This is a genomic window from Stenotrophomonas sp. YJH_SMC_123 (assembly GCF_059368215.1).
In genome coordinates this window covers 343,548-561,623 of the sequence record NZ_JCAFRM010000002.1, presented here as the reverse complement: position 1 = coordinate 561,623, position 218,076 = coordinate 343,548, and the positions used below count along the sequence as shown (strand labels likewise).

At 66.9% G+C, this 218,076-nt stretch carries 228 protein-coding genes, 5 tRNA genes and 2 pseudogenes (2 of these 235 running past the window's edge); 105 read left to right on the top strand and 130 right to left on the bottom strand.

Features of this window, described 5'->3' with window-relative positions; genetic code table 11:
• The 3 genes from AC5P5W_RS07600 to AC5P5W_RS07590 all read left to right on the top strand — a co-directional run.
• Positions 1 to 108, top strand: partial view of a GIN domain-containing protein gene (locus AC5P5W_RS07600; RefSeq protein WP_014647693.1) — the final stretch only. 780 nt of this gene lie to the left of the window's left edge; 108 of the gene's 888 nt are visible here — the last part of the coding sequence; its start codon lies off the left edge, out of view; the stop codon is at positions 106 to 108.
• Positions 109 to 138: 30 nt separating this feature from the next.
• The gene (locus AC5P5W_RS07595) at positions 139 to 744 is read left to right on the top strand and encodes a YggN family protein (protein WP_049442450.1); all 606 of its coding nucleotides are present in this window, start codon (positions 139 to 141) and stop codon (positions 742 to 744) included.
• A 106-nt stretch (positions 745 to 850) separates the two neighbouring features.
• Positions 851 to 1,276: a hypothetical protein gene (locus tag AC5P5W_RS07590; protein WP_014647695.1), complete on the top strand. Its 426-nt coding sequence runs from the start codon at positions 851 to 853 to the stop codon at positions 1,274 to 1,276.
• 105 nt (positions 1,277 to 1,381) lie between these two features.
• Here AC5P5W_RS07590 and AC5P5W_RS07585 read toward each other — a convergent pair whose 3' ends face one another.
• Positions 1,382 to 2,809 (bottom strand): class II fumarate hydratase, encoded by a 1,428-nt coding sequence (locus AC5P5W_RS07585; protein WP_032962093.1) that lies wholly within the window; start codon positions 2,807 to 2,809, stop codon positions 1,382 to 1,384.
• A gap of 292 nt (positions 2,810 to 3,101) precedes the next feature.
• Here AC5P5W_RS07585 and purB point away from each other — a divergent pair, with 292 nt between their 5' ends.
• From purB to lpdA, 6 genes are all read left to right on the top strand, one after another.
• Positions 3,102 to 4,469, top strand: a complete 1,368-nt coding sequence (purB, locus tag AC5P5W_RS07580) for an adenylosuccinate lyase (RefSeq protein ID WP_197574746.1) — start codon at positions 3,102 to 3,104, stop codon at positions 4,467 to 4,469.
• A 666-nt stretch (positions 4,470 to 5,135) separates the two neighbouring features.
• Complete coding sequence (locus tag AC5P5W_RS07575; RefSeq protein ID WP_134809078.1) at positions 5,136 to 6,548, top strand: ribosomal protein uL16 3-hydroxylase; 1,413 nt, start codon at positions 5,136 to 5,138, stop codon at positions 6,546 to 6,548.
• Positions 6,549 to 6,557: 9 nt separating this feature from the next.
• Positions 6,558 to 7,454 carry a GNAT family N-acetyltransferase gene (locus AC5P5W_RS07570; RefSeq protein ID WP_100450318.1) on the top strand — a complete coding sequence of 299 codons (897 nt, stop codon included), beginning with the start codon at positions 6,558 to 6,560 and terminating at the stop codon, positions 7,452 to 7,454.
• Between the two features lie 186 nt (positions 7,455 to 7,640).
• Positions 7,641 to 10,472, top strand: a complete 2,832-nt coding sequence (locus AC5P5W_RS07565; protein ID WP_495221008.1) for a 2-oxoglutarate dehydrogenase E1 component — start codon at positions 7,641 to 7,643, stop codon at positions 10,470 to 10,472.
• A gap of 40 nt (positions 10,473 to 10,512) precedes the next feature.
• Positions 10,513 to 11,715 (top strand): dihydrolipoyllysine-residue succinyltransferase, encoded by a 1,203-nt coding sequence (gene sucB / locus AC5P5W_RS07560; protein ID WP_014647702.1) that lies wholly within the window; start codon positions 10,513 to 10,515, stop codon positions 11,713 to 11,715.
• Positions 11,716 to 11,778: 63 nt separating this feature from the next.
• Positions 11,779 to 13,215 carry a dihydrolipoyl dehydrogenase gene (gene lpdA / locus AC5P5W_RS07555; protein WP_014647703.1) on the top strand — a complete coding sequence of 479 codons (1,437 nt, stop codon included), beginning with the start codon at positions 11,779 to 11,781 and terminating at the stop codon, positions 13,213 to 13,215.
• A gap of 148 nt (positions 13,216 to 13,363) precedes the next feature.
• Here the strand turns inward: lpdA and AC5P5W_RS07550 are convergent, their stop codons facing one another.
• From AC5P5W_RS07550 to AC5P5W_RS07500, 11 genes are all read right to left on the bottom strand, one after another.
• On the bottom strand, positions 13,364 to 13,612 hold the full coding sequence (locus AC5P5W_RS07550; protein ID WP_197575115.1) for a hypothetical protein: 249 nt from the start codon (positions 13,610 to 13,612) through the stop codon (positions 13,364 to 13,366).
• Entirely contained in the window at positions 13,609 to 13,821 is a 213-nt protein-coding gene (locus AC5P5W_RS07545) for a hypothetical protein (protein WP_032958903.1), read from the bottom strand. The genes AC5P5W_RS07550 and AC5P5W_RS07545 overlap by 4 nt, the downstream gene beginning before the upstream one ends.
• A gap of 210 nt (positions 13,822 to 14,031) precedes the next feature.
• Entirely contained in the window at positions 14,032 to 15,624 is a 1,593-nt protein-coding gene (locus AC5P5W_RS07540) for an alkaline phosphatase D family protein (protein WP_197575117.1), read from the bottom strand.
• A complete protein-coding gene (locus AC5P5W_RS07535; RefSeq protein ID WP_197575119.1) occupies positions 15,624 to 17,867 on the bottom strand; it encodes a TonB-dependent receptor domain-containing protein in 2,244 nt (747 codons plus the stop codon). Before AC5P5W_RS07535 ends, AC5P5W_RS07540 begins: the two co-directional genes overlap by 1 nt.
• Positions 17,868 to 18,040: 173 nt before the next feature.
• A complete protein-coding gene (locus tag AC5P5W_RS07530) occupies positions 18,041 to 19,471 on the bottom strand; it encodes a replicative DNA helicase (protein ID WP_014647708.1) in 1,431 nt (476 codons plus the stop codon).
• A 298-nt stretch (positions 19,472 to 19,769) separates the two neighbouring features.
• Positions 19,770 to 20,330 (bottom strand): NADPH-dependent FMN reductase, encoded by a 561-nt coding sequence (locus tag AC5P5W_RS07525; protein ID WP_014647710.1) that lies wholly within the window; start codon positions 20,328 to 20,330, stop codon positions 19,770 to 19,772.
• A gap of 66 nt (positions 20,331 to 20,396) precedes the next feature.
• Positions 20,397 to 22,340, bottom strand: a complete 1,944-nt coding sequence (asnB, locus tag AC5P5W_RS07520) for an asparagine synthase (glutamine-hydrolyzing) (protein ID WP_197575121.1) — start codon at positions 22,338 to 22,340, stop codon at positions 20,397 to 20,399.
• Between the two features lie 3 nt (positions 22,341 to 22,343).
• Positions 22,344 to 24,623, bottom strand: coding sequence for a thiamine pyrophosphate-dependent enzyme (locus AC5P5W_RS07515; protein WP_197575123.1), 2,280 nt, complete (start codon positions 24,621 to 24,623; stop codon positions 22,344 to 22,346).
• 78 nt (positions 24,624 to 24,701) lie between these two features.
• Complete coding sequence (locus tag AC5P5W_RS07510) at positions 24,702 to 25,358, bottom strand: glutathione S-transferase family protein (RefSeq protein WP_046431688.1); 657 nt, start codon at positions 25,356 to 25,358, stop codon at positions 24,702 to 24,704.
• Between the two features lie 252 nt (positions 25,359 to 25,610).
• Positions 25,611 to 26,153, bottom strand: coding sequence for a GNAT family N-acetyltransferase (locus tag AC5P5W_RS07505; protein ID WP_032958898.1), 543 nt, complete (start codon positions 26,151 to 26,153; stop codon positions 25,611 to 25,613).
• Between the two features lie 126 nt (positions 26,154 to 26,279).
• On the bottom strand, positions 26,280 to 27,125 hold the full coding sequence (locus AC5P5W_RS07500) for a glycine zipper 2TM domain-containing protein (protein ID WP_032958908.1): 846 nt from the start codon (positions 27,123 to 27,125) through the stop codon (positions 26,280 to 26,282).
• Between the two features lie 163 nt (positions 27,126 to 27,288).
• Between AC5P5W_RS07500 and AC5P5W_RS07495 the strand changes: the two genes are divergently transcribed.
• A complete protein-coding gene (locus AC5P5W_RS07495; protein ID WP_014647716.1) occupies positions 27,289 to 27,504 on the top strand; it encodes a DUF6116 family protein in 216 nt (71 codons plus the stop codon).
• Positions 27,501 to 28,274 (top strand): TatD family hydrolase, encoded by a 774-nt coding sequence (locus AC5P5W_RS07490; RefSeq protein WP_197575522.1) that lies wholly within the window; start codon positions 27,501 to 27,503, stop codon positions 28,272 to 28,274. The genes AC5P5W_RS07495 and AC5P5W_RS07490 overlap by 4 nt, the downstream gene beginning before the upstream one ends.
• A gap of 34 nt (positions 28,275 to 28,308) precedes the next feature.
• Here AC5P5W_RS07490 and AC5P5W_RS07485 read toward each other — a convergent pair whose 3' ends face one another.
• Positions 28,309 to 29,133, bottom strand: coding sequence for a tRNA threonylcarbamoyladenosine dehydratase (locus AC5P5W_RS07485; RefSeq protein ID WP_046431617.1), 825 nt, complete (start codon positions 29,131 to 29,133; stop codon positions 28,309 to 28,311).
• A gap of 79 nt (positions 29,134 to 29,212) precedes the next feature.
• Between AC5P5W_RS07485 and AC5P5W_RS07480 the strand changes: the two genes are divergently transcribed.
• Positions 29,213 to 29,647 carry a cytochrome c gene (locus AC5P5W_RS07480; RefSeq protein WP_014647719.1) on the top strand — a complete coding sequence of 145 codons (435 nt, stop codon included), beginning with the start codon at positions 29,213 to 29,215 and terminating at the stop codon, positions 29,645 to 29,647.
• Positions 29,648 to 29,783: 136 nt separating this feature from the next.
• Positions 29,784 to 30,278 (top strand): glycine zipper 2TM domain-containing protein, encoded by a 495-nt coding sequence (locus tag AC5P5W_RS07475; RefSeq protein WP_005417545.1) that lies wholly within the window; start codon positions 29,784 to 29,786, stop codon positions 30,276 to 30,278.
• A gap of 72 nt (positions 30,279 to 30,350) precedes the next feature.
• Here AC5P5W_RS07475 and AC5P5W_RS07470 read toward each other — a convergent pair whose 3' ends face one another.
• The gene (locus AC5P5W_RS07470; RefSeq protein WP_014647720.1) at positions 30,351 to 30,560 is read right to left on the bottom strand and encodes a cold-shock protein; all 210 of its coding nucleotides are present in this window, start codon (positions 30,558 to 30,560) and stop codon (positions 30,351 to 30,353) included.
• Positions 30,561 to 30,795: 235 nt separating this feature from the next.
• Here AC5P5W_RS07470 and AC5P5W_RS07465 point away from each other — a divergent pair, with 235 nt between their 5' ends.
• The 3 genes from AC5P5W_RS07465 (at position 30,796) to arsC (ending at position 32,895) form a co-directional block, all read left to right on the top strand.
• Positions 30,796 to 31,281 (top strand): DUF456 domain-containing protein, encoded by a 486-nt coding sequence (locus AC5P5W_RS07465; RefSeq protein ID WP_014647721.1) that lies wholly within the window; start codon positions 30,796 to 30,798, stop codon positions 31,279 to 31,281.
• Positions 31,282 to 31,399: 118 nt separating this feature from the next.
• Positions 31,400 to 32,554, top strand: coding sequence for a phospholipase A (locus AC5P5W_RS07460; protein ID WP_197575520.1), 1,155 nt, complete (start codon positions 31,400 to 31,402; stop codon positions 32,552 to 32,554).
• Entirely contained in the window at positions 32,554 to 32,895 is a 342-nt protein-coding gene (gene arsC / locus AC5P5W_RS07455) for an arsenate reductase (glutaredoxin) (protein WP_049406119.1), read from the top strand. The genes AC5P5W_RS07460 and arsC overlap by 1 nt, the downstream gene beginning before the upstream one ends.
• A 71-nt stretch (positions 32,896 to 32,966) precedes the next feature.
• On the opposite strand, the gene AC5P5W_RS07450 is transcribed toward arsC, so the two are convergent.
• The 3 genes from AC5P5W_RS07450 to AC5P5W_RS07440 form a co-directional block, all read right to left on the bottom strand.
• Positions 32,967 to 33,602 carry a glutathione S-transferase family protein gene (locus tag AC5P5W_RS07450; RefSeq protein WP_049442437.1) on the bottom strand — a complete coding sequence of 212 codons (636 nt, stop codon included), beginning with the start codon at positions 33,600 to 33,602 and terminating at the stop codon, positions 32,967 to 32,969.
• A 57-nt stretch (positions 33,603 to 33,659) separates the two neighbouring features.
• Positions 33,660 to 33,998 carry a hypothetical protein gene (locus AC5P5W_RS07445; protein ID WP_046431623.1) on the bottom strand — a complete coding sequence of 113 codons (339 nt, stop codon included), beginning with the start codon at positions 33,996 to 33,998 and terminating at the stop codon, positions 33,660 to 33,662.
• A 125-nt stretch (positions 33,999 to 34,123) separates the two neighbouring features.
• On the bottom strand, positions 34,124 to 35,641 hold the full coding sequence (locus tag AC5P5W_RS07440; protein WP_014647726.1) for a fumarate hydratase: 1,518 nt from the start codon (positions 35,639 to 35,641) through the stop codon (positions 34,124 to 34,126).
• 146 nt (positions 35,642 to 35,787) lie between these two features.
• On the opposite strand from AC5P5W_RS07440, the gene AC5P5W_RS07435 reads away from it, so the two are divergent.
• The 4 genes from AC5P5W_RS07435 (at position 35,788) to AC5P5W_RS07420 (ending at position 40,092) form a co-directional block, all read left to right on the top strand.
• Positions 35,788 to 36,684 carry an RNA polymerase sigma-70 factor gene (locus AC5P5W_RS07435; RefSeq protein WP_014647727.1) on the top strand — a complete coding sequence of 299 codons (897 nt, stop codon included), beginning with the start codon at positions 35,788 to 35,790 and terminating at the stop codon, positions 36,682 to 36,684.
• 36 nt (positions 36,685 to 36,720) lie between these two features.
• On the top strand, positions 36,721 to 37,173 hold the full coding sequence (locus tag AC5P5W_RS07430) for a carboxymuconolactone decarboxylase family protein (protein WP_197575575.1): 453 nt from the start codon (positions 36,721 to 36,723) through the stop codon (positions 37,171 to 37,173).
• A gap of 188 nt (positions 37,174 to 37,361) precedes the next feature.
• Positions 37,362 to 39,233, top strand: coding sequence for an ABC transporter ATP-binding protein (locus AC5P5W_RS07425; RefSeq protein WP_075076679.1), 1,872 nt, complete (start codon positions 37,362 to 37,364; stop codon positions 39,231 to 39,233).
• A gap of 79 nt (positions 39,234 to 39,312) precedes the next feature.
• Positions 39,313 to 40,092 (top strand): FAD-binding oxidoreductase, encoded by a 780-nt coding sequence (locus tag AC5P5W_RS07420; protein WP_197576165.1) that lies wholly within the window; start codon positions 39,313 to 39,315, stop codon positions 40,090 to 40,092.
• A 75-nt stretch (positions 40,093 to 40,167) separates the two neighbouring features.
• Here AC5P5W_RS07420 and AC5P5W_RS07415 read toward each other — a convergent pair whose 3' ends face one another.
• Positions 40,168 to 40,647 carry a glutathione peroxidase gene (locus AC5P5W_RS07415; protein WP_014647731.1) on the bottom strand — a complete coding sequence of 160 codons (480 nt, stop codon included), beginning with the start codon at positions 40,645 to 40,647 and terminating at the stop codon, positions 40,168 to 40,170.
• Positions 40,648 to 40,777: 130 nt separating this feature from the next.
• Between AC5P5W_RS07415 and AC5P5W_RS07410 the strand changes: the two genes are divergently transcribed.
• Positions 40,778 to 42,946, top strand: a complete 2,169-nt coding sequence (locus AC5P5W_RS07410) for a M3 family metallopeptidase (RefSeq protein ID WP_014647732.1) — start codon at positions 40,778 to 40,780, stop codon at positions 42,944 to 42,946.
• A 151-nt stretch (positions 42,947 to 43,097) separates the two neighbouring features.
• On the opposite strand, the gene cfa is transcribed toward AC5P5W_RS07410, so the two are convergent.
• From cfa to AC5P5W_RS07395, 3 genes are read right to left on the bottom strand one after another with little or no spacing between them, the layout of a single operon-like run.
• The gene (gene cfa / locus AC5P5W_RS07405; RefSeq protein WP_197575482.1) at positions 43,098 to 44,213 is read right to left on the bottom strand and encodes a cyclopropane fatty acyl phospholipid synthase; all 1,116 of its coding nucleotides are present in this window, start codon (positions 44,211 to 44,213) and stop codon (positions 43,098 to 43,100) included.
• 19 nt (positions 44,214 to 44,232) lie between these two features.
• A complete protein-coding gene (locus tag AC5P5W_RS07400; protein ID WP_134809088.1) occupies positions 44,233 to 45,114 on the bottom strand; it encodes a DUF3298 and DUF4163 domain-containing protein in 882 nt (293 codons plus the stop codon).
• 37 nt (positions 45,115 to 45,151) lie between these two features.
• A complete protein-coding gene (locus AC5P5W_RS07395; protein WP_006455911.1) occupies positions 45,152 to 45,454 on the bottom strand; it encodes a GNAT family N-acetyltransferase in 303 nt (100 codons plus the stop codon).
• A gap of 208 nt (positions 45,455 to 45,662) precedes the next feature.
• Here AC5P5W_RS07395 and AC5P5W_RS07390 point away from each other — a divergent pair, with 208 nt between their 5' ends.
• The gene (locus AC5P5W_RS07390; protein ID WP_014037806.1) at positions 45,663 to 45,824 is read left to right on the top strand and encodes a hypothetical protein; all 162 of its coding nucleotides are present in this window, start codon (positions 45,663 to 45,665) and stop codon (positions 45,822 to 45,824) included.
• Between the two features lie 43 nt (positions 45,825 to 45,867).
• On the opposite strand, the gene AC5P5W_RS07385 is transcribed toward AC5P5W_RS07390, so the two are convergent.
• Positions 45,868 to 46,494: a rhomboid family intramembrane serine protease gene (locus AC5P5W_RS07385; RefSeq protein ID WP_014647735.1), complete on the bottom strand. Its 627-nt coding sequence runs from the start codon at positions 46,492 to 46,494 to the stop codon at positions 45,868 to 45,870.
• Positions 46,495 to 46,501: 7 nt separating this feature from the next.
• Complete coding sequence (locus AC5P5W_RS07380; protein WP_495221003.1) at positions 46,502 to 48,067, bottom strand: POT-type proton-dependent oligopeptide transporter; 1,566 nt, start codon at positions 48,065 to 48,067, stop codon at positions 46,502 to 46,504.
• 162 nt (positions 48,068 to 48,229) lie between these two features.
• Here AC5P5W_RS07380 and AC5P5W_RS07375 point away from each other — a divergent pair, with 162 nt between their 5' ends.
• Positions 48,230 to 49,078 carry an endonuclease/exonuclease/phosphatase family protein gene (locus AC5P5W_RS07375; RefSeq protein ID WP_049405898.1) on the top strand — a complete coding sequence of 283 codons (849 nt, stop codon included), beginning with the start codon at positions 48,230 to 48,232 and terminating at the stop codon, positions 49,076 to 49,078.
• Between the two features lie 131 nt (positions 49,079 to 49,209).
• Here AC5P5W_RS07375 and AC5P5W_RS07370 read toward each other — a convergent pair whose 3' ends face one another.
• Entirely contained in the window at positions 49,210 to 49,821 is a 612-nt protein-coding gene (locus AC5P5W_RS07370; RefSeq protein ID WP_005410310.1) for a superoxide dismutase, read from the bottom strand.
• 219 nt (positions 49,822 to 50,040) lie between these two features.
• Between AC5P5W_RS07370 and AC5P5W_RS07365 the strand changes: the two genes are divergently transcribed.
• Positions 50,041 to 50,493, top strand: a complete 453-nt coding sequence (locus AC5P5W_RS07365; protein ID WP_041863621.1) for a guanyl-specific ribonuclease — start codon at positions 50,041 to 50,043, stop codon at positions 50,491 to 50,493.
• Positions 50,493 to 50,906: a barstar family protein gene (locus AC5P5W_RS07360; RefSeq protein ID WP_014647739.1), complete on the top strand. Its 414-nt coding sequence runs from the start codon at positions 50,493 to 50,495 to the stop codon at positions 50,904 to 50,906. Before AC5P5W_RS07365 ends, AC5P5W_RS07360 begins: the two co-directional genes overlap by 1 nt.
• An 83-nt stretch (positions 50,907 to 50,989) precedes the next feature.
• Here the strand turns inward: AC5P5W_RS07360 and AC5P5W_RS07355 are convergent, their stop codons facing one another.
• Together AC5P5W_RS07355 and AC5P5W_RS07350 are read right to left on the bottom strand one after the other, a co-directional pair.
• Positions 50,990 to 52,756 carry a hypothetical protein gene (locus AC5P5W_RS07355; RefSeq protein WP_197574615.1) on the bottom strand — a complete coding sequence of 589 codons (1,767 nt, stop codon included), beginning with the start codon at positions 52,754 to 52,756 and terminating at the stop codon, positions 50,990 to 50,992.
• A 10-nt stretch (positions 52,757 to 52,766) separates the two neighbouring features.
• A complete protein-coding gene (locus AC5P5W_RS07350; protein WP_014037813.1) occupies positions 52,767 to 53,366 on the bottom strand; it encodes an NfuA family Fe-S biogenesis protein in 600 nt (199 codons plus the stop codon).
• Positions 53,367 to 53,456: 90 nt separating this feature from the next.
• Here AC5P5W_RS07350 and AC5P5W_RS07345 point away from each other — a divergent pair, with 90 nt between their 5' ends.
• From AC5P5W_RS07345 to zupT, 3 genes are all read left to right on the top strand, one after another.
• A complete protein-coding gene (locus AC5P5W_RS07345) occupies positions 53,457 to 53,807 on the top strand; it encodes a 4a-hydroxytetrahydrobiopterin dehydratase (RefSeq protein WP_014647741.1) in 351 nt (116 codons plus the stop codon).
• The gene (locus AC5P5W_RS07340) at positions 53,804 to 54,220 is read left to right on the top strand and encodes an energy transducer TonB (protein ID WP_495221001.1); all 417 of its coding nucleotides are present in this window, start codon (positions 53,804 to 53,806) and stop codon (positions 54,218 to 54,220) included. The genes AC5P5W_RS07345 and AC5P5W_RS07340 overlap by 4 nt, the downstream gene beginning before the upstream one ends.
• Positions 54,221 to 54,318: 98 nt before the next feature.
• Positions 54,319 to 55,128: a zinc transporter ZupT gene (gene zupT, locus AC5P5W_RS07335; protein ID WP_014647743.1), complete on the top strand. Its 810-nt coding sequence runs from the start codon at positions 54,319 to 54,321 to the stop codon at positions 55,126 to 55,128.
• Positions 55,129 to 55,230: 102 nt separating this feature from the next.
• Here the strand turns inward: zupT and AC5P5W_RS07330 are convergent, their stop codons facing one another.
• Positions 55,231 to 56,205 (bottom strand): RluA family pseudouridine synthase, encoded by a 975-nt coding sequence (locus tag AC5P5W_RS07330; RefSeq protein ID WP_049403782.1) that lies wholly within the window; start codon positions 56,203 to 56,205, stop codon positions 55,231 to 55,233.
• Between the two features lie 407 nt (positions 56,206 to 56,612).
• On the opposite strand from AC5P5W_RS07330, the gene rne reads away from it, so the two are divergent.
• A complete protein-coding gene (gene rne, locus AC5P5W_RS07325) occupies positions 56,613 to 59,885 on the top strand; it encodes a ribonuclease E (RefSeq protein WP_197574614.1) in 3,273 nt (1,090 codons plus the stop codon).
• A gap of 169 nt (positions 59,886 to 60,054) precedes the next feature.
• On the opposite strand, the gene AC5P5W_RS07320 is transcribed toward rne, so the two are convergent.
• From AC5P5W_RS07320 to AC5P5W_RS07275, 10 genes are all read right to left on the bottom strand, one after another.
• Positions 60,055 to 60,942, bottom strand: a complete 888-nt coding sequence (locus tag AC5P5W_RS07320) for an endonuclease/exonuclease/phosphatase family protein (RefSeq protein WP_032960121.1) — start codon at positions 60,940 to 60,942, stop codon at positions 60,055 to 60,057.
• A 2-nt stretch (positions 60,943 to 60,944) separates the two neighbouring features.
• Positions 60,945 to 64,112 (bottom strand): discoidin domain-containing protein, encoded by a 3,168-nt coding sequence (locus tag AC5P5W_RS07315; RefSeq protein WP_495221000.1) that lies wholly within the window; start codon positions 64,110 to 64,112, stop codon positions 60,945 to 60,947.
• A complete protein-coding gene (locus AC5P5W_RS07310; RefSeq protein ID WP_197574611.1) occupies positions 64,109 to 64,945 on the bottom strand; it encodes an ABC transporter permease subunit in 837 nt (278 codons plus the stop codon). Before AC5P5W_RS07310 ends, AC5P5W_RS07315 begins: the two co-directional genes overlap by 4 nt.
• Positions 64,942 to 65,823 carry a carbohydrate ABC transporter permease gene (locus tag AC5P5W_RS07305; protein ID WP_005410323.1) on the bottom strand — a complete coding sequence of 294 codons (882 nt, stop codon included), beginning with the start codon at positions 65,821 to 65,823 and terminating at the stop codon, positions 64,942 to 64,944. The genes AC5P5W_RS07310 and AC5P5W_RS07305 overlap by 4 nt, the downstream gene beginning before the upstream one ends.
• The gene (locus tag AC5P5W_RS07300; protein ID WP_014647749.1) at positions 65,820 to 67,160 is read right to left on the bottom strand and encodes a sugar ABC transporter substrate-binding protein; all 1,341 of its coding nucleotides are present in this window, start codon (positions 67,158 to 67,160) and stop codon (positions 65,820 to 65,822) included. Before AC5P5W_RS07300 ends, AC5P5W_RS07305 begins: the two co-directional genes overlap by 4 nt.
• 4 nt (positions 67,161 to 67,164) lie before the next feature.
• Complete coding sequence (locus tag AC5P5W_RS07295) at positions 67,165 to 68,769, bottom strand: glucoamylase family protein (RefSeq protein WP_014647750.1); 1,605 nt, start codon at positions 68,767 to 68,769, stop codon at positions 67,165 to 67,167.
• 243 nt (positions 68,770 to 69,012) lie between these two features.
• Positions 69,013 to 72,093: a TonB-dependent receptor gene (locus AC5P5W_RS07290; protein ID WP_495220999.1), complete on the bottom strand. Its 3,081-nt coding sequence runs from the start codon at positions 72,091 to 72,093 to the stop codon at positions 69,013 to 69,015.
• 77 nt (positions 72,094 to 72,170) lie between these two features.
• A complete protein-coding gene (locus AC5P5W_RS07285) occupies positions 72,171 to 73,208 on the bottom strand; it encodes a LacI family DNA-binding transcriptional regulator (RefSeq protein WP_014647752.1) in 1,038 nt (345 codons plus the stop codon).
• Positions 73,209 to 73,356: 148 nt separating this feature from the next.
• Positions 73,357 to 73,632 carry a BolA family protein gene (locus AC5P5W_RS07280; RefSeq protein WP_014647753.1) on the bottom strand — a complete coding sequence of 92 codons (276 nt, stop codon included), beginning with the start codon at positions 73,630 to 73,632 and terminating at the stop codon, positions 73,357 to 73,359.
• A complete protein-coding gene (locus tag AC5P5W_RS07275) occupies positions 73,629 to 73,928 on the bottom strand; it encodes a YciI family protein (RefSeq protein WP_197574617.1) in 300 nt (99 codons plus the stop codon). Before AC5P5W_RS07275 ends, AC5P5W_RS07280 begins: the two co-directional genes overlap by 4 nt.
• A gap of 375 nt (positions 73,929 to 74,303) precedes the next feature.
• Here AC5P5W_RS07275 and AC5P5W_RS07270 point away from each other — a divergent pair, with 375 nt between their 5' ends.
• Genes AC5P5W_RS07270 through AC5P5W_RS07260 form a run of 3 tightly spaced genes read left to right on the top strand, consistent with a single transcriptional unit; the run spans position 74,304 to position 77,731 of the window.
• The gene (locus AC5P5W_RS07270) at positions 74,304 to 75,212 is read left to right on the top strand and encodes a segregation and condensation protein A (protein ID WP_014647754.1); all 909 of its coding nucleotides are present in this window, start codon (positions 74,304 to 74,306) and stop codon (positions 75,210 to 75,212) included.
• A 13-nt stretch (positions 75,213 to 75,225) separates the two neighbouring features.
• Positions 75,226 to 76,101, top strand: coding sequence for an SMC-Scp complex subunit ScpB (scpB, locus tag AC5P5W_RS07265; RefSeq protein ID WP_053495349.1), 876 nt, complete (start codon positions 75,226 to 75,228; stop codon positions 76,099 to 76,101).
• Complete coding sequence (locus AC5P5W_RS07260) at positions 76,094 to 77,731, top strand: pseudouridine synthase (protein WP_197574610.1); 1,638 nt, start codon at positions 76,094 to 76,096, stop codon at positions 77,729 to 77,731. The genes scpB and AC5P5W_RS07260 overlap by 8 nt, the downstream gene beginning before the upstream one ends.
• Before the next feature lie 115 nt (positions 77,732 to 77,846).
• On the opposite strand, the gene AC5P5W_RS07255 is transcribed toward AC5P5W_RS07260, so the two are convergent.
• On the bottom strand, positions 77,847 to 78,635 hold the full coding sequence (locus AC5P5W_RS07255; protein ID WP_197574609.1) for an AraC family transcriptional regulator: 789 nt from the start codon (positions 78,633 to 78,635) through the stop codon (positions 77,847 to 77,849).
• A gap of 90 nt (positions 78,636 to 78,725) precedes the next feature.
• Between AC5P5W_RS07255 and AC5P5W_RS07250 the strand changes: the two genes are divergently transcribed.
• Positions 78,726 to 79,856 carry an MFS transporter gene (locus tag AC5P5W_RS07250; protein ID WP_197574608.1) on the top strand — a complete coding sequence of 377 codons (1,131 nt, stop codon included), beginning with the start codon at positions 78,726 to 78,728 and terminating at the stop codon, positions 79,854 to 79,856.
• Here AC5P5W_RS07250 and AC5P5W_RS07245 read toward each other — a convergent pair.
• The 4 genes from AC5P5W_RS07245 to AC5P5W_RS07230 all read right to left on the bottom strand — a co-directional run bounded on the left by AC5P5W_RS07245 (position 79,843) and on the right by AC5P5W_RS07230 (position 83,025).
• Positions 79,843 to 80,277 (bottom strand): hypothetical protein, encoded by a 435-nt coding sequence (locus AC5P5W_RS07245; protein WP_014037831.1) that lies wholly within the window; start codon positions 80,275 to 80,277, stop codon positions 79,843 to 79,845. The two genes, AC5P5W_RS07250 and AC5P5W_RS07245, sit on opposite strands and share 14 nt — an antisense overlap.
• A 111-nt stretch (positions 80,278 to 80,388) precedes the next feature.
• Positions 80,389 to 81,195 (bottom strand): amidohydrolase, encoded by an 807-nt coding sequence (locus AC5P5W_RS07240; RefSeq protein ID WP_111187907.1) that lies wholly within the window; start codon positions 81,193 to 81,195, stop codon positions 80,389 to 80,391.
• A gap of 64 nt (positions 81,196 to 81,259) precedes the next feature.
• The gene (locus tag AC5P5W_RS07235) at positions 81,260 to 81,877 is read right to left on the bottom strand and encodes a DUF4304 domain-containing protein (RefSeq protein ID WP_111187908.1); all 618 of its coding nucleotides are present in this window, start codon (positions 81,875 to 81,877) and stop codon (positions 81,260 to 81,262) included.
• Positions 81,877 to 83,025, bottom strand: coding sequence for a pyridoxal phosphate-dependent aminotransferase (locus tag AC5P5W_RS07230; RefSeq protein ID WP_495220998.1), 1,149 nt, complete (start codon positions 83,023 to 83,025; stop codon positions 81,877 to 81,879). The genes AC5P5W_RS07235 and AC5P5W_RS07230 overlap by 1 nt, the downstream gene beginning before the upstream one ends.
• On the opposite strand from AC5P5W_RS07230, the gene ccmA reads away from it, so the two are divergent.
• The 11 genes from ccmA to AC5P5W_RS07175 all read left to right on the top strand — a co-directional run bounded on the left by ccmA (position 82,979) and on the right by AC5P5W_RS07175 (position 91,603).
• Positions 82,979 to 83,833, top strand: coding sequence for a heme ABC exporter ATP-binding protein CcmA (gene ccmA / locus AC5P5W_RS07225; protein ID WP_414612122.1), 855 nt, complete (start codon positions 82,979 to 82,981; stop codon positions 83,831 to 83,833). The two genes, AC5P5W_RS07230 and ccmA, sit on opposite strands and share 47 nt — an antisense overlap.
• Positions 83,830 to 84,525: a heme exporter protein CcmB gene (gene ccmB / locus AC5P5W_RS07220; RefSeq protein WP_014647762.1), complete on the top strand. Its 696-nt coding sequence runs from the start codon at positions 83,830 to 83,832 to the stop codon at positions 84,523 to 84,525. Before ccmA ends, ccmB begins: the two co-directional genes overlap by 4 nt.
• 43 nt (positions 84,526 to 84,568) lie before the next feature.
• The gene (ccmC, locus tag AC5P5W_RS07215; protein ID WP_032960090.1) at positions 84,569 to 85,339 is read left to right on the top strand and encodes a heme ABC transporter permease CcmC; all 771 of its coding nucleotides are present in this window, start codon (positions 84,569 to 84,571) and stop codon (positions 85,337 to 85,339) included.
• Positions 85,336 to 85,524 carry a heme exporter protein CcmD gene (gene ccmD, locus AC5P5W_RS07210; protein ID WP_197574607.1) on the top strand — a complete coding sequence of 63 codons (189 nt, stop codon included), beginning with the start codon at positions 85,336 to 85,338 and terminating at the stop codon, positions 85,522 to 85,524. Before ccmC ends, ccmD begins: the two co-directional genes overlap by 4 nt.
• Positions 85,521 to 85,982, top strand: coding sequence for a cytochrome c maturation protein CcmE (gene ccmE / locus AC5P5W_RS07205; RefSeq protein ID WP_014647764.1), 462 nt, complete (start codon positions 85,521 to 85,523; stop codon positions 85,980 to 85,982). The genes ccmD and ccmE overlap by 4 nt, the downstream gene beginning before the upstream one ends.
• Positions 85,983 to 87,902 (top strand): heme lyase CcmF/NrfE family subunit, encoded by a 1,920-nt coding sequence (locus AC5P5W_RS07200; protein ID WP_197574606.1) that lies wholly within the window; start codon positions 85,983 to 85,985, stop codon positions 87,900 to 87,902. It abuts the gene before it with no gap.
• A gap of 8 nt (positions 87,903 to 87,910) precedes the next feature.
• Positions 87,911 to 88,528 (top strand): DsbE family thiol:disulfide interchange protein, encoded by a 618-nt coding sequence (locus tag AC5P5W_RS07195; RefSeq protein ID WP_014647766.1) that lies wholly within the window; start codon positions 87,911 to 87,913, stop codon positions 88,526 to 88,528.
• A gap of 4 nt (positions 88,529 to 88,532) precedes the next feature.
• Entirely contained in the window at positions 88,533 to 88,982 is a 450-nt protein-coding gene (locus AC5P5W_RS07190; protein ID WP_005417657.1) for a cytochrome c-type biogenesis protein, read from the top strand.
• Positions 88,976 to 89,965, top strand: a complete 990-nt coding sequence (locus AC5P5W_RS07185; protein WP_197574605.1) for a tetratricopeptide repeat protein — start codon at positions 88,976 to 88,978, stop codon at positions 89,963 to 89,965. Before AC5P5W_RS07190 ends, AC5P5W_RS07185 begins: the two co-directional genes overlap by 7 nt.
• 180 nt (positions 89,966 to 90,145) lie before the next feature.
• The gene (gene metX / locus AC5P5W_RS07180; RefSeq protein WP_032958152.1) at positions 90,146 to 91,258 is read left to right on the top strand and encodes a homoserine O-acetyltransferase MetX; all 1,113 of its coding nucleotides are present in this window, start codon (positions 90,146 to 90,148) and stop codon (positions 91,256 to 91,258) included.
• Positions 91,259 to 91,603 carry a DUF1294 domain-containing protein gene (locus AC5P5W_RS07175; protein ID WP_014647770.1) on the top strand — a complete coding sequence of 115 codons (345 nt, stop codon included), beginning with the start codon at positions 91,259 to 91,261 and terminating at the stop codon, positions 91,601 to 91,603.
• Positions 91,604 to 91,715: 112 nt separating this feature from the next.
• On the opposite strand, the gene cydC is transcribed toward AC5P5W_RS07175, so the two are convergent.
• On the bottom strand, positions 91,716 to 93,395 hold the full coding sequence (gene cydC / locus AC5P5W_RS07170; protein ID WP_197574865.1) for a thiol reductant ABC exporter subunit CydC: 1,680 nt from the start codon (positions 93,393 to 93,395) through the stop codon (positions 91,716 to 91,718).
• A complete protein-coding gene (gene cydD, locus AC5P5W_RS07165) occupies positions 93,392 to 95,137 on the bottom strand; it encodes a thiol reductant ABC exporter subunit CydD (protein ID WP_111187912.1) in 1,746 nt (581 codons plus the stop codon). Before cydD ends, cydC begins: the two co-directional genes overlap by 4 nt.
• Positions 95,138 to 95,365: 228 nt before the next feature.
• Here cydD and AC5P5W_RS07160 point away from each other — a divergent pair, with 228 nt between their 5' ends.
• The 10 genes and pseudogenes from AC5P5W_RS07160 (at position 95,366) to pgaD (ending at position 106,056) form a co-directional block, all read left to right on the top strand.
• The gene (locus AC5P5W_RS07160; protein WP_005410352.1) at positions 95,366 to 96,955 is read left to right on the top strand and encodes a cytochrome ubiquinol oxidase subunit I; all 1,590 of its coding nucleotides are present in this window, start codon (positions 95,366 to 95,368) and stop codon (positions 96,953 to 96,955) included.
• A 15-nt stretch (positions 96,956 to 96,970) separates the two neighbouring features.
• Positions 96,971 to 98,122, top strand: coding sequence for a cytochrome d ubiquinol oxidase subunit II (gene cydB, locus AC5P5W_RS07155; protein ID WP_014647773.1), 1,152 nt, complete (start codon positions 96,971 to 96,973; stop codon positions 98,120 to 98,122).
• A gap of 58 nt (positions 98,123 to 98,180) precedes the next feature.
• A complete protein-coding gene (gene cydX, locus AC5P5W_RS07150; protein WP_005410354.1) occupies positions 98,181 to 98,297 on the top strand; it encodes a cytochrome bd-I oxidase subunit CydX in 117 nt (38 codons plus the stop codon).
• A 55-nt stretch (positions 98,298 to 98,352) separates the two neighbouring features.
• Positions 98,353 to 98,429, top strand: a tRNA-Pro gene (locus AC5P5W_RS07145).
• A gap of 140 nt (positions 98,430 to 98,569) precedes the next feature.
• A tRNA-Pro gene (locus tag AC5P5W_RS07140) sits at positions 98,570 to 98,646 on the top strand.
• A gap of 221 nt (positions 98,647 to 98,867) precedes the next feature.
• Positions 98,868 to 100,073 (top strand): MFS transporter, encoded by a 1,206-nt coding sequence (locus tag AC5P5W_RS07135; RefSeq protein ID WP_197574867.1) that lies wholly within the window; start codon positions 98,868 to 98,870, stop codon positions 100,071 to 100,073.
• A gap of 342 nt (positions 100,074 to 100,415) precedes the next feature.
• Positions 100,416 to 102,443 (top strand): poly-beta-1,6 N-acetyl-D-glucosamine export porin PgaA, encoded by a 2,028-nt coding sequence (gene pgaA, locus AC5P5W_RS07130; RefSeq protein ID WP_197574868.1) that lies wholly within the window; start codon positions 100,416 to 100,418, stop codon positions 102,441 to 102,443.
• A gap of 1 nt (position 102,444) precedes the next feature.
• Positions 102,445 to 104,331, top strand: a pseudogene (pgaB, locus tag AC5P5W_RS07125) (poly-beta-1,6-N-acetyl-D-glucosamine N-deacetylase PgaB).
• A 7-nt stretch (positions 104,332 to 104,338) separates the two neighbouring features.
• Positions 104,339 to 105,589 carry a poly-beta-1,6-N-acetyl-D-glucosamine synthase gene (gene pgaC, locus AC5P5W_RS07120; RefSeq protein WP_197574874.1) on the top strand — a complete coding sequence of 417 codons (1,251 nt, stop codon included), beginning with the start codon at positions 104,339 to 104,341 and terminating at the stop codon, positions 105,587 to 105,589.
• Entirely contained in the window at positions 105,586 to 106,056 is a 471-nt protein-coding gene (pgaD, locus tag AC5P5W_RS07115; protein WP_014647778.1) for a poly-beta-1,6-N-acetyl-D-glucosamine biosynthesis protein PgaD, read from the top strand. Before pgaC ends, pgaD begins: the two co-directional genes overlap by 4 nt.
• Before the next feature lie 79 nt (positions 106,057 to 106,135).
• Here pgaD and AC5P5W_RS07110 read toward each other — a convergent pair whose 3' ends face one another.
• The 11 genes from AC5P5W_RS07110 to AC5P5W_RS07060 form a co-directional block, all read right to left on the bottom strand.
• A complete protein-coding gene (locus AC5P5W_RS07110) occupies positions 106,136 to 107,407 on the bottom strand; it encodes a glutamate-5-semialdehyde dehydrogenase (protein WP_046431726.1) in 1,272 nt (423 codons plus the stop codon).
• Entirely contained in the window at positions 107,404 to 108,561 is a 1,158-nt protein-coding gene (gene proB / locus AC5P5W_RS07105) for a glutamate 5-kinase (RefSeq protein ID WP_014647780.1), read from the bottom strand. Before proB ends, AC5P5W_RS07110 begins: the two co-directional genes overlap by 4 nt.
• An 11-nt stretch (positions 108,562 to 108,572) precedes the next feature.
• Positions 108,573 to 108,836, bottom strand: coding sequence for a YciI family protein (locus AC5P5W_RS07100; RefSeq protein ID WP_014647781.1), 264 nt, complete (start codon positions 108,834 to 108,836; stop codon positions 108,573 to 108,575).
• Positions 108,836 to 110,131, bottom strand: a complete 1,296-nt coding sequence (gene argH / locus AC5P5W_RS07095; RefSeq protein ID WP_014647782.1) for an argininosuccinate lyase — start codon at positions 110,129 to 110,131, stop codon at positions 108,836 to 108,838. The genes AC5P5W_RS07100 and argH overlap by 1 nt, the downstream gene beginning before the upstream one ends.
• Before the next feature lie 20 nt (positions 110,132 to 110,151).
• Complete coding sequence (gene argC / locus AC5P5W_RS07090; protein WP_197574870.1) at positions 110,152 to 111,105, bottom strand: N-acetyl-gamma-glutamyl-phosphate reductase; 954 nt, start codon at positions 111,103 to 111,105, stop codon at positions 110,152 to 110,154.
• Positions 111,102 to 111,701: a GNAT family N-acetyltransferase gene (locus tag AC5P5W_RS07085; protein ID WP_014647784.1), complete on the bottom strand. Its 600-nt coding sequence runs from the start codon at positions 111,699 to 111,701 to the stop codon at positions 111,102 to 111,104. Before AC5P5W_RS07085 ends, argC begins: the two co-directional genes overlap by 4 nt.
• 4 nt (positions 111,702 to 111,705) lie before the next feature.
• Positions 111,706 to 113,034: an acetylglutamate kinase gene (locus tag AC5P5W_RS07080; protein WP_014037858.1), complete on the bottom strand. Its 1,329-nt coding sequence runs from the start codon at positions 113,032 to 113,034 to the stop codon at positions 111,706 to 111,708.
• 75 nt (positions 113,035 to 113,109) lie between these two features.
• Positions 113,110 to 114,198: an acetylornithine deacetylase gene (locus AC5P5W_RS07075; RefSeq protein WP_014647786.1), complete on the bottom strand. Its 1,089-nt coding sequence runs from the start codon at positions 114,196 to 114,198 to the stop codon at positions 113,110 to 113,112.
• 151 nt (positions 114,199 to 114,349) lie between these two features.
• A complete protein-coding gene (locus AC5P5W_RS07070; protein WP_014647787.1) occupies positions 114,350 to 115,546 on the bottom strand; it encodes an argininosuccinate synthase in 1,197 nt (398 codons plus the stop codon).
• A gap of 119 nt (positions 115,547 to 115,665) precedes the next feature.
• Complete coding sequence (locus AC5P5W_RS07065) at positions 115,666 to 116,676, bottom strand: N-acetylornithine carbamoyltransferase (protein ID WP_197574872.1); 1,011 nt, start codon at positions 116,674 to 116,676, stop codon at positions 115,666 to 115,668.
• Between the two features lie 331 nt (positions 116,677 to 117,007).
• Entirely contained in the window at positions 117,008 to 117,571 is a 564-nt protein-coding gene (locus AC5P5W_RS07060) for a glycine zipper 2TM domain-containing protein (RefSeq protein WP_014647790.1), read from the bottom strand.
• Positions 117,572 to 117,758: 187 nt separating this feature from the next.
• Between AC5P5W_RS07060 and cysS the strand changes: the two genes are divergently transcribed.
• From cysS to AC5P5W_RS07045, 3 genes are read left to right on the top strand one after another with little or no spacing between them, the layout of a single operon-like run.
• Positions 117,759 to 119,135, top strand: a complete 1,377-nt coding sequence (gene cysS, locus AC5P5W_RS07055; protein WP_014647791.1) for a cysteine--tRNA ligase — start codon at positions 117,759 to 117,761, stop codon at positions 119,133 to 119,135.
• A gap of 54 nt (positions 119,136 to 119,189) precedes the next feature.
• On the top strand, positions 119,190 to 119,642 hold the full coding sequence (locus AC5P5W_RS07050; protein WP_014647792.1) for a SufE family protein: 453 nt from the start codon (positions 119,190 to 119,192) through the stop codon (positions 119,640 to 119,642).
• Entirely contained in the window at positions 119,639 to 120,886 is a 1,248-nt protein-coding gene (locus AC5P5W_RS07045) for an MFS transporter (RefSeq protein ID WP_032956128.1), read from the top strand. Before AC5P5W_RS07050 ends, AC5P5W_RS07045 begins: the two co-directional genes overlap by 4 nt.
• Before the next feature lie 552 nt (positions 120,887 to 121,438).
• Here AC5P5W_RS07045 and dksA read toward each other — a convergent pair.
• Positions 121,439 to 122,665 carry an RNA polymerase-binding protein DksA gene (gene dksA / locus AC5P5W_RS07040; protein ID WP_014647794.1) on the bottom strand — a complete coding sequence of 409 codons (1,227 nt, stop codon included), beginning with the start codon at positions 122,663 to 122,665 and terminating at the stop codon, positions 121,439 to 121,441.
• A gap of 271 nt (positions 122,666 to 122,936) precedes the next feature.
• On the opposite strand from dksA, the gene yidD reads away from it, so the two are divergent.
• Genes yidD through AC5P5W_RS07025 form a run of 3 tightly spaced genes read left to right on the top strand, consistent with a single transcriptional unit; the run spans position 122,937 to position 125,384 of the window.
• Positions 122,937 to 123,191 carry a membrane protein insertion efficiency factor YidD gene (gene yidD / locus AC5P5W_RS07035; RefSeq protein WP_014037867.1) on the top strand — a complete coding sequence of 85 codons (255 nt, stop codon included), beginning with the start codon at positions 122,937 to 122,939 and terminating at the stop codon, positions 123,189 to 123,191.
• 1 nt (position 123,192) lies between these two features.
• Positions 123,193 to 124,539, top strand: a complete 1,347-nt coding sequence (locus AC5P5W_RS07030; protein WP_014647796.1) for a dihydroorotase — start codon at positions 123,193 to 123,195, stop codon at positions 124,537 to 124,539.
• The gene (locus tag AC5P5W_RS07025) at positions 124,539 to 125,384 is read left to right on the top strand and encodes a M23 family metallopeptidase (RefSeq protein ID WP_014647797.1); all 846 of its coding nucleotides are present in this window, start codon (positions 124,539 to 124,541) and stop codon (positions 125,382 to 125,384) included. The genes AC5P5W_RS07030 and AC5P5W_RS07025 overlap by 1 nt, the downstream gene beginning before the upstream one ends.
• An 89-nt stretch (positions 125,385 to 125,473) precedes the next feature.
• Here the strand turns inward: AC5P5W_RS07025 and AC5P5W_RS07020 are convergent, their stop codons facing one another.
• The 5 genes from AC5P5W_RS07020 to efp all read right to left on the bottom strand — a co-directional run bounded on the left by AC5P5W_RS07020 (position 125,474) and on the right by efp (position 129,741).
• Complete coding sequence (locus AC5P5W_RS07020; protein WP_032956133.1) at positions 125,474 to 126,178, bottom strand: squalene/phytoene synthase family protein; 705 nt, start codon at positions 126,176 to 126,178, stop codon at positions 125,474 to 125,476.
• Between the two features lie 11 nt (positions 126,179 to 126,189).
• The gene (locus AC5P5W_RS07015) at positions 126,190 to 126,885 is read right to left on the bottom strand and encodes a phosphoglycolate phosphatase (protein WP_014647799.1); all 696 of its coding nucleotides are present in this window, start codon (positions 126,883 to 126,885) and stop codon (positions 126,190 to 126,192) included.
• Complete coding sequence (gene ubiG, locus AC5P5W_RS07010; RefSeq protein ID WP_197574945.1) at positions 126,882 to 127,598, bottom strand: bifunctional 2-polyprenyl-6-hydroxyphenol methylase/3-demethylubiquinol 3-O-methyltransferase UbiG; 717 nt, start codon at positions 127,596 to 127,598, stop codon at positions 126,882 to 126,884. The genes AC5P5W_RS07015 and ubiG overlap by 4 nt, the downstream gene beginning before the upstream one ends.
• Before the next feature lie 26 nt (positions 127,599 to 127,624).
• The gene (locus AC5P5W_RS07005; protein ID WP_014647801.1) at positions 127,625 to 128,968 is read right to left on the bottom strand and encodes a TRZ/ATZ family hydrolase; all 1,344 of its coding nucleotides are present in this window, start codon (positions 128,966 to 128,968) and stop codon (positions 127,625 to 127,627) included.
• Positions 128,969 to 129,174: 206 nt separating this feature from the next.
• Positions 129,175 to 129,741, bottom strand: coding sequence for an elongation factor P (efp, locus tag AC5P5W_RS07000; RefSeq protein WP_005410381.1), 567 nt, complete (start codon positions 129,739 to 129,741; stop codon positions 129,175 to 129,177).
• 96 nt (positions 129,742 to 129,837) lie between these two features.
• Between efp and epmB the strand changes: the two genes are divergently transcribed.
• A complete protein-coding gene (gene epmB / locus AC5P5W_RS06995) occupies positions 129,838 to 130,878 on the top strand; it encodes an EF-P beta-lysylation protein EpmB (protein ID WP_087948696.1) in 1,041 nt (346 codons plus the stop codon).
• 67 nt (positions 130,879 to 130,945) lie between these two features.
• On the opposite strand, the gene AC5P5W_RS06990 is transcribed toward epmB, so the two are convergent.
• The 3 genes from AC5P5W_RS06990 to AC5P5W_RS06980 form a co-directional block, all read right to left on the bottom strand.
• Positions 130,946 to 133,072: a putative bifunctional diguanylate cyclase/phosphodiesterase gene (locus tag AC5P5W_RS06990; protein WP_014647803.1), complete on the bottom strand. Its 2,127-nt coding sequence runs from the start codon at positions 133,070 to 133,072 to the stop codon at positions 130,946 to 130,948.
• Entirely contained in the window at positions 133,069 to 133,944 is an 876-nt protein-coding gene (locus AC5P5W_RS06985) for a phosphate/phosphite/phosphonate ABC transporter substrate-binding protein (protein WP_227864238.1), read from the bottom strand. The genes AC5P5W_RS06990 and AC5P5W_RS06985 overlap by 4 nt, the downstream gene beginning before the upstream one ends.
• Positions 133,945 to 134,047: 103 nt before the next feature.
• Positions 134,048 to 134,818 carry an RNA methyltransferase gene (locus AC5P5W_RS06980; RefSeq protein WP_032956141.1) on the bottom strand — a complete coding sequence of 257 codons (771 nt, stop codon included), beginning with the start codon at positions 134,816 to 134,818 and terminating at the stop codon, positions 134,048 to 134,050.
• A 120-nt stretch (positions 134,819 to 134,938) separates the two neighbouring features.
• On the opposite strand from AC5P5W_RS06980, the gene AC5P5W_RS06975 reads away from it, so the two are divergent.
• Positions 134,939 to 135,766, top strand: coding sequence for an inositol monophosphatase family protein (locus AC5P5W_RS06975; protein WP_495220996.1), 828 nt, complete (start codon positions 134,939 to 134,941; stop codon positions 135,764 to 135,766).
• A gap of 669 nt (positions 135,767 to 136,435) precedes the next feature.
• Here AC5P5W_RS06975 and htpX read toward each other — a convergent pair.
• Positions 136,436 to 137,302, bottom strand: coding sequence for a protease HtpX (gene htpX, locus AC5P5W_RS06970; RefSeq protein ID WP_014647806.1), 867 nt, complete (start codon positions 137,300 to 137,302; stop codon positions 136,436 to 136,438).
• 93 nt (positions 137,303 to 137,395) lie between these two features.
• Here htpX and gluQRS point away from each other — a divergent pair, with 93 nt between their 5' ends.
• The 3 genes from gluQRS (at position 137,396) to phaR (ending at position 139,791) form a co-directional block, all read left to right on the top strand.
• Positions 137,396 to 138,316: a tRNA glutamyl-Q(34) synthetase GluQRS gene (gene gluQRS / locus AC5P5W_RS06965; RefSeq protein ID WP_111205989.1), complete on the top strand. Its 921-nt coding sequence runs from the start codon at positions 137,396 to 137,398 to the stop codon at positions 138,314 to 138,316.
• Between the two features lie 17 nt (positions 138,317 to 138,333).
• Positions 138,334 to 139,074 (top strand): beta-ketoacyl-ACP reductase, encoded by a 741-nt coding sequence (locus AC5P5W_RS06960; RefSeq protein ID WP_014647808.1) that lies wholly within the window; start codon positions 138,334 to 138,336, stop codon positions 139,072 to 139,074.
• Positions 139,075 to 139,257: 183 nt separating this feature from the next.
• Positions 139,258 to 139,791 (top strand): polyhydroxyalkanoate synthesis repressor PhaR, encoded by a 534-nt coding sequence (gene phaR, locus AC5P5W_RS06955; RefSeq protein WP_041864232.1) that lies wholly within the window; start codon positions 139,258 to 139,260, stop codon positions 139,789 to 139,791.
• Positions 139,792 to 139,865: 74 nt separating this feature from the next.
• On the opposite strand, the gene AC5P5W_RS06950 is transcribed toward phaR, so the two are convergent.
• The 6 genes from AC5P5W_RS06950 to AC5P5W_RS06925 all read right to left on the bottom strand — a co-directional run bounded on the left by AC5P5W_RS06950 (position 139,866) and on the right by AC5P5W_RS06925 (position 147,460).
• Positions 139,866 to 140,828 (bottom strand): TraB/GumN family protein, encoded by a 963-nt coding sequence (locus AC5P5W_RS06950; protein WP_197574943.1) that lies wholly within the window; start codon positions 140,826 to 140,828, stop codon positions 139,866 to 139,868.
• A 2-nt stretch (positions 140,829 to 140,830) separates the two neighbouring features.
• Entirely contained in the window at positions 140,831 to 141,760 is a 930-nt protein-coding gene (locus tag AC5P5W_RS06945) for a DUF1684 domain-containing protein (RefSeq protein WP_197574941.1), read from the bottom strand.
• 11 nt (positions 141,761 to 141,771) lie between these two features.
• Entirely contained in the window at positions 141,772 to 143,676 is a 1,905-nt protein-coding gene (gene mutL, locus AC5P5W_RS06940) for a DNA mismatch repair endonuclease MutL (protein WP_049442405.1), read from the bottom strand.
• 169 nt (positions 143,677 to 143,845) lie between these two features.
• Positions 143,846 to 145,414, bottom strand: a complete 1,569-nt coding sequence (locus tag AC5P5W_RS06935; RefSeq protein ID WP_164077503.1) for an N-acetylmuramoyl-L-alanine amidase — start codon at positions 145,412 to 145,414, stop codon at positions 143,846 to 143,848.
• An 82-nt stretch (positions 145,415 to 145,496) separates the two neighbouring features.
• Entirely contained in the window at positions 145,497 to 145,979 is a 483-nt protein-coding gene (tsaE, locus tag AC5P5W_RS06930) for a tRNA (adenosine(37)-N6)-threonylcarbamoyltransferase complex ATPase subunit type 1 TsaE (RefSeq protein ID WP_049405932.1), read from the bottom strand.
• The gene (locus AC5P5W_RS06925; protein ID WP_197574939.1) at positions 145,976 to 147,460 is read right to left on the bottom strand and encodes an NAD(P)H-hydrate dehydratase; all 1,485 of its coding nucleotides are present in this window, start codon (positions 147,458 to 147,460) and stop codon (positions 145,976 to 145,978) included. The genes tsaE and AC5P5W_RS06925 overlap by 4 nt, the downstream gene beginning before the upstream one ends.
• A 23-nt stretch (positions 147,461 to 147,483) precedes the next feature.
• Here AC5P5W_RS06925 and queG point away from each other — a divergent pair, with 23 nt between their 5' ends.
• Both queG and xseA read left to right on the top strand, forming a co-directional pair.
• Positions 147,484 to 148,554 carry a tRNA epoxyqueuosine(34) reductase QueG gene (gene queG, locus AC5P5W_RS06920; protein ID WP_014647816.1) on the top strand — a complete coding sequence of 357 codons (1,071 nt, stop codon included), beginning with the start codon at positions 147,484 to 147,486 and terminating at the stop codon, positions 148,552 to 148,554.
• Between the two features lie 44 nt (positions 148,555 to 148,598).
• Complete coding sequence (gene xseA / locus AC5P5W_RS06915; protein WP_046431756.1) at positions 148,599 to 149,930, top strand: exodeoxyribonuclease VII large subunit; 1,332 nt, start codon at positions 148,599 to 148,601, stop codon at positions 149,928 to 149,930.
• Between the two features lie 646 nt (positions 149,931 to 150,576).
• Here the strand turns inward: xseA and AC5P5W_RS06910 are convergent.
• Both AC5P5W_RS06910 and AC5P5W_RS06905 read right to left on the bottom strand, forming a co-directional pair.
• Positions 150,577 to 151,473, bottom strand: coding sequence for a M48 family metallopeptidase (locus AC5P5W_RS06910; protein ID WP_005417787.1), 897 nt, complete (start codon positions 151,471 to 151,473; stop codon positions 150,577 to 150,579).
• Between the two features lie 84 nt (positions 151,474 to 151,557).
• Complete coding sequence (locus AC5P5W_RS06905; RefSeq protein WP_197556726.1) at positions 151,558 to 153,444, bottom strand: formylglycine-generating enzyme family protein; 1,887 nt, start codon at positions 153,442 to 153,444, stop codon at positions 151,558 to 151,560.
• Positions 153,445 to 153,528: 84 nt separating this feature from the next.
• On the opposite strand from AC5P5W_RS06905, the gene rnd reads away from it, so the two are divergent.
• Positions 153,529 to 154,608 (top strand): ribonuclease D, encoded by a 1,080-nt coding sequence (gene rnd / locus AC5P5W_RS06900; protein WP_169410962.1) that lies wholly within the window; start codon positions 153,529 to 153,531, stop codon positions 154,606 to 154,608.
• A gap of 131 nt (positions 154,609 to 154,739) precedes the next feature.
• Here the strand turns inward: rnd and AC5P5W_RS06895 are convergent, their stop codons facing one another.
• Positions 154,740 to 157,070, bottom strand: a complete 2,331-nt coding sequence (locus AC5P5W_RS06895; protein ID WP_197574289.1) for a TonB-dependent receptor — start codon at positions 157,068 to 157,070, stop codon at positions 154,740 to 154,742.
• Positions 157,071 to 157,301: 231 nt separating this feature from the next.
• On the opposite strand from AC5P5W_RS06895, the gene AC5P5W_RS06890 reads away from it, so the two are divergent.
• A tRNA-Ala gene (locus AC5P5W_RS06890) sits at positions 157,302 to 157,377 on the top strand.
• A gap of 61 nt (positions 157,378 to 157,438) precedes the next feature.
• On the opposite strand, the gene AC5P5W_RS06885 is transcribed toward AC5P5W_RS06890, so the two are convergent.
• Complete coding sequence (locus tag AC5P5W_RS06885; RefSeq protein WP_006457496.1) at positions 157,439 to 157,612, bottom strand: hypothetical protein; 174 nt, start codon at positions 157,610 to 157,612, stop codon at positions 157,439 to 157,441.
• 158 nt (positions 157,613 to 157,770) lie between these two features.
• On the opposite strand from AC5P5W_RS06885, the gene AC5P5W_RS06880 reads away from it, so the two are divergent.
• Entirely contained in the window at positions 157,771 to 158,256 is a 486-nt protein-coding gene (locus AC5P5W_RS06880; RefSeq protein WP_197574290.1) for a hypothetical protein, read from the top strand.
• Between the two features lie 6 nt (positions 158,257 to 158,262).
• Here AC5P5W_RS06880 and AC5P5W_RS06875 read toward each other — a convergent pair whose 3' ends face one another.
• Positions 158,263 to 159,024 (bottom strand): SDR family oxidoreductase, encoded by a 762-nt coding sequence (locus AC5P5W_RS06875; RefSeq protein ID WP_049442395.1) that lies wholly within the window; start codon positions 159,022 to 159,024, stop codon positions 158,263 to 158,265.
• A 132-nt stretch (positions 159,025 to 159,156) separates the two neighbouring features.
• On the opposite strand from AC5P5W_RS06875, the gene AC5P5W_RS06870 reads away from it, so the two are divergent.
• On the top strand, positions 159,157 to 159,999 hold the full coding sequence (locus tag AC5P5W_RS06870) for a bifunctional transcriptional activator/DNA repair enzyme AdaA (protein ID WP_049442394.1): 843 nt from the start codon (positions 159,157 to 159,159) through the stop codon (positions 159,997 to 159,999).
• Positions 160,000 to 160,081: 82 nt separating this feature from the next.
• On the opposite strand, the gene curA is transcribed toward AC5P5W_RS06870, so the two are convergent.
• Entirely contained in the window at positions 160,082 to 161,107 is a 1,026-nt protein-coding gene (gene curA, locus AC5P5W_RS06865; RefSeq protein WP_014647824.1) for an NADPH-dependent curcumin/dihydrocurcumin reductase, read from the bottom strand.
• A 334-nt stretch (positions 161,108 to 161,441) separates the two neighbouring features.
• Between curA and AC5P5W_RS06860 the strand changes: the two genes are divergently transcribed.
• From AC5P5W_RS06860 to dxs, 7 genes are all read left to right on the top strand, one after another.
• Positions 161,442 to 161,517: transfer RNA gene (locus AC5P5W_RS06860), tRNA-Phe, on the top strand.
• Positions 161,518 to 161,589: 72 nt separating this feature from the next.
• Positions 161,590 to 161,665, top strand: a tRNA-Phe gene (locus tag AC5P5W_RS06855).
• Positions 161,666 to 161,806: 141 nt separating this feature from the next.
• Positions 161,807 to 162,358 (top strand): lipocalin family protein, encoded by a 552-nt coding sequence (locus AC5P5W_RS06850; protein WP_197574287.1) that lies wholly within the window; start codon positions 161,807 to 161,809, stop codon positions 162,356 to 162,358.
• Positions 162,359 to 162,523: 165 nt separating this feature from the next.
• Positions 162,524 to 163,000 (top strand): LEA/WHy family protein, encoded by a 477-nt coding sequence (locus tag AC5P5W_RS06845; RefSeq protein WP_075076313.1) that lies wholly within the window; start codon positions 162,524 to 162,526, stop codon positions 162,998 to 163,000.
• A gap of 64 nt (positions 163,001 to 163,064) precedes the next feature.
• The gene (locus AC5P5W_RS06840) at positions 163,065 to 164,855 is read left to right on the top strand and encodes an acyl-CoA dehydrogenase C-terminal domain-containing protein (RefSeq protein WP_014647827.1); all 1,791 of its coding nucleotides are present in this window, start codon (positions 163,065 to 163,067) and stop codon (positions 164,853 to 164,855) included.
• A gap of 416 nt (positions 164,856 to 165,271) precedes the next feature.
• Positions 165,272 to 165,937, top strand: coding sequence for an HNH endonuclease (locus AC5P5W_RS06835; RefSeq protein ID WP_032956174.1), 666 nt, complete (start codon positions 165,272 to 165,274; stop codon positions 165,935 to 165,937).
• Between the two features lie 105 nt (positions 165,938 to 166,042).
• Complete coding sequence (dxs, locus tag AC5P5W_RS06830; RefSeq protein WP_032956193.1) at positions 166,043 to 167,950, top strand: 1-deoxy-D-xylulose-5-phosphate synthase; 1,908 nt, start codon at positions 166,043 to 166,045, stop codon at positions 167,948 to 167,950.
• Positions 167,951 to 168,089: 139 nt separating this feature from the next.
• On the opposite strand, the gene AC5P5W_RS06825 is transcribed toward dxs, so the two are convergent.
• The 3 genes from AC5P5W_RS06825 to AC5P5W_RS06815 all read right to left on the bottom strand — a co-directional run bounded on the left by AC5P5W_RS06825 (position 168,090) and on the right by AC5P5W_RS06815 (position 169,830).
• Positions 168,090 to 168,293 carry a hypothetical protein gene (locus AC5P5W_RS06825; RefSeq protein ID WP_005417823.1) on the bottom strand — a complete coding sequence of 68 codons (204 nt, stop codon included), beginning with the start codon at positions 168,291 to 168,293 and terminating at the stop codon, positions 168,090 to 168,092.
• Positions 168,294 to 168,467: 174 nt separating this feature from the next.
• A complete protein-coding gene (locus AC5P5W_RS06820; RefSeq protein ID WP_032956176.1) occupies positions 168,468 to 169,031 on the bottom strand; it encodes a DUF3011 domain-containing protein in 564 nt (187 codons plus the stop codon).
• Between the two features lie 127 nt (positions 169,032 to 169,158).
• Positions 169,159 to 169,830 (bottom strand): response regulator, encoded by a 672-nt coding sequence (locus AC5P5W_RS06815; protein ID WP_041863644.1) that lies wholly within the window; start codon positions 169,828 to 169,830, stop codon positions 169,159 to 169,161.
• A gap of 250 nt (positions 169,831 to 170,080) precedes the next feature.
• Between AC5P5W_RS06815 and AC5P5W_RS06810 the strand changes: the two genes are divergently transcribed.
• The 7 genes from AC5P5W_RS06810 to AC5P5W_RS06780 all read left to right on the top strand — a co-directional run bounded on the left by AC5P5W_RS06810 (position 170,081) and on the right by AC5P5W_RS06780 (position 173,885).
• A complete protein-coding gene (locus AC5P5W_RS06810) occupies positions 170,081 to 170,788 on the top strand; it encodes a hypothetical protein (RefSeq protein WP_080053000.1) in 708 nt (235 codons plus the stop codon).
• The gene (locus tag AC5P5W_RS06805; protein WP_164077552.1) at positions 170,785 to 171,336 is read left to right on the top strand and encodes a GTP-binding protein; all 552 of its coding nucleotides are present in this window, start codon (positions 170,785 to 170,787) and stop codon (positions 171,334 to 171,336) included. The genes AC5P5W_RS06810 and AC5P5W_RS06805 overlap by 4 nt, the downstream gene beginning before the upstream one ends.
• Positions 171,329 to 171,700: a roadblock/LC7 domain-containing protein gene (locus tag AC5P5W_RS06800; protein WP_164077551.1), complete on the top strand. Its 372-nt coding sequence runs from the start codon at positions 171,329 to 171,331 to the stop codon at positions 171,698 to 171,700. The genes AC5P5W_RS06805 and AC5P5W_RS06800 overlap by 8 nt, the downstream gene beginning before the upstream one ends.
• Positions 171,701 to 171,763: 63 nt before the next feature.
• On the top strand, positions 171,764 to 172,126 hold the full coding sequence (locus AC5P5W_RS06795) for a hypothetical protein (protein ID WP_041863646.1): 363 nt from the start codon (positions 171,764 to 171,766) through the stop codon (positions 172,124 to 172,126).
• A 109-nt stretch (positions 172,127 to 172,235) separates the two neighbouring features.
• Positions 172,236 to 172,682: a pilin gene (locus AC5P5W_RS06790; RefSeq protein ID WP_169410973.1), complete on the top strand. Its 447-nt coding sequence runs from the start codon at positions 172,236 to 172,238 to the stop codon at positions 172,680 to 172,682.
• A gap of 153 nt (positions 172,683 to 172,835) precedes the next feature.
• Positions 172,836 to 173,291 (top strand): pilin, encoded by a 456-nt coding sequence (locus AC5P5W_RS06785; RefSeq protein WP_495220995.1) that lies wholly within the window; start codon positions 172,836 to 172,838, stop codon positions 173,289 to 173,291.
• A gap of 111 nt (positions 173,292 to 173,402) precedes the next feature.
• Entirely contained in the window at positions 173,403 to 173,885 is a 483-nt protein-coding gene (locus AC5P5W_RS06780) for a pilin (protein ID WP_100450361.1), read from the top strand.
• A gap of 45 nt (positions 173,886 to 173,930) precedes the next feature.
• On the opposite strand, the gene AC5P5W_RS06775 is transcribed toward AC5P5W_RS06780, so the two are convergent.
• Both AC5P5W_RS06775 and AC5P5W_RS06770 read right to left on the bottom strand, forming a co-directional pair.
• The gene (locus AC5P5W_RS06775) at positions 173,931 to 174,275 is read right to left on the bottom strand and encodes a hypothetical protein (protein WP_414616454.1); all 345 of its coding nucleotides are present in this window, start codon (positions 174,273 to 174,275) and stop codon (positions 173,931 to 173,933) included.
• 76 nt (positions 174,276 to 174,351) lie between these two features.
• Complete coding sequence (locus AC5P5W_RS06770) at positions 174,352 to 174,609, bottom strand: hypothetical protein (RefSeq protein WP_061478083.1); 258 nt, start codon at positions 174,607 to 174,609, stop codon at positions 174,352 to 174,354.
• Positions 174,610 to 175,003: 394 nt separating this feature from the next.
• Here AC5P5W_RS06770 and AC5P5W_RS06765 point away from each other — a divergent pair, with 394 nt between their 5' ends.
• The 4 genes from AC5P5W_RS06765 to AC5P5W_RS06750 all read left to right on the top strand — a co-directional run bounded on the left by AC5P5W_RS06765 (position 175,004) and on the right by AC5P5W_RS06750 (position 176,541).
• Positions 175,004 to 175,285: a hypothetical protein gene (locus AC5P5W_RS06765; protein ID WP_014647838.1), complete on the top strand. Its 282-nt coding sequence runs from the start codon at positions 175,004 to 175,006 to the stop codon at positions 175,283 to 175,285.
• A 12-nt stretch (positions 175,286 to 175,297) separates the two neighbouring features.
• Complete coding sequence (locus tag AC5P5W_RS06760) at positions 175,298 to 175,531, top strand: DUF1653 domain-containing protein (RefSeq protein ID WP_014647839.1); 234 nt, start codon at positions 175,298 to 175,300, stop codon at positions 175,529 to 175,531.
• A gap of 91 nt (positions 175,532 to 175,622) precedes the next feature.
• Entirely contained in the window at positions 175,623 to 176,195 is a 573-nt protein-coding gene (locus tag AC5P5W_RS06755) for a TetR/AcrR family transcriptional regulator (RefSeq protein WP_197574286.1), read from the top strand.
• 13 nt (positions 176,196 to 176,208) lie between these two features.
• Complete coding sequence (locus AC5P5W_RS06750; RefSeq protein ID WP_014647841.1) at positions 176,209 to 176,541, top strand: SMR family transporter; 333 nt, start codon at positions 176,209 to 176,211, stop codon at positions 176,539 to 176,541.
• 22 nt (positions 176,542 to 176,563) lie between these two features.
• On the opposite strand, the gene AC5P5W_RS06745 is transcribed toward AC5P5W_RS06750, so the two are convergent.
• Both AC5P5W_RS06745 and AC5P5W_RS06740 read right to left on the bottom strand, forming a co-directional pair.
• Positions 176,564 to 176,737, bottom strand: a complete 174-nt coding sequence (locus AC5P5W_RS06745) for a DUF1328 domain-containing protein (RefSeq protein ID WP_005417836.1) — start codon at positions 176,735 to 176,737, stop codon at positions 176,564 to 176,566.
• Between the two features lie 94 nt (positions 176,738 to 176,831).
• Positions 176,832 to 177,473 carry a LysE family translocator gene (locus AC5P5W_RS06740; RefSeq protein ID WP_014647842.1) on the bottom strand — a complete coding sequence of 214 codons (642 nt, stop codon included), beginning with the start codon at positions 177,471 to 177,473 and terminating at the stop codon, positions 176,832 to 176,834.
• A 162-nt stretch (positions 177,474 to 177,635) separates the two neighbouring features.
• Between AC5P5W_RS06740 and AC5P5W_RS06735 the strand changes: the two genes are divergently transcribed.
• A complete protein-coding gene (locus tag AC5P5W_RS06735) occupies positions 177,636 to 178,328 on the top strand; it encodes an aspartate/glutamate racemase family protein (protein ID WP_032956186.1) in 693 nt (230 codons plus the stop codon).
• A gap of 12 nt (positions 178,329 to 178,340) precedes the next feature.
• Here the strand turns inward: AC5P5W_RS06735 and AC5P5W_RS06730 are convergent, their stop codons facing one another.
• The gene (locus AC5P5W_RS06730) at positions 178,341 to 178,736 is read right to left on the bottom strand and encodes a hypothetical protein (RefSeq protein WP_032956187.1); all 396 of its coding nucleotides are present in this window, start codon (positions 178,734 to 178,736) and stop codon (positions 178,341 to 178,343) included.
• 242 nt (positions 178,737 to 178,978) lie between these two features.
• Here AC5P5W_RS06730 and AC5P5W_RS06725 point away from each other — a divergent pair.
• Both AC5P5W_RS06725 and AC5P5W_RS06720 read left to right on the top strand, forming a co-directional pair.
• Positions 178,979 to 179,493, top strand: a pseudogene (locus tag AC5P5W_RS06725) (DUF3011 domain-containing protein).
• Positions 179,494 to 179,579: 86 nt separating this feature from the next.
• The gene (locus tag AC5P5W_RS06720) at positions 179,580 to 180,029 is read left to right on the top strand and encodes a GNAT family N-acetyltransferase (RefSeq protein ID WP_032957620.1); all 450 of its coding nucleotides are present in this window, start codon (positions 179,580 to 179,582) and stop codon (positions 180,027 to 180,029) included.
• Here the strand turns inward: AC5P5W_RS06720 and AC5P5W_RS06715 are convergent.
• The 3 genes from AC5P5W_RS06715 to AC5P5W_RS06705 form a co-directional block, all read right to left on the bottom strand.
• Positions 180,008 to 180,349: a low molecular weight protein tyrosine phosphatase family protein gene (locus tag AC5P5W_RS06715; RefSeq protein ID WP_014647846.1), complete on the bottom strand. Its 342-nt coding sequence runs from the start codon at positions 180,347 to 180,349 to the stop codon at positions 180,008 to 180,010. The genes AC5P5W_RS06720 and AC5P5W_RS06715 overlap by 22 nt on opposite strands.
• A complete protein-coding gene (locus AC5P5W_RS06710; protein ID WP_014647847.1) occupies positions 180,346 to 180,546 on the bottom strand; it encodes a hypothetical protein in 201 nt (66 codons plus the stop codon). The genes AC5P5W_RS06715 and AC5P5W_RS06710 overlap by 4 nt, the downstream gene beginning before the upstream one ends.
• A 292-nt stretch (positions 180,547 to 180,838) precedes the next feature.
• Positions 180,839 to 181,342: a hypothetical protein gene (locus tag AC5P5W_RS06705; protein ID WP_495220994.1), complete on the bottom strand. Its 504-nt coding sequence runs from the start codon at positions 181,340 to 181,342 to the stop codon at positions 180,839 to 180,841.
• On the opposite strand from AC5P5W_RS06705, the gene AC5P5W_RS06700 reads away from it, so the two are divergent.
• Positions 181,341 to 182,096 carry an SOS response-associated peptidase gene (locus AC5P5W_RS06700; protein WP_495220993.1) on the top strand — a complete coding sequence of 252 codons (756 nt, stop codon included), beginning with the start codon at positions 181,341 to 181,343 and terminating at the stop codon, positions 182,094 to 182,096. The two genes, AC5P5W_RS06705 and AC5P5W_RS06700, sit on opposite strands and share 2 nt — an antisense overlap.
• A 3-nt stretch (positions 182,097 to 182,099) precedes the next feature.
• Here the strand turns inward: AC5P5W_RS06700 and AC5P5W_RS06695 are convergent, their stop codons facing one another.
• The 7 genes from AC5P5W_RS06695 to AC5P5W_RS06665 form a co-directional block, all read right to left on the bottom strand.
• Positions 182,100 to 182,390, bottom strand: a complete 291-nt coding sequence (locus AC5P5W_RS06695; RefSeq protein ID WP_495220991.1) for a tail fiber assembly protein — start codon at positions 182,388 to 182,390, stop codon at positions 182,100 to 182,102.
• Positions 182,391 to 182,436: 46 nt separating this feature from the next.
• The gene (locus AC5P5W_RS06690) at positions 182,437 to 183,942 is read right to left on the bottom strand and encodes a hypothetical protein (RefSeq protein WP_495220990.1); all 1,506 of its coding nucleotides are present in this window, start codon (positions 183,940 to 183,942) and stop codon (positions 182,437 to 182,439) included.
• Entirely contained in the window at positions 183,942 to 184,205 is a 264-nt protein-coding gene (gene lysC / locus AC5P5W_RS06685) for an Rz1-like lysis system protein LysC (RefSeq protein ID WP_197644247.1), read from the bottom strand. The genes AC5P5W_RS06690 and lysC overlap by 1 nt, the downstream gene beginning before the upstream one ends.
• Positions 184,181 to 184,615: a hypothetical protein gene (locus AC5P5W_RS06680; protein ID WP_495220989.1), complete on the bottom strand. Its 435-nt coding sequence runs from the start codon at positions 184,613 to 184,615 to the stop codon at positions 184,181 to 184,183. The genes lysC and AC5P5W_RS06680 overlap by 25 nt, the downstream gene beginning before the upstream one ends.
• Positions 184,602 to 184,742 (bottom strand): hypothetical protein, encoded by a 141-nt coding sequence (locus tag AC5P5W_RS06675; protein ID WP_197644254.1) that lies wholly within the window; start codon positions 184,740 to 184,742, stop codon positions 184,602 to 184,604. Before AC5P5W_RS06675 ends, AC5P5W_RS06680 begins: the two co-directional genes overlap by 14 nt.
• Before the next feature lie 98 nt (positions 184,743 to 184,840).
• Positions 184,841 to 185,158, bottom strand: coding sequence for a hypothetical protein (locus tag AC5P5W_RS06670; RefSeq protein ID WP_495220988.1), 318 nt, complete (start codon positions 185,156 to 185,158; stop codon positions 184,841 to 184,843).
• Positions 185,155 to 185,646, bottom strand: coding sequence for a glycoside hydrolase family 24 protein (locus AC5P5W_RS06665; RefSeq protein WP_495220987.1), 492 nt, complete (start codon positions 185,644 to 185,646; stop codon positions 185,155 to 185,157). The genes AC5P5W_RS06670 and AC5P5W_RS06665 overlap by 4 nt, the downstream gene beginning before the upstream one ends.
• Positions 185,647 to 185,785: 139 nt before the next feature.
• On the opposite strand from AC5P5W_RS06665, the gene AC5P5W_RS06660 reads away from it, so the two are divergent.
• Positions 185,786 to 186,058: a hypothetical protein gene (locus AC5P5W_RS06660; protein ID WP_253133000.1), complete on the top strand. Its 273-nt coding sequence runs from the start codon at positions 185,786 to 185,788 to the stop codon at positions 186,056 to 186,058.
• 8 nt (positions 186,059 to 186,066) lie between these two features.
• Here the strand turns inward: AC5P5W_RS06660 and AC5P5W_RS06655 are convergent, their stop codons facing one another.
• On the bottom strand, positions 186,067 to 186,216 hold the full coding sequence (locus AC5P5W_RS06655; RefSeq protein WP_279936281.1) for a hypothetical protein: 150 nt from the start codon (positions 186,214 to 186,216) through the stop codon (positions 186,067 to 186,069).
• Between the two features lie 187 nt (positions 186,217 to 186,403).
• Here AC5P5W_RS06655 and AC5P5W_RS06650 point away from each other — a divergent pair, with 187 nt between their 5' ends.
• The 4 genes from AC5P5W_RS06650 to AC5P5W_RS06635 all read left to right on the top strand — a co-directional run bounded on the left by AC5P5W_RS06650 (position 186,404) and on the right by AC5P5W_RS06635 (position 187,815).
• Complete coding sequence (locus AC5P5W_RS06650) at positions 186,404 to 186,628, top strand: hypothetical protein (protein WP_111007565.1); 225 nt, start codon at positions 186,404 to 186,406, stop codon at positions 186,626 to 186,628.
• Between the two features lie 94 nt (positions 186,629 to 186,722).
• The gene (locus AC5P5W_RS06645) at positions 186,723 to 187,214 is read left to right on the top strand and encodes a hypothetical protein (protein ID WP_495220986.1); all 492 of its coding nucleotides are present in this window, start codon (positions 186,723 to 186,725) and stop codon (positions 187,212 to 187,214) included.
• Between the two features lie 64 nt (positions 187,215 to 187,278).
• The gene (locus tag AC5P5W_RS06640; protein WP_495220985.1) at positions 187,279 to 187,617 is read left to right on the top strand and encodes a hypothetical protein; all 339 of its coding nucleotides are present in this window, start codon (positions 187,279 to 187,281) and stop codon (positions 187,615 to 187,617) included.
• A 9-nt stretch (positions 187,618 to 187,626) separates the two neighbouring features.
• Complete coding sequence (locus AC5P5W_RS06635) at positions 187,627 to 187,815, top strand: hypothetical protein (protein WP_495220983.1); 189 nt, start codon at positions 187,627 to 187,629, stop codon at positions 187,813 to 187,815.
• On the opposite strand, the gene AC5P5W_RS06630 is transcribed toward AC5P5W_RS06635, so the two are convergent.
• The 34 genes from AC5P5W_RS06630 to AC5P5W_RS06465 all read right to left on the bottom strand — a co-directional run bounded on the left by AC5P5W_RS06630 (position 187,781) and on the right by AC5P5W_RS06465 (position 214,394).
• Entirely contained in the window at positions 187,781 to 190,084 is a 2,304-nt protein-coding gene (locus AC5P5W_RS06630; RefSeq protein ID WP_495220982.1) for a hypothetical protein, read from the bottom strand. The two genes, AC5P5W_RS06635 and AC5P5W_RS06630, sit on opposite strands and share 35 nt — an antisense overlap.
• Before the next feature lie 71 nt (positions 190,085 to 190,155).
• The gene (locus tag AC5P5W_RS06625; protein WP_495220981.1) at positions 190,156 to 191,379 is read right to left on the bottom strand and encodes a hypothetical protein; all 1,224 of its coding nucleotides are present in this window, start codon (positions 191,377 to 191,379) and stop codon (positions 190,156 to 190,158) included.
• Positions 191,379 to 192,023 carry a hypothetical protein gene (locus tag AC5P5W_RS06620; protein WP_495220980.1) on the bottom strand — a complete coding sequence of 215 codons (645 nt, stop codon included), beginning with the start codon at positions 192,021 to 192,023 and terminating at the stop codon, positions 191,379 to 191,381. The genes AC5P5W_RS06625 and AC5P5W_RS06620 overlap by 1 nt, the downstream gene beginning before the upstream one ends.
• Before the next feature lie 11 nt (positions 192,024 to 192,034).
• Positions 192,035 to 192,736: a hypothetical protein gene (locus AC5P5W_RS06615; protein WP_495220978.1), complete on the bottom strand. Its 702-nt coding sequence runs from the start codon at positions 192,734 to 192,736 to the stop codon at positions 192,035 to 192,037.
• Positions 192,736 to 193,224: a hypothetical protein gene (locus AC5P5W_RS06610; RefSeq protein ID WP_495220977.1), complete on the bottom strand. Its 489-nt coding sequence runs from the start codon at positions 193,222 to 193,224 to the stop codon at positions 192,736 to 192,738. Before AC5P5W_RS06610 ends, AC5P5W_RS06615 begins: the two co-directional genes overlap by 1 nt.
• Positions 193,221 to 193,709, bottom strand: a complete 489-nt coding sequence (locus tag AC5P5W_RS06605) for a hypothetical protein (RefSeq protein ID WP_197644270.1) — start codon at positions 193,707 to 193,709, stop codon at positions 193,221 to 193,223. The genes AC5P5W_RS06610 and AC5P5W_RS06605 overlap by 4 nt, the downstream gene beginning before the upstream one ends.
• A complete protein-coding gene (locus tag AC5P5W_RS06600; RefSeq protein ID WP_495220975.1) occupies positions 193,709 to 194,284 on the bottom strand; it encodes a hypothetical protein in 576 nt (191 codons plus the stop codon). Before AC5P5W_RS06600 ends, AC5P5W_RS06605 begins: the two co-directional genes overlap by 1 nt.
• A complete protein-coding gene (locus AC5P5W_RS06595; RefSeq protein WP_197644276.1) occupies positions 194,281 to 195,240 on the bottom strand; it encodes a hypothetical protein in 960 nt (319 codons plus the stop codon). The genes AC5P5W_RS06600 and AC5P5W_RS06595 overlap by 4 nt, the downstream gene beginning before the upstream one ends.
• The gene (locus tag AC5P5W_RS06590; RefSeq protein ID WP_495220974.1) at positions 195,237 to 197,042 is read right to left on the bottom strand and encodes a hypothetical protein; all 1,806 of its coding nucleotides are present in this window, start codon (positions 197,040 to 197,042) and stop codon (positions 195,237 to 195,239) included. The genes AC5P5W_RS06595 and AC5P5W_RS06590 overlap by 4 nt, the downstream gene beginning before the upstream one ends.
• Positions 197,043 to 197,227: 185 nt before the next feature.
• A complete protein-coding gene (locus AC5P5W_RS06585; protein WP_495220972.1) occupies positions 197,228 to 198,028 on the bottom strand; it encodes a hypothetical protein in 801 nt (266 codons plus the stop codon).
• A complete protein-coding gene (locus AC5P5W_RS06580) occupies positions 198,025 to 198,771 on the bottom strand; it encodes a phage adaptor protein (RefSeq protein ID WP_495220971.1) in 747 nt (248 codons plus the stop codon). Before AC5P5W_RS06580 ends, AC5P5W_RS06585 begins: the two co-directional genes overlap by 4 nt.
• A 66-nt stretch (positions 198,772 to 198,837) precedes the next feature.
• The gene (locus tag AC5P5W_RS06575) at positions 198,838 to 199,383 is read right to left on the bottom strand and encodes a hypothetical protein (protein WP_495220969.1); all 546 of its coding nucleotides are present in this window, start codon (positions 199,381 to 199,383) and stop codon (positions 198,838 to 198,840) included.
• Positions 199,384 to 199,433: 50 nt separating this feature from the next.
• Positions 199,434 to 199,676, bottom strand: coding sequence for a hypothetical protein (locus tag AC5P5W_RS06570; protein WP_100449760.1), 243 nt, complete (start codon positions 199,674 to 199,676; stop codon positions 199,434 to 199,436).
• Positions 199,677 to 199,755: 79 nt separating this feature from the next.
• Complete coding sequence (locus tag AC5P5W_RS06565) at positions 199,756 to 200,802, bottom strand: phage major capsid protein (RefSeq protein WP_495220968.1); 1,047 nt, start codon at positions 200,800 to 200,802, stop codon at positions 199,756 to 199,758.
• A gap of 212 nt (positions 200,803 to 201,014) precedes the next feature.
• Positions 201,015 to 202,172 carry a hypothetical protein gene (locus AC5P5W_RS06560; RefSeq protein ID WP_495220966.1) on the bottom strand — a complete coding sequence of 386 codons (1,158 nt, stop codon included), beginning with the start codon at positions 202,170 to 202,172 and terminating at the stop codon, positions 201,015 to 201,017.
• Positions 202,173 to 202,175: 3 nt separating this feature from the next.
• A complete protein-coding gene (locus tag AC5P5W_RS06555) occupies positions 202,176 to 202,538 on the bottom strand; it encodes a Gp49 family protein (RefSeq protein WP_262246129.1) in 363 nt (120 codons plus the stop codon).
• A 70-nt stretch (positions 202,539 to 202,608) separates the two neighbouring features.
• The gene (locus AC5P5W_RS06550) at positions 202,609 to 204,936 is read right to left on the bottom strand and encodes a hypothetical protein (RefSeq protein ID WP_495220964.1); all 2,328 of its coding nucleotides are present in this window, start codon (positions 204,934 to 204,936) and stop codon (positions 202,609 to 202,611) included.
• Positions 204,937 to 204,987: 51 nt separating this feature from the next.
• Positions 204,988 to 206,628: a hypothetical protein gene (locus AC5P5W_RS06545; RefSeq protein ID WP_262089033.1), complete on the bottom strand. Its 1,641-nt coding sequence runs from the start codon at positions 206,626 to 206,628 to the stop codon at positions 204,988 to 204,990.
• Complete coding sequence (locus AC5P5W_RS06540; RefSeq protein WP_495220962.1) at positions 206,621 to 207,094, bottom strand: DUF2280 domain-containing protein; 474 nt, start codon at positions 207,092 to 207,094, stop codon at positions 206,621 to 206,623. The genes AC5P5W_RS06545 and AC5P5W_RS06540 overlap by 8 nt, the downstream gene beginning before the upstream one ends.
• A gap of 30 nt (positions 207,095 to 207,124) precedes the next feature.
• On the bottom strand, positions 207,125 to 207,709 hold the full coding sequence (locus tag AC5P5W_RS06535; protein WP_495220960.1) for a putative metallopeptidase: 585 nt from the start codon (positions 207,707 to 207,709) through the stop codon (positions 207,125 to 207,127).
• Between the two features lie 29 nt (positions 207,710 to 207,738).
• Positions 207,739 to 207,942: a hypothetical protein gene (locus AC5P5W_RS06530; RefSeq protein ID WP_495220959.1), complete on the bottom strand. Its 204-nt coding sequence runs from the start codon at positions 207,940 to 207,942 to the stop codon at positions 207,739 to 207,741.
• A 163-nt stretch (positions 207,943 to 208,105) separates the two neighbouring features.
• The gene (locus tag AC5P5W_RS06525) at positions 208,106 to 208,546 is read right to left on the bottom strand and encodes a hypothetical protein (protein WP_197644312.1); all 441 of its coding nucleotides are present in this window, start codon (positions 208,544 to 208,546) and stop codon (positions 208,106 to 208,108) included.
• A 35-nt stretch (positions 208,547 to 208,581) separates the two neighbouring features.
• On the bottom strand, positions 208,582 to 208,782 hold the full coding sequence (locus tag AC5P5W_RS06520) for a hypothetical protein (RefSeq protein WP_495220958.1): 201 nt from the start codon (positions 208,780 to 208,782) through the stop codon (positions 208,582 to 208,584).
• Positions 208,779 to 209,117: a PDDEXK family nuclease gene (locus tag AC5P5W_RS06515; protein WP_111203443.1), complete on the bottom strand. Its 339-nt coding sequence runs from the start codon at positions 209,115 to 209,117 to the stop codon at positions 208,779 to 208,781. The genes AC5P5W_RS06520 and AC5P5W_RS06515 overlap by 4 nt, the downstream gene beginning before the upstream one ends.
• A complete protein-coding gene (locus AC5P5W_RS06510) occupies positions 209,114 to 209,416 on the bottom strand; it encodes a nuclease domain-containing protein (RefSeq protein WP_100449749.1) in 303 nt (100 codons plus the stop codon). The genes AC5P5W_RS06515 and AC5P5W_RS06510 overlap by 4 nt, the downstream gene beginning before the upstream one ends.
• Positions 209,413 to 209,556: a hypothetical protein gene (locus AC5P5W_RS06505; protein ID WP_478429768.1), complete on the bottom strand. Its 144-nt coding sequence runs from the start codon at positions 209,554 to 209,556 to the stop codon at positions 209,413 to 209,415. The genes AC5P5W_RS06510 and AC5P5W_RS06505 overlap by 4 nt, the downstream gene beginning before the upstream one ends.
• The gene (locus tag AC5P5W_RS06500; protein ID WP_495220956.1) at positions 209,549 to 209,854 is read right to left on the bottom strand and encodes a hypothetical protein; all 306 of its coding nucleotides are present in this window, start codon (positions 209,852 to 209,854) and stop codon (positions 209,549 to 209,551) included. The genes AC5P5W_RS06505 and AC5P5W_RS06500 overlap by 8 nt, the downstream gene beginning before the upstream one ends.
• A complete protein-coding gene (locus AC5P5W_RS06495; RefSeq protein WP_495220954.1) occupies positions 209,854 to 210,327 on the bottom strand; it encodes a recombination protein NinB in 474 nt (157 codons plus the stop codon). The genes AC5P5W_RS06500 and AC5P5W_RS06495 overlap by 1 nt, the downstream gene beginning before the upstream one ends.
• A gap of 432 nt (positions 210,328 to 210,759) precedes the next feature.
• Positions 210,760 to 211,203, bottom strand: coding sequence for a hypothetical protein (locus AC5P5W_RS06490; protein WP_180884075.1), 444 nt, complete (start codon positions 211,201 to 211,203; stop codon positions 210,760 to 210,762).
• Positions 211,200 to 211,379 (bottom strand): hypothetical protein, encoded by a 180-nt coding sequence (locus AC5P5W_RS06485; protein WP_032127469.1) that lies wholly within the window; start codon positions 211,377 to 211,379, stop codon positions 211,200 to 211,202. Before AC5P5W_RS06485 ends, AC5P5W_RS06490 begins: the two co-directional genes overlap by 4 nt.
• Positions 211,379 to 212,650, bottom strand: a complete 1,272-nt coding sequence (locus AC5P5W_RS06480) for a replicative DNA helicase (RefSeq protein ID WP_111144175.1) — start codon at positions 212,648 to 212,650, stop codon at positions 211,379 to 211,381. Before AC5P5W_RS06480 ends, AC5P5W_RS06485 begins: the two co-directional genes overlap by 1 nt.
• Positions 212,647 to 213,381 (bottom strand): hypothetical protein, encoded by a 735-nt coding sequence (locus AC5P5W_RS06475; protein ID WP_495220953.1) that lies wholly within the window; start codon positions 213,379 to 213,381, stop codon positions 212,647 to 212,649. The genes AC5P5W_RS06480 and AC5P5W_RS06475 overlap by 4 nt, the downstream gene beginning before the upstream one ends.
• An 18-nt stretch (positions 213,382 to 213,399) precedes the next feature.
• Positions 213,400 to 213,906, bottom strand: a complete 507-nt coding sequence (locus tag AC5P5W_RS06470; RefSeq protein ID WP_049404198.1) for a hypothetical protein — start codon at positions 213,904 to 213,906, stop codon at positions 213,400 to 213,402.
• A 251-nt stretch (positions 213,907 to 214,157) separates the two neighbouring features.
• Complete coding sequence (locus tag AC5P5W_RS06465) at positions 214,158 to 214,394, bottom strand: transcriptional regulator (protein WP_087803047.1); 237 nt, start codon at positions 214,392 to 214,394, stop codon at positions 214,158 to 214,160.
• A gap of 83 nt (positions 214,395 to 214,477) precedes the next feature.
• Between AC5P5W_RS06465 and AC5P5W_RS06460 the strand changes: the two genes are divergently transcribed.
• From AC5P5W_RS06460 to AC5P5W_RS06430, 7 genes are all read left to right on the top strand, one after another.
• Positions 214,478 to 215,200, top strand: a complete 723-nt coding sequence (locus tag AC5P5W_RS06460; RefSeq protein ID WP_495220952.1) for a LexA family transcriptional regulator — start codon at positions 214,478 to 214,480, stop codon at positions 215,198 to 215,200.
• A gap of 348 nt (positions 215,201 to 215,548) precedes the next feature.
• Positions 215,549 to 216,013 (top strand): hypothetical protein, encoded by a 465-nt coding sequence (locus tag AC5P5W_RS06455; protein ID WP_495220951.1) that lies wholly within the window; start codon positions 215,549 to 215,551, stop codon positions 216,011 to 216,013.
• A gap of 170 nt (positions 216,014 to 216,183) precedes the next feature.
• A complete protein-coding gene (locus AC5P5W_RS06450; RefSeq protein WP_495220950.1) occupies positions 216,184 to 216,657 on the top strand; it encodes a hypothetical protein in 474 nt (157 codons plus the stop codon).
• 109 nt (positions 216,658 to 216,766) lie between these two features.
• Positions 216,767 to 216,997 (top strand): hypothetical protein, encoded by a 231-nt coding sequence (locus AC5P5W_RS06445; RefSeq protein ID WP_495220949.1) that lies wholly within the window; start codon positions 216,767 to 216,769, stop codon positions 216,995 to 216,997.
• The gene (locus AC5P5W_RS06440) at positions 216,984 to 217,133 is read left to right on the top strand and encodes a hypothetical protein (protein WP_495220948.1); all 150 of its coding nucleotides are present in this window, start codon (positions 216,984 to 216,986) and stop codon (positions 217,131 to 217,133) included. Before AC5P5W_RS06445 ends, AC5P5W_RS06440 begins: the two co-directional genes overlap by 14 nt.
• On the top strand, positions 217,126 to 217,275 hold the full coding sequence (locus AC5P5W_RS06435; RefSeq protein WP_495220947.1) for a hypothetical protein: 150 nt from the start codon (positions 217,126 to 217,128) through the stop codon (positions 217,273 to 217,275). The genes AC5P5W_RS06440 and AC5P5W_RS06435 overlap by 8 nt, the downstream gene beginning before the upstream one ends.
• A 70-nt stretch (positions 217,276 to 217,345) precedes the next feature.
• Positions 217,346 to 218,076, top strand: partial view of a recombination-associated protein RdgC gene (locus AC5P5W_RS06430; RefSeq protein WP_495220945.1) — the 5' portion only. The gene runs 175 nt beyond the window's last position; only the first 731 of its 906 coding nucleotides appear in the window; it begins with the start codon at positions 217,346 to 217,348; its stop codon lies off the right edge, out of view.

Below are 218,076 nucleotides of genomic sequence, written 5' to 3'. Positions count from 1 at the left end.
ATCCAGGTCGACGGCGTGCGCGGCAGCCTGACCGTCGACCACAGCGGCAGCGGCGATGTCGGCCACCGCAACGTCGGCGGCACGGTCACCCTGCCCCGCAACAAGTAACCGCCACCGGACCAATTCGAGGGAGTTGCCATGAACCTGCTGCGCCTGCTGCCTGCCACCCTGCTGTGCCTGCCGCTGATCGCCTGCGGCGGCACTTCTTCCACGCCCGACAAGACCGTCGGCAAAAGCGTCGCCGAAGCCACCAGCGGCGTCGGCCAGACGGTCAAGGAGGCCATGGTTGATGCCCGCAAGGACATCACCCAGGGCAACATCAACATCTCCGCCGACAAGCAGCCGCGTGCGGAGATCACGCCGGATGGCCACCTGCTGATCGACGGCAAGGACGTGCCGGCCAACGAGGCCCAGCGACAGCGGTTGCTGGAGTACCGCGGCCACGTCGTCGCCATTGCGATGGACGGCATGGATGTCGGCCTGGCCGGCGCCAAGCTCGGCGCCAGCGCTGCCGGAGAGGCACTGAAGGGCATCTTCAGCGGCGACAGCGAAGGCATCGAGAAGCGGATCAATGCCGAGGCCGAGAAGATCGAAGCCCAGGCCAAGCGCATCTGCAACCGCTTGCCGGCGATGCTGGCCAGCCAGCAGGCACTGGCGCGCGAGCTGCCGGCGTTCAAGCCCTACGCAACGATGGACCAGAGTGACGTCGACGACTGCGGCAAGGACACCGTGGTCCAACGCTAGGCCTGTGACAGATCAGCGCACCCGGCCGGCAGCGGCGCCCCGCTGCCGGCCGTCGTGCGCCGGCCGGCTTACAATGGCGGCCCCGGAGGCCCCCCAACCGAATGCCATGAAGAAGTTGTTCCTGCTGCTGGCCGCCCTGCTCTGCCTGGGCCTGGTCGGCTGTGACAAGGATTACCGCAACCACCGCGCCGAGCGCGGCAAGCCAAAGATCTCCGTCAGCGAAGGCATGGTCACTGTGCGTCGCCCGCCGGCGCCGAACATCATCATCCTCGGCGATGGTTCGATGAAGGTGGACGAGATCCAGATTCCGCTGGACGAGGCACAGAAGCAGATGCTGCAGACCATGTTCGGCAAGCTGCAGGTGCTGCGCCAGAACACCCTGGTCGCCGCCCCGGCCGATCCCAACATGCAGCCGGTGAAGATCCAGCCGCCGGAAGGCATGGAAGTGATCCCGGCCGACCTGGTCCAGCGCATCCCCGAGTTCAAGGACTACACCGACACCTTCGGCAACATCGTCGCCGACCGTCGCTGAAAAAACGCCGCCCCCTGGGCGGCGTTTCCTCTTGTAGAACCGAGCCCATGCTCGGCCCAGGTCCAGGAAGCAGCCGGCCATGGGCTCGGCCCTACGACCGGCAGATCAACCGCCGCCGCCACCGCCCCCCGCGTGGATGCCACCGGCAGTCAGTGCGGCCGGGTCCAGCAGGCGGCGCAGCTCGGCTTCATCCAGGCCGCTGTCCTCCAGCGCGACATCCAGCACCGGACGCTGCTCCTTGTAGGCACGCTTGGCAATCGCCGCCGCCTTCTCGTAGCCGATGATCGGGTTCAGCGCGGTGACCAGGATCGGGTTGCGCGCCAATGCTTCGGCAACGCGATCCTCACGCACCTTCAGCCCGGCAATCGCGCTGTCGGCCAGCAGGCGCGACACATTGGCCAGCAGGCCAATGCCATCCAGCAGGTTCACCGCGATCAGCGGCAGGGTGACATTGAGCTGGAAGTTGCCGGTCTGCCCGGCCACGGTGATCGCGGTGTGGTGGCCGATCACCTGCGCGCAGGCCATCACCGTCGCTTCCGGAATCACCGGGTTGACCTTGCCCGGCATGATCGAGCTGCCCGGCTGCAGCGCCGGCAGTTCGATCTCGCCCAGCCCGGCCAGCGGACCGGCGTTCATCCAGCGAAGATCGTTGGCGATCTTGATCAGCGCCACCGCCAGTGCATTGAGCTGGCCCGACAGTTCCACCGCGTCATCCTGCGCGGCCAGGCCCTCGAACTTGTTCTCGGCGCTGTCGAACTTGAACCCGGTCTGCTGCTTCAACGCCTTGGCCACCTGCGCGCCGAAGCGCGGGTCGGCATTGATGCCGGTACCGATGGCGGTGCCGCCCAGCGGCAGCCGGCGCACACGCTTGAGGCTGTCTTCGATGCGTTCCTGTGCCGAGGCCAGCTGTGCCGACCATGCGCCGAACTCCTGCTCGAAGGTCAGCGGCATCGCATCCATCAGGTGCGTGCGGCCGGTCTTGACCACCTTGCGCAGGCTGCGGCCCTTCTTGTCGAGGGTCTTGCGCAGGTGCACCAGCGCCGGCAGCAGCTGCTCATGTGCCGCCAGTACCGCCGATACGCGCAACGCGGTCGGGATCACGTCATTGGAGCTCTGCCCCTGGTTGACGTGGTCATTGGGGTGCACCGCGGTCTTGCCCGCCTTGCCGGCACGGTTGGCCAGGGTGGCGATGACCTCGTTGGCATTCATGTTCGAGGACGTGCCAGAACCGGTCTGGTAGACGTCGATCGGGAACTGCGCGTCCCAGGTGCCGGCGGCCACTTCGGCGGCAGCGGTCTGGATGGCCTTGGCCACGTTCTTGGGCAGATGGCCCAGCTCGGCGTTGACGCCAGCGGCAGCGCCCTTGACCAGGCCCAGGGCACGGATGAAACCGCGCGGCATGCGCTGGCCCGACACCGGGAAATTCTGCACGGCACGCTGGGTCTGCGCGCCCCAGAGGGCGTCGGCAGGCACCTGCAGCTCGCCCATGCTGTCGTGTTCGATTCTGAAACCCTTGCTTGCAGCTCTGCTCATTGCATCAACTCCGCACTACTTCAGTTGGGGAAAGGGAAGCGGCGGCTGGCAGGGTGTCGCTTCCCGGGCTGGCGGCTGCGCCAACGATACTCCCTTGCCCGCAGCGTGGGATGACGAGGACGGGCCAGATCGTTCCGTCCGCAGGGCCGTGTTGTAGAGCCGAGCCCATGCTCGGCTGCCCGCGGGGCGCCGGATTCTCCGAAGCAGCCGAGCGTGGGCTCGGCTCTACAGGGCACGCCCCGCCGGCACGTCGTAGAATATCGGCCCCGCCGCTCGTCCCAGCCCTGCCGACATGTCCGATTCCGCCCTGCTCGCCCTGTCCCCGCTCGATGGCCGCTATGCCGGCAAGGTCGACGCCCTGCGCCCGATCTTCTCCGAGTACGGCCTGATCAAGGCCCGCATCACGGTCGAGGTGGAATGGCTGCTGGCCCTGGCCGCCGAGCCGGGCATCGTCGAACTGGCTCCGTTCTCCGACGCTGCCATCGCCCGCCTGCGCGCGCTGGTCGCCAGCTTCAGCCCGGCCCAGGCCGCGCGCGTGAAGGAGATCGAGCGCACCACCAACCATGACGTCAAGGCGGTGGAGTACTTCATCAAGGAACAGCTGAAGGACGACGCCGAGCTGGCCCCGGCGCTGGAATTCGTGCATTTCGCCTGCACCAGCGAAGACATCAACAACCTCAGCTACGGCCTGATGCTGGAACAGGCGCGCCGCGAGGTGCTGTTGCCGACCCTGGACGGCATCGCCAGCACCCTGCGCACGCTGGCCCACGCCGAGGCTGGCCAGCCGATGCTGTCGCGCACCCACGGCCAGACCGCCTCGCCGACCACCCTGGGCAAGGAACTGGCCAACGTGGTCGCGCGCCTGGAGCGCCAGCGCCGGCAGATTGCCGCGGTCGAACTGACCGGCAAGATCAACGGCGCGGTGGGCAACTACAACGCCCACATCGCCAGCTACCCGGACGTGGACTGGCCAGCCTTCGCCGAGCGCTTCGTGACCGGCCTGGGCCTGGTGTTCAACCCGTACACCACGCAGATCGAGCCGCACGACAACATCGCCGAGATCGGTGATGCCGCACGCCGCGCCAACATCATCCTGATCGACCTGGCCCGTGACATCTGGGGCTACGTTTCGCTGGGCTACTTCAAGCAGCGCCTGAAGGAAGGCGAAGTTGGTTCGTCGACGATGCCGCACAAGGTCAACCCGATCGATTTCGAGAATGCGGAAGGCAACTTCGGCATCGCCAACGCGCTGTTCGAGCACTTCAGCGCGAAGCTGCCGATCAGCCGCTGGCAGCGTGACCTGACCGATTCCACCGTGCTGCGTGCGCTGGGCACCGCGTTCGGCCACAGCCAGGTGGCACTGGATTCGCTGGCCAAGGGCCTGGGCAAGCTGGAAGTGAACCCGCAGCGCCTGGACGCCGATCTGGACGCGGCCTGGGAAGTGCTGGCCGAGGCCGTGCAGACGGTGATGCGCCGCCACGGCCTGCCGAACCCGTACGAGCAGCTGAAGGCGCTGACCCGGGGCCAGGGCATCACCGCCGAGTCGATGCGTGCGTTCGTGCAGGGGCTGGAGCTGCCGACGGATGCGAAGCAGCGCCTGCTGGAGATGACCCCGGGCAGCTACACCGGCCTGGCTGAGTCGCTGGCGAAGAAGATTTAAGGGGTTTGCTTGCGGCGGCGGCCGCGGGCGCTGCCTGCGGCAGGCAACGGCAACGGCAACGGCAATCAACGTCAAGAGCGGCTCTGGATTGCTGCTAGCTGGGTGGGGCGGGAGGGGCCAGCGGGACACGCCGTGAACCCATCCATGGGGGCTCGATGGCGCCATCCATGGCGCCAACGGTCCCGCTGGCCCCTCCCGCCCCACCTCTGGCAGATTCCCGGTGACGGATCGAAGAGCATTGGGTTGTCGGGACGGAATTTGAAGGAGGGACGCGGCTTCGCCGCGTCCCTCTTTTGTTTTGACATCAGCAAGCGCAGCGCGCGACCCGCTGTTGCCTTTGATCTTCTTCTTCCATTCCGTGGCGGGCCGCGCAGGAAACTGTCAGGGGCCGGGCGGGTGGGCTGCGCGGGGGTGTCCGCCGCATGGATGCGGCGGCCAAGCTTACAGGGACGTACTTGCAGCGTCCCCCGCGCAGCCCACCCGCCCGGCCAAACACGGCTTTTGCTTTCAGCGACCAACCCAGACCCCGCCACGAGGGGCTCCGCCGTTGGCCGGACACCCCGCGACAAACCACCGCACGTGCGCAATCCCGACGAACGGCGGACAATGGAACCCTTGGCGGCTCGCCACGCCGCCCCTCCCGCTTTCCGCTGCAAGGATTCCCCCATGGCCGCCCGCAAGTCCTCCGCCCCCCTGATCGAAGTCACCGCCCGCCCTGGCCAGCCGCTCGGCATGGCGCCGGCCACCTTCCTGCGCGACTTCTGGCAGAAGCGCCCGCTGCTGATCCGCAATGCCTTTCCGGATTTCCAGACCCCGGTACAGCCGGAAGACCTGGCCGGGCTGGCCTGCGAGGAAGGTGTGCTGGCGCGCCTGATCGAGCACGACAAGGCCCAGGACGGCTGGCGCGTGCGCACCGGCCCGTTCCAGGAAGACGTGTTCCCCGCCCTGCCCGACCACGACTGGACCCTGCTGGTGCAGGACGTGGACAAGTGGGACCCGGACGTGCGCGCCCTGATCCAACACTTCAGCTTCCTGCCGCGCTGGCGCATGGATGACGTGATGATCAGCTTCGCCGCCACCGGCGGCTCGGTCGGCGCCCATGTCGATCAGTACGACGTGTTCCTGCTGCAGGCCCACGGCCACCGTCGCTGGCAGATCGATGCCAGCGAATCGATCAAGGGCAGGCAGCCGCCGCTGGGCTTCCGCCCGGACGTGGAGCTGAAACTGCTGAAGGTGTTCAAGCCCACCCACGACTGGGTGCTGGCGCCGGGCGACATGCTGTACCTGCCGCCGAACGTGCCGCACCACGGCGTCGCCGAAGACCCCTGCCTGACCTTCTCGTTCGGCATGCGTGCGCCGTCTTCTGCCGAGCTGATCAGCGACTATCTGGACACCCTGATCGCCGATGCCGATGAGAACATCCGCTACCAGGATGCCGACCTGAAGGTGCCGGCCGACCCGAACGAAATCGACACGGTGGCGATGGCGCGGGTGATCGCCGCCCTCAACGCCATCCGCATGAACGACCCGGACAAGCTGGGTGACTGGTTCGGCCGCTTCATCACCACCTACCGCGCCGCCGGCGAAGTAATGGCCCACCAGGCCGCGCCGGCCGCGGAGCAAGTGGTCGAAGCACTGGCCTCGGGCATGCTGCTGCAGCGCCACCCGTGGGCCCGCCTGGCCTGGCGCCGGGCCAAGCGTGGCGCCAGCCTGTATGTCAGCGGCCAGGACTTCGCGCTGCCGGTGAAGGACGCGCAGCGACTGGCCGGCGCCGAGCAGCTCGACGCCGCCGCCTATCGCGGCCTGTCCGACAAGGGCCGTGCCGTGGTCCAGCAGCTGCTGGTCGGTGGTGTGTTCCAGCTGATCGACCCGAATGAGGTGTACGAGGCCGAAGACGAGGAAGACAGCGAGGATGCCGTGGTGCTCGGCGAGGTCGTCGAAGGCCGCGACCGCGTCGAGGCGATCGACGCCGACGCGGTGTCCGACGATGTCCACTCCGTGACCGTGCACGACGACGGTATCGAGGTCATCGTCAACTTTGAGGACGACGACGAAGACGACAGCACCGGCCGGGCCTGAGCCATCGTCATGATCCGGGTCCAGCAGGTCAGCCACGCCGACGCCCACGTTGCCATCCACGACGTGCGCCAACGCGTGTTCGTGCAGGAACAGGGCATCGCCGCCGAGCTGGAACGCGATGCGCTGGACCCGGTCAGTGCCCATGTGCTGGCGCTGGACAGTGACGGCCAGCCGGTCGGCACCGGCAGGCTGGCCCCGGACGGCCGCATCGGCCGCATGGCCGTGCTGGCCACCCATCGCAGCAACGGGGTCGGCGAGGCCCTGCTGGCGGCCCTGGTCGAGGCCGGGCGCCGGCTCGGCCTGGCCGAACTGCACCTGCACGCCCAGCTGCCCGCGCGCGATTTCTATGCACGCCAGGGCTTCCTGCCCGAGGGCGAGGTGTTCGAGGAAGCCGGCATCGGACACCAGCAGATGCGCCGCCGGCTGGGCGTGGCCAGCGCCATCGACAGCCGCGCCGAGGCGGTGGCGATCACCACGGCCATCATCCACCGCGCCCGTCGCCAGCTGTGGCTGCACAGCCGCCAACTGGACCCGGGGCTGCTCGATGCGCCCCCGGTACAGTCCGCCCTGCGCCGCTTCGTCACCGCCCGCCACGACAAGCAGCTGCGGGTGATCGTGCACGACGCCGCCGCGATCGCGTCTGCCGGGTCGCCGCTGCTGGCGCTGGCCCAGCGCCTGCCCAGCGTGATCCAGTTCCGCGAGGTCAGCGATCCGGTCGACCGCGCGCTGGCCTCGGCCTGCCTGCTCAACGATGCGGGCGACTTCTACTTTCGTCTGATCGGCCATCGCCTCGACGGCGAGGCCGGCATCGCGCTGCCAGCACGTTCGCAGCCGTTCGAGCAGCAATTGCAGCGTGTCTGGGACCGTTCGCGCGTCTGCAGCGAACTGCGTGCGCTCGGCATCTGAGTCGGCACAGCCGACCGAACCTGTCTGGAACCGGCATCGGCGGACGCGGGATACCTGTGGTGGTGCCCCTTCGTGTCCGGTTGGGGGTACAATTTGGCTGTTTGAACGCGCCCGCGCAGGGCTATTCATCTTCCTGCCGGGTCCTTCTGAAGCCATACCCCACAAAGCGAATCAACACCCTCCATCGTGGACAATCAACTGAAGCAGTTTGCGCAATCTTCGCAACTCGCCGGCGGCAACGCCTCCTATGTCGAGGACCTGTACGAGCAGTACCTGGTCTCCCCGGATAGTGTCGATCCCAAATGGAAAACCTACTTCGACGGCTTCAAGGGCCGCGAAGCAGGTGACATTCCGCACTCGGCCGTCATCTCCCACATTGCGGACGCGGCCAAGGATGCGCTGAAGGCCGGTACCGGTAACGGTGCAGGCGACGAGCGCGAGCGCAATGTCGGTCGTCTGATCACCGCCTACCGTTCGCGCGGCCACCTGGACGCCCGCCTCGATCCGCTGGGCCTGGCCGCACCGGTCAATACCCCGGATCTGGGCCTGCCGTTCCACAGCCTGTCCGATGCCGACCTCAACAGCGAGTTCAGCACCGGCGGCGTCGGCGGCCAGCCGCGCATGAAGCTGCGCGACCTGCTGGCACGCCTGAAGGCGACCTACACCGGCTCGATCGGTGCGGAGTTCATGCACATCTCCGAGGTCGAGCAGCGCCAGTGGATCTACAAGAAGCTGGAAGCCGCCGGTGGCAACTACCAGCTGGACGCTGACACCCAGCGCCGCACCCTGGAGCGCCTGACTGCGGCCGAGGGCCTGGAGCGCTACCTGCACACCAAGTACGTCGGCCAGAAGCGGTTCTCGCTGGAAGGCGGCGATTCGCTGATCCCGATGATGGACACCATCATCCGCAACGCCGGCAAGGATGGCGTCAAGGATGTGGTGATCGGCATGGCCCACCGTGGCCGCCTGAACGTGCTGGTCAACACCCTGGGCAAGAACCCGCGCAAGCTGTTCGACGAGTTCGAAGGCAAGTTCGAGCACGACGAGCACGCCTCGGCCGGCGACGTGAAGTACCACATGGGCTTCTCCGCCGACGTCGCCACCGATGGCGGCCCGGTGCACCTGGCGCTGGCGTTCAACCCGTCGCACCTGGAAATCGCCGACCCGGTCGTGGCCGGTTCCGTGCGCTCGCGCCAGGAGCGCCGCAAGGACACTGCACGCAAGCAGGTCATGCCGATCCTGATCCACGGCGACGCGGCCTTCTCCGGCCAGGGCGTGGTCATGGAACTGTTCCAGATGTCGCAGGCCCGCGGCTTCGCCGTCGGCGGCACCGTGCACATCGTGGTCAACAACCAGGTCGGCTTCACCACGTCCAACCCGCTGGATACGCGTTCCACGCGCTATGCCACCGACGTGGCGAAGATGATTGCCGCCCCGGTGCTGCACGTGAACGGCGATGACCCGGAAGCAGTGGTGTTCGCCGCACAGCTGGCCTTCGAATTCCGCCAGACGTTCGCCAAGGACGTGGTCATCGACCTGATGTGCTACCGCCGCTGGGGCCACAACGAGGCCGACGAACCGGCGATCACCCAGCCGCTGATGTACCAGGTGATCCGCAAGCACCCGACCACCCGCGAGATGTACGCCGAGCAGCTGGAAAAGGCGGGCGTGATCGCCGCCGGCGCCGGCAAGGCGATGGTCGATGCCTACCGCGAGAAGCTGGACGCCGGTGAAGTGACCACCGAGCTGGCCAAGGTCGAGAAGTCCCCGCCGAGCAGCCCGCTGTTCGTCGATTGGCCGAAGCTGCTGGAAGGCAAGCTGTCCGACCCGGTCTCGACCAAGGTCGAGAAGAACAAGCTGGTCGAGCTGGCCAAGCTGATCAACACCATTCCCGATGAAGTGCAGCTGCACTCGCGCGTGGCCAAGGTCTATGACGACCGCCGCAAGATGGCCGCCGGCGAGATCCCGGGCGACTGGGGCTTTGCCGAGAACCTGGCCTACGCCACCCTGCTCGATGAAGGCCATGCACTGCGCCTGGTCGGCCAGGACGTGGGCCGCGGTACGTTCACGCATCGCCACGCGATCCTGCACGACCAGAAGACCGACAACTACTACATGCCGCTGCGGCAGCTGGTGGATTCGCCGGAGAAGGCCACCGTCATCGATTCGCTGCTGAGCGAAGAAGCGGTGATGGCCTACGAGTACGGCTTCTCCACCACCGATCCGAACACGCTGTGCATCTGGGAAGGCCAGTTCGGCGACTTCGCCAACGGTGCCCAGGTGGTGATCGACCAGTTCATCGCCGCCGGTGAAGCCAAGTGGGGCCGCATTTCCGGCCTGACCCTGCTGCTGCCGCATGGCTATGAAGGGCAAGGCCCGGAACACAGCTCGGCGCGCCTGGAGCGCTTCCTGCAGCTGTGCGCGCTGGAGAACATGCTGGTGGTCGTGCCGTCGACCCCGGCCCAGGCCTTCCACATGCTGCGTCGCCAGCTGCACATGACCACCCGCAAGCCGCTGGTGGTGATGTCGCCGAAGTCGCTGCTGCGCCACAAGCTGGCCGTGTCGACCCTGGACGAGCTGGCCAACGGCGAGTTCCAGCACCTGATCGGCGACGCCAACGCAGACGCCAAGAAGGTCAAGCGCGTGGTGCTGTGCTCGGGCAAGGTCTATTACGACCTGCTGGAGGACCAGATCAAGCGTGGCCAGGACGACGTGGCGATCATCCGCGTGGAGCAGCTGTATCCGTTCCCGCGTGCGCTGCTGGCGGCCGAACTGAAGAAGTACGGCAAGGCCACCGACGTGGTGTGGACGCAGGAAGAACCGCAGAACCAGGGCGCGTGGTACCAGATCCGCCACCATCTGCAGTTCTGCCTGGCCGATGGCCAGAACCTGCACTACGCCGGTCGCGCACGTTCGGCCTCGCCGGCTGCCGGTCACATGGCTGACCACGTCCGCGAGCAGCAGCAGCTGATCGCCGACGCACTGGTCAACCCGTTCAACGACACGTTCGCTGAATAATCCTCCCCCTATTTAGAAGACAAACCAGGAAGCTCCCGCAATGGCCACCGAAGTCAAAGCCCCGGTACTGCCCGAATCCGTCGCCGACGGCACCATCGCCACCTGGCACAAGAAGGTGGGCGACGCCGTCAAGCGCGACGAAAACCTGCTTGACCTGGAAACCGACAAGGTCGTCCTGGAAGTGCCGTCGCCGGTCGACGGCGTGCTGAAGGAAATCAAGTTCGCCGAAGGCTCGACCGTGACCTCCAGCCAGGTCGTGGCGATCATCGAGGAAGGCGCCGTTGCAGCTGCTCCGGCACCGACCGCCGAGGCCGCTCCGGCCGCTGCTCCGGCCGCCGCCGCTCCGGCTCCGGCCGCTGCCGCTGCGCCGGCCCCGGCCGCCAAGTCGGCCGCCGATGCGCTGCCGCCGGGCGCCCGCTTCACCGCCATCACTGAAGGCGTGAACCCGGCCGATGTCGACGGCACCGGCCGTCGCGGCGCGGTCACCAAGGAAGACATCGTCAACTTCGCCCGCAACGGCGGCGCCGGCAAGGCCGGTGGCGCACGCCCGGAAGAGCGCGTGCCGATGACCCGCATCCGCAAGCGCATCGCCGAGCGCCTGATGGAGTCGAAGAACTCCACCGCGATGCTGACCACCTTCAACGAAGTCGACCTGTCCAAGGTGTCGGCGGCGCGCAAGGAACTGCAGGACGAGTTCGTCAAGGCACACGGCATCAAGCTGGGCTTCATGAGCTTCTTCGTGAAGGCCGCCGCCAACGCGCTGCAGCGCTTCCCGCTGGTCAACGCCTCGATCGACGGCGACGACATCATCTATCACGGCTACTCGGACATCTCGATCGCCGTCTCGACCGAGAAGGGCCTGGTCACGCCGGTGCTGCGCAACGTCGAGCGCATGTCGTTCGCCGACATCGAGAAGACCATCGCCGACTACGCCAAGAAGGCCCGTGACGGCAAGCTGGGCCTGGAAGAACTGCAGGGCGGCACCTTCACCGTGACCAACGGCGGCACCTTCGGTTCGCTGCTGTCGACCCCGATCATCAACCCGCCGCAGAGCGCCATCCTGGGCATGCACGCCATCAAGGAGCGTCCGATCGCCCAGAACGGCCAGGTCGTGATCGCGCCGATGATGTACCTGGCGCTGTCCTACGACCACCGCATCATCGACGGCAAGGACTCGGTGCAGTTCCTGGTGGACATCAAGAACCAGCTGGAAAACCCGGGCCGCATGCTGTTCGGCCTGTAAGACACCTCCCGCCCCTCCGCGCCTGCGCGGAGGGGTTCTGGTAATGCATCAAGGAATAATTCAATGGCTGAACAATTCGACGTCGTCGTCATCGGTGCCGGCCCGGCCGGTTACCACGCTGCCATCCGCGCGGCCCAGCTGGGCCTGAAGACCGCCTGCATCGATGCAGCGCTGGGCAAGGACGGCAAGCCGGCCCTCGGCGGCACCTGCCTGCGCGTGGGCTGCATCCCGTCCAAGGCGCTGCTGGATTCCTCGCGCCAGTTCTGGAACATGGGCCACATCTTTGGCGACCACGGCATCAGCTTCAAGGATGCCAAGATCGACGTCGAGGCGATGGTTGGCCGCAAGGACAAGATCGTCAAGCAGTTCACCGGCGGCATCGGCATGCTGTTCAAGGCCAACAAGGTCGCCGCTTACTACGGCTTCGGTGAACTGCAGCCGGGCAACGTGGTCAAGGTCACCCAGCATGACGGTTCCATCGTCGAGCTGAAGGGCACCAACGTCATCATCGCGGCCGGTTCGGATTCGATCGAACTGCCGTTCGCCAAGTTCGACGGCGAGACCATCGTCGACAACGTTGGCGGCCTGGACTTCACCGAAGTGCCGAACCGCCTGGCCGTGATCGGCGCCGGCGTGATCGGCCTGGAACTGGGCAGCGTGTGGAAGCGCCTGGGCGCTGAAGTCACCATCCTGGAAGCCATGCCGGAGTTCCTGGCGGCTGCCGATGCCGAAGTGGCCAAGGCGGCTGCCAAGGAATTCAAGAAGCAGGGCCTGGACATCAAGCTCAATGCCAAGGTCTCCAAGACCGAGATCACCGGCAAGGGCAAGAAGAAGGAAGTCATCGTCACCTACACCGACGCGGAAGGCGAAAAGACCCTGACCGTGGACAAGCTGCTGGTGGCCGTTGGCCGTCGCGCCGCCACCAAGGGCCTGCTGGCCGAAGGCACCGGCGTCAAGATCAACGAGCGCGGCCAGATCGAAGTCGATGCGCACTGCCACACCGGCGTCAACGGTGTGTGGGCAGTCGGCGACTGCGTGCGCGGCCCGATGCTGGCGCACAAGGGCTTCGAGGAAGGCATCGCGGTGGCTGAGCTGATCGCCGGCCTGCCGGGCCACGTCAACTTCGACACCATCCCGTGGGTCATCTACACCGAACCGGAACTGGCCTGGGTCGGCAAGACCGAAGCGCAGCTGAAGGCCGAAGGCATTCCGTACAAGGCCGGCAGCTTCCCGTTCGCCGCCAACGGTCGTGCCGTGGCGATGATCGAGCCGGCAGGCTTCGTGAAGATCCTGGCCCATGCCGAAACCGATCGCATCCTCGGCATGCACCTGGTCGGCGCCAACGTCTCCGAGCTGGTGCACGAAGGCGTGCTGACCATGGAGTTCAGTGGTTCGGCCGATGACCTGGCCCGCATCTGCCACGCCCACCCGTCGCTGTCGGAAGTGGTCCACGACGCGGCGATGGCGGTCAGCAAGCGCGCCATCCACAAGGCGAACTGATCGGCATCATGGTAGGTGCCGACCGTTGGTCGGCACTCACCTGCAGACGAAAAACCCCGCTTCGGCGGGGTTTTTTGTTGCCCGTTTCCCTGTAGCGCCGAGCCCACGCTCGGCTGCCCTGCAAAGGCCGCCGAGCATGGGCTCGGCGCTACACCTTTCCAGCCGGCTTCTTCGGTGGATCCTCACAGACCCTGTGCTGTATCACCGTATCGCCGGCCTTCCATTGCTTGACCACCCGGCAGCGCGCCTCGGCTTTCGGCGCAGGGACCGCCGCTGCATTGGCTTCGTCAGCCGCAGCGCTCTGCTCGCGCTCCAGCCACGCCGACGGGGGTGCCGGGGGTGCGGCCAGCACCGGGCCTGGCAACAGGACCAGACCGGCCAGCAGCACGCTCCTCATGCGGGAACCGCCCGGCCGCCAAGCAACCGCGCCGGCAGCATGAACAGCGCGCGCAGGAAGGCGAACAACGCCGAGAAGGTGATGCCGACCAGGCGGAACGGCAGGCTCAGCAGCCACACGAGCGGCCAGGCGATCAGGGCGAGGATCGCCAGCGGCCAGCACAGCACGAACAGCAGGCACCACACACCGAGCGCGAACAGGGTCTTCATCACGGTCTCCTTGGGGCGGCACCCTGCCGCCTGCGGACACCTTGGCGCCCCGCCCTTGCCGCCGGCAAACGGTTTGCGACGAAACCCGGGCTGGGGGCGATGAAATCCGGTGCAGGGCCGTCGTTGTAGAGCCGAGCCCGCGCTCGGCTGCTCTTCGTTGCGATCACAGAAAACCCGCGCTGCGCGCGACAGCCGAGCGTAGGCTCGGCTCTACAGGAGCTGCACCGCGCCCGGGCGGCCATGGGTCACCTGGAATCGCGCCGCGGTACGCACTGCGGCATCCGGGCGCAGCACGCTGTCGGCGAAGCGGAGCTCGGCGTCCACGGTCTGCCGGTTCAGCTGCAGCTCCCACCAGCCGCGGCGGTCGCCGTCGAAATAGCGGATATGCGGGTTCTGCGGAATCGATGGCCCGTAGTACGGCCCGTACGGCGTGTCGTCGCCGCCACTGCTGATCGCCGGGGCGATGAATTCGGTGGCCACGACCGGCGCGCTGGCCGCGTCGAAATCCAGCTTCAGGTCGTTGACGAAGGTGGAATGCCAGTCGCCGCCCAGCACGATGGCGTTGCCCTGCCCGCCTGCCTGCATCGCCTGCAGCAGACGCCTGCGTGCGGCGGGATAGCCATCCCAGGCGTCGTTCCAGAAGCGCTCGCGTGGCGTGCCGCCGTCCAGCCGCAGCTGCGACATAAGCAGCTGCTGCACCACCACGTTCCAGCGCGTGCCCTGCGCGGCGGCCATCGACTGCGTGAACCACGCTTCCTGCCCCGTGCCGAGCATGCTCATGCGCGGATCCAGCGCCGCTTCGCAGCGCGGTGACTCGCCCACACCGCAGGGATTGGCCGGGCGGAACTGGCGGCAGTCGAGCAGAGTCAGCTGTGCCAGATCGCCGTAACGCAGGCGCCGGTGCACGCGCAGGCCGCCATTGCCCGCAGGCGTGCTGCGCATCGGCAGGTGTTCGTAGAACGCGCGGTAGGCCACCGCGCGGCGAACGATGAAGTCCTCGATCGACACGCCGGGCTTCTCCGGATGGATGCCCGAGTAGTCGTTCTGCACCTCGTGATCGTCCCAGATCACCGCGAAGGCGTGTGCGGCATGGGCCGCCTGCAGATCCGGGTCGAGCTTGTACAGCGCGTACTGGTCACGGTAGCGCTCCAGGCTCACCGTCTCGCCACTGAAACGCGCCGCGTCCAGCATGGTGCCACGCACGTTCTGCAGCGGGCTGTATTCGTACATGTAGTCGCCGGCATGCAGCACGAGGTCGACATCGCTCCGTGCGATATCGCGCAGCACCGGATAGTAGCCACTGTTCCAGGCCTGGCAGGTGCACAGGGCCAGCCGCAGCTGCTGCAGCTGCGTGTCCGGTAGCGACGCGGTGCGGAAGTGGCCGACCGCGCTTTCCTCATCGCCATCGCAGGCGAAGCGGTAGTAGTAGTCGCGGCCCGGGCGCAGGCCATTGACCTCCACGTGCACCGAATGGGCCAGCTCCGGCACCGCGGCAGCGACGCCCCGCTGTACCAGCCGGCGCATGCCGGCGTCTTCGGCCACGAACCAGCGCACCGGCACCGCCCGCGACGGCATGCCGCCGCCGTTGAGCGGGTCGGGCGCCAGCCGCGTCCACAACACGGCCCCCTGTGGATCCGGATCACCGGCGGCGACACCAAGGGTGAACGGATCACGCCCCAGCCGCGGCCGTGGGCCGGCCGTGGCCAGCCCCGGCATCGCCGCCAGCGCGATCGCCGCCCCCGTGCCCTGCCACGCCATGCGCAGCAGGCGACGACGGCGTTCCGGATCCACAGGCCCGCGCATCAGAAGCGCACGGTGGCGGTGGCCATCACCTGGCGCGGCGCGCCGACCTGCATGGTCGCCAGGCTGCGGGTCGGGTCGGCGGCGTAGGTGCCGTTGGTGTTGATCGAAGACAGGTAGCGCTTGTCCGTCAGGTTGGTCAGGTTAAGCGCCATGGTCAGGTTCTGCGCCGGGCCCAGCGCGCCGAAGTCATAGGCCACGGAGGCATTGACCAGCCAGTAGCTCGGCACCGACTCGTCGTTGGTATAGGTCACGTAGCGCTTGCCGACGTGGTTGGCCGACAGGCGCATGTCCCAAGGGCCCGGGGTCCAGGCCAGGGTGCTGGCGAACATCCATTCGGGGGTGTCGACGGTCTTCTTGCCGCGGGTCGGCACCACGCCATTGTTCACGTAGTCGTTGTCGTAGGTGCTGTCATTCCAGGACAGCGCGTTGGACCAGGCCAGGTCCTGCATCGGCTTCAGCTGCAGTGTCGCCTCGGCGCCGCGGCTGGTCACCGAACCGACGTTGGAGAACAGCGCCGGGCAGCCGAGGATGCCCACGCACTGGGCGATCGCCAGCAGGCGGTTGTCGAACTTGACGTCGTACACCGCAACCGAGGCTTCATAGCCCTTCCCGTAGCCGCGCCAGCCCAGTTCCAGGGTGCGTGACTGTTCCGGCTTCAAGTCCTGCGCGCTGGCATCGAACGCCGCCTGCGGCACGTTGAACGGGCTGCCCACGCCCAACGCGTAGGCGGCGATGTTCCTGGCGAACGAACCGAAGATCTCGTTGCCTTCGTTGAGCTTGAAGTTGAAACCCGCCTGAGGCAGCAGGCCCTTCTTCGAAGTCAGGCTGCTGTTGTTGGCATAGCTGCCCAGTGGCGTGCGCACGCGGGTGCGGGTGTGCGGCGACTTCGCACCGATGTCGATGGTCAGCCGGTCATCGAACAGGCGGAAGCGGTCCTGCACGTAGAACTGGCGGGTAATGGTGGTGTAGCGCTGGTGCCACACGCGCTGGTCCGGGTTGCGCAGGAAGAAGTCATCGGTGACCGGGCCGTCGATGTAGTAGAAGTTGCGCTGCACGCTGTGGCCGTTGTCCTCGTACCAGAGACCGGCTTCCAGGTCGTGGCCACCGACGTTCCAGGTGAACGCCGAGGTCACGCCGGTACGGTCGATCGCGTACTCGGTGGTGCGGATCGAGATCGGAATCTCGCGACTGGTGCCCGGGTTGGATGGATTGGACGGGCTGAACCAGTGGCCCTGGCCGCGGTTGCTGTGGTTGTACACATTGACCTTCAGCCGCATCGACTCGTTCAGGCCGAAATCGCCGGCGATGCTGGACAGGTCATCGTTGCGCAGGCCGTGGCCGGAGTAGTACGCATCCCAGGGGCTGTTGACGCCGCCCGTGAACCTGCCGCGCGCGGCGGCGACGGCACGATCCCAGTCCGGCGCGTAGTTGTCCCAGTCCCAGCCAAGGCGATTGATCATCTCCAGCGACAGGTCCTGGTAGTCCGCCTCGACGCGGCGCGAGGCGTTGAACAGCGCGGTGATCCTGCTGTCCGTTCCGAAATTGTAGGTGGCCTTGCCGTTGAACTGTTTCAGCTCCTGCGAGCCCTTGCCCTTCCACTTGTCGCCTTCGGAGTACACGCCGGACAGGTAGGCCGCAAAGCCCTGGTGCTCACCGGTCTCCAGGCGCGCATAGCTGCGCCGCGCACTGTCGCTGCCGAAGCCCTGCGCCAGCACCACGCCGTACTCGGTGGACGGATCGATCGAATAGAACTGGAACACGCCGCCGAGGTTGCTGGTGGACGGCGTACCCAGCGCGCCGATGCCGGTGGACACTTCGGCTCCGCCCAGGTTCTCGCTGATCACGGCACGGCTGATATGTAGGCCGTTGCTGTTGCCATAGGCCATGTTGCCCAGCGGGATGCCATCGAGCGTGTAGCCCAGGCGGCTCTGGTTGAAGCCACGCAGGCTGATGGTGGTGGACCATTCGTAGGCGCCGGTGGCATCGGCCGACTCGAAGTGAACGCCCGGCTTGCTGGCCAGCAGCTTCAGTGGGTTCGCACCGGGCGGCAGGATCTTCATGTCCTCGGCGGTCACGCGCTGCACCTGGCGGGCTTCGCCGCGGCCGATCACCGAGATCGAATCGAGGGTGGTCGCCGACGGTGCGTCGGAGGCGGGGGCGGGTTCAGCGGCAGCGAGCGACGGCAGCGAAGCACAGACCAGCAGGGCCAGCAGATTGCGGCGATGCGAAGCGTGGGACGACATGGAGGTGGATTCCTTGGGCACGCTGGACGCCGAAGGGCGGCGTCGAAGGGCAGCAGCGGCGGAATCGTAGAAGCGGCGCGTTACATGTCATTTACACGCCACATGCGGAATCCTTGCGTTCCGAATGGTTTACCGTCCGGAAGGCGATTGCCGGCCAGCGGCCGGCATGGCCGTTATTCGAACGAGCCGACCGAATCGTGGGCCAGGTTGTCGAAGCGGGTGTACTCGCCGAAGAACTTCAGCTTGCACGAGCCGGTCGGGCCACCACGGTGCTTGCCGATGATAATCTCGGCCAGGCCCTTGTCCGGCGAGTTTTCCTTGTTGTAGTAGTCGTCGCGGTAGATGAACACGATCATGTCCGCGTCCTGCTCGATTGCGCCCGACTCGCGAAGGTCGGCCATCACCGGGCGCTTGTCGGTACGCGTTTCCAGCGAGCGGTTGAGCTGTGACAGCGCGATCACCGGCACATTCAATTCCTTGGCCAGGCCCTTCAACGAACGCGAGATCTCCGAGATTTCGGTCGCGCGGTTTTCGCTGTTGCCGGGCACGCTCATCAGCTGCAGGTAGTCGATCACGATCAGGCCGAGGTCATGCTCGCGCTTGAGGCGGCGGCACTTGGAGCGCAGCACTTCCGGCGACACGCCCGGCGTATCGTCGATGAAGATCTTGGTTTCCTTCAGCATCTTGATCGCGCTGGTGACGCGGCTCCAGTCCTCGTCTTCCAGCTGGCCGGTACGCAGGCGCTGCGCGTTGATGCGGCCATTGGAGGAAATCAGGCGCATCGCCAGCTGCGATGCCGACATTTCCATCGAGAACACCGCCACGCCCTTCTTCGACTTGATCGCCGCGTACTCGGCGATGTTCAGCGCGAAGGTGGTCTTGCCCATGGCCGGGCGCGCCGCGAGGATGATCAGATCGGTCGGCTGCAGGCCGGCGGTCATCGCATCGAAATCGGTGTACCCGGTCGGCAGGCCGGTGATGTTGCCGCCGTTCTCGAAGCGATTGCGCAGCTCCTCGAATGCATCCTTCAGCGCACCGGGCATGGCCACGAAATCGGTGCGACCACGTGCGCCCTGTTCGGCAATGGCGAACACGCTCTTTTCCGCCGAGGCCAGCAGCTCGCTGCTGTCGCGGCCTTCGGGCTGGAAACCGTCGTTGACGATGTCGGTGCCCACCTGGATCAGCTGGCGCAACACTGCCTTGTCACGCACGATCTCGGCGTAGGCCACGATGTTGGCAGCCGACGGCGTGGTACTGGCCAGTTCGATCAGATAGGCACCGTCGCCCACCAGTTCCATCTTGCCCTGCGACTCGAACCACTCGCCCAGGGTCACCGCATCGAACGGACGCTCGCGCTCGGAGAGCTCGCGGATCGCCCGATAGATCATCTGGTGGTCGCGACGGTAGAAGTCGCCTTCGGTCAGCTGGTCATTGACCCGGTCATACGCTTCGGGCGCCAGCATCAGCCCCCCCAGCACCGCCTGCTCGGCTTCCACCGAATGCGGCGGTACCCGCAACTGGTCGATGCGCGACTCGTCGCGATCGCGATCGAAGCCATCACCGCGCTCTCTGCGGTTGGAACGGAAGCCGGGACGAGCGGACATGCTGCGGTGTTTCCTGCAAAAGTGGGCCAGACGAGTGTAGGCATGCGCCGACCCCGGCGACCATGGACAAGCCTGTGGATAAGCCGTGGAGAAACGGGGGATATCCGCCGGCGCCTGGCCAGACTGGCGTGGGGGCGTCGCACTGCCTGCGACAGGCGCCATTGCGGCACCCGAGCGGAGCATTATCGCAGATCAGGCGCCACGGGTCGGAGCCCGTCGCTGCGCGTCAGGATCCGACCCCGGGGCGTGGTTGGGGTCGGATCCCTCTGCGACGCAGGGAACTCCGACCCCGCAGGCGTCAATCGCCCTTGACGTGCACCGCGATCAGCGCCAGGAACCGGTCCACGTAGCCCTGCAGGAACTTCTGCGTGCCCTCGTTGTGGATCGTGCCGTCGGCATCGATCAGGCCCTCCTTGAAGTGGATGAACGCCTCGGGCTGCCCAAGCACATGCATGTCCAGGAAGGCCAGGGTGTTGCGCAGGTGCTGCTGGGCCACGGCGGTACCGATCTGCCCGATGGAGGCGCCGATCACCGCCGCCGGCTTGCCGGCAAACGCACTGTCACCGTAGGGACGCGAGCCGATATCGATGGCGTTCTTGAGCACGCCCGGCACCGACCGGTTGTATTCGGGGGTGACGAACAGCACCGCGTCGGCGGCGCGCACCTGGTCCTTCAGCCGGGTACCCTGCGCCGGGTACTGCGCGTCGAAGTCCTGGTCATACAACGGCAGGTCGCCGATCTGCACGTACTGGAAGCGTGCGCGATCACCGGCGATCTTCTCCAGCGCATGGGCCAGCTTGCGGTTGCACGAGTCCTTGCGCAGGCTGCCGACGAACACGGCGATGGTGGGGACGGACATCGGGACATACTCCTCATGGTGCGGGAGGCCCAGCCTAGTCGCCGGGCCCGTGCAGGCCGGTGAAGATCAGCCGCCCACAATGCCTGCGCGCACCTGCCGCCAATGCGCCTGCCAGGCCTGGAACATCAGCACGTTCCACAGATGGGTATGCCACTTGCGCTGCCCTCCCAGGAACTGCTGCCACAGCGGCTGCACCGCCGCCGCCGACAGCACGCCCTCACGCTCCAGCCGCGCCGGCTGCAGCAGGTCCTCGGCCCAGGGCCGCAGGTCGCCTTTCAGCCAGTCACTGACCGGCGCGCCGAAACCGCGCTTGGGACGGTGCACCATCGAATGCGGCACGTAACGGCCCAGCACGCGCTTGAGCAGCACCTTGCTGGTGGTCTCGCTGCGCTTGAAGCCCAACGGCAGCGACCAGGCGAACTCGGCCACCCGCCAGTCCAGCAGCGGTGCGCGCGCCTCCAGGCTGACCGCCATCGAGGTGCGGTCGACCTTGCACAACAGATCGTCCGGCAGGTAGGTCACGAAATCGGCCAGCATCATCGCGTCGGCCGGCGTACCCGCGCCGTGCAGCGGATCGGCCAGGTCGTAGAAGCTGCCGGCGGCCCGCGCGCCGGTCACCGCCGCGGCCGGGTCGCGCCAGCGCGAGATGCGGTTGCGGTAGACGTCGCCGATGCCACGCGCACCGGTCTCGGCCAGCAGCGCGGCCAGGCCGCCGGTGCGCGAGGCTTCGCCCTGCTGCTGCGCACGCGCGCCCATCCAGCGCCGCAGCGGCCCCGGCACGCGGCCGAGCATCTGCCAGTTGCGCAGCGCGCGTACATACCGGGTATAGCCGAAGAACAGCTCATCGCCACCGTCACCAGACAGCGCCACGGTCACGCCCTGCCGCGCCAGCCGGGCGACCAGCGCGGTCGGCACCTGCGACGCGTCGGCAAAAGGCTCATCGAACATCGCCGGCAACTGCGGCACCACCGCCAGCGCGTCGGCGCCGCTGACGTACAACTCGGTATGGTCACAGCCCAGGTGGGCCGCCAGCTCCCGGGCCAGCGGCGCCTCGTCATGTCCCGAATCGGTGAAGCCGATGCTGAAGCTGTGCACCGGCTGCCCGCTCTGGGCCTGCATCAGCGACGCCACCAGTGAGGAATCGGTGCCACCAGACAGGAATACGCCGACCGGCACGTCGGCCACCATGCGTAGCGCCACCGCGTCGCGCAGCAGCGTGTCCAGCTGTTCCTCGGCGTCCTCGATGCGGCCCTGGAAGGGTGCGGCCAGCGCCGCCTGCATGCGCGCGCGCGCATCCCAGTACGGCCGCTGTGCCTGTTCCGGACGATGCGCGGATGCGCCGGCAGCGACGGCCGCCGCGTCCAGGCGCAACACCCGGCCCGGCATCAGCTTGTAGCAGCGCTGGTGGATGCTGTGCGGCGCCGGGATGTAATCCAGCCGCAGCAGCAAGGTGAGCGCATCGCGGTCGATGTCGTTGTCGAACGCCGGGTGCTGCCAGAGCGCCTTCAGTTCCGAACCGAACACCAGCGTGTCGCCGGCCCAGCCGTAGTACAGCGGCTTCTTGCCGACGCGGTCGCGGGCCAGCCACAGGCAACGCTCCTGGCGGTCCCACAGCGCGATGGCGAACATGCCGTTGCAGCGCTGCAGGGTGTCTTCCACGCCCCATTGCAGGATCGCCGCCAGCAGTACTTCGGTGTCGGAATGGCCGCGGAAGGCATGCCCCAGCGGCTCCAGTTCCTCGCGCAGGGCGGCGAAGTTGTAGACCTCGCCGTTGTAGGCCATCACGTAGCGGCCGTCGGCCGAGGCCATCGGCTGGTGGCCCAGCGGGGACAGGTCGAGGATGCTCAGGCGGCGATGCGCCAGCGCGATGCCCGCCTCGGCATCGACCCAGCTGCCGCCATCATCGGGCCCGCGGTGGTGCAGCGCCTGGCCCATGGACAGGGCCTGCGCCTGCAGCGCCTCGGCCGACGCCAGCGGCGCCGGCAACAACATTCCCGCCAATCCACACATGCATCAGGGTTCCTGCGCCAGGTCGAGGGCGGCGCCAATCACCGCATTGTCGCTTGGAAGCCCGAACATTGCTGCCCCCGCCAGTGGCGTGTAGGTGTCGGCACCACAGACCCGGCGCAACGGCAGATGGCCGAACCCGGCCTCGACCAGCGCGGTGACCACGCCCTCGCCCACCCCGCCGCTGTGGCGGCCTTCATCCAGCACCAGCACCCGCCGTGCGCTGGCGGCCTGGGCAGTGATGAAGCCGGCGTCCAGCGGTACCAGCCAGCGCAGGTCGACCACCCGCACCTGCCAGCCCAGCTGCTGCTCGATCGCCCGCGATGCGCGCAATGCCATCGGCACGCCGTTGCCATAGGTATAGATCACCAGGTCGCCGGCCTCCGGCGCATAGACCCGGCCCTCCCCCGGCACCAGCGACTGGCCCTGTGCGGGGAAGTCGAACAGCCACTGGCCATCGCCGGCTTCGTGCAGGTCCTTGCTCATGTACAACGCGATCGGCTCCAGGAACACCGCCACGCGCCCATCCACCCGCGCCAGTGCGGCCAGCGTGCGCAGCATCATCACCGCATCGTCGCCGCGCGACGGGCAGCCCACCACCAGCCCCGGGATGTCGCGCAACGCGGTGATCGAGTTGTCGTTGTGGAAGTGGCCACCGAAGCCCTTCTGGTACCCCAGCCCGGCCACCCGCACCAGCATCGGGTTGCGGTACTGGTCGTTGGAGAAGAACTGCAGCGAACACGCTTCGCCGCGCACCTGGTCGATGGCGTTGTGCAGATAGGCCAGGTACTGGATCTCCGGAATCGGCAGCATGCCCAGGTTGGCCAGGCCCTGAGCCATGCCCAGGATCATGGTCTCGTCCAGCAGGGTGTTGAACACCCGGCGTGGGCCGAAGCGGCGCAGCAGATCCTTGGTGACGGTGTAGACACCGCCCTTCTGTGCGACGTCCTCACCGAACAGCAGGCTCTGCGGATACTTCGCCAGCAGTTCCTGCAGGGCATGGTTGATCTGGATCGCGAGGTGGCGTGGCGCCTGCCGTTCGGGCAACGCCTCCGCACCGCCATACAGCGCTTCACGCGTTCCGGCGGGCACCTCGCGCCGTGCTTCGGCCTGCACCGCAGCCGGCGTATAGGGCGCAAGCGGCTCCATCACTTCCCGCAGCGACTGCAGCTTCGGCCGTCCTTCGGCATCGGCGGCGGCGGCCATGCAGCGCGCGCGCATCGTCTCGTAGGCCACCTCGATGGCGGCCGCATCCATCCAGCCCGATTCCATCGCGATCTGTGCCGAGCGCAGCAGCGGATCCTGCGCCTCGGCCGCGCACAGCTCGGGCAACGCGCGCCATTCCACCTCGAAGTCGGTGCCGGCGTGCCCCATCAGGCGCGTGGTGCGCAGATGCAGGAAGGTCGGCCGCCGCGTACGCCGGCAGTGCTCCACCGCCGCCTGCACCTGCGCATGGCCGGTGGCCAGGTCGAGGCCATCGGCGTAGAAATAGTCCAGCCCGGGCTGACCGCTGAAGCGTTCGGCGATCCAGCCTTCAGGCGTTTTCACCGAGATGCCCAGGCCATTGTCCTCGCAGACGAACAGGGCCGGTGCCGGCAGCTTCTGGTAGGCCGACCACATCGCGGTGTTGAACGCGGTCTGCGCGGTGGCATGGTTGGCCGAGGCGTCGCCGAACGAGCACAGTACGATGCTGTCGGCCGGAATCGGCAGTTCGTGGCCCAGCCGCTTGCCGCTTTCGAGGGCCAGCGCGGTGCCCAGCGCTTTCGGCAGATGCGAGGCGATGGTCGAGGTCTGCGGCAGCACCCACAACGGTTTGCTGCCCCACACCTTGTGCCGCCCCCCGCTGGCCGGGTCATCGGCGCTGGCAGCAAAGGACAGCGCGGCATCGCGCAGCGGGTCGATCCCCGGCACCTGGCGTGAGCGCTCGGCCATGAAGGCACCGGAGCGATAGTGCAGGAATGCTGGATCCGTATGCCGGCAGGCCCGCGCCAGCAGCGCATTGCCTTCGTGGCCGGATGAACCGATGGTGTAGAAGACCTTGTTCTGCACGCGCAGCACGCGCGCCATCAGGTCCAGCTGGCGGCTGGCCAGCTGCGAATCGAACAGCTCGCCAAACGCGGCGGCGGTAAGCGTGCTGCCCGGCAGGATCGGCGCATCCGGCGCCGGGCGCGGGCGCGGGGTACCGCGCCAGCCACGCACCGCGTCGAGGAAATTGGCGTCGCACACGTCGGCGCGGTTGAGCACGCGCATGCGTGCGGGAATCGGATCTGGAACCACAGCGAACATCGAACACCCTCCGTGTCGTTGTTGCATTCCGCCCGGGGTTGGCCAGGCGCTACCCTGTGGGGATCACCTTGGTGAGAGTCATGCGGCCTCGAAGCGGGCGCGGACCTCGGCGGTCACCGCCGGCATCGGCAGGAAGCGCGGCTGCCCGCGCACGCGCTGCAACCAGGCGCGAACTTCCGGGAACGGCTGCAGGCTGATTCCACCCTCGCCTGCGACGTCGGTGTAGGCGAACAGCGCGATGTCGGCGATGCCGTACCCACTGCCGGTGAACCATTGCGCATCACGCAGGTGCTGCTCCATCACCGCCAGTGCAGCGGCGGCGCGCTCGTGCAGGCGTGGCAGTTCGGCGCGGCGCGGCGACCCAGGCGGGGTCCAGCCGCGGATGAAGCGCGCGACCGCTACGCACGGCTCGTGCGTGTACTGCTCGAAGAACATCCAGCTCAGTGCCTGCGCGCGCTCCCAGCCATCGGTGGGCAGGTAGGGCGTGCCTTCGGCCAGCCAGAAAAGGATCGCATTGGACTCGGTCAGCACGCGGCCATCGTCGCGGACGATCAACGGCACCTTGGCATTGGGATTGAGCGCGAGGAACTCGGGGGTGTGGGTCTGGCCGTGGGCACTGTCCACTTCCACCCAGCGGTAGCGGCTGCCGAGCTGCTCCAGCAGCAGGCGGACCTTGTGGCAATTGCCTGACACCGACATGCCGTGCACCGTCAACGGGACGCGCTCTTCCACCATTGCCTGCTCCCTCGGATCCGGCCGGCGGCCGGCTGCGTGCAGTCTGGCAAGCATGCCAGTGAATGCCAAGCGCGGGTGCAGCATGACTACACGGTAGTGCCGGCCGCTGGCCGGCATCCTCGATGCAGCTGGTAGTGCCGGCCGCTGGCCGGCATCCTCGATGCAGCTGGTAGTGCCGGCCGCTGGCCGGCATCCTCGATGCAGCTGGATCCAAGCGATTGCCGGCCAGCGGCCGGCACTACCAAGCCACGCTCAGCGCGCGCGTTGCCGCCACTGTTCGCGCGACTGGCCCCAGATCTGCATGGGCTTGTCGTTGTATGGCGCTGGCAACTCCCCCATGCGCAGCAGGGTGCTTCCCAGCTTGCGTGCCACGGCCCGCGAGTTGTCGTTGTTCTCGGCGATCGTGTGGATCACCTCAGCCCAGCCCAGCGTATCGAACGCCCAGTCGATCGCCGCGACCGCCGCCTCCGGCGCATAGCCCCGGCCCCAGCTGGCATGACGGATGCCCCAACCAACCTCGGTACCCGGCCAGTCCTGCGGCTGCCACGGTCCCATCCGCCCGATCCAGTCGCCGCTGGATTTCTCGATCACGCTGAACATCGAGAAGCCGAACAGCTGCCAAGCGCCAGCCAGGCTGCAGAAACCGCGCCAGGCCACCGAGGGTGGCTGCACGCCGCCCAGGGTACGCATCGTGGCCTCGTCGGCGCAGAACGCCAGGTACGGCTCGTAGTCCTCGCGAAGCAGCGGGCGCAGGATCAGCCGCTCGGTTTCGATGCGCAGGTCGAAGATGCTCATGCCGGCTCCATGTCGAAGGGGGCACCCATGATGGAGGATGGCTTCGCTGCGCGGATGAATATCGCCGGTCGCAATGAAACGGGCCGGCATGAGCCGGCCCGTCAGGTACTGCATGCTGCGCCGGGATTACTGGCGCGTGGCTGCGGCAGTGGCACCGGCGGCAGCGGTCTGCGTGACCAGCTGGCCATCGACCACCGGCAGGCGATCGCTGGCCGGCTTGTTGTCCATGCGCACGGTCTTCTCCGCGCCGTCATAGCGGTAGGTCACGTTGTAACCCTTCACCACGTCGTTGGTACCCATGGCAATGCGGTTGCCCGGCTTGCTGGCCATGCGCATGGTGCCAGTGGTGCCGTCCTCATTGCGGTAGGTCACGTTGTAGCCGGTGACGCGGCTCGACTCGGAGGTGGCGGTCTCGGTGTGGCACTGGCGCTCGGTGCGGTTGACCACGCGGCCACCCACATGGCGCTTGTCGATCTGGTTGCCGATGAAGCCGCCGGCCACGGCACCGGCGGCGGTCGCGGCCTTCTTGCCGTTGCCGCCACCGACCTGGTTGCCGAGCAGGCCACCCACCACCGCGCCAACCACGGTACCGCCAACGTTGCCATCACGTTCCGGCAGGCGCTCCTGCACCGTCACGTCCTGGCAGACTTCATGAGGAGTCTGGGTCGTGGACGTTTCGCGCACCGCATCGGTGCCGATCACGGTGGCGTAGGCCTTCTGCTTCTCGGTGATCGGGTCAACCTTCAGCACATCGGCATATTCAAGCCCGCGCGGCGCGGACGGGTCCAGCTTGTCACCACGTGCGCCGTCGTCAGAAGCGTTACCTTCAACGAGGCGCGATTCACCATTGGGGGTTCCGGCGCTGATGGAATCGGGCGACTTGTCACCACTCTTCATGAAGGCGGCGGTGGCGATGCCACCGACCAGCAGCGCGCCCGCTGCGACCAGGACAGTTGTAGTTGTGCTTTTCATGACCTGCTCCTTGCGGACCATCCGCAACGTTCTCGGGGCAGATTGCAGCATGCGCTGCCTGAACGGAATCTCCACATTTCCTGCTCATTCCGATAACCCATTCAGCATCGGGAAATGCTGGGCCCGTGGTAGCGTTTGCATATTCCCCACGAGGCTTCCCGCCATGGCCAACCCGATGCTGCTGCCGGTACTGCAATGGGCCCGCCGGCTGCGCTACCCCACCCTGTTCAAGCTCACCGCCGGCCTGTTCGTGCTGACCTTGTTCATCCCGGACCCGATCCCGTTCGTCGATGAGCTGGTGCTGGGCTTCGGCACGCTGCTGCTGGCCAACTGGAAGAGCCGCAACGCCGCAACACCTCCGCCGCTGGAACAGCGTTGAGCATCCTGGTTGACAGCCACTGCCATCTGGATGCCAGCGGGTTCGACCGTGACCGCGCTGCGGTGATCGAGCGTGCGCAGGCCGCGGGGGTGCGCCAGCAGGTGGTACCGGCGGTGACCGCGGCCAGCTGGCCGAAGCTGCGTGAGGTCTGCCAGCAGGCGCCGGGGCTGTACCCGGCCTACGGCCTGCATCCGATGTTCCTGGCCGATCACCAGCCCGGGCACCTGCCACTGCTGCGCGAGTGGATCGAGCGCGAACGCCCCTGTGCGATCGGCGAATGCGGCCTGGACTTCTTTGTCGAAGGGCTGGACACCGACGCCCAGCAGGCGTATTTCATCGGCCAGCTGGAACTGGCCCGCGAATTCGAGTTGCCGGTGATCGTGCACGCGCGACGCGCGGTGGATGCGGTGATCGCCGCCATCCGCCGCGTCGGCGGCCTGCGCGGCGTGGTGCACAGCTTTTCCGGCAGCCCGGAACAGGCCGCGCAACTGCACAGGCAGGGCTTCCTGCTCGGCCTCGGTGGCCCACTGACCTACGATCGCGCGCAACGGCTGCAGCGGCTGGTGCGCGAGATGCCGCTGGAACAGTTGCTGCTGGAAACCGACGCGCCCGACCAGCCCGACGCCGGCATCCGCGGCCAGCGCAACGAGCCAGCGCGGCTGGCGACCATTGCCCGGCACGTGGCCGCACTGCGCGGGATGGAGCTGGAAGCCGTGGCCCAGGCCACGACGGAGAATGCGCGGCGATTGTTCGCGCTGCCGGTAATGTAACGGGTAGGTGCCGGCCGCTGGCCGGCACGATCCATCACACCTCGCTGGCCTCGACCGCATCCACCTTCACCTTCTTCGGCTCCAGCAGCATCTCCAGCGCCTTGCCAACCGCCGCGAAGGCGAACGCGCCGGTGATGTGGGTTGCCGCGCCCAGGCCGGCACCACAGTCCAGCTTCAACGCCGCATCGGCGCCCAGGTTCGGACGGATGCCGCAGACGCTGCCATCGGCCTGCGGGTACTTCACATTCTCCAGCGAATACACCGCCGGTACGCCGAAATAGCGCTTGGCGTTCTTCGGGAAGTTGAATTCGCTGCGCAGCTTCTTGCGGATCAGCGCCAGCATGGCGTCGTGCTCGGTGCGAGAGACATCGCGGATGCGCACCAGGGTCGGATCGGTACGGCCACCGGCGGCACCGACGGTCAGCAACGGCAGCTTGCGGCGGCGGCACCATGCGATCGTCTCGACCTTGACCCGGAAGCTGTCGCAGGCATCGATCACCAGATCGAACCCCCGGTCCAGCAGCTCGGCCATGTTGGACACGGTCAGGAATGCCTGCACCGCGTCGACCCCGATGTCCGGATTGATCGCACGGCAACGCTCGGCCATCGCCTCGGCCTTGTTGCGGCCGTAGTTGCCTTCCATCGCCGGCAGCTGCCGGTTGGTGTTGGACACGCAGATATCGTCGGCATCGATCAGGGTCAGGTGGCCGACGGCCGAACGGGCCAGCGCCTCCACCACCCACGAGCCGACGCCGCCCATGCCGACCACCGCCACGCGGCTGCCCTGCAGGCGCTCGAGTGCACCCACGCCGTACAGCCGTTCGATGCCGGCGAAGCGTTGTTTGACCTGTTCGTTCATCGGGCTATTTTAACGTGCAGGTGCTGGCGCCCGCAGTACGCCGGCGTCGAACCCACCGTTGCACGCCCGGAGTGCCCGCATGAATGCCAGCCCGCCCCGCCGCCTGTCCAGCGCCCATCGCTACCTGTTCGTGCTCTGCCTGGGCCTGCTGATCGGCCTGATCGCCACGGTAATGGTCGGCCGCGCCCTGCAGGCGCGTCGCGATCCGTTCCCGGGCAGCCTGATGCAGGTGATGCAGCGGCAGTCACAGCTGCTGCAGCAGGCCCAGCTGCAGAACCGCTGCAGCCTGGCTGACAGCGTGCCGCGGCTGCAGGTGCTGCGCCTGCTGTCCAATGACCTGGACCAGGCGTTTCCCGGGCTGAAGGACAGTGCGCAGTTCCAGCAGCACGCCAGCCAGCTGCGCGGCAACCTCAACACGGCGCTGGCCTCACCCCCCGGCGACTGCAGGGCCCTCGCCCAGCTGGTGGAAACACTGCAGGCGGACTGCCGCGCCTGCCACCAGGATTTCCGCTGAGCCGCATTCATCCTGCAGCCGGGCAGCACGCACACGGTTGGCGCGTTGTTCACGTTCGAAAGGAGAGGATTCGTCCACCCTGCTGCACGACGCAGTACCACCCAACCCACCCGCCTTCACGGCCAGGAGACGCCCCATGAAGATCCAGCTCATCGCCGCCAGCGCCATCGCTACCCTTGCGCTGGCTGGCTGTGCCACCTCGCCCGGTTACAGCGGCGGTGGTTACAACAACGGCTACAACAACGGCGGCTACGGCAACAATGGCGGCTACAACCAGGGCCGTTGCGCTGACTGTGGCATCGTCACCCGCATCAACACCGTGCCCTCGGGCCGCACCGCGCCCAGCGCGACCGGCGCGATCCTCGGCGGCATCGTCGGCGCCGTGGCCGGCCATGAAATCTCCGACCACACCGGTGGCAGCCGTGGCAACAAGAACATCGCCGCCGCCGCAGGCGCGGTCGGTGGTGCCCTGGCCGGCAACCAGATCCAGAAGAACGTCACCAGCGATACCTATGACATCAGCGTGCGCATGGATGATGGCCGCACCATCGTGGTCAACCAGCGCGATCTCGGCGGCATCCGCGAGAACACCTACGTGCGCGTCGTCAATGGCAAGGTCATCCTGCGCTGACCTGCACCGGGCCAACGGCAAAGAAAAAGGCCCGCTTGCGCGGGCCTTTTTCATGCCGACGGGCGGCGGGTATTACACCGGCTGCACCTTGTCAGCCTGCAGGCCCTTCTGGCCCTGCACGACTTCGAAGCTCACAGTCTGGCCTTCCTTGAGGCTCTTGAAGCCCTGGGTCTCGATGGCGCGGAAGTGCACGAACACGTCCTCGCCATTCTGCCGGCTGATGAAGCCGAAGCCCTTCGCATCATTGAACCACTTTACGGTACCGGTCTCGCGCTCAGCCATCTCACTAACTCCCTTTGACTCTCTCTTGTTGTTGGAAACGCCCGGTGGGCGGCTGACAAGCAAGGGGGAAGCGAGGTGCATCGATGCAGCGGATCGGAAAGATCTTGCTTCATCAGGCCACGATCCACGGTGACCTTGCCAAGCTCAGCGACTGCAACTTAACCCGCCCAAAACGAAAAAGCAACTGGCAAAATCTTTCACTGTCAACCCCAAAACGGCCACCATACGGGACAGCATGGGACTCTCATTCATCTTATATCTGCTAGCGGTCATTTTTGTCCTGATCGGCATCGCCGGCATCATCCTGCCGGCCCTCCCGGGCATCCCGCTGGTGTTCATCGGGCTGCTGCTGGCGGCCTGGGCCGACGGCTTCGCCCACGTCGGCTGGCCCACCCTGGTCGCGCTGGGCGTGCTGACCCTGCTTTCACTGTTGGTGGACGTGCTCGCCACCGTGGTCGGCGCGCAGCGCGTCGGCGCCAGCCGCAAGGCCCTGTGGGGCACCTTCGTCGGCAGCATCGTCGGCCTGTTCTTCATGCCCATCGGCCTGTTTGCCGGACCGCTGCTCGGCGCCCTGCTCGGCGAGTACTGGCACACCCGCGAACTCGGCCGCTCGACCAAGGTGGGCCTGGCGACCTGGCTCGGCATCCTGCTCGGCCTGGCACTGAAACTGGCGGTGGTGATCGCGATGCTGGGCCTGTTCGCGTTCGCCTGGTTCTTCTGAGCCACCTAGCCTTCACGCCACGCGCACGCCGTGGCCGTGCATAAACGGTGGGGCTGGCCGCGATCCGGTGCAGCCGCCACACTGTGCGATTCCCGTATCCATCGAAGGGCCTGCTGCAATGACCCTCCCCACGCTGCTTCCCCGTCTGGCGCCGCTGGCGCTTGCCCTGGCCAGTGCACCGTTGGCTGCGCAGGAGTTCGCGCCCAGCGCCGACACCTCGCCGGCCGCCTGCGCGGCGATCACCACCGACGCGGCCCGCCTGGCCTGCTATGACCGCCTCTTCGGGCACACCCCGGAGGCCACCGCCGCCGCCGATGCCGCCGCCGAATCGGCTGCGCAGGCGCGCCGCGAGGAACGACAGACCGCGCGCGTGAGCCAGGGCGAGGAAAAGCTGCGCGAGCGGGTCAGCGACCTGTTCCGTCCGGCGGCATCGGACAGCGCGCTGGCCAATGCTGGCCGCGGTTCGCTGCTGGACAGCCGCTGGGAGCTGGCCGAGGACTCCAAGCTGGGGCCCTTCCAGCTGCGTGCCTACAAGCCGGTGTACCTGCTGCCGGCGTTCTGGACCAGCGACCGCAACACCACGCCGCATTCGCCGAACCCGGCCAACAGCGTGACGACCCCGCAGGTACTCGACAGTACCGAGCTGAAGTTCCAGATCAGCTTCAAGACCAAGATCGCCGAGAACCTGTTCGGCGACAACGGCGACATCTGGGCTGGCTACACCCAGAGTTCGCGCTGGCAGGCCTACAACAGCGAGGATTCGCGCCCGTTCCGCGAAACCAACTACGAACCCGAAGTGATGATGGTGTTCCGCAACGGCTACTCGATCGGTGGCTGGCGCGGGCGCATGACCGGTATCAGCCTCAACCACCAGTCCAACGGACGGGCCGATCCGCTCTCGCGCAGCTGGAACCGGGTCATGCTCAACATCGGCCTGGATCGCGAGAACTGGGCGCTGGTGCTGCGCCCGTGGTACCGCATCCCGGAAAGCCGCAGCGAAGACAATAATCCGGACATCGAGGATTACATGGGCCGGGGTGACGCGACCCTGATCTGGAACCGCAACGGGCATGAGGTCGCGCTGATGGCGCGTCATTCGCTGCGCACCGGCAGCCGCTCCCACGGTGCACTGCAGCTGGATTACGGCTTTCCGATCAGCAATCTGCTGCGTGGCCATGTGCAGATCTTCGACGGCTATGGCGAGAGCATGATCGACTACAACCACAAGGCCACCTATGTGGGCGTGGGCGTGTCGCTGCTGGAGTGGTTCTGATGGACGTGACGATCTGGCACAACCCGGCCTGCAGCAACTCGCGCGGCGCACTGAAGCTGATCCGCGATGCGGGCTTCGACCCGGTGGTGATCGAGTACCTGGGCACCCCGCCCGACGCGGCCACGCTGCGCCAGGTGCTGGCCGAGTCGGCCCTGAGCGCGCGCGACCTGGTGCGCAGCAAGGAGACCCAGTTCGCCGCACTCGGGCTGGAAGATGCCGACGATGCCACCCTGCTGGCTGCGATGGCCGAACACCCGCGCCTGATCAACCGCCCCGTGGTGCGCACGCCCAAGGGCACACGGCTGTGCCGCCCGCCGGAAACGGTGCTGGAGATCCTGTAACGGAAAAGGGGACGGAGGGGATTAAGTCGTTTGTGCACAAACGACTTAATCCCCTCCGTCCCCTTTTCTGGTTACCGCCAGTCGGTGATGCCTTCGCGGCGGTAGGCCTCGGCGAACGCCGGGCGCGCCTTCATCGAGGTGGCATGTGCCTTGAGCGACGGCCAGGTGTCACTGGGCCTGGGCATGTTGCGCGACCAGCGCATCAGCATCACCAGCATGTAGTCGACCACGCAGGGCGTGGCGCCCAGCAGGTAGGGCCCATGCGCCAGCAGGTGCGTGGCCACATGCTGCCAGGCCGCTTCCAGGCGCTGTCGCGCCATCTCGCGACTGGCCTCCACGTTTGCCTCGCCCGCCACCTCGTGCGGATAGAACCAGGCGCGATAGGCCGGCTGCAACGTATTGGCACACCAGAACATCCAGCGGTAGGCATCGGCGCGCTGCGGCGTGCCCAGTGCCGGCAACAAACCGGCGTCCGGATGGCGGTCGGCCAGGTACAGGGCGATCGCCGCCGCTTCAGTCAGTACCAGGCCATCGATCAGCAGCGTCGGCACCACGCCGGCCGGATTCAGTGCCAGGTACTCCGCCGACTTGTGCTCGCGCGCGTCGAAATCCAGCAGCACCAACTCGTGCTCGATGTCGAGCTCGATCAGCAGCCAGTGCACCACCAGAGCGGCGGTGCTTGTCGAACCATACAGCGTGGTGCTCATGCGGCGGATCCTGTGCAGGTGGGCCGGCCGATTATGCGCCCGTGCGGGAGCCGTCGCTCAGCCGCAGCTGCTCATGCAGGTATCGCGGCGCTCGCCACAGGACATCATCGGCGCGCGCAGCGTGCAGTCATGCGTCTTCAGTTCGCAGGCACGGCGCAGGTCCGGGTTGTCCACGTCCTTGCAGCGCTTGTCCGGCGCCGGCACCATCCGCTGCTCGCAATTGCTCTGGCGGCTGCCGAGAGAGTCATTCTGCGCCATGCAGCTGCGATAGCCGGCCTGGCACTGCATGCGGCATTGCGCCGATGCAGGGAAATCCGCGCCTTCGTACGACGCCGGGGTGCTGCAGCCGGCCAGGGCCAGCAGCACGCCGGCCACGATGAAGCGATGCAGGGCCATGGACACGTCCTGTGCGAGGGTGTGCCGACCGTAGCAGAGCCAGGGCTACAGGCGTGTTAATCCTGCCTCCAGATACAGCAACGGCGCCACAGGGGCGCCGTTGTCCGGACCGAAGCGTGCGGGAATTACTCCACCACCACCGGAATCTTGCCGATGCGGGCCTGCCACTCGCGCGGGCCGGTCTTGTGCACCGATTCGCCGGCGGAGTCGACGGCCACGGTCACTGGCATGTCCTGCACGGTGAACTCGTAGATCGCCTCCATGCCCAGGTCAGCGAAACCGACCACCTTGGCCGCCTTGATCGCCTTGGACACCAGGTAGGCCGAGCCACCGACGGCCATCAGGTAGGCCGACTTGTGCTTCTTGATCGCCTCGATCGCGGCCGGGCCGCGCTCGGCCTTGCCGACCATGCCCAGCAGGCCGGTCTGTGCCAGCACCTGCTCGGTGAACTTGTCCATGCGGGTCGCCGTGGTCGGGCCGGCCGGGCCCACCACTTCGTCACGCACCGGATCGACCGGGCCGACGTAGTAGATGAAGCGGCCCTTCAGATCGACCGGCAGCTGCTCGCCCTTGTTGAGCATGTCGACCATGCGCTTGTGCGCGGCGTCGCGGCCGGTGAGCAGCTTGCCGTTGAGCAGCAGGGTCTGGCCCGGCTTCCAGCTGGCCACGTCTTCCGGGGTAATCGTATCCAGGTCCACCCGGGTGCCCTTGGATGCGTCGTAGGTCAGCTTCGGCCAGTCTTCCAGCGACGGCGGGTCCAGCATCACCGGGCCGCTGCCATCCAGGGTGAAGTGCGCATGGCGGGTGGCCGCGCAGTTCGGGATCATCGCCACCGGCAGGTTGGCCGCGTGGGTCGGGTAGTCGTTGATCTTGATGTCGAGCACGGTGGTCAGGCCACCCAGGCCCTGCGCACCGATGCCCAGCGCGTTGACCTTCTCGTACAGCTCCAGGCGCAGCTCCTCGATGCGGTTGGACGCACCACGGGCCTGCAGCTCGGTGATGTCGATCGGCTCCATCAGCGCTTCCTTGGCCAGCAGCATCGCCTTCTCGGCGGTGCCACCGATGCCGATGCCCAGCATGCCCGGCGGGCACCAGCCGGCGCCCATGGTCGGCACGGTCTTCAGCACCCAGTCGACAATCGAGTCGGACGGATTGAGCATGGCGAACTTGGTCTTCGCTTCCGAACCACCGCCCTTGGCGGCGACGATCACGTCGACTTTGTTGCCCGGCACCACCTTGACGTTGACCACGCCCGGGGTGTTGTCCCTGGTGTTGATGCGCTTGCCTGCCGGATCGGCCAGCACCGAGGCGCGCAGCTTGTTGTCCGGGTGCATGTAGGCGCGGCGCACGCCTTCATTGGCCATGTCTTCCACGCCCATGGTGGCGTCATCCCAACGCACGTCCATGCCGATTTCCAGGAACACGGTGACGATGCCGGTGTCCTGGCAGATCGGGCGGTGGCCCTCGGCGCACATGCGCGAATTGATCAGGATCTGCGCCATCGCTTCCTTCGCGGCCGGCGACTCCTCGCGCTCGTAGGCGGCGGCAAGGTTCTTGATGTAGTCGACCGGGTGGTAGTACGAGATGTACTGCAGCGCGTCGGCGATGGACTGGATGAGGTCTTCCTGCTTGATCGATGTCACGTCTTGCTCGCTTGCTCGAGGCTGGCGGGGGTAATCCACCCATTTTACCCCCTCCCCCGGCCCCGGGGTGGTAGTGCCGGCCGCTGGCCGGCAAGATTCCCCCGACGCTCTGTCACGCCACGCGCCACTGCGGCGTCCTTGCCCACATGAACGCCGAAACCGCTTTCCAGACCCACCGCCCGCGCCTGATGGCGCTGGCCTACCGCCTGCTCGGCAGCCGCACCGACGCCGAAGACGTGGTCCAGGACGCCTGGCTGCGCTGGTCCGGCGCCGATCCTGCGGCCGTCCGCGATGCCGAGGCCTGGCTGGTCACCACCACCACCCGGCTCGGCCTGGACCGGCTGCGTGCGGCCAAGCGCGAGCGCGTCCACTACGTCGGCCCATGGCTGGCCGAACCGCTGGCGGTCACCCTGGAGCCGGACCCGGCGCCCGGTCCGGCCCAGCTGCATGCGCTGGCCGACGACGTCTCGGTCGCTTTCCTGACCCTGCTCGAACAGCTCGGCCCGGAGGAACGCGCCGCCTTCCTGCTGAAGGAGGCGTTCGACCACGACTACCGTGAGATCGCCGAGCTGATCGGCCACAGCGAGGCCAACTGCCGGCAGCTGGTGCACCGTGCGCGGCAACGCCTGCAGGCCGGACGACCGCGCTTCAATGCCGATGCCAGCCAGCACCGGCAGCTGCTGGCGCGCTTCATGGAGGCCTCGCAGCGCGGCGACAGCGACGCGATCCAGGCCCTGCTGCACGCCAACGCGGTGCTGGTTTCCGACGGCGGTGGCGTGGTCACTGCGGCGGTGCGGCCGCTGCTGGGCGCCGAACGCATCGGCCGCCTGTTCTGGGCCATCGCCCGCCGCGGCGCGGTGCATCCCGCCCAGCTGGGCTACGTCAACGGCGAGCCGGCGATCCTGCGCTTCCAGGGTGAGCGCCTGCATTCGGTCACCACCATCGAAGTGGTCGATGGCCGCATCGCCAACGTGTACAGCGTGTTGAATCCGGAAAAGCTGCCGGGTGTTGTCACGCGCGATGACGGTACGGCGTCCTGGTAGTGAAAGGCGGCCACCGTGGCCGCCGTGGAGCCGAAAATGTCCGACCACGCCTCTCCCCGCGTCCCCTACACCCGCCTGGCCGCCGAGGCCTTCAAGGGCCTGCTGGCCACCAGCCAGGCCGTGCATGACAGCTCGATCGATCCGACCCTGATGGAACTGGTGTTCCTGCGCGTGTCGCAGCTCAACGGCTGCGGCTACTGCATGGACATGCACGGCACCGCGCTGCGCAAGGGCTGCATCGAGCCGCGCAAGCTGGACACGCTGCCGGCATGGCACGAGAGCCGCTTCTTCGACGAACGCGAGCGCGCGGCACTGGGCTGGGCCGAGGCGCTGACCCGGCTGACCGACGGCGCGCCGTCGCAGGCCGCGTTCGATGCCCTGGCACCGCACTTCGATGAGAAGGGCATCAGTGACCTGAGCATGGGCATCGCGGTGATCAATGCCTGGAACCGCCTCGGTGCGGGGTTGCTGCCGCCGCTGCCGGCCTGACCCACCCCGCCTTCGACAGTTCATCGGTGCTGCTGGTAGGTGTCGACCTTGGTCGGCACGGTGGATCCACGCAGTGCGTGGATGCAGGAGGGTCAGATCCCTTCGCTTCGCGAAGGGATCTGACCCCGGTGCCGGCAACACGGCTGCACTGACTCCCCCTGCACGTATCACGCGCGCACAATACGCGCATGCCTGCCATCCCCCCCGTTGGCGCTGCCGCCGCGAAGAAACCCAGCCTGCGCCAGCGCTTCAAGGCGATGCGCAACCTGCCGCCGTTCCTGCGCATGGTCTGGCAGACCAGCCCCGCGCTCACCCTGGCCAGCCTGGGGCTGCGCCTGATCCGTGCGCTGCTGCCGGTGGCGATGCTGTACGTCGGCAAGCTGATCATCGACAGCGCCCTGCACCTGAGCCAGCACGACGCCGGTTTCCCGCCGCTCGGCGAGGCGCTGTCCAGCGGCATGCTCAATCCGCTGCTGGGCCTGCTGGCGCTGGAATTCGGCCTGGCCATCGCCTCGGACCTGCTCGGCCGGCTGGTCAGCTATGCCGACGCGCTGCTGTCGGAACTGTTCGCCAACGTCACCAGCATCCGGCTGATGGAACACGCGGCGACGCTGGATCTGGAGGACTTCGAGGACCCGGACCTGCAGGACAAGCTGGACCGCGCGAGGCGCCAGACCATGGGCCGGATGAACCTGATGAGCCAGCTGTTCGGCCAGGTGCAGGACGCGATCACCGTGGCCAGCCTCGCCGTCGGCCTGCTGGTCTACGCGCCGTGGCTGATCCTGCTGCTGGCGCTGGCACTGGTGCCGGCCTTCATCGGCGAATCGCACTTCAACGCGGCCGGTTACAGCCTCAACTTCCAATGGACGCCCGAGCGCCGCCAGCTCGACTACCTGCGCCAGCTCGGTGCCAGCGTGGAAACGGCCAAGGAAGTGAAGATCTACAACCTGCACCGCTTCCTGGTCGAGCGCTATCGGCGCCTGTCGGTGGCGCTGTTCCAGGCCAACCGTGCCCTGGCACGGCGCCGGGCGTTCTGGGGCACGCTGCTGGCTGCGCTGGGTACGCTGGGCTATTACACCGCCTACGCCTACATCGCCTGGCGCACGGTGCGCGGCGATTTCTCGATCGGCGACCTGACCTTCCTTGCCGGCAGCTTCCTGCGCCTGCGCCAGCTGCTGGAAGGCCTGCTGATCGGCTTCTCGCAGGTGGCCAGCCAGGCGCTGTACCTGGACGACCTGTTCTCGTTCTTCCAGATCGAGCCGGAAATCCACTCGCGCGAAGGCGCCATACGCGTGCCGCAGCCGATCCGCCAGGGCTTCGTGTTCGAGAACGTCGGCTTCCGCTATCCCGATGCCGAACAGTGGGCGGTGCGCCACCTTGATTTCCAGCTGCAGGCCGGCGAAGTGCTGGCCCTGGTCGGCGAGAACGGCGCCGGCAAGACCACCCTGGTGAAGCTGCTGGCACGCCTGTACGAACCGGACGAGGGCCGCATCCTGCTCGATGGCCGCGACCTGCGCGACTACGACCTGGACGACCTGCGCGCCAACCTCGGGGTGATCTTCCAGGACTTCGTGCGCTACAACCTCAGCGCCGGCGAGAACATCGGCGTCGGCCAGGTCGAGGCCATGGACGACCGGGCGCGCATCGCCGACGCCGCGCGCCGCGGCATGGCCGAGGAAGTGATCGAGGAGCTGCCCGGTGGCTACGACCAGCTGATCGGCCGCCGTTTCAAGCAGGGCGTGGACCTGTCCGGTGGCCAGTGGCAGAAGATCGCCATTGCCCGCGCATGGATGCGCAATGCGCAGGTGATGATCCTGGATGAGCCAACGGCAGCACTGGATGCGCGCAGTGAGTTCGAGGTGTTCCAGCGGTTCAGGGAACTGGCGGATAATCGCACCGCCGTATTGATTTCCCACCGTTTTTCCTCGGTCCGCATGGCCGATCGCATCCTGGTGCTGGCCGATGGCCGGATCGAGGCCAGTGGCACCCACGCCCAGCTGATGGCACAGGGCGGCCGCTATGCCGAGCTGTTCGAGCTGCAGGCGGCGGGTTACCGCTGAGAACGCCTCTCGTTCCGCCCAATGAGAACCCGTCTCATTTGAGATAGAATTCCCCCGACGACTTTTGACAAATACGCCCATGTCCTCCGCTTTTGGCGCCGAAACGGTGCTTGAGGTCCGTCACTGGACCGACGCCTACTTCAGTTTCACCACCACCCGCGACAGCGGCTTCCGCTTCGAGAACGGCCAGTTCGTGATGATCGGCCTGGAAACCGAGGCACGGCCGCTGCTGCGTGCGTACTCCATCGCCAGCGCCAACTGGGAAGAGCATCTGGAGTTCTTCAGCATCAAGGTGCAGGACGGCCCGCTGACCTCGCGCCTGCAGCACATCAAGCCGGGCGACAAGGTGCTGGTCGGCAAGAAGCCCACCGGCACCCTGCTGATCAGCGACCTGCACCCGGGCAAGAACCTGTACCTGCTGGGCACGGGTACCGGCATGGCGCCGTGGCTGTCGGTCATCAAGGACCCGGAGACCTACGAGCGCTTCGAGAAGGTGATCCTCTGCCACGGCGTGCGCTACGAAAAGGATCTGGCCTACCGCGATTACTTCGAGAGGGAGCTGCGTGAGCACGAGTTCCTGGGCGAGATGATCGGCGACAAGCTGCGGTACTACCCGGCCGTCACCCGCGAGCCGTTCGCCAACCAGGGCCGCCTGACCTCGCTGATGGAAAGCGGCCAGATGCAGCGCACCCTCGGCCTGCCGGAGCTGAGCCCGGAAAACGACCGCGCGATGATCTGCGGCAGCCCGCAGATGCTGGCCGACCTGCGTGCTGTGCTCGATGCCCGCGGTTTCCAGGTTTCGCCGCGCATCGGCCAGCCGGGCCACTACGTGTTCGAGCGCGCGTTCGTCGAGAAATGATGCTGCAACGGTAGTGCCGGCCGCTGGCCGGCTCTTCCTGGCCCACGGGATTGCCGGCCAGCGGCCGGCACGACCTCACAGCAGCGCTTCGATCTCGCCGCGCAGCTGCTCCGGCCGGGTGGTGGGCGCATGCCGCGACACCACCCGCCCCTGGCGATCGACCAGGAACTTGCTGAAATTCCACTTGATGCGGGCACTGCCGAGCACGCCGCGCTTCTCCCGCGCGAGCCACCTCCAGAGCGGGTCGGCCCCCTCGCCGTTGACCTCGATCTTTTCCGACAGCGGGAAGCTGACCGGATAGTCCAGCGAACAGAACTGGCGGATCTGTGCGGCATCACCGGGCTCCTGCGCGCCAAACTGGTTGCACGGGAAGCCGATCACCACCAGGCCGCGCTCGCGGTAGTCCTGCCACAGCTGCTCCAGCCCGGTGTACTGCGGGGTGAAGCCACAGCGGCTGGCGACGTTCACCAGCAGCAACGGGTGGCCCTGGTACCGGGCCAGCGCCTGCGGCTGGCCGTCGAGGTCGCGGAAGCTGAAATCGTAGGCAGTGGTCATGGCAGCGGGCCGTGGGCGGTGAACGCATGGTACCCGCGCCCGGCCCCGGCAACATGCCTTTTGACACAAGTGCAGTCGCCGCCGGCCGGGTTACCCTCGGGCCCTTGTTTGCCTTACCGGAGCTTCTACCTTGACCACTCGACTTGCCCTTGCCGTGGCCATGTCCCTCGGCCTTGCCCTGCCCGCCTTCTCGGCCGGCGCCGCCACCCCGGCTGCCAGCACCAATGCCCAGCAGGCCAACCCGTTCTTCGCCGAAAGCCCGCTGCCGCTGCACTTCCCGCAGTTCGACAAGATCAAGGACAGCGACTTCGCCCCGGCCTTCGACGCCGGCATGGCGCAGCAGCTGAAGGAAGTGGAGGCGATCGCCAACAACAAGGCCAAGCCGACCTTCGACAACACCATCATCGCGCTGGAAAAGAGCGGTGACATCCTCGACCGTGCGACCACCGTGTTCTTCAGCCTGGTCGGCGCCGATACCAACGACACCCGCAAGAAGCTGCAGGCCGACTACTCGGCGAAGTTTGCCGCGCACAGCGATGCGATCGCGCTGAACGGCAAGCTGTTCGCCCGCATCCAGGCGCTGTACGACACCCGCAGCCAGCTGGGCCTGGACGCCGAAGGCGTGCGCCTGGTCGAGAAGTACTACGACAATTACGTGCGCGCCGGCGCCAAGCTGTCCGAGGCCGACAAGGCCACGCTGAAGGACATGAATGCCGAACTGGCCAATCTGGGCACCAAGTTCAGCCAGAACGTGCAGTCGGAAGTGAACGCTTCGGCAATCACTGTCGACGACGTCAAGGAGCTGGCTGGCCTGTCCAAGGAGCAGATCGCCGCCGCCGCCGAAGCCGCCAAGGCCCGTGGCCTGGAAGGCAAGTACGTGATCACCCTGCTCAACACCACCGGCCAGCCGCCGCTGACCAACCTGGCCAACCGCGCCCTGCGCCAGAAGATCTACGAAGCCTCGACCACCCGCGGCAGCCGCGGCGGTGAGTTCGACAACACCGCGCTGGTCTCGCGCATCATGCAGCTGCGTGCCGACAAGGCCAAGCTGATGGGCTTCCCGAACTTCGCCGCCTACAACCTGACCAACCAGACCGCCAAGACCCCCGAAGCGGTCAACGCGATGCTCGGCAAGCTGGCTCCGGCCGCGGTGGCCAATGCCAAGCGCGAAGCCGCCGACCTGCAGGCGATGATCGACAAGGAGCAGAAGGCCGCGCGCAAGCCGACCTTCCAGCTGGAACCGTGGGACTGGGCCTTCTACAGCGAGAAGGTGCGCCAGGCCAAGTACAACTTCGACGAGTCGCAGCTGAAGCCATACTTCGAACTGAAGAACGTGCTCGAGAACGGCGTCTTCTACGCCGCCGGCCAGGAATTCGGCCTGACCTTCAAGCAGCGCACCGACCTGCCGGTCTACCACGATGACGTCACCGTCTACGACGTGTTCGACGCCGATGGCAGCCAGCTGGCGATCTTCATCTTCGATCCGTATGCGCGCGCCTCCAAGCGCGGCGGTGCGTGGATGAACTCCTACGTCTCGCAGTCCAAGCTGACCGGCTTCAAGCCGGTGGTCGCCAATCACCTGAACATCCCGAAGCCGCCGGCCGGCCAGCCGACCCTGCTGACCTGGGATGAGGTGAACACCACCTTCCACGAGTTCGGCCACGCCCTGCACGGCATGTTCTCCAACGTGAAGTATCCGTACTTCTCGGGCACCTCGGTGCCGCGCGACTTCGTCGAGTTCCCCTCGCAGGTCAACGAGATGTGGGCCGACAACCCGGTCATCCTGAAGAACTACGCCAAGCACTACCAGAATGGTTCGGCGATGCCGCAGGCCCTGCTGGACAAGGTGATTGCCGCATCGAAGTTCAACCAGGGCTTTGCCACCACCGAATACCTGGGGGCGGCGATGCTGGACCAGAACTGGCACCAGATCGGCCCGGACCAGGTGCCGGCGGCCAAGGACGTGATGGCCTTCGAGCGCGCCGCGCTGGAGAAGGACGGCATCTACTACGCGCCGGTTCCGCCGCGCTACAAGACCCCGTACTTCAGCCACATCATGGGCGGCTACTCGGCCGGCTACTACGCCTACATCTGGTCGGAAGTGCTCGACGCCAACACCCAGAAGTGGTTCAAGGACAACGGCGGCCTGAGCCGCAAGAACGGCGACCACTTCCGCGCCACCCTGCTGTCCAAGGGCGGCAGCGTCGACGCGATGCAGCTGTTCCGCGATTTCGCCGGCCACGAGCCGCAGATCGAACCGCTGCTGGAAAAGCGTGGCCTGACCGGCGCCGGCAACTGATCGCCAGCGCTGTCGCCTGAAACGAAAACCGCCCGGGAGACCGGGCGGTTTTTTGTTGTGGTCGGGGTCAGAGCCCTCTTCTGCGAAAAGGGATCTGACCCCGGGGTCGGATCCCTTTCCGACGGAAAGGGCTCCGACCCCAGCCACGCCATCAACGCGGCGCCACGTACCCACCCGGCACGCCTTGCGGCGACAGCACCAGCTGCCACAGCTGCGCGTGCCGGCAGCGGAAGGTGGCCATCGACCCGGCCAGGTAGAAGCGCCACATGCGCCGGAAGTGCTCGTCGTAGTGCGCATCCAGCCGCGGCCACGCTGCTTCCACGTTGCGCCGCCATGCCTGCAGGGTCAGGTCGTAGTCGGTGCCGAAGTTGTGCCAGTCCTCCAGCACGAAACGGCCTTCGAACGCCTTGGTGATCTGCACCGCCGACGGCAGCATCGAGTTGGGGAAGATGTAGCGTGCAATCCATGGATCGGTGCGATGCCGTGAGACGTTGGTGCCGATGGTATGCAACAGCAGCAGGCCACGTGGCGACAGGCAGCGCTTGGCCACTTCGAAGAAACCGGCGTAGTTCTTGTCACCGACGTGCTCGAACATGCCGATCGAGAAGATCGCATCGAACGGTTCGTCCAGTTCACGGTAATCCTGCAGGCGGATCTCGATCGGCAGGCCAGCGCACAACTGCCGCGCGAACTCGGCCTGCTCCTGCGATATGGTCACGCCGACGCCGCTGACACCGTAGCGCTCGGCGGCGAACTTCAGGGCTTCGCCCCAACCGCAGCCAATGTCCAGCACGCGCTGGCCCGGGCGCAAGCCCAGCTTGCGGCAGACAAGGTCGAGCTTGGCCTCCTGTGCGGCGTCGAGGTCGTCGGCGTCGCGCCAATAGCCACAGCTGTAGACCAGGCGCTGGCCGAGCATGGCCTGGTAGAGATCATTGCCGAGGTCGTAATGGCGGCGACCGACTTCGTAACTGCCCTGTCCCGCCTGCAGGTTGAACAGGCGCGCCTTCAGCGCGTCTGCCACTTCGCGCCAGCCGTGCACCCGTTCATCCAGGTGCGCCTGCATCAGGTGGACGAGGAATTCATCCAGGACGTTGGCATCCCACCACCCCTCCATGTAGCTCTCGCCCAGGCCGAGCGAGCCGTGGCCCATGACCCGCGCGAAAAAGCGCGGGTCATGTACCTGGATGTCCTGTGGCTGGGTGCCGCCGATGCGGACCCCGGCTTCGTGGAGCAGGCCGGCGACCCGCTCCTGCAACCCTGTATCCACGCCACCTCCTCGACTGCGGTCAACCGCGTGCGAACAGCTCCACGTAGTCCTTGGCCACGTGCGGCAACAGCACCGCCGCCGGTACATCGGCGGTCTGGGTGCCGTCCGAGTATGGACCCACCTGGTACGGCGGGAAAACAAAGCGCAGCGCGGTGATCTGCCCCTTGTCGTCGGTCAGTGGCTGGAACTGGCTGAAATTGTCGGCCTGCGGGCCGGTTCCGTCGGCGATCATGCGCGATGCGTTGCGCAGCGATTCCTGCAGCTGGGCCGGGTCCATGTCCTCGCCACTGAGGCGGGTGGCCACGCGTTCGCGCAACTGGTCGGCGACGAAATCGCTGATCGCCTTCCAGCCCTTGGCATCGGCCACAAGCTTTTCGGCGCTGAGCATCTGCTGCTGCTGCGGCAGCCACACGAAGCGCGCCACCAGCGGTTCGCCGTGGGCGCCACCCGTGTAGCGGCTGCCGTCGGCACTGACCACCACCAGCTGCGGGGTTTCAAGCAGCTTCTCGAAGCTCAGCGACAGCTCGTAGGGCATGGTCGGCTTGTCGTTGCCCAGCCCGTCCAGCGCCTGCTGCAGGTCGCTGCGCGCACTCGTGGCATAGCTCTGCAGCGCGCGGGCCAAGCCCGGATAACGGTCGATACCGGCCGGGTAGCTGATGCCCACCACTTCGCGCTCGTTGTTCTCGATCACGTCGCGCAGATCCAGCGGCGCTTCCGTGGCCGGCGTTTCGCCCGCGGCCGTCGCCTCGGCGGCGGGCGCCGCGTCGGTCGCCGGTGCCGGCTCGCTTTCACGCTGGCAACCGGCCAGCAACAGCACGCCCACCACGCCGGCCAACACGCTGCCGTGCAATGGCCGGTTGTTTCCAATCTTCATCGGGATCCCCTGTTCATGTTTGTACATCATCGCCTGCCATGGCTGAAGCGTGACCCGCTGGCGTTCAGCCAACGAGCAGGTCGTGGTACTCCTCGTGGCGCTGCAGGAAGGCTTCGGCGTAGGAACATGCCGGCACCACCTTGTATTTCTGCTCGCGCGCGAAACGCAGTGCCACGCGGGTCAGCTCACCGGCGATGCCACGGCCGGCGATCGGCTCGGGCACCTCGGTATGGGTGATGACCATGCGCCTGCGCTTGATCTGGTAATCGAGCACCGCCAGCTGTCCGCGCACACGTGCGGTGAAGCGGTGGTTGGCCAGGTCGTGCTCGACCTCATAGGCCAGACCGGGGGGCGTGACCGAAGCCATGGAACTGTCTCCTGCGGCGACTGCGTGGATGGTGCGCAGCCGGGCGCCATGATCGCGTGAAGCCTGAACAGGGGCAAGTCCAGTCCATTCACGTCAGTTTTCGCCCTCAAGCTGGAGGCGGGCCGGCCGCTATCGCCTATGGAGGGGTACGGCCAGGCTGGCACGACCCTTGCGACCGTTGACCATGCGCACCACCGTGGAGGCTCCCATGCACGCCAGCAATTCCCATTCCGATACCGACCGCGCCCTGCTGGAGGGCCTGCTGCAACTGGCGGTGGAAGGGCAGACCGAGGATCAGGATTTCCAGCGCATCGGCGAGGAAGTGTTCGCCCGCCTGCTGGATACCTACGGCCAGCAGACCGCAGCCTGACCCGGCCGGGGCGGATCGGACCCGATCCGCCCCGCTACCCGCATCAACCGCCGCCGAGGCGGAAGGTCGGGTTGGAGAGTTCGCGCAGGAAGTGGGTGAAGATGCTCGGCTGCATGGCCAGCATGAAGATCACGCCAAACGCCGCACCTGCCAGGTGCGCGCTGTGGTTGATGCGGTCGCCACCGCGCCTGTCCATCCAGATGCTGTAGCCGACGTAGAACGCGGCATAGATGATCGCCGGTGCCGGGATGAAGAACACCAGGATGATCGACCACGGCTTGATCAGGATGAAGGCGAACAGCACCGCCGATACCGCCCCGGACGCCCCGAGGCTGAGGTAGTTCGGGTTCTTCTGGTTCTTCAGGTAGCTGGGCAGGATCGAGACCAGCAGCGCGCCGATGTAGAACGCCGGGTAGGTCAGGTAGCTGCCGGTCAGCTGCACCATCACGCTCTCGATGAATCCCCCGAAGAAGAACAGGGTGATCATGTTGAAGATCAGGTGCGACCAGTCGGCGTGGATGAAGCCATAGGTCACCAGCCGGTCGTACTGGCGGTGACGGTCGATGGCCGGCGGCCACAGGATCAGGCGGTCGGCCAGCTTGCGGTTGTTGAACGCCATCCACGACAGGATGGCGGTGATGGCGATCAACAGCAGATTGACGGGGGTCATGTCAGGCTCAGGCGCTACGGTAGTTGTCGACCATACGATAGCGTTTCGCGTACCAACCGAAGGCCAACGCCGCGACGAAGGCGAAGCCGGCGAAGAAGAACATCAGGAACGCCGCCTCGCTCAGGCCCGTGCCCGCGATCTGGTGGGTGACCGTGTCGTTGCGCACCGCCACGTTGGACAGCAGCACCCACAGGTTGCCGATGGTGGTGGTCAGGTTCCAGAAGCTCATCACCACGCCCTTCATCGCCTGCGGTGCCTGGCTGTAGGCGAACTCCAGGCCGGTGGCCGAGACCAGCACCTCACCGAAGGTCAGCAGCGCGTACGGCAGCATCTGCCAGAAGATCGACATGGCGTTGCCGCCGTCCATCACCACCTGGATGCCACCCACCACGATCCAGGCCAGGCCACTGAAGGCGATGCCGGCGGTCATGCGGCGCAGCGCGGTCGGTTCGAAGCCGAAGCGGCGCAGGGCCGGATACAGCACCAGGTTGTTGAACGGAATCAGGATCATCACCAGCAGCGGGTTCAGCGCCTGCATCTGCGAGGCGGTGAACCAGCTTGGCATCTGCATCTGCTGGCCCTGCAGGACCCAGGTCGAGGCCTTCTGGTCGAACAGCGAGAAGAACGGCGTGGTCAGCGCGAAGATCACCAGCACGCGCAGTACCGAGCGCACGCCTTCCACGGCTTCGGCCGGATGCTGGCCACGGGCGCGGTCCAGCTGCAGCCAGGTGCCGCCACCGATGCCGGCAAGGATGGCCACCAGCGCCAGGCACAGGCAGATCACGATGCCCAGCGAACCGACCAGGCCGAACGAGGCCACCGCCAGCGCCAGGCCAAGCACGGCGATCACCAGGCCCGGACGGCCCTGGCCAGCCACGCGCGTGGTCAGCGCGGTACGCACCACGTTGGCGAACGAATGCGGGTCCTTCGGCGGCAGCGGCACCAGCACGTAGCGCCTGCGGCCCAGCCAGAACACGAAGGTAGCGATGAACATCAGGATGCCCGGGATGCCGAACGCCCACTGCGGGCCCCAGTTCTTCAGCACCAGCGGGATCAGCAGCGAGGCGAACAGCGAGCCGAAGTTGATGATCCAGTAGAAGGCGTCGAAGACGATCTTGGCCAGGTGCTTGTTGCTCTGGTCGAACTGGTCGCCCATGAACGAGGCCACCAGCGGCTTGATGCCGCCGGCACCGAGCGCGATCAGGCCCAGGCCGAGGAAGAAGCCCTCGCGGCTGTTCTCGAACAGCGCCAGGCACAGGTGGCCGGCGCAGTAGACCAGGCTGAACCAGAGGATGGTGTGGTACTTGCCGAAGAACCGGTCGGCCAGCCAGCCACCGAGCAGCGGGAAGAAATACACGCCGATCATGAAGCTGTGCATGATGTCCTTGGCTTCACCGGCACGGCCTTCGGCAGTGATTTCCTGCAGCAGCAGCGAGGTGATCAGGAACTGCACCAGGATGTTGCGCATCCCGTAGAAACTGAACCGCTCGCAGGCCTCATTGCCGATGATGTACGGAATCTGGCGCGGCATCTTTCCCTGGCCGGCGATGGGGGCGACTGCGTCGTGGCTCATCCTGTAAGGCATTCCTGCAAAGCGAAAGGCGCAAGGTTACCGGAACCGGGGCTTGCGAAGCACGCTGCAGGGCTGCATGACAACGGTGCCAATCCATGGCAGGCAGTGCAGGCCCTGCCGGAAGTCACGGCACCTGCACGACAAAAGCGTAAACTTATCGTTATGCGCCCCCTCGCCCACGCCCGCCTCCTGCTCAGCTGCCTTGCGCTGTTGCTGGCGTTGCAGGCGCAGGCACGACCACAGGCGCCGGCCGCCGTTGCCAGCGAGAGCGACCCCAGGCAGCTGACGGTCGCCGCGCTGGAGCTGCCCAGCCGCGATGACGCGCAATGGAAGCAGCGCCGCGAGCAGGTCGCACAGCTGCTGACCGAGCTGCAGCCGGACGTGATCTCGGTGCAGCAGGTGCTGCAGCAGCAGGGCCGCAACCCGGCCTGCTGGCTGGCCAGCCGGCTGCGCTACAGCTGCGACTTTGTTACCGCCGATCCGCCCAGCCAGCCGCTGCGGCATGGCAACGCCATGCTGACCCGGCTGCCGGTCAGCGAGGACGGCGTGACCCTGCTGCATCCTCCCGGCACCTTCAGCGCGGCCGGCATGATGCGGCTGAGGCTGGGCGAGGCGCTGGTCAACATCTATGTGGCGCGGCTGCGCCCGGACCCGGACGAGGCCAGCGCCCGCCAGCACCAGACCAGCGACCTGATGACCTGGATCGGCGCCACCGCCGAAGGCATGCCGAGCCTGATTGCCGGCGATTTCTCGGCCAGCACGGTGGAACTGGTGCGCAGCACGCCGGGGTTCCAGCCGGCCCGGCGCAATCCCGGCGGCCGTGCCGAGGCGCCGGCGGCCAGTGGGGGCGGCAGCAGCGGCCACGGCCTGGATGTGCTGTTCCAGGTCAAGCATTTCGGCGGCATCCGCCAGCAGCCGATCCTGCTGCCGGCCGACGGCGACCTGCCCGGCCTGCGTCTGGGTGTGATGGCGACCCTGCGCCTGCAGGGCGATACGGCCACTGCGGAATAGGTAGTGCCGGCCGCTGGCCGGCTCCCCCGGTACTGCACGGTTGCCGGCCTGCGGCCGGCACTATCGAACGACTGCTGCAACAGAAAAGGCCGGGGTCTCCCCCGGCCTTCTCATGTCATCCCGTCACGCGATCAGGCGATCGCTTCCTGGTAACGGCGCTCGACTTCGTTCCAGTCGATGACGTTGAAGAACGCGCCGATGTATTCCGGGCGGCGGTTCTGGTACTTCAGGTAGTACGCGTGTTCCCACACGTCCAGGCCGAGGATGGGGGTGTTGCCTTCCATCAGCGGGCTGTCCTGGTTGCCGGTGCTCTCGACCACGACCTTCTTGTCCGGGGTCACGCTCAGCCACGCCCAGCCACTGCCGAAACGGGTCAGCGCGGCCTTGGTGAAGGCATCCTTGAACTTGTCGAAACCGCCCAGGTCCTTGTCGATGGCCTTGGCCACGTCGCCCACCGGGTTGCCGCCGGCATTGGGGGCCATCACGGTCCAGAACAGCGAGTGGTTGGCATGGCCACCACCGTTGTTGCGCACCGGGCCCTGCAGGTTCTCCGGCAGCGACTTGAGCTTCTTCACCAGCTCTTCGACCGGCAGGTCAGCGTACTCGGTGCCTTCCAGCGCCGCGTTGACGTTGTTGATGTAGGTCTGGTGATGCTTGGTGTGATGGATTTCCATCGTCGCCGCATCGATATGCGGTTCCAGCGCGTCGTAGGCGTAGGACAGCTTGGGCAGGGTGTAGGCCATGATGCATCTCCTGATTGCGAGGGCACCCGACGATGTCGGGCGGTGCGCGGTGAATGATGGGGACAGACCGCCAGATTACCAAGGGGGATGTAAAGGAAATTGCGTCCTGCCAGTGAGCACGACGGCAATTGTTACGCAGCAGTGACGCAGCGCGCTCCTCATGCACCGTGCAGCGCACAGGCGCTACAGTGCGTGTACTACCCTCGCCCGCCCCTGCCCATGCGCAACCCCCGGCTGCTGATCACCGCCATCGCCCTGCTGCTGCTCGGCCTGGTCGCCAACCATTTCCTGCAAAGGCCGCCAGCGCCGCAGTTCGCGCCCGACCTGCAGGGCACGCCTGTCGCGCGCGCGCCGGCCACCGCCTCGCCCGGCAAGGACAGCGGACTTCCCGCGTTCCTGCCCGCCGAAGCGCGCGCGACCATCGCCCTGATCCAGCGTGGCGGTCCATTCCCGCACCGCCAGGACGGCAGTACCTTCGGCAACCGCGAGCAGCAACTGCCGCAGCGCGCGCGCGGCTACTACCGCGAATACACCGTCGACACCCCTGGCGCGCGTACGCGTGGCACGCGTCGCATCGTCACCGGCGGCGATCCGCCGGAAGCGTGGTACTACACCGACGACCATTACGCGTCATTCCGCAGCTTCACCGTACCGGCCCAGGGAGCGCAGTGATGAGCCACGATGATTTCGGCCTTGGCCTGCATGACATCAACAACGCCGGCGTCTACGCCATCGACAGCGACGACATCGGCGCACTGGCCGCGGCGATGCGCGATGCCGGCCTGAAAGTGATCCGCATCGATCTGGAGGGCGTCGCGGACAAGCGCACCCTGCTCGCCCGTTTGGCCGCACAGCTGGATTTCCCGGCCGGTTTCGGCGGTAACTGGGATGCGCTGTCGGACAACCTGCGCGACCTGCAATGGCTGCCGGCCAATGGCTACGCGCTGTTCCTGGCCGACGTGGACGCGCTGCGCGCCGGTCCGCAGAAGGACTTCGACACCCTGCTGGACGTGATGGACGAGACCAGCCGTGACTGGGTCGGCCGCGACGTACCGTTCTGGGTGTTCCTGTCGCAGAGCGCGTAAGGTCACTGCCTTGGCCGGCATGCACTGACGCCTTGGCAGAGGCCAAAGCGCGGGCCGGCCAGCACGTCGGCGCGGCCCCCTGCCTAGCGGCTCCCATTGTCTTCCTGCAGTTCCTTCTTGAACGGGATGTCCGGCGGCGGTCGTGCCACGGCCGGCTGGTCCTGCATGTTGGGGTTGGTCAGGCCACAGCCGCCACCGGCCTGCAGGATCGAAATGACGCAGGAGATCCTTGTGTTGGTGCCCGGCAATGGAATCTCCATCGCCTTGACGCCCTTGCGCACCCATTCGGCCAGCAGCGATTCCTGCGGCACCCAGTATTTGTCGAACGAGGTCGGCGTGTAGTCGTACGGCGGGCGCTTCAGCCAGGTGCCGGACTGCGCAATGCGCTCCTTGCTCCAGCCGTCGTTGGCACCGCCGGGCGCACCGCGCGCGGCATGGCCATCGCCCTCCTGGCCAGGCACGCGCACGCTGCCATCGGCATTGAACAGGCCGCTGCCCTTGCCGGCGGTACTGGCCTGGCGGGTACCGTTGCTGCTGCCGTCGCGGTTGCGGCTGGAAGACCCCCAGTCATCGCCCTTGGCAGGTGTCGCCCAGTTGCCTGGATCAGGCGCCGGGCGCGCTCCCGCGTTTGCGGGTGTGCTGCTGGATGCTGACGGACGCGCGCTGCTGCTCGCCTGCGTCGCGCTGCCCTGGGCCGCAGTCGCAGGCGTCGCCGGGGCACTGCCACTGGAGGATGCCGGCGCTGCCACCGGTGCCGAGGCCACTTCACGTTCCCGCACCTGCACGTCGCGGCCAGTGGGCGCGCGTACGGCGGGCTCACGCCCGGCCACCGCCGCCATCCGCACCTGCGGATCGGCCACGGCCTGCACTTCACGTTCGCGCACCTGCACGTCCTGCTGCGGCACGCGCACCTGCACTTCCGCGCTGCGCAGCAGGCGGGGAGCGACCGGCGCGTCGACCGTACTGACTTCGCGTTCGCGCACCTGGATGTCACGCACCTGCGGCGTGCGCACGGCCAGTTCCGGGGTACGCACCGGGCTTGGTGTCGGCGGCGCCTGCACCGGCTGCACGCTGCGCTCGCGCACGGCGGGTGTGCTGTCACGCGGCACGACGCTGACTTCGGTGCGCGGCACACTGACCGGCGGCACCACGAAATCCGTGCTGGCCTGCGCGACTTCGGTGGCCTGGACGGGCGAAGGCGGCGGCGCGGCCACCGGCGCCGGCTCGGCGTCGGCCGGCGGTGGTGGTGGTGGAACGCTGGCGGTCGGCGCGGATGCCGGGGATGAGGCGGTGGTTTCGGCAGCCACCGGACGTGGCGCAGGGGCCGAGGCAGCGCCCGCCTCCTGGCCCGGCGCAACCCGACCTGCCGCCGCAGCCGCAGCCGCTTCGGCGCCCGGCTGATCGCCACCGCCTTCCTGCGACGCGCGGCCGACGAACTCCACCTGCACGCGCTCGCCCTCGGTGCCCTCTTCGTCCGGCGCGCTGGTACGGATCACCGCCACCCACAGCAACAGCACGAAGAACAGCAGATGCAGCAGTGCACTGACCAGTGCCGAGGTCCAGCGCATCCAGCGCTGGTCGCGCGGCGCGGCGTCCCAGTCCTGCCAGAACAATCGGCGCAGCGCCTGCCACGGCGACAGCCGCGGCGACTGGCCTGGCGGGCCCGGCAGCGGGCGCGGCAGGAAAACTGCGATCACCTCGCGGGCATGGAACGGCCGCGGCAGTGGCCCCAGCGAGCGCAGCCACAGCGCCCAGCCATAGGGCAGGCGCGTGGACTTCTCGAGGACGGCGCGGGGCTGCTGGCGCGCCAGCAGCAGATCAATGAGTTGCTCGGCCCGGGTCAGAGGCACGCGTCAGCGATCAGGCGACGTTGCCGCGCGGAATGTAAGGCGCGTGGCCGCTGTCATGATCGGTCGCGTCACGCACGGCGGTCACGCCCGGCACGCGGCCCATCAGGGTTTTTTCGATGCCCTGCTTGAGCGTCACATCGGCCATGCCGCAGCCCTGGCAGCCACCACCGAAGCGCAGCAGCACCACGCCGTCGGACGAGACTTCCTGCACGGCCACCTTGCCGCCATGCGAGGCCAGCTGCGGATTGACTTCGTTCTCCACCACCCAGTGCACGCGTTCGACCAGCGAGGCCGCATCACCCGGCGCTTCGCCCTTGATGCGCGGCGCCTTGATGGTCAGCTGCTGGGCACCGGCGGTGCCGGCGACGATGTCGATCTCGGCGCCATCGAGCCAGCCAACGCTGCCGGCGTCGACATAGAGGGTGAAACCATCGCAGTCCACCGCCCACTCGTCACCGAGCAGGTCGGTCGGTTCGGCGAATTCCAGCCGGGCATCGGCGCGCGGCGTACCGGGGTCGACCGCGCTCAGGCGCACGCCCATGCCGGGCACGCCCTCGCGTTCGATCAACTTGCGGAAATGGGTCTGGGCAGTGTCGGAGATCTGGATCATCAGGCTATTCTAGCCAAGTAAGCGTCAGCCGCTCATTCGGTTTATACACCGTCCGGCGCATTGTTCAGTCAACACGAGGTGGAGATTCCCATGGCCGACCTGATTCCACTGGCCCAGGCCCGTTGCGTGCCGCGCAAAGGCAGCGACCACAAGCTCGGCGAGGCCCGCCTGGCCGAACTGCTGCCGCAGGTTCCCGGCTGGGAGCTGAGCGAGGGTGACCAGGCCCTGTCGCGTACCTTCCGCTTCAAGGATTACTACGCCACCATGGCCTTCGTGAACGCGCTGGCCTGGATCGCCCACCGCGAGGACCACCACCCGGACCTGGGCGTGCACTACGACCGCGCGGTCGTGCGCTTCTCCACCCACGATGTGGGCGGGCTGAGCGAGAACGACTTCATCTGCGCGGCCAAGACTTCGGCCCTGACGGAGCAACTGCCATGAACGTACGTTTGCTGAGCCTGTCCCTGATCGCTGCGACCGGCCTGGCCGGCTGTGGCGCGTCCGAACCGCCGTCACCGCCACCGCCGCCGCCGAGCGAAGTGGCCGCGGTGAAGACGCCGCCGCCGCAGTACCCGCTGGAACTGGCCTGCATGGGCGTGGGCGGCACCAGCACCTTCAAGGTGACCATCGGCACCGACGGCAAGCCGAGCGAGGTTGCGCTGTTGACCGGGGCCGGCAACCCGCAGCTGGACGAACTGGCCAAGACCGCCGTGCAGGGCTGGCAGTTCAAGGCCGCCACCCGTAACGGCCAACCGGTGCCGGCCACCATCCAGGTTCCTGTCAGCTTCAACCCGCCACAGCCGAAGCCGGACCAGTGCTTCGCCATCGAAGAACGCCTGCGCCGCGGCGGCTGATCGCACACACCCCGACGGGGCCTGCCGACGCCCGCCTCGCCCTCGCCGCCCCGGCCCTGCCCGGGGCGGCTGTCTGTTGACCAGGATCGCGTGGGTTGATGCTGCAGATTCCCCCTGAAAACATCTGGATCGCACTGGCGGTCACGCTTGCCGCAGGCCTGGCCACCGCGATCGGCAGCCTGCTGGTGCTGTTCTCGCGCCGCCCCAGCCCGCGCCTGCTGGCGTTCGGCCTGGCCTTTGCCGGTGGCGCGATGGTCTATGTGTCGCTGTCGGAGATCCTCAACAAGTCCATTGCGTCGTTTGCACTGGCGTATGGCGAGCGCACCGGCTTCACCTACGGCACCCTGGCCTTCCTGCTGGGCGTGATCGTGATCGTACTGATCGACCACTTCATTCCCAATCCGCATGACAGCCTGGACAAACAGGACCCTGCGTTCCGCGAGAACAGCCGCGAGTACCTGAAGCGGGTCGCGCTGCTGACCTCGGTTGCGATCACCGCACACAATTTCCCGGAAGGGCTGGCGACCTTCTTCGCCACGCTGGAAAGCCCATCGGTGGGCATGCCACTGGCCTTCGCCATCGCCATCCACAACATTCCCGAGGGCATCGCGATCGCGGTGCCGGTGTACTTCGCCACCCAGAACAAGTTCTACGCGTTCAGTGCCAGCCTGCTGTCCGGCCTGGCCGAGCCCGTGGGCGCGGCGCTTGGCTACTGGCTGCTGTCAGGATCGCTGTCGCACGCCACGTTCGGCTGGGTGTTCGGCCTGATCGCCGGCGTGATGGTGTTCCTGGCGCTGGATGAGCTGCTGCCGGCGGCCAAGCGCTATGCCAAGGGCCACGAGACGGTTTACGGACTGGTGGCCGGCATGGGCACGCTGGCGATCAGCCTGGTGCTGTTCAAGTGGTGAGGGGTTCCCGGCTCGCCCTGTAGAGTCCAGCCATGCTCGACTGGCTTTCCGCGCGGCCCGACCGAGGCGCAGTCGAGCGTGACTCGACGCTACAGGAGATCCTTACTTCAGCCGGTCCAGCGCCTCGACCAGCTCATCCGCCAGCGGCGCGTTCAATACGTATGGGCTCTTGCCGTCATCCAGCGCGAACTCCAGCGAGGCCGCATGCAGGAACAAGCGCTTCAGCCCGATCTGCTCACGAAGCCGCTTGTTGACCGCTGGATCGCCGTATTTGTCGTCACCGGCCACCGGATGCCCCAGATGCTGGGCGTGCACGCGGATCTGGTGGGTGCGGCCGGTCTCGATGCGGACTTCGCAGTACGAATGGCCACCGCGGCGTTCCAGCACCCGGAAGTGGCTGATCGATTCCTTGCCGATCGCATTGACCTGCACATGGCGCTCGCCGCCCTGGCGCAGGCCCACGTGCAGCGGTGCGTCGACCGTCATCACGCCGTCGGGCATGCGCCCGGCCAGCAGGGTCAGGTAGCGCTTGCGGATGCCGGCGCCGTGGTCTTCACGCAGCAAGGCCTGCAGTTCGCTCAGCGCCGAGCGCTTCTTGGCCACGATCAGCAGGCCCGAGGTGTCGCGATCCAACCGGTGGACCAGCTCCAGGGTCTGCCCCGGGCGCAGCGCGCGCAGGGTCTCGATGGCGCCGAAGCTGATGCCGCTGCCGCCGTGGCTGGCCACGCCGGTCGGCTTGTTCAGGGCCAGCAGGCGGGCGTCCTCGAAGACGATGGCCTGCTCCAGGCGGCGCATGAACGCCTCCGGCGGACCGGCCTTGTCTCCTTCCTCAGTGAGACGGACCGGCGGCACGCGCACCTCGTCACCGGCCTCGAGCTTGCGTTCGGCCTTGGCGCGGCCACCGTTCACCCGAACCTGGCCACTGCGCACCAGCTTGTAGACCAGGCTGCGCGGGGCGCCCTTCAGCTGGCCGAGCAGGAAGTTGTCCAGGCGCTGGCCGGCGCGGTCGGCGGGAACGGTGATCATGCGCACGGAAGGCTTGTCGCCAGCGGGTTTGGTGGGGTCTTGGGCGGTCATCAGGCTGTTTATTCTGTTACACTCGGGGGGCGAGATAAGGGATTGATTTCGTTGGAAGTTACTCAGGGCCAGAAGCCCAGCTTCCGACGAATCCGGCACAGTGCGCGACCACCGCCCGCGGGGCGGCCATGTTAGCGGCTCACCGGCCTTCCCGGCCATCGCCGGATGCCTGACACGCAACCGTGCTGAACATGTCCCGCGTGGCGCTCCAGCCTGGCTGACAGCTGCCTGCGGCCTGTAACACCCCAAAACCCATAAGAGTGAAGCGCTCCCGCGGCCTGCCGTGGTGTCGTAGCGCTGGAAACCCAAGCCGCCCTCCCCGCGCTTGCGCGAATGGGCGGCGAACCGTGTCCAGAGGCGAAACCCCATGGCGTTCCGCGCGGTAGCCGCTTGCGAGGAACGCAACAATGAAGCGAATGCTGATCAACGCCACGCAGGCTGAAGAGCTGCGTGTTGCCATCGTGGATGGCCAGTCGTTGTATGACATCGACATCGAACAGCCGTCGAAGGAACAGAAGAAGTCCAACATCTACAAGGGCCGGATCTTCCGCATCGAGCCCTCGCTGGAAGCCGCCTTCGTCGAGTACGGCGGTGGCCGCCATGGCTTCCTGCCGCTGAAGGAAATCTCCCGCGACTACTTCCAGGCCGGTGTCGACCACAACAAGGCCGGCATCCGCGAGCTGCTGAAGGAAGGACAGGAGATCGTCGTCCAGGTCGACAAGGAAGAGCGTGGCAACAAGGGCGCCGCCCTGACCACGTTCATCTCGCTGGCCGGCCGCTACATGGTGCTGATGCCGAACTCGCCCAGCGCCGGCGGCGTTTCCCGTCGCATCGAGGGCGAAGACCGGGCCGCGCTGAAGGACGCCCTGGACAAGCTGAACATTCCCGACGACATGGGCGTGATCATCCGTACCGCCGGCGTCGGCCGCGATGCGGAAGAGCTGCAGTGGGACCTGGACTACCTGCTCAATGTCTGGCGCGCCATCGCCGAAGCCGCACTGAGCAAGCCGGCTCCGTTCCTGATCTACCAGGAATCGCGCCTGATCGTGCGCGCCCTGCGTGACTACCTGCGCGCCGACATCGGCGAGATCCTGGTGGACACCGAGGAGATGTACGAGCACGCCCGCGAGTTCATGCAGCAGGTGATGCCGCAGACCCTGCGCAAGCTCAAGCATTACAAGGACGACATCCCGCTGTTCAACCGCTTCCAGATCGAGTCGCAGATCGAGGGCGCCTACGAGCGCAACGTGCGCCTGCCGTCGGGCGGCTCGATCGTGGTCGACCAGACCGAAGCGCTGACCGCGGTCGACGTCAATTCCTCGCGCGCCACCAAGGGCAGCGACATCGAGGACACCGCGTTCCAGACCAACCTGGAAGCGGCCGAGGAAGTGGCCCGCCAGCTGCGCCTGCGCGACCTGGGCGGCCTGGTGGTGATCGACTTCATCGACATGGCCTCCAACAAGCACCAGCGCGAGGTCGAGAACCGCCTGGCCAACGCGCTGAAGTACGACCGTGCGCGCGTCCAGGTTGGCCGCATCTCGCGCTTCGGCCTGCTGGAAATGAGCCGCCAGCGCCTGCGCCCGAGCCTGGGTGAATCCAGCCAGATCGTCTGCCCGCGTTGCGACGGCCACGGCCGCATGCGCAGCGTCGAGTCGCTGTCGCTGTCGATCATCCGCGTTGCCGAAGAGCATGCGATGAAGGAAAACACCGGGCAGGTGCTGGTCCAGGCGCCGGTGGAGATCGCCAATTACCTGCTGAACGAAAAGCGCAGTGCCCTGCGCGAGATCGAGCAGCGCCACGAGGCGCCGATCGTGATCGTCGCCGACGAGCAGCTGCACACCCCGCACTACACCGTCACCCGCCTGCGCGAGAACGAGCTGGGTGAAGAGAGCAACAAGCCCAGTTACCAGCGCGGCACCCCGCGCAAGCTGCCGGTGCATGCCCTGACCAAGGGCCAGCTGAACATCCCGCCGCCGGCGGTGACCCAGGTCAAGCACACCTCCCCCGCCCCGGTGCGCGAGGAAGTGGAGCCGGCCGCAGCGGCACCGGCCCCGGTCGTGGCAGCGCCGGTTGCAGCGGCCCCGAGCGGCGGCGTGATCGGTTGGCTCAAGCGCGTGTTCGGTGGCGAACCGGCGCCGGCACCGGCACCGGCGGCTCCTGTTGCCCGCCAGCAGCAGGACGGCGGCCGCAAGGACCGCAACAAGGATCGCAACAAGGACCGCAAGGATCGCCGCGACGACAACCGTGGCAACGGCAACGCTCAGCAGCAGAAGGATGGCGGCAACCGCAAGGAGCGCGGTGAGCAGCGCAAGGACGGCCGCAACGGCAACAACGGCAATGCCCAGCAGCAGCCGCAGCAGGGCAGGCAGAAGGAGCCTCAGCAGAAGGACGGCCAGCAGCCGCATCAGCAGAACAAGCCGCGCAACGAGCAGCAGGGCCAGAACCAGAACCAGCAGCAGCCGAAGCTGAAGCAGCCCAAGCAGCCGCGCCAGCCGCAGGACGGTGACAAGCCGGCCGAGAAGCCGCAGCGCAGCACCGCCGAGGCACCGGCCGAGGCCGTGACCGCGGCTGCCGCCGTGGCCGCCACGGCGGTCGCCGCCAATGGGGTGACCGCTCAGGAAGCCACTGCGCCGGTGGCGCCGGTTGCGCCGGCCGCCTCCGCTCCGGCGGAAGCCACTGCACCGGCCGACACCACTGCCAACGCCGGCAACGGGGCCGAGGCGATTGCCGTGACCGGTGAAGAGGCTGCTGTCGACGCCAACGGCGAGCAGGCCGGTGAAGGCGCGACCCGCCGCCGCCGTGGCCGTCGTGGTGGCCGTCGCCGCCGTCGTGGTGGCGCCGAGAACGCTGCCGGCGGCGATGGCCTGGGCGATGATCAGGACGACGCGGACGACAGTGATGACACCGATGCCGCTGATGTCGCCGAGCAGAGCAACGACAGCGTCGCCGGGACCACTCCGGTCGCCGCTGCGCAGCCGGCCCGTTCGCAACCGGAATTCGATTTCGATGACGAAGTCGAACCGACCGCTGCCGAATCCGGAAAGCCGGTCCGTGCCGCCGCCGCTGTTGTCGCCGCGCCGGTCGCGGTGGTGAGCAGCGCCGTGGTCGATGCCGCTGCACCGGTGGTGGCCGAGGTACAGGCCCCGATCAATACCGTGGCCAAGGCCGAACCGGCATCTTCGCCGGTGCAGACCAGCATGCTCGATGCCATCGACGCGGCGACCCCGGCCCAGCCGCTGGTGGCTGCAGCACCGGCGGTCGAAGCCAAGCCGGTCGTGGTTGAGGCTGCCCCGGCCGTTGAAGCCACTCCGGTGGTCGAAGTGAAGCCGGTCGTGGTCGAGGCTGCTCCGGTCGTGGAATCGAAGCCGGAGGTTGTTGCAGCGTCCCCGGTGGCTGAAGCCGAGCCGCTGGCCGTTGAGGCCGCCCCGGTGGTGGAGGCCGCTCCCGCGGTTGAAGCCAAGCCGGTTGTCGAGACCGCACCGGTCGCCGAACAGCCAGTCGCTCCGGTGGCAGTTGAAGCCGCACCGGTGGAAGCTGCGGCCCCGGTCGCCGATGCGGTGGTGACGCCGTCGATCGATCCGGTCGCCGATGGTCACACCGATGCCGCCGCCCAGGCGGCCGAAGCCAAGGCCGACGAAGAAGACGAAGACGCCGCCAAGCGCACACCGCCGGCGAACTGATCGCGATCTGGTCGCGTGAAAAGGAACGGCGGGGATCGATGATCCCCGCCGTTTCTGTTTGTGCGCCGGGCGCGTGCAGCGCTCTGGTAGAGGCCAACCTTGGTTGGCGCCGTTGTTCGAGCGAACGCGGACACGTCCGTGCCAACCAAGGTTGGCACCTACCAGGACATCAGCGCGTCGGCGCGAACTGCAACCGGGTCCACACGCCGTAGTGGTCCGAGGCCCAGCGACCGCTGTCATCGGGCTGGTCGAACAGGAGCTTCGCTTCGCGCGCGACCATCCGGTCCTGCTGGAAGAAGATGTGGTCGATACGCGAAGGTGCCTGGTAATAGTGCCGGTTCAAGGTGCTGACCCCGGCCAGGTCGGTGTTGACGTGCACGCTGCCATAGCTGTCGCCGTAATGGCTGCGCAGCTCGCTCAGGTCACCTGCGTCCACCAGCGCATTGAAGTCGCCCGCGATCACCACCGGCGCGCCGGCCGAGGTAGCGGTGATGAAGCGCAGCAGGTCCTCGACCTGGGTACGGCGGATGCGCTGACCACTCTCGTCGTTGCGCTCGTTGAGATGCGTGGCGTAGACGTTCACCGGCGTGCCGTCGACGTCGATGCGCAGGTGGGCCACCGTGCGGTAGTCGTCCAATGGCAGCAGCAGATGGTCCCCCTGGGCGAGGATCGGCCGCCGGGTCAGCAACGCATTGCCGTAACGCTTCGGCGCACCCACCGGATCGGTGGACACGAATACGTACTTGTAGCCGAGTTGGCTGGCCAGCCACTGCGCCTGGTTGCGCACGTTGCGGCGCTGGATCACCTCCTGCAGCGCGATGGCATCGGGCTGCAGGCGCTTGAGTTCGGCCAGGATGGTACGGCGGCGGCTTGGCCAGTCTTCGCGGTCATGATGGAGGTTGAAGGTGACCATGCTCATGCCTGGCGCGCTGGCGATGTCCACCGCTGGCGATGCGACCTGCGGCACCGCCGCCAGCGTCAGCCCTGGCAATGCCAATGCAATGGCCAGCCCCAGGGCGCGCACCGTCGCACGCGCTCCCTCCCCTTGTTGCTTCATCGTTACTGCCCCTTGCGCTCGGCGCGGCGCACCGCGCCCGGTACATCGATCTCGACCCGTGCCGGCAGCTGGTGCACGTGCAGTTCCTTGTTGATCCATTCGGCCGCTTCGCCGTTGATGGTCGCCTCGCCCGGATCACCGGCGTACGGCCACGGCAACACCACGCCACCGACCGGTGGCACCAGGCCCGGCTGCACCTCCAGCACCAGCTGCTTGTCGCTGCGCTGCAGGCGGTAATTGAGCTGGCCCTGCGGCGTGCGAAGGCCCTGCACGGCGATGCCCTCGCCCTGCAGCCAGGCCGTCGGGATGCCGGCGGCCAACACCAGCGCATCGTCCATGTCACGACTGTAGGCGAACATGTCCAGGGCCGAGCGCACGAAGTCCGAGGCGACCCAGGCATGCGGCAGGTCACCGACGAAGAACGGCTTGCGCGGCGTGCGCGAGACCACTTCGGCCCACTGGTTCCAGGCCTGCGGCGCACGGTCCTTGAAGAAGAACTCGGTCGCCTGCCAGGCGCGATCGCGCCAGCCCAGGCGAACGAAGGCGGCCACGTTGCGCCACTCGTACGGCGTGTAGTCCTTCCACTCGCGCTTGCCATCGCGGCGGGCCACGAATTCCTTCCAGTAGCGCTCGAAGGTCGCCTCCAACGCCTGCTGCGGCAGCCGGCCCTGCTCGCCGCCCGGCGCCAGCGCGATGGTGGTCGAGGTCGCGTCGAAATCGCCCAGCTCGGCCGAGCCCGGCAGGTAGTCGATGTTGTGCTGCTGCATCGCCGACAGCAGTGACGCCTGCAGGTCATCACGGAACTGGTCACGCGACTCGGCGATCTGCATCGCTTCGACCTTGCCCAGCTGGGCCGCCAGCGATGCTGCGTCCTTGTAGCCGCGCAACGCCCAGAAATTATCCCAGTACGAATGCATCGGCTTGGCCGAATAGCCTTCGTGGCTGATCGAGGCCGGCATCATCCCGTAGAACGCCGGATTGCGCGCACGGTTCTCTTCGGTACGCTCGCTGGCACGCAGCTGCTCCATGTAGCTGTAGGCGCCCTGCACGTGCGGCCACATCAGCTCGGCGAAGGTGCTGTCGCCGGTATAGCGCCCATATTCGGCGATGCTGTAGATCAGCTCACCGTGGCTGTCGTTCTCCGGTACCGGGTCGCTGCCGCGCGCATCGACACAGCACGGCACCTTGCCGTTCTCGAACTGGTAAGGCGCATACCAGTTGATGTAGTCACGCACGGCATCGCTGCGCCCCATGCGCAGCAGGCCTTCGGAAATCATCGCGCCGTCGCGGATCCAGCTGCGCGCGTACGAGCGCGTGCCCGGCTGCAGGCGCGGGCCGACCCGGGAGATCAGCATGTGCGCCACGGCGGTGCGCAGGGTGTCGACCAGGGCCTGGCCTGCCGCCGGCACCTGCAGCGAGACCACGCCCAGCGCGTGCCGCCACTGTTCGGCCACCTGCGCCTGCGCCTTGGCCACGTCCAGCGCCTGCGGCGCCCAGCTCCCGGTCTGCGGCAGCACCACTGCCACTTCGCGGCTCTGCCCGGGTTCCAGCTTGATCGTATACAGCAGCGCACCGGACGCCATGCCGGTACTGTCCTTCACTGCCGTAGTGGCCGGATACTTTCCGGACGCAAGATGCATCGCATCGAGCTTGCCATCGAACGTGCTGGCGAAACGGGCATCGGGCACCTGCAGTGGATAGATGCGCGGCTCGCCGTTGATGCGTACCAGCTGTTCGCCCACGTCCAGCGCATCGATGCGGCTGAAGCCGCCGACGGTGTTGAGGAGCTGGGTCGGCGGGTTGACCTGCCAGGGGCGGATCGCCAGCGCCAGGGTGTACTCGTGCGCCACCTTGTCCGGATTGCTCAGCCGATAGCGGCCGATCAACTGCGCGCGCTCCGGCGTGCCCTGCACGAAGCTGGTCACCGCCAGGCCGGCCTTCTCGTGCACCCAGTCGACGTTGGCGATCGGAAGATAGTGGTCCTGCAGCGACTGGGTAGTGGCCACCTTCGACCAGTCCAGCAGCTTGCCGTCGAGGCGGATGAACGGCTCGATGCTGAAGCTGCCCTTGGCCGGCTCCAGCGCACCGTCCTCGCTGATCAGCGCCTGTTCCTGGCCGCCATCGAGGCCGAGCAGGGTCCAGTACGGCTGTTCGCCCACATACGCACGCGGCAGCGAACCGCGCGGCAGGTCGGCCGCCACCGAGGACAGGAAGGCGTTCGGCGTGGCGGCGAACGCCAGCGGCTTGAGCGTGATGTCACGGATGCCATAGCGCCAGTTCGGGCCATCGAGCAGATCGAAACGCACGTAGCGTGCGTCGGTGTCCGGCAGCGCCAGCCAGTCGCGGCCACCCGCACCGCCGGTCACCTCGCGCACAGTGCGCCAGTCCCGGCCATCTTCGGACGTCCGCACGGTGTAACGATTGGCTTCCAGGTTCGGCAGCCAGTCGATCACCGCACCGCCGATCTCGCGGCTCTTGTGCAGGTCCAGGCTGATGGTCTGCTGCTTGACCCCGCCGCTGATCCAGAACGTATCGCCCTTGCCATCGATCATGCGGTCCTGCAGCGCGGTGGCGGTATCGGCGATGACCGATGGCACCAGTGCCGAATCATCCTGCGGTGGCAGGCCCTGCAGGGTCAGCTTGTCGAAGCACACCGTGCCGCGGCCACCGACCTTGCTGTAGATCGTGAACTCGACCGCGGCGCTGCGCGCCATCTCCTTCTCGGGCGACGGCCCCCACGCCTTGTCGATCTGGCGACGCCGGTATTCGACCGGTGTCCACGCCTTGGGGAAGCTGTAGCCCGGGCGGTTGACCCACCAGACGTTGTCGCCGCTGGCATCGATCAGCTTGAACTGCAGGTCGTTGGCCGGCGAATCACCACGCAGCTGGAAGCCGAAACGGTAGTTGACCGGGTAGTCGATGTTCAGCGCGCGGCGGATGCCGACGTAGCCGGAGACCTTGTGGAAATCATAGTCCAGGCACAGGGCACGGCCGCCGCCGGCGCCGCTGACCGGCCGCAGCGAACCACTGACCTGGTCGGACAGCACCAGTTTCCAGGCGCCCATATCGTCGAAGTCGTCCAGCACCTTCGGCGCCGGCAGTGCCGGTGGTGCGGCGATCGCCAGGGAGGTCCACAACAGTCCCAGTCCAACGGCGATCGCTCGCTTCATCCCTTGACGCTCCCCAGCAACAGACCTTGGATGTAGTACCGCTGCAGCACCAGGAACAGCGCCAGCACCGGAACCACGGTGACCACCGCGCCAGCCATCATCATTTCCACGTCCATGATGTGTTCGCGCGAGAGGGTGGCCAGCGCCACCGGCAAAGTGTAGTGCTCCTGGTCGGTCAACACGATCAACGGCCACATGAAATCGTTCCATGCGCCCATGAAGGTGAAGATCGCCAGGGTCACCAGCACCGGCTTGAGCATCGGCAGCACGATCTGGAAGAAGATGCGCAGCTCCCCTGCCCCGTCGATGCGCGCCGCTTCCAGCAGTTCGTCCGGGATCGAACGTGCGTACTGGCGTACCAGGAAGATGCCGAACACGCTGGCCAGCGCCGGCACGATCACGCCGCCGAAGCTGTTGACCAGCCCCAGCTGCTTCATCAGCAGGAACAGCGGCAGCATCGCCACCTGCGCTGGAATCACCAGCGCCGCCATCAGTACCTGGAACAGGCGCTCGCGGCCGACGAAGTTGAGCTTGGCGAAGGCGTAACCGGCCATGGTGTTGAGCAGCAGCGAGCCGATCGTGATGCCCAGCGACACCAGCAGGCTGTTGGCGAAGTTGCCGCCCATGCCGGTGCGCGCGAACAGTTCATGGTAGTTGTACGTGGTGATGCTCGAAGGCAGCAGCGGCGGCGGGAAATGGCTGGCCTCGCCCTGCGGCATGAACGAGACCGAGACCATCCACAGCAGCGGTGCCAGGCTGACCAGGGCCAGCACCAGCAACGCACCATTGATCATCCACGGGTACCAGCGCGACTGGCCGATTTCACGACTCATACCAACTGCCTCTTGCGGCCGAAACGCAGCATCACGGTGGTCACCGCCAGGATGATCAGGAACAGCAGGAACGCCACGGCGGAGGCGCGTCCCAGGTTCCACCACTTGAAGCCTTCCTCGAACATGAAATACAGCACGCTGACGGTGCTCTGCAGTGGGTCGCCGCGGGTCATCACGTAGGGTTCGGCGAACAGCTGGAAGTAGCCGGACACGGTAATCACCCCGACCACCAGCAGCACCGGGCCGAGCATCGGCAGGGTGATGTGCAGGAACTGCTTCCAGCGCGAGGCACCATCGATGCGCGCCGCTTCGTACAGGTCATGCGGGATCGCCTGCAGGCCGGCCAGGAAGATCACCATGTTGTAGCCGAAGTTCTTCCACACCGCGAACAGCATGATGGTCGGCATCGCCCAGTTGGGATCACCCAGCCAGTCGATCGGGCTGATGCCCAGATGGCCCAGGCCGTAGTTCACCAGGCCATAGCTGGTATGGAACAGGTAGCGCCAGATCACCGCCACCGCCACCAGCGTGGTCACCACCGGCGCGAACAGGGCCGTGCGGAACAGGGCCTTGAAGCGCGCGGCCGGTGCATTGAGCAGCATCGCCGCGCCCAGCGACACGCCGATCGACAACGGCACGCCGATCAGCACGAAGTAGGTGGTGTTCCACAGCGACTTCCAGAACATCGGCGTCTGCAGCAGGTCGATGTAGTTGCCCAGGCCGACGAAGCGCAGGTTGCTGCTATCGGCCAGTGCATAGAGGTCGAAGTCGGTCACGCTCAGTGCAAGCGCCGAGGCGACCGGCAGGCCGAAGAACACGCCCAGCACGATCAGCGAGGGGCCGGCGAAGATCCAGCCGGCCAGCGAAGTACGTTTCATTGCGCGCTCCCGGCGGCCACGGCGCTGCTCGATTGCGGCGACGGGGCGCGCTCCTGCAGGCGTTGTTGTTCATGCATCCAGCGGCGCTTGGCCAGCACCTTGTCCACGCGCTGGTCCAGCTCTTCCACGGCCTTGTCCTGCGGCAGGCCACCGCGCACCACCTTCTCGGTGACGATGCGCATTTCCTGCACGATGCGCTCCCATTCGAGCACCTTCGGCGTCGGCCTGACCCGCTCCAGCTGATCGCGGAACGCGGCCGCCAGCGGGTCATTGGCCAGCGACGGCGTGTTCCACGCACTGCGGCGCGGCGGCAGGTCGCCAATGATCGAATGGAAGCGTGCCTGGATTTCCGGCCGCGACAGGAATTCGATCAGCTTCCAGGACGCCTCCTTCTGCTGCGACTTGCGGAAGATCACCAGGCTGGTACCACCAGCGATGCCCGCGCCCGGACCGTCCGGCCCCGGCAGCGCGGCGGTGCCCCACTGCCCTTCCAGTTCCTTCGGCTGCAGCTTCTTGAACTCGCGGATGTTCCAGGGGCCGGAGATGTAGAACACGTTGAAGCCGCGGAAGAATTCGTCCCAGACATTGGAGATCTGCGTCTCGGACATCTTCGGCGCCCAGCCCTGCTCGAACATGTTGGCGTAGAAGCCCAGCGTGCGGCGGAACCCCGGGCTGGAGAAATTGCCCCGGGTGTCGTCGTCACGCAGCAGCGGGTCGGGCTGCTGCAAGGCCAGCGACAGCTGCTGCTCGAACTCGTTGATCGGCATCAGCACCGCGTAGCGGCTCGGGCCCTGCATGCGCTTGATCGCCGCCATCTGCTCTTCCCATTCCTGCCACGTACGCGGCGGGTGGTCGTAGCCGGCCTTGGCCAGCAGGTCCTTGCGGTAGTAGATCAGGCGCGTATCGACGTACCACGGCACGCCGACCAGCCCGCCGTGGATCACGTTGGTATCCCAGATGCCCTGAAAGTAGTCCTTCGGGTCGACCACGGTGGAGCGCTGCACGAACGGCTGCAGCGGGGTCAGCGCGTCGAGTTCGGCGAACTCCGGCACCCAGGTGTTGCCAAGCTGGCACACGTCCGGCAGGCCGTCGGCGGCGAACGCGGTCAGCAGCTTCTCATGCGCGGCGGTCCACGGGATGTTCTGCACATCCACCTTGATGCCGGGGTTTTCGGCCTCGAATTCGTGGATCAGCTCGCTGACCACCTCGGCTTCGCGGCCCATCGCCCAGAAGCGCACGGTGGTGGTGCCCGGTTCGGTACGGGCGCAGCCGGCCACGGCCAACGCGGCCAGGGCAGGCAGCGCCCAGCGGCGCAGGCGGTCGATCCAGTTCGGCATCGGGCTACTTGCCCTGGCCTGTGGTGCGGTTGGCATTGTTCTTCTGTTCCTGCGCGGCAGCCGCGCGTGATTCGGCGATACCCACCGCGCGTGCTGCCGCGGCCTTTTCGTCTTTCTGCAGTTCCAGCGGCTGGAACGACCCTTCCGGCGCCAGCCAGCCACCGCTGAACCCGGCCCGCTCCAGGCCCTTGCGGATGTACGGGTTCTTCTTCATCACTTCCCAGACGAAGTCATCGCGGTAGTTGGCGATCATGGTCAGGATCGGGCCCTGGTCGATGGCGATGTAGTCGCTGGCGACCCAGCCGCGATCGGGAACCAGACGACCGGTCTTGATCGGGATGTCGTAGTTGAAGCTGGGGTTGAACGAATCCAGGAAGCCGTAGCTGGAATAGATGTAGTCGCCAAAGCGCTTGTGCATCTCCAGCGTGGCCGGGATCACCTGCTCGGGGGCGAACACCACCGAGGCGATCGCAGCGGTCGGGGCGATGGTGCCGTCATCAAAGTTCTCGCGCAGGCCGGCGCCGCGCGAGGAGTAGTGGCGGAACTGGCGCTGCTCGCCGCGGTACTCCTGCGTGGTGTTCTGCGGACCATCGCTGGCGGTCAGGCCCCACACGTTCTCGCCATACTCCTTCCACTGCATCGGGTTGGCGATGGCATATTCGCGCTGGGCCAGCGCGGCCGACCGGCTGTTGAGGAAATAGGTGCTGCCGCGCTCGCGCATGTAAGCGTCCTGGATGTCGCGGAAGTCGATCCAGACGTGGCTGTACTGGTGGCCGAACAGCGGGCCGAAGGACAGGTATTCCTGGCCCTGGTAGACGCCCCAGTCGTTGTCGTAGGTACGCGTCCACACCGTCCACGCGTCCGGGCTGACCGGGTGCGTCGGCGAGCCCAGGGCGAGGATGTACACCATCATCGCCTCGTTGTAGCCCATCCAGTCGTGGTCGATGAAACCGCTCTCCGGGAACCAGCCCATCGAGATCAGCGGTGCACGCTGCTGCAGCCACGGCCAGTCGACCTTCTTGTACAACGTATCGGCGATCTGGCGGATTTCCTTCTCGCGCGGATCATCACCGTCGTAGTACGACTGCGCGAACAGCACGCCCATCATCAGCAGCGCGGTATCCACCGATGACAGCTCGACCCAGCTGTCGTAGCGACGGCCTTCCTGCATGTCCAGGAAGTGGTAGTAGAAGCCCTTGTAACCGGCCTTGCCGGTGCGCTGCGGGCCCATCGGCACGTCGCGGAAGAACTTCAGCGTGGTCAGCGTGCGGTCGATCGCCTGGTTGCGGCTGACCCAGCCGTTCTCGATGCCGATCGGATAGGCGGTCAGCGCGAAGCCGACCGAGGCGATGCTGGCGAACGGCCGCGACGGGTAGCGGTCCGGGGTCAGCCCGTTGACCTCGTTGGTGGTATCCCAGAAGAACTGGAAGGTGCGGCGCTCGATGTCATCGAACAGCGGCGGCAGCTCAGGCTTCATGGGCCGAGGCGGTGCATCGGCCTCGATCAGGATCACCGGCGGGCGCGGTTTGGCAGGTTCCTGCTGGGCCGGCTGGCAGGCGGCCACGGCCAGGCTCAGCGCTGCGGCGGACAACAGATGGCGTGCCTGCATGGCGCGGTTCCTCCGGTGGTCTGATCGATGGGAAAGCATACCGTCCAATGATCTGAAATCGTTTACAAGGTGTGTGCTTAAAAAACCACGAAAAACGTGGCCTGACACCGCGATCATTGCCCACGCCGCTGCCCCCTGGCCGGCAGCGGCGTGGGCAATGGACCGGCACGGGGCCGGCCATTGCCGTTTTCACCGATGCCGCCAGCGAGCCGGCGGCATCGGGTCATGCATCACCGCCCGGGCTTAGAAGCGGAAGCCCACTTCGGCCTTGACCTGGCGCGGCGTACCGACGATGTCGCCGGTCTCGTTGTAGCTCACCAGCAGCTTGCCGTCGCTCTTCACGTAGTTCAGGTTGGAGAAGTTGTCGAAGTTGAGCACGTTGATGATGTCGATACGCGCATACAACTCGGTATCGCCGGCCAGCTTGAAGGTCTTGGTCGCCTGCAGGTCAAGCGACCGGTAGCCGAAGATCTTGCCGCCGAGCAGGAAGCGGCCGTTGCCCCCCGGGTAGCCGGCGGCCGGGGTCGGCAGGCAGTTCGGGTTGCCGGCCTGTGCCACGCAGGACCAGTCGTTGCCCGCCACCGGGGTGGCCAAGGTCAGCTTGCCACCGAAGGTGATGCCCCAGAAGCCATCGTAGGAGCCCGTGACCACCAGACGGTGGCGCGGCGCGCCGTTGGACTTGATGTATGGGTATTCGCCGATGGTGCCGCGATCGAACGAGTAGTGCTCGTCGATGTTGCGGTTGTGGCGCGCAGTGGTCCAGGTATAGGCGATCGAGGTACCCCAGCCACTTTCCTTGGTGTACGGCTTCTGCGCCGACAGGAGGATCTGGGTAGCGCGGGTCTTGATGCCCTGCTGGCCAATGATCAGGCTGCCGAAGCCGGGGATGTTGCAACCCCACGGTTGGCCGTAGGTTGGCTTTTCGGCACCACACAGCATCTGGTTGTCGAAGAAGTTGCCGTTGCGGAAGCGATTGCCCAAGGTGTAGGCGAAGCCATCATAGGTCAGCGTGCGCGAGATGGTGGCGTCGGTCAGCCACTCCCCGATCTGGTTGCTCATGCCCAGGCTGAACTGGTCCGCGTAGGGCACCTTCAAGTTGTTGTTGAGCAGGTCCACTTCCAGGCCTTCGTTGCTGGTACTGCCCAGCAGGGCCTGCACGTTGCCGATGCCATTGAGCAGGTTCGGGTTCCAATCGAAGCACGGGTTCTGCCCGTACAGGCAGGCTCCGCTGCGCGGGTCGCGGAAGTACACGGTCGGCTGCGGCAGGGCCAGCTTGGTGGTTTCCAACGCCAGGTAGTCGAAAAGATCACGGTCGTAGGAACGACCGGCGCCACCATGGATCACATGCTGCTCGTCGGCATTGATGTCATACGAGAAGCCCAGCCGCGGCTGCCAGGCATCCTTGAATGCCTTGCGGTTGTGGCCGTTGCTGATGTAGTCGTTGATGTTCAGGCCGCTCAACGCGAGCGTCTGCGCGTAGCTCTGCCCGGCCGGGCCATGCGGATCCTGCGCATTGAGCGCGCTGACCACTTCCGGCGGGGTCACGAAGTCCAGGTAGGTCGGGTTCTTCTCGTAGTCCCAACGCAGGCCAAGGTTCAACTGCAGGTGGTCGTTGACCTGCCAATCGTCCTGAATGAACAAGCCAATCTGCGTGGTCTTCGAGCGTACTTCCGGCAACACGCCACTGACACCAGTAATCGGCTTGGTGAACTGCGCCTTGTACGGCGTATCAATGCCAAATTCCGGGTTGCCCACGGTGTAGTAGAACTGCGGGTTGATCTGCTGCGCGTCGGAGGCGTACAGATTGATCTTCTTGTACTTGGCGCCCATCTTGATGGTGTGGTCGCCAGCCCACTCCAAGCCGTCCAGGGTCAGGTTGTCTTCGATCGACCAGCCCTTCTGGCCCTTCACCTGCGAGGCGAAGGCGCTGGCACCACCGATTTCCACAATGGTGCGTTCCTGCGGGGTGTTGCCGTCAATGTCACGGCCGTCCGCCGCGGTGTACACGTAGCCGTTGCCCAGGGTCAGCGGCAGCGGGTTGTTGAACGACTTCTCGTGGGTGACCATCAGCTCGTTGTAGAAGCGCTCACCGCTGTGATTCCAGCGCAGCGCGAAACGACGGTCTGTGTTGTCAGTGACCTTGCCATGCTCCTTGGAGGTCTGGTCACTGAACTGCTGCTGATTCTCGTCACGATCCTGGACTGTGAACTCGATGCGGTCGTTGTCGGTCGGCTCGACGTCGATCTTGGCGAAGATCAGGTCCTGCTTGAACGGCTGGCTGGCCGGGCCCAGGCCGGCGGCGGCCGCCGCCGGCAGCTGCGATGCAGCACTGGTGACCGCGCCATTCGGGGCGATGGTCACTGGCAGATCGAAACGCTTGGCTTCGTAGGTCACGAAGAAGTGGGCCTTGTCCTTGATGATCGGACCGCCCAGCGCGAAGCCGTATTCCTTCTCCGCCGATTCTTCCTTGCTCTTTCCCGGCTGGCGTTCGGCCGGGGTCATCGCACGCATACTGTCGTTGGTGTAACGATAGAAGGTCTCGCCCTTGAACTCGTTTGTACCCGACTTGGTCGCAGCGGTGATCGCGGCGCTGGACACCTGGCCGTACTCGGCCTTGTAGTTGCCGCTGATGACCTTGTATTCACCGATGGCGAGCTGCGGGAACGGGTTGCCTGCGCTGCCGGACTGGCCGGCCACGCCGCCGCCCTTGACGTAGCTCTTCTGGCCCACACCGTCAATGTACACGTTGGTGCCGTCGGCGTTGGTCGCACCGCCGCGCAGCGAGGTGTTGCCCTTGGCGTCACGGGTGAAGATCATGCCCGGCACCGCGTCGGCGAACTCCAGGAAGTTGCGCGACACCTGCGGGGTGGTCTGGATCTGCTGCAGGCTGACGGTCTTGCCGACTTCGGAGGTGCGCACTTCCTGCAGCAGGGTCGGCGCGACGACGTTGACGGTGTCCAGGTTGGTGGCCGCGGTCGAACCGGGGGTGCTGCTGGCGGCACCGGCAAAGTTCAGCGTCGCGGTCGAGGCCACGGTGACGGTGACCTTCTGGGTCTGGCCGTTGGCGACCACGTCATAGGTACCCGGGTCCAGGCCCATCAGCGAGTAGCTGCCGTCGGCGCGGATGGTGCCACGGCGGACGGTACCGGTAGCCACGTTGGTGGCGGTCACTTCGGTACCTGCCTGGGCGCCGGCAACCTGGCCGCGCAGGCTGGCGTTGGCCGACTGCGCCATGACGTTGGGGGCGGCGGCCAGCATCAGGCAGCTGACCAGTGCGGTGCTCAGCAGCCGGCGCGCCGGCATGCGGAAGGTGGTATGCATCATCAACTCAATCTCCGGGTGGCGGTAACCGCTTGCGCGGTCCCTGCGATCAGTCAAAAAAAGAAGGAACGCCTCTGGCTTCAATGGCCGGATGGCGGAGTGGTGGAATCGCGAACTATCAAGCGGGGAACCAGGGTCTGCTTGTCCCCTGTCCCATCCGTGGAGGTGCCGTCCATCAACTGCATCAGACGCGTCATGGCCCGGTCGCCGAGCTCGGCGATGCTGACCTGCATGGTGGTCAGCGACGGGTGGACGAAACGCGCCAGTGGAATGTCATCGAAACCTGCCAGGGCAACATCGGCCGGCACACGGACACCAGCCTGCGTGAACGCATACAGGCAGCCCAGGGCCATCATGTCGTTGGCGGCGAACACGGCATCGGGCAGCGCTCCGGCTGCCAGCAACTCCTGACCGGCGCGATGGCCGGAAGCTTCGTCGAAATCACCGGGCAGCTCGATGCCTTCGGCGCCACTGCCAAACGCCACCAGCGCGTCACGGAAGCCGCGCAGGCGCTCGCGCGCGTCGAAGTTGAGGTCCGGGCCAGAAATGAAGGCAATGCGGCGGTGGCCGGCGTCCAGCAGGTGGCGGGTCATCGCCATCGCACCGGCGTGGTCGTCGATGCTGAGCACCGGATGGTCCTGCCCGGGCAGATAGGTGTTGATCAACACCGTCGGCAGCGACTGCGGCAGGTTGTCGGTCAGGAAGCCCGGGCTCTCGGCATAGGGCGAGAGCACCAGCAGGCCGTCGACGCGGCCGCGCATGGCACGCAGGGCGGCGCCCTGCTGTTCCTGGTCGCCATGGTAGCTGGACACCAGCAGGTGCTGGCGGCGGTTGCGGGCCACGCCGTCGATGCCGCGCATCAGTTCGGAGAAGAATTCGCCGTACAGGTCAGGCAGCACCACGCCCACCGTATTGGTGCGGCGGCTGCTCAGGCTGCGGGCGGCGGCATGCGGGGTGTAACGCAGCCGTGCGGCCACCTCCAGCACAAGCTGGCGGACCGGTTCGGCGACATTTTCATGCCCGTTGAGCGCGCGGGAAACCGTGGCCACGGAGACCCGGGCTTCGCGTGCGACGTCTTTGATTGTGATAGCTGCCTTGTTCACGAAGCCGCCCTCCACGGCTTGGACCTACCAGCATTGGCGCGGAATGTAAGCGTTTCCATCTGGGCTTGTAAACAGTCCGTTAGGCGAATGTCCCGAAATGGACATGAAAACCTGTCCGTGGCCAGGCCCTTGCGGACCCGCCAGGACAGTGCGGGACAAGGGCTCAGCCCTGTTCTGACGGGGTATGTGCGCGGATGGACAGCGCGTGGATATCGGTGTCCATCATCGACCCCAGCGCGGCATAGACCGCGCGATGCCGGGCCAACGGAGCCAGTCCGGCGAAGCGTTCACTCACCACATGAACGTTGAAATGGCCGCGCCCGTCGCGCGCGCCGGCATGGCCGGCATGGCGATGGCTGTCATCCTCGATCTCGAGCACGCTGGGTGCCAGCGCCTGCTGCAGCGCATCACGGATCCGCTCGATCCGTTCCGCGTTCACGGCAGGACCTTGCGGAACGGGCGTACATGCACGCGGGTGTAGACGCCGGCAGCCACGTACGGGTCGGCATCGGCCCAGGCCTGGGCCTGCGGCAACGACTCGAACTGCGCGATCACCACCGAGCCGCTGAAACCGGCCGGGCCCGGGTCTTCACTGTCCACCGCCGGGCACGGGCCGGCCAGCAGCAGGCGTCCCTCGTCGCGCAGCGCGTGCAGCCGCGCCAGGTGTTCCGGCCGCGCCTGCAGCCGCTGCGCCAGCACATCCTGGCCGTCATACCCTTCGATCACATACCACACCGGCATTTCCTCGCTTGCGTTGTCGGGTCCGCAGATTCTAGCCAATGCAGCCCCCGCCCCGGTCCGGCTGGACACTGGCGCGGCAAAGGCTTACCCTAGACTCCATTGCACGTGGCTGGATGCAGCGGCCCGTCGGTTTTTGCGGCCAACGCAGCCCCCGACGACCGTCCCGCTGCTTCAAACCGGACCACCCGGCCGGGCCACGTAGACGACCTCCCCGTAGTTCTGTCGCTGCCGTTTACCGCGGCGCGTCCCGCTGTTTGATATGTGTGGAATCGCGCCGATCCCGGCGTGTCTGGCGCCTTGGGGCTCCGTGGCGTTGGCCCGGCGAACCCGGTGCCGCGACTGGTCCGTTGCAATCCTGATCTCCATTAGATGACTTCCGAACTCGCGCTCGACGCGAACCCGCCAACCCGGCCGCCCGCCCCCCAGCAGCAGGAAATGCCGCTGGCCGTGGTGCATGGGCAACCGGTCCTGCAGATTCCGCAGGACCTGTACATCCCGCCGGACGCGCTGGAAGTCATCCTGGATGCCTTTGAAGGCCCGCTGGACCTGCTGCTGTACCTGATCCGCCGCCAGAACCTGGATGTACTGGACATTCCCGTTGCCGAGATCACCCGGCAGTACGTGGAGTACATCACCGTGATGCGCGAGCTGCGCTTCGAGCTGGCGGCCGAATACCTGGTGATGGCCGCGATCCTGGCCGAGGTGAAGTCGCGGATGCTGCTGCCGCGCCCGGTCAGCGAGGAAGGCGATGAAGCCGACCCGCGCGCCGAACTGGTGCGCCGGCTGCAGGAGTACGAACGCTTCAAGCAGGCCGCCGAGAACATCGACGCCCTGCCCCGCCAGGACCGCGATACCACCGTGGCACATGCCTTCATGCCCGAACGTGCCACGGTGAAGCTGCCGCCGCCGGTGGACCTGAAGGAAATGCTGCTGGCCCTGCACGACGTGCTCAAGCGTGCCGAGCTGTTCAGCGGCCACGCCATCAAGCGTGAGGCACTGAGCGTGCGGCAACGCATGGGCGAAGTGCTGGGACGCCTGGAAGATGGCAAGTTCTATCGTTTTGAAGGGCTGTTCACCGCCGAAGAAGGCAAGCTGGGCGTGCTGGTCACGTTCCTGGCGGTGCTGGAGCTGGCCAAGGAACAGCTGCTGGACATCGTCCAGGAAGAACCGCTGGCGCCGATCTACGTGAAGTCGCTGGCGGCCGGCAACACCAATGCCCCGCTGCAGTTCAGCAGCGAGTTCGACGACAACGACGACGACGCCAATGCAGACGAGTGAGCGCTGACTGCCGATGGATCAATCGCTGATCAACCGCATTGTCGAGGGTGCCCTGCTGGCTTCCAGCCAGCCGCTCACCCTGGCCCAGCTGAAGGACCTGTTCCCGGAAGAGGAACCGGCACCGCCGGGCAGCATCGAACGTGCGCTGGAACGCCTGCGCGAGGCCTGCGAAGGCCGCGGCGTGGAACTGGTCGAGGTCGCCTCCGGCTTCCGCTACCAGGTCACCGGCGAAGTGCATGGCTGGATCAGCCGGCTGTGGACCGAACGCAAGACCCGCTACACCCGTGCCACCCTGGAAACCCTGGCGCTGATCGCCTACCGGCAACCGATCACCCGCGGCGAGATCGAACAGGTGCGCGGCGTGGCGGTCAGCAGCAACATCATCCAGGCGCTGGAAGAACGCGAGTGGATCCGCGTGGTCGGCCACCGCGACGTGCCCGGCAAACCGGCGCTGTTCGGCACCACCAAGGGCTTCCTGGACTACTTCGGGCTGAAGCGGCTGGACGAACTGCCGCCGCTGTCGGAGCTGAAGGACCTGGGCGAGCTGGAACCGCAGCTTGCCCTGGACCGCGATGCGCCGGCCGTCGCCGGTGCCGAGGGTCCGGACATCTCGGCCGGCGCCGATGGCGCTGCCGCGAACGATGATGCCGGCCTGGCCGGCAGTGACACCCCCGATTCCGCCGATGCAGCCCCTGCGTCGGCCACCGATGAGCAAGCACCTTCGCCCCTCGATGATGGGCACCCCGATTCCGCGCCGGGCGAGCGCGCGGTGCCCCTGAACGAACGCGAAGACAACGCCGTCGCGATGACGACCGTGGCTGTTGACCAAGCCGATTCCGAACCAGAGGCCGACCTCGAAACCGTCGGCCGGAGCAAAACTGATGAGTGACACCCCCCGTAACAAGCTCTCGCTGAAGCGCGAAGCCACCTCCGAACAGTTCAAGCTGGAAGAACGCCTGCACAAGGTGCTCGCCCAGGCCGGCCTCGGCTCGCGCCGCGCGCTGGAACAGCGCATCGCCGAAGGCCTGGTCAAGGTCAACGGTGAAGTCGCGCAGACCGGCATGTCGGTCAAGAGCGGCGACAAGATCGAACTGGATGGCCGCGGCTTCGTCGCCACCGCCCTGGCCGAGCCGTCGCGCGTGCTGGTCTACAACAAGCCGGAAGGCGAAGTGACCACCCGCGATGATCCGGAAGGCCGCCCGACCGTGTTCGAGTCGCTGCCGCCGCTGAAGGGCGCGCGCTGGATCGCCATCGGCCGCCTGGACATCAACACCACCGGCCTGCTGCTGGCCACCACCGACGGTGAGCTGGCCAACGCCATGATGCACCCGTCGTTCGAGGTCGAGCGCGAGTACGTGGTGCGCGTGCGTGCGCCGGAAGGCGAGGAAAAGGTCTCTGACGCCATCGTCGACCGCCTCACCCGTGGCGTCGCGCTGGAAGACGGCCCGGCCAAGTTCGATGAGATCGAACGCATCGGCGGCACCGATTCGCACGACTGGTTCCGCGTCGTGGTGAAGGAAGGCCGCAACCGCGAAGTGCGCCGGCTGTGGGAGTCGCAGGGCTGCCAGGTCAGCCGCCTGAAGCGCACCCGCTATGGCAAGGTGAGCCTGCCGCGCGAACTGGCCCGTGGCCATTCGGTGGAACTGGGCACCACGCAGGTTGAAGCCCTGCGCGCCCAGCTGAAGCTGGAAGAAGGCGCACCGTCGGCACTGACGCTGCAGCCGGTGATCGGCCAGCGCCGCGCGGCCAAGACCACCGTGCGCGTGCGCGAAGGTGGCCGTGGCAACGCCTACGTCAACGGCCACAACACCGCCGACGAAGGCCGCGAGCTGCGTCGTTTCGACAACGTCCGCGAAGACCGCGGCCGTGGTCGCGGCGGCAAGGGTGGCGGCTTCAAGGGCGGCCTGACGGTCAGCGGTGAAGCGGCAGCCAAGCAGTCGCAGAAGCCGTTCAAGCAGCGTGCGCCGAAGAATGATCGTTCGCTGCCGGAAGGCAATCCGGCCGCGTTCCGCACCTGGTACGTGCCGGATGGCGTGAGCACCGGCCCGAGCGGCCATCGCAACGCCGGCCCGGGCGCACGCGGCCCCGGTGCCCGTGGTCCGGGTGCAGGCGGCCAGGGCCGTCCGTACGGCAAGCCGAAGGGCCCGGGCGCAGGCGCCGGTGGCGGCCAGGGCCGTGGCGGTTTCGGCGGCGAAGGCCGTGGCGGCGCAGGCGGCCAGGGTCGTCCGGCCGGTGGCGGCAACCGCTCGCCGGGCCAGGGCAACAAGCACCCGTACGGCCATCCGGGCAACGCCCCGAGCTTCCCGTCCGACCACGCCACCCCGGGCTTCAACCCGTATGGCAGCCCGAAGCCGGCACACGGCGCCCGTCCGGGCGGTCGCGGTCCGGGCGGTGGCAACAACCGTGGCCCGGGTGGTAACCGTGGTCCCGGTGGTCCGGGTGGCAACCGAGGCCCGGGCGGCCCCGGTGGCAACCGCGGTCCCGGCGGCCCGCGCCGCAGCGGCCCGCGCGGCGGCTGATCGGCAGCCACGTTGAAATGCAGAACCCCGGCTCCGGCCGGGGTTTTTCTTTGAAAAGGGGACGGAGGGGATTAAGTCGTTTTCGCCACGCCGTGCGTCGAAGGGCGAAAGCGACTTAATCCCCTCCGTCCCCTTTTGCGTGGCGCTGGAAAGCGGCGGGCGTGGTGCCGGTCATGCTGCGGAAAAAGGCGATGAACGGACTCTCGGCGGAAAAACCAGTGTCCTGCGCAACGTGCCCGATGCGATGGCCAAGCAGCAGCAGCTCCATGGCGCGCATCAGGCGCCATTGCTGGCGCCAGGCCTGGTAGCCCATGCCGGTGTCGCGTTGCATCAACCGGCCGACCGTGCGCATGCTCAGGCCCGCACGCGCAGCGAGCTCACCCAGTTCAGGCGGCAGCTGCTCGGCCGGCGGCAGGCAGCGCGCGATGCGTGGATCGCGTGGCAGCGGCAGGTCCATCGGCGCCATCGGTGCGGCGGCGATCTCCAGCACGCACAACGCCAATTGATGGTGCGCGCGTGGCGCCCGCCAGTCATGGTCGAACGGCGCCTGCGCGATCGGTTCCAGCAATGCCTGCAGCAGGGGACCGACGCCGATGATCGCCGGCTGCTGCGGCAGCCGTGCCGACAACGTGGCATCGAAATACAGCGAGCGGTAGTCCACGGCCTGGCGCATCTGTGCGCGATGGCGCAGGCCGCCGGGAATCCATGCCGCGCGCGAGGGCGGCAGCAGGCTGATGCGGTCGCCGAAGGTCAGCCGCGTGCAGCCCCGCCGGGTGTACAGCAACTGCGCGCGCGCGTGCTGGTGCCAACCCGAATCATGATCGGCCAGCGACGACGCGATGCCCAGCACCGGTGCGCTCCAGGCATCCGCATCGAAGTGCGCATCCGGTTGCAGCCACGCCATGTCCGATTTCATCCATTTCCTGGCCGGACCGACAGAGTGCGCCACTACGCCGGCCACCACAATACGCGGCCCTGTTTGCGGAGCACCCGCATGTCGCGTCGCCTGTTGTTGCTCACCATCGCGCTGCTGATGTTCCCCCAGTTGGCGCAGACCCTGTACAGCCCGGCCCTGGCCGACCTCGCCGGGCGCTTCGCACTGCCCCCCGGCGCCGCCAGCCAGGCCATGAGCCTGTACCTGTTCGGTTTTGCCGCCGGTGTCCTGCTATGGGGGCGGCTGGCCGACCATGTCGGTCGTCGCCCTGCCCTGCTCTGCGGCCTGGCCGTGTTCGTACTGGCCGCCTGCGGCGGCCTGCTGGCCAGCACGTTCGGCCAGGTCCTGCTGGCGCAGGCACTGGCCGCACTGGGTGCGGCGGCGGCCTCGGTGGTAACCCAGACCGTACTGCGCGATCACCTGAAGGGTCCGGCGTTGGCGCAGGCGTTCTCGTGGATCGGCATGGCGCTGGCCTTGAGCCCGGCGATCGGGCTGGCACTGGGTGTGCTGCTGGTGGACAGCCATGGCTATGCCGGCGTCCAGGCCGGCCTGCTGCTGATGGTCAGCCTGCTGATGCTCGGATGCGCAACGGGCCTGCGAGAGAGCCGCCCTGCGGAAGTCGCGCACACTCCCATGCTGCCACTGTTGTGGCAACTGCTGCGTGATCGCTGGATGTGGTCACGGGCGCTGCTGGTGATGGCGTTCAACGTGGCGATGTACAGCTGGTACGCGCTGGGCCCGTTCGTGTTCGAACGCCTGCACTGGCCGCTGGCTTGGTTCGGTGCCAGCGGCGCGCTGCTGGCGCTCGGCTCGGCGCTGGGTGCATGGGGCAATGCTCGCCTGCTGCGCGCAGGCGTTGCCTCTGCCACGCGCATCCGGCTCGCCGCAGGGCTGGTGCTGGCCGGTGGGCTGTTGGCTGCCTTGCTGCACAATCAGCCGGCACTGGTCGCGGCGATGGTACCGGTGGTGGCCGGGTTCGGCCTGGCCATTCCCAATGTGCTGGGCCAGGCCCTGCGCGGATACCCGCACTGCCTGGGCAGCGCCGGCGCCCTGTTCGGCCTGCTCTACTACCTGTTGATCGGCGTGGCGATGGCCGTGGTCGGCGCACTGCAACTGCTGGCGCCGACACTCATCGTGTGCGGCCTGCTTGCCCTGTGGCTGCAGCGGCCGGCACGGCTCAGCGCCGGCTGATGGTGAAGGCGGCGCCGTCCACGCCCAGATCCCAGCCCTTGCCGGTGCCGGACAGGGCCAGCGAGATGTCGCCCTTGGTCATCACCTGCGCGTTGCTGGACTTCACGGCACCCGCATGCGCGCCAACCGAGGCGTAGGTGCCCAGCAGCTCGTTGACGCTGACGGCGCCGGTGAAGCTGCCACGGCCATTGGTGATCTTCGACTTGCCCACGGTCAGGCCGCCGCCCTTCACTTCGATACGCACCGGCAGGCTGGTGCCGTTGCTGCAGCTGACCGTGCCGTTGCCGGAAGCGGTCTTGTAGATCAGTGACCAGCCGGACAGGTTGTAGCGCAGCTGGCAATCGAGGTTGCCGGCGGCGTGCGCGGCCGGGGCCAGCGTGGCAGCGGACAGGGCCAGCAGCAGGGCGAAGGGCTTGTTCATGGCAGGACTTCCAGTTCGGTCGGACTGCCGGCGAATCTAGCAGCGCGCGCGTGCACGCTGGATGCAGGCGCGCGCGCTGCGTGGCAGGCATTCAGCCGCCGTCGTGCTGTTTCAGGCCTGCTCGTCCAGGTGGAAGGCATCAGCATCGAGCATCGCCGGGAAACGCGCGCGATGTGCAGCCAGTGCTTCGGCCGAAATGGTGGTGGTCACCACCTGTTCGCGTTCGCGGATCTCCACCTGCGGCTGGCCGAGGAAGTCGATCACCGCGCTGTCGCCGGCGTAGTGCAGCTGGTTGCCGTCCACGCCGACGCGGTTCACCGCCGCCACGAAGCACAGGTTCTCGATCGCACGCGCACGCAGCAGGGTCTTCCATGCATAGGCGCGCGCCGACGGCCAGTTGGCGACGAAGATCTGCAGGTCGAAATCCAGCTGCTGCGGGCGTTCGACGTTGTAGCGGTTGCGGCAGAACACCGGGAAGCGCAGGTCGTAGCAGACCTGCGGATTGATCCGCCAGCCCTTCCATTCCACGCTCAGGCGCTCACGGCCGGCGGCATAGCGCTCGTGCTCACCGCCGTAACGGAACAGGTGCCGCTTGTCGTAGTACTGCAGGCCGCCCTCTGGCGTTGCGAACAGCAGGCGGTTGTAGACGCCGTTGCCCTCGCGCAGCTGCACGCTGCCGATCACTGCCGCGTTCAAGACCTTGGCCTGTTCGCGCACCCAGGCCACGGTCGGCCCGTCCATGCCTTCGGCCTGGGCGATGGCGTCGTTGGAGAAGCCACTGGTGAAGGTCTCCGGCAGGATCACCAGGTCGGTGCTGCCCGCCAGTGGTGCCAGCAACGCACCGTAGTAGGCGCGGTTGCCGGCCGGGTCATGCCAGCGGGTGTCGCCCTGGACGAGGGAAATGCGCAGGTCATTCATTGTCATGGATTCACTGATGTTGAAGAAGCAGTAGGTGGCAATGACGCGATCATGGAATTCGACATCACCCTTCGCTTTCGATGAACCGGCGCAACTGCGCCCTGAGCGAGCTTGCAGCCGGAGCTGCCCGCTCCAACCCCAAGTGAGCCAGCGCCAACGCCTGCTCCTTACGCCGCAGATTGGCCGCCACACGCGCGAGGGTGAGCAGCTCAATGGCCCGAGCTCGCTCAAGATTTGCCCCGTCCAACATGACCTGATAGTCGTCCGGGAAAGCCTGGTGAGCCGCGAAAAAGTGGCTACCGGCGCTCTCCCATGCGGAACAAAGCGCTTTCACTGAGGTGGTGCTCTCCTGCTCAGAAGCCCCATAGACCCAGCCACCGCCTGTACTTGCACCGTCCCCGGCAAGCCGCTCTCTGAAAACACAGCCGGATTCGTCAATCGTCGCTGGCGAATACTCACCGCCACCGTGCTGAGGCAAGAAATCCAGATGCGCCCCCATCTCCAAATAGCACCACTGCCCGCTGGAACCGGCCTGACATTCGACTACATGAATCAGCGGAGTGCGAATCCTGCGGAAGGTCAGCCCTTTGCGAACGAATCCCTCCTGCAGCAGACGCGGAAAGAACTCCGACTCAAGCAGCTCGAAGAATCTCTTCCGATCCGAACCCGGCCCCACTGACATCACAGCAGGCGCAGGCGTTCGATCGCCGCGTCCATGGTCGCTTCGTTCTTGGCAAAGCACAGGCGCACCAGGCGCTGGCCGGCCGGCGGAGTCTCATAGAACGGCGACAGCGGAATGGCGGTGACGCCCTTCTCGATGGTCAGCCACTTCACGAACTCATGGTCCGGCAGGTCGCTGATCGCCGAATAGTCGACCAGCTGGAAGTAGCCGCCCGGCACCGGCAGCGCCTTCAGGCGGGTACCGGCCAGCTGCTCACGGAAGCGGTCGCGCTTGGCCTGGTAGAACGCGCCCAGTTCCAGGTGGTGTTCGGGTTCGTCGCGGATCATCGCGGCGAAGCCATGCTGCGCCGGGCCGAAGCTGGTGAAGGTGTTGTACTGGTGCACCTTGCGGAACTCGGCGGTCAGCGCCGGCGGGGCGATCGCATAGCCGATCTTCCAGCCGGTGCAGTGGTAGGTCTTGCCGAAGCTGGAGATGACGAACGCGCGCTCGCGCAGTTCCGGGTAGCGCAGCGCCGATTCATGGCGACGGCCGTCGTAGATGATGTGTTCGTACACCTCATCGGAGATCAGGTAGATCTGCGTGCCGCGCAGCAGTTCGGCCAGCGCCTGCATGTCCTGCGCCGACAGCATCGCACCGGACGGATTGTGCGGGGTGTTGACGATCAGCATGCGGGTGCGCGGGGTGATCGCTGCGCGCACGCGGTCCCAATTGACCGCGAACGTCTGCGGATCGAGCGACACATGTACGGCCCTGGCACCGGCCAGGTCGATCGCCGGTTCGTAGCAGTCATACGCCGGGTCCAGCACGATCACTTCCTCGCCGGCACGCACCACGGCGTGGATGGCGTTGAAGATGGCCTCGGTGCCACCGCTGGTGACGGTGATCTCGCTGTCCGCATCGACCTGCGCGCCGTAGCAGTCCAGCACCTTCTGTGCGATGGCCTGGCGCAGCGGCGCCACGCCGGTCATCGGCGGGTACTGGTTCAGCCCGGCGGCCATCGCCCTGGCGGTCTCGTCGATCAGGCGCTGCGGCGCCGAAAAGTCCGGGAAACCCTGGCCCAGGTTGACCGCGCCGTGTTCGGCGGCGAGCTGGGACATCACAGTGAAGATCGTGGTACCGACCTTGGGCAGCTTGGTGGTGGGTTGCATCGGCCTGGGCTGTGGGGGAACAGACCTGCGAGTTTACGCAATCCGCGCGTCGGTAGTGCCGGCCGCCGGCCGGCAACCTCGGCTGGCAGATAGCGAAATTGCTGGCCAGCGGCCGGCACTGCCATCGGCATTCACCGCTACAATTGCCGCCGCACTCCGGCATGAAGACCTTTGCCCCTTGAACACCCCTGCATTGCTGGCTGCCAGCGGCCTGAGCTTCTCCCGCAATGACGAGCCGGTGTTCGGCCCGCTGGACTTCCATGTGGACGCCGGCGAAGCCCTGCTGGTGCAGGGCGGCAATGGCGCCGGCAAGACCACCCTGCTGCGCGTGCTGGCCGGCCTGGCCCGGCCCGGTGCCGGCCAGGTGCGGATCGACGGCAAGCCGGCCAGCAATGCCGAGCGCGCGCGCTATGTCGCCTACCTCAGCCACCTGCCAGCGCTGAAACCGGACCTCGGCACGCTGGAAAACCTGCATTTCCTGTGCGGCCTGCACGGACGGCGTGCGCGGCAGATGCCCGGCAACGCGCTGGCCATCGTCGGCCTGGCCGGTTATGAGGACACCCTGGTACGGCATCTGTCGGCCGGACAGAAGCGGCGGCTGGCACTGGCGCGCATCTGGCTGTCGCCGGCACCGTTGTGGCTGCTGGACGAACCCTATGCCAACCTCGACCTGGAGGGCATCACCCTGGTCAACCGGATGATCTCGGCGCACCTGCGCGCCGGTGGCGCTGCGCTGGTCACCACCCACGGTGCCTATGCCGCACCGCCGGTGCGCACCCGCCAGCTCGACCTCGGCGGTGCCGCGTGATCGCGCCGGGCACCGAACCGGGCCTGTGGCAGACCGCAGGCGCCCTGCTCAGGCGCGACCTGCGCCTGCTCTGGCGCCGCCGCGGCGATGCGCTGCAACCGCTGCTGTTCGCGGTGCTGGTAGTGGTGCTGTTCGCCCTGGCCCAGGGCCGCGAACCACAGCTGTTGGCCGCCACCGCCGGTGCAGTGCTGTGGCTGGCCGTGCTGCTGGCCGGACAGCTGTCGCTGGATTCGCTGTTCCGTTCCGACGCAGAGGATGGCTCGCTGGAACAATGGCTGCTGGCGCCGGTGCCGCTGGCCTGGCTGGTGCTGGTGCGCGTGCTGCTGCATTGGGCCACCACTGCGCTGCCGCTGATCGTGGTCAGCCCGCTGCTGGCCGAAATGCTGCATCTGCCGCATGACCAGCTGCCGATGTTGCTGGCATCGTTGCTGCTGGGCACGCCGTTGCTGAGCCTGATCGGTGGCGTGGTCGCCGCGCTGACCGTAGGCATCCGACGCTCTGGTATTCTCGTGGCGCTGCTGTCGTTGCCGCTGTACGTGCCGGTGCTGGTGTTCGGCGCAGGCAGCCTGGCGGCAGCCGGACGCGGACAGGATCCGGTCGGTGCGCTGCTGATGCTGGGCGCCGGCCTGCTGGTCGCGCTGGTGCTGGCGCCGCTGGCCACTGCCGCTGCAATACGTATTTCTCTGAGTTGACCGAGCTGAGAGCCAATCCACCCCTGCTGGATAGCCGCCACGCATGAATCCGATTGTCCGCTGGTTCCACCAACTCGGTTCGCCCCCCACGTTCGACCGTTTCGCTGCCCGCTGGTCGCGGGTGTTCTACCTCGCGGCGGTGCCGGTGCTGCTGGTCGGCATGTGGCAGGCGCTGCTGGTGGTGCCACCGGAAGCCAAGCAGCTGGATAGCTTCCGCATCCTCTACATCCACGTACCCAGTGCCTGGATGAGCCTGTTCGTCTTCGCGCTGATGGCGCTGTATGCGGCCATCGCACTGGTCTGGCGGATCAAGGTCTGCGAGATCCTGGCCATGGCCTGCGCGCCGATGGGCGCCGGCTTCACCCTGATCACCCTGTTGACCGGCAGCATCTGGGGCAAGGGCACCTGGGGCACCTGGTGGGACTGGGACCCGCGCATGACCAGCGAACTGGTACTGCTGTTCCTGTACCTGGGCGTGATCGGCCTGTACCACGCCATCGAGGACCGCCGCAGCGCCGCGCGCGCCGCTGGCCTGCTGGCCATTGTCGGTGTCAGCCTGCTGCCGGTGATCCGCTACTCGGTGGACTGGTGGGGCGGCCTGCACCAGCGCCAGTCGATCAACGTATTCGGTGAATCGGCGATCAGCAGCGCGATGATCGCGCCGCTGTGGTGGATGGTGATCGGCACCAAGTTCTGGTTCGCCGGTTCGGTGCTGGCCAAGGCCCGCGCCGACAATCTCGACCGCGAGGCCGGCAAGGCCTGGGTCGGCGGCCGCGTCGATGCCGGACGCCCGGCCCGGGAGGCCCAGCCATGACCCACCTGCCCTATGTGATCGGTGCCTACGCGGTGTTCGTGCTGGTGCTCGGCGCCGATGCCATCGGTTCGTGGCTGCGCCTGCGCATGGCGCGCCGGCTGGCACTGGCCCGCCAGCAGCGCCAGCAGACCCGCGCCGGCAGGCAGGACGCAGCGACGCCGTTGTCGACGGAGCTGGAACGATGACCCCGGTACAGCGCCGCCGCCTGGTGTGGGTGCTGCTGGCCCTGCTCGCCTCCGGCCTGGCCACCGCACTGGTGGCGATGGCACTGGAGCGCAACATCGCCTACCTGTACACGCCCTCGGAAGTGCTGCGCGGCGATGTCGATGCACAGTCGCGCTTCCGCCTCGGTGGCATGGTGGTGAAAGGTTCCTTCAACCGACCGGTCGGCTCGCTGGAGGCGCGCTTCGAGGTGACCGACGGCGACGCGCAGCTGGCGGTGACCACGTCGCGGATCCTGCCGGACATGTTCGCCGAAGGCACGGCGGTGGTCGCCAGCGGCCGCCTGCAGGACGGCACCTTCGTCGCCGACGAGGTGCTAGCCAAGCACGATGAGAAGTACGTGCCGAAGGAAGTGGCCGACAAGATGGGCGACGCCCATCGCAAGCACGACGTGCCGGTGACGGCACCCGAGGTGCGCTGAGTGCTGCCCGAACTGGGTCAGATCCTGCTGCTGTGCGCGTTGCTGGCCTCGCTGCTGCAGGCCGGCCTGCCGCTGGTCGGTGCGCAGCGCAACAATACGGCGTGGATGGCGGTGGCACGACCTGCCGCGTTCGCGCAGCTGCTGCTGGTCGCCGGCGCGTTCGCGGTACTGACCGCCGCGTTCGTGCAGCAGGACTTCTCGGTGCGCTACGTGGCCGAGAACTCCAATTCGCTGCTGCCGATGGTCTACCGCTACTCGGCGGTCTGGGGCGCGCACGAGGGCTCGCTGCTGATGTGGGCGCTGGTGCTGGCGCTGTGGACCGGCGCGGTGGCGCTGTTCTCGCGGCACTTGCCGGCACCGGTGCAGGCGCGCGTGCTGGCGGTGATGGGCGTGGTCAGCGTCGGCTTCCTCGCCTTCCTGATCTTCACCTCCAACCCGTTCCTGCGCCTGAACCCGGCACCGCTGGAAGGCCGCGACCTCAATCCGCTGCTGCAGGACCCGGGGCTGATCATCCATCCGCCCATGCTGTACCTGGGCTATGTCGGCTTCGCGGTGCCGTTCGCCTTCGCGGTTGCCGCACTGCTGGAAGGCCGCGTGGACGCACGCTGGCTGCGCTGGACGCGGCCATGGACCAACGTCGCCTGGGGCTTCCTGACCCTGGGCATCGCGCTGGGCAGCTGGTGGGCCTATTACGAGCTGGGCTGGGGCGGCTGGTGGTTCTGGGACCCGGTGGAGAACGCCAGCTTCATGCCGTGGCTGGTCGGTGCGGCATTGATCCATTCGCAGGCCGTCACTGAAAAGCGCGGCACCTTCGGCAGCTGGACCCTGCTGCTGGCGATCGCCGCCTTCGCGCTGTCGCTGCTGGGCACGTTCCTGGTGCGCTCCGGCGTGCTGACCAGCGTGCATTCGTTCGCCGCCGATCCCTCGCGCGGCTTGTTCATCCTGGTGTTCCTGTCGGTGCTGGTCGGTGGCAGCCTGCTGCTGTACGCGCTGCGTGCCAGCCAGCTGAGCGTGGACGCCGAGGACCCACGCCGTGGCTTCACCGCCACCTCGCGCGAGACCCTGCTGCTGGCCAACAACCTGCTGCTGGCCACCGCCTGCGCGATGGTACTGCTCGGCACGCTGTACCCGCTGCTGGCCGATGCGCTGTCGCTGGGCAAGATCTCGGTCGGCCCGCCCTACTTCGGCAGCCTGTTCCTGCTGCTGATGGCGCCGATGATCCTGCTGCTGCCGTTCGGCCCGCTGGTGAAATGGCAGCGTGACCAGCCCTCGCGCGCCTTCGCGCTGCTGGCACCGTGGCTGGGCCTGGCGCTGCTGCTGGGCGCGCTGGCCTGGTGGCAGGCGCCGCAGAACGGGTGGAAGGCCGGCATCGGCGTGGCCGCTGCGGCCTGGGTCGCGCTCGGCACCGCACGCTTCGTCTGGCAGCGCCTGCGCGGCAATGGTCGCTTCACCGCCGAAATGCTCGGCATGATCGTCGCCCACGCCGGCATTGCCGTGTTCGTGGCCGGCGCGCTGCTGGTGGAGGCGCTGAACGTGCAGCGCGAAGTGGCGCTGGCACCGGGCCAGCAGCTGGTGGTCGGTCGCCACGAAGTGCGCTTCGTAGGCGTGGACCATCGCGAAGGCCCCAACTTCATCGCCGACCGCGGCCACCTGCGCGTGTTCCGCGACGGCCGCGAGCTGGCCCTGCTGCACCCGGAGAAGCGCCAGTACGCCAGCGGCGGCCAGGTGATGACCGAGGCCGGCATCGATGCACGCTTCAATGGTGACGTCTACGTGGCATTGGGCGAGCCGCTGGGCAACAATGCATGGGCGGTCCGGGTGCACATCAAGCCCTACGTGCGCTGGATCTGGCTGGGCGCGCTGTTGATGGCCCTGGGCGGATTCATCACCGCCGCCGATCGCCGTTTCCGTCGTCCGTAGGAGTTCCCATGTCCGAGTCCCCCACCCCGCGTCCCTCCCGCCCGCTGCCGCCGGTAGCCATCGTGATCGGCGTGCTGTTCTTCTTCGGCCTGCTCGGGCTGATGATCTACGGGGTGATGAAATCAGGCGATCCGCAGCGCGACGTACTGCCGTCGGCACTGATCGACAAACCGGCGCCGGCATTCGCGCTGCCGGTGCTGCACGACCCGGAAATGATCGTGCACAGCGACGACCTGCGCGGCGCGCCCTACCTGCTGAACGTGTGGGGCAGCTGGTGCGCGGCCTGCCGCGAAGAACACCCGGTGCTGACCCGCTTCGCGGAAAGCAAGCGTGTGCGCGTGATCGGCTACAACTGGAAGGACGACCCGACCGACGCGCTGCACTGGCTGGAACAGCTGGGCAACCCGTTCATGGTCGTGCTCAGCGATGTCGAGGGCCGCACCGCGATCGACTGGGGCGTGACCGCCGCACCGGAAACCTTCCTGGTCGATGGCAGCGGCATCGTGCGCTGGAAGTACAGCGGTGCGATGACCCAGCGCGTGGTCGACGAGAAGCTGATCCCGGCGCTGCAGAAGATCGAGAAGGCCCAGGGCAGTGCCGGCAACACCCTGCATACGGCGCCCTGAGCCCATGCGCTGGCTGCTGGCGTTGCTGCTCCTGATGCTGCCGCTGGCCGCGCTGGCCCAGCAGCCGCTGCACGATCCGCAGCCGCTGCAGTTCCGCGATGACGCCGAGGAACGCCGCTTCCATGACCTGGCCGCGCAGCTGCGCTGCGTGCAGTGCCAGAACCAGTCGCTGGCCGATTCGAACGCGCAGATCGCCCAGGACCTGCGCCGCGAGGTGCTGCAGCTGATGCAGCAGGGGCACGACGACGCACAGATCAAGCAGTTCCTGGTCGCGCGCTACGGTGAGTTCGTGCTCTATCAACCACCGTTGCAGCCGGGCACCTGGCTGCTGTGGGGCGGCCCCCTGCTGGTGCTCGGCGCCGGTGCACTGGTGGTGCTGGGCATCGTCCGCCGACGTGGACGCACCGTCGGCGCGGCGCCGGCCGGCAAGGCCGATGAAGGAGACGAATGGTGAACCATTGGCTGCCGGTGCTGGCCGGTCTGGTTGCTGCGCTGATGGCAGCACTGGTGCTGTGGCCGTTGCGCCACCACGGCCGTCGCGGTTTCGTGGTCGGCGTGTTCGCACTGGGCGTGGCCGGTGCCTGCCTGTACCTGCTGATCGGTGATCCGCGTGCAGCACAGGTACAGCCGACGCCGTCGGCAGCCACCCTGCGCGATGGCGTGCAGGCCCTGCAGGACGCACTGGAGCGAGACCCGCAGCGGGCTGATGGCTGGGCGCTGCTGGGCCGGTCGCAGGCCGAACTGGGCAACGCCGCAGCCGCGGCGGATGCCTTCGCGAGGGCCGCCGCATTGGCACCGGAAGATCCGGGCGTGCTGGTGGAAGCCGCGCAGGCGCGCGCGCAGGCTGATGCCGGCAAGCAGTTCGATGACACCGCAATGGCCTGGTTGCAGCAGGCGCGCGCACAGGCTCCCGATGCCGAGCGCGCCAGCTGGCTGCTGGGCATCGCCCTGCGCCAGCGCGGAAAGAACGCCGAGGCCGCGGATGTGTGGAGCGGCCTGCTGCCACGACTGGAGCCGGGTGCCGCGCAGGCGCTGCAGGCACAGATCGCCCTCGCGCGCGAGGCCGCTGGCCAGGCGCCCGATGCTGGCGCTGCGGCGCCACCGGCGCTGCTGCAGGTGCGCGTGCAGCTGCCGGCACTGAAGAACGCCGAGTGGCCAGCCAGCACCCAGGTGTTCGTGCTGGCCCGTGCCGTCGGCGGCCCGCCGATGCCGGTGGCCGCTCGCAAGCTGCCGCTGAGCGGATTCCCGGACACGGTCGGGCTGGGCGACGGTGACAGCCCGATGCCGACCGCACCGCTGTCGGCCCATCGCGAAGTGGAAGTGGTGGCACGCATCTCGCGCAGCGGCAGCGCCAACCGCAGCGAGGACGACCTGCAGAGCGTTCCGGTGAAGGTAAGCCTGCCCCACGACGGTGTTGTGGAGCTGCGCTTCCCTTGACCTGTAGAGCCGAGCCGATGCTCGGCTGCCCGGCGCCGGCAACTCAACCGCAGCCGAGCATGGGCTCGGCTCTACAGTAGATCCACGCCATGCGTGGATGCGACGGTCCGGTCCGCGTCCATCCATCCATGGAAACCAGCGTGTCGCCAGCTCCACATGCAGCCCCGCTAGAATGACTGCATGACCGAATTCATCCCGCCCGGCACCCGCTTCCACGCCCTGCCCTCGCCGTTCCCGTTCAAGCGCGGTGGCGCCCTGCACGGCGCACGGGTGGCCTACGAGACCTGGGGAACGCTGGCCGCTGACGCCGGCAATGCGATCCTGATCGTGACCGGCCTGTCGCCGGATGCGCATGCGGCGGCCAACGAGGCCAATCCTGCGCCGGGCTGGTGGGAAGCGATGGTTGGCCCCGGCAAACCCATCGATACCCGCCGCTGGTTCGTGGTCTGCGTGAATTCGCTGGGCAGCTGCAAGGGATCGACCGGCCCCGCCTCGATCAACCCGGCCAGCGCTGAGCCCTACCGCCTGGACTTCCCCGAGCTGTCGATCGAAGACGGCGCTCGCGCCGCGATCGAAGTCGTGCGTGCGCTGGGCATCGCGCAGCTGGCCTGCGTGGTCGGCAATTCCATGGGCGGGATGACCGCGCTGGCCGTGCTGATGCTGCACCCGGGCATCGCGCGCAGCCACGTCAACATTTCCGGCAGTGCGCAGGCGCTGCCGTTCTCGATCGCGATCCGCTCGCTGCAGCGCGAGGCCATCCGTCTCGACCCGCGCTGGAATGGCGGCCACTACGACGATGCCGAGTACCCCGAGTCCGGCATGCGCATGGCGCGCAAGCTGGGCGTGATCACCTACCGCTCGGCACTGGAATGGGATGGCCGCTTCGGCCGCGTGCGGCTGGATTCGGACCAGGCCGACGACGATCCGTTCGGGCTGGAATTCCAGGTGGAAAGCTATCTGGAAGGCCACGCACGGCGCTTCGTGCGTTTCTTCGATCCCAACTGCTATCTGTACCTGAGCCGTTCGATGGACTGGTTCGACCTGGCCGAGTACGCCGACGGCGACGTGCTGGCCGGGCTGGCGAAGATCCGGGTGGAGAAGGCACTGGCGATCGGCGCCAACACCGACATCCTGTTCCCGGTGCAGCAGCAGCAACAGGTCGCCGACGGCCTGCGTGCCGGCGGTGCCGATGCGCGCTTCATCGGCCTGGAATCGCCACAGGGCCATGATGCCTTCCTCGTCGATTTCGAGCGTTTCGGCCCGGCCGTGCGCGGCTTCCTCGACGCGCTGTAAGTGGCGTGGCGGCGTAACCTCGCGCTGGCCGCCTTCGGCGCGCTGACCGCCTTGATGATCAGCGGTGTGCTGCCGTTGTGGCTGGGTGGCTGGTGCCTGCTGGCCAGTGCGGTGTCGTTCGGCCTCTATGGCCATGACAAGCGCGCGGCGCAGCGAAAGCGATGGCGCATTCCCGAGCGCACCCTGCAGCTGCTGGCCTTCGCCGGAGGCTGGCCCGGCGCGCTGCTGGGCCAGGCGCTGTTCCGCCACAAGCATCGCAAAGCCGCATTCCAGTGGGTGTTCTGGCTGTGCGTGCTGGCCAACGTGGCCTCGATCGCGGTGATGCTGCGCGAGTTCTCCCATTGACCGGCCTGTAGAGCCGAGCCCATGCTCGGCTGGCTTGCTTCCGGAGCCGAGCATGGGCTCGGCTCTACAGTAGATCCACGCCATGCGTGGATGTGCCGACCAAGGTCGGCATCTACCGAAGCACTTCGCGCTCCAACACCCCATCGCGCAACCGGTACTGCGCATCGACCACGCCTTCGGGCAGGTCGTCGTGGGTGATCATCAGCAGGCTGCGCCCGTCCAGCAACCCGGAAAGGTCCTGCAACAGCGCACGTGCGGTATCCACGTCCAGGCCTTCGGTGGGTTCGTCCAGCAGCAGGATCGGCGCATTGCGCAGCAACGCGCGCGCCAGTGCCAACCGCCGCGCCTGGCCGGCCGACATCGTCGCGCCGTTCTCGCCCACCCAGGCCTGCAGGCCACCGTTGCGCTCGGCCCAGTCGCCCAGGCGCACGCGACGCAGGACCGCCCACAACGCGGCATCACGGGCGTCGGGATCCCCCAGCCGCAGGTTCTCGGCCACGGTACCGGCAAACACCGGTGCGTTCTGCGGAAGCCAGGCCAGCTGGCGGTGCCACTCGGCCTGGGCGACGTCGCGCAGGTCGCGTCCGCCATAGGTGATTCGCCCCTGTTGCGGATCCCACAACCGCAGCAGCAGGCTGGACAGCGTGGTCTTGCCACTGCCGCTGTCGCCACGGATCGCGATGCGTTCCCCCGGCGCCAGGGTCAGCTGCAGGCCGGACAACACCGGCCGCGCGGCACCTGGCCACTGGAAGTGCACGTCATCCCAATGCACGCGCGCCGCCTGGGGTACCGGCTGCGGCGTCTGCGGATCCTCCACCGTCGGCGGTTGTTCGACGATGGCCTGCAGGCGGTCGGCAGCAATGCGCCCGGACTGCAGCGACTGCCAGGCCAGGCCCATGCCGGCCCAAAGTTCGATCAGCGCCACGGTCAGGAAGACGAGGCCCGCGGCCATTTCCGGCGCGATGTGCTGCTGTTCGGCGGCGTGCAGGGCCAACGCCAGCATCGCCACCAGGCCCAGCCCCGCCACCAGGCCGTGCAGGGTCGAGGCCGCGATCAGGCGCCAACGCCGACGACGATCACGCGAGGCCAGCTGCTTGGCGGCCACGCGTACCTTCAGCTGCCAAGCCGCATCGGCATGCAGCGCAGCCAGGTCACCGGCCCCCTCCAGCCCTTCGAATGCAGCGGTGCGCAACGCCGCGCGGTGCGCGGCACGATCGGCCTCTTCGTCGTCATGGCCACGCACGCCCAGCCACGGCACGCCGAAGGCGATCAGCAGCGCCAGCACCGCCAGCAGTACCGCCGCCGAGGGCAGGATCAGCGCTGCCGAGGCAACCGCCACCAGCGACAGCGCGCCCAGCGCCACCAGCGGCCCGATCGCACGCACCAGCAGCCCATCCACTTCGCCGATGTCCCCCAGCAGCCGCGCCAGCAGCTCGCCGGTGCGCGTGGCGCCCAATCGTGCCGGCGCCAGTGGCAGCGCGCGGCGGAAGAACCACACGCGCAGGTCGCGGGCGATGCGCAGCGTGGCATCGTGGCCGACCAGCTTTTCGAAGTAGCGCGACACGATGCGCGCCATGGTCAGGCCACGGATGCCGGCCGAGGGTGAGAAGAAGTTGAAGCCCTGGCCGAGGCCGGCCGCACCGGCCAGCGCGGCCGCCGTGAGGAAACCACCGGACAGGCCCAGCAGCGCCGTGCCGGCCAGCATCGTGGTCCACAGCAGCAGCAGGGTCAGCAACAGGCGCGGCCGGTGCCGCAGGAATATCGCGCGCAGCGAATCAGGCGAACGGCTCATGCGCGCACCGCCTGTGCCGGCTCGACCAGGCGGCCTTCCGGCAACAGCAGGCAACGATCGGCCCAGGCGATCACCGCCGGGCTGTGGGTGGCGACCACTACGCTGCGCCCGCGTGCATACGCGGCCAGACTGCGCAGCAGCGCCGCCTCGGTATCGGCATCGAGGAACGCGGTGGGTTCGTCCAGCAGCAGCACCTGCGGGTCGCGCAGCAGCAGGCGGGCCAAGCCGATGCGGCGCGCTTCGCCACCGGACAGGCCGAAACCACGCTCGCCGATCACCGTATCCAGCCCCTGCGGCAGGCGCTGTGCGAACTGCAGTACCTGCGAGGCCTCGGCCACCGCGCGCAGGCGCGCATCGCTGGCGCCGGGATCGGCCAGGCGCAGGTTGTCGGCGATGCTGCCGTGGAACAGGTACGGTCGCTGGCTGGCATAGGCCACCTGCACGCCGGGGCGCAGCTGCAGCTTGCCGGCACGCGGCGGCAACCAACCGGCCAGCGCCTCCAGCAGCGTGCTTTTGCCGGACCCGCTGGGACCGACCAGGGCCAGGCGCTGGCCCGGCTCCAGCAGCAGGTCCAGATCCCGCAGCACATCCTGCGGCGCCCCCAACGGGCGCAGTACCAGTCCTTGCGCCTGCAGTGGCGGCAAGGCGGCCTCGGCCGGCTCCACCGCCAGCGGCGCAACCTCGTTCTCGATCAGGCCCTGCTCGTCCGGCAGCGACTGCAGCAGGCGTTCCACTTCGGCGGCGGCGGCCAGTGCATTGGCGCGATCGTGGTAGTGCGCAGCCAGCCGTCGCAGCGGCGCATAGAACTCCGGCGCCAGCAGCAGGCAGAACAGGCCCGCACCCAGCGTCGGCACCGCTGCATGCAGCGACATCATGCCCAGATAGCTCAGGCCCAGGTACAGCGCCACCATCGCCACGCTCACCGAGGCGAAGAATTCCAGCACGGTGGACGACAGGAAGGCGATGCGCAGCACCTTCAGGGTGCGCACGCGCACGCCTTCGGCGGCGGCCTCGATGCCGGCCAGTTCGGCTTCGCCGCGGCCATACAGGCGCAGCAGGCCCAGGCCCTTGATGCGGTCGGCGAAATGGCCGCTCATGCGCGCCAGCTCGCCCAGCTGCGCGCGCCCGGCGGCTTCAGCGCCCCAGCCCACCAGCATCATGAAGAACGGCACCAGCGGCGCGGTGAACAGCAGGATCAGCGCCACCACCCAGTCCACCCAGGCGACAGCGGCCAGGATCAGCAGCGGCACCACCACCACTTCGGTGCGCACCGGCAGGAAGCCGCTGTAATAGCTCTCGATCGCATCACCGTGATGCAGCATCAGTTCGCCCAGTTCACCGGTGCGGCGCTGCCGCAGCCAGAGCGGGCCCTGGCCCAGCAGGCGCGCGAACACGCGTTCGCGCAGTGCCAGCCGGGCGGCGTCGGCCACGTCACCGGCGGCGGCCTGGGTGGCGCTGCCCAGCAGGGTGCGCAGCACCAGGATCACCGCCAATCCCGCCAGCACCGGCAGGCCAGAGGCCAGCGGCACGCGCTCCACCAGCACCTGCTGCACCAGCCAGGCGATGGCGGCAGCCTGGCCGATCAACAGCGCGCCGGACAGGCTGATGCACAGCGCGGCCAAGCGCTGGCGGCCCCGGGCGGAGCGTGCCAGGTCGGCCAGCCAGGCCGTGCGCACACGCCGCTGGCGGGCGGTTTCAGCTTCCGGGGACAGGCCGTCAGGGGTCGTTTCGGCAGCGCTCAAGAGGTCTTCACGGGCAGCGGGGGAGACACGGCATTGTAGGCGCAGGCAATAGCCCGCCCCTGCGGCCGGCGGTCGCAGTCTTCATCAGGTTGGCATACGATCAACCGGGGCACCTGTTCATACATTGATCTGGATCAAGGCTGTTTGAAGTAGTCGGTCACATCATTCACGTCGTAGACCACCCTTCCCGCCACCTGCAACGGCACTATCCAACGAGGTAGCCAGGCCATGATTGATCAGACAGTCGTAGAACTGTCGCGGCTGCAATTCGCGCTGACCGCGATGTACCACTTCCTATTCGTACCGCTCACCCTCGGCCTGTCCTTCATGGTGGCCATCATGGAGAGCGTGTACGTGATGACCGGCAAGGAGATCTGGCGCAGGATGACCCTGTTCTGGGGCGTCCTGTTCGGCATCAACTTCGCCATGGGCGTTGCCACCGGCATCGTCATGGAATTCCAGTTCGGCATGAACTGGTCCTACTACAGCCACTACGTGGGTGACATCTTCGGTGCGCCACTGGCGATCGAAGGCCTGATGGCGTTCTTCCTGGAAGCGACCTTCGTCGGCCTGTTCTTCTTCGGCTGGAACCGCCTGAGCAAGGTCAAGCACCTGATGGTGACCTGGCTGATGGCGCTGGGGACCAACCTGTCGGCGATCTGGATCCTGGTGGCCAATGGCTGGATGCAGAACCCGACCGGCGCGGTGTTCAACCCGGAAACCATGCGCATGGAAGTGGTCGACTTCATGGCGGTGGTGTTCAACCCGGTGGCGCAGGCCAAGTTCGTGCACACCGTCAGCGCCGGCTACGTGACCGGTGCGGTGTTCGTGATGGCGATCAGCGCCCTGTTCCTGCTGCGCAACAAGCACAAGGACCTGGCCCGTCGTTCGTTTGCGGTGGCCGCGGCGTTCGGCCTGCTGTCATCGCTGTCGGTGGTCGTGCTGGGTGACGAGAGCGGTTACGCCGCCAGCGAACACCAGAAGATGAAGCTGGCCGCGATCGAGGCGATGTGGGAGACCGAGCGTGCGCCGGCCGACTTCACCGCCTTCGGCATCCCCAACCAGGAGACTCACCAGAACGACTACGCGGTGAAGATCCCCTACCTGATGGGCCTGATCGCCACCCGCTCGTTGAACCAGCCGATTCCCGGCATCCTGGAACTGGTCGAGCGCGCCGAACACCGCGTGCGTGGCGGCCAGCTGGCCTACGGTGCATTGGAACGCCTGCGCGCCAACAAGAACGACGTTGAAGCGCGCGAGATGTTCGACCGCCACTGGCAGGACCTGGGCCACGGCCTGCTGCTCAAGCGCTATCGCGATGACATCCTCAACGCCACCCCGCAGGAGATCTCGCAGGCGGCGATGGACACGGTGCCGCGCGTGATGCCGTTGTTCTGGACCTTCCGCGTGATGGCCGGCCTGGGCTTCTACCTGATCGCCTTCTTCGCACTGGCCTTCTACTACTCGTGCCGCAACAACTTCCAGGACAAGCGCTGGTTCCTCAAGCTGGCCCTGTGGACGCTGCCGGCACCGTGGATCGCGATCGAGTGCGGCTGGTTCGTGGCCGAGTATGGTCGCCAGCCGTGGGCGGTCGATGGCGTGCTGCCGACCTTCTATGCGGCGTCGGGCCTGGCCCTGCATGAAATCGTGCTGACCCTGGCCGGCTTCACTGCCATCTACACCGCGCTGATCGTGGTCGAGATCAAGCTGATGCTCAAGGCGATCCGCAAGGGTCCGGACGAGGTGCTGCCGTCGCTGCAGTCGCCCCAGCCGCATGCTTCCCACAATGCCTCGGCGCCGGCCGCCGGCCAGGCCTGAGGCAGGAGAACCAAGATGGATTTCATTCTTCTGGACTACACCACGCTGCGCGTGATCTGGTGGCTGCTGCTCGGCATCCTGCTGATCGGTTTCGCCGTGATGGATGGTTTCGACCTGGGCGTGGGCACCCTGCTTCCCTTCGTCGCCCGCAACGACGCTGAGCGCCGGCTGGTGATCAATACCATCGGCCCGGTCTGGGAAGGCAACCAGGTGTGGCTGATCCTGGGCGGCGGCGCGATCTTCGCCGCCTGGCCGCCGCTCTACGCGGTCAGCTTCTCCGGGTTCTACCTGGCGATGTTCGTGATCCTGTTCGCGCTGATCCTGCGTCCGGTCGGCTTCAAGTTCCGCAGCAAGATGCCCAGCGAGCGCTGGCGCAACACCTGGGACTGGGCGCTGTTCATCGGTGGCTTCATACCGGCGCTGATCATGGGCGTGGCGGTGGGCAACGTGGTGCTGGGCGTGCCGTTCCACTTCGATGACAGCATGCGCATCTTCTACACCGGCTCGTTCTTCGGCCTGCTGATGCCCTTCGCACTGCTGGCCGGCCTGCTCAGCGTGTCGATGCTGGTCGCCCACGGTGCCGCCATGCTGGTGCTGAAGACCGACGGCCCGGTGGCCGAGCGTGCGGCCCGCTTCGGCAGCATCGCCGCGATCATCGCTTTCGTGCTCTTTGCGGTCGGCGGCGCCTGGGTGGCCTTCGGCCTGCCGGGTTACCAGATCACCTCGCAGGTGGTCACCGACGGCGCCACCAATCCGCTGCTGAAGACCGCCGAACTCGGCGCCGCCGGTGGCTGGATGCGCAACTACAGCACGATGCCGGCCACGATCCTGGCCCCGCTGCTCGGCCTGGCCGGCCTGCTGGCCAGTGCGGTGCTGCTGCGTGCCCGCCGCGGCGGCCTGGCCTTCATCGCCTCCGGTGCGGCCATCGCCGGCATCATCCTGACCGTCGGCTTCGCCATCTTCCCGTTCCTGCTGCCGTCCTCGAGCCAGCCCACCTCCAGCCTGACCGTGTGGGATGCCTCGTCCAGCCACCTGACCCTGTGGATCATGCTGCTGGCCACGGCGGTGTTCCTGCCGATCATCCTCGCCTACACCACCTGGGTGTACCGCGTGCTGAAGGGCAAGACCACCACCGAAGAGATGGGCAACAACCCGAACGCGTATTGATTGCTTGCACGTGTGCCGACCAACGGTCGGCACCTACCCGGAATGAAGGAGACTGATCATGTGGTATTTCGCCTGGATTCTCGGTGCCGGCCTCGCCTCGACGGTGGCCATCCTCAACGGCATGTGGTTCGAAGCCCGCGAGCAGAACCGCATCGAGAAAGAAAATCGTCGCTGAGCTGTAAAAAAACCTTGCCGCCTTGGCCTTCACACGGTATCTTAGGCGGCTCCTTCGGGGTGTAGCTCAGTCTGGTAGAGCGCTACGTTCGGGACGTAGAGGTCGCAGGTTCGAATCCTGTCTCCCCGACCACTTCGGTGGTCGCATTGAAGCCTGGTGAAGTCGTCCAGGCTTTTTTGTTCCCTGAAGTGGCACTGCTTCGGCAGTGTGAAGAAAACAGCATTCACCCCTTGCCGCCATCGGGGTGAATCGCTAGAATAGGCGGCTCCCTTCGGGGTGTAGCTCAGTCTGGTAGAGCGCTACGTTCGGGACGTAGAGGTCGCAGGTTCGAATCCTGTCTCCCCGACCACTTCGGTGGTCACCAAGAAGCCTGGAAGACATCACTGTCCTCCGGGTTTTTTTGTATCAGGCACCTGGCCGCCCGCATGACGGGACCTTGCCGGAGCCCGCACGTACAATGGCCGCGCTGCCGGCCCGACAGCAGCCCCTCCCCCACCTGCCGCTTCGGCGTAGACCGATGCCGGCGCTGCATGCCATTGCCCCGGCGTGCGACACCTGCAAGGACCACCGATGAGTTCCTCCCCTTCCGATTCGCCGTCGCTGCTGCACGGCCGCGTCCTCGCATTCGCCGCGATCCTGCTGGCAGCGATCAACCTGCGCACCGCGGTCACCTCGATCACCCCGCTGCTGGACGTGCTCGGCCAGCAGTTCGGTTTCGGTGCCACCATGACCGGCGTGCTGGGCATGCTGCCGACCGCGTCGTTCGCACTGTTCGGCGTGGCCACGCCGGCACTGGCGCGGCGCCTCGGGCTGGAGCGCACCACGCTGCTGGCGATGGTGATGGCGATGGCCGGCCTGCTGCTGCGTTCCAGCGCCGGCAACGTCGGCACGCTGCTGTTGGGTTCGGTGGTGGCACTGGCCGGCATGGGCATCGGCAACGTGGTGGTGCCGCCGCTGGTGAAGCGCTATTTCGCCAACAAGGTCGGCACCATGAGCACGCTCTACATCAGCGTGCTGCAGCTGGGCACGATGCTGCCGGCGCTGCTGGCGGTGCCGGTGGCCAACGCCGCAGGCTGGCGCGTGTCGCTGGGCATGTGGGCGCTGCTGGCGCTGGCTGCCGCACTGCCGTGGCTGGTGCTGGCCACGCGCGCGCCGAAGCCGCAGTCCAACGTGTCCGATCCGACCGCGCAGCCGCATGGCAAGGTCTGGCGCACGTCACTGGGCTGGAGCATGACGCTGATGTTCGGCATGACCTCGCTGATGACCTACTCGATGTTCACCTGGCTGCCGCGCATCGTGGTCGAGGCCGGTGGCACGCCCGCGTTCGGTGGCGTGATGGTCGCCGTGTTCTCGGCGCTGGGCCTGCTGCCATCGCTGGTCATTCCGTCGATGGCGGTGCGCATGCAGAACCCGTTCCCGCTGGTGCTGATTGGCTTTTTCTCGTTCGTGATCGCCTTCACCGGCCTGCTGCTGGCACCGATGAAGGCCCCCCTGCTGTGGGCCTGCCTGCTCGGCGTCGGCCCATCCACCTTCCCGCTGGCACTGACCCTGATCAACCTGCGCACCCGCACCCCGACCGGCTCGGCGGCGCTGTCCGGCTTCATGCAGGGCGTGGGCTACAGCTTCAGCTGCCTGGGCCCGTTCCTGGTCGGCTGGCTGCACACGGTCAGCGACGGCTGGACCCTCCCGTTCAGCTTCCTGTTCGGCTGCGCCGCCCTGATGCTGTGCGCTTCGTGGGTGGCCTGCAAGCCGCGCAAGCTGGAAGATCTCTGGTAAGCCACGTGGGGCCCGCAACCGGGCCCGCCTACCATTCGTCAGCCCGTCTGCGCATTTTGACGCCGGGCTGACAATTCCGGGCGGATAGTGCCCACGAATGCCCATCCTTGCCGCGTGCCGGCATCGGGCATGGGGGCGGCAGCGCCGCCCGGGCCACCACTCGGTGTGCGGGGGACTTTCGTTTCAGACAAGACATCGCAGGTCGCTGTCCGGGTTGTATCCGTCTTCGCTGGGCGGGAATGCACGAAGGGAGTGACGCGGGCCACGGCCACGCCAAAAGCTGGCATGTGATGTGCGTCACATTTTTCAGGTTGTCTGGTTCGGAAGCCAAGGGGGTCCCCAATGGTTGTCCACCGCCGGCTGGCGCTCTGCGTCGGCCTCGCCTGCACCGCCCTGGCCTGGGCGAGCAGCGCTGCCCCGCCCGACCGCGAAGCAGCGTTGGCCGAGATCGGCCGCTATCGAGACCAGGCGCGTTGGCTGGACGCCCTGGGCGCGATCGAGCGCGCCAGCCAACAGCAACCCAACGACGACCTGCTGTTCAAGCTGCGCGTATTGACGCTGGGCGACATCGGCAACGCCTGGCGTGCGTGGGAGCTGTACCAGCAGCGCCCGCAACTGTTCGACGCTGCGCAGAAACAGCGCCTGGAGGGCGACTACCTGGCCAAGCTGGTGGTCTGGAGCCTGGCCCACAGCAGCAGCGAGGACAGCCGCCTGGAAGAAGCCGAATCGACCCTGGCCCGCATGCAGCGCTACCTCGGCGGAGAAGGCACCCCGCCCTCGCAGGCACCACTGCGGATCCGCATGGACCGTCTGATCCTGCTCAACCGGCTGGGCCGCCATGCACAGGTCCGCGAGGAAGCGCGGGCACTGCAGGCCGAAGGCCACACCCTGCCCGACTACGTGCTGCCCGCAGTGGGCGATTCGTTGATGGGCACCCTGCACCCTGAAGAAGCCATCCCGGTGCTGCAGGCGGCCGTCGCTGGCGACCCGACGCGCGACGCCTCGCATTCGGAACTGGCTTACGCCTACCTGGAAAGCGAGCAGCAGGAAAAGGCCATCGACCTGCTGCAGGCATGGCGCGACAAGGAGCCGGCGTGGCGCTGGAGCAACGGCAAGTCGCCGTACGCGAACTGGTCGCGCTACGAGGCCGATCTCAACCTGGCGATGGTGCGCGCCTACAGCGGCGACCTGCACACCGCGCAGCACGACCTGGAGTCGATGGTCGAGATCGCACCCGGCAACGGCGGGCTGCAGAGTGCGCTGGGCAGCGTCTACATGATGCGCGGCTGGCCACGCCGGGCGCTGCAGCGCCAGCAGATGGCACACGCGCTCGATCCGCGGGACATCGAACCGCGGCTGGGCATGGAAGAGGCCTATGTCGCCCTGCAGCGCGACGACCTGGCGCGGCCGCTGCACGATGACCTGGTTGCACGCTACCCCACCCAGCCGGCAGTCGAACGCATGGACCAGGCCTGGCGCGCGCATCGCGGCTGGCAGCTGAAGGCATGGACCGACATCGGCCGCAGCTCCGGGGGCGGTGGTACTTCGCCCCTGGGCAACAACGACCGCCACTACGGCGTGGACGTGGAGACGCCGATCCTTGATGACCGCTGGCGGTTGTTCGCCCTCGCCGACCGTCGCGTGACCGACTTCCAGGACCAGCGCATCGATCCCCTGTGGCTGGGTGCGGGCGTGCGTTACCGCTTCGGGCAGCTGGATGCGGAAGCGGCGGTCCTGCGCGCCAACGATCACATCGGCGACACCGGCCTGCGCGTCGGCGTCGGCTGGCAGTTCAACGATTCCTGGCACGCCGGCGTGGTGGTCGCACGCAATGACCCGGAGGCCTCGATGCAGGCGCGCGCGGCCGGCATCACCGCCGACAGCGTGAGCGCACAGGTGGACTACCGGCGCAGCGAGCTCACCCACTGGACGTTCGGCGCGAGCCGCTTCCGCTATGACGACGGCAACCACCGCGAGCTTTTCGGCACCAGCGTCCAACAGCGCCTGCTGACCCGCCCACGCTGGCTGGTCGATGGCCTGGCCAGTGCCTACACCAGTCGCGGCAGCCGCGATGATGCGCCCTACTTCAACCCGAAGCGCGACCGCATGGTCGAGATCGGCCTGCGCATCGACCAGCAGCTGTGGCGGCACTACGAGCGCCACTTCCGGCACCGGCTGACCGTCTCGCTGGGCGACTACTGGCAGGACGGCTTCGGCAGCGCGTTGGTGCCGTCGGTGTCCTACATGCACGAGTGGCAGCTGGGCCCTGGCCGCGTGTTCGAGTATGGCGTGCGGTGGTCACGACCGGTCTACGACGGCCATCGCGAGCGCCATATCGGCTTCGAAGCCGCATTGCGCTGGGGAGACTGACATGGCCCGCTTCCTGCGACTGATCGTGCTCCTGCTGCTGGCCTGCGTGCCACCGGCGTTCGCGCAGCAGCCCCTGCATCTTGATGCGATCGACAACGGCCTGCTGATCCTCAGCTACCACGACATCCGCGACAAGGTGGCCGCCAAGGGTGATGCCGATTCCTATGCGGTGAGCACGCAGAACTTCGCCGCGCACCTTGACTGGCTGGGCGCGCACGGCTACCACCCGGTTTCGCTGTCGCAGCTGATCGAGGCCTCGCAGGGCCGCGCCACGCTGCCTCCCAAGCCGGTGCTGCTGACCTTCGACGATGGCCTGCGCAGCGTCTACGACAAGGCCTTCCCGCTGCTGCAGGCCTACCACTACCCGGCCCTGGTGGCGGTGATCACCGATTACGTGGACATGGCACCGGGCCGCACCATCGACTACGGCTACCGCCCGTTCGGCCACGATGACTTCGTGACCTGGGCGCAGCTGAAGCAGATGCACGACAGTGGCCTGATCGAAGTGGCCAGCCATACCGACGACCTGCACCACGGCGTGCTTGCCAATCCGCAGGGAAACTCCACGCCCGCCGTGGTCACCCGCATCTACACCCCGGCCACGCGCAGCTACGAGAGCGGGACACAGTATGAGCAGCGCCTGCGCACTGATCTTTCGCGCAGCGTGCAGCGCATCCAGCAGCACCTGGGCGTGCGCCCGCGCGCCATCGTCTGGCCATATGCCGCGTACAACCAGTTGAGCAACGACATCGCCGAGCAGCTGGGCATGCCGGTTTCGTTCGACCTGGAAGGCCGTAGCACGCCAGTGGCCCGCGACCTGCACGGGCTGGCACGATTGCTGGTGAGCAACAACCCGACCGTGGAAGGCCTGGCCTACGAACTGCGCCGAGACGTGGCGCTCGATGGCATCCGCGCCCTGCAGATCGATCTGGATGACATGTATGACCCGGATCCAGCGCAGCAGGCACGCAATCTCGATGCATTGATCGAGCGGGTCAAGCGCATCGCGCCGACCCATGTCTATCTGCAGGCCTTTGCCGACCCGGACGGCAACAACACCGCCGATGCGCTGTATTTCCCGAACCGGCACATGCCGATGCGGGCGGACCTGTTCAGCCGCGTCGCCTGGCAGCTGAAATCCCGCGCGGGCGTGAAGGTCTACGCGTGGTTGCCAGTGCTCGGCTTCGAACTGCCCGACCCGGAGCAGCGCAAGGTGCTGGCGATCCGCAATGGGGATGCCGACGGCATGTACCGGTTGGATTTCACCAACCCGAAGGCCAGGCAGATCATGCTCGACATCTACGAGGACCTGGCGGTCAATTCCTACTTTGAAGGCCTGCTGTTCCATGACGACGGCTACCTGCGCGACACCGAGCTGCCCGCCCTGGCGGCCGGCGAAGATGGCAGCGCACGTACCCAGGCACTGATCGACTTCACCCTGGCCCTGCGCAACAGCGCGCAGCGCTGGCGGCCGAAACTGGCAACGGTGCGCAACCTGTATGCCGAGCCGGTACTCCGCCCGCAGAGCGAAGCCTGGTTCGCGCAGCGCCTGGACCTGTTCAACAAGGCCTACGACCAGACGGCGCTGATGGCGATGCCGTGGATGGAAGGCAGCAGGCACCCCGAGCGCTGGCTCGACCAGTTGCTGGCCGCGGTACGCGCGCACGACCCGCAGCTTCAGCACACGCTGTTCGAGCTGCAGACCGTCGATTGGCGCAGCGGGCAGCCGATTCCCGCCGGGCGCCTGCGTGCGCAGATCCGCCAGTTGCAGGCGCAGGGCGTGCACCACTTCGCCTGGTACCCCGATGACTTCATCGCCGACTAGCCCTCCACCCGCGATGCCCGCGCGGCAATGTCCGCCGGCAACTTCCCGTACCCGGAGAAGTGACGTGGACATGCATCCGCTGCTGCAGGTCCTGTTCCAGTTCGCCTTCTACTACCCGATGGTGATGGCGTTCTTCTGGATGTCCGGTGGCCTGTACTACTACTTCCGGCGCGAGCGTCACTCACGTCCGCGCAACGATCCGCCCTTGATGATCGCCCCTCCCTTCGCGACCTTGCTGGTGCCCTGCCACAACGAAGCAGAAAACCTGGACGACACGCTCACTGCGGCGCTGGCCCAGCGCTACCCCGCCGATTACGAAGTGATCGCCATCGACGATGGCAGCAGCGATGACACCGGCGCACGGCTGGATGCGCTGGCGGCAAGGCATCCACGGCTTCGCGTGCTGCACCTGGACCGCAACCTGGGCAAGGCCAATGCGCTGCGCATGGGCGCACTGGCCGCACGCTCGGAGTACCTGGTGTGCATCGATGGCGATGCGATGCTGGAAGAGCATGCACTGCACTGGATGGTCTGGCACCTGGTCAGTGGCAACCGGGTCGGTGCGGTCACCGGCAACCCGCGCATCCGCAACCGCTCCACCCTGCTCGGACGCCTGCAGGTGGCGGAATTCTCCTCGATCATCGGCATGATCAAGCGGGCACAGCGCGTGTATGGCCGCATCTTCACCATCTCCGGCGTGATCGCCGGCTTCCGCCGCACTGCCCTGCACCAGGTCGGCTGGTGGTCGGATGACATGGTGACCGAGGACATCGACATCAGCTGGCGCCTGCAGCGCGCGCACTGGGACATCCGCTACGAACCCAATGCGCTGTGCTTCATCCTGATGCCGGAGACGCTCAAGGGCCTCTGGCGGCAGCGCCTGCGCTGGGCCCAGGGCGGCGTGGAAGTGATGCTGCGCCACGCGCGCTCGGTGCTGCACTGGAAAGAGCGGCGCATGTGGGGCGTGCTGCTGGAGTACGTGTTGAGCGTGGTCTGGGCCTACACGATGCTGTTCATCGTGCTGCTGTGGGCACTGGGCAAGTTCATCGAGCTGCCGCCGCAGCTGCATATCGCCAGCCTGCTGCCGGAGTGGCATGGCGTGATCCTGGCGCTGGTCTGCCTGCTGCAGTTCGCCAGCAGCCTGATCATCGACCGGCGTTACGAAACACAGATTGGACGCAATTACTTCTGGGTCATCTGGTACCCGATGGCGTACTGGCTGATCAGCCTTTCCACCACCCTGGTGGCGCTGCCCAAGACGCTGCTGCGCCGTCGCAGCAAGCGCGCCACCTGGACCAGCCCTGACCGGGGGATCCGATGAACGCGCAACGCCCGTCCAACCGCTTCGACTCGCGGATGATCCGCAAGCCGCATCGCCAGCCACACTTCCAGCGCACTGCCTGGGGCTTCGTCACCCTGGCGTTCTGGGGCTTCTACTTCTATCTGTGGGCCCCCCTGGTGACCCTGCTCTCGTGGCTGATCGGTGGCCAGCTGGCCTGGCGGCAGCTCTACGAACGGCAGAACCAGTTCGACCCGTACGTGCTGGTCGCGCTGCCATTGATGCTGCTGTGCGCCAGCGTGCTGCTGATCGCCTGGGCCGAGTACAACCGCGCCCGCTTCCGTGGCCGCGAACGCCGCCTGCCGCGGCCCCTGGCCAGCCTCAACGAAGTGGCCGCCGATCTGGGCGCCAGCACCGGGCTGGCCGAACGCCTGATGGGCTGCAAGGCCGCCACGCTGCACATGGATGATCACGCACGGCCGGTCGGAATCCGCCGCGAGGTGGTGTAACCCGACGACCTGGTAGCTGCCGACCTTGGTCGGCACCGGGGTTTGCCGCGAAGAGCATCCACGCGAGGCGTGGATCCACTTATGTACGCGTCTGCCCTTCGCCGCGCACGACAAATCGTTCAACGGTGAGGGCTTCCAAGCCCATCGGGCCGTAGGCGTGCAGGCGCGTGGTGGAAATACCGATCTCACTGCCCAGGCCCAGCTGGCCACCATCGGAGAAGCGCGACGAAGCGTTGACCATCACCACCGCCGAGCGCAGCGCGTTGACGAAGCGCTCGGCGTGGCCGGTGTCCTCTGTGGCGATCACTTCGGTGTGGTCGGAGGTATAGGTGCGGATGTGCGCGATGGCTGCATCAAGATCATCGACCACGCGCACCGCCAGCACCAGATCGAGGAACTCGGCGGCGTAATCCTCCTCGGTCGCCGCCGTGCTGCCCGGCAGCAACGGCTGCGCCTGCGCATCGGCGCGCAGCTGCACCCCACGCTCACCCAGCGCCTGCGCCACGCGCGGCAGGAACGCGTCAGCCACGGCGCGGTGCACCAGCAGCGTCTCCAGCGAATTGCACGCCGCCGGCCGGCTGCACTTGCCGTCCACCAGCAGGTCGATGGCCTTGCCGAGGTCGGCGCTGGCGTCCACGAACAGGTGGCACACCCCCTTGTAATGCTTGATCACCGGCACGCGCGCGTGCTCGGCCACGAAACGGATCAGGCCTTCGCCGCCACGCGGAATGGCCAAGTCGATCAGCTCATGCAGCTGCAGCAGTTCCAGCATCGCCTCGCGGCGCAGGTCGGTGAGCACGGTCACCGCCGCCGGCGGTACGCCGTTGGCCTTCAATGCACCGGCCAGCGCCTGGGCGATGGCGGTATTGGAGTGGATCGCTTCGGAACCACCGCGCAGGATCACGCCATTGCCGGCCTTCAGGCACAGCGCGGCGGCTTCGGCCGTCACGTTCGGGCGCGCCTCATAGATCATCGCGATCACGCCCAGCGGCACGCGCACCTTCTGCACGCGGATGCCGTTGGGACGTACGTCGTCGCGCGTCACCTGGCCGACCGGGTCAGGCAGCGCGGCCACCTCGCGCACCGCCTCGGCCATCGCGAACAGCCGCGGCGGGTCCAGTGCGAGGCGGTCGAGCATGGCACTGCCAACGCCCTTGTCGCGCGCGGCGGCGAGGTCGCGTGCGTTGCCGGCCAGGATCAGTCCGGCATTTACTTCCAGGGCCTGCGCCATCGCCAGCAGCAGCATGCGTCGCGCCGCACTGTCCAGGCCGGCAACGATCTGCGCTGCATCACGGCAGGCGCGCGCCTGGGCTTCGATTTCGCTCATCGGGGTGTCCTTCAAACCGGTCATGGCAGCACCAGGTCGTCACGATGGACGACGCTACCACCGTAGTTGTAGCCCAGCACGGCCTGGATGTCGCGCGAATGATGGCCGGCGATCCGGCGCACGTCGTCGGCCGCGTACTGGCTGACGCCGCGGGCGACACAGACACGCCCCTGCGGTGCGATCCAGCACACCTGCACCATGTCGCCGCGGCGGAATGCCCCCTCGGCAGCGGTGATGCCGCCGGGCAGCAGCGAGGCGCCCTTCTCCCGCATCGCCTGTGCCGCACCGGCATCGACGACGATCGCGCCCTCGGCCAGCGGCGCGTGCCGCAGCCAGTGCTTGCGGGCAGCCTCGCGGCTGCGTGCGGCGTGGATGCGGGTGCCGAACAGGCGGTCCTGCGCCAGCGCGCGCACCACATCGCTGCTGCGGCCGTTGAACAGGTAGGTTTCGATGCCGAGGCGGCCCGCCTTGGCCGCCGCCTCCAGCTTGGTACGCATGCCGCCGGTGCCGGCGCGCGAGCCGGCGCCGCCGGCCATCGCCAGCACATCGTCACTCAGTTCCGGCACGTCGTGCAGTGGCCGCGCGTCGGCCACGGTGCGCGGATCTGCGCTGTACAGGCCGTCGATGTCGGTGGCGATGAACAGTGCATCGGCATCGACCAGCGCGGCCACGGTCGCGGCCAGGTTGTCGTTGTCACCGAGCTTGAGCTCGTCCACCGATACGGTGTCGTTCTCGTTGACCACCGGCAGCGCACCCAGCCGCAGCAGTTCGCTCAGCGTGGCGCGTGCATTGAGGTAGCGGCGGCGGTTGCGCAGGTCGTCGTGGGTCAGCAGCACCTGCGCCACCGGGCGCTCGAAGAAGCGCTGCCAGAGCCCGATCAGCTGCGCCTGGCCGAGCGCGGCCAGGGCCTGGCGCGCCGCCATCGCCGCACCGGGTTCATCGGCCCGCGGCAGGATCGCGCGCCCCGCCGCAACCGCGCCGGAGGAGACGATCACCACCTCGCGCCCAGCCAGTACGTTGGCGGATACAAACTGGGCCAGGCCCAGCGCGTGGCGTGGCGACAGGCCGCCACCATCGGCCGCCAGCAGGCTGCTGCCAACCTTCAGCACCGCACGCCGCCATGGCGGCAGCGCCTGTTGCGGGAACGGCGAAGCGACGGTGGCGGCGTGCAGGGTCATCGGTCAGGGCCTCAGCGGGTATTCCATTCGTGCACGGTCAGCTCGGAAGCGTGCATCGTCACCAGCGGATCGGTGGCGACGATGGCCCGCGCCTGTTCCAGGCTCTCGACATTGCACAGCACATAGGCGCCACCGCTGCCATCGGCGAAACCACCGGTCAGCTGCAGCTTTCCCTGTGCCTGCAACGCCTCGAGGAAATCGCGGTGCGGCTGCACCGCCGCATCGTTGAAGTCCGGCCGGCGCATCGCCATCACCAGATAGACAGTGCCCGCCATCAGGACAGCGCCTGCCAGCGTGCGCGCAGTTCGTCCAGGCGCAGATCGGCAGCCGAGCCCGGCGATACACGCGCAGCCAGGCTGCCTTCCGGGGTACGTCCCTGCCCTGCGCTGTCGGCACCGGCTGCAGCGGCCTTGTAGGCCTCGCGGAACGGCACACCGGCCACCGCCGCTTCCACGGCGACGTCGGTGGCATACATGCCCGAATCGATCGCTGCGCGCAGCCTGTCGTCACGCCACTCCAGATTGGCCAGCAGCGCCGGCAGCAGTTCCAGCGCGGCCAGGCCACGGCCGAAGCCGTGGAAGATGGCGCCCTTGGACGACTGCAGGTCACGGTGATAACCCGAAGGCAGCGACAGCAGCTGCTCGATCTCGGTGCGCGCGGCGGCGACGCTGGCGTGGGTCGCACGCATCAGCTCGATCACGTCCGGGTTGCGCTTGTTGGGCATGATCGAACTGCCGGTGGTGTACTGCGCCGGCAGCGCGACGAAGCCGAACTCGGCGCTGGTGAACAGCGACAGGTCCCAGGCGATGCGGCGCAGGTCCAGCGTAGCGCCACCGAGTGCTTCCAGCGCGGCCAGCTCGAACTTGCCGCGCGACAGCTGTGCGTAGATCGGCGAGATCTGCATGCGCGCGAAACCGAGCGCGGCCGTGGTGTGCTCGCGGTCCAGCGGCAGGTTCACCCCGTAGCCGGCGGCGGTGCCGAGCGGATTGGCGTCGACCAGCGCATGGGTGTCACGGGCGCGGATGGCGTTGTCGATGAAGGCCTCGGCCCATCCGGCCCACCACATGCCGGCCGAAGAGACCACGGCGCGCTGGATATGGGTATAGCCGGGAATCGGCAGGTCCTTCTCGGCCTGCGCACGGTCCAGCGCGATCTTGGCCACGTCGGTGCTGAGCCCGGCCACGCGCAGCAGCTTCTCCTTCAGCCACAGGCGGGTGGCGACCAGGATCTGGTCATTGCGGCTGCGGCCGGTGTGGATCTTGCGGCCAGCGTCGCCGAGGCGTTCGGTCAAACGCGCTTCGATCGCTGAGTGACCGTCTTCGTACTGCGTATCCAGCACGAAGCGGCCTTCACGGAAATCCTGCGCCAGCACGTCGAGCTCGCGCAGCAGGCCTGCCAGCTCGTCGGCGCTGAGGATGCCGATGTGCTGCAGGCCCTGCGCATGCGCGGCGCTGGCAGCGATGTCATGCAGGAAGAACTCGCGGTCGAGGATCACGTCGTCGCCGGCGAGGAAGGTCTGGATCTGGGCGTCGACAGCGACGCCGGGCTTCTGCCAAAGAAGGTCTGCCATGGGGGCTCCGGAAGGCGTGTTCAGTGCGGGATCGACGTCAGTTCGTCGATGCCCAGCGCAAGGTTGAGGTTCTGCATGGCCTGGGTGGCCGCGCCCTTGAGCAGGTTGTCCAGGGTCGCCACCACCACCACCCGCTTGCCGCCCAGGGCCAGGGTGAAGCCACCGACCTGGGCACCGTGGCGGCCGGCGATGCGGCTGACCCACGGCGCTTCATCCACCACTTCGATCAGGGGTTCGCCGGCATAGGCCTGCTGGAAGCGCTCGACGATCTGTTCGCGGGTCTGCACGCGGTTCAGCCACAGGTTGGCGGTCAGCGTGATGCCGCGGAAATGCGGCGCGACGTGCGGCATGAACTCGACGGCCACGCCCAGCTGCACCGACACCTCGCGCTCGTGCACGTGGTTGGTCAGCGCATACGGCATCAGGTTGTCGGCCAGCAGTTCGACGTTGTTCTTGTCCGACGGCGTGGTACCGGCACCGGAGTAGCCGGAGACACCGAAGCACTGCGGCGGGCCGGCCAGCAGGTCCAGCAGCGGATGCACCGCCAGCTGCATCGCCGTGGCATAGCAGCCCGGGTTGCTGATGTGCTTCTGGCCGTTGTAGCGGCCGCGGGTCAGCTCCGGCAGGCCGTAATACCAGCTGTTGTCGAAGCGGTAGTCGGCCGAGAGATCGACGATGACGGTGTCCGGCTTGGCGGCTTCAAGCGCGGCCACGAACGGTGCGGCCAGGCCGTTGGGCAGGGCCAGGATCACCGCGTCCACGCCTTTGGCGGCCACCGCGTCGGCATCCAGGTTCTCGTACTGCAGCTGGCCCTGGAATTCCGGGTGGTGGTCGGACAGGCGCTGCCCGGCGCGCTCGCGCGAGGAGACGAAGGCCAGTTCCAGGCGCGGATGGGCGGCCACCAGCTTGATCAGCTCGGCGCCGGTATGGCCGCGGGCCCCGACGATGCCCAGGGTGAAAGTCGAATCGTTCATGCGTGGCTGTCCAGGCGGTACTGCAGGTGGCGCTTCACGCCCTGCCATTCCGCATCGATGATGGAGAAGATGACGGTGTCGCGCGGCGTGCCGTCGGCGTGCCGCTTGTGGTTGCGCAGCACGCCATCCTGCTTGGCGCCGAGGCGTGCGATGGCGGTGCGCGAAGTGAAGTTGAACCAGCTGGTCTCGAACACGACGCTCAGGCACTGCAACCGCTCGAACGCGTGGCTGAGCAGCATCAGCTTGGTCTCGGTGTTGACCCCGGTGCGTTGCGCAGACTCGCCATACCAGGTGTAACCGATACTCAGGCGCGGCACGTCCGCTTGCAGATCGTAGTAGCGGGTGGTGCCGACAATCTGGTCGTTGGCATCGAACACCACGAACGGCAGCACCCTGCCTTCGGCCTGCGCCTGCAGCGCTGCCTGCACGTAGCCGGCCATGGTCTTCGCATCGGGCACCTGGGTGTACCAGAGCCTGGACAACGCGCCATCGCCAAGCGCGCCGCGCAGGCCATCGATATGCCCCATCTGCAGCGGCTCCAGCCGCGCATGGGTGCCCGCCAGCGTAGGGACCTTGGTCCAGTCGGCATGGTTCATGTGTTCAGCCCTGCAGGCTCGGCGCGCGCCGGGCGCAATGGTCGACATAGGTCTTGATCCGGTCGATGCCGTCGGCGCCGAACCAGAACACCTTCCAGTGGTCCTGCTTGTAGCAGCCGTCGGATTCAGCGTAATAGAAGTGGTTGATCGGATTGCCATGGCGCGAACGCCAGAACAGCTGCGGGGTTTCCTCCAGCATCACGTTCCAGACCGCGCGGCCCAGGCCCTCGCCCTGCGCATCGTCGAGCACGGCGAACTTGTCCAGGTACACGCCCTCGGCCTCGTCGGTGAGGATCACCGCGGTGCGGTAGTTCTCGCTGACGTAGGCGCGCAGCAGCTTCGTCTTTTCGAAGTACTCCGGCACCAGGGTGCGGCCGAAGCTGGATTCGATCAGGCCCTTCAGGCGCGGCAGGTCCAGCTCGTTCCAGGCGGTGGCGCGCAGCACCTTCTCGCCCTTGCGCACCAGCGTGCCCGACCCCTTGTGGGTGAACAGTTCCTTGGCCAGATCGGCCGGGCGCGTGATCGACACCGACGATTCCAGCGGCAGGCGATCGAGCAGATCCTTGATCTGTTCGATCTTCACCTTCATGCCGCCGTGGATCCACGGCTGCGCGATCAGGTGGTCGTACTCGGTGGACAGGTTGATCGAATCGATCACGTTGCCCTGCTCGTCCAGCAGGCCGCCAGTGCCGGTCAGGAAGATGATCTTGTATGGCTGCAGTTCCTGCACCAGCTCGTTGGCGGCGAAGTCGGCGTTGACGTTGAGGATCTGGCCGCCAGCGGTCTCGCCCAGGCTGGTGATGACCGGGATCGACCCGGCACGCAGGCTGGCCTCGATCGGTGCCAGGTTGACCTTCTTCACCTCGCCGACCAGGCCGTAGGTGTCCACGTCCAGGTACTCGGCCTCGAACACGCCGCCGGTGATCGAGGTGGCGCGCGCTCCGTTCTGCTGCAGCGCCTCGACCAGGCGCAGGTTGGACTGCTGGAACACCCGGCGCACGATCGCCAGCGCTTCCGGCGACGTCACGCGCAGGCCGTTGACGGTCTGCTTCTCGATGCCGGCGGCCGACAGTTCGGCATCCAGCTGCGGGCCGGCACCGTGCAGCACGATCGGGGTCAGCCCGACTTCCTGCAGGAACGACAGCGAAGAGGTCAGCGCGTCGAGGTCGTCGCGCAGCACCGCGCCGCCGACCTTGACCACGGCGAAGCGCTTGGCGTCCAGCTGCGAGAAGCGCTTGAGGTACTGGCTGATCTCCTTCGCGCTGGCCATGCTGGAAAGCAGGCGCACGATGGTCTGGCGGGTCTGGCGGTGGGGCTGGAGGGCAGGAGACATTTCGGTTTCGTCACAGGCGGCGGTCGCCGCGTTGCAGTTCCACCCGGCCAGGGCCGGGCGGCGTTGTAGGGTCGATCAGGCGCCGGCGGCGATGATGCGATGCACGGCGTCGGTGTAGCGCTGCAGCTGCTCCAGCGTCACGAACTCATCGGCGGTGTGGGCCTGGGCGATGTCGCCCGGGCCGAACACCAGCGTGGTGTAGCCACCGGCGGAGAACAGCGAGGCCTCGGTCCAGAAGTCCACCGCGTTGCCGATCGGCAGCTCCAGCGCATCGGCCACATCGCGCGCCAGCAGGCGGCGGTTCTCGGCCTCGGCGATGTCACCGGCCGGCAGGCTGGGGCCACGGAACGTTTCGGTGAACACGGCGGCTTCCGGTTCGGCGAAACCGGCGAAGGTCGCCAGCAGGCCATCAATGTCCATCGACGGCAGCGGGCGGAACCCGAAGCGCACCTCAGCAGCCGGTGCGATCATGTTGGCCTTGATCCCGCCTTCGACGCGACCGATGTTGAAGCGCAGCCCGGTCAGCCCGCCGAAGCGGGCCGAGGCCAGCGATTCCACATGGTCCAGTGCACGGTTGCCCCAGCGCATGGCCTGGTGCAGCGCGCTGGCGGCCGCGTCCTGCTTGCCGGACGCATGGCCGGCACGGCCGGCGAACTGCATCAGCACCGAGCTGATGCCACGATGCGCCAGCACCGCTTCACTCATGGTCGGCTCGGCCACCAGCACCGCTTCATACGGCAGGCCACGGGCCAGGAACGCGGCGATACAGCGCGGATCGTTGGCTTCCTCGTCGCTGGAGAACAGGAAGGCGGCATCGCCATCGCTGGCATTGGCCGCCGCCACCAGCGCAGCGGCGGCGCCCTTGATGTCACACACGCCCAGGCCGACCACGCGGTCGTCCAGGCGGCGCATCACATGCGGGTCGGCACTCCAGTGCGGCGAGTCCGGCACGGTGTCCAGGTGCACGTTGAACAGGTACTTCGGCGTCCCGCGCACGGCGTACAGGCTGACTGCGCCCGCGCCATGGTCGATCACCTCGACGTTGAAGCCGGGCAGGTTGTCGCGCAGGTAATCGAAGATGCCACCGGTGGTGATCGCACGCGGCGGGTTGCGGGTGTCGAAGGACACCAGGGCCTGCAGGTGATCGAGCGTCTGTTCAAGCATGTGTCTGAATATCCGTAGGGTTCGAAATCGGTAGTGCCGGCCGCTGGCCGGCTCCGCAATGATCCAGCCGTGCCACGAGCCGGCCAGCGGCCGGCACTACCCTCCATCGACGTTGCGAGGCGCCGGCCAGCGGCCGGCACCCCGTCACAGGTCAACCGCGATTGACCTGCGCATAGACAGTGGAGCTCATGCCGAACAGCTTGATGAAGCCTTCAGCCTCCTCCACGCCCCAGTCGGCCGACTGCGCGTAGGTGGCGCCCTTGGTGTTGAGCAGGTGCGGCGACTTCACGGCCACCGCATCGACGCGGCCACCACGGGTTTCCAGCACCACTTCACCGTTGACCTTGGCCTGCGAGGACTTCAGGAAGGCTTCGATGTCGGTCTTCAGCGGGTCGTGGTAGAAGCCTTCGTACACCAGCTCCACCCACTTGCGTGCCACGTCCGGCTTGAAGCGGTTCTGCTGCTTGGTCAGCACCGCATCTTCCAGCGCACGGTGTGCGGCCAGCAGCGAAACCAAGCCCGGGGCCTCGAACACGATGCGGCCCTTCAGGCCGATCACGGTGTCGCCGGTGTAGACGCCGCGGCCCACGCCGTACGGGGCGAACAGCTTGTTGAGCTGGGCCAGGATCTGGTCGCCCGGCAGCGCCTTGCCGTCCAGTTCGACGGCTTCGCCTTCAACGAACTTCAGGGTCACGGTCAGGGCCTGCTCCGGCCACTCGCTGCGCGGTGCGCACCAGCCACGCGCGCCCTCGCCCGGAGCTTCCCACCGGTCGATCTCGCCGCCGGACATGGTCAGGCCCAGCAGGTTCTCGTTGATGGTGTAGGCCTGCTGCTTGGCGCGCACGCCGAAGCCACGCTCTTCCAGGTACTTCTGCTCGTAGGCGCGGGTCTGGGTGTGTTCCTTCTGGATCTCGCGGATCGGCGCGATGATCTGGTAGTCGCCCAGCGCCTTCACGGCCAGGTCGAAGCGGACCTGGTCGTTGCCCATGCCGGTGCAACCGTGGGCGATGATGTTGGTGCCCAGCTCGGCAGCACGCTTCAGCGCGGCATCGACGATCAGGTAGCGGTCCGAGACCAGCAGCGGGTACTGGCCCTGGTAGCCTTCGCCGGCCCACACAAACGGCTTGACGAAGCCTTCCCAGATGGCCGGGCCACCGTTGACGGTGAGGTGGCTCGCCACGCCCAGTTCGGCGGCGCGCTTCTCGATGAAGTCACGCTCTTCATCATCGACGCCGCCGGTGTCGGCGAACACGGTGTGCACGTTGTAGCCGCGCTCCTGCAGGTACGGCACGCAGAAGCTGGTATCCAGGCCGCCGGAGAAGGCGAGAACGACGTCTTTGTTGCTCATGGGGGTCAGGTCCACTTGGGGGATGGGAATTCGGTAGAGCCGACCGTTGGTCGGCTGAAATATTGGATGCGCCGCTGCGGGAGCAGCCGACCAACGGTCGGCTCTACCCCTTGTTCGATCTAGCGCCCGGCAACCGCCGCCATGATCGCCTTCTGCACGTGCAGGCGGTTCTCGGCTTCGTTGATGGCGATGCACTGCGGCGAATCCATCACCGCGTCGGTGGCCTTCACGTTGCGGCGCAGCGGCAGGCAGTGGCTGAACACACCATTGTTGGTCAGCGCCATCTTCCGCTCGTCCACGATGAAGTGCTTGAACTGGTCGCGGATCGGCTTCTCCGGTTCCCAGTTGCCGAAGAACGGCAGCGCGCCCCAGCTCTTGGCGTAGACCACGTCGGCGCCGGCGTAGGCGCTGTCGATGTCATGGCTGATCTTCAGCGAGCCGCCGCTCTCGGCCACGTTCTGCTCGGCCCAGCCCATGTAACGCTCGTCGAGGATGTAGTCGGCGGTCGGGCACAGCAGGGTCACGTCCATGCCCATGCGGGTGGCGATGGTCAGCGCCGAATTGGCAACGGCGGTGTTCAGCGGCTTGGGGTGGTAGGTCCAGGTCAGCACGTACTTCTTGCCACGCAGGTCCTGGGTGCCGAAGTGCTCCTGCAGGGCCATGATGTGGGCCAGCTCCTGGCACGGGTGGGTGATGGTCTCCATGTTGATGACCGGCACCGGCGAGTACTTGGCGAAGCTGTTGAGGACGATGTCCTGGCGGTCGTAGGCCCAGTCGATGAACTTGGGGAACGCACGCACGGCGATGATGTCGCAGTAGCGACCCAGCACCTTGGCCACTTCAGCGATGTGCTCTTCGGTATCGCCGTCCATCACCGCGCCGAGGTTGAACTCGATCGGCCACGCATCCTTGCCCGGCTGCAGCACCACCGCGTGGGCACCGAGCTGGAACGCGCCCAGTTCGAAGCTGGTGCGGGTGCGCATGGACGGGTTGAAGAACACCAGCGCGATCGACTTGCCCTTGAGCTGGTCGCCGAGCTTGTTGCGCTTGAACAGCGCCGCCTGGGTCAACAGCGCGTCGAGATCGCTGCGGCTCCAGTCCTGGGTGTTCAGGAAGTGCTTGGGGGACATCATCTTTCCTTGCGTGGCGGCGCCGGTTTCGACGCGGTGGAAGGGAAAACAGGAATCAAAGGTGGAGCGGGAAGATTGCAGTTGCAGCTTTCAGAAGATGCACTTTTGAAGCGCGGAAACGAAAAAACCCAGCCGGCGGGCTGGGTTTTTTCGGACGAACAGCAAAAAGCTCCGGTTACCCAGCGAGGATGTGGGGTTCCGGTCGACGCGCACGCGAGGTCATGCCCGACGCCTGTCGGGCTGCGCTGCTGTCGTGCTGGAAGTCGGTGAGCTTCATGGTCAACCATCTTTGCATGCGGCCGAGGCCGGCGCAAGGGCCGGGGTCCCAGAATCAGGGATTGCTGGCCGTGCCCTGCTCCGGGCCGACCCAGGGCGTGATCGACACCCGGATCTTGAGCCGGTTGCCGGGGTCTTCCGGCAGCCGCGAACGGTACTTGGTGCCCTTGTAGACGTAATCCACGTCGTAGGCGATGGGCCGGCGGAATTCACGCCCCACCGGCACGATGCGGCAGTCGCGGGTCAGCATCGGGCCAGTGTTGGCCGGTGCCGGGGCCGGCGTCTCGGCTCCGGGCTCCTCAACGGCCTCTTCGTCGCTGCGCTTGAACATCGAGCGCACCGAGTCCCAGAAGCGGCTGATCCGGCCCTTGTCCTCGACCGGCTCCTCGCCGGTCACGTTCACCGGGGCCAGGGTCCGGGTCGACACCGGCTCGCAGTGCTCCTCGGTGCGGGTCGCGCGCAGGGTCTGGAACACCGGCTCCACGTTCAGCACCTGGGCGTAGTCGAACTTCACGTTCTCAACGATCACCACCCGGTTGCGGGGCTCGGCCTCCTGCGCCAGCACCACGGCGGGCAGCGCCGACAGGCAGGCCAGGGTCAGCAACGCGGTGGATTTCATTGGCGACGGGAGCAAGGACACGGCAATAGTGTAGGCAGTGGCGAGCGCAAGGGGCTGAACATTACCCGTCCACGCCGCTCCTGCCCACCCCACCCCGGGTGGCCCCGGCGTCCACCGGTGGCAACGGGTGCCCCAAAGGGGGCCGACACGTTCTAAAATCACAGGCTTGTCCCCCAGCCACAGCCCCATGACCCTGCGCCTGCACAACAACCTGACTCGCCAGCTCGAACCGTTCACCCCGCTCGATCCGGCCTGTCCGACCCTGTATGTGTGCGGCCCGACGGTCTACAACTACGTGCACATCGGCAACGCCCGTGGCCCGGTGGTGTTCGGGGTGCTGGCCGACCTGCTGCGGCGCCGTTTCGGTGGCCTGCGCTACGCGCGCAACATCACCGACGTGGACGACAAGATCAACACCGCCGCGCGCGAGCAGGGCGTACCGATCAGCACCATCACCGACAGGTTCGCCGCCGCCTACCGTGAAGACATGGCCGCGCTGGGCGTGGTGCCGCCGGACATCGAGCCGGAGGTGACCGCGCACATTCCGCAGATCATCACCATGATCGAGCAGCTGATCGCCAACGGGCATGCCTACGCTGCCGAGGGCCACGTGCTGTTCGCGGTGGCCAGCTTCGATGGCTACGGCAAGCTCTCGCGCCGCGATCCGGACGAAATGCTGGCCGGCGCCCGTGTCGACGTGGCCCCGTACAAGCGTGATCCGGGTGATTTCGTGCTGTGGAAGCCGTCCAGCGACGACCTGCCCGGCTGGGCGTCGCCCTGGGGCCGTGGCCGCCCGGGCTGGCACATCGAGTGCTCGGCAATGGCCGCCGCCCACCTGGGCGAGACCATCGACATCCATGCCGGCGGCGTCGACCTGCAGTTCCCGCACCACGAGAACGAGCTTGCGCAGAGCGAGTGCGCCCACGGCGGCAAGATCTTCGCCCGCTTCTGGCTGCACAACGGCATGCTCAACTTCGGCGGCGCCAAGATGAGCAAGTCGCTGGGCAACATCGAGCGCGTGCACGACCTGGTGCGCCAGCACCCGCCGGAAGCACTGCGCCTGGCCCTGCTGTCGGCCCACTACCGGCAACCGCTGGACTGGTCCGATGGCCTGATCGAACAGTCGGTGCGCACCCTGGACCGCCTGTACGGCACCTTGCGCGAACTGGCGTCAGTCGAGGCGGTCGTTGCGATCCCGGCCACGGTCGAGGCGACCCTGGATGACGATCTGAACACCCCGCAGGCACTGGCCGAAGTGGCCCGCATCGCCGCCGATGCGCGTCGTGCCACCGATCCGGCCGAGCAGGCGCGCCTGAAGGGTGAACTGCTCGGCGCCGGACTGGCACTGGGCCTGCTGCAGGCCGATCCAGCGCAGTGGTTCGGCACTGCGGCCAGCGACGGCGGCGACGATGCCCGCATCCAGGGCCTGATCGATGAGCGTGCCGCTGCCAAGAAGGCGCGCGACTTCGCCCGTTCCGACGCCATCCGCGACCAGCTGGCCGCCGAAGGCATCGTGCTGGAAGACACCCCGCAGGGCGTACGCTGGTCGCGCAAGCGCGGCTGACCCGCCCTGCCCCGTGGCCGGTACGCCGGCCACGCCCCCACCGTAGAGACTGTTGTGACCGACTCCCCGTTCCCGCTTGAACCCACCGCCGCCGAGGCACAGGCCGCCATCGCCGAGGAATTCGGCTTCTTCGGCGACTGGTCCGAGCGCTACCAGTACCTGATCGACCTCGGCCGCAAGCTGCCGGCCTTCCCGGAAGAATGGAAGACCGAAGAGCATCGCCTGCTCGGCTGCCAGTCGATGGTCTGGATCGTGCCCGAAGGCAACGCGCAGTCGCTGCGCTTCCATGCCATCAGTGATTCGGCGATTGTCTCCGGCCTGATCTTCCTGGCCCTGCGTGTGTACTCCGGGCGCTCAGCGCAGGAGATCCTGGCTACCGAGCCGAGCTACATCCAGGACATCGGCCTGGCCCGCCACCTCTCGCCGACCCGCAGCAACGGCGTGGCGGCGATGCTGGCCTTCATCCGCGAGACCGCGCAGGCCCAGCTGCAGCGCGACCCGTCGTGAGCGAGCCTGCCACAGCCGAAGACAGCGCGCTGGGCCTGCTGTCCCGGCCCGGTTTCGCCAGGCTGCTGGCGTACCGCATCTTCGCGATGCTGTCCTACCAGGTGGTCGCGGTCACCGTCGGCTGGCACATCTACGAAGTCACCCGCAATCCGTTCTCGCTGGGCCTGATCGGCTTGGCCGAGGTGCTGCCGTTCTTCTGCGTGGCGCCGTTCGCCGGTTACCTGGTGGATCACCTGCCGCGCCGCCGCCTGGGCATGGTCGCCTGTTGCGGACTGATCGCCACCGCACTGGTATTGACCAGCGTGGCCATGGGCTGGCTGCCGATCGACGGCGTGTGGCCGATCTACGCAGCCATTGCGCTGACCGGCATGGTCCGCGCCTTCCTGTCGCCGATCTACAACGCCCTGTTCGCCCGCGTACTGGCCCGTGACCAGTTCGCGCGTGGCGCCGGCCTGGGCGCGGTGGTATTCCAGGCCGGCATGATCGCCGGCCCGGCACTGGGCGGCGTGCTGGTCGGCTTCGGTGGCAAGGGCCTGTCCTACGCGGTGGCCACCGCCTTCGCGCTGGTGGCGATGGCCTGTCTGGCCACGCTGAAAGTGGAGGAGCCGGTGCACACCGGCCCTGCCGCCCCGATCTTCAAGAGCATCGCCGAAGGCGCGCGCTTCGTGGTCGGCAACCGGATCATGGTCGGCGCGATGGCGCTGGACATGTTCTCGGTGCTGCTGGGCGGCGTGGTGGCGATGCTGCCGGCGTTCTTGCACGAAATCCTGCACCACGGCCCGGAAGGCCTGGGCATCCTGCGCGCGATGCCGGCGCTGGGCTCGGTGTGCGTGGGCCTGTGGCTGGCCCGCCACCCGCTGCACCGCAATGCCGGCCGCGTGCTGCTGTTCGCGGTGGCCGGCTTCGGCCTGTGCGTGATCAGCTTCGGGCTGTCGCAGCACTTCTGGCTGTCGGCGCTGATCCTGCTGTTCTACGGCGCCTTCGATGGCGTCTCGGTGGTGATCCGCTCGACCATCCTGCAGCTGGCCACGCCGGAAGAAATGCGCGGTCGCGTATCGTCGATCAACGGCATCTTCATCAGTTCGTCCAACGAGCTGGGCGCGTTCTATGCCGGCACGATGGCGAAGCTGCTCGGCCTGGTACCGGCCGTGGTGCTGGGCGGGTTCGCGGTGCTGAGCGTGGCCGGGATCACCGCGTGGAAGAACCCGACGCTGCGGAAGTTGAATCTTCGCGACCTGCAGTGAGCCTGTAGAGCCGAGCCCATGCTCGGCTGCGTATTTCCGTGCGCCCACGCGCCGATAGCGGGCCATGCCCGGCGGGCTCTTTCCGCGACCGCGGTGGGGTGTCACGTTTCTTTTCGCGCGAAAAGAAACGTAACCAAAGAAACGCGCCGCCATCCGCGAGCCGGCGCTGCGCGCCGGTGCCCTGTGCTCCTCGGTGAATCAGGGGACGACGCGGAGAGCCAGCCGACCAGCAGTCGGCTCTACAGGATAGAGCCGCCTCTTCGCCCCTGATTCCCCTGCGGTGCTCGGCTCGCTACAAGGCGGACTCAACAGCCGCGAGCGCACGCATGACCGCTCCTGATAGAGCCAAGCCATGCTTGGCTGCCTTTGCTTTTGCTTTTGCTCTTCCTTGCCCTCCGGCTTCGGCCTGAGCCGAGCGTGGGCTCGGCTCTACATCGGACCCACCCGCAGGCTCCACCCGATACCCGGAAGGCGCTCTACACAGCCAACTCGAACCCAACAAAAAACCCGGCCGAAGCCGGGTTTTCTGCATGACCAGACAACGATCAGGAATCAGTCGCCCTGCTGCTTCTGCAGATGCTCCCAACGCTCCTGGGCATCGATGGTGCGCTCGGCGGTCAGGCGCGCCTCCAGGCGCTCCAGGCCGATTTCTTCGCCGGTGTCGACGCAGTAACCGTAGTCGCCCGCTTCCAGGCGCTTCAGGGTGCTGTCGATCTTGCCGATCAGCTTGCGGTAGCGGTCGCGGGTACGCAGTTCCAGCGAGTTCTCGGTCTCGCGGGTCGCGCGCTCGGCTTCGTCGCCGATGTCACGCACTTCCTCGCGCAGGTTCTCGATGGTCTGCTTGGACTCTTCCACCAGGTCCGCGCGCCAGTTCTGCAGGCGCTGGCGGAAATACTCCTGTTGCAGCGGGCTCATGTATTCCTCTTCCGAGGACGGCTTGTAGCCAGCCGGCAGGATCGGGCGGCCGGTGGCCTCGTCGGTCTTGTATTCGACCACCTTGTACTTGCTGCGCGGGGCCGGTGCTGCCGAGCGGGCGGCGACGGCCACGGCAACCTTGCCGACAGGGCGCGACACGGTCTTCGGGGCGGAATCGGATTTCACGGCGGTTTTGGCAGGCGATTTCGAAACGGGCACGGGATTCTTGGATTGCGGGGCCTTCGAAGCGGCAGGAGCGGCGGCCGGGGCCGGCTTGGGGGCCGGTTGGGCTGCTGCCACTGCCACGGTCTTGGCCGGGACAGGCTTGGCCGGAGCCGGCTTGGCAGCAGGCTTCGGTGCGGACTTCACTACTGGGGCCGGGGCCGGCTTTACGGCCGGTGCGGCAACATTCTTGGCAACCTTCTTTGCAGCGGCAGGCGTGGCGACCGGCTTGGCCGCAGCGACCTTCTTTGCCGCCGGCTTGGCGACCGGCTTGGCTGCAGCCTTCTTCACCACCGCCTTCGGCGCCGGCTTGGCTGCTGCCTTCTTGACCACCGGCTTGGCGACGGTCTTCTTCACCGGCGCAGCCTTGCTGACGGCCTTTTTCACCGGCGCCTTCTTGCTGGCAGCGGCTGGCTTGGCCTTGGCGGGCGCAGCGGCCTTCTTCGCCACCGGCTTGGTTGCCTTGACCGGCGTTTTCTTTGCGGTGGCCTTCCTGGCCGCCGGTTGCGAGGACGCTGCCTTGGTCGCCGGCTTGCTCGCCGGCTTCTTGGCAACGGGCTTTGCCGCCAACTTCTTCACAACAGGCTTGGCGGTTTTCTTGGCGGCCGTTGCGGCCTTCTTTGCAGTTTTTTTAGCAGCCACGAAACGCTCTTCCTTGGATTCCCCGGGGCCCGGGAAAGCGGGCCTTTATAGCCTACCCGACCCGCAGCAGCAACCTCGGCACCCTGCTCCATTCAGTCCTGGAGCCAAGGCGCCCAATGGGCAGTCCGACGAACACGGACCGCCTTGCGCGGTACGGAACCTGGCCAGCACCCGACGGTGCTGGTACCGGTCGCAGGCCATCGGCGACATGCGACCAACGGCCCATCCTGCACAAATGCGGCCTTCATGCCAACTGGCATAAGATGACTGGGTGATCTCGCGCCTGCTCATCGCCCTGCTGCGCTTCTACAAGCGCTTCATCAGCCCCTTGCTGGGGCCCCGCTGCCGTTTCGTGCCGAGCTGTTCTGAATACGCGATGGACGCGATCTCGCGGCACGGCCCGCTGCGCGGCAGCTGGCTGGCTGCGCGCAGGCTGGGCCGCTGCCACCCGTTCCATCCCGGCGGCTTCGACCCCGTGCCCGAGTCCCCCAACGCCCCCTCTTGCCGTTGCACAGGAAAACACTGACATGTCCTCCACCCTCATCACCAATGCCCGCATGGTCAACGAAGGCCGCACCTTCGACGGCGACCTGCGCATCGAGAACGGCCGCATCGCGCAGATCGGCAACGGGCTGGCGCCGCGCGACGGCGAGCAGGTGGTGGACGCGGCCGGGCGCTGGCTGCTCCCGGGCATGATCGATGACCAGGTGCACTTCCGCGAACCGGGCCTGACCCACAAGGGCGACATCGCCAGCGAATCGGCGGCGGCCGTGGCCGGTGGCCTGACCAGCTTCATGGACATGCCCAACACCAACCCGCCGACGCTGGATTCGACCATCCTGGAAGCCAAGTACGAGCTCGCGCGCGGCCGCGCCTGGGCCAACTACGGCTTCTACCACGGCGCCAGCAATGACAACCTGGACGCCATCCGTGCGCTGGACCCGAAGAAGGCGCCGGGCGTGAAGGTGTTCATGGGTGCTTCGACCGGCAACATGCTGGTCGACAACCCCGAAACGCTGGACGCGATCTTCCGCGAATGCCCGACCCCGATCATCACGCACTGCGAAGACACGCCGATGATCGATGCCAACCTGAAGGCCTTCCAGGAAAAGTACGGCGATGCGCTGACCCCGGACATGCACCCGGACATCCGTTCGCGCGAAGCCTGCATCAAGTCGACCCGCCTGGCGATGTCGCTGGCGCGCAAACACGGCACCCGCCTGCACGTGCTGCACATCTCCACCGCCGATGAACTGGCGCTGTTCGAGAAGGGCCCGCTGATCCGCGCCGATGGCAGCCGCAAGCAGATCACCGCTGAAACCTGCGTGCACTTCCTGCACTTCGCGCGCCCGGACTATGCGACCAAGGGCAACCTGATCAAGTGCAACCCAGCCATCAAGGAAGTGTCCGACCGCGAGGCGATCACCGCTGCGCTGGCCGACGACGTGCTGGACGTGCTGGCTACCGACCACGCGCCGCACACCTGGGAAGAGAAGCAGAAGCCCTACGCGCAGGCCCCCTCCGGCCTGCCACTGGTGCAGTACGCGCTGGTGGCCGCGCTGGAGCGCGTGCACGAAGGCAAGCTGACCCGCGAGCAGGTGGTGCAGAAGTTCGCCCACGCCCCGGCGCAGCTGTTCGACGTGGAAGAACGTGGTTTCCTGCGCGAAGGCTACTTCGCCGATCTGGTCCTGGTCGAAGACGTGCCGTTCACGGTCAAGCGCGAGGACGTGCTGTCCAAGTGCGGCTGGTCGCCGTTTGAGGGCACCACCTTCCGTTCGCGCGTCGCCTCCACCTGGGTCAACGGCCAGCTGGTGTGGGACGGCAGCAACCTGGTGGGCGAACCCGCCGGCCAGCGCATGACCTACGACCGCTGATGCGCTCGGCACTTCTGATCGGGTCGCTGCTGGCCGCGCCCCTGTTTTCCGTACCCGCGGCGCAGGCGCAGGATGGCATTGGCAGCCTGATCGACAGCCGCGTGGTGTTCCCGGCCAGTGCGTCGCAGGGCGCACTGGTGATCGGCAAGGTTCCCGCCGGCAGCCGCGTGCAGTACGCCGGTCGCCAGCTGCGGGTGAGCGGCTACGGCAGCGTGGTGTTCGGCATCGGCCGTGACGAGAAGGGCCCGCTGCGCGTGCAGGTGCAGCGCCCCGATGGTGGCAGCGAGACCGCGACCATTGCGGTGACGCCGCGCGACTGGCCCACAGAGCGGGTCAATGGCGTGCCGCCGAAGACGGTCAACCCGCCGCCGGCGATTGCCGAGCGGATCAAGCGCGAACAGGCGCAGGTGACCGCCGCACGCGCCCGCGATGACGACCGCACCGACTTCACCCAGACCTTCATCTGGCCGGTGCAGGGCCGCATCAGCGGCCGCTTCGGCAATGCCCGCGTGTACAACGGCCAGCCCGGTGCCGGTCATTCCGGCATGGACATCGCGGTGCCGACCGGCACGCCGGTGAAAGCACCGGCCGCCGGCATCGTCACCTTCGCCGGCCCGGACCTGTACCTGACCGGCGGCACGTTGCTGCTCGACCACGGCTTCGGGGTCAGCTCCAACTTCCTGCACCTCTCGCGCATCGACGTAAAGGTCGGCGACCGGGTTGAACAGGGCCAGGTGATCGCTGCGGTCGGCGCCACCGGCCGTGCCACCGGCCCGCACCTGCACTGGGGCATGAACTGGTTCGAGACCCGTATCGACCCGCTGCTGGTGCTGGAGCGCAAGTAACGGTAGTGCCGGCCGCTGGCCGGCAACCTCATCCTCTTCCGCGCCCTGCTGGATGCCGGCCAGCGGCCGGCACTACCAGGTACGTTGGATCAACCGCGCGCGGCCCACCACACGCGCAGCAGGGTGCGCACCGGGGTGGCCTCGATCGGCTTGCCTGCGGCCTGTGCCGCCACCCGCGCACGCGCCAGGCTGGACCACACACGGCGCGGGCGCGGGCCGGGCACGCGGGTGCCCCACCCCTTCAACAGATGCTGCGCCCAGCGCTGTGCGGCATTGCTGGCGTCCTCGTCCAGCAGGCTGCGCGGCACACCCGCCACGCCAGCGTCCTGCAGGCGCTGCGCCAGGGTCTGCAGCTGCACCGCACGACCGGCGCCGGTGCGCGGCTTGTCAGCGAACAAGGCCGCCTCCACCGCGGCTACGGCCTCGGCGTAGTTCGCCAGCGCGCGCTCGGCGCCGGCCGCATCCAGCGCGACCGTGCGCGCTTCAACCAGATCCGGAAGTGCTTCGGCCAACTGGGCCCACGGTGCACGCACCGGCTCCAGCAGCCTGCCCAGCGGATGGCGCGAGCGATGTCCCGCCCAGCTGCGCAGCTCCTCGCCCCACCACGCCAGCTTGGCGTCGGCCGGCAGCGGATCGCCGCTGGTGTTGAGCATGTCGTCGAACTCCTGCAGCAGCGCGAACCACGCCACTGCAAGCTCGCGTTGCGATTCGGCCACGAACGGGGCGGCCACCGACCATTCCGGCCAACGGCTGCGCCACTTGTCGAGGAAACTGTCCAGCGCGGTACTGCTCACTACACCATTCCTTACGGCTGGGCCGGGGCTGCCGGCCGGGTCGGCCAGAGACTGGCCAGTTGAAGAAGTTCAGCGTTCTCGACCAGCACGTCGGCCTGCCAGGCCAGCGGATCGTCGCTGTGCAGGCGGTAGCCCCACAGGGCTGCCACCGACGGCATGGCCGCGGCCCGCGCGGCGATGATGTCGCGCTCGTCGTCACCCACGTACACGCAGTCTTCGGCGGCAACGCCAATGGCCTGCGCAGCGTGCAGCAGCGGCAGCGGGTGAGGTTTGCGCTCGGCCAGGCTGTCACCGCCGACCAGCACTGCACAGCGCTGCTGCCAGCCGTGCTGCGGCAGGATCAGCCGCGCCAGGTACTCGGGCTTGTTGGTGACGATGCCCCACACGGTGCCGGCGTCATCCAGCGCGGCAAGCATGCCGGCCACGCCATCGAACAGCACCGCGTGCTGGCCGATCAGCGCTTCGTAGCGCTGCAGGAATTCCGGAATCAGTGCATCTCGCGCAGCGGCATCCAGGTCCGGGAAAGCGGCCCCGACCATCGCGCGCGAGCCCTTGGAGACCACCGGGCGCAGCACCGCCGGATCGATCGGCGCACGACCACGCTCGGCCAGCATCGCGTTGCAGGTGGCGACGAAGTCCGGCGCGCTGTCCAGCAGGGTGCCGTCCAGGTCGAACAGCACCGCACGCGGGAAGCGGGCGGCGGTCATGCCGGCTTGACCGCGTAGGCCAGATAGTTGATGTCGGTGCGGCTGCTCAGGCGGGCATGGTTGCGCCACGGCTCGTAGGCCATGCCGCTGACATCCACCAGCTGCAGGTCGGCCTCGCGCAGCCAGCGCGCCAGCTCGGCCGGCTTGATGAATTCCTGGTAGTGGTGCGTGCCCTTGGGCAGCAGGCGCGCCACGTACTCGGCGCCGACGATCGCCACCGCGAACGCGGCGGCGGTGCGGTTGATGGTCGACAGGAACAGGTGGCCGCCCGGCTTCAGCAGGCGCTTGCAGGCCTCGATGATCGCGCCCGGGTCCGGCACGTGCTCCAGCATTTCCATGCAGGTGACCACATCGAAGCTGGCTGGCTGCTCGGCGGCCAGATCCTCGGCCGCCTGCACCCGGTAATCGACCTGGGCGCCGATTTCCAGCGCATGCAGGCGCGCGACCTTGACCAGTTCCGGGGCCAGGTCGATGGCGGTGACGTCAGCACCGGCCTGGGCCAGCGCTTCGCTCAACAGGCCGCCACCGCAGCCGATGTCGAGCACGCGGGCGCCGCGCAGCGGCACGCGGTCAGCCACGTACTGCAGGCGCACCGGATTCAGCGCATGCAGCGGCTTCTGCGGGCCGTCAGCGTCCCACCAGCGGTTGGCCAGCGCGGCGAACTTGTCCAGCTCGGCCTGATCGAAATTTGAGGAAGCGTGGGGGGCAGTCATGGGGGATGTCCTTGCGGCGCCAGGGTTCAGGCGCGGATATGGCGGATGCGCTCGCGCCACTGGCGCGCGTTGGCGATGATGCCCGGCAGGTCCATGCCGACCAGCTCGCGCTGCACCAGCTTCGGCTTGCCGGCGATCCAGACATCGCTGACCTGCTGCCGGCCGGTGGCGTACACCAGCTGCGACAGCACGTTGTGCAGCGGCTGTGTTTCCAGCGCGGACAGATCAACGCAGACCAGGTCGGCCTGCTTGCCGACTTCGATCGAGCCGATGCGGTCGCCGAAGCCCAGCGCGCGTGCGCCACCCAGCGTGGACGCGCGCAGCGTGGTTGCCGCGTCCAGTGCAGTGGCGTCGTCGGCCACGGCCTTGGCCAGGATCGCCGCGGTGCGGTTCTCGCTGAACATGTCCAGGTCGTTGTTGCTGGCGCAGCCATCGGTACCGATCGCCAGGTTCACGCCTGCGCGCTGCAGGGCGCAGGCCGGGCAGAAACCGGAGGCCAGCTTCAGGTTGGATTCCGGGCAATGCACCACGCTGACGCCACGTTCGGCGCACAGGTGGATTTCCGCATCGGTCAGCTGGGTCATGTGCACCGCGATCAGGCGGTCGTTGACCAGGCCGAGCCGATCCAGCCGCGCCAGCGGGCGCTGGCCGTGCAGCCTGATCGAATCGTTGATTTCCTGCGCGGTCTCGTGGGTATGCAGGTGCACCTGCATGTCGAGCTGGTCGGACAGCATCCGCACCCGCTCGAAGTTGGCATCGTTGACCGTGTAAGGCGCATGCGGCGCGAACGCGGTGCCGATCAGCGGATCGGTGCGCCACTGGTCGTGCAGTTCGCCGGCCTTGGCGAAGTACTCGTCGTCGGTCTTGGCCCAGGCGGTGGGGAAATCGATGATGACCGCGCCCACCAGCGCGCGGAAACCGTGTTTCTTGTAGACCGCGGCCTGCACGTCGCCGAAGAAGTAGTTCTCGTTGGCGCAGGTGGTGCCGCCGCGCAGCATCTCGGCGATGGCCAGGGTGGTACCGTCGGCAACGAATTCGGGGCCGATCACCGCCGCTTCCACCGGCCAGATGTGCTGCTGCAGCCAGGTCATCAGCGGCAGGTCGTCGGCAACGCCGCGCAGCAGGGTCATCGGGTTGTGCGTGTGCGCGTTGACCAGGCCCGGCATCAGCGCAGCCTCGGGTCGGCTCACCACCTGGGTGGCGCGGAAGCGTGCGCGCGCCTCGGCACGCGGCAGGATGGCCACGATCTCGCTGCCACGCACGGCAACGGCATGGTCTTCCAGCACCACCGCATGCGGCTCGATCGGAACGACGTAACCGGCTTCGATGAGCAGGTCGCAGGCTTCGGGGAGGTGCGGGCTATCGCTCATGCGGGCTCACTGGCTGTGGGGGCGGCGAGATACTTCTGGGGACACGCCCCTGAGTAAGGGGCTGCCGCGAAGCGGCGGGGTCTGGAGACCCGTGAAGCGGGGCCCATGATCTGCCGAAGCAGATCATGGGAGCGCCAGCGCGAATGTGCTGGCGCGTACCCGGCCAGCGGCCGGCACTACCGCAAGGTCGGCCTATGGCCGGAACCTTACTTGACGCGTGCGGAGTATTCGCCCGAACGGGTGTCGACGCGGATCACTTCGTCCTGGTTGACGAACAGCGGCACGCGGACCACGGCGCCGGTTTCCAGGGTGGCCGGCTTGCCGCCGCCGCCCGAGGTGTCGCCACGGACGCCCGGATCGGTTTCGGTGATCTTCAGTTCGACGAAGTTCGGCGGCTGCACGAAGATCGGCTCACCGTTCCACAGGGTGACCACGCAGGACTCTTCGCCCTTCAGCCACTTTTCGGCGCCGCCCATGCCGGCCTTGGTGGCCTGGACCTGCTCGAAGGATTCCGGGTCCATGAAGTGCCAGTACTCACCGTCGCTGTACATGAAGTTCATGTCGGTATCGACGACGTCGGCTGCATCCAGCGAGTCGGTCGACTTCATGGTCACTTCCTGGGTACGGCCGTCCTTGATCAGGCGGTACTTCACGCGGGTGAAGGCCTGGCCCTTGCCCGGCTTGACGTATTCGGTGTCGATGATGACGGCCGGTTGGTTGTTGACCAGGATCTTCATCCCGTTCTTGACGTCGTTCATGCCGTAGCTGGCCATGCGTAAACTCCTGAGTGGCAAAAACGCCGCGGGTGCGGCGAGCCGTTAGAATGGAAAGCCCACCGGGTGCCGGTGGGCGACTGTTTTTCTGCCCCCATGATAACCGCAGGCCCCCTCTCCATGCAGCTTTCCGCCTTCCCCCGGCCCCAGTCGCCAGGCGCGCCCGCGCGCTGGCAGCAGCTCTGGCGCCAGGCGCTGCGCGACCCGCACGCCCTGCTGGCCCGGCTGCAGCTGGACCCGGCCGCGCTGGGTGTCTCGGAGGCGGCCATTGCCCAGTTCGCGCTGCGCGTGCCGGAGGGCTTCGTGGCGCGCATGCGCGTGGGCGACGCGGCCGACCCGCTGCTGCGCCAGGTGCTGCCCGTCGACGAGGAAATGCGCCCGGCACCCGGGTTCAGTTTCGATGCGGTGGGTGATGGTGCCGCTAGGAAGGCCACCGGCGTCATCCAGAAGTACCGTGGACGCGCCCTGCTGGTCGCCACCGGCAGTTGCGCGATCAACTGCCGCTACTGCTTCCGCCGCCACTTCGACTATGCCGCGGAAAACGCCGCCAAGGGCGGCTGGCAGGAGGCCGTAGCGGCCATCGCGGCCGACCCGGACATCGACGAGGTCATCCTGTCCGGCGGCGACCCGCTGTCACTGGCCACGCACAAGCTGGCCGAGCTGACCGATGCGCTGCGCGCGATCCCGCACATCCGCCGCCTGCGCATCCACACCCGGCTGCCGATCGTGCTGCCGGAGCGCGTGGACGAGGAGCTGCTGGCCTGGCTGGGCAGCCTGCCGTGGCCGCTGGCGATCGTGGTCCACGCCAACCATGCCAATGAGTTCGACGCCAGCGTGGACGCTGCGATGAGCCGCCTGCGCGGCGTCGGCGCCCAGCTGCTGAACCAGGCCGTCCTGCTGCGCGGGGTCAACGACAGCGTGCAGGCCCTGCAGGACCTGAGCGAGCGCAGCTTCGCCGCCGGCGTGCTGCCCTATTACCTGCACCAGCTGGACCGGGTCGAGGGCGTGGCCCACTTCGAAGTGGACGACAGCCAGGCCAAGGCGCTGATTGCCGGCCTGACCGCACGCCTGTCCGGCTACCTGATCCCCAAGCTGGTGCGCGAACTGCCCGGCGACCCGAGCAAGCGCCCGCTGTAATTCCGCAGGGGGTCAGATCCCTTTTTCCTGCGGAAAAGGGATCTGACCCCGACACAACAACCGTCGGTCAGAGACCCGATTCGATCATCCGCACCACTTCGGTGGCGGTCACCGGGTGGCTCAGCCAGTAGCCCTGGCCAAGATCGCAGCCGCGTTGCACCAGCAGTTCGAACTGCGCCTGCTGCTCGATGCCTTCGGCCACCACCGTGATGCCCAGCGCGTGGGCCATGGCGATGATGGCCGTGGTCAGTGCCAGATCGTCGGGATCGCGCTGCATGTCGGCCACGAAACTCTTGTCGATCTTCACGCCGTCCACCGGCACCTGGCGCAGGTGGCTGAGACCGGAGAAGCCCGTTCCGAAATCATCCAGCCAGACCTTCACGCCAGTGCGGTGCAGCTTGTCCAGCAGCTGCGCGGCAACCATCTCGTCGCCGATCACTGCGGTTTCGGTCAGCTCCAGGTGCAGGCGCGAGGCCGGTAGCCCGGACTCATGCAGGCACTGTGCAACCAGCGCCGGCAGCTCGCCGCCGCGCAGCTGCCGCGGTGATACGTTCACCGACACGAACAGATCGTCGCCGCCCGCACCCCGTGGCCACTGCGAGGCTTCCATGCAGGCCGCACGCAGCACCTTCGGGCCGATGATCTCGATCAGCCCGCTCTGCTCGGCCACTTCGATGAACACCGACGGCGGAATCGTACCCAGGGTCGGATGCTGCCAGCGCAGCAGCACTTCGACGCCGACCATGCGGCGGTCGCGCATGCGGAAGATCGGCTGGTAGGCCAGGCGCAGCTCGCCGCGCTCCCAGGCCCCGCGCAGTTCCTGCTCCATGTGCACGCGGCGCTCGACCGCATGGTCCATCGCCCGGCTGTAATGGCGGTAGCAGTTCTTGCCGGCCATCTTCGCCTGGTACATGGCGATGTCGCCGTTCTTCAGCAGCGTGGTCGCATCGGCGGCATCGTCCGGGAACAGGGTCACGCCGATCGAGGTCCCCAGGAACAGCTCCCTGCCCTGTACCACCAGCGGCTTGCCCAGTTCGCGCACCAGCACCTCGGCCAGCAGCCGGGCGTTCGCGGCCACGTCGCCATCGCCGACCAGGATCACGAACTCGTCGCCGCCGAAGCGGGCCAGCAGCGCCTCATCGCCTCCCGCTTCGGCAACCGCGCGCCCGATGCGCTGTGCGAACTGCAACAGCGCTTCGTCACCGGCCTCATGGCCAAGGGTATCGTTGACGCGCTTGAAGTCGTCGATATCGGCGAACAGCAGGCCCAGCCGATGATTGGATGCGCGCGCCGCCATCAGGCGATGGTCCAGTGCTTCCCGGAACGCCAGCCGGTTGGTCAACCCGGTCAGCGCATCGGTATAGGCCATGCGCCGCACCTCGCGGTCATGGCGGGCGATGGAATCGCGCATCCGGGCAAAGCCGCGCACCAGCTCGCCGACCTCGTCATTTCGGGTGTTCTCGGCCAGCGGCGCCTGGTAGTCGCCAGCCTCGATGCGGCGTGCCGCAGCGGCCAGGTCCCGGATCGGCGCCACCAGGGTGCGCTGCACGTAAAGGATCACCGCCACGCCGATCACCACCAGCAGGCCCAGCATCAGCAGCAGCCAGCCCAGGTGGCGGCTGCCGACCTGCTGCAGGCGCTCGCCGAGCGTGGCATTGGCTGCCTGTTCGCGCTGCTGCACCTCGTCCAGCGCCATGCCGACGCGGACGCCGCCGATGCGCTGGTTGCCGACCATGATCGGCATGGTGTTGTCGAGCACCTTGGGCGATTCCTGCACCACCAGCGCCTGCGCCACCGCGGCCTTGGGAGCGAGCGGGTCGGCCATCGGCTGGCCGAAGCCGGACACCTCGATCGAGCCGTCATGCACCAGCCGGCCACGGTCGTCGAACACCAGCACATAGCGCACGACCGGCTGCCGTGCGGTGCTGCGCACCAGCGCACCGACCTGGTCCAGGTCGCGGTAGTACAACGGGTTGGCCAGCGCGTCGGACAGCTCGCGCGCCATCGCTTCGCCGCGGCTGCGCACGCTGCGGTCGAACAGTTCATGGATGACGCCACCACTGAGGTTGCGCACCTCGCCCTGCATCGCCGCCTGCCGCCCCAGCAACACTGCCAGGATCGCCACCACCACGACCATCGCCCCGCCCATCGCGAGCAGGAACCGGGCCTGCATTCCCGAGCCGAGCCACTTCATTCCACTTCCATCCGCACGCGCGTCAATCCTTGTTTCAATTCATCCAGCCGCTGCTGCGCATGCGCATCGACGCGGTGGAAACCGGAAGTACCGAAAAACCGATGCAACGCCCCCTGCGCCTGCGGGTCACTGGCCGCCTGCAGCAGGACGTCCTGCAGCCGGTCACGCACCCGCGGGTCGAGGTCGGCGCGCACCATCTCCACCGCCCGCGGGTAGGGCCTGGTGCGCAGCAGCTCGCGGAAGTCGCGCCGGAATGCCGCCGGCATCCGTCGCTCGTCGTTCCAGTCCACGCTGCTCACCGCCCCCACGTCAACCACGCCCTTGTGCACGAACGTAGCGATGTTCAACTCGCTGCGCGCGAACACATACCCCACACTGTCCCGGCCCGGCATGTCCCACACGCCGGCCAGGATCTGCGGCGCCAGCCCCTCCTGCAGCAGCGTCATCACCGGCACCAGGTAGGCACTGGTGGACGCCGTGTTCTGCAACGCCAGGCGATGCCCACGCATATCCTGGATGCGCTGGACCGGACTGTCGCGGCGCACGAAGAACACGGTCTGGTACTCACGCACACCATTGCGCTCGGTCAGCAACAAAGGCCGCGCGCCACTGCGCTGGCCGAGTGCCACTGCCGTACCCGACGTTTCCGTGACCCAGTCGACCCGCCCCCGCCGCAGATAGCTGGCCATCTGCTGCGGGTCGCGCGCCATCAGGATCCGCCCCTCCTTGATGCCGACGTCATGCATGCGTGCCACCACATAGTCCAGCAACGGCTGCAGCTGCTCGTAATGGGCCTTGGGATCATCGCTGATCCGGCCCAGCACCAGCACCGGGTCCGGTGCTGCATGCACCGTCCCGGCCAGCAGGATCATGACCAGGCTCAGCAGTCCCCTCTGCACTGCCCTTCGCAGACCCGACACAGGCTTCATCCCCCCTGGGTATCCGGACAGACTACCCGAAAAAATGAGAACGTCGTCAGCTGTCCTTGTTGCCCGCTTGTGCCAGTCGCGCCATGCGCTGGGTGTCGGCCAGGATGCCGCGCAACAGGCGCACTTCCTGCTCGCTCGGCTCGCTGCGCAGGAACAGGCGGCGCAGCTTGCGCATCGCTGATTCCGGTGCGCGGCCCTTGTGGAAATCGATCTCGTCCAAGGTGTCGCCGAGCTGGGCGAAGAAGCTCTCCATCTGCTCATGGCTGGCGGCCTGTTCGCGGAAACCCGGCTCGGCGTCGGCGGCCGGCTGCGCGCCCAGCAGCTGCATGCGCGTTTCATAGGCCAGCACCTGCACCGCGGCTGCCAGGTTGAGCGAGCTGAACGCCGGGTCGGATGGAATATGCACCGCCGCATGGCAGAGCTGCAGTTCCTCGTTGGTCAGCCCGGTGCGCTCGCGACCGAACACCAGCGCCACCTCGGCGCCCTCGCCCGCCTTGGCCACCGCACGGGCGGCGGCATCGGCCGGCAGGTACTCCTCCAGCTGGACGCGGCGGGCACGGGCGGTGCAGCCCAGCACCAGTCGGCAATCGGCCACGGCCTCGGCCAGGGTGGCCACCACCGGGGCGTCCCCCAGCACGTCTTCGGCACCGGCCGAGCGGCGGAAAGCCTCCTCGTCCAGCGGTTTTTCGGGGGCGACCAGCACCAGGCGAGCCAGGCCCATGGTCTTCAGGGCACGGGCGGCAGCGCCCATGTTGCCGGGGTGCTGGGTACCGACCAGGACGAATCGGAGGCGGGTGGCGGCGGGAAACTGGGACATGAACAGGGAAAAGGTCGAGCTGGACGATGACCAATGGTAAACTGTGCGGCCGGCCACTGCGCCGGACCCGCTCTTTTCCCCCGCCAGTCCATCTCTTCTGCCTTTCCGGGAGCCCACGCCATGCAGAAACCCGCCGTCACCGTCATGGTCAAGGCCGCCCGCCTCGCCGGCAACGTCCTGTTGCGCAACATCAACAAGCTCGAGGCACTGAACGTGGTGCAGAAGGGCCGGATGGACTACGCCAGCGAAGTGGATGCGGACGCGGAAAAGGTCATCGTCAAGGAACTCAAGCGCGCTTACCCGGACTACGGCATCTTCGGCGAAGAAGGTGGCGTGCAGGGCGAGCGCCGCCAGATGTGGGTCATCGACCCGCTGGACGGCACCAGCAATTACCTGCGCGGCGTGCCGCACTACTGCGTGTCGATCGCCCTGGTCGAGAATGGCGAACCGACCGATGCGGTCATCTTCGACCCGCTGCGCAATGAACTGTTCACCGCAAGCCGTGGCGCTGGCGCCGTGCTGAACGACCGCCGCATCCGCGTGGCCGATCGCAAGGACCTGGAAGGCACGATGATCCACACCGGCTTCGCACCGCGCGAGCGCAGCCGTGCCAGCGCCCAGCTGAAGGCGGTTGACGCCCTGCTGGTGCACGGCGAGGACATCCGCCGCACCGGCTCGGCCGCACTGGACCTGGCCTACGTGGCCTGCGGCCGCGCCGACGCCTACTTCGAAGCCGGCGTGAAGGCGTGGGACATCGCCGCCGGCCTGCTGCTGGTCCGCGAGGCGGGTGGCAAGGTCTGCGACTTCAAGGGCGCGACCCTGGGCCGCATGGACAACCGTGGCCCGGAGACCCACCAGATCGTGGCCGGCAACCTGAAGGTGGCCGAGTCGCTGCAGAAGATGCTGGTCAACACCGGCTATGCGGCGGAGTTCGACGCGAAGTTCTGAGGTTTCGCGTAATGCGGTTCATGGAGACGGCACCTGCGAGGGTGCCGTTTTCGTTTGCGCGCACGGAGAGTCGTTTCCGCGACCGCGGAGGGGTGTCACTTTCTTTGCTCGTGCAAAGAAAGTAACCAAAGAAACACGCCGCCAGGGCGCGAGCCGATGCTACGCATCGGTACCCTGCGCTTCTCGGAGAATCAGGGGACGGCGCCGAACTCGCTGCGCTCAGACACCGGCGCCTCTTCGCCCCTGATTCCCCTGCGATGCTCGGCTCGCTCAAGGCGGACTGGAAGGTCAAGATCAAGAACAACAGCATCCACGCGTCGCGAAGATGTACTGGGTGCAGCTGTGGCATTTGACCTTGGGTCCGCCTTGAGCGAGCCGAGCACCGCAGGTCCGGCGAGGGCGAAGAGGTGCGGGTGTCTGAGCGCAGCGAGTTCCCGCACCGTCCCTCGACGGGCCGAGGAGCGCAGGGTACCGGCGTGCGCAGCACGTCGGCTCGCGCCCCGGCGGCGTGTTTCTTTGGTTACTTTCTTTGCACGAGCAAAGAAAGTGACACCTCCCCGCAGGCGCGGAAACGATCCGCCGGGCACGATCCGGCATCAGCAATGCATCGCGCAAACAAAAACGCCCGGCGCGAAGCCAGGCGTTCCTGCACTACCGTGGAGCGGTGGCTTACGCCGCCGTCGACGCCCGCAGCGCGGCTATGCGCTCTTCCAGCGGCGGGTGGCTCATGAACAGCTTCTTGGCCGTCGAACCGGAAATGCCGAAGGCGGCGATCTGGGTCGGCAGCGTGCTCTGGCCGTGGTTCAGCTGCAGGCGCTCCAGCGCGGCGATCATCTTCTGGCGGCCCGCCAGCGAGGCACCACCCGCATCGGCACGGAACTCGCGGTGGCGCGAGAACCACATCGAGATCATCGTGGCGAACAGGCCGAACACCATCTCCAGCACGAACACGATGATGTAGTAGGCGAAGCCGCGGCCGCCGCCTTCGCGGTTGCCCGACAGCGCGCTGTCGATGATGCCGCCGACCACGCGGGCCAGCACGATCACGAAGGTGTTCAACACGCCCTGCAGCAGTGCCATGGTGATCATGTCACCGTTGGCGACGTGGGCGATCTCGTGGCCCAGCACCGCTTCGGCCTCGTCTTCACTCATGTTGTGCAGCAGGCCGGTGGACACCGCCACCAGCGCGTTGTTGCGGTTGGCACCGGTGGCGAAGGCATTGATCTCCGGGCCGTCATAGACCGCCACCTCGGGCATGCCGATGCCGGCCGCCTTGGCCTGCCGCTCGACGGTGGCCAGCAGCCAGCGCTCAGTCTGGTTGCGCGGCTCGGTGATCACCACCGCACCGGTGGAGCGCTTGGCCATCCACTTGGACAGCAGCAGCGAGATGAAGGAGCCACCGAAGCCGAAGATCGCGGCCATGACCAGCAGGCCACTCATCTGGCTCGGATTGACCCCCAGCAACGACATCACGATGCTGGCGAGGATCAGGACCGCGAAGTTGGTCGCCAGGAACAGGGCAATGCGGGTAAACATGGGAAAATCCGGCTCGGAAGGGGTCGATACCAGTCAATTTGCGGTGTGGTCAGCTTGAATTCAAGCGCCAACCTGACCGACGATTCAGCCAGCATGACCTCCCCCATTTCCTGCGGCCGCTTCGCGCCCTCGCCGACCGGCCTGCTCCACCCCGGATCCCTGCTTGCCGCCTTCGGCAGCTGGCTGCTCGCCCGCCATCACGGCGGCCTGTGGCGGCTGCGCATTGAAGACGTCGATCCGCCGCGCACGGTGCCTGGCGCCGCGGAGGCACAACTGCAGGCGCTGGCCGCCTTCGGCCTCACCCATGACGGCCCGGTCCTGTGGCAGAGCGCGCGCGGGGAGGCCTACCAGGCCGCGCTCGACGTGCTGCTGGCCAGCGATCTGGCCTTTGTCTGCCACTGCAGCCGCAGCGAACTGGCCGCCAGCGGCGGCATCCACCACCGCTGCGTTGCGCGACAGCCACGACCGGACCCTGCCGTCCGCTTCCGCGTGCCACGCGGCAGCATCGTGCACTTCAATGATGGCCTGCGCGGGCCGCAGCACCAGGACGTGCATGCCGAGGTTGGCGACTTCGTGCTGCGCCGTGCAGATGGCTGCTGGGCCTACCAGTTGGCCGTGGTGGTCGATGACGCCGAACAGGGCGTGACCGAAGTGGTGCGCGGCGCCGACCTGCTCGATTCCACCGCGCGGCAGATCCTGCTGCAGCAGGCGCTGGGCCTGGCCGTGCCACGCTACTGGCACCTGCCGCTGCTGCTCGATGCACCGGGGCACAAACTGTCCAAGTCGCTGGCGTCGCTGCCGGTGGACAGCACGCGGCCGGTGCCGGTATTGCGCGCGCTCTGGCAGCTGCTGGGCCAGGCGCCTGCCGCACTGGACGGCGCCGATGAGCGGGATGCGCTGCTGGAGGCTGCGCAACGGGCGTTCGACCCGGCGCGGCTGCCGCGGACCGACATCCTGTTGCCGGCCGGCGCACTTTCCGCGCCGATGTTGCAGAATCCCCCTTCCCCCACCTGATACCCGGACAGCACTCCATGACATCTCGCGTCGCACTGGTCACCGGCGGAACCGGCGGCATCGGTACCGCCATCTGCCAACGCCTGGCCGACCAGGGCCACCGGGTCGCCACCAACTACCGCGACGAGGCCAAGGCCCGCGCCTGGCAGCAGGCGATGACCGAGCGCGGCTACCACGTGGCGATCTTCCCGGGCGATGTCTCCGATCCGGACAGCGCCGAAGCACTCGTGCGCGCCGTCGAGGCCGAGCTGGGCCCGGTCGAGATCCTGGTCAACAACGCCGGCATCACCCGTGACACCACCTTCCACCGCATGCGCGCGGACCAGTGGCACGATGTGATCAACACCAATCTCAACTCGGTGTTCAACGTCACCCGGCCGGTCATCGAGGGCATGCGCCGCCGCGGCTGGGGCCGGGTCATCCAGATCAGCTCGATCAACGGCCTGAAGGGCCAGTACGGCCAGGCCAACTACGCTGCGGCCAAGGCCGGCATGCACGGCTTCACCATCTCGCTGGCCCGCGAGAACGCCGGCTTCGGCATCACTGTCAACACCATTTCGCCCGGCTACGTCGCCACCGACATGGTGATGGCGGTTCCGGAGGACGTGCGCGCCAAGATCATCGCCGACATCCCGACCGGACGCCTCGGCAAGCCGGAAGAAATCGCCTATGGCGTGTCCTTCCTTGTGGCCGAGGAAGCCTCGTGGATCACCGGCAGCAACCTGGACATCAACGGCGGCCACCACATGGGCTGGTGAGCCGCGCAGGGGGGCGCCGCGGCATGCACCGGCGGCCCCTGCCGATGGTCATGCTGCGCAGCACGCAAACCCTTGTTGCGCAACATGATCGCCCCTGAAAGCCAAGCCTGGCGGGGGCTGGAGCGGTTGCAACCGCTGCTGCACTGCGCCATGCTGCGCGTCTACTGTGACGAGTACCGCTTCATGGCTGCGACCCGCATCATCAAGAAGTATCCGAACCGCCGTCTCTACGACACCGAGATCTCCAGCTACATCACCATCGAGGACGTGCGCCAGCTGATCCTGGATGGTGAAGACTTCGAAGTCCGCGACGCCAAGAGCGGCGACGACCTCACTCGATCGGTCCTGCTGCAGATCATCGCCGACCAGGAACAGGACGGCGAGCCGATGCTGTCCACCCAGCTGCTGAGCCAGCTGATCCGCTTCTACGGCGATTCCCTGCAGGGCTTCATGGGCAACTATCTGGAGCGCAGCATGCAGGTCTTCCTCGACCAGCAGCAGCAGTTCCGCCAGCAGATGGGCAACCTGCTGGGCCAGACCCCGTGGGCGATGATGAACCAGCTGACCGAGCGCAACCTGGAGTTGTGGCAGGAATTCCAGCGCAGCATGGGCAGCGGTTTCGGTGGCCCGCGCCCCGGCGGTACCGGAACGGGAACCGGCACCGGCAACAAGCCCGGCGAACCGGGCACCGGCACCGGCGGCAAGACCCGCCGCTGAACGGCAGCTACGGCTGATACGAAAACGGCGCGCCCCTGGCGCGCCGTTCTGTTTGGCATCGCGCCAACGATGCGTCAGCGTTTCGCCTTGCACCCCGTGCACACGCGCTCGACCTTGTAGCCCTTGGCCTTCAGCTTCTCGACCACGCCATCACTGCCCAGCAGGTGCAGCGTGCCGACCACCACCAGCGTACCGCCCTGCCCGGACTGCAGGTACGGCTGCAGCTTCGGCACCCAGGCATCGTTGCGCCCGGTGTTGATGCGCTGGTACAGCTGCGGATACTGCTGGCGCATCTCCGCCGCCATCTTGGTCCACAGCAGGCGCTCGTCGCCGCGACGCCATGCATCATGCAGCAGCCGCGCCTGCTCATCGGCCTTGCCGGCCTGGTCCAGCGCTTCGGCCAGCATCTGCCGCTGCTCCTGCACCGTCATCCCGTCAAGCATGCCAATCTGGGTATCGATGTCCTCCAGGCCCGCCGTCTTGCGGCCGGTCTTCTGCGCACGCTCCATGAAGTGGCGGTCCAGGCCCAGCGCCGGGTCCAGGCCCAGTTTCTGCATCTGCCCGACCGAAATGCTCAGGCCGACAAACCAGGCCTTCATGCCCTGCATCTGCGCCAGCGGCAGCTGGTTCTGGGCAGCAAAGGCCTGCAGCTTCTGCCAGGTCGGCGCATCCAGATCACGCTTCAGCTCGCTGCCATCGGTGCGGGTCGCGGCCTGCACCATGCGGCTGGCCAGCTGCGGCGACTGCATGTCTTCCGGCGACAGCTCGAACACCACCTGCTGCGAGGCCTCGAACGCCTGCTCGACATCGGGCGACAGCGGGTAGTCCTGCGGCTTCAGCAGGTGGAACGACCCCAGCAGGTACACGCGTGCATCGCCCGGGCCGGTGACTTTCCACAACAGCGGTACGGGCGGCTTGGCCGCCGCCGCGGTCGCGGCCGCAGCCGTGGTGCCCGGCGCATCGCGGGCAGTGGCCAGGGGTGCCATCGCGCACGCCGCCATCAGCAGCGCGGCACGGAACAGGTGTTTGATCGGCATGGTCAGCCTTCTCCTTCAGGCAGGTGGTACGCCTTCTCGCCCGCTTCCACGCGCAGGTCCAGCCGGTTTTCCGGTGGCGCCAGCGGACAGGTGGCGTAGGCGGTGAACGCGCACGGCGGGTTGTAGGCATGGTTGAAATCGATGCGCACGGTGCCGTCTGCGGCGGGCGCATCGGTATCCAGGTAGCGCCCGGCCGGATAGCTGCCGCGGCCGCTGGTGCGGTCGGCGAAGATCAGGAACAGCGGCTGCCCGGGCGCACCGATCGCTTCCAGCCGCCAGCTGCGACCATCGCGTTCGAACTCGACCGCGCCGGCATTGGGCATCTCGGTGGTCAGGCCGGTGATGTCGACGATCGGCAGGGTCTTGCCCGGCGGGTGCGCGATGAAGCGCGCCTGCACCTGCCAGTCCACGCCGCCCGGCCAGTACTGCAGGCCGGCAAAGTCACGCCGCGCAGGCGCATCGGCATGCTTGACCCGCAGCGCGTCCCGCGGCCCCCGGCGGATGATGCTGAGCTGGCCCTTGCCGCCATCGAAGACCAGCAGCGTCGGTTGCGCGTCCTTGTCGGTGTCAACGCGGATGCGGCCGCGCACCGGCAGGCCATCATGACTGACATCGACACCGGCTTCAGGCGTGAACCACCACTGCGTCCCTTCGCGACGCAGCAGGCCCAGCTTGTCCGGGCCAACCGTCAGGCGGATGCCGTTGGTAGCGCCGCTGCCAACGAAATGCGATTTGTTCTGCAGCCAGTGCAGGCCCACCAGCGCCGTCCAGCCATCGGGCCGGGTCAGGTCCTGGTAGCGCGCTACACGCCATTGTTGCTGCGCGGCCGCGTAGGCCGGATCTTCAGCGGCCGTCGGCACCGGCGGTGTTGCCGGGCTGCAGGCGGCCAACACCACGGCGGCCAGCAGGCCCGCCATTCCCCGATAACGCATCGATGCTCCCCTCAACGTCCGCGCAGGAACCAGCGGTCGATCTCCGCCAGCGAAAAACGGGCCCAGGTCGGTCGGCCGTGGTTGCACTGGCCGGACCGTTCGGTGATTTCCATGTCGCGCAGCAGCGCGTTCATTTCCGGCAGGGTCAAGCGCCGGTTGGCACGCACCGCGCCGTGGCAGGCCATGGTCGAAAGCAGTTCGTCGCGTGCACTGGCCACGCGGCGGCTCTGGCCATGCTCGCGCAGGTCGGTCAGCACGTCGCGCAGCAGCCCTTCCGGTTCGGCATGCGCCAACAATGCCGGAATACTGCGCACGTGCAGCGAACCGGGGCCGGCACGGGTCACCTCGAAGCCGAGCGCCGCCAGGGTTTCAGCTTCGCTCTCGGCGGTGTCGGCCTCGCGCTCGCCCACTGCCAGCGTGATCGGCACCAGCAACGGCTGCGACTGCAGGCCGATGCCATCGTGCGCGTTCTTCAGGCGCTCGTAGCCGATGCGTTCGTGGGCCGCATGCATGTCGACCACGATCAGGCCTTCGGCGTTCTCGGCCAGGATGTAGATGCCATGCAGCTGCGCGATCGCATAGCCCAGCGGCGGCACGCCTGCGTCGGCACTGGTGACCGGCAGTCCGTTCTCGGTCGGCATCGGCGGCAGCGCAGCACCGCGCTCGGCGCCGGCCGGTGCGGCATACAGCGCGGCATAGGCAGCCGGTGCATCGGCCACCTGCAGGCCCAGCGGCTGCTGCGGGCGCCATCCGGAGAATCCGCCACCACCACCTCCCGAGCCGGCACCCGGCGCGGGCCCACGCACCAGCCCGAATCCCGACGCGCCTGCGCTCGATGCCATCGGCATGGCCGTGGCATCCACCGGCTGCGCAGCACCGGCACCGATCTCCTGCGCCGACATGCCGGCGCGGGTATCGGCCAGCGCATCCTTCAGCGTGCGGTAGACGAAATCATGGACCAGCCGCGAATCACGGAAGCGCACTTCGTGCTTGGCAGGGTGCACGTTGACGTCGACGCGGGTCGGATCCAGTTCCAGGAACAGCACATAGGCCGGCTGGCGGCCGTGGTACAGCACATCGCCGTAGGCCATCTTCACCGCGTGGGCGACGCTGCGGTCACGCACCGAGCGACCGTTGACGTACAGGTACTGCTGGTCGGCGCTCGCGCGCGAATAATGCGGCTGCGCGATCCAGCCATGCAGGCGCAGTCCGGCGCCGCTGTGGTCCACGCGCACGGCCTGGTTGGCGAAATCCTCGCCCAGCGTTTCGGCAAGGCGTGTATCGGAATACAGATCGCCCGGCTTGTAACGACGCGAGGCCTTGCCGTTGTGCGACACGCGCAGCTCGACATCCGGCCGTGCCAGCGCCAGCGAACGCAGCCACTCTTCGATATGGCCCAGTTCGGTGCGCTCGGCGCGCAGGAACTTGCGCCGCGCCGGCACGTTGTAGAACAGCTCGCGCACTTCCACCGTGGTGCCCGGCGCGTGCGCGCGCGGGGTCACCTCGCCGATCTTGCCGCCTTCGATCTGCAACGCCGAACCGTGCTCGTCATGCGCGCGGCGCGAGGCCAGGGTGAAGCGGCTGACCGAGGCGATCGAAGGCAGCGCTTCACCGCGGAACCCCAGCGTTGCCACCGATTCCAGATCGTCCAGGTCGGCGATCTTGCTGGTGGCGTGGCGCGATACCGCCAGCGGCAGCTGCTCCGGTGCGATGCCGCTGCCATTGTCACGGATGCGGATCAGGCGCACACCGCCCTCTTCCAGATCGATGTCGACGCGGCTGGCGCCGGCATCGATCGCGTTCTCGACCAGTTCCTTGACCACCGACGCGGGCCGTTCGACCACTTCGCCAGCGGCGATCTGGTTGATGAGGATCTCCGGCAACGGCCGGATCGGGCGCGGACCGGGCGCGCTCATGGGAGGTGATGGGCAGCAGACTTCATGGGTCGATGATAGCGGAGCTGCCGAGGATAGAGTCGAGCCATGCTCGACTGGGGGCTACCGACAAGGCCCAGTCGAGCCTACCGACAAGGCCCAGTCGAGCGCGGCTCGACTCTACGGAAAGCAGCAACCCGCCTTCGGCGGCTTACTTGCTGCCGCCGGCCATGGTGCCGGCCGCGTCGATCTCGGCCTGGGCGCGGGCCGCATACAACGTCCCCGGCGGCGGCTGGCGGCTGAAGAAGGTGTGCACGCCATCCAGCACGGCGCCAGCGATCTTGCGCTGGTACGCCGGGTCCATCAGGCGGCGTTCTTCATCCGGATTGGAGATGAACGCGGTTTCCACCAGCATCGCCGGCATGTCCGAGGTGCGCAGCACCGCGAAGTTGGCGCGCTCGATGTTCGGCTTGTGGTTGTTGCCGATCCGCTTCAGGCCGCCCAGCACGTGGCCGGCCGCGTCTTCGGACGCCTTCATGTAGCCGCTCTGCGCCAGGTCCAGCAGCACGTTGGCCAGGGTGCCTTCGGTCTGCTGCAGGCGCACGCCACCGACCAGGTCGGCCGCGTTTTCCTTGTCCGCCAGCCAGCGGGCGCGCTGCGAAGAGGCGCCCTTGGTCGACAGCACGTAGACCGATGAGCCCGTGGCCGAGCGGTTTTCGGCCGCGTCGGCATGGATCGAGATGAAGATGTCCGCCTTGTTCGCACGCGCCTTCTGCGCACGCATCGGCAGCGGAATGAACACGTCGCTGTCGCGCGTCAGGTAGGCCTTCAGGCCTGGCGTGGCGTTGACCTGGCGGGCCAGCTCGCGCGCCACTGCCAGAGTGACATCCTTCTCGCGCTTGCCGGTCGGGCCGATCGCACCCGGGTCCTGGCCGCCGTGGCCGGGATCGATCGCCACCACCAGGTGGCGCATGCCCGCCTGCATGCGGATACGCGACGCATCGCTGGGCATGACAGGACGCGGCGGTTCCACCGGCGTCGGTGCCGGTGTAGGCACGGTGGCCGGCGGCGTGGTCACCACCGCTGCGGTGCGCTGGCCGGCGAGGATCGCGGCCGGCGAGGACGACGGCGTGCTGCTGGCGGTGACACCGGCCGCAGCAACCTGGGCCGGCGCGGTGGTCGGTGCCGGGGTCGGCGTGGCTGGTGCGGCGGCAGTGGCGCTGGCCTGCTGCTGTACCTGTGCGGTCAGCAGGGCCGTGGCACGCGCGGCATCGGTGCGCGACTGCGCGCTCTCGGCCGGAGTCGGTACAGGTGCAGCTCCCGCCGCGGGCGCCTGCGGCTGGACGGCTGGCGTCGCCGCCGGGCGGCGGCTGGCCACGGCCGGGCCATCGCCCGGCCATTCGATCACCAGCTTGGATTCATTGCCCTCGCGCTGCATCTGCGGGCGGAACGGCGCCACCGATTCGGCGAGGTCGAAAACGACGCGGAACGTGCCTGGGACCGGCTGTCCGGTACGCACCGCCGTGACCACGCCCTGCGCGGCCGGCATCTTCAGGTTGCGTATGGCGCTGGAGTCGGGGAAATCGACCACCAGGCGGTTCGGGCCGGCCAGCGACAGGGTTTTGTAGCCGCCACTGCCGACCAGCGAGATCTCGGCACGGGTGCCGGTAGCGCCGGTGTTCAGCAGGACCTGTCGGACTTCACCCGCCCACGTACTGACGCTCGCCAGACCCAGTCCGACGGCGGCACAGATGGCGATGAGACGGTTCCCCGGGCGCATGGCTCAGGATTCAATCACCGCGCTGAACGGAATGCAACACCTTTTTCCTTAATAATCCGTAACCTGCCGGTCTTTGTTCTCGTCAGCCGACAGAAATGGCCTGCAAGTCGCCCCCTTGCGGCAACCGTTCCAGCCATTCATGTCCTACGTCGCTGGCCCCAGTGAGACGGACGCGTCGTCCCTGCCCCTCGATCTCCAGCGCCACCACCAGGTCGGTCGGCGGCAGCGCGCCGGCGCCCCGTTCCGGCCATTCGACCAGCCACAGCACCGCGCTGCCCTCGTCCAGGCCGAGGAAATCCAGCTCACCGGCCTGGCCGATGCGATACAGGTCCAGGTGCCACGCCTCGCCGCCACTGGCCAGCGGATAGCGCTCGACCAGGGTGTAGGTGGGGCTGCGGATCGCGCCCTGCACGCCCAGCGCGCGCAGCAGCGCGCGGGCGGTGGTGGACTTGCCGGCACCCAGGTCGCCGCGCAGTTCGATCAGCGCCTGCGGCGGCCGGGTGGCCGCCAGCCACTGCCCGAGCAGTTCGGTGGCGTCGCTGTCGGCAAGGAAGAATTCGGTCATGGGGAGAGGTCCGGGTTGGCCAGTCGCCGCAGCGGCGCCAGCAGATCAGTAGGAAGCAGGCCGCGCGCGCCATCGGCGGCAGCTGCATCGCCCGCCAGCGCATGCAGCAGCGCGCCCGCGGCCGCGGCATCGAAGGCCGCAAGGCCCTGCGCGCGCAGGCTGGCGATGATGCCGGTGAGCAGGTCGCCCATGCCTCCCGCGGCCATCCCTGGGTTACCGGCAGCGATCAACCGGGGCGTTTGCCCAGGCGCTGCCACGATGCTGCCAGCGCCCTTCAGCACCACCACGGCATGGAAGCGCTCGGCCAGCATGTGCGCACAGGTGTAGCGGTCGGCCTGGATTTCAGCCGTGCTGCAGCCGAGCAGGCGCGCGGCCTCGCCCGGGTGCGGTGTGAGAATGGCATCGGGCAACGCGCGGGGATCCTGCGCCAGCAGGTTCAGGGCGTCAGCATCGACCACCAATGGCTTGTTGCTGGCCAGCACCCGCGCAAACAAGGCGCGTGCCCATTCGTCCTGGCCCAGACCGGGCCCGATCGCCACCACCTTCGCCTTGTCCAGCAGCGCCGGCAGCACATCGCCATCTTCCAGTGCATGGGTCATGGCCTCGGGCAACCGGGCCAGCAGTGGACCGACGTGGTCGCGGCGGGTGCCCAGGCTCAACAGCCCCGCACCCGCGCGCAAGGCGGCTTCGGCCGCCATCGCGATGGCACCGCCGCTGCCATGGTTGCCGCCGACGCACAGCACGTGCCCGGATTCGCCCTTGTGGGTATTGGCGCGGCGCGGTGGCAACAGGGCCCGCAACCTCACCTGCGTCCAGTGCTCCGCAGCGGGTACCACGCCTTGCCAGGCCGCCGCGGGCAACAGCAGGGGCGCCAGGACCTTCTGCCCGCAATGATCCAGCGCATCGCCGGAATACAGCCCGCGATGCGCCACGATGAACTGCAGGGTCAGTGCAGCGCGCACTGCTACGCCCGGCACCGCCCCACGGTCGGCATCGACGCCACTGGGAACATCCAGCGCCAGCACCGGCGCAGTCTGCGCGTTGAGCGCGGTAATCAACGCCTGCGCCGTACCCTCCGGCGCGCGATCAAAGCCCAGCCCGAACAGGGCATCGACCCAGACGTCGGCCTCGGGCAGCATGCCGTCGAAATCGGTGATGGTGCCGCCGCCGGACCTGAATTCAGATGCTGCACGCTGTGCCAGCGCGGTCGAGGGCGGCCTGCCCGGCAGGGCGATCACTGTCACCTCGCGCCCGGCCTGCAGCGCGTGACGGGCCAGCACATGGCCATCGCCCCCATTGTTGCCAGCGCCGACCACCACGCCGATCCGCCGCGCCTGCGGCCAATGCTGCAGCAGGCACTGCCAGGCGGCCTGGCCGGCCTGCGCCATCAGGCCCCAGCCGCCGTCGGCGGCCAACGCCGAGGCCTGGGCATCAAGCGCACGCGCGGCAGCGGAATCGAACAGATCGGCAAGGTTGGCCATGCAGGGATTTTATACTGGTGCACATGTCCCCCGCCCCCACCCCTGTCGATCCGGTCCAGGCCGTGCAGCGCATCCGCGAACTGGCGCGTGCGCATGGCTTCCAGCGCTGCGGCATCGCTGGTATCGAACTGGGCGAGGATGAAGCGCACCTGGCCGACTGGCTGGGCCAGGGCCTGTACGGCACGATGGACTGGATGGCGCGCCACGGCACCTTGCGCGCGCGACCGGCCGAGCTGCTGCCCGGCACCGTGCGCGTGATTTCAGTGGGCATGGACTACAGCCACAAGGACGACACCGAAGCCTGGGCGACCCTGGCCGACCCGGGCCGCGCCTACGTGGCGCGCTACGCGCTGGGCCGCGACTATCACAAGCTGATGCGCAACCGCCTGCAGAAGCTGGCGACGCAGATCAACGATGAAGTAGCGCCACTGGGCTACCGCGTGTTCGTCGATTCCGCCCCCGTGCTGGAACGCGCACTGGCGCGCAACGCCGGCCTCGGCTGGATCGGAAAGCACACGTGCCTGATCGACCGCCATGGCGGTTCATGGTTCTTCATCGGCGAGATCTACATCGACATCCCGTTGCCGATCGACACGCCGGCCACGGCGCACTGCGGCACCTGCACGCGTTGCATCGATGTCTGCCCGACCCAGGCCATCACCGGTCCGCAGCGGCTGGACGCGCGGCGCTGCATTTCCTACCTGACCATCGAGCACGACGGCACCATTCCCGAAGACATGCGTCCGTTGATCGGCAACCGCATCTACGGCTGCGACGACTGCCAGCTGGTCTGCCCCTGGAACAAGTTCGCCAAGCGCACCGACGAAGCCGATTTCCGCGCGCGCAACAACCTCGATACCGCGCGCCTGGACCAGCTGTTCGCCTGGGACGAGGCCGAGTTCCTGCGCCGCACCGAGGGCAGCCCGATCCGCCGCAGCGGGCACGAGCGCTGGCTGCGCAACATCGCCGTGGCACTGGGCAACGCACCGTCCTCGGCCGAAGCATTGGCCGCGTTGCAGACCCGCGTCGATGATCCCTCGCCGCTGGTGCGTGAACACGTGCAGTGGGCGCTGGGCCAGCACACGGCGCGCTGACGTGCGATCCTGAGCCCCCGCTCCACCCGCAGCACGCCGTTCCCATGCAGCCACGCAACAACGACATTTTCACCCCCAGCCAGCTCAACACCCTGGCCCGCGACCTGCTGGAAGGCAGTTTCCCGGCGATCTGGGTCGAGGCCGAACTGGGCAGCGTGGCGCGTCCTGCCTCCGGTCACCTGTATTTCACCCTGAAGGACGCGCGTGCGCAGCTGCGTGCCGCAATGTTCCGGATGAAGGCGCAGTACCTGAAGTTCGTGCCGCGCGAAGGCATGCGCGTGCTGGTGCGCGGCAAGGTGACCCTGTACGACGCCCGTGGCGAGTACCAGATGGTGCTGGACCACATGGAGGAGGCGGGCGAAGGCGCACTGCGCCGCGCCTTCGAGGAACTGAAGGCGCGGCTGGAGGCCGAGGGCCTGTTCGACCCGGCGCGCAAACGGCCACTGCCGGCGCATGTACAACGTCTGGCAGTGATCACCTCGCCGACCGGCGCCGCCGTGCGCGATGTGCTGAGCGTGCTCGGCCGCCGTTTCCCGCTGCTGGAAGTCGACCTGCTGCCGACCCTGGTGCAGGGCAGCAGCGCCGCCGCGCAGATCACCCGCCTGCTGCAGGCGGCCGATGCCAGCGGTCGCTACGACGTGATCCTGCTGACCCGCGGCGGCGGTTCGCTGGAAGACCTGTGGGCCTTCAATGACGAAGCCCTGGCCCGTGCGATCGCCGCCAGCCACACCCCAGTGGTTTCGGCGGTCGGCCACGAAACCGACTTCAGCCTCAGCGACTTCGCCGCCGACCTGCGTGCGCCGACGCCTTCGGTGGCAGCTGAACTGCTGGTACCCGACCAGCGCGAACTGGCCCTGCGCCTGCGCCGCACGGCCGCGCGCATGGTGCAGCTGCAACGGCATGCGATGCAGCAGGCGATGCAGCGCGCCGACCGCGCCCTGCTGCGCCTGAACGCCCAGAGCCCGCAGGCGCGGCTGGACTTGTTGCGCCGACGCCAGCTGGATCTGGGCCGGCGCCTGCATGCGGCGTTCAACCAGCAGCAGGAGCGCCGCGCCGCGCGCCTGCGTCATGCGGCGGCAGTGCTGCGCGGGCACCATCCGCAGCGCCAGCTCGATGCGATGCAGCGCCGTCTGGCTGCCCTGCGCGGGCGGCCGCAGGCCGCGATGCAGCGCCTGCTGGAGCGCGATGCACTGCGACTGCGCGGACTGGCGCGTTCACTTGAAGCAGTCAGCCCGCTGGCGACCGTGGCGCGTGGCTACAGCATCCTCACCCGCAGCGATGACGGTACGCTGGTGCGAAAGCTTGATCAGGTACAGTCCGGTGACGCCCTGCAGGCCCGCGTCGGCGACGGCGTGATCGACGTACAGGTCAAGTAAGGGGTGTTCGGCAGGGCTGCGCCCTGCACCTGCGGTAGTGCCGGCCGCTGGCCGGCAACCTCAACAGCAACAGCAAAAGCGGCTCTGGATTGCTGATGGTTTGGTGGGGCGGTGTGGCTGTGCAGGACACGCCGTAAACCCCGCTGCGCGGTCCGGCCCAGCCGCCGGCGGCTGTGCGTTCGGGCGCTTGCGAAGCAGTGCTTCGCAAGCAAAGCGCCCTCACCCTTGGGGGCTCGATGGCGCCATCCATGGCGCCAACGGTCCTGCACCGCCACACCGCCCCACCTCTGACAGATTCCGATGACTGTTGGTAGGTGTCGAGCTTGGTCGACACGGTAGATCCTGTCAGATATCGAATCAATTCGGGGTCAGATCCGTTTTCCTACGGAAAACGGATCTGACCCCAAGAGTATTTCCGACAGACCGCGAGAATCTGTCGAAGGCGGGGTGGGTCCGGTTGCGGGAGTGTCCGCGGCATGGATGCCGCGGCCAAGCCCCCATGGACGGGTTTACGGCGTCTCCCGCAACCGGACACATCCCGCCATCCCCCAGGAAACCCGCTTCTGCCGTTGCTGTTGAGGTTGCCGGGCAGCGGCCGGCACTGCCTACCGCGGGTGCAGGGCTGCAAGCCGTGCCGCCCCTCCCCCTACTTTGCCTGCTCGCAGAACTTCTGCCGGTACTCGAGCGCCTTCGGCATCAGCGCCTGCAGGTTCTGGATGCGGGTACCCGGGTTCGGGTGGGTGGAGGCGAACTCCGGCGGCGCCTGGCCGCCACTGGCCTGGCCCATGCGCTGCCACAGCGGCACCGCCTCGCGGGGATCGAAGCAGGCCGCTGCGGCCAGCATCAGCCCCACTTCATCGGCCTGCGTCTCGTGGCTGCGCGCATAGGGCAGCAGGTAGCCGTAGCCCATCGCCGACATCATCATCTGTTGCTGCTGCGCATCCATGCCGCTGGCGGCACCAGCCATCTGCCCGATCTGGGTCAGCTTCTGCTGCGCCATCCGCTGTGCACCATGGCGTAGAAGCGCATGGGCGATCTCATGGCCCATCACCACCGCCATCGCGTCACGCGTACGCGCCACCGGCACCAGGCCGGTGTAGACCGCCATCTTGCCACCCGGCAGGCAGAACGCATTGGCCTGCTCGGACGGGATCACATTCACTTCCCACTGGAAATCCCGCGCGAAATGCGCCGGCTGCACGCCGTGCTCCTGTGCCAGCGCGGTCTCCACCACGTCCACCTTGGCGATCAGGCGCTGGGCGATGTCGCGCACATCACGCGCGATCGGCGCATTCGGATCCATCGGCCGTTCCTGCGACAGGATCTGCTGGTAGGCCTGCAGCCCGAGCGCGGTCTCCTGGCGCGCATCCAGGCTGCTGTCGATCATCACCTTCTCGCCGGTGTAGGGATCGACCGTGCGATTGGAGAACCAGTAGAACACCGCATAGCCCGCCGCCAGCAGCAGCACCCACCAGCGGATGTTGCCGAACAGGCCGCGCCGCTGCGGGCCTTGCGGCGAACGGGAAAAGGGATCGTTGCGCATCGGTGTCTTCCAGCAGGCCCCGCCGGCCGGCGGGCACGGCGCAATCTTAGTGCGCGGACGCCAGCAGCGGGTGAAGCCCGATGCTCAGATGCCCCGCACCAGACGGAAGCCGATGCGCGCGTTGGTGGTGTCCGAGTCCTGCGATTGTCGCCAGGCCGCACGGGTCTGCTCGGGCGCATTGGCCCAGTTGCCGCCCCGGATCACCCGCGACCGGCAGCCCGGGTTGAACCAGGCGACACCATCGGACGGCGCACGCCGGTAGCTGGCATGCCAGCAGTCGGCCACCCACTCGCTGAGATTGCCGGCCATATCGTGCAGGCCGAAGGCATTGGCCTGGAAACTGGCCACCGGCGCGGGCCCCCACCAGCCATCGCCATAGCCGACGAAGGCGTTGTGCCAGTGCCGTCCCGAGGGCGAGACATCCTTGCTGCCGGTGAAGTTGCCAGCGCCGGGCGGCGGCGTGCCGGCGTCGCCCCACGGATAACGGCCACTGCTGCCGGCACGCAGCGCGTACTCGAATTCGGCCTCGCTGGGCAGCCGGTAGCTGCGTCCTGTCTGCTCGGACAGCCACGCCGCGTAGTTTTCGGCATCACGCACGCTCACATGCATCACCGGCGAATTGCCCAGTGCGCGCGCGCCATCGTAATCGGAACGCCAGTCCACACCGCTGCGGCGGATGAAATTGCCGCTGCGCTCGTCATAGACCACCGAGTGGCCGCGCCGGGTCGCACGCGGCCGCGCATTGGTCGACTTCACATAGCGCTCGAAATCACTGACCGTGACCTCGGTGATCGCCATCGCAAACCCGCGGTCGAAGCGCACATAATGCGAGGGCCGCTCGGCATCGCTGGCACCGGGCTCGGCATCACCCGCGCCCATCTGGAAGCCACCATGCGGCACCACGATCATTTGCGGGCCGCGCCCGCCATCGCGCATGGCGTCGCTGAACACCTGCCCGGGACGGAAGCTGCCGTAATGGGTGGCCAGGTCGATGCGTTCGCGCAACTGGGCCACCACCGCATCCCCTGGCAAGGCGATGCGCAGGGCCTCGGCCAGCTTCTCGCGCGCCGGCTTCAGGCCCTGTGGCGTCGCCAGTTCGCGAAGGCCATCATCGCGCAGCTGCAGCAGTGCCGCCGCGCGTATCTGTTCGATACGTTCGAAGGCATCGGCAATGGCCGGTGACGAATCACGGACCTTGCTGGCTTCGGCCAGCCAGGTGCCGGCGCTGGCAAAGTCACGCACCCGCGCCGCGTCCTCGGCACGGCGGATCAGGCCACTCTCGGCCGCCGCCAGGCCCTGCCGTGCCCGGCTGTTGTGTTCATCCAGGGCCAGCGCTTCACGGAAGTTGCCGATCGCTCCGTCACCGTCCTCACCGATCCGCCCCGAACGCAGGTCTTCCTCGCCGGCACGGTTGTAGGCCACCACGCGCTGGGCGAGCTCCACCCGTCCCTGCAGCGCGCGAACCTTCTCATCCTTCGGCGCCAGGGTCAGCAGCACCAGTGCCTGGCGGCTGGCCTCGGCCAGCGCCTCGCGCTGCTGCAGCGGCCGGACCAGCAGGGCATCGGCCTGCTGCTGAAGGCGCTGGCGGGCGCGCTGCAGGCCGTTGCGGGCCTGGCGGTCATCCGGGTCTTCTTCCTGCACCGCCAGCCACAGCGGAACCGCCGCGTCGGCGTCCTCGTACAGGCGCCCTTCGGCGAACGCCTTCTCGGCCGCGCGACGCAGCTGGGCCAGGCTGCGCCCCTGCCGATCGACCCGCGGTGGCGTCCACCGCTGCACATCCTCGGCGGCATCCTCACCGGCGATGGTGACGCTGCCCTGCGCCGCCTCCGGCGTCGCGTCCGCCTGCATGCCTTGCTGCGGCCGTGCGTCTTCGCCAGCAGCCGGTCCCGGCTCCGGTGTCGCCGAGGGCGACGGCGTGCAGCCGGCCAGGGCCAGGGCGGTGCACAGCACGGACGACAGCGGAAAACGCAAGCAGGATCTCCTTCGGCACGGATGCGGACCGACGTTAGGCTATTCTCCCCTGCCTGAGCAAACCCGAGTAGTAGGCCCTGACCCGTGGCAATCTGGATCACCACCCCCGCCGAGCTGGATCCGTACTTCCAGCAGCGTCCGGCCCGCATCGGCCTGGACACCGAATTCATCCGTGAACGCACCTTCTGGCCGCAGTTGGCCTTGGTGCAGATGGCGGTCGGGCAGGACATCCTGCTGATCGACCCCCTGATTCCCGGCATGACCGAGGCGCTGGCGCCGTGGCTGGCCGATGAATCGATCGTCAAGGTGATGCACAGCGCCAGCGAAGACCTGGTCGCTTTCAAGTGGGCCTGCGGCGTGTTGCCACGTCCGCTGTTCGACACCCAGATCGGCGCCTCGCTGGCCGGCATCGGTGGCGGTATGGGCTACCAGAAGCTGGTCGCGGAAATCACCGGCGTGGCGCTGGCCAAGGGCGAAACCCGTTCGGACTGGATGCGCCGCCCGTTGTCCGAGTCGCAGCTGCAGTACGCCGCCGACGATGTCGAGCACCTGTTCGCGCTGCATGACGCCATCGATGCCAGGTTGCAGGCGCTGGGCCGCCAGCAGTGGCTGCACGACGACGGCGAGCGCCTGCTGGCCAGCGTCGCCAATGACGAAGACCGTTGGCCGCACCTGGCGATGCGCTCGGCGCAGTTCCTCGACACGGCCGCACAGCATCGGCTGCTGCGTCTGCTGCGCTGGCGCGATGTGCAGGCACGCAGCAGCGACCGCCCGCGCAGCTGGATCCTGGACAACGAACTGGCCGCCACGCTGGCACGCACGCCACCGGCCGATGCCGCCGCACTGGGCAAGCTGTTCGAACAGTTCCCGAAGGCACCGCGCAAGCTCGCGGGCGCTGTGTGGCAGGCGCTGGATACGCCGCTGGCCGATGAGGCCGAAGCACCGCTGGCGCTGCCGGCCAACGACAGCAACAAGCAGGCACTGAAGAAGCTGCAGGACGCGGTTGCCGAGCGCAGCCGCGAACTGGGCCTGCCGGATGGAGTATTGGCCTCACGCAAGCACCTGGAAAGCTATCTGGAACGCCGCCAGTGGCCGGCCGCACTGGCCGGCTGGCGCCAGCAGGAACTGGAATCGCAGCTCCAGGCGCTGCTGCCGGCACGCTGAAGCACCTGTCGCGGCGCCGGATTGCATTCCCGCCGCCGTCGAACGCAACAAGAAGGGCGACCCGGATCACCGGGCCGCCCTGCGCACTCCAGCAGTGCGAGGGTGGGACCGCCCACCCTCGCGGCAACGCCTTACCAGTTCATGTTCAACGAGACACCGACGGTGCGCGGTTCGTTGTAGACCGCGGCCATGTAGTTCTCGATCACACCCTTGAGGTTCTTCTCGTTGGTGATGTTGCGCGCGAACAGCGCCACTTCATAGGCACCGTAGTTGCCCGAGTAGCCGATCTTCAGGCCGCCCTCGAAATCACCCTTGGAGTTGAACTCCTTGCTGTCGTACAGCACGAAGCTGGTGTAGCCCTGCTTGTTCCAGTCGGTGGACACGAACATGGTGCCCGCGTCGCTGACCGGGAAGTCGTAGCGGGCGGCCAGGTTGACGTTGTACTTCGGCGCGTTCGGCAGCGGGTTGCCGTCGATCTGCGCGAAGGTGTTGGCACCGACCTTGATGGTCGGGTCATTCACCGTGCACACCACCTTGCCGTTGAGGCCGCAGACCTGCGCGTAGACGCGCTTGTCCTTGATCTCGCTGTGCAGCAGGCTGACGCCGGCGCTCAGGGTCAGGTTCGGGATCGGGCGCAGCTCCATGTCCGCTTCGAAACCGTAGGCCTTGGCCTTGTCGGCATTGAACAGCACGCCGTTGCCGTCCGAATCGTTGCCGTTGAGCTGGATGTCATTGACGGTGTAGGTGAACGCGGTGGCGTTCAGGCGCAGGCGGTTGTCCCACAGGCTGCTCTTCACGCCGGCTTCCCAGGACAGGATGGTCTCGGAATCGGCGGTGGTGAAGTCGGCATTGAACACCGCCGAACGGCCCTGGATGGTCGGGCCGCGGAAGCCGCGTGCGACCTTCGCATAGACGCTCACGTCCGGCGTGATCTGGTACATCGCGCTCAGATCCCAGCTCGGGGTGGTGTCGGACATCTTGACGTCGGTGCGGCCCTTGTAGGTCACCACGCCGGCGGCGGTGTCAGCGGTCTTCAGCAGGCGGGTGTGCTTCTCGTCCTTGGTCTGGCGCAGGCCGGCCGTGACGGTGAACTTGTCGGTGAAGGCGTAGCTCAGCTGGCCGAAACCGGCCCACGAGGTGTTCTTGTTGCGCAGTCGCACCCAGTTGTTCGGGTTGCGGGCCGCACCCTGCAGGAACCACGCACGCTGGTAGAAGTCGGTGGTGTCGCTGCCGTTGAAGTAGAACGCACCGGCCTGCCACTGCAGGGCGCTGTCGTCATGGCTGGCCAGGCGGAATTCCTGGGTCCACTGGTCCAGATCACGGATGCGGCCCATCGACTGGCCGTAGCCGTTCGGCACACCGTTCACCGGGAAGTTCACCGCCGCGCCGCCGTCGGTGTCGCCACGGCTGTAGCCGGAGGTGGTTTCGTAGGCGGTGATCGAGGTGAAGTCGATCGCGCCGAAGTCGTAACGCGCCTTCACCGAGCCACCGTAGGTCTTGTAGGCCTGCGGGTTGTTGCCGGCTTCGTCGTAGGCGACCTGGTCGCGCGGCACGTCGGTCTTGTTCGAGCCCTTGGTCAGCGCACCACGCAGGAACAGGGTCGAGGTGCCTTCGTAATCACGGGCGTGGGCCGAGGCCAGGATCGAGAACTGGTCGCTCGGGGTCAGCAGCAGCTGCGCGCGCACGTTGCGGTCATCGAAGCCGCCCATGGCGTTCTTCTTCGGGCTGACCGTGCCGTCAGCGCTCGGGCCCCTGTAGGTGTTGTCGACGTAGTCGTCGCGGTGCTGGTACAGCGCCGACACGCGGAACGAGGCGATGTCGTTGATCGGGCCGCCAAAGCCGCCGTCGATCGACACGCTGTTGTAGGTCGCATAGCTGGCGCTGACGCGGCCGGTGTAGTCCTGGGTCGGCTTCAGCGTGTCGAACTTGATGATGCCGGCGGTGGTGTTGCGGCCGAACAGCGAGCCCTGCGGGCCGCGCAGCACTTCCACCTGGTCCACGTCATAGACCGGGTTGGACTTCAGCACCACATGTTCCAGCACCACGTCGTCCTGGATGATCGACACCGGCTGCGAGGCACCCAGGTAGAAGTCGATGTTGCCCAGGCCGCGGATATAGAAGCGCGGGAAGATGCGGCCGGTGGTGGTTTCCGCATACAGGCTCGGCACGCGGCCGGACAGCGCCAGCAGGGTGTCGTCGCCGCCGGCGGTGAAGTCGCGCATGCGCTCGCCCTGCACCACGCCCACCGAGACCGGCACTTCCTGCAGGTTCTGCTCGCGGTGCTCGGCGGTCACGGTGATCGTGTCCAGGCCCGTCGGGGTCGGCGCGCTGTCCTGCGCGGCGGCACCAAAGCTGCCGACCAGGGCCAGGCCGGCACAGGCCAGGGCCAGCGGATGGCGGCGGAAGGAAACGAAGGAAGACGACATACCCGACAGGCGGCGGGAATCGGAATGGGAGGGCATGGAATGCTCTGAGGAGGCGTCCGTGCGGCCTGCGCGAGCCGGGCGGCAAAAAGGAGGAGAACTGCGCAAGCCGCCATTATCCCCCAAATTGTTACGATTTCGTTGCGCGGCATCCGGGCCCGGCAAACCGGACGGTTTCGGCACAGTGCACGCCTTCATGCCACGCCGTCCGGCACATCCCGGGTCGGCTTGGCAAGGCGCAGCCAGTTGGCTACACTGAAGCCCTGCCGTGGGGCCATAGCTCAGCTGGGAGAGCGCGTCGTTCGCAATGACGAGGTCAGGAGTTCGATCCTCCTTGGCTCCACCACTCATAAAGAAGACCCGCCGATCGTCGCGATCTGCGGGTTTTTTCTTGCATCGATCACGAGTCAGGCAGGTTCCTGATCCCCGTCCTTGCGGCGTGGACCACGCGAATGCGTATCACGCACCTGCTGATCGCGCTGCCCCGGCCGCTGCTTTGCCACGTCCTCCTGCGCCCTGTCCTGACGGCTTTCCTGTACGCCCTGTTTCGGATCGCCAGGGTCTTTGTCGCGCTCGCTCATCGAAGTCTCCTGTGCCGGCGAAGGCCGATCAGGACTTCACGCTAGAGGCTGCGCAGTGATCCGCAGGTCAGGCCCGCGCGAACAGCGTGTGCAGTTCCGCTTGCCGCCGCAGCCCACGGCTCTGCAGAATCCGGACCAACATGCCCAGCCAGTCCGCGATGTCACCTCCCGCCCAGCACGCCGCGCGTACGCTGCCAATGCGCCTCGATCCAGCGGACGGCAGCATCCAGCTCGGCCACCTGACGACGTTGATCTGCCCCACCCTGTCACTGGAGGAGGCGCGCATCGCCTTCGCCACGCTGATGCATGGCGAGCGCGATGCCGGCACCGGCTATCACTGGCTCAGCCTGCACCGGCTCAGTGTGGGCGGTGCGCCCGCCGGCATCAGCCTGTGCTTCCACGGGCAACAGCTCGACATGGTGACGATCGGCGTCGATCTGCCGGGTGCGACACTGGAAGACGGCTGGCCGACCCAGGTCGCGATCGATGCCGAAGTCGCTTTCATGCGTCGCACCTTGGCCACGGCTCTGGGGCGCAAACTGGCAGGTGGCCGCGCCCGGTTCGAGTGGGGCGAGGCATGGGCCCGGTTCGACCCGAAAGGCTTCATGGCCAGCAGCGGTATCCGCTACACGCCGCGCTCATGACGCCGCTCAGGTACGGGTGATCGACACTCCACCTTCAACACGCATCGCGGTACCGGTAACGAAACTGCTTTCATCGCTGGCCAGGAACAGCGCCGCGTTGGCGATCTCCTCCGGCTCGGCCATGCGCTTGAGTGCGTGCAGCGAGCGCACGAAGTCGCGGGCATCGCCGGTGGGTGCGGCCTGCCGGCCCATCTCGGTATCGGTACCGCCAGGCAGCAGCACGTTGCTGCGTACGCCACGCGCGCCGTACTCGGCGGCGATCACCTGGCTCAGGCCGATCAGTCCGGCCTTGCTCGACGCGTAGGCGGCCATACCCGGGAAGCCCACGGTATGGCCGACAAAGGTACCGACAAACACCAGCGAGCCACCCCCGCGTGCCAGCAATGCCGGCAACTGCGCGCGTGCGGCATGGAAGGCGGCGTCGAGATTGGTGGCCATCACCTCGCGCCACGCATCCGCCGGGAACTCTGCTGCCGGCACGCCGGGGCCGAGCATCCCGGCATTGTTGAGCGCGATGTCCAGGCCTCCGAATGACTGCTGGGCCAGATCGACCAACGCCTGCGCCGTGCCCGGCTCGGCCACGTCGGCGGCATGCACCACCACCTCGCCGCCGCCGGCACGGATCTGCTCGGCCAGTGCGTGCAGCGGTTGCGGCCGACGCGCATTGAGCACCAGCTTTGCCCCTTCGGCGGCGAAGCGCAGCGCACTGGCGCGGCCAATGCCGGCGCTGGCACCGGTGATGAGGGCGATCTTGTTGTTCAGGCGCATGAGAGTGGTACCGGTTGTGGAGTGGCCGCCACGATGCCGCGCCTCCGGCCCACCAACACTCCGTTTCCGGGCCTCGCGGCCAGGTGCAGGAAACGGAGTTTCCGCAGAACCGGCACGTGCCAGAATCCGCCCATGGACAGCACCGCCACCACCGCCCTCGACGCCCGCGTCGAACGGGTCTGCCGCCATCTGCAGGCCAGCCTCGACGAGCCCTCGCTGCAGGAGCTGGCCGACATCGCCGGCTGCAGCCCGACGCGCCTGCATCGCCTGTTCAAACAGGCCACCGGGCTGACCCCCAAGCAGTACGCTGCCGCGCTGCGCGCCGACCGCCTGCGCACCGGGCTCGAACAGCAGGAGCGCATCACCGATGCCTTCCACGATGCCGGCTTCGGCTCCAGCGGGCGCTTCTACGAGAACGCACCGAAGTTGCTGGGCATGACTCCCAAGCAATGGCGCGCAGGTGGTCGCGGCGAAGTCATCCACTTCGCGCTTGCCGAAAGCTCACTGGGCAGCGTGCTGGTGGCCAGCAGCGCCACCGGCGTGGTCGCGATCCTGCTCGGCGACGATCCGGAGGCGCTGCTGCAGTCACTGCAGCAACGCTTCCGCCAGGCCGAACTGGTCGGTGCCGACCGCGGCTATGAGCAACTGGTGGCACAGGTGGTGGGCCTGGTCGAGGATCCCTCGCGAGGCGCCACACTGCCGCTGGATATCCGCGGCACCGCCTTCCAGCAGCGGGTATGGCAGGCACTGCAGCAGATTCCGCGCGGCCAGACCGCGTCGTATGCGGATATTGCCGCGCATATCGGTGCACCACGCTCGAGTCGTGCGGTGGCACGTGCCTGCGCGAGCAATCCATTGGCGGTAGCCGTGCCCTGCCACCGCGTGGTGCGCCGCGACGGTGACCTGTCCGGCTATGCCTGGGGCGTTGCGCGCAAGCGCGAACTGCTGCGCCGGGAAAAGGTCGCCAACGGCTGACGCCACCCGATAGCCGCCGACCTTGGTCGGCACACCCAGCTTCCGGTAGTGGCCGACCTTGGTCGGCACACCCACCAAGCACTCAATCCAGCTTCACCACCAGCTTGCCGAAGTTGCGCCCCTGCAACAGCCCGAAGAACGCCTCCGGCGCCTTCTCCAGACCTTCCACCACATCCTCGCGGTACTGGATGCGGCCCTCGCGCAGCCACTGCGGCATCTCGCGTTCGAAGTCCGGCCACAGGTGGTTGAAGTCGTGCACGATGAAACCACGCACGGTCAAGCGCTGGCGCAGGATCTGGCTGAACAGTGACGGCAGCCGATCCGGGCCAGGCTGCTCGACGCCCCGCTCGTTGTAGGTCGCGATGGTGCCGCAGACCGGAATGCGGGCGAAGTCGTTGAGCAGCGGCAGCACCGCATCCAGCACATGGCCGCCGACATTCTCGAAGTACACGTCGATGCCCGCAGGCACTGCCGCGCGCAGCTGGTCCGCAAAATCAGCCACGCGATGATCCAGCGCCACGTCCACGCCCAGCGTCTGCAGATAGGCACGCTTGGCCTCGCCACCGGCGATGGCGACCACGCGCGCGCCCTGCAGCTTGGCCAGCTGCGCCACGGTCGCGCCCACCGGCCCGGTCGCGGCGGCTACCACCAACGTCTCGCCCGGCTTCAGACGGGCGATTTCATGCAGGCTGGAATAGGCGGTGAAACCGGGCATGCCATATACCCCCAGCGCCGTACTGAGCGGCAGCCCGGCCGGATCCAGACGACGCCCCAGCGCCTTGGCCGGCAGCACCGCGTGGGTCTGCCAGCCCCCCGGCGCCAGCACCAGCTCGCCTGCGGTTACGCCCTCGGCCTTGGATTGCAGCACCTCGGCCACGGTCTGGCCTTCCATCACCGCCCCTACCGCCACCGGCGCGGCATACGACGGGCCCTCGTCCATGCGTCCTCGCATGTACGGGTCCAACGAAAGGTAGCGGTTGCGCAGCAGCACTTCGCCATCGGCCAGTGCCGGCAGCGCAACCTGTTCCAGGCGGAAATTGGCTGCACTTGGCGCCCCCTGCGGACGCGAGGCAAGCACGATGCGGGACGCGGTGGAGGAATCGGACATGGCCAGGTCTCTGCTGTTGCCAGCATCGGGAAAGGACCGCCGACACTACGCTGCGGCGATCCCCGATGGCGGCCACGAAAACAGCGTTCCATTGCCCGGACCCGCGCGGGTCCGGCGCACCCCTTGCGCTTGCAGCTTTGGCGAACGCGGCGACCTGCTGATTTCCACCGCAGACGACAATCGATGGGGCACGCCCCGCCCCACAACGGAGGATCAAGCACTTGCGAGCGCGCAGGGGGCAATGTGAAGAAATCTTGGCAAAACGCTTGCCGAAGGCAGCCGACCTCCGTAATATACGCGTCCTTGGCAGCGACCTCGCTGCAACGAAACATGTGGCCGAGTAGCTCAGTTGGTAGAGCAGGGGATTGAAAATCCCCGTGTCGGCGGTTCGATTCCGTCTTCGGCCACCACTTTCGAAGGCCTGCAGAAATGCGGGTCTTTTTTTTCCGGAAACCGCACTCACCGCGGTAGCCACACAATTTGGCCGAGTAGCTCAGTTGGTAGAGCAGGGGATTGAAAATCCCCGTGTCGGCGGTTCGATTCCGTCTTCGGCCACCATCTTCAGAGACCTGCAGAAATGCAGGTCTTTTTTTATTCGCGCTTCGCGCAAGCGGCGACCACCGTGGCCCGGTTGACGAAACATTTACACCGGCACGGGCCGCGGCACCTACGCTCCAGACTCCTGCCTGGAGCCTGCCGATGCCTCTGCGCCCCGCCCTGCTCGCCTGCCTGCTGCTGGCCGCCTTCCCGGTGATCGCCACTGAACCGGTGCGCGCGGTCGAGCACCTGGACATTGATCGCTACGCGGGCCAATGGCACGAGATCGCGCATCTTCCAGTCTCGTTCCAGAAGCAGTGCGTGGGCGACATCACCGCCAACTATGGCCTGCGCCGGGACGGCCGCATCAGCGTCACCAATGCCTGCCGCAAGGGTGACGGCGAGCGCGTGGTCGCCGAAGGCGTGGCACGCCCGGTGGCCGGCCATCCCGGGCAACTGCAGGTGCGCTTCGTCCCCGACTGGCTGAGCTGGGCGCCCCTGGTCTGGGCCGACTACTGGGTGCTGGCGCTGGACCCGGACTATCAATGGGCCCTGGTCGGCGAACCCGGCCGCAAGTATCTGTGGATCCTCTCGCGCCTGCCGGAGATGGAGCGCGATCGGTTCGAACAGTTGAAAGCCAAGGCCCAGTCGATGGGGTACGACCTCGGGCCACTGCGCCTGATGGCCCCGCTGCGCGATCCCGCGGCCGACTGAACCGCTTCGCATCCGGCGCATCGTGCGCGCGCCATCCGGCGTTGTGCATGCCCGACCGCCATCTTCACGCGCTACCCTCTGCGGACGGGTCGCCCCGGGCGATCCATAAAACCATACGCCGTAGTATGCTTACCCCAACGCACCCCCTCCAGAGGACTTGCGCCCATGCTCCACCGCTTCCGTACCGCCTTGATCGTCCTGTGCACCCTCGCCCTTGTTGCCTGCGGCAACGGCATCGTCAAGCGTGTTTCGGAACCGGCGGCCAGCCTGCAGCAGCTGACCGTGCGTGCCGACGGCAACTGGACCGTGGCCCTGCGCCTGCAGAACTTCAGCTCGATGCCGATGACCTTCGATGATGTCTCACTGGCGCTGACCGTCGGCGACAGCGATGCCGGCACCCTGCAGGTCAAGCCCGGCATCTCCATCGGCGGCACCTCCGCCGACGTCATCAATGTCGACCTCGTGCCCAGCTCGACCGCGCGCCTGGTGGTGGCCGACGCGCTGGCCAGCAACCGCACCCTGGCCTACGCCCTGAAGGGAACGGTGGCGGCCACGCCGCAGGAAAAGAAGCAGCGCAGCTTCGACATCAGCAGCCGCAGCACCCTCAACCAGGCCCCCGGCCTGCCCGGCGTGCTGCGCTGAACCCGCCTTTCGTCGCGGCGCCCGGCGCCGCTCCCCTCTGCCCTGATCAAATCGAGACGTACCGATGAGCAGCTACACCGCCCCGCTTTCCGACCTCCGTTTCGCCCTGCACGACGTGCTCAAGGTCGAACCCCTGTTCGCCCGCCTGGGCTTCACCGACGCCACCGCCGACGTGGTCGATGCCGTGCTGGAGGAAGCCGGCCGCTTCAGCGCCACCGTGCTGGCCCCGCTCAACAGCGTCGGCGACGAGATCGGCTGCGTACTCGACCAGGCCACCGGTGAAGTGACCACCCCGCCCGGCTTCAAGCAGGCCTACGACCAGTTCGTCGATGGCGGCTGGACCGGCCTGACCGCCTCGCCGGAGCTGGGCGGCCAGGGCCTGCCGCACACCCTGGGGGTGCCGCTCAACGAAATGATCAACGCCGCCAACCTGGCGTGGGGCAACTTCCCGCTGCTCTCGCACGGCGCCATCGAAGCGCTGAAGCAGCACGGCGAGGCGTGGCAGCACGACGCCTTCCTCAAGCCGCTGATCGAAGGCCGCTGGACCGGCACGATGTGCCTGACCGAGCCGCACTGCGGCACCGACCTGGGCCTGCTCAAGACCAAGGCCGAGCCGAACGCCGACGGCAGCTACTCGATCACCGGCACCAAGATCTTCATCACCGCCGGCGAGCACGACCTGACCGGGAACATCGTGCACCTGGTGCTGGCCAAGCTGCCCGACGCCCCTCCGGGCGCCAAGGGCATCTCGCTGTTCGTCACCCCGAAGTTCAAGGTCGACCGCGATGGCAACGTCGGCGAGCGCAATGCACTGCGCTGTGGCTCGATCGAACACAAGATGGGCATCAAGGGGTCGGTCACCTGCGTGATGAACTTCGATGGTGCGCAGGGTTACCTGGTCGGCCAGCCGCACAAGGGCCTGCAGGCCATGTTCACCATGATGAACACCGCGCGCCTGGGCGTCGGCCTGCAGGGCATCGGCCTGTCCGAGCGCGCCTACCAGAACGCACTGAAGTACAGCCGTGAGCGCCTGCAGTCGCGCGCCCTGAGCGGCGCCAGGTTCCCGGACAAGCCGGCCGACCCGATCCTGGTCCACCCGGACGTGCGTCGCATGCTGCTGACCGTGAAGTCGCTGGTCGAAGGCAGCCGCCTGCTGGCGCTGCATGCCGCCACCCTGATCGACATCGCCCACCACGCCCAGGATGCCGCCGAGCGCGAGCGCGCCGACACTCTGGTGAGCTTCCTGACCCCGATCTCCAAGGCCTGCCAGACCGAATGGGGCATCGAGAACACCTACAACGCCCTGCAGTGCTTCGGTGGCCACGGCTACATCCGCGAGCACGGCATGGAGCAGCTGGCCCGCGATGCACGCATCACCACGCTGTATGAAGGCACCACCGGCATCCAGGCGCTGGACCTGATCGGCCGCAAGACCGCATCCAGCCAGGGCGCCGGCCTGAAGCTGATGCTGGCCGAGATCGAAGCCTTCGCCAAGGAACACGAGGGCAACGAAGCGCTGGCCGAGTTCATCGGCCCGCTGCGCGCCAAGGCCGCCGAATGGGGCAAGCTGACGATGGACGTGCTGCAACGCGCGGCCGCCAATCCCGACGAACTGGGCGCGGCCAGCTACGACTACCTGTTCTATTCGGGTTACGTGGTGCTGGCCTACTGGTGGGCCCGCAGCGTCGCCGCCGCCGATGCCAGCGCGCACGGCGCCGCCTTCGCCCAGGGCAAGCGCGAGACCGCACGGTTCTACTTCGCCCGCGTGCTGCCGCGCACCCTCAGCCACGCCGCCGCGATCCAGGCCGGCGCCGCGCCGCTGATGGCCATGGACGACGAGCGCTTCGGCGCCTGAACCGGGCTTCGCCCGGCACCCGCGGTAGTGCCGGCCGCTGGCCGGCAACCGCAACAGCCGGCTTCCTGCGGGATGGCGAGGTGGGTCCAATTGCGGGGGACGGCGCACGCCACCGGACCCACCCCGCCTTCGACAGATTTCCGCTGCTGTAGATCCACGCCACGCGTGGATGAGAACCCCTGAAATCCTTCTGGAGAAGAGCCCCCTTTTGTTAAAGGGGGCGCGCCGACAGGCGCGGGGATTAGGAAGAATGCGCGGGCAACCCAGCGCGCCGACGGCGGGCTGGGTTGCTAAAGGGGGCGCACCGATAGGTGCGGGGGATAGGAGGAATGCGCGGACCTGAATCATTGCGATTTGGGTTTCGCCCTCCGGGCGATACCCAAATCGCAATGATTCAGGTATAAGCTGTTCTCCCGATGGAGACAGACACTACACGCTTGGGTCTGATCGAAGCCGGAGCTCCGTTTTCTGCTCCGGGCGCCGAAGCATCGCCCAACGCCACGACGCTGCATCGCCCCGGTTCGGTCCGGCTGCTCTCGCTTGATGCCCACGGACGCGTACTGGACTGGATCACCTGGCAGGATGCGGCTTGCCTCTACGCCCGCGAGGCGGTGGCCTGGACGCTCGGCGACCCCTGCCTGCACATCCACGGCGGCACCAACCGTTTCAGCGGCCTGCAGAGCGGCATGGACCTGCACCCGATCATCGCCGCCCGCGGCCACGCCCGCTCCCGTGCGATCGACCCGACGCCGAACCTGACCAACCAGGCCCTTTTCGCCCGCGACGCCCATCTGTGCATGTACTGCGGCCAGCAGTTCAGCCGCCCCACGCTCACCCGCGACCACGTCATGCCGCTGTCCAAGGGCGGCCTGGACTGCTGGGAAAACGTGGTCACCGCCTGCTTCCACTGCAATTCGCGCAAGAGCGACCGCACCCCGCAGCAGGCCGGCATGCCCCTGCTGGCAGTGCCCTACCGGCCCAGCTGGATCGAGCACCTGATCCTGTCCAACCGCAACATCCTGGCCGACCAGATGGCCTTCCTGAAGGCGCAATTGCCCAAGCGCTCGAAACTGAGCACCTGAACGCCTGAAAATGCAACCCTCACCGTCCTGTCACGGACGGCGGCGTTTGCTTGCCCCACCCCCGTTTGAGGGCGAAAATGGGCGTTCAGAAAAAGTGCGAACATGATGATCGACTCTGCCCGCTATCCCCGCCTCGCGCGCATCCAGACGCCGGATGACCTGCGCACGTTCGACGAATCCGAATTGAGGGCGGTTGCCGACGAACTGCGCGCCTACCTCATTGAATCGGTGGGCAAGAGTGGCGGCCACTTCGCCGCCGGCCTGGGCGTGATCGAGCTCACCGTGGCCCTGCACTACCTGTACCAGACACCGCACGACCAGCTGGTCTGGGACGTCGGCCATCAGACTTACCCGCACAAGATCCTGACCGGCCGCCGCGACGAGATCCACACCGTCAAGCAGAAGGACGGCATCGCGCCGTTCCCGAAGCGCGAGGAAAGCGAGTACGACACTTTTGGTGTCGGCCACTCCTCGACCTCGATCTCGGCCGCACTGGGCATGGCCATCGCCCGCCAGTCCGAAGGCGACGACCGCAAGATCGTGGCGGTGATCGGTGACGGCGCGATGACCGCCGGCATGGCGTTCGAAGCGCTGATGCACGCTGGCGGCATGGAGCCGGAGCCGAACCTGCTGGTGATCCTCAACGACAACAACATGTCGATCTCCGAGGCCGTGGGCGGCCTGACCAAGATGCTGGGCCGCGCCACCGGCAGCCGCACGCTCAACGCGCTGCGCGAAGGCGGCAAGAAGATTCTCGGTGACAAGAAGAACAATCCGGCACGCTTCGTGAAGCGCTGGGAAGAACACTGGAAGGGCATGTTCGTGCCTTCCACGATGTTCGAGGAAATGGGCTTCCACTACACCGGCCCGATCGACGGCCACGACATGCCCGCCCTGCTGTCCACGCTGAAGACGCTGCGCGCCTCCAAGGGCCCGAAGCTGCTGCATGTGATGACCACCAAGGGCAAGGGTTACGAGCCGGCCGAAGGCGACCAGATCGGTTACCACGCCGTGGGCCCGTTCGATCCGGACAAGGGCCTGGTGGCCAAGGCCGGGGCCAAGAAGCCGACCTACACCGATGTATTCAGCGACTGGCTGTGCGATGCCGCCGCCGCCGAGCCGCGCCTGTACGGCATCACCCCGGCGATGCGCGAAGGCTCCGGCCTGGTGCGTTTCAGCAAGGAATACCCGCAGCGCTATTTCGACGTTGCGATTGCCGAGCAGCATGCGGTCACCCTCGCCGCTGGCATGGCTACCCAGGGTGGCAAGCCGGTGGTGGCGATCTACTCGACCTTCCTGCAGCGCGCGTACGACCAGCTGGTACATGACGTGGCCATCCAGGACCTGGACGTGCTGTTCGCGATTGACCGCGCCGGCGTGGTCGGCCCGGACGGTGCGACCCACGCCGGCAACCTCGACCTGAGCTTCCTGCGCTGCGTGCCGAACCTGGTGGTGATGGCACCGTCCAACGAAGCCGAGTGCCGGCAGATGCTAAGCACCGGCCTGCAGCACCCGGGCCCGGCCGCCGTGCGCTACCCGCGCGGCACCGGCACCGGCGTTGCAGCCGGCACCGACCTGTCGACCCTGCCGATCGGCAAGGGCGAACTGCGCCTGCAGGGCAGCCGCATTGCCCTGCTCGCCTTCGGCAGCACCGTGGCCGCCGCCGAGCAGGTCGGTCGCGAACTGGGCCTGAGCGTGGTCAACATGCGTTTCATCAAGCCGCTGGACCGCGAGCTGGTGCTGGCTGTCGCCGCCCAGCATGAGGGCCTGGTGACGATCGAAGACAACGTGGTGGCCGGTGGTGCCGGCTCCGGTGTTGGTGAACTGCTCAATGCCGAAGGCGTGCTGCGTCCGATCCTGCACCTGGGGCTGCCCGACAGCTACCAGCACCATGCCAGCCGCGAAGACCTGCTGGCCGAAGCCGGCATCGACGCCGCCGGCATCCGCGCTGCTGTGCTCAAGCGCTGGCCGCAGCTCGCCGCAGGCACCCCGCCGCTCAGCGCGGCAGGCTGAGGCCGATCACCACCCGGTAGATCCACACAGGGCGCAATGGGCGCGGACAGCGTCCGCACCCTCCAGGCTCGCAACGCGTAGATCCACGCCATGCGTGGATGATGGAATTCCGGGTGCCTGCCTTGGCAGGCACCCGCGCTCAGCCGTAACTGACCGCTTCGACGAATGCGCCGCTGGCTTCCACGCGCACGGCCGCACGCTGACCGGTGTCGACAAAGTGCAGGCGGGCCAGGGTCTCGGCGAAGTCGTAGGCGCGGGCGCCATCGCGGAACTCGATCGGCTCCGGCCGGTCCGGATGCAGCACGCGCCACTGGCGCTGTTCGCATTGCAGGCGGATCAACATGCAGCTCACTCCTTGAGACAGCGTATCGACGGCGGCGGGATGCCCATGCCGGTTATGGCACACGGCACCGCTGGAATTCAGGGCACGCAACGTGCCCTGATCGCAGACAATACGGCGTTCAAAATGTGAGCTGTATCAGATTATTCTGATTTTCATGGGCTGAACCCGTAAAGGTCAGTTCACCTGGAACTGCGCCCGGCAGCCATCACTCACCCAGATGCCGCGGCGATCCCAGCCCCAGCTCTGGCCTTCGATGCAGGCGCTGCGTGAGTCCTGGCGGATCAGGCGCACGCCCCGGCGGATGCGCGCATCGCAGTACTCCTGCCGATGTCCATTGGAATGGCAGGTGACCACATCGCCGCCGCCCCATCCGTTGCCATTGCCATTGCCCCAGCCGCCACCATTGCCACCCCAGCCGCCACCGCGGCGGTATTCACCGACGAATTCGGCACGGCACCCCTGCGTGACCCAGACGCCGTTGCGCGACTGGCCCCAGGTCTCACCTTCCACACAGGGCGAACCGGACAACTGGCGGATCAACCGCGCGCGGCCGTCCAGGCGGCACTCATTGCTGCGATTCTTGACCGACTCGCAGCGCACGATGCCGCTGCCATCGCGGCCACCATAGCGGTCGTCGTCATAGCCGTAGCCATAGCTCTGCGCCTGGGCGCCGCCGGCCGCCGCCAGCATCGGCAACAGGGTGCAGGCCAGGGTGCGCCAAGTGAGTGCCTTGCCCATCGAGATCTCCAGATGAATACGATGGCGCAAGCATCCGGGATTCACGGCCCGGCGCACAGAGGGGAGCGCAACGGCAGTTTTTCCCCATTCAAACAACGCAACCGGACCTGACTGGACCGCCGTGAGCTCATGGCCCCCCGTTTGCTGCCCCACTGGCCATGCCACCGGCATTGCCCAGGCGTTCCTCGAACGCATAGGCGAACAGCTCGGCATCATTGCTGATGCCCAGTTTCCTCATCGCCGAAATGCGTTGCCGGCTGATGGTACTGACGGTGCGCCGCAGCTGCCCGGCGATCTCTGTGATCGAAGGCCCCGACACATACAGCCGCAGAACTTCCAGCTCCTTGGGCGACAGTACTGAAAGCGATCGCTCACGCCCGGAGTCCTGCAGGCAGGGCGCCAGCTCGGGGTCCAGGTAGATCCCGCCACTCAGCACGGCATCGACCGCCTTGCGAACGCCATCCACGCCACTGCTTTTGCACACCAGTCCCCGCACACCCGTGCGCATGGCCATGTTCAAGGTCGTGGCATTGGTGACCATCGTGACCAGGATCACCGGCACCTTGGGGTAATTGCGACTCAACGCCTGCAGCATCGACTGGCCATCCGAGCGCCCCCCAGTGGGCATCGAGAAATCAGTCACCACCAGATCAACGACTTCTTCGGCCAGGATCGACATAAGGCTTTCTGCACACCGCGCCTCTGCCACCACGCGATGGCGCCCACCAGCCTCGATCACGATGCGCGTACCAAGCAGGATCAGAGGATGGTCGTCCGCGATGGCAATTCGAGTGAGCATGCTGATTACCCGTAAATAGTCACGCCGCAATGCGCAGCAAAAACCCTAGTAATCATTCCGGGCAACGTCAACTTAACAATGATCCACTGCAATTGATTTCATTCAAGCAGAATCGCCAGCCCGTTTCCATTATTTGCATTCGCGATCATAAACAAACGCCGCGCGTGAAATTTCCCAATAGTTTCATTCCAGAAATCCGGAAAGGCCGCTTACATATCCATCTCCGATTACTCGCTGCGCTGGACACCCCATGGTCCGATTCCGTCGTCAATCGTTTGAGGATCTGCAAGGACCACTTGAACCAACGCCGCTGGCACCGGCAACACTGCCGACGGCAGCATTGCCGTTCGTACAGCAGTTGCGCCTGCACCTAGCAAGCGACAGCACGCCGTCACGGCGGCCGGCCCATGCCGCGATCATCCACGGCGAGGCCACGGTGTGCTGGCTGGATGCCAGGAACGACCGGATGATGACCACTGCGCCAGCGCCGATCACCCTGACGCTGCTGCAGAGGCTGTTGCGCGATGAGGATCCCCCGCTGAGTCTGGTGCCGGTGACCCAGGATGTGTTCATGCAGCGCGCGACAGTGTCCAGCAACATCCCGCTACGCCCGACCCTGTGGAACGTCGGCCTGTCCACGGCTGATCACAACGCGCCGATGCCTACCCTGCACGAGAGCGCGAAGCTGCGCCTTCGTCGCTGGCCGGATTTCCGCATCCTGGCCCATCGGCCGGATCATTTCCGGCTGTGCGCGCTGCTGATCAAGCAAGGCGCATCCGTGCAGGCGTGCTGCGACCTCCTCGACCTGCCGCGCCGTACCGTGCAGTCGTTCTTCAATGCGGCGTTTCTCACCGCCTATGCCTTTCCCGTCGTAGGCGAGGACGCACCCGTGCGCCCCTCGCCCACCGATGGCCTCGTCAACCTGTGGCGACAACTTCGCATCCGCTGGAGTGCATGACCGTGCGTGAGCACAAGATCGTAGTGATGGGCCCACTTGGCGCGGGCAAGTCCACCCTCGTGCAGACCCTGACCCGGGGCAAGGCCGTAGTGACCGAGGCCCGCAATACCGACCCTGCCGTGGGCAAGCAGTACACCACCGTAGCCATGGACTATGGCGACATCGACCTGCCGGGTGGCGACCGCCTGCGCCTGTATGGATCGCCCGGACAGGAGCGCTTCTCGTACATCTGGCCGATCCTGCTGGCCGGTGCCGAAGGCGCCATCGTCCTGATCGATGGCAGCGCCAGCAAGGACAGTACGCTGGCGGGGCAGCACCTGAAGGCCATCGCAGACAACGCGCCGGGCCTGCCCGTGGTCATCGGTTTCACCCGGTGCGGCAGCACCGATGACCCGGTACAGCCGCACTGGCAGGACTGGTTGCAGGACCACGCACCGCACCTGCCGGCGTTGCCGCTGGACCCACGCGACATGGCGCAGGCCATCACCACGATGGATCTGCTGATGAGCCAGATCGAATGCAATGCCATGGCGGCCGCCCATGAATGACATCGGCCACGCTTCGGCACTGAATGCCCTGGCACGCGACGTCACCGGCATCCAGGCCCTCGTCGTTGCCAGCACCGATGGTTTTGCACTGGCCCAGGCCGGCCCGCAAGGCCATGTCGCCGATCGTCTGGCCGCGATGACCAGTTCGATGCTCGGCCTGGCCAGCGCGCTGGGCCGCGAACTGCACTTTGGCGAACTCGACACACTCATCCTCGATGCCGCCAACGGCAAGGTTCTGATGCTTGCCATTCCCGGAGCACAGCCCCGCCTATTGATGACCGCATGCGACCACAGCTGTGTCATCGGCAACGTGCTGTGGCATGCCAAGCAGTGCGTGCGTGCCCTGGCCGACAACCCGAACTGATGCATGCCTCTCTCACTGATCAGACGGCTCTTCAACTCCTCACACCCGCAACGGACCACTGAAATGAATATCGCCATCAACAAATGCCTGGACACGCTCATGCAGATCAACGGCGCACAAGCCGTTGCCCTGGTCGATTACGAAAGCGGCATGCTGCTGGGTGAAGCCGGCTCAGGCGTGGACATGGAACTGGCGGCCGCTGGAAACACCGAGGTGCTGCGCGCCAAGATGAAAACGGCCGAAGCGCTCAAACTCAACGACAACATCGAAGACATGCTGATCACCCTGGGTCGTGCGTACCACGTGCTGCGCCCGGTGTCGGCCAAGAAGGGCCTGTTCTTCTATGTGGTGCTGGATCGGCAGAAGGCCAATCTTGCTCTCGCCCGGCGCATGGTGCTGGACGTGGAAAGCTCGCTGGCGCTGTAGCGCACGACAACGATAGCCAGGGGATGCGAATGCCGGGGCTGCTCTGGGGAGAGCGGCCCCGGCCTGTGGTTGCACCGCGCGCCCTTCTCGACAACGGGAGCCGCCCTCCATGCGCCCTCGATCAACCACACAGGCGGCACGTCGCCCCCGCCACTACCGGCCCTGGGCGTCGGTCTGCATCGTCGCCGGACTGACAGCCGTCTACGCGCTACTGTTGTGCGCGCCCTCGGCAGATGACGCTACCGGCCGCACCCGGCCGCGCGACGCGGCCAGCGTGCTGGGCGGCGCCATCGCCGCCGTGGAAAGCAGTTACGCCAGAGGTGATCTCACCGTGACCGACCAGCACCTGGGTCTGCCTGCCAGCGCCGCGCATTGCGCGCACCTGCGCGCCGCGCTCCCCGACACCGGCCGCGCAGTGCTGACCTGTGATCTGCGCCAGGACGGCCGCCTGCAATGGTGGCGAACCCCTGCCGGAGAATGGCGATGCAATGCGGGCATGGCCGATGTGCAGGCAGTGCCTGTGCCATGCCCAACGCAATTGCGGCGCACTTTCTGATTATTCGCAAAACAGTCGCGCTGCCATTCAACACGTTCAACTTTACCAGTTCTTGAATATACCCACTGCCGTGCACGTGATTTCCTATGACTGCGCCACGAATGCTTGTTTCGGGGCCAGACCAACGAAACCACCACGCCACAGAGGATTGTCATGAATACCGAAATCGGCCGTACACGCCACGCAGGCAAAAGCGCATCCCGGCAGAAGGGCTTTTCCCTTATTGAACTCATGGTGGTGGTGGCGATCATCGGTATTCTGGGGATGATTGCCCTGCCGCAGTATCAGCGGTTCTCGGCCAAGGCAAAGCTGGCCGCTGCCCTCGCAGAAGTCGCCGGTGGAAAAGTCGGCGTTGAATCACTCCTCGCCGAAGACAGCACGATCACCTCGCCGGAATCGATTGGCTTGCCCGAGTCAAGCTCCCGCTGTACCTGGATTACGGTGACAAGCGATGTCACGAATGGAGCTACGAGCATCAACTGCGAGCTCAAGAGCGACGCTGCAATCGGCAGTGGCAGCCTGACCCTGGATCGCGACTGGCAGGGAGCCTGGCTCTGCAAGGGCGACATTCCGGACCGGAGCCTCCTTCCCCAGGCCTGCATGAACTGATCGCACGCGTAAGCCCCTACATAGATCGCCGGGCCTGTATCCAGTTGCGCGAGTCTCTCCCATTGTGTGCGCCGGCCGCGATTCAAAGTTGATTTCCTCATGGAGGATCCTATGAAAAAGAAAATCTCAAGAGCCGGCCACGCGGTGAGGCGTACACATCGGCAACGAGGGTTTTCTCTGGTCGAACTCATGGTGGTCGTAGCCATCATTGCAGTTCTTTCCCTGATCGCAGTTCCGCAATACAAGAAGTTCTCTACCAAAGCCAAGCTGGCGGCGGCGTTGGCCGAACTGGCCGGTGGGAAGGCGGGAGTGGAGGCTTGGTTGGCCGAAGGAGGTGATCTCCTTGGCTCAGACAACCGCAAGCTGGGCCTGCCGGAGAGCAGCGAGCGCTGTGAAACCATCACGACGAGAATTGGTCCAGATGGCGACCTGGAAATCGATTGCCTGCTGCGGTTCGATACCGGCTACAACGTGGGGACATGGCGAAACAACCTGATGCTGATCAGGGATTCGGGCAGCCATGAATGGCGCTGCTGGACTGCCATCCCCTATTACGACCTCCTGCCCAAAGGCTGTGGCCCCGGCAATCCATAGCCTGCCATGCAGATACTTCAAGCTGTTCACGCTTTGCCGCTCCAGTCAGGCAGTGGCGCCTGCGAAAGCCGGCCGTCCCCCCTCCCCTCCCTCGTCATCGCCGATGCAAACCCCTGGATCCGACGCGAACTGATACGCAGACTCCGGCCCCATCTGGACGGCAGAACCCTCGGCGAAGCGCGCTCGCCCGCAGAGGTTCTGACCCAGATCGCCAGCCCGCGCTGCAACGTACTGATCATCGATCCCTGCATGCCGACTGTGGGCCAGGCCGACGGCATGCCCCTGCTGCGCCGCATCTGCTGCCTGCGCGGGGATCTGCTCATCCTCGTGCTGGTCCAACAGCCCTTGCGCGTACTGCAGGATCGCGCCCTGCCGGCACAGATCGGTCATGTCTATGCCAAAACGGTGAATCCATCGTGGCTGTGCCATGTCGTAAGCCAGGCACTGCGCGGGGGATCCTCCGGCGTTACGCCACCGGCGCAGGACGCAAACCGGTAACCGGCCCGGAGGCGGTCGCCATCGCCTCGAAATGCACGGCATCCACGCTACTGCCCAGCGCCTCCACGCGCACCGTGCTGCCCTGGCCGGTCCGGCGATGGTGGGCGCTGGCCAGGCCAACCGCGGCATCGAACGCTGCGGCCCCGGAGTTGAATGCTTCGGCGACGCCTGCGGCCGGATCCAACAGGGACCACTGCGCGGCACTGCACTTGACGGTAATGACCATGGGACGCTCCTTCTGGGATAGGCGCAGGGGGCACCAGAGCCTCTGCTGATGCCGTCACCCTAGCCATGCCATCAGGGTGGTCCCATCAGAAAAGTACGAAAAGTCCGCGCCAATGCGTCAGAACCCCACCCTCATCACATCCCTGAGTCCGTTTAGCTCGTTCATTCCGTGATCCTTGTCACGGAGTCAGCTGGGCTTCACACTACCATCATCAACAGGGGCCCCTTCCACATGCGCACCTTCTTCTCGCACCAGCGTTCGACGTTGCTGAAGTTCTATTTCGTGGCCAGCTATCTGATTCTGATCGAAGAGTTGGTCCGCGCCGCCGTGCATTGAGCGCTTGCTGACGGGCTATTTGCGACAGAGAATGTTGCTTTACGCACGGAGCTCGCGCATGAAGGTGCTTCTTCTGATTCCAGCGCTGCTGGTTCTGGCCGCATGCGCGAGCCCGGACAATGCAGCCCCGCGTGCCGACGGCAAGCCTTCGACAACCATGCCCAAGGTAGGCGGCGATCGCGACGCGCACGGCTGCATCGGCTCGGCCGGCTACCAGTGGTGCGAACACAGCCAGCGCTGCGAGCGGCCCTGGGAGCTGGCACAGGCACACGGCCTGGCCAACAGCGCCGAGGCCATCGACGCGTACTGCGCCACGCCCGCCAGCCCGGCGCGCAAGTGAGCACGACCCGTCATGGCTGAGCTGAGTCCCCTGCCCGACCTCGCCCGTGGCCGGTATCGCCACTTCAAGGGCGGCGAATACGAAGTGATCGACATCGTCCGCAGCAGCGAGACGCTGGAACCATTGGTGCTGTACCGCGCACTCTACGGCGAAGGTGGCCTGTGGGTACGCCCCTACCCGATGTTCGTCGAGCAGGTCCCAGGCAAACACGGCCCGCAGGCGCGTTTCGCACGCATCGACGATTGATCCGGCTCCCACCGGGCGGTGGCCGATGGTCGCGCCGGTGACGCGATCCGGCTGCGCTACAATCATACCGTCCAGTCGGTTTCTTCCCATCATGTCCTCGCCCCCTCCCCGCTCGCGGCGCAAAGCGCCCGACAGCGTGCGCCAGTCATTGCTGCACGCCACCATTGCCGTGATTGGCCAGCACGGGCTGGCGGCACTGACCGTGCAGGATGTCGCGCGCGTGGCCGGGGTCAGCAAGGGCGCGTTGTTCCACCATTTCAGCAGCAAGCAGGCACTGGTCGATGAAGCCATCGGCGCACTCATCGGCGAATTCGAGGCGCGTGTGCGCGCGCTCCTGCAGGACGGCACGCCCGGCCACGGCTGCTTCAGCCGCGCCTATGTGCGGGCCAACTTCGAGCACCTGCTGCAGCAGGAACAGGACAACGACGTCGGCCTGACCCTGGGCAACCTGATGGAGCCGGCCCTGCTGGCGCACTGGCGCGACTGGAAGCGCGCGATGCTGGCCGAGTTCCCCGGCGAAGCCGGCGATCCGCGCCTGTACGCGGCACGCTGCGCGGCCGATGGCTATTGGGCCGCCGCCTATGGTCGGCCGCTGGACGAAGCAGAGCGCCTCAATGCGCTGGCGATGGCCGAGCAGGCCCTCAAGCTGTGCGACCCGCAGTGACCCGGAGCCCGCGATGAACCCCTATATCTACCTGGCCGCCGCCATCGTGCTGGAAGTGATTGCCACGTCGCTGCTGAAGGCCTCGGACGGCATGAGCCGGCTGTGGCCGACACTGGGCGCGCTGGTCGGCTACGGGCTGTGCTTCTACCTGCTGTCGGTCACCATGAAGTCGGTGCCGACCGGCATCGCCTATGCGATCTGGTCCGGCGTCGGCATCGTGCTGATCTCGCTGATCGGCCTGGTGGTGTTCAAGCAGCGGCTGGATGCAGCTGCGCTGGCCGGCATCGCGCTGATCTGCGCCGGCGTGCTGGTGATCAACCTGTTCTCGCGCAGCAGCGCGCACTGAACACGCTGCTGCGCGACAGGTGCTAGCTGACCTTCTTCGCCACGCTCATGCCGATCAGGAACAGCACCACGGCAATGATGATGCCGGCCCAGAACAGGAACTTGGCGATGCCCACAGCGGCACCGGCGATGCCGCCGAAGCCCAGCACGCCGGCGATGATGCCGATGATGGCGAAAATGATGGCCCACTTGATCATGTCAGTCCTTACCCCGCAGGGAACGCAAACGGTGTGATCAGGCTAGGCCGCAGCCGATGCGGCAATCGTGAAAAGGCCGCGTGTGCGGCGTGAATCAGCGCGGCCGGAAGCGCAGCAGCGCCACCGCGAAGGCCAGGAACACGCTTCCCACCAGCCGCTCGAACCAGCGCCGTGCGAATGGCTTTGCAAGCCAACGACGCAGGCCGTGGCCACCGGCGGCGTACATCACGTACCAGAACAGTTCGCAGGCCGCGAAGGTCGCCACCAGCACGCTGTACTGCACGGCCTGGCTACGCGACGGATCAACGAACTGCGGCAGGAACGCCGCGGCGAACAACAACAGCTTGGGGTTGCTCAAGCCAACCCACAGGCCGCCACGGAATACCGTCGCTGCGCCATGTACCGGCGCCAGTGTGACCTCGGCAGCATCGGCCACCGCGGGTGCCGGGCGGCAACTGTCACGCCACGCCTTGATGCCAAGCCAGGCCAGGTAGGCCACACCGAGATAGCGCAGCACTTCGAACAGCATCGGCGAGGAGTGCAGCAACGCGCTCAGGCCCGCAGCGGATGCGGCCAGCACCAGCAGCATCGCCAGCAGGCAGCCGGCCATGGCCGGCACGCTGCCACGGAACCCCAGCCCGACGCTGCGCCCGAGGATGTGCAGCATGTTCGGCCCGGGCGTCCCGCACAGCACGAAGACCGTGGCCAGGAACCACCACCAGGTATGCAGGGCCATTGCCGGTTTCCACTTCAGAAGACGGCACCAGCATAGGGCACCCATGCAGGACGCGGCACATACAGCGGGCGGTGGATGCGACGGTTACAGATGCCGGCGCCCGTGCACGGCAGCGCCACTGCCATCTGTGCTGCAATGGCCGTCTCTGGCTTGGAGCAGTGCATGAAGACCCTTGGCCTGATCGGCGGCATGAGCTGGGAAAGCTCGGCGCAGTACTACCGGCTCATCAACGAGGCGGTGCGGCATCGCCTCGGTGGCGCACATTCGGCGCAACTGCTGCTGTGGTCGGTGGATTTCGCCGGCATCAAGCAGCTGCAGCACGACGGCCAATGGGATCTGCTGGGCAACCACATGCTCGATGCTGCACGGCGGCTGCAGGCCGGTGGTGCCGAGCTGCTGGTGATCTGCACCAACACCATGCACACGCTGGCCGGCCGGATCGAAGCCGGATGCCCGCTGCCCCTGCTGCATATCGCCGACCCGACCGCCGCGGCGATCCTGCAGGCCGGCATCCGCAAGGTGGGACTGCTCGGCACCGCCTTCACCATGGAGCAGGCGTTCTACCGCGACCGGCTGCAGGACCGCTTCGGGCTGGAGGTACTGGTTCCGGAGGCCGATGATCGCCGCAGCGTGCACGACATCATCTACCAGGAGCTGATCTGCGGCGTGGTCAGCGAGCATTCGCGGCAGGCGTACGCCGGCGTGATCGCGCGCCTGGTTGCACGCGGCGCCGAAGCGATCATCCTCGGCTGTACCGAAATCATGTTGCTGGTCCGCGCCGAGGACAGCCCGGTGCCGCTGTTCGACACCACCACCCTGCACGCCCTGGCGGCGGTGGATGCGGCACTGGCCTGACCCTGCGCGCTGTCAGTCTTCGCCCTGCACTTCCAGTGCGGTGATCAACCAGTCGACCACGGCCTGCGAATCACACAGGAAGAAGATGGCATCGCCCGAACGCGCCTCGGTCAGCAGCCGATAGACGGTAATCGCCACTGCCGACTGGTTGGCGATGAACACCTCCGGGCTGCGCGGTCCCTCGCTGTGGCCGGCCACGGCATGCAGCGCCTTGCGCGCAGCCACGGTGGCGGGCGGGTCCGCGCTGCGGGCCAGTTCCGGCCCGCGCAGGCCCCACGCAATGAACACATGCTTGCCCTTGAACGTGGTGTCCAGGACACGCACCTGCCCGGCCTCTGCGCCAGCCGAGCGATGAATGACGGTACTGCTGATCAACGCAACCCCCTGTGGTCGTCGTGGTCCGCGCATCCTCCTCCACACGCCGGCTGCACGCCAGTGACGGCAGCCACAGGCTGGGCCGGCAAGCGTGGGAGAGATGTAAGAAGGTGTAAGCCGATGCGATCGGATGTGCCGCGATGATAAGGGATGTAAGGCTCTGCATGGGCCGGTGCACACTACTAAATCCCCACTGAGCCAACGCCGGAACGATCCGTTCCGATGGCCCCGGGCTGGTCCATTCTTGCGGCCCGTTCCCCTGCCGAGGCCCCCCCATGACCCATCGCCTGCTGCTGCCGATTGCCCTCCCCACCCTGGCCCTGCTGCTGGCCGCCACCACGGTGGCCGCCCAGGATTACGACAGCGATCCCATTGCGCCGCTGCGCTGCGAATCGCAGTTCAACAAGACCCAGCAGTGCCCGATCGAAGGCCGCATGCGCCTGGCCAGGCAGCTGTCGGTCACCCGCTGCGTAGAGGACCAGAACTGGGGCCAGAGCCGCCGCATGCTCTGGGTCACCGACGGCTGTCGCGCCGAGTTCGTGGCCGACGGACAGGGACGCGGCCGCTGGCCGGGGCGCGGCCGGGACCGTGACCGCGATGACGATGGCGAGCGCCTGTCTGCGAGTCCTACGAGCAGAAGGACAAGGAATGCCGCATCCGTGTGCGCCACGAGGTACGCCTGGTCAAGCAGAAGTCGGTGACACCGTGCGTCGAGGATCGCAACTGGGGCTGGGACCGCCGCGGCGTGTGGGTCAGCGACGGCTGCCGTGCCGAGTTCCGTGTGTATTGACTGCCGACCACACGCTGGCTGTGGCGGATGCGCAGACACGGCCGACGCGATCGATAGACTGGGCGCACCCAGCCCAGGAGCCTTCGATGGTGCCGCCCGATCCCTCCTCGACGATGTTGCACATCCGCGAGGCAATGCCCGCCGACGTTTCCGCGTTGATCGCGCTCGACAGCGTTGCGGTCCACGATCCGCAACGCGCACGGCAGATCAGCGACTGGCAGGCCCGTGGTGGCATGCACGTGGCCGAATGGGCCGGCCAGCTGGCCGGTTACCTGGTCATCCACCATCACTTCTTCGGCGAAGCCTTCGTCGAGATGCTGATGGTGGCGCGCGAACAACGCAGCCAGGGCGTCGGCGCCGCCCTGCTGCGCCATGCCATCGCGCTGCACGGCCACGGCAGGCTGTTCACTTCGACCAATGCTTCCAATACCGGCATGCAACGCCTGCTCGCCGCTTCGGGTTTCATCGACAGCGGCATCGTGCACGGATTGGACGAAGGCGATCCGGAGCTGCTCTACCGCTTTGCCGGCAGCTGATCGAGATACGTGGTCACCTTTGCATCCAGCAGGTCCATCAACAGCGGATCCATGCAGCGATAGTCGTCGGGGATATCCAGGCAATGCAGGCGCTTGTATTCCAGCAGGCGCGCATAGGCGGCCTGCAGGCGATGCTGGTGCTTGGCCTCCATCACGAAGATGACATCGGCCCAGCGGATATCCGCCGGGCCGATGGGGCGTCGTGCATGCGGGCTGGTGCCGGCCGACAGCGCAGCGAAGCCGGGTCGCCGTCGCCACATGGCTTCGGCGGTCGGGCTGCGCAGCTGGTTGCGGCTGCAGACGAACAGCAGGTTGATCATTCCTGTTCCTGCAGTTGGCGGGCGCTGAGGACCGGATAGGTGAAGCCCAGCTGGCGTGCGCGCGCGAGCTTGGCATCGCGCGTATACAGCAGCTTCCAGTTCTTCTCGGGCTTGTAGCTGTAGGCGGTCGTGGCGCGGTCGCCACCACGGTTGCGAGCCTGGCTGCGACGCCAGGCACGGTTTCTTGCAGAATCCATGATGTGTTCTCGTGAGTACCGGGTTCAGCAGCCGCGGTAGTACGAGTGGCGCGCAGCATACACCGCACGCACAAAAAAGCCCACGCATCGCTGCGCGGGCTTCTTGATTCATCACAGTGGTCGGGACGGCCGGATTCGAACCGACGACCCTCTGCCCCCCAGGCATCGTTACTGATTGGCCCATCCCGTTGATCTGTAAGGGTTTCAGGTCTTCGCACGGCGTCCCAAAAGTGCAGATTGCCCCCCAATCCGATCAATCACTTACGCGCCAATAGGGTGCAGCCCGCCCGGCCTACACGCCGCGGCGCATCTGCTGCAGCCCTGCCCTCACCCACGCCTTGGTGCGGACGTCCCTCGCGCGGGGTTTCGTCTCTGTCGGCGGCTTGCGAGGTTCGAGCGCCGCCTTGATCCGCTCGACCTCCTTCGCTCCTGCCTCGGCCAGACGCCGAGCCTGTTGCTGCTGCTCACGGGTCGGCGGCAGGCCGGGCAGCGGCGGCGGCGGCTGGATCGGCGTGCTGTCGGTCAGCCGGGCGACTGCCTGGCGCAGGGGCATATCGGGATAGAGCCTGGCCGCACACCAGCGCTCGGCGTACCGCTTCGCCTGCCGGACGTTGGCCGCGCGGACTTCCTTCACTTCCCAAAACTTGTGGCCTTCCAGCCATAGGCGCACCCCAGGCCCGCCATCGGGTTCGACGCCGGCCGTCTCCCGGCCGTTGTACCAAAGCGCCCAGCGCTCGCCGGTCTGGACCCAGCCAGAGGGGATCGGGGCGGTGCGGAAGCCGTGGGAAGAGCGCATGGCCGGAAGGATACGGCCGGCGGTCGCAAACGCTGCGACAAGGGATCGTTCACCGGCTGAACCGTTCGGGATCACGCCCCGGCCACGGCCGGCAGGGCTACCCTCCGGCCATGTGCGGCCGATTCGTCCAGCTCCCCGTGATCGACTTCGGCCAGCCGGCCTGGCCGAGATCCAGCCGAGCTACAACCTCGCGCCGACACAGCGCGCCTCGGTGATTCTGGACAGGGGCGAAGGCCGGCAGGTGACCCGATTGGCGTGGGGTCTGCTGCCGTTCTGGGCCAAGGCCAAAGGCCTACAGGGCTCAACCATCAACGCCCGGATCGAGACGGTGGCCACCAAACCGGCCTTCCGGTCGGCGTTCAAGAAGCGCCGCTGCGTCATCCCCATGGCCGGCTACTACGAGTGGTCGGTGAGCCCGATCGATGAGAAGAAGGACCCCTGGTTCATCCACGCCACCGGGCCGCTGCTGGCCGCAGGCCTGTGGGAGGACACCAGCCCGCTGCTGCCCGACGGCAACCTGGGCACCTTCACCATCATCACCGGCGACAGCAGCGGCGTCTCGGCCGACATCCACGACCGCATGCCGGTCTGGCTGCAGGCCAACCAGATCGATGACTGGATGGCCGCAAGCCCCGACGATGCTATGGCAATGCTGCTGGCTAGCGAGCCGCCGGCGATGGAGGCGTACCGCGTCAGCCGCGCGGTGAACACGCCGCGAAACAACCGCGAGGATCTGCTGCAGCAGGTCGCCTAGCAATCAGGGGTAGACAGCGCCCTCACCAGTATCTGCAGCACCTTCCTTGATCGTCGGAAGCGTCGGCCAAGGCACGTCCGGGAAGCCAGGAGCCAAAGGCAGGTCACGGAGCGCCTGCCGGTAGGTCTGATACGCCGCCCTCTCCAGCGCGGTCAGTGGCGCATCGGGCATCTGGGTCCAATCAGTCGCGCGGAGAGCCAAACGTCGCTGTTCCCTGGCATCTTCGGCACGGATTCTCTCCACCAGAAATGCCGGGACTTCGCTGACTACCGTTTCCCCAGCAAACAGTGGCATGCCTTCTTCGATGGCCCTCGCGCTGCTGCTGGTTATCGCATAGAGGTTAGCGCTCAAACCTGTACCCCCACACGTCAATGAACGCTCCAGATCCAACTGGCGAAACACCATACAAGTACTGGAGCGTCCGACTTGCCACAAAGGCGTGGATTGGTGTTCGCTGGTTCGCCAAGCAGGTGTATCGCGACGCGGCTCCAGAGTTCCCAATCTCCGGGATGTCGATGAAAACCTGTTGATCGGCATTGTTGATCGTATTGGCGATGACGTAATTGGACGTCACCGGGATCACTCCAGAGAGAGCAACGTTGGTGCGCGTGGTCGCCATGCCACCGGATAGCACGCGGAACGGAGCGACGAGGTTGACTACGTAGTTGATCTCATCGCCGTTCTGACCGAATCGGTAGATGTTGCCGCTTGCATCAGTCAGCAGGCTACCCAGGTAACGCCGCGATGTGTCGCCAGCTTTCGACCGGGCGGAGCCGCTGAACGCCGTAGAAGCAGGCGCCGTGGTCACAATCTCAACATCCGGCGTGCCTGCGTTGGAATAGCCGTAGGCGTGATACCAGGTGCTGGCGGATAGGGATAGCCCAGCCTTGGTAATCGGCGACGGGAAGGAAAGCAGCCCTCCAAGCGACTGGATCGCCGCGAATCCGCTGGTGAAGGTGATCGAGGTTCCGCTGTTCCATACCATCTGCAGGCCGCAGATCTCCCCCGATACAGCCACGGCTGCGAGGCTGGAGTTCTGGATTGCAGTCGAGTGGTACCGCTCAGTCGACGACCCGCCTTGCAGGCCGGAGAGGGCTGTGTTGTGCGCTGCCCCGGGCTGCAGTGCGGTGTCAGCCTTTCCGAGCGAGGTAGTCACTTCCGCTGCCAGCGACAGCGTCGGCAAGCCAGCGGCTGCAGTGCCGTTGGCGACATTGATCTGCTGCGCGGTGCCAGTAATCGTCGCCTGGCGGGTTCCGGTTACACGCCCATAGGCGTCCTTGGTGATCGCCAGTAGGACACCAGCACCAGAGTCGGCAACCGGGGCAAGATCAATCGTAGGCAACCCAGCAGACGCATCACCGTTGGTGACTGCGACTCGGCCTGCGGTCCCCGTGATGGTGGCCGGCCGTGTTCCTGTCACCCTGCCCTTTCCGTCTCGGGAGATCGCCAGGAGCGTGCCAGTACCCGAGTTCGCGACGTCCTCCAGCCCGATCGTCGGGTTCCCTGCATCGCCGTCGGGGTTGGCGATGTCGATACCGGTACCTTCCTGGAGCGACCGCAACGCCCAATCACCGTTGCTCTGCCTCGCGGCGAAGCCTGCGCCGATCAGCGCGGCCAGCTTCTGGATGTTGGACGGGACTTCCCTGATCAGCTTCCAGATGGTCGACGCGATGCTGCTCGGGCCGCCGCTGCTGCTGCCGGTGGGGTTGATCACCTGCGCCGCGGTCAGGATCTGGCCATCGGGCCCACGCAGATTCACGCCTACCTGGGCGCCATTGGTCGCGTCGGGGTCGACATCAACGAAGCCGCGGGGATTCTGGTGTAGCGGGACGCGCTTCTTGGCCATTACCGCCCCAGCGCGCGGATCTCGCCCATGCGGGTGTTGCAGTCCTGCAAGGCGACCAGGTTGGCGTTGTACGCACTGACCACCGCCTCGACTGTGCGCGATGCTGCCCGGGTTGCCGGGCACGGCTGCGTCAGCCGGTCATCGACCGGGACCAGCTTCTCCACGGTCACATGGACCTTCTCGGGCAGCTTCGGCCGCTCGGGCTGGTGTGCGCAGCCGGTCAGTAGCATTGCGGCGATCAGAGCAAAGGAATTGAGCTGCACAGCTCCATCTCCAGTTGTGACCGGCATGCCGGCGTGGACTTTGCGGCCTGCAGCGCCTTCTCGGCTGCGGTGGCCCGGCGCTGACCCTCGGCCGCTGCCGCTTCGGCCCGGGTCGCTGCAGCAGCAGCTGCCTTGCGCGCGACCTCGGCGGCGTCGATCGATGCCTGGGTCTGCCGGTTGACCTCCTGCAGGAGCTGGCCGGCGGCATCAGCCGCGCGCAGGTTCTCGGCCGCCTCGGCGCGCGCGCCATCGAGCTGGCGTTGTACCGCGCCGATCTGCTCCCGGTCGGCCGCAGCCTGGCGATCCTCGCCGCGCTGGCAGCCGGCCACGTACAAGCCACCGGCCAGCAAGCACCACAGGCCAAGGCGGATCAACTTCGCGTAGGGCGCCAGCGGGTCAGGGATCAGCACGGCGGCCGCTCCTCGGTTTCTGCTTGAAGCTGGTGGCCACCGGGACCAGGAAGGCGCCGCCGACGGCCAGGCCGCCCAGCACGATCAGACCCCACTCGGGAAACAGATTCTGTGCGCGCTCCGGCATCAGCGCGTAGGCGCCAAGGGCAGCAGCCGCAGCCGCCGCAACAGTGGCCAGCCAAGTGCTGGCCCGACCGGCAACCCCTCGCCAGTTAAATCGGTCCTTCACTTCAGCCCCCTGAGCTGCTTCAGCTCCTTGATGTCCTGCTTGTTCTGCTCGACCTGCACGGCCTGCTTGGCCAGTTCGAGCTTCAGCGCCGGCACGTCGGCCAGCTGCGTGTTGAACGTCTGCAGCTGCTGCTGCACGGTGGCCATCTGCTGGTTCGTGACCTGTTGCTGCGTCAGCACGGCCTGCATCGAGCTGATCAGCCAGTAGCCGCCGGCGATCATGAAGCTGGCGAAAGCGCCAACGATCCATTTCTCGACCGGGCCGAGTGAAAGACGAGTGCGGCCGTCCTGGCTCGGCTGGACTTCCATGCTCATGCGCTCCCGCCCACTTTGCCGCCGGCCTTCTGGTACACCGAGCGCAGCTTCTCCAAGCTCTGTTCGTGCTGGCCATAGCCGGCGCCCGGCAGGCTGGCCCACTCCTTGGAGCAGAGCGCCACGGCCCTGTCGAACTGTCCAGCCTTGACCGAGTCCAGCGCCTTGCGCCCCCGGATCAGCTCGATGCATGCCTTGTCCTGGCTCAGCGGGCCAAAGTCGGGCAGCCGGAGCTGGCGCTGCAGGTTGCCCCAGGTGCGGGACAGGAACTGATATCGACCGGCCGCGGTGGACGCCAGCTTCGCGTTTAACCGGACCAGCTTGGCCGGGTGCTTGCTGAGGTCGGTGAACAGGCCCCCGCCCACCAGGACGTCGTACCCGTTGTGCTTCGTGGGCTGGCGCCCGTTGTCGGTCCCTTCGGACCAGGCCAGCATGTCCAAGAACGCCACGACGTTCTGGCCGCCGGCCTCCTGTGCTGTGATGCGCGCCATACAGCCGCCCCCATGTGTGATGGGGCCATGCTGCCCGGGGCGGCGGGAGCATCAACGGACGCCGGCAGTCTCAACATTTGGGAGACGGGCCGAGGCTATATTCCGGCTGCCCACAGGGGGCACCAACATGGAGAGTGGAATGAGTGCTTATTTGGTCAGTTACGACCTACACAAGATGGGGCAGAACTACGAGTGCATCCGCACGAAGCTCCAGGCATACCCCAAGAGTTGGAACATGCAAGGGTCCGTCTGGATAATCTCAAGTGTCCAGACGGCCCCTCAGATCAGAGACGATCTGGTGAAGTGCCTTGATGGCAACGATAACGTCTTCGTGGCAAAGCTGGACGTAGCGTCTTGGGCTGGATTCAGCGATCAAAATGGTGCGTGGCTTAAAAGAACCATTGAGGAGTGATCAGCCGCTCAGCCTTGCGGATCATTCGCTTCAATGAATCTCTTGCTTCGGCTTCCATAGGGCATTCCTTGCACGTGCACCAGCACGCCAGCGAATTTCGCCGCAAGGTGAATGACCCACAGCCGCCATGACGGGATGTACGGATTGTTGTTGTACACGTGACCTCTCCTCTCGGTAGGAGAGGTCACCCTACCCCCGCACCGGGCGGCTTCAACGGAGGCGGTTAGGAGGACGGGCGGTAAAATGGAGATGAGATACCAGACCTGCCCATGATCTATTTACCACCACTACTGCTACTGGGGCTGTCCGATCTCACCCACTATTTCACTACCGATGAGAAGCCAAATGACCAAAGATGAACTTGCGCTAGCAAAGGAGATTTTCGTAGCTGCTGCTGCGAGAGTCGCCACTCACCATACCGCGATCATTGATTTCCCGGCGATAGCGGCAAAATCCATCGAAGCCGCCTGTGCATTCACGAAGGTGTCGGCCGAAACTGCCAAACAGGGTGCCTACCCGAAGGGCTTTGACGTTGTGGCAGCAGTCCGCGGGACTGGGAAAGACGCTTGATTCCGCGGACGTCCGCTCGGCCCCATCCGCATTCGTTGGTCAGTGCTACGATGCGCTGGGCCCTGGATTGGCCGGGGCTACCAAGGAGATGGTGATGAGTTTTCCAGTAGATGTTCTGTATCCCGAACAGGCGGATGTTTTGCCGGAGGGGGCCCTGCTCTATGCCCGCGACGCATGGTGGCTGCGTTGCAGCCTTGTCGGAGCGCAAGGAAACGTAGTTCCGAAAGTCCTGGCACTCACCGGAGATCGTATTGGCGTTATGACGATGCTCGCGGACTCCAACGTACTGGCACTGAACCCGAAATACGGATGGGAGATCCGCGTTTCGCATCCGCTGGAAACCAATCCTGAGTCCGAACCGCTCGGGGCGATCAGTGTTGGGAATGCGGGGCTCATCGGAATTTGGGGCCATATCTATGGTGATAGCGATGCCACCTACTGCATCGGACCGGACGGCTCCGAGATCGGACAGGGGCTAGTTCCGTGGTCTGCAAAGGTGAGGTATCCCTCTTATCAGGTCTGGCTGAAGGAAAGGCAGAGCGGAAAACTGATCGGCGACGCCCCATTGTTCAGTAAGGTCGCTTAATCGATCAGCACCGGCCGCCCTCGCGGCCGGTGCTACTATCCGCCCACCACCCGAGGCACGCGCCATGACTCCTGATTCGACCCTGTTTCATGACCTTCCGCCACTCTTGGTTGAGGAGGTACGAACGTGGCCAGCCGGCAGGGTGGTTCCGGTCAAGGTCCTGGTGCACATCTATGCTGGGGACAACGCCCCCGGCGTCATCTACTCCGCCGAGTGGAGGCACGATTCTTTCGGGTTCATGGCTCCCAGCCAGGAGAAGAACGCCGTAGCTCAGGGTGGCATCAAGTTCGAGCACAACGATGATTTTGTACCTGCACGCATCCTGTTCAGCCAGTACCACAAGACCGCAACTGTGCGGGGATCGAGTCTCGAAGGCAGCATCAAGGCGGCGCAGGCGCGCTGAGGAAGCAGCATGAAAGGCTGGAAATCCAACGACTACTTCAGCTGGAAGTCCTGGTCGCGCATCCAAGAAGAAAAGCGCGACGAGGAGCTGGCCAAGAACAGCGCCAGCCCGTTGCCGATGCTGGCTCTTGCCGGCGCCTTGGGGCTGGTCGCTGTGACTTGCCTTATTGGCCTTCTGGTGTTTGCGTTTGGGCGATGACCTGATCCGCCAATTCTGCAACCTCAGGATCGCGCGACCGTTCCGCTATCCCGCGCAATACCTGCAGTTGACTCACCAGCTCGCCAGTCGGTTTCTCGGACGTTCGAGCCAGCCAGTTCACATACTTCGGGCTCGTCATCACCTTGGCCAGAACATTGGATCCGCCGGCAGATGCCAGCGACCCAGCAAGGGCCATGAAGGCGACTGCCGGATTCCCGGATGCCAGTGACGCCGCCGCTGCACTGCTCGTGCCGGCTACTTGGCCGATAAGCGCTGCTCGCCCGCCCGTACCAGAAGGGTTAGAGAACACCTTCGAACCATCCCTGATCCGGGACGTGGCCTTGGCGATGGTCTCCATGTTGCGTTCGAACTCCGGACCGTAGCTGCCAAAAAGCTCCTTTCTGGCCTGAGCATTGGTCTTGTTCCAGTTGGTCAGGAACGTATTCATCGAGAACACATTGCCGTCGGCATCCTGCTGCCCTTCGACAGCACGGCCCATCCGACGTATGAAGGCTGAGCTGACGATCTTCTTCTGCTCCTCGGGCAACGCCTGCATGATCGACCGGATGCGGCTCGGGCCATCCTTGGCACCTCGAACCGCCGCCAGGTACGCCTCTTCGCCGTTCTTGCCACCGATGATGGAATCGATGTTCTCCAGCTGGTCCACATACCGCGCGTGGTACTGGTTGGCATTCGTCAGGGCCTCGGCCGCCTTCGGGTTGCCGGTGGCCTTCACGGCCTCCTCCATATCGCGGCTCAGGGCGGCATACACCGGCCGCCACATGCTGCGCGGCACGTCGCTGCCGAAGTTGGCGTTGTCGATCTCGCGGCCGACCAACGACCGCAGCTTCTGCAGGGCTTCATACGGCAGCCGGTTGTCGGTCATGTTGCCGAGGGTGGCCATGACGTTCTGCTCGATCTGGTCCGCCGTCGGCACCGGCTCCATCACGGTCATGCCCAGCGACTTCCGGCGCGCATTCTCCATCTCGACGGAACGAGCCTGGGCCTGCAGATAGGCGCGGTAGGCATCGGCCTGCTCCTGCATGCCGGGCTGGGTCAGCAGCGCCTGCACTCCCTGCGTGTCATCGATCAGGCCGCCCTCGATGCTGCCGAGCCGTGCGTTCTGGAACAGGCGCGAGGTAGACGGAGCGCCAGGGATAGCCTGATTCAACTCACGCAGCGCGGCCTGTACATTGGAAATATCCACGCGCGAGTCCTGCGGGATCAGTTCGTCCAGCGCGCGGTACAGCGCATTGCTCTCTGCACGGGAGGTCTCCTTGAAGCCGCCGGGCCCGGCGATGCCCTGCCGGATTGCGAGGCCAGCCATTTCCGGGTCGACTGCCTGCCCACCGGGAGCCAGCGAGGAGGCGATCTCATCGATGCGATCACCGAACTGACCCGCCTGGCGCTGGGCGAAGCGATCCACTACGCCTGCCGAGCCTGGAACGCTTCCCAGCAGGGTCTCGGTTGCCTGCAGGACACGATTGCCGGTCGCCTGCCCCATGCTGGGCTGTACACCGGCCTCCGCGAACTCGCCGAGGGTCTGTTCCAGCCGACCTGGGTCCGATCCACGCAGCGCGCGACGGGTCAGGTTCTGGGTCACAGCCGAACCCACGCCGGAGGTGGGCAGGCGCGGGACGAAGCCGGGCGCAAGACCGCCAGCGAGGCCTGCGATCGCCTGCGCGCCGGGACCGCCGCCAAGCTCACGCGTGCCACTTGCTGCGCCGGAGCCGGCAATCGTGCTGGCCACCTGCAATGCCGGCTGGGCAGTGAGAAACGCGCCGGCCTTCTCGCCAAGAGTCGGGACCACATTCGGGGCCGGCACTGCCCGCGCCAGAGCCGGGGCTACCGAGCGCCCAGCAGTCAGCGCGCCGCCGGCTCCCAACGTCAGGCCGGTACCGGTCAGCGCCTCGCCAATGTCACCGAGGACGCGATCGCCAGAGGTCTGTGCCTTGGGCAGCCCAAGGGCATCGCCCAGCGTCGCGGCGTTGTCGCGGAAGCTGGCCACAGGCCGGCCTGTGATCTTCGTTTCCAGCGCGCCGAGGGCGTCGCCACCAACCGCACCCAGCAGGCTTCCGATGCCCTGTAGCACCGAACGAGCGCCGAACGCCAAGTCGCGCGGGATACCTGCCTTCCAGCCGTCAGCCTGCCGCCCGTCGGCGGTGCTGGAAACGCTGCCGGTGACCTGGGAGAAGTCCGGCGGAAGGGCCTGGACGGTCCCGAGCGTCGGGATGTCTTCCAGCTCGAATCCCGGCGGGGGCGGCGGCACAGCGCGAGGCGCTGCAGCAGGTGCGGCAGCTGGTTCGAGAACGAAACCGGGCGGAAGCGGAGGAGTCGCCATTATTCGGGCACCCACTGGCCGTTGATGAGGACCAGCACCTGGCCGGTACGTGGATTGCGAGCGCGCTGCGCGCCACTGGCGCCGGTTGACGGCAGTCCCGGCGCACGCGGCGACGCTGCCGGCGGGTCACCGAGCGTCGAGGTGCGGCCGTAGTTCGAGTTGATCAGGTCCTGTTTCTGCCGCTGCAGCTGTACCGCGCGAGCATTGATCTCGGACAGTCGGTCAAATGCTCGCAGCAGCGTCTGCCGATCATTGGCAGCCATGAGCTCTTCGCCAGCGCGCTGCGCGTCGCCTTCGGTCTGCACACCCTTGTTGAGGCGCAACGACTCGTTGACGATCTTGGTCTTGTCGGCGTTCAACTCGCTGAGGTTGACGTCGTTCTCACCTGCCAAATTGAGCTTCGTGCGGATACCGCCAAGGAGCCTTGCCCCAGGCCCCACGTCCAGCTCTCCTGTCCTCAGCCGCCCCTGATTCTTGCTGATGATGTCGCCAAGGACCTGCGTACCGCCCAATGCGTCCTCGACCGCCAGCAGCTCCTTCAGTGCGCCGACCGGCAGCGGCTTGCCACTGTCCCCAAGCGTGCCGGCAGACTTGCCGCCAGGGTTCCACTGGCCACCACGCTGCAGGCCGAACTTAGCCGCGTCGATGCCCATACCTTGCCGGGTGCGCGCCGCGCTGGCATTGGAGCTGTTGGCGCTGGCGTAGGAGGCGGCAGCGCGCGCGGCGTCGGCGGCAATGCCGGCCTGACCCTGCTCGGTGGTCGAGATCCCGCCGCCGCCCTCCTTGAATCGGTTCTGCAGCAGGTTCTGGCCCTGCACTGCTCCCAACTCCTGCGGGCCGTTGGCCACGGCCATGAGGTTTGCATTCGCGCCCTCCCAGTTCCCGCCCAACGCGGCATCGCGGGCGGAGCTGCGCGCAGCGGCACCGAGTACGTCGTTCAGCTGCCCGGCGTCGAATCGGTCGTTGGCCAGCAGTGCGATGCTGCCAAGCGTTGCGCGCGCAGTGTCATCGCCGCCCAGCACGCCGCTGACCAGCTCTGGATTCACCAGCGCCCGCTGTTCGTTGATCTGGTTGGCCAGCACGGCCTTGGAACGCGCCTGACGGGCCTCCTGCAGCGCCCGTTCGACCTGGTAGTTCCGGCCCAGCTGATCCGTGTAGGTATCGCGCGTGTTGCCGAACAGCGCGGCGCCCAGGGCCTGACCGGCCTGGTATGGATTGGCCATCAGGCATACCCCGTGGTGAGTGGATCGTAGGACCCGTAGAAGTTGGCGCCTGCTCGTGGGGCTGCCGCGGCGAACCCGCCGCCGCCTCCAGCCATCGCGCCGCCGGCGGAAGTGGCGAGGCCGGCCAGCAGATCGACTTCGGGGCGCCGGCGGATCTGCCGCAGACGCAGCTGGTCGATGAACTGCTGCCCGCGGCTCGCGCGCGCCTCCATGTCCAGGTCCGTGGCCAGCTTCCCGTATCCGAATGCCTCCTGCTGCCGCTGCAGCTGCGGCGCGTCGATGCGCGACATCAGGCCGGCAGTGGTCGCCGCGGCGTTGTCTGCGCCGGCGCGCGCGGCGCCGGCATCGGCCTGGAAGGTCGCGCCGCCGATCGGGCTGTTCAAGCCCGACAGAGCCTGCCGCTGCCCGCGCTGCAGCTGCTGCATGTACTGCCCCAGCCGCTGGGCCCGGTCATCCGCCGCCGTGCTTGTCTCAAGCTGCGCGATCTCGTCGTTCACACGGCGATCGGCCTCCTGCTGCCGGCGCGACTGATTCAGCAGGCCCTGCGCAGTCTCCTCGTCCTGCTTGCGCTCAACGCGCTGCGTTTCTGCTTGCTGCGCCGCCGTGCCGGCCAGAGCGATCGCGATGGGAATGAACTGGCCCATGAGTTACCCGCCTATGCGGCACCGCCGCCGTAGAGGTTGAAATTCGCGTCCCGATTGGCCTGGCGCCGCGCCGCTTCCTCCCGGCGGTTCTTCACGAACCCGCCGATGGTCGCGAACTGGTCGCCCAGCTGCTCGCCGAAGGCCTGAGACCTCGCGTTCTCGAAGTTGGAGCGCAGCCCGGCCGCCGCCTGCGATGCCGCCGTGGTCGCGTCCAGGCCGGACGTCGCCAGCTGGATGAGGCGCGCACGGGAATCCTGATCGGCAGCTTCGAGCTGCGCGCCGGCGCCCTGCGCCCTGCCCTCGACGTTGATCAGGCCCCGGTTGTACTCGTCGGTGAGCCTGCGGTTCTGGTCGACGTTGACGCTGCCGCCGGACAGGCCACCGCGCGCCAGCGAGAACTTCAGCTCGCGCGCCGCATCGGTATTCTGCCGGTTGAGGTCTTCCATCAGCTTCGACCGGGTTGCCGATACAAAATCGGCGATGTCCTTGGCCCGACGCGGGTTGTCGAACACCTGGTTGATGCGGCCCTGAGCCTCGCGGATCCGCTCCTGGCGTTCCATCTCCATGCGCGCGGCCACGTCCGCAGCCGACTCGCCCTGCTTGGCCGTCTTGGTCAGGCCCAGCGGGTCCAGAATCTTGCTGGCGCCCGACTTCTGGATCAGCCCCGTCGGGTCTGCCCAATTGCCCTTGCCGATATTGCCGCCGCCGGCCATCAGCCTGCCTCCTTGGTGCGTGCGAACAGGACCGCGTCAGCGCCATTGGCGCAGTAGCGGCTGAGGGTGGCTTCGCGGCGGTAGCCCAGCGAGCGTTCGTACCACTCGAACGTCTTGTCGCGGCCGGCCACGCCGTAGAGCTGCAGGCGGTGCACGCCGGCCTGCGCCAGCATCTTGTCGTTGAGCCTGCGCGTGATCTTGGTGATGGCGCGCCAGTGCTTCTCCCAGCCGGCCATCGTGCCCAGCTGCCAGCCCTCCCATACACCGGGACGGACCTGCCAGAACCCGCCGGCAACCACAGGCACGCCGTCGGCCAGCAGGACGAACTTCGGCCCGTGCACGGCGGCCATCTTCAGGATCGCCTGCTGCGGGTCGTACTCGTCCGCGCCGGTCATGGCCAAGTCCTGCGCGATCTCGTCCGGGCGCATGTTGCGCGCCAGGTAGGCCAGATCCTCAATCAGGACGTCGCTGGAGGGGGTGACAGTCATGGCCCGTTGCCCAGGTCGAAAAAGCTCAGCGACGCCTGCGTCAGCGCCCACTTCTTGCCCGGCGCGAAGTCCACACGCAGGCTGAAGGTCGGCGCCGACATCGGGAACGGGATCACCCCGCCCGGCAGCGTGTCGGGGTCGACCGTGTACGGGTCGGTGAACGCGGCAAGGTTCCGCTGGTCGTAGCCGATGCTGATGCTGGGCGTGCCCTGGCTCACGATGTCGAAACCCTCCATCATCTTGGTGACGCTCGGCGTCCCGAAGTCCAGCCACGGCCACCAGACCGTGCCACCGAACGGGATCGACTCGCCGCCAACGTCGTCGCCCAGGGCAAAGTCGCTGACCGCGCTGATTTCGTCCCCGTGCCGGATGTAGAGATCATTCCCCAGCTGCGCGAAGGCATCCACGGAGAATGGGAACAGGTAGCGGCTCCAAGCCCCCTGCTTACCCGAGCGCATCGTGTAGACGAACACCGTCGACTGCATCACGCACCTCCGAAGCCGAACTGGAGCCGGCCACCCGTGGACATGCAGAGCGTGGCCAAGCCGCCGCAGGGGGGATTGGCGCTCATCAGGTACTCGGTCTGGTAGCGGTCACGCTGCTGGCGGTAGTAGAGGGAGCCCGCACGCAAGTAGCCCAGAATCACGTCGGAATTGCTGGTCTGGGTCGGCCGCTTGTCGTCCAGCGTCAGGCGCGGGTTGATCGCTCCCGGGAATGAGGTGAACACCATGCCCGGCACCGAACTGTCGTACCACCACAGCCACGCCAGGCCCGACTGCACGAACGCAATGGCCGGCTGCATGTTCTGGTCGAAGGCCAGCGCCACCGACGTGATTCCCGGCCGGATGAACGCCGGTTGTTCGCTGCCGCCGTCCGGGCCCAGGTACACCACGTCGCCATCCACGCGCACGCGCCACAGCTTCACCCGCAGCCCCTGCGAAGCGTCGTTCAGCGCCACGCCACCCATCTCGAAGTCGATCAGCGGCTGCAGCGTCGAATTGACCCGCTCGACGTCGGGCGCGGGCACCGGTGTGGTGGAGAGGCCGCCAGTGGGAATCATGGGGTGTAGCGCCCCCAGCTCATGCGTACGGTGAAGGTCGCCTTGAATGCGCTGGTCTTCGGGAGCTTCGGAGAGACGCCCCAAGCCCACGCACCAGCGAACTGGAATGTGGCGGAAGCGGCAAAGAACGCACCTATCCCGCCCGCTACGTTGCCGTCGTTGAGATCGAAATCCATGCGGAAAGAGCGCTGGTAGGTGCCGGCCGTATATGCCTGCGGATTCATGCTTGTGCCGACCACCGGTGACACGGGCATCGAGCCCTGCGCCGGAAGATCCGCCATCGCCTGTGGCCCGTAGGACGCGAAATTGCCGGACGTGACATTGAACGCGATGCCATAGCCGAGGTACTGAGACCAGCGGGTGTCATAGGTGGCGTTCGTGAGGGGACGTGCCGTCCAGGTGTAGGTGGTACCGGCGATGACAACTGACCCAGTTGCGTCTGCCAGCGTGGGGTACACGCGGAGCTCGTAGGTAACGTCAAGAACTTCGTCAGCCAGGACGGTGATCGTTGTCGGATTACCACCTCCATCCAGAATGAGCGCCCGGCTGAACAGAGCTCCGACAGCGTCAGCTGACACCCCAACCTCCGCCAGGGTTCCAGCGGCACTGCCTGCGGAGAAGCGGATTGTGCGGCGATGCCAGCCATAGAACGTACCCGTCCGATTCACGCCGTCGGTGTCTGATTGCTGGGTGCTGCTGACTGCAATCTGCGCCACAAGCGCAGTATCGGAGAACGCCGGAGCAGTGTTACCTGATCCCACGCGGCAGTAGCCGTAGACGGGGTTGGAGCCTGTCGTTCCGAGCAGGTCCAAGCCAGCGTTGGTGATCAGGTTGGGGAACCAATCGGCGGCAACCCGGCGGCTGCCCGGCACCTCCTCGCCCTGGGCATCCACTCGGAATGCCTCGATCTTGTACCAACCGGCCACTCCGTTGTGCGCGTGCAGGACGTTGTTCATGTGAGGGTGCCTCCTTCGACACTGGAAGACATCCCGATGCCCTCGGGTGCCATGGTGGTGGTGATCAGAATCTGCTGCAGGGTTCCGGCGACGACTGCGGATGCAATCGACACCGATTCCGGCGGCACGCTGTACCCCAGCAGTGTGTTTCGCAGCGTTCCGGCTTCAACGGCGCTGGCAAAGCTCATGGACTCGATTGCGGTGTAGTTCTGGAGGATCGGCCGGAATGTCCCAGCCTCCACCGAGGAAGCGAGTGACACGGCCTCCACCGGCACGTCGTAGCTGTGGTAGATGTTGCGGAAGGTCGCCTCTACGACATCGGATGCAATGCCCACCGCATCGATGCCGCCATCGACCGGATACAGGCGGGTCGTCAGGTACTTGAAGAAGCCGTCGCTGCCGGTGCGGTTCTCGGTCAGCTCTGCGGTGTCGCCGAGCGCATCCGTGGCGCGCACCGTCCAGACGGCGTCGCCACCGTTGGCGATCTCACCCGTGACCAAGCCGCTGCCATCCATCAACAGGCCAGCCGGCAGCTGGCCATCCACGATCTCGACCTGGTACGGCGGCAGGCCCCCGGCGATTACGTAGGAATAGTTGATGGTGTCTCCGCAGCCAGCGGCCGGCAGCCGGCCATAGACACCCAGCACAGGAGGCGGGTAGTTCGGGAAGGCCAGCAGGTACTGGCCCGCGCCTGGGTAGTAGGTCGCCAGCGGCGGCGTGCCGTTGCGGTCGGCATAGAGCATCGCCTGCTGGACCAGGACATCGATCGGCGCCCCGATGTCGCCGGACGCGAGGTTCTCGGCGGCGTTGGCGATCCCGACCGAGCGCACGCCCTGCTGGGATAGATAGATCAGGTCGTTGGCCACCGGTGCGGCAGCCTTCTGCCAGATCGAGCCGATGCCGTCCATCTGGTCCAGGATCGCCATCGAAGCCGGATCCGGGTCCACCTGCCAGTTCTGGAAGCTGCTGGCGTTGAGCGCAACCAGATTGGCCCGGTACTGCTGCAGCACCGCCATGTTGTTCGCATTGGCCTGCTGCAGGCCGGTCGGCAGGTAGCCCGCGTCATCAGCCGTCGACCAATCCAACGGGTTGGCCGTGGCGCTGTAGCGCACGATGTCCTTGTCCGCCGCGAACACCTTGCTGGCGACGATCGCCACCACCTTCGAGCGGGGGCACTTCTCGTCCTCCACGCGGCGGGACACGGCGCGCCAGTTGATCGAACCGTCCTGCACCATGGCACCGATGTCGGTCGGCCACACGGGTTCGGTGGCGCCGCTCACGTAGCGCGGCGAGGCCGTCCACACCACGCGGCTGGTGGTCACGGCCTCCCATATCACCTCGTTGTCGATGACCTGCTGGCCGAGGATGCCCGGCCAGGCCGGCTCGCTACTGCCTGAGGTACCCGACTCCGTCTGCACCGCCTTGTAGACCAGCCCTTCGGGCAAGCCTGCGGTGGCTCCGTTCACAACGAGGTTGTCGCCGAAGATCTCGTGGTTGTGGGTGGCAACCGAGGTGAGATGGATCGCCGCGCGCGCGTAGGCTGCCGAGGCAGGCGCGGTCGACGTAACAGTGGATGGGTGCCATGCCCCGTTGGATCCGCTGTCGACCGCATTGCCCTTGTCGGTCTGCAGCAGCGTGTTGAGCGCGTCGTACCAGCGGACTTCCGCCCACCCGGCGGTTTCGCCGGCGGACGATGCGCCCTGCTGGATCATGCAGGTTGCCGTCAGCTGCGCGCCGACTGGCACCACCAGCTGCGCGTTGTTCAGCGCGACACCGTCCGGCTTGTTGCCGGGCAGCACCACACACCGCGGACTGCCATAGCCACCGCTGGTCGAGTAGGCAGCATCACCCGAGAACGTCCACCCCGTCGGCCCTTGCTCGAAGTAGCCGTTGATGACCTGCGGGTTGTTCGGTGCCGGCTGGGTGATCGGCTGGACCAGATCCCCGGGCAAATACAGGGTGCCAGGCTGCCAGACGGGAGCGGCCATTACTGCGCCTCCTGATTGGCGTAGCGCCATGGGCTGTTGCCGCCGCTGCTGCCGTAGCGGTCGGTCACATCCGGCGGAAGCTGGTTGCCGGACTGCTCGCCCGGGATTGGCGTCGGGTTGGCCACGTCGCTGTCTTCGAACACGGTTGCGCCGGACGATGCCGGCCAGGACGGCTCGATGGCGCCAGAGCGCGGCGCGGGACCGAACACGTCGGTGACCGTGTAGGAATAGCCGTTGTCGACGGTGGGAACGACCTTGTCTCCCAGCGCGCGCGCGACGTTGCGCACCCACACCTGGAACTGCTCGGTGCCGCTGTCGAGCTGGTAGGCGATGCCGTTGGGCGATGTGGGCGTCACCAGCGAACCTGGCAGGTAGATTTTCCCCGGCTCCCACGTCGTTCCGCGCTGCAGCCAGTAGTGGAAGACGTCACCATTGACGAACTCGGGCACCACGTACAGGTAGCCGAGGAACGGGCCGGCGAAGTGGATTTCCTTGATCGGCAGATCGGGGGTGTTCGGGTGCTTCAGCACCTCGCACTCGACCACCGGAGTACTGGCCGCGATGGTCTGCGGCTCATGGCTGAAGACGATCAGCTTGCCGTCGTAGGCGCACAGGCCCTTCGTCGCACCGGTGGGGAGCGTGTTCTTGTTCTTGGTGCCCGGCCGCGCCCGCGGCACGCCGTCCTGATCGACGTAGCCGTTGACCAGGTCGTACAGGGTGTTCGAGTCTGCCCCGCCCTTCGTCCGGAGCCGGTTGATGCCGCCCTTGGAGGCGTTGAGGGTGACAATGCGGCCGGTCACGGGAACGGCACCTCCGGGCGAGGCGGCACATAGACGCCCTCACCCGCCGGAGGCCCGGGGATGTACCGCGCCGTGGCGTGGGTGCCTGCAACCAGATTGGTGATCATCACCTCCAGCTGCTGGATGTAGGCTTGTGCGTCTGCCTGCCGGTAGTGCGCCTTGCCGTTGGCCAGCGCCAGCAGGAACACGATCTCGCTGTCGATCGTGGTCCGGTCCGTGTCCTCGGTGAACCGGTTGAGGTCGAAGTTGCCCTTGATGACCAGATTGCCCAGCGTCTCGTCGGGCGCCGGCCAGATCTCGATGCAGTTGCGGAACTCGTAGCGTTGCGGCAAGCCGGTCAGCTCACTGGTCGTGTAGCTGCGCGGGTTGATGCCCTGGTGCATCTCGAACCAGACGCCATCACGCTCACGGCCGACCCACGTCACCTTGCGCGGGTCCAGCGTCGCCGGGCAGGACTGCGGGGCATTCTTCTCGTCGTTGTCCGGGTAGTCGTACAGGCGCTGGCCGGCCACCAGCGGCCAGGAGAACCAGCGCTCGTTGCGGAACTCGCCGGTCGGGCGCCGGAACAGTGCCACCTGCGCGCTCTGCAGGAAGTCGTTGAGCAGCTCCTTCATGCCCGGCGGCGGGTTGTTCGCCTGCGCGGCAAAGCCCAGCCGGATCATCAGCCGCTTGCGCAGTTCTGCCAGCGTGGCGTTCCCGTCGGTGCTGGAGCAGGCGCATTGGATGCCGTCGGTGATGCTCATGGGAGCCCTCTTGTGGAGACGGGCCGGGTTCCCCCAGCCCGTCGGGTTACCGCGTGGCGCTGGCGATCAGCCGCCCAGGGTGCCGGCGCCGGCCTGCGCGGCGTCGTACAGCGCCTGCAGCTCGGCCTTCGGCGCGTTGCCCTTGTGGTCGATGCCCAGGCGGGTCAGCTCTTCGCGCAGCTCGGCATGGGTCAGCTCGGGCTGGTCGTCGCCATCGCCTTCCGGCGCGGGACGGCTCAGGCTGGCGGCGGCGGTCGGGCGCGGCGGCAGTCGGCTTTCGATCACAGCCTCGGACTGCTTGCTGAAAGTGTCCTTGCCGACATCCATGCCCAGCTCGGAAGCGACGTCGCGGGCGCCGCGCGGGAACACCTGGTCCACCACCGGCCGGTACTTGTCGGTGTACTTCGTGTAGAGGCGCTGCAGTTCCTGCGTGGCGTTGTTCGGCAGTTCGAACGCGAAGTAGTCCGGGTCGGTCACGACCACGTTGTCCTCGCCGTGGATCAGCTCCAGGATCGGCAGCTCATGCTTCGGGAACGAGTCGGAGATCGTGACGTACTCGCTGCGCTGGATCGTCGCCTGCACTACCGGGACGATGATGGTTTCCTTGCTCATGTTCCCTCCTCGGGAATGGGTGAGCGGCCCCGTGTAGAGGCCGCGGAAGGTCAGCCAGCCGCCATGTAGACGGTGCCGGCAGCGGACAACTTGATCCACTGCGGCAGGTTCTGGACTTCGGTCTGCCCGTTCGCAGCCAGGGTTGCCAGCGTGGTGTACGTGCCGGTCTCGGTGTCCGAGCCCTGCAGCGTTGCGGCGGTGTCGGCGAAGTTGGAGAAGGTGGCGCTGCCGCCGCGCAGGAACGGGCTGTTGCCGGTCTTGAACGCGGTGTTGGTGATCGGGGTGGACTTCATGGGGATGGCTCCTATAGCCGGATGGGGTTCCCATGAGTGCCCGGCCGGAGCCGGGACACTCGGATCAGGCCATGCCCGATCAGGCGATGGACAGCACGGCGTGGACGTTGCGCTTCTTGGCCGTCATGCCGTACTTGTTGGTCTGCGCGTAGTAGGTCACGTAGCGGTCCGGCAGCTTTTCCGGCTTGCGCTTCTTCATCCAGTGGCCCTTCAGCGGGCGGAACTTGATGAAGTTGCGGTTCAGCAGGTAGCAGCGCTTGGTCCACGGGTAGGTGATCGCGCCCAGGCGAGCGTCCAGCAGCTCGAACGTCGGATCCCAGATCAGCTCGATACCCTTGTAGAACACGCGGGTAATCGACGGATCCATGCCGGTGCCGCCCTGCTGGTTGACGATGATCTGCCGGTCAACCTTGGTGGTGGTCTCTTCCTTGTAGGCGTTGAGGAACGCTTGGCCGCAGCGGATGTCGGTCGGCATGGCGCCGCCGTAGCGGATGCAGGCATCCCACATGGCGTCCAGCGCTGCGACGATGCCGCCCGAGGCGATGGCCATGCTGGCGTTGTTGCGCCAGTAGGTGCTGGTGCTGGCATTGATGCCGCCGACGATGTCGCCGGTGCCCGGGGTGGTCGAAACGATGTGGTCCAGGCCCGGAACGGCCTTGGCCGACTGCGAACCGTTCTGCAGGGTTTCCAGCGCCAGGCCTTCCTGCAGGCCATTCTTCATGGCGGTCCAGCTCGACTGCAGCAGGTTGACCAGCTGTTCCTTCTCCGACGAGGAGGGAACGCCGGCGCCGGAGTCATCGATGGTGATGCCGGCCGCGATCAGGCGGTCTTCATCGAACCAGAAGCCCTCATGGTTGCTGTAGTACTGGAACTTGGCGAAGCGGTTCGGGTCACGTTCGTTGTAGGTGACCTGGTCGGCGCCGCTGTAGTTCTGGTAGTTGCTGTCGTTCGAGATGAACAGCTTCTCGTTGTAGATGCCGTTACCGAAGTACGACACCTCCTTATTGCTGACCAGCAGGTCCAGGGTGGTGTGGGCGATGTTGATCTGGTCGATCGGATCGTTGGTGGCGTAGGACTCGAGCGAGTAGTTCGCGCCCTGCGCAATCTGCGCGGTGGTGAACGGCATGAGGGTGTCCTCGAAGGGGAATGGGTGTCTTGCTTCCATCCACGTTCGAGGGGGGCGAGGCCTCTCACTGCCCTACCGGGCGCGACTCCGGCGTACTGCTGCGTGGCGCGGTTGTCAGCCGCAGGGCCAGATTGCCCTTGTTGCGGGATGCGTCAACGGACACAAGAAACCCCGCCGGAGCGGGGTCTTGTCAGGGCAGAGCTGGGCTCTGCTCAGCCGTTGGTGGCCTGCTGGATGCCGTACTCCAGCGCGTCCATCGGGCTAGCGAAGGTGGTCGGGTCCATCGCCGGGCGTGGGCCGCTCGGGCGCACGGGACCCGGGCGCGGCTGGACCGGTGCGGCGGGTGCGGCAACGGCTGGCGCTTCTGCTGCCGGCGCCTGGATGCGCGCATAGGCCAGCGCCGTCCGCTGTGCCCATTCGCTGGGGTGATACTGCTGGCGGATTTGGCGAACGGCCTCATTCAGCTGCGGGCGCTTGGCCGCATAGCTGGGGTCTTCCTGCGCCATCTCAGCGTCGAAGCGCTTCAGCCATTCGATGCCGCGCTGCTCGGCCTGCTCCGCCGCCTGCTGGCTCTCGGTGCGCTGTCGCTCGACATTTCCCGTGTAGGCGGCGCGGTCGCGCTGGCCGGCGATCTCGACGGCACGGGCGCGCGGCAGGTCGCCGGCCTCGACTTCGGCACGCAGGTCCTGGTGGTTGGCCAGCGGGTCGTGGATGCCGGGCGCCTCCTTGCCCAGCATCTTGGCGAGCGCGGCATACTCCTTGCCCATGACCTCGTAGGCTTTCTCGGCTGCGACCAGATCGCCCTGCTGCGCCTTGCCGATCAGGCCCAGGTAGTCGAGCGCCATGCCGTACTGCTCGGGGCTGGCGCCAGTCTCCACGACCATCTGCACCATGTCCTCGCCGACCTTCGAGCGCTGGACCAGCTCCGGCAGGCGGGCGACGTCCTCGATGCCAGCGGCCTTCATCGCCTCGCGCAGCGGCGCCAGCTCCTTGATCTCGGCGGCCATGCCGCGGAACCGTTCGGCGGACTTCTCCTTCAGGCCAAGGGCGGTGATCTCCGCCTCGGTGTCGGCGTCGGGCTGCGGCTCACCCTCAGCGGCAGCGGCCGGCTGGTCATCCGCCGGCGGGGCGCCACCCTGCGGCTGTGCCGGGGGCTGGCCGTCAGCGGGCGGAGCAGGGTTCGGGTCGTCTGCCGGGGGTGTATCCGCATCGGCGGCCGGGGCCGCATCCGCCGGCACTGCACCAGCGACCGGTGCCGCCTCGGCATCAGCAGCGGCAATGCCGGCGTCCAGTGCTGCCATGACGTCGGCGGCCTGGTCGGTCGGGGTGGTGTCCGGCGCAGCGGCCGGGGTGTCTGCGTCGACGTGCATCGATCAGCCCTCCTTCTGGGCCAGTTGGTCTCGCAGGCGGAAGCCCAGCAGCGGCCAGATCTTCTGAACTGCGTTCTGGCGCGCGATCTTGCGGCCGATCTCGGCGTCGAAGTTCTCCGGGCTGGCGCAGGCCGATTCACCGGTGACGGTAAAGCCGTTTCGCAGAACCAGTACGCAGAAGGTCAGCAGGTTGATGGACGGGTGTTCTTCGTCCTTGGCGTTGAGATCCGGCCAATTGGCGCGGTGTGCTTCGCCCGCGTTGATGTAGTAGCAGTGGGTGATCTCCGCCTCGATGGCGTCCGGCGTCACGCGCGGGGCATTCAGGCCCTTGGACTGGATTTCCTGTTCGATCGTCTTGTCGTTCATCACTTGCTCCAGGTTGCGAATACCCGCCAGATGGCGAGCGTCAGTGGGTGGTAGCGCATCTCAGTTCCTATCAGGCTGCTGCGAGGGGATCGGCGGCAGGTGCGCCACCGGGAGGCGCGGGCGGAACAGGCGGCTGCTGGCCGGCGTTCCCACCCTGCGGAGGCGGCGCGCTCCCCGGCACCGCCTGAGCGGGCAGCGCCGGTTGAGTACCGTCGTTCTGTGGGATGAGCTGGTCGATGTCGAAGCGCTCGCCGCTGCGCTCGGCGGTCAGGCGCATCAGCTGCTCCAGCGCGTCGGCGATCGCGTCGGGCGACGCGCCTCGCAGCTGGCCGATCTGGGTAATGCCGGTCTGCAGCAGCGGCAGCAGGTTGGCCCACGACTGGCGCTCCATCGCGGTGTTCGGCTTACCCGACGAACCGGCGCGGATCTCGATGCGCACGAACTCGGCCAGGTCATCCGGCCCCATGTAGGGCGGCCAGAATGCGGTCGGACCAGCGATAAAGCGCACGTCCTCGTCGGTCAGGTAGACGCGGGCGATCTGGCAGGTGTATTCGGCCAGCTCGCTCAGGACCGATTCCATGTTGTCGCGGCGGCTGCTGCTGCGCGCTTGGAAGCCCTGCTGCTGGATGTCCGCCTCGGTGGCGGTCTTGGCCGTGTTGATGGAGCCCGTCAGCGCCTCCTGCACGCCCCAGATGCGCTCCAGCTCGGCCAGGATGCGCGTGCGGTCGTAAACCGCCGGGTCCATCGGCGGGTAGGTGATCGGCACCAGCAGCGTGCGCAGGTCTGCGTTCGGCTGGGTCAGTTTGAGCGGAACCATCTCGCCGGTGTCCGCCTTGGCGAGCTTGTCAGCCTCTTCTGCCTCCATCGCGCCTGCGTGGAACGCCGTCTTGGGCTTGATGCGGCGGCGGTGTTCAGTCTCGGCCGAGCCGATGCGGTTGTACTCGTCCATGAGCTTGGTCGAACGGCTGACCAGGCTCTGCGGGTGGCGCTGGCCGTCCACTTCGGACGTGCAGATCACGAAATACGGGTAAAACCGGGTCGTGGCTGGCGGGTTGAAGGCGGGCTTGACCCAGAACGGGACGCCGGTGATCGCGGTCAGGACGGTGTTGCTCTCCGCGTCCCAGATCTCGATGCGGCGCACGTAGCACCCATTGGCGCCGCCGTCGGTGTTCGTGGTGTAGGCATCGGCCTCCTCAGCCGTGGCCGCGTTGCCGGTCAAGCCGACGCTCTCGTTCTTGCCCATGCACGGCTTGCGCGGTGCGTAGCGCACGGCCTTGCGCAGGATGTTCTCGGCGTTGCCGTCCTTGTCGAACTGCGCCAGGTACGGACCATGCTCGGCCAGCGCGTCCTCATAGGACGGATATGAGATCTCGGCGTTCCAGGGCGCATCGACGTGGTTGGCGATGGTGAAGCCCGGTGCCACCTGGAAGTTCTCGCCGGCCACGTTGTCGATCGCGTAGCCGCGGGCGACCACGCGCTCGGCCCCGTTCCGGATGGCGGCCAGCTGGCGCTCCAGGTCGGCGATCTTGGCCTCCTCGTTGTTCCCGAACACGCCCTTGACCGTGTCCCACGCACGGGCGCCATAGCCGGCGGTGCCATCCTCCAGCTCCTTCTGCAGCGCCTTGGCCCGGGCAATGTTCTGCTGCAGGTCGTTGATCGCGGTCTGCGTCTCGGGCGAGATCTCGGTGCGCTCCTGCCATGTCGCCTTCAGCACGCCGGGGCCGATGGTGAGCGACGATCGGACCCACGGACGGCCGCGGCGCTTCAGCTGCGCGTCCTTCCACATCTGGGTGCCGACGGCCTCCAGCGTCTCGGCGAACTGCTTCATCTCCCGCGAGCGCTTGGCGTATTGCTTGCGCAGCTTCAGGACCTCGTCAGCCACCAGCTTCTCCACCACGCCGGTGGCCAGGTAGCTCTCCTGCGCCTGCTGGCCCTGCTCGAAGGCCTGTTCCGGTGGCACACCCATGGCCGTTTGCTGCACGGCAATCTGCCGGCCGACCTCCATCGCGTCCTGCTCGGCCTGCTGGTGGATATTCCCCATCACGACCATGTCGGACTCGATGATGTCCCGCAACTGCTCAGGCGTCGGCATGCGGTGCGCCGGGCCGGGAGAAACGTCGAAGTCCGGGTTGCGGGCGTAAAGGAACGCCTCCTGGATGTCGATGTAGGTGCCGATCAGGTTGGCGTCGACCAGGAAGCCGGAATCGCCGCGCGCCTGGCGCCGGTCCTTCACATACTGCTGCCTGGCGTCCTTGTCGAACTCGCGGGCCTCCTCGAAGCGGGCCATCCAGCGCTTCACGTCGGCCTGCATGCGGCTGATCTGCTTGGCGCGCGCCGGATCGGGATCAGCGGCGGCCGCGATCCCGGTTTCGAGTGCTGCGATGGGTTGGTCTGCCATGGTCGGGCCGGTGTGCGAACTGGCCCCAAGGTGCCCGAGCTGCCGGAGGCATCAACGGTAGTAGCGCTCCCGCTCTTCTTCGTCGCCTCGGTCGGCGCGCTCCCTTGCTGCATACCAGGGATCGGTGAACGGCTTGGGCGCCTTGCGCTTGGCCACGGCCGGCTTAGAGGCTGGCACCATGTCGGCGATGCCGCGGCCCAGCAGGCCACACACGTCCACGCCATCATCGAACCGGGCGCGCGGGAAGTTGACCAGCATATCCACAAGCCGCTTCACCAGCGCATTGCCGCGCGGGAAGCGCACCCTGCCCTCCTGCACCAAGGCCCGGAACGCCTGGACCTTGGCCACCTTGTCGCCGATGTGGGGCAAGTACTCGTAGTTGGCGAACATGTTGTCCTCCTTCTGCAGGAGGCGCCTCACCGGCTTGACCGCGTTCTCTTGGCCGCCGACCTCGCCGAACCACCACAGGGGCTTGTGTTGCTTGATCAGCGACAGCTGTGCCGCGACGCTCTTGTCGAGCTCGACCTGCTGCGCCCACCAATCCACGATCCACAGCACGCTAAGGCCGTCGGGCCTGGAACTGCCATCGTCCAAGCCCACCACGCCATGCTCTGTGTAGTCGGGCTCGGACTTCTTCTCCAGGTCCCGTTCGGTGACCGCGAAGTCGCTGGCGCCGTACTTCTTCAGCCGCGCCGGCAGTTCCTCCGGGTCATACCAGAGGTCATCGAAGTCGCTCATGTTGAACTGGTTGCCCGATTCCGCCTTGGGCCGCCCCTGGTACAGGCTGGCCCAGGTGCGCGCCTTCGCCTTGTACTGCGCCCAGTGTTCGGCCGAGAACCACTCCGGCCACAGGTATTCGCCGATCTTGCGGCCCAGCGGGTCGTCGGCGCGGTCAGCCTGCGCGGGGATGCACAGCACCTCCCACACCTGGCCGTCGCGGCACTGGATCGGCCCGGACTCGCCGTCCCAGTCTTCCGGCAGGATCGAGCCGGCCAGGTCCTCCGGGTGCCAGCGGGTCTGGATCAGGATGATGGACGCGCCCGGCTTCAGGCGGGTCAGCAGGTCGTCGTCGTAGGCCGCGCGGGTGCTGGCCTGGATTGTCGGGCTGTCGGCCTCGGCGCGGCCGGCCACCGGGTCATCGATGATCAGCGCATCAGCACGAGCCGAGGTCACGCCGCCCAGGATGCCGGCGGCCAGCAGGCCCGAGTCATTGGTCAACTCCCACTCGTCCACCGCAGCGCTGCCATCGCGCAGCATGGTCGGCCGCTCCCATATCGAGGCGTACTCGGGGCTGGCGCAGATTGCGCGGCAGCGCTTGGACGATCGATAGGCCGGCTTGGCCGCGTAACTGGTGCTGATCACCTTGAAGCCGGGCCACTTACCCATGGCCCACGGCGGGGCGACGACGCCGGCGTAGGTGGACTTGGCCGAGCCAGGCGGCATGAACACCATGAGCCGGCCCATGGGCTTGCGCAGGCACTCCTCCACCTTGTCCAGCAGCAGCTCGTGGTGCTGGGCCAGCGGAAGGCGCTCGGCATCGCCGCACACCCAGCTGCTGGGGTCGTCGTCCACCGGTGCGCCGGGGATCGGGATCGACAGCGCGAAGGCCTTCAGGGACTCGCGAGACCGGCGGCGGCGCAGCAGCTCAGCCGCAGCGGAAGCTGGACTCAGCTTGGCGCGGCCGTCAGCCACCGGCGGCGCCCTTGCCAGACGCGATAGCCAGCAGTTCGGCCTCTGTCATCTCTGTTGCCTTGCGCAGGTCAACGCCGCCCGAATGCTCGATCTCGCGCCGATTCGTGTACGCGCCGCCCGTCTCCTTCGCTGCCTGCTCCAGCAGCTGGGCTGCCAGGGCCATGTTCTTCATGCTCTCGGCCTTGGCGGCCATGCGGTCCAAGGCTCGCAACCGGAATGCCCGGTTGGCGATAGGGATGTTGACCGTCTCCTCCTTAAACCGCGCCCGCGACTCGTGGAACAGGGTCACCCACTTGGCGCCAAGATCACGCCCGGCGAACTTCGTGGGGTCGTGGGTCTCGGCCTGCTGCCGGCTGATCTCCACGCCGTATTGGGCCTTGACGGCCTCGACCACCTGCGAAGGCGTATCGAAGCAGGCCAGAGACTGGACGATGAAGGCTTTGATATCGGAACTCAGCGCTGCCATTGCGGCTCACCTGTCATAAGGGGTCGCAGATCAGGAGGCGCGCTGGAGGCACGTCCCACAGGCGTGAGCCACATCAGCCGCAGCCACTTCCGGAGCGCTGCTGGCGGCTTTCACCATCTGCTGTACTTGGGCGCTCGGGCCATACCGGCGGACGACGCCCACGAACTCCTCAACGTCGTGGCCGCGCATCTCCAGCGCTGGGAGGCCGTCCTTGCCGAACTTGGGCGCCCCGAACGAATCCTTGGCCTGGGCGATGTGGTACAGCTCGTGTTCGATCAGGGCGCAGAACTCGGCATCGCTGCACTGGCTGCAGTAGTCGGCCGCCAAGGTGATGACGAACGACGGCACCCGGCCGAACCAGTCGACCATCTGCCGCTCCATCCGGCCCCGCTTCCATCCGCCGGCCATGAACATGACCTGCTCGGCCTGGCCGATGACCGCCCGCCCCTGCTTGGTGAACGTGGTCTCCGCCCACAGCACCCCGATGTCAGCGTCCTGCAGGTGGTAGTGGTCCGGGTTGGTCAGCGCGCCATCCTCGGACAGGATCTGCTCGCATACCCACGCCCATACCGCCTCGGACGGGACGAACCGCGCCCATGGGCGTTCGAAGTCCACCGACAGCAAGTCAGCTGGCGGCATGGGCCTCAACTGGCCACCTCCGCCTGCAGCCGCACCTGCCCCTGCCGGGTGATGCCGAAGCGCTCGTTCTGCTCTTGCGCGTAGCCGTGGCTCACCAGCGAGTCCAGCAGCGAGTCGCCGCCGCGGTGGTGGTCTCGCCACTCCTGCCGGGTCAGGCTGAACTGGCTGGCCAGGTGCTGCAGGCCCTGCGTGATCGGGTCCAGATTCACGACAGGGCCTCCTCGGTCCCACGGGCGATGAGTGACACGGCACCGGCGTGGCAACCGGTACCGCCGCCGCAACGCGGCAACCCGCTCCCTCGGCGCTGGCTGTTACCCACCTGCCAGCTGGGGCTACCGATACCTGCCTCGGTAGAGGGCCGCATGTACGCGGTCACGCGGCGCGCCCAGACAGGTCGAACAGGTCGAGCTGCACGGGCATGGGCCGCTTCCGTGGCACCGGCGTAGCGATGCCCAGATGCTCCAGCATGTCCTCCAGCACGTTCGCGAAGGCCTCGGCGGTCACACGGGGAAAGCTGTACTTGCCCACCAACCACGGCCAGTACGGAGACTTCTCGCCCTTGCGGGCCATCTCCACGGCCACCGGCTTGTCCTCGGCCAGGACGAACGCCTGCGAGGTCTCCGGGTTGATCAGTAGGAAGCTGGCTACCGTGCATCCGCGCTGGTTCTCTGCGATTCGTGGAAGGATGGCGTTTAGGGCATCTGCCGGGTTGGTCGGGTCGACCACGCAGACCACGCGCGGCTTCCAGACCTGCCGGAACGGAACACCCTCAGTTGTACCGGTGCGGCGCGGAGCTTCAACGGATGCGGCCATGTTTCGACCTCCGGTGCGGGGTTGGGATACCTGGCTCATGGGCGTGCCTTCCTGCGGTTGATCTCGCGGCGCATCAGCTGCGCCTCGGTCTTGAACGCGCGGGCCTCGTGCAGCACCTCGCGCACGTCGTAGCCCTGCCGGTGGAGGCTGAAGATCTCGTCGGCCAGGGCATGGTCGATCCGGGCGACGATCTCCAGCTCCGGCGTCGTGTATTGGCTGAAGGTGGGAATGCTCAAAACTCCTCCCTGAGCCAGCCACCGCCGCGGTTCTTCGCGACGGCCTTGAATGCGATGAACCGGAACGGGTACTGGCCTGCGGCCACCTTGATCTTCACGCGAGCGTCGTCGGTCCAGAACCCTTTGACCTCGTGCATCTCCATGACACCGTCGCCGCTCATGACCGCGAAGTCCGGGGTGTAGAACGTGTTGTCGGCCAGGCGCAGCTTCACGCCCTCAAACCGGTACCACTCCACGTCTCCGGTTGTCCGCAGGCGCTCCAGGTGCTGGGCGTAGGCCTGCTCGGTCTTGTTCATCTGGCCGGCCGGCATGCGGCCACGGGCGAAGCGGGTCATGCGCGCACCCGCAGGTAGCCCTGCTGCCACAGCTGCAACATGGTCAGGTCGTGGGCCCGCTGCCAGATCTCGGCCTTCTCCTCGCGGGTGAAGCGCTTCCCCTGGTCGAGCTCGCGGTGGCAGCTCCGGCAGCCGCTGGCGAAGAAGCAGTCGTGCGCCTTGATGCTGCCGCCCTTGCCGTGTCGGGACTGGTTGCTATGGCACGGCTCGCCCGGGCCGCCTTCGCACACCCCTTCGATCTGCAGGGTGCAGTTGAGCTGGTAGGCAAGGTCCAGCAAAGCGCGGTCGCGGTAGTTCATGCGTTGCCCTCCCCATCGTCAGAGAACCAGACAATGAGCAGGCCAAACACACCGCAGACCGCGTTCACCAAGCTTGGCGCATTCCCACAGCAGCCGATCACCACCAGCGCCCAGCCAGCAACGAACTGCTTACTAGCCATTGCGGGCCTCCATTTCCTCACTTTGAATGACCGCATCAATCACGTCTTCGGCAAGCCCGAACACGCCGCGTGCGAGCAGGTATTGCTCCCTGCTGCACGTTTTCAGCCAGCGGAACCGCTTGGCATCCTGCAATTCCTCCACCGGCACCAGAACGTAGCCCTCGGGCGGCGTGAGGGCGGCAATCTCTGCGACCAGCGCCTTACCGAACTCTCGGCCAACCCGCAGCTCTCCTTCAAACCCTCCGGACTGCAGCAGTTGAGCCAGTTGGTCCAGCGCCCGCTTCTCGATGGCGTCCATCACGCTGCCCTCCTGTTGGTCGGCGCGAACTGCGCCAGTCGTTCCACCGCGCTGTCCGACCAGCGCACCCGGTCCGAGAACTCGGCGTGGATGAAGGTGAGGAAGTCGCCCATCTTTCGGCGGCTGTACTTGCTGGTCCGGGCGCCGAGCATCACTGTCTGGCCGCGCAGGCCTTGCGCCTGACGCGTCTCCATCTCGAACGCAGCCGTTAGAACTGCCTTCCATGACTCTGGTGACATCAGGCCAACGGTCCACATCCCGCTTGCATCGGTGTGCGGCCATTCCACCTGGCGCGAGATATCAGTCAGCGCCGGCCACATCGCCGCGTTCTGGTCCAGCGTCCGCTTCGGCTCGTCCAGGGTGATCTGCACCGGGCCGCCTTTGAGCCATTCGTTGATGGCGCGCACGACGTTGGAGATCACCTGCGGCCAGTTGCTGTTGTTCGGCGGGTCGATCAGGAAGGTGCGCTTCATGGCCACTCCTCATCCTTATCGGCGAGCATTTGCTGGTATAGCCCAACCGGCACAACCAAAAGCACATGACCCTCTGGCGGCGTACAAGCGGCACGCAACCGACGAATCTCGGTCAGACAATCGGCTAGGACCAAGTCAGGGTCAGTCTGGTCCGCAGGGACCCGCATTGGGCCTTGCCCCGACGTGATCCGCTCGATTGCTAAGGCAATCCTCGCTTCGATTTCGGTCACAGCTTCCTCCTCCACCGCATGCATCGGTTGCAGTAGACGTTCCCGCCTCCGCAATGGCCGCACTTCGGTTCCTCAAAATAGAACTCGGTGCAGTCGCCGCAGAATCGCGTCCAGCACCAGATCAGCCAGTACCAAGTTCCCTCCACGCAGCGTGGGAACCACAGGAACTGACGCTTGTATTCAGGTCGAGGCAATCCCCACTTCATCCCTCCACCTCCGGCGGAGCGGGCAGCGGCATCCACCACTGATATGGAGCATGATCCTTCGGAACGCGGCTCCCCGGTGGCGCCACTGCCTGCGCATGCTCCACCAGGTTGGCGTGATTCACCCACATCCCATCCTCGATGTAGTCGAACTCGTGGCGCTCCGGATTTTCTGTGTCCTCATCGTCAAGCCAGCAGACCACCACCAGCTCGTCAGCGGGCGCCGACTCAATAGGCTGCCACTGCGGGGCGCGGGTGTTCCATGCTTGCACCGTGTCCGGGTCATAGCCAGGGCAGCTGGATATTCCTTCGCACTCACATTCAGTGCAATGCGCCTTTTGCCACTCCACGATGGCGTGGCTCCACAGATCCTCGTCCTGCCACTTTCTGATTCCGGCCTCGCCGCCACAGAACGGACACGCCTTCAATTCGATCTCGCTCATCCCCGCTTCCTCCTGATCTGCTCGTCTCGTTCGTCGTAGCCGGCCAGCCATGCCCGGCGCAGCGCCAGTCCGTCCTCGCCCATGGCGTAGAGCGGGACCGAATTCCGGTCCTTGTGTGCGTCGCGCATCCACCGGCCGGTCTGGCGGGCGCGTTCCAGTTCGTATGCGGGGACCATCAGAATTCCCTCCCCAGGTCGGCGAAGCGCATGGTTTCGCTGAGGAAGGCGACCTTCTTGAATCCGGTCGGCCCATGGCGGTTTTTCTCGATCAGGATCTCGGCTATGCCGCGGTCCTGCGTCTCGCGGTTGTAGACCTCGTCCCGGTACAGCATCAGGATCTGATCGGCCTCGCGGGTCAGCTCGTCGCTGTTGGCAAGGTCGCCGGCCGTGGGGCGCTTGTCCCCTACCCGTTGGTCGACGCCCTTCACCACCTGCGCCAGCGCGACGACCGGGATCTGCAGGTCACGCGCGAGGTTCTTCATCCCGCGCGCCACCTGCGAAACCTCGGTGATGCGGTCCGCGCGCGGCACAGTGATGCGCTGGGCATAGTCGATGAACAGGCAGCCTATACCGTGGGTGTGCTTCCACTTCCGGGCGATACCGACGAGCTCGTCCAGCGTCACGGCCGAGCGGTCGTAGATCCACATGTCGCGCGCGATGGCCTGGCCCATGCTCGACTGCAGCCGGCCCCAATCCTCGTCCTCAAGCTGCCCACTGCGCAGGCGAGAGGCGGCAACGGACGACACCAGCGACAGGCGGCGCAGGGCCAACTGCACGGCCGGCTGCTCGGCACTGATGACGCCAGGGCGCTTGCCGGCGTCCGCCGCGGCTTCGATCAGTCCGCCGAGGAACGCTGTCTTGCCCATGGCAGGCCGGCCGCCAATGATCGTCAGGTCGCTGTCGTGCCAACCGCCCAGGATTTCGTCCAGTGCGGCCAAGCCGGTTGGGATTCCCGGCAGACGACCGCCGGATGCGTGGTTACGCTCAACCTCGCGCCATGCCTGCTGCAGAGCCTGCTTGCCGGTGTACTCGCACGCAGTCACCACGGCGTTGAGCGCCAGCAGCCGGCCGGCGGCCACGTCGACCGCGTCCTCCTCGCCAGCACGGGCGGCGGACACCAACTGCAGGCCAACGGCCACGGCCTCACGGCGGCGCCAGTTCTCGCGGACGATCTCGGCATAGGCCAGCGCGGCCGAGGCGCTCGGGACCGTGGATGCGAGGTGGACGGCATAGTCGAAGTCCTCCGGGGAAGCCTCGCCGATCGTCACGGTGTCTGCGTCTTCGCCGGCCAGCACGCGATCGCGGATCAGTCCGAAAATCCGAGCGCGCTGCGGGCTGGTGAAGTGGTCCGCACCGATCAGCGGTGCCACGTCGTGGAAACGCTCGTTCTGCAGCAGCAGCCCGCCGATCACGGCCTCCTCGGCGAAGGCTGGGGCAACGTTGCTCACAGCGCCCTCCTTCCGCCGCCAGCCTGCTGCGGCTGGGTCAGCTGCAGCACCTGCGCCGGCGCTCGCTCAGTCGCCCGGCTCAGCCAGCCGTTGATGAACTTCGGCGTGCCGCGCCGCGTCTTGCGGTTCTGCGGGTTGGCCACCGCCCACGCCCTGGCCTTGCGGATCTCGCCCACCACGTCGATCCGCGGGTAGGCGGCACGAAACTCGGCCAGCTCGGCATCGGTCACGGCGTACTCGGAACCGTCGGCCAGCGGGATCGCCAGAACCTCCCCTTGCATCCCCTCCGGAGTAGAAACAGGAACAGGAGCAGGAACAGGAGAGTTTCCTAACGGTTTGGAAACCGTTTCGGAAACTCCGATCGATGCGAGGATTTCATCCTTGAAAGCGAGCGAGTCAGGCAGAGCCTGGGCAAGCTTGGCGATCGACTTCTGCTGGTTCGGATTGTCCGGGCGGTTCCACTTCACGAACTTGACGATCCAGACGACCTTCGTCGCGCGGTCGTACTTCACGAACCCGGCTTCCGAAAGGGTTTCCAAACCGTTCTGGAACCGTTCCGAATTCCAGCCAAGATCCTCACAGGCATAGGCATCGGGCAGCCGGAATGCACCCAGCATCGTCGTGTGCTGGCTCGTCATCAGGTAGATCGCCAGCAGGCGAGCATCGGACTCAAGCCCCAGCATCGTCTCGCTGGCCCAGAACCCGGTGTGGATCTTTCCGTAGTCGCGCATTACGCCGCTCCCAGCAGGTCAGGCTGCGGCGTAGCCGTGCGCCGGGCTTCCGCCCTGGCCTGCTCGGCCGCGCATCGGGACAGGTGCGCGACGATCTCCTCGCGCGTCATAGGCGGGCTGGACTCGATGACCCGGATGCACTCGTCCAGTCGCTGCAGCAGCTCGCGGTTCTTCATTGGCGGACCTCATCAGGTCGGCCAGGCGCTCGACCTCGCAGATGCCGTCCAGAGCGGCCTGCAGGTTGAGGAACTGGCGCAGGAGGTTGGAGCCGGTCGCGGCGCACAGCGGGCCGACCAGCTTCTCGGGGATCGGGCGGACGCCGTTCTGCATCCGCGAGATGTAGGACTTCGACTTGCCGATGCAGGCCGCCACGTATTCCAGCTTGTGGTGGCCAGCGCGGATCATCACGGCCAGCGCATGCGCCGCCGATTCGATCTGCCGGACGATCTGGGATGGCGCATCCTTCGGGGCGTGGTGTACGCCGAATGCGAGGGGGAGAGCCTTTTGGTTGCCAGGGGTTGCCATGCGTTGCCTATCGTTGCCAAGCCCTCTCGGGCGGAATAAAGGCCCAACCCACAACGGATTGAGCCAAGTGAATTCAGAGGTGACGCGGTCGAGCGATGTCGTTGAACTGGTGCCGGTTGCCGGCCGGCTGTTCGTGCTGAGGCGCTACGGGGATCGGGTGCGAATCACTCAGGTGGAGCGAAAGAACCCGCCTGCTCCCGGCAGCGGCACCGTGGTGCCCTTCCCTGCCCGGGGTCGGTGAGGTGGTCATGTCAGGCGGCAGCGCGCCGGCGGCGGGGAGCGAACAGGTCGGGCCGGAGATCGCTGCGGCTGACCAACTTCCGGGTTGCCTTTTCGATCTGGACCGCACGATCGGCGGTGATCGAGGTGTCCCCGCTCTCCCACTGGGAGACCAGGCTCTGGGTTGCGGGGGAGCCCGACTTGGTCAGCAGCGCGGCGAACGCCGCCTGAGACAGGCCCTTCTCTTTTCGGTAGGTGGGGATGTCCATGGCGCAAAGATAAGTGCCACTGATATTGCAGTCAATAGTGGCACTGCTGGCAAAGTGTGAACGTATTAATTAGCGTCCCTCATATGGAGACGGCACGAAAAGCTAAGCCCACCAAGCGCGATGAGGCCGCAGCCGCCAAGCTGAAGGCTGAGTGGTCTGTGCGCGCAAGGAGGCTGGGGCTGACCCAAGAGAAGATGGCAGACGAACTGGGAATCACCCAGGGCGCCGTGAGCCAGTACCTCAATGGGCGGATCCCCATGAACTACAGGACGCTAAAGGCTTTCAGCGCGGCCCTCGGCATCGAGGACACGGACATCCGCGACGATCTGCCCGAGCAGCAGTACAACTCCCCTGCCCCATCGGACGACGACTACACGGATGTGACCGGCTACTCCCAGGCTGCCGGGCTAGGCGCCGGCGCTGAGGCTGAGGAGTATGCCGAGACGCACAGCCTCAAGTTCAAGAAGACCAGCCTGCGCCGCCGAGGCATCTACAACCGCCCCTTGGCGATCTACTACGGCAAGGGCGATTCCATGGAGCCGACCATCGAGGATGGCGACGCCATCATGTTCGACACTTCAGATACACGAGTGGTGGACGGTGCGCTGTACGTAATCCAGGTCGATGGCATGGCCAGGCCCGAATACTTCGTGAAGCGCGCGATGCTGCTGGACGGTGCCGTGTTCTTCACCAGCGACAACCCAAAGGGTGACCATCACTGGCAGAAGCCAAAGAGGATGGACTCGAAGCGGGAACCGATCACGGTCGTAGGCCGTGTGCATTGGATTGGTGGATGGGCCGATTAAGCATGACTGACGCAGATAGCAAGACAACGGACCTCCGCTACATTAGCGGCGAAGACTTCTACAGATACGTTCGGGCTAAGGAAATCAATGACGCCTGCCTGAGATGTGGCAAGAAGGCTTGGCGCCTCCACGATACGCCTCGGATGCGCGGAACGGCGGCCCCCCTACTAGCACCTAATGGAACGATGCTGACGCATGGCGGAAAGTCTGGACATATCCCCCAGATCGCGTTGAGCTGCGACAACTGCGGAACAATGTGGTTACTCTCCCGCGGGTACATCAACGAATGGCTCGACAACAATCCTGAGCCAGGTGAGTTCGTGAATGCCGAGGGAGACGGCGAACCAGATGACACCCCGTAAAAAGAACGGAAACGTCACATTTCTAAACGCTGACGTGCGCGAGGACGAAGTCATGTCGTCGTCGGCACTGGAAGGCGGCGGTGGGCCGCCCCATGATGACGAGATGGATAAGCGCTTATCAGCGATCGAGAAAGTCATTCCGACCCTCGCCACGAAGACAGACTTGGTTGAACTAAAGGCCGAGCTTCGTAGTGAACACCAAAAGGGGGTAAATGACCTGATCAAGTGGATTGTGGGTACAGCCTTGGCAGCCGCAGGAACCATGATCACGGTCATGACGTTCGTGCTGAACAATGCAGTGCCCAAGGCACCAGTGGCGCCGCCGCCGTCACCAGTAACGATTCAGGCACCGCCGGCTGCGCCCTCACCATCACCGATCATCATCCAGATGCCGTCGCAGACACAGGCTGTAGCGCCAGCGCCGGCCCAAGCTCCGCCGGTCAAGCCCTGACCCGACAACCCCGCTCCGGCGGGGTTCTTCTTTGGACCTTGATTCCTTAACGCGTTCATCAAATGTCGCTGCACATTATTAGCGCCCCTATTGACACTAGGTATTAGCGCCCCTAATCTTCGGCCAACGCCCCACCACAGCCCATCCCGGGCCGGGGCTTGGAGACGAAGATGGCCGCCATCGCATTTGGACTGCCCCGCTCGACCACCCGGACCGGCTATGCGTCGGTCCGCGACCACAAGCGTTCCAGCGAGCTTGCCCGAGAAGAGCGCGGCCTGCCGCTGCACCCGGCCAACGGGTTCATCGCCTGCCCGGCCTGCGATGGAACTGGCGAGCTCTACCGCAACGACAGCGCCAGCGGCGATCCGCAGTGCGAGTACGGCGTGGCCTGCGGCCGCTGCGGCGGCGAAGGCGAGATTGCCGACGGCCTGATCGACCCGCTGCTGCTGGTGGCGAAGTACCGCAAGGGCCGCTTCGGCTGGGCCATGAGCGAGCGCCGGGCAGCTGACCGCCGGCACTACTACAGCCTGTACCGGATGCGCGCCATGCGCCCCTGCAGCGGTCTGGCTGCGGTCGACATGCTGGCCCGGGCACAGATGTGCGCCAACGACACGGCCCGCGCACTGCAGCAGGTGGCCGCATGACCGCCGCCGACCGAGCCCTGCACTTCCAGGCGCTGAAGCTGGCTTCGGGCTACCTGCTGGCCTTCTGCCTCGGTGTGGCTTTCACCGTCGCGGTGCAGGCGGTGCTGTCGTGAGCTGGGTCGACGTGCTGGCGGTGATGGATCAGGCGGTAGATCGCGAAAAGGACGCAGGACAGCCCTATGCCGCGCAGGTGGCAGCGCGTGCGTCAGTCGCAGAAGTCTTCGCAGCCGCCCACGCATCCCTCGCAGCCCGCGACCTGGTCGACCAGATGGCAGCCGACGACCGCCTGCACGCCGCTCTGGCCGCGTGCGAACCGGAGACGCGACATGAACCCGTTTGACCGGCTGGACGCGGCCTTCGCCGACCAGTTCTGCCTGCCCCCAATCGCCCCGCCGATGTCGCTGGCGGAAGCCCGAGAACAACGCAACCGCGAGGCCGTGGACGGCCTGTGCGTGGAGGAAAACGACGATGAGTAGCCGCCTCCGCATCGCCTGGGCCGCCGTCGCGCTGTTCGCCGCCGCCGTCGTGCCGCTGCGCATCGCCGAGATCCACCAGGCCCACACCGACCGTGACGCTGCCAAAGCCCGATGGGCTGCGACCAGCAGCGTGCGCGGCTGAATTCCCGCCCTCACGGGCCCCGCGCCGGCCGGGATTCCACGACGCCGGCATCTATTCCTGAGGAGATGACATGTTCTTCCGCAACCTGACGTTCTTCCGCTTCCCGACCACCACCGACTTTTCCGAAGTCGACACCTTGCTGCCGCACGCACTGCTGAAGCCGGTCGGCGCACTGGAAATGAATTCGCGCGGCTTCATCTCGCCGTTCGGCCGCGAGGAGAAGGAACTGCTCTCCCACCGTTGCGGAGACTTCCTGTGGCTGGCAGTTGGCGGCGAGAACAAGATTCTGCCGACGTCGGTGGTGAACGGCGAACTCGAAAAGAAGCTGGCGCACATCGAGGAAGCCGAGGGCCGCCGGCCAGGTGGCCGCGAGCGCAAGCGCATGAAGGACGACCTGCTGCATGAGCTGCTGCCGCGCGCCTTCGTGAAGTCCTCGCGCAACGATGCCTTCATCGATCTGCAGCACGGCTACGTCGCGGTGGATACCTCCAGCCGCAAGACCGGCGAATACTTCATGTCCGACATCCGCGGACTGCTCGGTAGCTTCCCGGCGATGCCTCTGAACGCCGAAGTCGCTCCGCGCTCAGTCCTGACCGGCTGGATCGCTGGCGAGCCAATGCCAGTCGGCCTGTCGCTGGGCGAGGAAGCGGAATTGCGCGACCCGGTGCAGGGCGGAGCTGTCGTGAAGTGCAGCTATCAGGAGCTGAAAAGCGATGAGATCGACAAGCACCTGGACGCTGGCAAGCAGGTTACCAAGCTGGCGCTGGTGTTCGAGGACAGCCTGTCCTTCGTACTTGGCGA

What these genes read in the sequence shown, in the direction of transcription:
- AC5P5W_RS06560 (WP_495220966.1), bottom strand. Translation starts at nt 202,172, where the DNA reads ATGCACGTCGACGCAGACACCCCGGCCGCTGCGCCGGACACCACCCCG.
- AC5P5W_RS07485 (WP_046431617.1), bottom strand. Translation starts at nt 29,133, where the DNA reads ATGAACGAACAGGTCAAACAACGCTTCGCCGGCATCGAACGGCTGTAC.
- AC5P5W_RS07240 (WP_111187907.1), bottom strand. Translation starts at nt 81,195, where the DNA reads ATGAATGACCTGCGCATTTCCCTCGTCCAGGGCGACACCCGCTGGCAT.
- AC5P5W_RS06665 (WP_495220987.1), bottom strand. Translation starts at nt 185,646, where the DNA reads ATGGCGCGCATCACAGCACAGGAGGCCGGCGGCCAGAACGTCGTGGCG.
- AC5P5W_RS07345 (WP_014647741.1), top strand. Translation starts at nt 53,457, where the DNA reads ATGGCCGACCTGATTCCACTGGCCCAGGCCCGTTGCGTGCCGCGCAAA.
- AC5P5W_RS06810 (WP_080053000.1), top strand. Translation starts at nt 170,081, where the DNA reads ATGGTCCGATTCCGTCGTCAATCGTTTGAGGATCTGCAAGGACCACTT.
- ubiG (WP_197574945.1), bottom strand. Translation starts at nt 127,598, where the DNA reads ATGACTGCCCCCCACGCTTCCTCAAATTTCGATCAGGCCGAGCTGGAC.
- AC5P5W_RS07300 (WP_014647749.1), bottom strand. Translation starts at nt 67,160, where the DNA reads ATGCCGAACTGGATCGACCGCCTGCGCCGCTGGGCGCTGCCTGCCCTG.
- AC5P5W_RS07550 (WP_197575115.1), bottom strand. Translation starts at nt 13,612, where the DNA reads ATGAGGAGCGTGCTGCTGGCCGGTCTGGTCCTGTTGCCAGGCCCGGTG.
- cydB (WP_014647773.1), top strand. Translation starts at nt 96,971, where the DNA reads ATGGATTTCATTCTTCTGGACTACACCACGCTGCGCGTGATCTGGTGG.
- AC5P5W_RS06615 (WP_495220978.1), bottom strand. Translation starts at nt 192,736, where the DNA reads ATGGCCGGCGGCGGCAATATCGGCAAGGGCAATTGGGCAGACCCGACG.
- AC5P5W_RS07435 (WP_014647727.1), top strand. Translation starts at nt 35,788, where the DNA reads ATGAACGCCGAAACCGCTTTCCAGACCCACCGCCCGCGCCTGATGGCG.
- AC5P5W_RS06625 (WP_495220981.1), bottom strand. Translation starts at nt 191,379, where the DNA reads ATGGCCAATCCATACCAGGCCGGTCAGGCCCTGGGCGCCGCGCTGTTC.
- AC5P5W_RS06820 (WP_032956176.1), bottom strand. Translation starts at nt 169,031, where the DNA reads ATGGGCAAGGCACTCACTTGGCGCACCCTGGCCTGCACCCTGTTGCCG.
- AC5P5W_RS06600 (WP_495220975.1), bottom strand. Translation starts at nt 194,284, where the DNA reads ATGATTCCCACTGGCGGCCTCTCCACCACACCGGTGCCCGCGCCCGAC.
- AC5P5W_RS07320 (WP_032960121.1), bottom strand. Translation starts at nt 60,942, where the DNA reads ATGAAGCAACAAGGGGAGGGAGCGCGTGCGACGGTGCGCGCCCTGGGG.
- AC5P5W_RS06540 (WP_495220962.1), bottom strand. Translation starts at nt 207,094, where the DNA reads ATGGCAGCGCTGAGTTCCGATATCAAAGCCTTCATCGTCCAGTCTCTG.
- AC5P5W_RS06555 (WP_262246129.1), bottom strand. Translation starts at nt 202,538, where the DNA reads ATGAACGACAAGACGATCGAACAGGAAATCCAGTCCAAGGGCCTGAAT.
- AC5P5W_RS06760 (WP_014647839.1), top strand. Translation starts at nt 175,298, where the DNA reads ATGGCTGAGCTGAGTCCCCTGCCCGACCTCGCCCGTGGCCGGTATCGC.
- AC5P5W_RS07595 (WP_049442450.1), top strand. Translation starts at nt 139, where the DNA reads ATGAACCTGCTGCGCCTGCTGCCTGCCACCCTGCTGTGCCTGCCGCTG.
- AC5P5W_RS06745 (WP_005417836.1), bottom strand. Translation starts at nt 176,737, where the DNA reads ATGATCAAGTGGGCCATCATTTTCGCCATCATCGGCATCATCGCCGGC.
- AC5P5W_RS07445 (WP_046431623.1), bottom strand. Translation starts at nt 33,998, where the DNA reads ATGGCCCTGCATCGCTTCATCGTGGCCGGCGTGCTGCTGGCCCTGGCC.
- phaR (WP_041864232.1), top strand. Translation starts at nt 139,258, where the DNA reads ATGGCTGCGACCCGCATCATCAAGAAGTATCCGAACCGCCGTCTCTAC.
- xseA (WP_046431756.1), top strand. Translation starts at nt 148,599, where the DNA reads ATGCAGCCACGCAACAACGACATTTTCACCCCCAGCCAGCTCAACACC.
- AC5P5W_RS07545 (WP_032958903.1), bottom strand. Translation starts at nt 13,821, where the DNA reads ATGAAGACCCTGTTCGCGCTCGGTGTGTGGTGCCTGCTGTTCGTGCTG.
- AC5P5W_RS07060 (WP_014647790.1), bottom strand. Translation starts at nt 117,571, where the DNA reads ATGAAATCCACCGCGTTGCTGACCCTGGCCTGCCTGTCGGCGCTGCCC.
- AC5P5W_RS06565 (WP_495220968.1), bottom strand. Translation starts at nt 200,802, where the DNA reads ATGCCGTTCACCACCGCGCAGATTGCGCAGGGCGCGAACTACTCGCTC.
- AC5P5W_RS07340 (WP_495221001.1), top strand. Translation starts at nt 53,804, where the DNA reads ATGAACGTACGTTTGCTGAGCCTGTCCCTGATCGCTGCGACCGGCCTG.
- AC5P5W_RS07395 (WP_006455911.1), bottom strand. Translation starts at nt 45,454, where the DNA reads ATGGCTTCGGTCACGCCCCCCGGTCTGGCCTATGAGGTCGAGCACGAC.
- AC5P5W_RS07025 (WP_014647797.1), top strand. Translation starts at nt 124,539, where the DNA reads ATGCGCTCGGCACTTCTGATCGGGTCGCTGCTGGCCGCGCCCCTGTTT.
- AC5P5W_RS06755 (WP_197574286.1), top strand. Translation starts at nt 175,623, where the DNA reads ATGTCCTCGCCCCCTCCCCGCTCGCGGCGCAAAGCGCCCGACAGCGTG.
- AC5P5W_RS06885 (WP_006457496.1), bottom strand. Translation starts at nt 157,612, where the DNA reads ATGAGCGAGCGCGACAAAGACCCTGGCGATCCGAAACAGGGCGTACAG.
- AC5P5W_RS07290 (WP_495220999.1), bottom strand. Translation starts at nt 72,093, where the DNA reads ATGATGCATACCACCTTCCGCATGCCGGCGCGCCGGCTGCTGAGCACC.
- AC5P5W_RS06475 (WP_495220953.1), bottom strand. Translation starts at nt 213,381, where the DNA reads ATGCGCGACTACGGAAAGATCCACACCGGGTTCTGGGCCAGCGAGACG.
- AC5P5W_RS07590 (WP_014647695.1), top strand. Translation starts at nt 851, where the DNA reads ATGAAGAAGTTGTTCCTGCTGCTGGCCGCCCTGCTCTGCCTGGGCCTG.
- AC5P5W_RS06700 (WP_495220993.1), top strand. Translation starts at nt 181,341, where the DNA reads ATGGCCGGAAGGATACGGCCGGCGGTCGCAAACGCTGCGACAAGGGAT.
- AC5P5W_RS06575 (WP_495220969.1), bottom strand. Translation starts at nt 199,383, where the DNA reads ATGAGCAAGGAAACCATCATCGTCCCGGTAGTGCAGGCGACGATCCAG.
- lpdA (WP_014647703.1), top strand. Translation starts at nt 11,779, where the DNA reads ATGGCTGAACAATTCGACGTCGTCGTCATCGGTGCCGGCCCGGCCGGT.
- AC5P5W_RS06710 (WP_014647847.1), bottom strand. Translation starts at nt 180,546, where the DNA reads ATGGATTCTGCAAGAAACCGTGCCTGGCGTCGCAGCCAGGCTCGCAAC.
- AC5P5W_RS06870 (WP_049442394.1), top strand. Translation starts at nt 159,157, where the DNA reads ATGGACAGCACCGCCACCACCGCCCTCGACGCCCGCGTCGAACGGGTC.
- cysS (WP_014647791.1), top strand. Translation starts at nt 117,759, where the DNA reads ATGACCCTGCGCCTGCACAACAACCTGACTCGCCAGCTCGAACCGTTC.
- AC5P5W_RS06785 (WP_495220995.1), top strand. Translation starts at nt 172,836, where the DNA reads ATGAATACCGAAATCGGCCGTACACGCCACGCAGGCAAAAGCGCATCC.
- AC5P5W_RS06950 (WP_197574943.1), bottom strand. Translation starts at nt 140,828, where the DNA reads ATGCCGATCAAACACCTGTTCCGTGCCGCGCTGCTGATGGCGGCGTGC.
- AC5P5W_RS06580 (WP_495220971.1), bottom strand. Translation starts at nt 198,771, where the DNA reads ATGAGCATCACCGACGGCATCCAATGCGCCTGCTCCAGCACCGACGGG.
- AC5P5W_RS06490 (WP_180884075.1), bottom strand. Translation starts at nt 211,203, where the DNA reads ATGAGCGAGATCGAATTGAAGGCGTGTCCGTTCTGTGGCGGCGAGGCC.
- AC5P5W_RS06985 (WP_227864238.1), bottom strand. Translation starts at nt 133,944, where the DNA reads ATGATCCTGCTGGCCGGGACGGTGCATGCAGCACCGGACCCGGTGCTG.
- AC5P5W_RS07380 (WP_495221003.1), bottom strand. Translation starts at nt 48,067, where the DNA reads ATGAGCCACGACGCAGTCGCCCCCATCGCCGGCCAGGGAAAGATGCCG.
- argH (WP_014647782.1), bottom strand. Translation starts at nt 110,131, where the DNA reads ATGGCAGACCTTCTTTGGCAGAAGCCCGGCGTCGCTGTCGACGCCCAG.
- AC5P5W_RS07430 (WP_197575575.1), top strand. Translation starts at nt 36,721, where the DNA reads ATGTCCGACCACGCCTCTCCCCGCGTCCCCTACACCCGCCTGGCCGCC.
- AC5P5W_RS07135 (WP_197574867.1), top strand. Translation starts at nt 98,868, where the DNA reads ATGAGTTCCTCCCCTTCCGATTCGCCGTCGCTGCTGCACGGCCGCGTC.
- AC5P5W_RS06805 (WP_164077552.1), top strand. Translation starts at nt 170,785, where the DNA reads ATGACCGTGCGTGAGCACAAGATCGTAGTGATGGGCCCACTTGGCGCG.
- AC5P5W_RS06705 (WP_495220994.1), bottom strand. Translation starts at nt 181,342, where the DNA reads ATGCGCTCTTCCCACGGCTTCCGCACCGCCCCGATCCCCTCTGGCTGG.
- AC5P5W_RS07470 (WP_014647720.1), bottom strand. Translation starts at nt 30,560, where the DNA reads ATGGCTGAGCGCGAGACCGGTACCGTAAAGTGGTTCAATGATGCGAAG.
- AC5P5W_RS07460 (WP_197575520.1), top strand. Translation starts at nt 31,400, where the DNA reads ATGACCCTCCCCACGCTGCTTCCCCGTCTGGCGCCGCTGGCGCTTGCC.
- AC5P5W_RS06635 (WP_495220983.1), top strand. Translation starts at nt 187,627, where the DNA reads ATGAAAGGCTGGAAATCCAACGACTACTTCAGCTGGAAGTCCTGGTCG.
- AC5P5W_RS07480 (WP_014647719.1), top strand. Translation starts at nt 29,213, where the DNA reads ATGAATGCCAGCCCGCCCCGCCGCCTGTCCAGCGCCCATCGCTACCTG.
- AC5P5W_RS07375 (WP_049405898.1), top strand. Translation starts at nt 48,230, where the DNA reads ATGCGCCCCCTCGCCCACGCCCGCCTCCTGCTCAGCTGCCTTGCGCTG.
- AC5P5W_RS06835 (WP_032956174.1), top strand. Translation starts at nt 165,272, where the DNA reads ATGGAGACAGACACTACACGCTTGGGTCTGATCGAAGCCGGAGCTCCG.
- AC5P5W_RS06650 (WP_111007565.1), top strand. Translation starts at nt 186,404, where the DNA reads ATGACCAAAGATGAACTTGCGCTAGCAAAGGAGATTTTCGTAGCTGCT.
- AC5P5W_RS07510 (WP_046431688.1), bottom strand. Translation starts at nt 25,358, where the DNA reads ATGGTGGAAGAGCGCGTCCCGTTGACGGTGCACGGCATGTCGGTGTCA.
- AC5P5W_RS07305 (WP_005410323.1), bottom strand. Translation starts at nt 65,823, where the DNA reads ATGAAACGTACTTCGCTGGCCGGCTGGATCTTCGCCGGCCCCTCGCTG.
- AC5P5W_RS06500 (WP_495220956.1), bottom strand. Translation starts at nt 209,854, where the DNA reads ATGGACGCCATCGAGAAGCGGGCGCTGGACCAACTGGCTCAACTGCTG.
- AC5P5W_RS06825 (WP_005417823.1), bottom strand. Translation starts at nt 168,293, where the DNA reads ATGTTGATCCGCCTGCAATGCGAACAGCGCCAGTGGCGCGTGCTGCAT.
- AC5P5W_RS07085 (WP_014647784.1), bottom strand. Translation starts at nt 111,701, where the DNA reads ATGAACCATGCCGACTGGACCAAGGTCCCTACGCTGGCGGGCACCCAT.
- AC5P5W_RS07370 (WP_005410310.1), bottom strand. Translation starts at nt 49,821, where the DNA reads ATGGCCTACACCCTGCCCAAGCTGTCCTACGCCTACGACGCGCTGGAA.
- proB (WP_014647780.1), bottom strand. Translation starts at nt 108,561, where the DNA reads ATGACCCTGCACGCCGCCACCGTCGCTTCGCCGTTCCCGCAACAGGCG.
- AC5P5W_RS07080 (WP_014037858.1), bottom strand. Translation starts at nt 113,034, where the DNA reads ATGTCTCCTGCCCTCCAGCCCCACCGCCAGACCCGCCAGACCATCGTG.
- AC5P5W_RS07420 (WP_197576165.1), top strand. Translation starts at nt 39,313, where the DNA reads ATGTCCTCCGCTTTTGGCGCCGAAACGGTGCTTGAGGTCCGTCACTGG.
- AC5P5W_RS06960 (WP_014647808.1), top strand. Translation starts at nt 138,334, where the DNA reads ATGACATCTCGCGTCGCACTGGTCACCGGCGGAACCGGCGGCATCGGT.
- AC5P5W_RS06465 (WP_087803047.1), bottom strand. Translation starts at nt 214,394, where the DNA reads ATGGACATCCCCACCTACCGAAAAGAGAAGGGCCTGTCTCAGGCGGCG.
- AC5P5W_RS06435 (WP_495220947.1), top strand. Translation starts at nt 217,126, where the DNA reads ATGAGTAGCCGCCTCCGCATCGCCTGGGCCGCCGTCGCGCTGTTCGCC.
- pgaD (WP_014647778.1), top strand. Translation starts at nt 105,586, where the DNA reads ATGAACGCGCAACGCCCGTCCAACCGCTTCGACTCGCGGATGATCCGC.
- curA (WP_014647824.1), bottom strand. Translation starts at nt 161,107, where the DNA reads ATGTCCGATTCCTCCACCGCGTCCCGCATCGTGCTTGCCTCGCGTCCG.
- AC5P5W_RS07415 (WP_014647731.1), bottom strand. Translation starts at nt 40,647, where the DNA reads ATGACCACTGCCTACGATTTCAGCTTCCGCGACCTCGACGGCCAGCCG.
- zupT (WP_014647743.1), top strand. Translation starts at nt 54,319, where the DNA reads ATGCTGCAGATTCCCCCTGAAAACATCTGGATCGCACTGGCGGTCACG.
- AC5P5W_RS06840 (WP_014647827.1), top strand. Translation starts at nt 163,065, where the DNA reads ATGAGCAGCTACACCGCCCCGCTTTCCGACCTCCGTTTCGCCCTGCAC.
- AC5P5W_RS06925 (WP_197574939.1), bottom strand. Translation starts at nt 147,460, where the DNA reads ATGGCCAACCTTGCCGATCTGTTCGATTCCGCTGCCGCGCGTGCGCTT.
- asnB (WP_197575121.1), bottom strand. Translation starts at nt 22,340, where the DNA reads ATGTGTGGATTGGCGGGAATGTTGTTGCCGGCGCCGCTGGCGTCGGCC.
- ccmE (WP_014647764.1), top strand. Translation starts at nt 85,521, where the DNA reads ATGACCCCGGTACAGCGCCGCCGCCTGGTGTGGGTGCTGCTGGCCCTG.
- gluQRS (WP_111205989.1), top strand. Translation starts at nt 137,396, where the DNA reads ATGACCTCCCCCATTTCCTGCGGCCGCTTCGCGCCCTCGCCGACCGGC.
- AC5P5W_RS07110 (WP_046431726.1), bottom strand. Translation starts at nt 107,407, where the DNA reads ATGACCGGTTTGAAGGACACCCCGATGAGCGAAATCGAAGCCCAGGCG.
- AC5P5W_RS06525 (WP_197644312.1), bottom strand. Translation starts at nt 208,546, where the DNA reads ATGGCCGCATCCGTTGAAGCTCCGCGCCGCACCGGTACAACTGAGGGT.
- AC5P5W_RS06935 (WP_164077503.1), bottom strand. Translation starts at nt 145,414, where the DNA reads ATGCGCCCGGGGAACCGTCTCATCGCCATCTGTGCCGCCGTCGGACTG.
- AC5P5W_RS06790 (WP_169410973.1), top strand. Translation starts at nt 172,236, where the DNA reads ATGCGCCCTCGATCAACCACACAGGCGGCACGTCGCCCCCGCCACTAC.
- AC5P5W_RS07185 (WP_197574605.1), top strand. Translation starts at nt 88,976, where the DNA reads ATGGTGAACCATTGGCTGCCGGTGCTGGCCGGTCTGGTTGCTGCGCTG.
- AC5P5W_RS06440 (WP_495220948.1), top strand. Translation starts at nt 216,984, where the DNA reads ATGAACCCGTTTGACCGGCTGGACGCGGCCTTCGCCGACCAGTTCTGC.
- AC5P5W_RS06945 (WP_197574941.1), bottom strand. Translation starts at nt 141,760, where the DNA reads ATGCGTTATCGGGGAATGGCGGGCCTGCTGGCCGCCGTGGTGTTGGCC.
- AC5P5W_RS06690 (WP_495220990.1), bottom strand. Translation starts at nt 183,942, where the DNA reads ATGGCCAAGAAGCGCGTCCCGCTACACCAGAATCCCCGCGGCTTCGTT.
- AC5P5W_RS06495 (WP_495220954.1), bottom strand. Translation starts at nt 210,327, where the DNA reads ATGAAGCGCACCTTCCTGATCGACCCGCCGAACAACAGCAACTGGCCG.
- AC5P5W_RS06455 (WP_495220951.1), top strand. Translation starts at nt 215,549, where the DNA reads ATGACACCCCGTAAAAAGAACGGAAACGTCACATTTCTAAACGCTGAC.
- AC5P5W_RS07295 (WP_014647750.1), bottom strand. Translation starts at nt 68,769, where the DNA reads ATGCAGGCACGCCATCTGTTGTCCGCCGCAGCGCTGAGCCTGGCCGTG.
- AC5P5W_RS07075 (WP_014647786.1), bottom strand. Translation starts at nt 114,198, where the DNA reads ATGCTTGAACAGACGCTCGATCACCTGCAGGCCCTGGTGTCCTTCGAC.
- AC5P5W_RS06845 (WP_075076313.1), top strand. Translation starts at nt 162,524, where the DNA reads ATGCTCCACCGCTTCCGTACCGCCTTGATCGTCCTGTGCACCCTCGCC.
- AC5P5W_RS06450 (WP_495220950.1), top strand. Translation starts at nt 216,184, where the DNA reads ATGGCCGCCATCGCATTTGGACTGCCCCGCTCGACCACCCGGACCGGC.
- AC5P5W_RS07005 (WP_014647801.1), bottom strand. Translation starts at nt 128,968, where the DNA reads ATGAGCGATAGCCCGCACCTCCCCGAAGCCTGCGACCTGCTCATCGAA.
- AC5P5W_RS06460 (WP_495220952.1), top strand. Translation starts at nt 214,478, where the DNA reads ATGGAGACGGCACGAAAAGCTAAGCCCACCAAGCGCGATGAGGCCGCA.
- AC5P5W_RS07450 (WP_049442437.1), bottom strand. Translation starts at nt 33,602, where the DNA reads ATGAGCACCACGCTGTATGGTTCGACAAGCACCGCCGCTCTGGTGGTG.
- AC5P5W_RS06485 (WP_032127469.1), bottom strand. Translation starts at nt 211,379, where the DNA reads ATGGTCCCCGCATACGAACTGGAACGCGCCCGCCAGACCGGCCGGTGG.
- queG (WP_014647816.1), top strand. Translation starts at nt 147,484, where the DNA reads ATGTCCCCCGCCCCCACCCCTGTCGATCCGGTCCAGGCCGTGCAGCGC.
- AC5P5W_RS06850 (WP_197574287.1), top strand. Translation starts at nt 161,807, where the DNA reads ATGCCTCTGCGCCCCGCCCTGCTCGCCTGCCTGCTGCTGGCCGCCTTC.
- AC5P5W_RS06510 (WP_100449749.1), bottom strand. Translation starts at nt 209,416, where the DNA reads ATGAACTACCGCGACCGCGCTTTGCTGGACCTTGCCTACCAGCTCAAC.
- AC5P5W_RS06675 (WP_197644254.1), bottom strand. Translation starts at nt 184,742, where the DNA reads ATGCCGGAGCGCGCACAGAATCTGTTTCCCGAGTGGGGTCTGATCGTG.
- AC5P5W_RS06740 (WP_014647842.1), bottom strand. Translation starts at nt 177,473, where the DNA reads ATGGCCCTGCATACCTGGTGGTGGTTCCTGGCCACGGTCTTCGTGCTG.
- AC5P5W_RS06815 (WP_041863644.1), bottom strand. Translation starts at nt 169,830, where the DNA reads ATGCTCACTCGAATTGCCATCGCGGACGACCATCCTCTGATCCTGCTT.
- AC5P5W_RS07065 (WP_197574872.1), bottom strand. Translation starts at nt 116,676, where the DNA reads ATGTCCCCCAAGCACTTCCTGAACACCCAGGACTGGAGCCGCAGCGAT.
- AC5P5W_RS07070 (WP_014647787.1), bottom strand. Translation starts at nt 115,546, where the DNA reads ATGAGCAACAAAGACGTCGTTCTCGCCTTCTCCGGCGGCCTGGATACC.
- tsaE (WP_049405932.1), bottom strand. Translation starts at nt 145,979, where the DNA reads ATGACCGAATTCTTCCTTGCCGACAGCGACGCCACCGAACTGCTCGGG.
- AC5P5W_RS06570 (WP_100449760.1), bottom strand. Translation starts at nt 199,676, where the DNA reads ATGAAGTCCACCCCGATCACCAACACCGCGTTCAAGACCGGCAACAGC.
- AC5P5W_RS06640 (WP_495220985.1), top strand. Translation starts at nt 187,279, where the DNA reads ATGACTCCTGATTCGACCCTGTTTCATGACCTTCCGCCACTCTTGGTT.
- htpX (WP_014647806.1), bottom strand. Translation starts at nt 137,302, where the DNA reads ATGTTTACCCGCATTGCCCTGTTCCTGGCGACCAACTTCGCGGTCCTG.
- AC5P5W_RS07230 (WP_495220998.1), bottom strand. Translation starts at nt 83,025, where the DNA reads ATGCAACCCACCACCAAGCTGCCCAAGGTCGGTACCACGATCTTCACT.
- pgaA (WP_197574868.1), top strand. Translation starts at nt 100,416, where the DNA reads ATGGTTGTCCACCGCCGGCTGGCGCTCTGCGTCGGCCTCGCCTGCACC.
- AC5P5W_RS07100 (WP_014647781.1), bottom strand. Translation starts at nt 108,836, where the DNA reads ATGGCGGGCACTGTCTATCTGGTGATGGCGATGCGCCGGCCGGACTTC.
- AC5P5W_RS07465 (WP_014647721.1), top strand. Translation starts at nt 30,796, where the DNA reads ATGGGACTCTCATTCATCTTATATCTGCTAGCGGTCATTTTTGTCCTG.
- AC5P5W_RS07235 (WP_111187908.1), bottom strand. Translation starts at nt 81,877, where the DNA reads ATGTCAGTGGGGCCGGGTTCGGATCGGAAGAGATTCTTCGAGCTGCTT.
- AC5P5W_RS07245 (WP_014037831.1), bottom strand. Translation starts at nt 80,277, where the DNA reads ATGAACAAGCCCTTCGCCCTGCTGCTGGCCCTGTCCGCTGCCACGCTG.
- AC5P5W_RS07270 (WP_014647754.1), top strand. Translation starts at nt 74,304, where the DNA reads ATGACTTCCGAACTCGCGCTCGACGCGAACCCGCCAACCCGGCCGCCC.
- AC5P5W_RS07400 (WP_134809088.1), bottom strand. Translation starts at nt 45,114, where the DNA reads ATGTACAAACATGAACAGGGGATCCCGATGAAGATTGGAAACAACCGG.
- AC5P5W_RS07255 (WP_197574609.1), bottom strand. Translation starts at nt 78,635, where the DNA reads ATGGCGTGGCTGCAACCGGATGCGCACTTCGATGCGGATGCCTGGAGC.
- AC5P5W_RS06695 (WP_495220991.1), bottom strand. Translation starts at nt 182,390, where the DNA reads ATGCCACTGTTTGCTGGGGAAACGGTAGTCAGCGAAGTCCCGGCATTT.
- epmB (WP_087948696.1), top strand. Translation starts at nt 129,838, where the DNA reads ATGATAACCGCAGGCCCCCTCTCCATGCAGCTTTCCGCCTTCCCCCGG.
- ccmC (WP_032960090.1), top strand. Translation starts at nt 84,569, where the DNA reads ATGAATCCGATTGTCCGCTGGTTCCACCAACTCGGTTCGCCCCCCACG.
- AC5P5W_RS06770 (WP_061478083.1), bottom strand. Translation starts at nt 174,609, where the DNA reads ATGGTCATTACCGTCAAGTGCAGTGCCGCGCAGTGGTCCCTGTTGGAT.
- AC5P5W_RS07515 (WP_197575123.1), bottom strand. Translation starts at nt 24,623, where the DNA reads ATGTTCGCTGTGGTTCCAGATCCGATTCCCGCACGCATGCGCGTGCTC.
- AC5P5W_RS07260 (WP_197574610.1), top strand. Translation starts at nt 76,094, where the DNA reads ATGAGTGACACCCCCCGTAACAAGCTCTCGCTGAAGCGCGAAGCCACC.
- AC5P5W_RS07315 (WP_495221000.1), bottom strand. Translation starts at nt 64,112, where the DNA reads ATGAAGCGAGCGATCGCCGTTGGACTGGGACTGTTGTGGACCTCCCTG.
- AC5P5W_RS07540 (WP_197575117.1), bottom strand. Translation starts at nt 15,624, where the DNA reads ATGCGCGGGCCTGTGGATCCGGAACGCCGTCGTCGCCTGCTGCGCATG.
- AC5P5W_RS06975 (WP_495220996.1), top strand. Translation starts at nt 134,939, where the DNA reads ATGCAGAAACCCGCCGTCACCGTCATGGTCAAGGCCGCCCGCCTCGCC.
- AC5P5W_RS07495 (WP_014647716.1), top strand. Translation starts at nt 27,289, where the DNA reads ATGGCCAACCCGATGCTGCTGCCGGTACTGCAATGGGCCCGCCGGCTG.
- AC5P5W_RS06660 (WP_253133000.1), top strand. Translation starts at nt 185,786, where the DNA reads ATGAGTGCTTATTTGGTCAGTTACGACCTACACAAGATGGGGCAGAAC.
- AC5P5W_RS07505 (WP_032958898.1), bottom strand. Translation starts at nt 26,153, where the DNA reads ATGAGCATCTTCGACCTGCGCATCGAAACCGAGCGGCTGATCCTGCGC.
- AC5P5W_RS07535 (WP_197575119.1), bottom strand. Translation starts at nt 17,867, where the DNA reads ATGTCGTCCCACGCTTCGCATCGCCGCAATCTGCTGGCCCTGCTGGTC.
- AC5P5W_RS06880 (WP_197574290.1), top strand. Translation starts at nt 157,771, where the DNA reads ATGTCACCTCCCGCCCAGCACGCCGCGCGTACGCTGCCAATGCGCCTC.
- AC5P5W_RS06470 (WP_049404198.1), bottom strand. Translation starts at nt 213,906, where the DNA reads ATGGCAACCCCTGGCAACCAAAAGGCTCTCCCCCTCGCATTCGGCGTA.
- AC5P5W_RS06980 (WP_032956141.1), bottom strand. Translation starts at nt 134,818, where the DNA reads ATGTCCCAGTTTCCCGCCGCCACCCGCCTCCGATTCGTCCTGGTCGGT.
- metX (WP_032958152.1), top strand. Translation starts at nt 90,146, where the DNA reads ATGACCGAATTCATCCCGCCCGGCACCCGCTTCCACGCCCTGCCCTCG.
- AC5P5W_RS07360 (WP_014647739.1), top strand. Translation starts at nt 50,493, where the DNA reads ATGAGCCACGATGATTTCGGCCTTGGCCTGCATGACATCAACAACGCC.
- AC5P5W_RS06620 (WP_495220980.1), bottom strand. Translation starts at nt 192,023, where the DNA reads ATGGGCCAGTTCATTCCCATCGCGATCGCTCTGGCCGGCACGGCGGCG.
- AC5P5W_RS06750 (WP_014647841.1), top strand. Translation starts at nt 176,209, where the DNA reads ATGAACCCCTATATCTACCTGGCCGCCGCCATCGTGCTGGAAGTGATT.
- AC5P5W_RS07310 (WP_197574611.1), bottom strand. Translation starts at nt 64,945, where the DNA reads ATGAGTCGTGAAATCGGCCAGTCGCGCTGGTACCCGTGGATGATCAAT.
- AC5P5W_RS06735 (WP_032956186.1), top strand. Translation starts at nt 177,636, where the DNA reads ATGAAGACCCTTGGCCTGATCGGCGGCATGAGCTGGGAAAGCTCGGCG.
- AC5P5W_RS07365 (WP_041863621.1), top strand. Translation starts at nt 50,041, where the DNA reads ATGCGCAACCCCCGGCTGCTGATCACCGCCATCGCCCTGCTGCTGCTC.
- AC5P5W_RS06595 (WP_197644276.1), bottom strand. Translation starts at nt 195,240, where the DNA reads ATGAACAACGTCCTGCACGCGCACAACGGAGTGGCCGGTTGGTACAAG.
- AC5P5W_RS07250 (WP_197574608.1), top strand. Translation starts at nt 78,726, where the DNA reads ATGTCGCGTCGCCTGTTGTTGCTCACCATCGCGCTGCTGATGTTCCCC.
- AC5P5W_RS07350 (WP_014037813.1), bottom strand. Translation starts at nt 53,366, where the DNA reads ATGATCCAGATCTCCGACACTGCCCAGACCCATTTCCGCAAGTTGATC.
- cydC (WP_197574865.1), bottom strand. Translation starts at nt 93,395, where the DNA reads ATGAGCCGTTCGCCTGATTCGCTGCGCGCGATATTCCTGCGGCACCGG.
- AC5P5W_RS06875 (WP_049442395.1), bottom strand. Translation starts at nt 159,024, where the DNA reads ATGCGCCTGAACAACAAGATCGCCCTCATCACCGGTGCCAGCGCCGGC.
- AC5P5W_RS06645 (WP_495220986.1), top strand. Translation starts at nt 186,723, where the DNA reads ATGAGTTTTCCAGTAGATGTTCTGTATCCCGAACAGGCGGATGTTTTG.
- AC5P5W_RS06730 (WP_032956187.1), bottom strand. Translation starts at nt 178,736, where the DNA reads ATGCGCGGACCACGACGACCACAGGGGGTTGCGTTGATCAGCAGTACC.
- rne (WP_197574614.1), top strand. Translation starts at nt 56,613, where the DNA reads ATGAAGCGAATGCTGATCAACGCCACGCAGGCTGAAGAGCTGCGTGTT.
- AC5P5W_RS07195 (WP_014647766.1), top strand. Translation starts at nt 87,911, where the DNA reads ATGTCCGAGTCCCCCACCCCGCGTCCCTCCCGCCCGCTGCCGCCGGTA.
- AC5P5W_RS07575 (WP_134809078.1), top strand. Translation starts at nt 5,136, where the DNA reads ATGGCCGCCCGCAAGTCCTCCGCCCCCCTGATCGAAGTCACCGCCCGC.
- AC5P5W_RS06610 (WP_495220977.1), bottom strand. Translation starts at nt 193,224, where the DNA reads ATGACTGTCACCCCCTCCAGCGACGTCCTGATTGAGGATCTGGCCTAC.
- AC5P5W_RS07385 (WP_014647735.1), bottom strand. Translation starts at nt 46,494, where the DNA reads ATGACCCCCGTCAATCTGCTGTTGATCGCCATCACCGCCATCCTGTCG.
- AC5P5W_RS07500 (WP_032958908.1), bottom strand. Translation starts at nt 27,125, where the DNA reads ATGAAAAGCACAACTACAACTGTCCTGGTCGCAGCGGGCGCGCTGCTG.
- argC (WP_197574870.1), bottom strand. Translation starts at nt 111,105, where the DNA reads ATGAACGATTCGACTTTCACCCTGGGCATCGTCGGGGCCCGCGGCCAT.
- AC5P5W_RS07570 (WP_100450318.1), top strand. Translation starts at nt 6,558, where the DNA reads ATGATCCGGGTCCAGCAGGTCAGCCACGCCGACGCCCACGTTGCCATC.
- cydX (WP_005410354.1), top strand. Translation starts at nt 98,181, where the DNA reads ATGTGGTATTTCGCCTGGATTCTCGGTGCCGGCCTCGCCTCGACGGTG.
- AC5P5W_RS07330 (WP_049403782.1), bottom strand. Translation starts at nt 56,205, where the DNA reads ATGACCGCCCAAGACCCCACCAAACCCGCTGGCGACAAGCCTTCCGTG.
- sucB (WP_014647702.1), top strand. Translation starts at nt 10,513, where the DNA reads ATGGCCACCGAAGTCAAAGCCCCGGTACTGCCCGAATCCGTCGCCGAC.
- AC5P5W_RS07160 (WP_005410352.1), top strand. Translation starts at nt 95,366, where the DNA reads ATGATTGATCAGACAGTCGTAGAACTGTCGCGGCTGCAATTCGCGCTG.
- pgaC (WP_197574874.1), top strand. Translation starts at nt 104,339, where the DNA reads ATGCATCCGCTGCTGCAGGTCCTGTTCCAGTTCGCCTTCTACTACCCG.
- AC5P5W_RS07190 (WP_005417657.1), top strand. Translation starts at nt 88,533, where the DNA reads ATGCGCTGGCTGCTGGCGTTGCTGCTCCTGATGCTGCCGCTGGCCGCG.
- AC5P5W_RS06775 (WP_414616454.1), bottom strand. Translation starts at nt 174,275, where the DNA reads ATGACCGATCTGTGCCGGCAGGGCGCGATCCTGCAGTACGCGCAAGGG.
- AC5P5W_RS07030 (WP_014647796.1), top strand. Translation starts at nt 123,193, where the DNA reads ATGTCCTCCACCCTCATCACCAATGCCCGCATGGTCAACGAAGGCCGC.
- AC5P5W_RS06910 (WP_005417787.1), bottom strand. Translation starts at nt 151,473, where the DNA reads ATGCGCAACGATCCCTTTTCCCGTTCGCCGCAAGGCCCGCAGCGGCGC.
- AC5P5W_RS06720 (WP_032957620.1), top strand. Translation starts at nt 179,580, where the DNA reads ATGGTGCCGCCCGATCCCTCCTCGACGATGTTGCACATCCGCGAGGCA.
- AC5P5W_RS06505 (WP_478429768.1), bottom strand. Translation starts at nt 209,556, where the DNA reads ATGGCTAGTAAGCAGTTCGTTGCTGGCTGGGCGCTGGTGGTGATCGGC.
- arsC (WP_049406119.1), top strand. Translation starts at nt 32,554, where the DNA reads ATGGACGTGACGATCTGGCACAACCCGGCCTGCAGCAACTCGCGCGGC.
- AC5P5W_RS07425 (WP_075076679.1), top strand. Translation starts at nt 37,362, where the DNA reads ATGCCTGCCATCCCCCCCGTTGGCGCTGCCGCCGCGAAGAAACCCAGC.
- ccmD (WP_197574607.1), top strand. Translation starts at nt 85,336, where the DNA reads ATGACCCACCTGCCCTATGTGATCGGTGCCTACGCGGTGTTCGTGCTG.
- AC5P5W_RS06605 (WP_197644270.1), bottom strand. Translation starts at nt 193,709, where the DNA reads ATGCAGTCGACGGTGTTCGTCTACACGATGCGCTCGGGTAAGCAGGGG.
- AC5P5W_RS06715 (WP_014647846.1), bottom strand. Translation starts at nt 180,349, where the DNA reads ATGATCAACCTGCTGTTCGTCTGCAGCCGCAACCAGCTGCGCAGCCCG.
- AC5P5W_RS06670 (WP_495220988.1), bottom strand. Translation starts at nt 185,158, where the DNA reads ATGAGCATGGAAGTCCAGCCGAGCCAGGACGGCCGCACTCGTCTTTCA.
- AC5P5W_RS07525 (WP_014647710.1), bottom strand. Translation starts at nt 20,330, where the DNA reads ATGTCCGTCCCCACCATCGCCGTGTTCGTCGGCAGCCTGCGCAAGGAC.
- AC5P5W_RS07015 (WP_014647799.1), bottom strand. Translation starts at nt 126,885, where the DNA reads ATGACCGCCGCCCGCTTCCCGCGTGCGGTGCTGTTCGACCTGGACGGC.
- AC5P5W_RS07390 (WP_014037806.1), top strand. Translation starts at nt 45,663, where the DNA reads ATGCACGCCAGCAATTCCCATTCCGATACCGACCGCGCCCTGCTGGAG.
- AC5P5W_RS07585 (WP_032962093.1), bottom strand. Translation starts at nt 2,809, where the DNA reads ATGAGCAGAGCTGCAAGCAAGGGTTTCAGAATCGAACACGACAGCATG.
- AC5P5W_RS07530 (WP_014647708.1), bottom strand. Translation starts at nt 19,471, where the DNA reads ATGTCCGCTCGTCCCGGCTTCCGTTCCAACCGCAGAGAGCGCGGTGAT.
- AC5P5W_RS06795 (WP_041863646.1), top strand. Translation starts at nt 171,764, where the DNA reads ATGAATATCGCCATCAACAAATGCCTGGACACGCTCATGCAGATCAAC.
- AC5P5W_RS06515 (WP_111203443.1), bottom strand. Translation starts at nt 209,117, where the DNA reads ATGACCCGCTTCGCCCGTGGCCGCATGCCGGCCGGCCAGATGAACAAG.
- AC5P5W_RS06990 (WP_014647803.1), bottom strand. Translation starts at nt 133,072, where the DNA reads ATGAAGTGGCTCGGCTCGGGAATGCAGGCCCGGTTCCTGCTCGCGATG.
- scpB (WP_053495349.1), top strand. Translation starts at nt 75,226, where the DNA reads ATGGATCAATCGCTGATCAACCGCATTGTCGAGGGTGCCCTGCTGGCT.
- AC5P5W_RS06800 (WP_164077551.1), top strand. Translation starts at nt 171,329, where the DNA reads ATGAATGACATCGGCCACGCTTCGGCACTGAATGCCCTGGCACGCGAC.
- AC5P5W_RS06780 (WP_100450361.1), top strand. Translation starts at nt 173,403, where the DNA reads ATGAAAAAGAAAATCTCAAGAGCCGGCCACGCGGTGAGGCGTACACAT.
- AC5P5W_RS06895 (WP_197574289.1), bottom strand. Translation starts at nt 157,070, where the DNA reads ATGCCCTCCCATTCCGATTCCCGCCGCCTGTCGGGTATGTCGTCTTCC.
- AC5P5W_RS06765 (WP_014647838.1), top strand. Translation starts at nt 175,004, where the DNA reads ATGAAGGTGCTTCTTCTGATTCCAGCGCTGCTGGTTCTGGCCGCATGC.
- mutL (WP_049442405.1), bottom strand. Translation starts at nt 143,676, where the DNA reads ATGAGCGCGCCCGGTCCGCGCCCGATCCGGCCGTTGCCGGAGATCCTC.
- AC5P5W_RS06550 (WP_495220964.1), bottom strand. Translation starts at nt 204,936, where the DNA reads ATGGCAGACCAACCCATCGCAGCACTCGAAACCGGGATCGCGGCCGCC.
- AC5P5W_RS07475 (WP_005417545.1), top strand. Translation starts at nt 29,784, where the DNA reads ATGAAGATCCAGCTCATCGCCGCCAGCGCCATCGCTACCCTTGCGCTG.
- efp (WP_005410381.1), bottom strand. Translation starts at nt 129,741, where the DNA reads ATGGCCAGCTACGGCATGAACGACGTCAAGAACGGGATGAAGATCCTG.
- purB (WP_197574746.1), top strand. Translation starts at nt 3,102, where the DNA reads ATGTCCGATTCCGCCCTGCTCGCCCTGTCCCCGCTCGATGGCCGCTAT.
- dxs (WP_032956193.1), top strand. Translation starts at nt 166,043, where the DNA reads ATGATCGACTCTGCCCGCTATCCCCGCCTCGCGCGCATCCAGACGCCG.